Consider the following 195,944-nt stretch of genomic DNA (forward strand, 5'->3'; position numbering starts at 1 on the left):
TGGTCTTATTTTTATTTTAAAGGGCTAAACAATTATTTGTACAGACCTGTCTGTCTTGTAAATTTGAACAATATCCGACCAAACAAACCACACGGTTCGAGAATTCCGTAACAATATTTCTAATGTCTGTAAAGGTATTTCGACAGATCAATTTTGTGAAAATATAATTGATTCAGAAAGAATACGGTTGGGTTTTATCGGCATAGGAGTTAAGGTTCGGCCTTGGTCTATCTTGACAAAGACAAAGTAGGTGTCTTAATATTGGTGCCAAAAGAACATTGACCACAAACCAGTAAAATTATCGAAAAGGATTACAAAATGAGTATTGAAAAAAAAATTATCCAACCGGATGGCTGGGCACCCACAATAGGTTATGCCAACGGTATTCTCGTTAGTCCCGGAAAAATTTTATTTATCGCCGGGCAGGTTGGATGGGATGAGAATGAAATTATTCAATCCACAGAAATTGGTCCACAATTTGAACAGGCCCTGAAAAACATTCTTGCCATATTAAAAAAAGCCGGTGGAGGAGCCGAACACATCTGCCGTATGACCTGTTACTGCACCGACAAAAAAAAATATATTGAGGCTCGAAGAGAAATCGGTAAGGCATGGAAGCAACTGCTTGGGAAAAACTTTCCTGCTATGAGTATGATATTTGTTGCCGATCTTCTGGCACCGCAAAGCCTTATTGAAATAGAAACCACCGCGGTGATTCCAGAAAAATAAATGGCTCATAGGCAATACGATTATACTATAGAAAATAATTTCCAGAAGAAAAATGGCGTTAATTATTCAATAGTGTATATACGAGTGAATGAATCAGAAATATTTCATGAGGCTTGGAAAATAATTATCTTTGTACTATAAGTACCCCAAGGATCGGATTCATCGATAACAAAAATGGACGTCACCGCAATTTTGAGGAAAAATTCTTTCGATAGGATATTACAATTTTATCACTTGATCCTATACTCATAATTGCTGTAATTTTTTACAATATATTCTACTCATGAAAGGAATAAAATGCTTTTTCGAGTCCCCATTAAGGTCTGTTTTTCTGACATTGATAACGCTGGTATTGTCTACTATCCACGTTTCATGCATTACTTCCATCTTGCAATAGAAGAATTTTTCGATTCTATGTTAGGGATATCTTATGCTGAGGTCTTACACAAACGAAATTTATCCTTACCAACGGTTCACCTTGAGAGTGATTTCCATCGTAAGATGAAATATGGAGATCAAATCGACATGGAGGTCAGGGTTATAAAGATTGGGAAAAGTTCAATCAGTTGGGGATACAGGGGATATCTTAATGGTGAAGAAAATGAGATTGTTGTGGAAGGAAGTAATGTTACTGTATGCCTTAGAACAGATAACTTCGAAAAAGTAGATGTTCCTCAATGGTTGAGAAAGGATTTGACTGCATACATGGAAGAATTTGACAAGAAATAAAACCGGTTAATACCATTCAAAATAATTTTTCAAGGTGATTCAAACTATGCCGAAAGCCTTGGCTTTAAATATTTTCTATAGTTATGTGATTACCTATTAAACTGAACCAGTGCCGAAACCAATGAGAAACGAATTTACAATAGGTGAAATTTCCAAACTGCATAATATCCCCATCAAAACACTTCGGTATTATGATTCAATTGATCTGTTCAAACCGGCAATGGTCGATACGCGAAACAATTACAGATATTATTCCATTGAGCAGTTTGAGATGCTCAATTCCATTAAATTTTTAAGGTACCTGGGCTATTCCATAAATGATATCAAACATCATCTGAAAACAGAAGACCAGGATGGCTTTATCAAGTCATTAAAAGAATACAAACAGGCAACCGATAACGAGATCCAGCGGTTGAAAAACATCAAGGGATTTTTAAATGAAAGAATCATGGAGCTTGAAAATGCCATGGACAACAATTCTCTTGGCAAAGTGTTGATCAAAAAACTGCCCAAAAGAAACATAATATTTTTAAAAGAAAACATTAAAACCATTTTTGACCTTGAAATCAATTTGAGAAAGCTTGAAAACGATTCCGGGGTAAACCATTCCATCATGATCGGAAGGGTTGGTTTAACCATAAGCCTTGAGAATCTTTTAAACAAACAGTTCAATGAGTACAATTCTATTTTTATTTTAAATCCAAACGGACGTCATACTGATTTTTCAAGCAGTCTTGACCCGGGGTTTTATGCTTGTGTTACTTTTAACGCAGGGGATCATAAAAAATCAGGTTTTTTTTACGAAAAAATTTTCAAACACCTGGAGAAAAAAAAACTCAGCATCACAGGAGATGCAATTGAGCGCGTTATCATTGATGATTTTATAACAAAAGACAAAGAAAAACACATCACCCAGATTCAAATCCCTATTAGCGCTTGACCCTCCAGTAGCTGTATACTTTAAGATCATTCAAAAAAAAGCAACTTCAAACCGGAGGAATAAAAATGAATGCGAAAACTCAGGCGATAGAAGGCAAAACACAATTGCATTACGGCTGGATCATAACTATTACAGGCATGGCTGTTCTTTTCTCATGTCTTGGACTGGGGCGGTTTTCTCTGGGCATGCTGCTGCCTTCCATGGGGAGTTCACTTCAACTGAACTATTCTCAAATGGGGCTGATCGGTACGGGAAACTTTGTGGGATATATGATTTCCGTAGTGCTGGCCGGCATATTTGCCAGGGCCATTGGTGCCCGCTGGACCATTTCCATCGGCCTTGTCCTGGTGGGCGGGTCAATGGTTTTGATCAGCCGTGCCATGGGATTTGCCGAAGTCATAACACTTTATGTGGCAACCGGCGTAGGGTCCGGGCTGGCAAATGTGCCGCTGATGGGACTGGTTTCGCACTGGTTTTTAAAAAGCACCCGGGGACGGGCTGCCGGCACCATGCTGTCCGGAAACGGCCTGGCAATTGTTTTTACCGGTTTTTTTGTGCCCTGGGTGAATGCCGACCTGGGAGCAGAAGGCTGGCGCATGGGCTGGCTGACCATAGGCATCATATCCCTTGTTATCGCGGCCATTGCAGCGCTGCTCCTGAGAAATGAGCCGGGCGAAAAGGGGCTGATGCCTTTAGGCAAGGCAAATCAGTCCCCGGCATCCTTTTCCCACAAATCTGTGCAAAAGAAAAAAAAATCCAACAAATGGACCATGACACACCTGGGCTGCATTTATGCAATTTTTGGAACAACCTATGCCGTCTATGTCACTTTTATTGTCACCACCATGGTAAACGAACGGGGGTTTGGAGAGGGTACGGCAGGCACATTCTGGGCTGTTGTCGGAGGGCTTTCCATATTTTCAGGCCCGTTGTTCGGCTGGCTGTCAGACAGACTCGGTCGCAAAACCGGCATGATGGTGGTTTACACCCTATTTACCATTGCCTATGCCCTGGTTGCTGCAAATCTGCCTGATCTGTTTTTGTATGCATCTATTGGAATTTTCGGCCTGGCAGTATGGAGCATTCCAACCATCATGTCGGCAGCAGTCGGGGATTATATGGGACCGGTACAGGCAGTAAAAGCCTTTGGCTTTATCACTTTGTTCTTTGGTGCCGGACAGATTACCGGGCCTGCTGTGGCAGGTTTTCTGGCAGATATTACCGGCACGTTCAGCATGGCTTTCTTGCTGTGTGCGATCCTGACCGCAGGTGCCGTGGTGTTGACCTGTTTTTTGAGGCAGCCTGATTCCCGGTAATGCATGATAGCCCGGACGATACAGGCTGGCAATACAGACTGGTAATACAGGCCGGGCAAGGCCGGACACCTAAGACAGGACAGCTAAAACAGGTAATCTAAAACAAAACAGGTAAAATCTCTATCCTTTCAAAAGAGACAGCAGATCAGCGGCTGAAATCTTGCCAGCCATATCACTGCCTGCCAGCAGGCTTTCCGCCAGGTCACGTTTTTCCTGATGAAGACTGATAATCCGCTCTTCAATGGAATCTTTGACCACCAGGCGATAAACCGTTACAGGCCGGACCTGGCCGATTCTGTGGGCCCGGTCTGATGCCTGGTCCTCCACGGCCGGATTCCACCAGGGGTCCATGTGGATGACATAATCGGCTGCCGTAAGGTTCAAGCCAAAGCCGCCTGCCTTAAGGCTGATCAAAAAGAGATCTCCACTGCCGTTTTGAAAGGCCTTGATCCGCTCCTGCCGCGTCTTGACCGCTGTGGAGCCGTCCAGATATTGATAAGTGATATTTTTTGCATCCAGAAACTTGCGCAAAATGGTCAGATGGCCCACAAACTGACTGAAAACAAGAGCTTTATGGTTGTTTTCCAACAGCTCTGCCACAATATCCCCAAACACTCTCAGCTTTGAACTGTCAATACCTGCATCCGGCAGAACCAGGGCTGGATTGCAGCAGATCTGCCTTAATTTCATCAATTCCGCCAGAATTCTCAAATGCTTTTGTCCGGGTTTGTCATCGGCATTTTCAATATTTGCAATGGCCTTGATGCGCTGAGCCTCATACAGCACAGCCTCTTCCTGGCTCATTTCCACCTGAAGGGTTATTTCGGTTTTTTCCGGAAGTTCCTTGAGTACATCGGTTTTTAACCGGCGCAGAATAAAGGGACGAATCAATTTTTTCAATCGCCTGGAAGCATCCTTATCCTGGTCCCTCTCAATGGGAACAGCAAAAGAATTCTTGAACCGGTTAAAAGTGCCCAGAAGACCGGGATTCAAAAAATTAAATAATGTCCACAGCTCATCCAGGTGGTTTTCCACAGGCGTTCCCGTGGTGATCATCTTGAACCTGGAATTGAGTGCCATGGCAGCTTTTGACCGTTTTGTCTTCATGTTTTTTATGGCCTGGGCCTCATCCAGCACAATGGATTGCCAATCCACCCCGGCCAATTTTTCAGCCTCCACCTGGAGAAGACCATAGCTTGAAATCACAAGATCAAACGGACCCAGCCCATCCAGAAAGTTCTGCCGATCTCCGGGGCCAAACACAAGAGGATTGAGAGTGGGTGCAAAATTGCGGCACTCCTCCTGCCAGTTGGCCATGACCGACAAAGGAGCCACCACAAGGCCAGGGCCGTCACCGGCATACAGCAAAATTGCGGCAAGAGCCTGAACTGTTTTTCCCAGCCCCATGTCATCGGCCAGGCAGGCACCCACATTCCAGTGAGCAAGCTGGGCCAGCCAGTTAAAGCCGGTCACCTGGTAATCTCTCAGGCGGGCCTGCAAGGTGCCTGGAACGTCGGGAGTTACAATCTCTTTTAGTTTTTCACAATGAATTTTCCATGCCTTGTCACTTTTCAATGATCCTGCCTGATCAGTAAACTCTTCAATGGCATGCACTGCCAGGGGAGCAAATCTAAGCCCTTTTCCATGGGGTGTGGAATAAGCTTTCAACTCTTCAAGCCGCTCTTTTAAAGAATGGGTAAGGCTCAAAAAAGTGCCGTCATCCATTGCTACAAAACGACCGGAAGGTTTATCCAGAAGCGACATCAGCTTTACCAGATCAAGACTCAGATTCTCATCAATCTTTAATGTACCCGTGGCCTTGAACCATTCTCTGTCTTTTTTAATATTCAACTTAAAATCATTAAAAGAAACCTGGGACCTGACCTGCATTTTCTCTCCCTGGGGCCATTCCATAACGATATTGTCATCGCAGTTTTTCAGATCAAGAAGAAGCTCAAGGGCTTCTTCAGGGTCTGCTACCAGCCACTGTCCTCCAACTTCCTCAAGATGTTCCAGGGTGGAACATTGTTCAATCACGGCCTGGGACAATTGTTTTTCTCTGCTCAAATCACGGACAGCCTGTAGCTTTTCCCCTTTAATTTCAGCAAACACATTGATCCCGCCACGACCTGGCTTGAAATAAGAACCCGTATCAATAAAGGGCCTTACCAGCAGTTCAATTTTGATCCCGTCCTGCCATGGCATCACATGAACATGTGGAATGGGATCAGCTTTTATTTCCCTGACATGTTCACTTCCGGCACCCGCAAGATCCGAGTTAACAGTAACCAGTGAGGAAAGAGAGCCAATGACCTGACTTGCCATGTCCTGCGCTTTTTCAGGCAGTTTCAATCCATTTTCACCCAAAAGATCGGCTATTTGCAGTTGTTCGGAAGAAAACCTGACCAGTTTAAACCGGGAAGGGGTTTCCCTGACCACAAGTGCAGTGCTGTCATTACTATCCGGCATAGGATGTATTGCAATATTAATTTTCCCCTTGTCAATGCGAAACCGCACTTCAGGATCTCCCATGACAAGTTCCACAGGGCTTTCCAGGGAATCGCCAAGGAACAAAAGAGGATGACCCACAAGCAGCGGCAGGGCTTTTTCCTCATCAAACCCATACTCAACCTGGTGGTAATAGCCATACCCGGTTCTGTAAAACTCCTCAATAATGGTGGAACACACTCGTCGATCCTGGTCTGTAAGCCCCTCCATGGTGTGATAATTGTTATACAGATTTTTCAACGCCACAGCCCTGCCCTTTGTCCAGGTTCCGTTCTTTGACAATTTTTGAAGACGGGGTGTGATGTAGCAGGTATTGTATGTTTCACTGCATCCTAAAATCCAGATGAGACGCTGGTTTCGCTTATCTGTCCCCGGTTCAGGTTTAGGGCCGGAAGCTTGCCCTATATGAATCAGGGACTTGAGCGTTTTTTCCCATTTGGGTATTGGCTTAACCAGTGTTGCAAGGGTGTGGGTGCCACACAGTTTGTGATTTTTTTTCGACCGTTCTATATTGTGCTTAGCATCATGACCCAGGCTGGCAAGAAGAGCGCATACTTCAGCCTCCATCCACAAAAGACCGGCTGCCATTGTTTTTTTTTGAATATTCTCCAGTTGGAAAATATAGGATTCAGCCTTTTTTTTATCAATCCAGCTCATAACAAGAATACTTAGAAATGAGACAACCAGATGCTCCACTGCAACCGAGCTTTCAAGGGAATTTTGCAATACTGAAACAAGCCCAAGCCGTTCCTGGAACAAGGATCTCATTGCCTCCGTGACAGGCAAGCATAAAGTTGTATCCCCTGAGGCCATATCAATATAGGTCAATGCCGCTTCATGATCTTCACTCTTTTCACTTTTCAACAAGGCAAACAAAAAAAACAGGCCTTCATATCCAGGTAAAAAAATTTTGCGTTTGCGGGTCTTTTTTTTCAGGAATACCAGGGCGTCCTTGAACTGAATCAATGCCTCATCATTCTTATTGCACAGCATCAGGGCACACCCCAAATGGGCTGAACGGGAAGAAGAGTTTTTAAATTTTGACACAATTTGTTGATGAGCTTTGATTTTCCCGCTCAACAAAAGCCAAACCATGGCGTTATAATTTTCTTCAAGCCCAGACGATTTTGATAACAATTCCACATAATAATCAAGAGCAACTTCTACAGGCTCCAGGATTGGTTCCGCCTCCTTCAGGAGATATTCAAGAACCGCCATCCGCATGGCAGGTGCAAGGACATCCAGCATCCAGGGGGTAAACGGACGGTTAAACAGCGTTAAAAACGGCACATGCTCCCAAAATTCTATGGGCAAATAATAACGGATAGAAGCATATACTTTATCTATATCAAGACAATCTTCACCGCCGTAAACCGCTATCAGGATCGCCCGGTAAGCCTCATGAATATTTCGAAATACAAATCCGGCATGTGTGCGCTTAAAGGGGATGGCATCCAGAACAGCAAAGGCAATTTCTTTAAATTGACCCGCCATTACAACATCCTGAAGTGCTTGTGACCATACCGGTTCAGAGCAGGTCAGCCCTTTTGGTTTTTTAATGATCAATCCCTGGCTTTCAAGTTCTTTTACAAGGGGCTGAATGGTTTTTTGAACAAAGGGCTTGCTATACTCATCCGTAAATTCCATGGTATTCAGGCAGTAAATCATATCTTTTTGCCTGAACTCAAATACCTGAACTGCCAGAATCCTGACCATGGTTTTTAAAACAGGGGAAAGTAGGCGGTAAGCCATGACCAGTTCGTTATTTGCACTCTTATTTTCCACTATCATATTTACCGATTATTGTTTTTCATGATATTCATGGGCGTAATTTAAACAGTGTTGAATCAATGGATGGAATTTTTTACAAAAGCAATTGTTAGAGTTCCACCTATCACCAACATAAAGGATGAATAATGGCACGATTTCAAGAGAATTACAAGACACTGAAACATGCCCTGAATGATGTTTACAGAGTGGATGAACTCAAGTCTCTGGCCAAACAGATCAGCAAAAAAATACCCCCTCGCAAAGCTGAGATAGTGGACCATATCACAGCCATCCTGTTCAAGGATCTTGGAAATATTGTTGCAAGTTTAGATACCATGGCAGTCAAGGCCCTGGCCGAAGCCGTTCACAACTGGAACGGCGTTTTTAATACCCAACAGTTTCATGCCAAATACGGCGCTCTTCCTATAACTAAATCAACAGGATACAGAGGGGAAACGCATTTATTTTATCTTTTTTTTGTTAACGGAAAAATTCCAGCCGACTTAATGACAAAACTGGAAAAAGAAATAAAGGCACCTGAACCTGAACAACTCAATTATGGTGACCTGGCAGACACCCAGGACTTAACGGTCAGAGAAACCGCCCATGCCGCCTGCATGAACCTGAATATTTTACTGACCATGGTGGCGGAAAATAAAATCAGGGTCAGCCCCAAAACAGGTCGTGCCACGGCTGCAACCATTAAAAACATTTCAACTGCTCTGTGTGACGGAGATTTTTATGATGATGATAAAATTGGCCCTCTCCAGGCTTTTGCCTGGCCCCTGCTGCTTCAAGGGGGAGGACTTGCCTCAATTGACGGCAATTTTTTAAAATTAACCCGGGCCGGCACCAAAGCGTTAAAAAATGATCTTGCCGGGGGAATTAAAACCATCTGGACAAAATGGGAAAAAACAAAAATCATTGATGAATACGCACAGGTTACAGCAGTAAAAGGGCAAAGAGCTGCCAAAGGCCGTACCATGACGTCACCGGTCCACCGCCGTCCCGTGATCAATGACGCATTGCGGTGCCTTGAACCGGGCAGATGGATTACCGTGGATGAAATGGCAAGGTTCATGGTCTCTGAAAACTATACATTTGAAATGACCAACTATGACTGGAAACTCTATTTTGGAGATCCCCATTACGGCCATTTGGACTATTACGACACCTGGCCTATTTTACAATTAAGATACCTGTTGATCTATTTTCTTGAATATTGCGCAACTTCAGGGCTTTTGGATGTTGCCTATAAATCTCCCTATGATGCCAGAACTGAATTCCAATCCTGCTGGGGCGCGGATGATGAACCTTTTTTAAGCATGTGCGACGGCCTGATGCAGATCCGGCTCAACGATCTGGGAGCTTTTGTTCTTGGACTTTCAACCGAGTATGGCACCTTGGATGCTCATGATTTTGAACTTGATGACACCGATATTCTATATCAAGGGAGCGGCACTCCCTCACCTGATCACAGCCTTTACCTTGACAAGATCGCAGAACAAAAAGAGGCCGGCAAATGGCATATATCCCTTACCTCTTTGCTCAATGCGGTCAAAGCCGGGGAGACATTAAAGGAGATTAAACGCTATATCAATCAGATAACTTCGGAAAAGATAGGACAACCCCTTAAAACGCTTTTTGAAAAAGTCGAAAATCGAAGCACGGCAGTTGTGGAAAAAGGAAAGGTGACCTTGCTGGAGTGCCATGGAGAAATCCGCAAACAAATATTAACCGACAAAAAATTAAAATCTCTTTGCCTGCCGGCCGGAAAACGGCATCTTGTAATTCTTCCGGAAAAAGAAGCCCCCTTTGCAAGGGCTTTGGAAACGCTGGGGTTTATTATCGGGAATTAATCTGAGATATTTTACCGATAAACTTGAGAATGATCAGCAAAATAAGGCCTGCTCCCATGAGAATCCAGGAGCAGGCCAGGGCTATTCCGATTTCTCCGCTTGAAATATTGAGGTATACGGCAATGGGAAGGGTCTCGGTTTTCATGCGGGTAGCCCCTGCAACCATAAGGGTTGCCCCGAACTCACCCATGGCGCGTGCCATGGCAAGCAGGGCACCTGATAAAATACCGTTTGCTGCCAGGGGCAGAGTTATTTTGAAAAATGCATGTAACGCAGATGACCCCAGGGTCAGTGCGGCCGATTCATATCGGATGTCCACGTCTTCAAAAGCCGCCCGGCTGGTCCTAATAATAATGGGAACCGCAATAAAAGTCTGTGCCACACATGCTCCCAAAGGGGTGAACAATATCCGAATACCCAGAGCTTCCAGGGGTTTTCCAAGTGCGCTTGAGCTGAACAAAAACATAAGGCCGATGCCCACAACCAAAGGCGGGATGATCATGGGAATGTCCATCAGGATATCCAACAGCGCTTTTCCAAAAAAATCTTTCCGCGCCAGAAGATATCCTGTGGGTACTCCCCAGAGCAAAGATATAATGGTTGCCAGAACAGAACAGCTCAAGCTCAGACGCAATGCGAAAAATGTTTCTCGTGAAGCCAGTGCCTGCAGCAGATCACGGATGGGAAGGGGCAGGCAAAGCGCAACAAGAACCCCCATTATCATGAGGGTAAACAAAAGCATCAGCACAACGCATACACAGGTAAAAACGCGCATAGTCTATTTTTTGGACTCTGCAGATGCAGGGACAAACGGCAAGAAACCATAATCACCAAAAACTTTGACAGCATCTGACCCGGACAAATAATTTTGAAGATCCACAACTTCAGGCCGGTTCATGCCATTTGTCAGCAGAGCAACAGCAATGGTTTCCGCCGTAAAAAAATTTTTGGGAATCTCGACAAGGCGTATTTTATCGCTGGCCTGAACCGCATCGGCACGACCGATAATAGCTGCGTCCACATCACCCTGGATCACATAAAGGGCCAGTTGTTTCACTGTGGCTCCATAGACGGTCACATTTTTCAAAATTTCCTGTTTCAGGCCGGAACGCTCCAGAATCACCTCGGCGGTTTTACCCAATGCCATGGCCTTGGAATCGCCAAGGCCGATACGCATACCTGATTTGGCAAGATCTTCAAATGCTGTGATTTGTACTGCTGATTTCCGGTTTACCCCGACGACCGGCGTGTGAACGGCAACCGGCATATAGTTGTGAGCAATACCGGCTTTCTGCAGTTTTTCTATATAAAACAACGCTCCCGGCATAAACAGGTCTCCTTTTCCAGTGGCATGGATACGGACGCATTGCTTCCCTGAACCGCCGTAATCCACAAATACCTTGTGGCCGGTCCGGGACTCAAAAGTCTGAATCAGACGGTCAATGGGCTGCCTAAGCCCGGCACCTGCAAACAGATGAATCTGTCCTGCAAACGAACATGTCAGGTATGCCATAATAAAAACAATGATAAAACAAATTTGTCCTGTTGATGTAATATAAAGTTTTTTCATGATTTTTCAGTTCCTTTAATCAAACCTGCTTAACTTAAAATGATATCGTGACCTGGCTGAACCCCCAGTGAGCATCCTCAGATGACCCGGTGTTTTCAGCAAATGATCCGGGAACGAAAAATGCATACCCTGCCATCAATTCCAGGTGAGGGTTGACTTTATATTTGCAGATCAGATCAAGTTCCTGTCCAAGATCCGATCCTGATGATCCGGTATTGTCTTTGCGCATTGCCTTGTTGTTGCAGTAATACCAGGCGTCTTTTTTCTCAGCCAGGCTAAACCAGTGGTAATCCAGGCTGACAGAAACTCCCTTGCAGGGTTTGATGCTTATTCCGGCTTGCAGATCCTCCAGGTTTGATCCTGAAAAAAGATTCATTCGTCCATAATACGAGGCAATCCCGCCAAAAACTCCGTCATAGGTTTTTTTGTCACCGTCATTGGGGTCGTCATCTCCTGAACCGATAGTATATCCTGCTGAAAGGCGCGGCTGAAAACGGTGCGGCAACGTATATCCCATCTGGGCATGCATCATATAAGCTGCAATATCGTCCGGTCCATCCTCTCCAAATTGATATGCGGCAGTGGCATTGTAGTCAAGCTGACGCCATTTGCCCTTCCCGTAAAAACCGACTGTATGAACCGTTAGCTCATCTTTTCCATTTGCACTGTCATCATTATTTTTGAGCACATAAAACAAATCAATGACATGGCCGCTGACGGGCTTTGTTTGAACATACAAACTATAAACATCATAGTCGTAATGATCCCCATCAAATTCATTCCAGTCAAAAAGAATTTTTTGACCGTAAATAAAATTAAATTTTACCTTTTCTGTTGCATAGTTAATGATAACAGCATCCCAAAGATGACGGCCCACATTGCCCCAGCTTCCACCGGCAAAAATTCGGCCGTCCCCGTATCCGATTGTTTGCCGCCCGGCCTTGAAGCCCAACTCAGTATTTGCAATTTTTCTCCATTCAATGTATGCCTGCCGCAGATCAAAGTCGTTATAATAAGGACATTGCTGAATATAATCATCCTTGTTAATGTCATCGGAAAACCAGAAACGCGAATCCTGTCCCTGAAGAAAAAAGGACGGGCCCTGTGGCATTTCATATTTCAAGTACAATTGTGTCCGGCTCAAAAGAACATTGTCGTCATGACCTGTTCCAAATTTTTTTATGTTATACTCGTCCAGATATTCATATCGAAAGCGCTGATTGATCCCCAACTCCATATTTCCCGGTCCTAAAACAGTGCTATACAGGGATGTACTCTGTTCGGCAACGGCAACCGTGCAAGTTATCATTGAGATGATGGCACAACAGGCAATCATGCCCGCAATTTTTTTTATACTTTTCATTTATAGATTTTTTTCCTCCTCTGATTTAAGTTTTGCCTTATACTTATGACGTTTACTGACTTATTATGTACGCTGTAACGTATATAATAATATTTCTCATGTCAATGTATTCTTTTAAATACAATTTATCTTATTAGAAATATTCAACAAACCATTTTAAAACACCCGAATAAAGCCATATATATATGGTAAGAAGCAGGCTATGACCCTGTTGTATTTGAATGCCCCAACTGCTTGCCTGAGAATATCCGATTCAACCCATGGAAATCTGGAACAGATAATCCAATAAGCCCTGAGCTGACATTTGAAAGCAACGTTAATAAAACTGCCGGCAAACCATGGACCAGCCCAATCTGATTGACATATTGCAACACAAGCTGATAAACCGGAAAACATATGAATACAAACATAGAACAAACAGCTATTGGAGAGAACATTGAATTCAGTTGAAATAATCGAACAACTTTCAAATGCCCCGGGCGTTTCCGGGTTTGAAGATGAGGTCATCCATGCGGCAGGAAAATATATGGGACCGGCCTTTTCTCTTGAGGAAGACCGGATAAGGAATCTTTTTATCCATCGCACCGCTTGCGAATGTATAGCTTCCCAAAAAAACCTTCCAAAAGTCATGCTGGATGCCCACTCCGATGAAGTCGGGTTTATGATACAGTCCGTCAACACCAGCGGGACTCTTAAATTTTTGGCCCTGGGCGGCTGGAATCCCCAGAGCATTAGTGCCCATGCCGTTAAAATCCGAAACACCAAAGGCAAATGGATAAAAGGAGTTGTTGCCTCCAAACCCACACATTTCATGACACCTGATGAAATAAAAAAACCTGTAAATATTGCAGGCATGGTCATAGACATAGGAGCCACATCAAAAAAGGAAGTGACGGAAAAGTTTAATATCAGAATCGGCGCACCGGTTGTACCTGATGTGGTGTTTTCTTATGACAGCGAAAACGACCTGATATTCGGCAAAGCCTTTGATGACCGGCTGGGATGCGCAGCCCTTCTGGAAATCATGAAAAGTCATATTCAAAATGATATGGCAGTTGATGTGGTTGGAGTTTTGTCATCCCAGGAAGAACTTGGTTTAAGGGGAGCAAACATTTCAGTAAAAAAAGCAAACCCTGATGTTGCCATTGTGCTTGAAGGCACACCGGCAGACGACACTTTCAACACCAATGATTTTATCCAGGCCGGATTGAGAAAAGGCCCCCAGATACGCCATATGGACAAGTCCGTGCTGGCAAATCCACGGTTTGTCAAATTTGCCATTGATATTGCCGAAAAAAACAAGATTCCGTTTCAGGAGGCTGTCCGGTCAAGCGGCGGAACCAATGCCGGTGTTATCAATCTTCATGACAGAAGCGTTCCCACCATCACCTTAGGCATCCCGGTACGATACATTCATTCCCACCACGGAATTGCCACCATGACGGATTTCACGAACACGGTCAAATGGTGCAAACAGATCCTGAAAAACTTGAACCGGGATATTATTGAGGGCTTCTAAATTATTTGGGGTTGCTAAAATACTTAACGCTTAAAGAACAGAAGCGCTTTGTCCTGAAACATTGAAAAGGAAGCCGTATCCGCTAAAGGAAGGCTTCCTTTTTTTTATAAAATTACCATGGGTGTAAGAGGATACCACATGTTCCCAAAACGCCAGGGCTGAACTGTTTTTCAATGTAACTGCAACCTCCCAGTTACCAGGCAATTGTGCAAACACATGTTCGGCAAGTTTACGTCCATACCCTTTTTTCTCATGACCTTTTTGAATGTAGAACTCTGCAACTGCAACTCCTTTGGTATTGAACCGCAAATGTTTATTGATCATGGCAAAACCAATGAGAACGTCTGATTTCTTTAAAAGATAAACATGCCGATCCTCTTTAATCAAATAGAGTTGTAAATTTTTCAGCGCGCCTTTACACCACAAATCATAATTATCAATTTTAAAAAACCGGCTCATATATTTTAAATATTCTCTAAAAATCGGTTTAATTTCGTCGATTGTCTCTATTTGAGCTATTATCATTCTGCTTCCAAATCTTGAATCATAAGGTGACCGTCTTTGTTTTTCCTGGTTTTAAACCAGCCTTTTTTTTCAAACTCTTTTGCAAGGGTGGTCATTTTTTTATAACTGGTATTTCGAATTTTAAATGATTTGTCCAGTTGTCTCATTTTGTTTGCAATGCCGTTTAACAAATGTTTTTCACTTGGTTCAAGACGCACGAGAACTTTCATAAACAATTCTTTGGCAATTTTATCTTTAGCTGTTTCAATGTTCTTCTCAGGTATCTGAATATTATTTTTTATTGGTGCGGCATCTTGTTTGACAGAACCTGCTTTGTCCATTTGAGGCAACGTCTTTTTTCTGGGAATCACGATAATGTTATCCGTACAATTGCGAAAAATCGGCCTTTGTTCATCGCCTTCCTGGGTAATCAGCCAGACCTCCTTGCCGTATTTTCTCAAAAGATCCATGATAACCGAAAAATCAGAATCACGGGTGACAAAAACAAAACGGTCAATTGACGGCTTTTCAAGATAAAGTTTTTCAAATGCGTCCAAGCTGATAATCAGATCCGCACGATTTTTCTTGCCGGTCACATGGGGCGCCTCTCTAATTTCAAAATTATAATCTATAAGTTGATCCCTGAGTTTTGTTATGGAATGGGTATGTCCACAGGCAAACTTGACCGCAAAAATATATTCTTCCGGATCTACTTTGCTTTCTTCCAGAATAATATCCTGGATCATGACGTCCAGATCTAAAATTCCCGCCACATTTTCAAGATCAATATAAACCGCAATAAATTTTTTCATTCTGAATATTTCTTCTTTTATAGTTATTCATGTGTTTCTACACATTTGTTTCAAGCCCAACGGTCACAATGAGCGATGTGAATGGGGATCAGGTAAAGTTTGCTTTGTTTTTCAACTTTTTGCCAAGGAGTCCCCTTTTTGAATCTCTTATTCAGAAGGGATAGTTGACATTATGCTCATGGACTCTTTCTGCTTTCGCTTTTTTCTATCTTTTCAGCGGCAGTGAGTTTTTTTTTACGCTTTGCTGTAATAAATAACAGCTCTCTTTTCCCCTATAGCGATAAGCCATACATTATAGAACCATGAAAAACAGATACCACATTTATTTAAATTATTCACCCTGTTTGTTGCGAATTAGAAGTTCACAAGAAAAAAATATCAGCGAATCTTATAACATTAATGGACGATATTCTTGTGAATGCCTTACATATCAAGAATATCCCCGGCTGCAAAACCGATATAGCAGAAGGCAAACTGCGGTTTTATTCTCCTTATACAGTTCGAAACTGTCGACAAAAAAAAGGCTTGTTAAAAAACTCGGCACAATAAATCCCAAGGCACAAAATAGCGTCTTAAATATACTCCAAGAATTATTTGAGAAGTAAAAGTTAATACAGATTCGGGAATGGTTAACAAGTTTGGAGGTGACACCATGAACAATATGACCTATAAAGGATATTTTGCTAAAATCAACCTTGATGATCGGGATGGTATTGTTGGGGGCAAAGTGATTGGAATAAAAGACAGTGTTACCTTTGAGGGTGAAACTGTCGCACAACTCACTGAAGATTTCCACAATGCTATGGACCATTATCTTGCTGACTGTAAAAAAGAGGGACCTATAAAACCAAAGTAAAGAGGAGAAAAACATTGGATCAAAAAATTAAAATCATGCCTTGCCTGGATATGCAGAACGGACGCGTTGTCAAAGGCGTCCATTTCGTGGACATACAAGACGCCGGTGATCCGGTCGAATGCGCACGTGCTTATTGTGAGAACGGCGCAGATGAACTGGCGCTTCTTGATATCACAGCTACGGTGGAAGGCAGAGCCACCATGCTCGACATAGTTAAACGCGTGGCCGAAGTCACAACCGTGCCATTCACTGTTGGCGGCGGCATATATGATATAAAATCGGCCGAGTTGGTTCTGAACGCAGGAGCAGACAAAGTATCGACCAGCAGTGCCGCGTTTCGGAAGCCTGAACTGATTGCAGAAATAGTTAAAGAGCTGGGTGCCGGGAAGTTGACGGTGGCCATTGATGTAGATCAGAACGCGGCTATGCCTTCAGGCTATGAAGTATATATTGATGGTGGACGGACAGCTACCGGCACAGATGCGATCGAATGGGCAAAGCGCGTTGACGGTTACGGCGTTCCGGTCATTCTGCCGACAAGCAAAGCGGGCGACGGCGTGCAGACCGGTTATGATCTGCCGGTGATCAGAGCGATCAAGGAAGCTGTATCGGCCGAAGTAGTAGCTTCCGGAGGAGCAGGAGAGTTGGATCATTTTTATCAGGCAGCGGAAGCAGGCGCTACAATCCTGCTTGCCGCGTCTGTGTTCCATTTTGGGATCATTGGAATTGGCGACTTGAAAGACTACCTGCGGAACCGAGGTGTTTCTATCCGCTGAAGCCTCCAGGACGTCGGATTTTTTCCCACCATGCTGATTCAGCCGCTGCAAAGAACCGCGCGGCTGATTAGCGGGTTGGATAAGCCCGGCGCAAAAGTTGCCGGCCTCCTTTTTAATTAATGCCGGGTCCTTGCCGAAAACTGATACGACCCCGGTTCCCATCCTGCCAATCGAAAACCGACAATATACATGGGTGATTTTCAGCAGGGACATTTAAAATGCAGATCACATCAAACGGGATTTCCATAAATACATTGACAAATCCCAGCCCACTGGAAGCGGCTCAAAGTCCTTTAATACATCATGATTCCAGGCAATCACATCAAAGCGCTCAAAAAATACGGGAAAAACATAACTTTTTTGAATCAGTTCCTGGGTTTTATAAACGGCATTTTTCCGTTCTTTTTCACTATTACCATGAAGATATTGCAAAAATGATGCATCCAGCTCAGGGTTGCTATACACGTTCAGCCATGAGGGATGTCCGGTATAAAAAAACATATGATACCGCATCAGGGGCCAGAAGGCCAGGTCGTACTCACCATTGCGCATGACCGTTATATGGGTGCCCAGTTCCACCATGTTCAGCCTTACTTGCACACCGATATTGCGCAATTGCGCCTGAACCATTTCAGCGATAATTTTATATTGGGGATCGAAAAAACTGAAGGTCAGTGTCATGGCTAAGGGGTTACCGTCTTTTTCAAGGATGCCGTCCTGGTCATGGTCCGTCCAACCGGCCTCTGAAAGCAATTGTTTGGCTGCCGTTTTATCAAAAAGCGGCCGGTTCACTGCTGGATTGCATAATTCATGCTTTTGCGGAAAAGGCCCGGCAATCACGCTTCCGGTTTCGGATATAAGCGTTTCTATCTGTTTTACGTCAATTGCCATTGCCAACGCTTTGCGAACAGCCGGATTTTGAAAAGGGTCTTTTTTGTCGTTAATGGCGATAAAGCTGACCGATGGTTGTTCCACGTTCCCCATGGTCGTCACCGTGATGGAGGGCAGATATTTTAACCGGGTAACGGATTCATTGGGAATTTTATCAAAATGGTCATAACCGGTGATATCAATTTCACCGGCTTCAAGCGCGATCGCTCTTGTTTCGGCATCCGGAATGACCTTCAGCCGGATTCTTTCGATGTTGACAGATCCTTGCCAATACTGATCATTTTTTACGAGAATCATATATTGGGTTCGTTTATGCACATCGATTTTGTATGGACCGGTTCCGATGTAACCGGTCACTTCTTCTGAAGCAGCGGGTTTAAGAACAGGATAGCTGTGGGTGGTGGCCAGTTCGCTTAAAAAAAGCGTATAGGGTCTTGGCAGATTGAATCTGATCGTGTGTTCATCAATAATATCAATGGATGAAAAGGAGGACCAACGCGGCAGATTGTATCTTTCATTGTCAAAGGTGCTGTAATTGTTATCTATACCAGGACTGCTGTTCTTTCCGGGATTGCTGTTTTTCAGAGCTGATTCTTCTTTTCCATTATAACCTTCAGACGGCCTCTTTGCCTGAATACCTCTTGCCGGACCTCTTTTTCTTTTTCGGGTTTGCTTATAAAACATCGCGTCTTTAACTTGATCGGCCGTTAAAGGTGTTCCGTCGGAAAACCTCACGTCCTTTCTCAGATAAAAGGTGTAGTGTCTGCCATCCGCACTTTTTTTCCACGATTCAGCCAGAAAAGGCCGGATGGTTCCTTTTGTATCCATTTTGACCAATGTTTCAAAGACAAAACAATTGAATCCTTTATGGGAAAAAACATCTGTGGCGCGATAATCCTGGCTGACACCGATAACCAGCTCTTTTTTTGTTTCCATCTGTTTATTGTTGCAGGATAGAAAGAACAGCGGCAAAATCAGTATTGCAATTGATTGAATCACAGGTTTCATTAATTTAATCTCCATTTGCCAAATGTGTTTGTCACAAGTTGGCGGGTATATTCATGTTGCGGAGCAGACAATATAGTTTCACACAACCCTTTTTCCACGATTTTGCCTTCCAGCATCACCGCCATCTTCCGGCACATATAGCGGATCACCCTCAAATCATGGGAAATAAAAACAATGGTCATGTTCATCTGTTCCTGAATTTTTTTAAGCAGGGCCAGGATCTGTTCCTGTACCAGGATGTCAAGGGAAGATGTGGGTTCATCCGCAATCAAAAGCTCCGGTTCCATGGTCAGCATCCGCGCGATAACCGCTCTTTGATTTTCACCGCCGCTGACCTCGTGGGGATAGCGACTTACCAAATCCATGGGAAGTTCCACCATGTTTAAATATTTTGACAGAATATCCATTTCCTCCTTTTGGCAAAATTTTCCATAATACCGGCCGGGTTCAAGAATATTATCTGAAATCCGCATTCGCGGGTTAAAGGATGCTTCCGGGTTTTGCCAGATAATCTGGTACCTGGGCCGCATTTTTTTCAAGAATGCCTTGCCCAACGACATGATATTTTTACCATTGATGATAATACTGCCGGCCGTTGGTTCAATGAGACGCAGCATGGCCATGGCAAGCGTGGTTTTTCCGCAACCGCTTTCACCGGTCAGCCCATAGATCATACCCTTGTCAACCGATAAATCGACACCATCGACAGCTTTGGTTATCCGTTTTTTTAACACTCCGGATGTATAATATTTTTTCAATTGAGTGATTTCTATCATGGGCCTGATCTTAGGATTGGTTACAGAATTGGTTACAGAATTGGTCACAGGATTGGTCACAGGATTGGATATCAATTGCATAACTCCTCAACTTGTTCAAACCGATAAAACGTTTGCACTAATTTTTGTGAATAAGCATGGCTTGGGGACAAAAACAAATCTTTTGCAGCAGCCGTTTCCACAATTTGCCCCTGGTACATAACCGAAGAAACATCACACACATATTGTGCAACTTTCAAATTATGGGTGATCAGCAACAGCGTGATGCCAAGCTCTTGACATACCTTGGCCAATGTCAAGGCAAGCTGCTTTTTACGGCTCACATCAAGACCTTTTAAGGGTTCGTCTGCGATTAAAAGTTTTGGGTGGCAGATGATGCCCATGGCAAGCGCCACACGCTGCAACATTCCGCCACTCATTTCATGGGGATAGGCCTGCATGATTTTTTGCGGTTCCTTTAACCCGCACATATACAGCATTTCCCGGGCACGGACCCTGGCCCTGGAACGGTTCATTCCTTCATGAAACATGGGTATCTCACACAATTGAGCTTCGATGGATAAAACCGGATTTAAGGTCAAAAAAGGATTCTGGAAAATCATCATCATCTCTTTGCCACGCAGGCGCATCATTTCTTTTTCGCTGCAATCCAAAAGATTTTTTCCCTGAAAAAACACTTTGCCGGTTAAACGGGCATTTTCCGGAAGCAGGTTGACAATGGAAAGCCCCAGGACGGATTTTCCGGCACCGGTTTGACCAATCAAGGCATGACGGCTCCCCCTGGCAATTTCCAGATTAACACCTCGTAAAACCGGCGGATTTTTGATGTTCGACATAAAACCCGCCGTAAGATTTTCAATTTTCAAGAAACTCATGATCATTACTCCATTTTATTTAACTTGGATTTATGTTCCCCTTGTATAATATCAGGGCATAATATCATGGTGTAATATCCCGGGTTTTATATCTTGGATCCATGATGTCTCTCAAGGCATCGCCGAAAAGATAAAATGAAAGGGTTGTGACCATGATTGCCATGCCCGGGAAAACAGTCAAATGGGGTGCCATGCGCATAAAGGACCGGCCTTCACTCAGCATGGATCCCCAGTCCGCCTCAGGCGGCTGAGCCCCTATGCCGATGAAGCTGAAGGCGGCAACCAGTAAAATCGTAAAACCGGCGGACAGTGTTGCCAGAACCAGAATGGGTGCCATAATGTTCGGAATAATATGCCGGATGAGAATGTATGGGGTTGAAAACCCAAAAGCTTTGGCGCTTTTTATAAATTCCTTTTCTTTGAGAGCCAGCACATCCCCCCGTGCAACGCGGGCATATTCCGTCCATCCGGTCACACACATGGCAGCGGTGATGCCGTATAGTCCGGGACCTGTAAGCGCAACAAGCACCAATGCCAGTACAAGTGAAGGCAATGCCATAAAAACATCAACCAGACGCATGATCAATCCATCCACCATCCCCCCTATATATCCGGAAACCGCCCCCATTGACAAACCAATGAGAACCTGCAAAAAAACGATGATAAAAGCGACTTTCAAGGAAAGCCTGCTTCCGTAAATAATACGGCTGAACACGCAACGGCCCAGATAATCGTTTCCAAAAGGGAACTCCCCTGAAGGGCCTTGCAGTCGATGCTCGATATTGGGTTGATACGGGTCACACGGTGACAGTATTGGTGCAAATATCGCTGTTATAACCAGAAGAATCATAATTAAAAGACCGGTTGCAGCCTTTTTGCTTTTCATAATGTCTTTAATCATCTGTCATTAACCCCAAACCGGTTTTTCTTTTTTCATGAAACTGATTCTCGGATTGGCATATAAATACAGTATATCCACAATGAAATTGATGGTCACAAATACACTGGCTACCAAAAGAATACAGCCTTGAATCATGGGAAAATCTCTGGCAAAACAGGCATCCACCATCAGTTTTCCAATACCTTCCCAGGCAAAAATAGTTTCAATAATAACGGTTGTCTGAAAAATACGTGTTAATTTAATGCCACTGTAGGTTATTATCGGCACCAGAGCATTTTTAAGGGCATGCCGGAATATGATGATTTTTTCCGGAAGACCTTTGCACCTTGCAAAAAGAATATAGTCTTGTTTTAAAATTTCCAGCATACATGTCCGTACAAGCCGTGTTGTGGGTGCCGCCATTCCAAGGGCCAGCACGGTAACAGGCAGGACCATATGTTCAATGCCGCCCCTGCCGCATACCGGCAATATGCCCAGATTCACGGAAAACAATAAAATCAGCAGCAGTGCAAACCAGAAACCAGGCAAAGAGATAAACAATATGCTCCCCGCCATCGTGCAAAGGTCAAAAAACGAATTCTTTTTAACCGCAGCATAAATGCCGATGGGCACAGCCAGTAACATGGAAAGAATAAAGCTGGTTAACCCCAGTTGAAGGGTAGCACAAATACGTGTCATAAGTTCGGAAACAACCGTCTGGTCAGTCCGGATGGAACTGCCCAGATCACCTGAAAAAACGTGCTTCAGCCAGATGGCATACTGAACATGGACGGGGGCGGACAATCCCATCTCTTCGCCGATCCACTCGATCTGTTCAGGGGTGATATCATTTCCGAAGCGGGACATGGCCATTAGAATCCTTGGATCGCCGGGTGCCAGATGAATCAGTAAAAAAGTAAATACAGACACCACAAAAACCACCAGCCCCATGGAAAAAAAACGGTTGAAAATATAAACAGCCATTATGCTTTCAAGTTCCCCTTTTTGATAATTTCAATGGTTGATCCTTGAAAATCCGAACTGATATCATCCATCTGTTCTTCAAGATCAGCTTCGATCTCAAGGTATGCTTCTTTCAGGTCTTCCAAAAGATCCGGGTCTGCCGACCAGAGCTCGCGGGTTTGGGCTTCCATCAAGCGCCGGACAATACTTTCCATGGCGTAAATATTGTTTTCCTTAAACCATTTTCGCATTTCAGGATCTATGGCAAATTTTTGCGCAATCTCATCAAACACCCAGTTGCCTACCAGACGTGTGGTTGCCTGCCAGCCGTATATATGAAAAACCCTGTCAGATATGACTGTGGCACCTTTATAGCCGTGACGTTTTTTGCCTTCGATCCACTCCGGGTTCAACAACCTTGTCCGAGCGACACGGTCCAGTTCTTCTTCCATGTCCCGGATGCGGGGACGGTCCGGATCATGGGTATCTCCGAAATAAACCTTGATATCATTGCCGGAAATTGTTTTGGCAGCCTGGGTGAATCCGCCGTGACTGCCGAAAATATGACAGCAGTCAAGGATATCATATTCATCTGAATCCCATTTGTCATAGGTAACGGTGAGCTGTTTTAAATTGGCTTTATATTCTTCTTTGGCCGGTATGCCAAAACTGCCTTTACCATATGCATAATGACAGGTGTCGATAAAAATTTGCGCCAGATCCTCTTCTGTTTCCCAGGCGGAAGCGGCGACCGCGGTATTGCTGCCGTAGTCATACACACCCGGGGCCGCAGTGAAAACCCGAAAAGTTGCAAACCGCATCTTCTTTTTTTCGTCATCTTCCGTTTGCATTTTTGACATACGTTCCATCACATGCTTGCGGATAAAATTTTGATCCGGCGGTTCATCCAGGTCCGCCACGATCCGGACCGCCTCATCCACCAGTTCAAAGGCACGGGGCGAACCATCCCGCAGCATGTTTGACAATTGAACCGTGATGTCGACACGCGGCCTTTGGAGCTGACTGAGGGGAATGGCCTCAAGACCGGTAATACGGCTGCCGTTCCAGACCGGTTTGACACCCAGCGTGTAGAGCATTTGCGCCAATTGTTCACCATCGGCACGGAAAATATCAAAAAAACGAAAAACAAACCCAATGTTTTCAGGATATTCGTCGTGTTCATGGAGATACTTGTGAAAAAATTTTTCAGCCAGTTGAACCCCCACATTCCATGCGGCCGGTGTGGGGATTTTAAACGGATCAATGGAATAAAAATTCCTGCCCGTGGGAAGGGTTTCGATTTTCCCCCGCGCCAGGGCCCCGGATGCACCGGGTTCGATAAATTCTGCGTTCAACCCCCGGATAATATTTTCAATTTCCTGTGTGGTCCCGGCAATGGCCGGCAAAAGTTCCAGGCCAAAGCCAACAATTTGATAAAGACTTTCAGTCCGCTCTTGGGACAGGCAGTACACATTTGCTCCGAATACCTCCATCAGGATATTGGAAACCATCAATGACAGATTTTCACGGGTAAGGTCCGACTGTGTTGCGACCGCTTGAGAAATGATTTTTTTTGCCGCATCTTCGGTCAACTGCAACAGCCTTGCGTGGGTCAGATTGAAAATGGGACTCAGGGCTTCCGGTTGGTCAAGCACCTCTGAGTAGTCCAGCCCGATGGTTTCAAGGATAAAGCGCCTGAGGGAGTGAACCTGTCCCTGGTCAAACCGGAGAATTGAAGCAAGCATGCTGATAAGCTGTTCGCCCCGGGGAGCCTGGCCAAGGGTATGCAGTCCGTCCCGGAACATGGTTTCGGTCAGCATATTCATCTGACCGTGAATATATTCCACAAAATCATCGAATTGTTCAAACTCATCGTGTTCCCGGATAATTGATGCCTGCCGGGCGCTTTCAATGATAATTTTTTCAAGCTCCCTGAGACGGCCTTTTTCATCTGCGGATTTAGCCCGGTAATATTCCTCTGACAGTTCTTCCAGTTCGGCAACCGGCCCATACAGACGGGTTGACGCCATTACCGGATGAAGATGATCCACAATCACGGCAAGCCCCCGGCGCTTTGCAATGGACCCTTCCATGGGATTGCTGACCACGTAAATATACAGGTGGGGCAAACTGCCGACGCAAAAATGGGAAAAACAGGATGAAGAAAGGGCCACGGATTTTCCGGGCAAAAGTTCGATGTTCCCATGGGTTCCCACATGGATCATGGCATCGGCTTTAAATCCTCTTTCCACCCACTTGTAAAAGGCAAGATATTGATGGGGCGGCGGCACTTGCGGGTCATGAAGTATCTTGCACACACTGCCGTCACACCGGGCACCGGCACAACCGCGTTTGGGCTGCAATCCGATAAAGACATTGCCGTTGATCAAACCGGGAATGGTGATTTTGCCTTCATAAAGGGCCAGGCTCATTTTTTCAAGATCACCCAGCATGGATAAATCCCCGCTGAAAGGATTCCCCCATCCGTTGACGATTTTTTGGAATGACTCGTCCGGAAGCTCGGACAGCCAGTCCCGGTAGGTATTCAATTCCACAAAGCCTGCTGCACCGCCTTTTTTGATGATCTCCTCAAGGGGGGTCCAGCGGAATTCACTGATGGCTTTTTTTTCAAGAATAATCCGGATCAATTCCCTGCCGTTGTCAGGGACCCAATCCAATTGATAGCCCTGTTTTTCCATCTGCTGTAATAAAAGCGCCGTGCTTTCCAGGGTATCCAGGCCGAAACCTGCACCCACGGTAGCTTCCACACCGCTGCGGCAGGGTGAATTATGAAGGATAATGGCGATGCGTTTGTCGGCATTGTTTTTCTTTCCAAGGGCACACCATTTTAAAACTCTTTGGGCCAGATAGTCCGCCTGCCCGGGAACCGGAACCGGTCTCTGGATGGTAGCGCCTGTACTGCGATCAATATCGTTTTGTGTCACCCCCAGCAATACGGGTTGGGAAATGCCGTCAAACTCGGGAAGAACAATTGAAATGATATATTGGGGTACGGCCAGCCCTTCCGGGTTTTCCTCATATTCCGCTTTTGACTGCAGGCTGTTGATCATCAAGAGCGTTGGAACATTTAAGTGCTGTAACACATGGGTCTCGTTCTGCTGAAACCCTGCGCCGTTTTTCTCTCTTTTGGAATTGAGAAAAAAATAGGCCTGCATCAATAGAACATCAATCAAAGGTGTCCCGTTCTTCATGAAAAAGCTTTCGGTAACAACATCATCACCCTCCCCTTTGAATTTATCATTAAAAACCGCAATAACGTTGGCCCCCTGCATCAAAAGCGTTTCCATCAATGCATCGATAACATCAAGCGCATTGTCGATCCAATATGAACGGGGGAAAAACAGGCCCACGGTATATGCATTCTCATCAAGCGGCTTAAAGGCTAAATATTCATCCAGAGACAAAAAAGGTTCCTTGTGATCCGGATGATAAATTCCGCACAGGGGCATCGCTATTGGTAAGGGAGGAGGTTCTTTTTCCAAACCGGCAAGGTGTAACACAGACCAAAGAAGGTTTTTAATATTAGCCGTCCCGCCGTTCTGCTGATAGGCCCAGATCCTTTTCAATTCTTCGCCGGACACACCATTTGAAACCTGCATACACTCCGGTGAAAGCGGGATGATCATTTTGCCTGTTTTTTCTCCGATGGCATTGAGTTCTGTAAACAACGCACCATAAGCAGATGGAATCAATACCAGAATAACCTCGGCCTCGGCAGCGCACCAGTTCAAAAAATCAGGATCCGGTTCAACCATGGTTTGTTCAGCGCCGGCCATATTTTCAATGCGAAGTTCAAATGCAGCCCCCCCTTTTTTCAATTCAGCATATGCCTGGCCGAACGTTTGGACGACAATTCCCCGGCTTGGGCCAAAAGGAGATAATATTGCACCGATTTTCATTTCATGACTCCTTAAAAGTTCATTAAAAAAATACTTCTATGTAAAATAGATTAAAAATAGATTTCAGCACCAAACATCACCATACGTCCGGATTGATAACGGGTGTAGGTGAATTCCCGGTAGTCTTTGTCAAACAGGTTGGTTGCATTCAAAAACAGTTTGGCATGTTTTGCCACATCAATGCCCATTGACAAATCCACAACAAAAAAACCGGATACTTCTTTGGGCTCATCAACACTGTATTCTTCGATGAGAAACGCGTTCTGCCCACGGCCCCGAACGGTTGACCAGAATTTATGTTCCTGCCCGAACAAATTAAAGTCACGGTTGTATTGATAGGCAATCGATCCCATCATCTCGGGGATTTGCGGCAGTTTTTTATCGGTTTGCGCATTTTCAGCATCCATTATGGAAAAACTTCCTGTCAAATGATGATGTTTATTAAAATCATATGTGATTTCAGACTCGATTCCCTGCATCACAGCCCGGTCAATGTTATCGTGATACTCATAGGTCATTGTAACCTTGTTTGATCCGCCGATTTTCTTTTTTTCCTTGATGCTTTCAATTAAATCCCTGGCTTCGGCATAATAAGCACTCAGACTGCAGTTCAGATTTTCTTTAAATCTTTTCCTGACGCCGATTTCCGCAGACCATAATTTTTCCGCGTCTAAATTTGAATTATTCGTTCGGATGGTATAGGCGGTCATGTTCCAGTCTGTTCCAAATTTCTGGGAGTATGAGGGAGGGTTGAACGCATATCCTGAAGAAATAAAGTATTGTGTATCCGGATTGGGTTTAAAATGCAAGGCCAGTTTGGGGGACAGCTGTTCGTCAAACTCATCATACATGTCACCCCTCAGCCCGCTTGTCAGTGTGAATTTATCATTTATGAAATATTCGTCCTGAAGGTAAAGTGAATAACCGGTTTTGGTGGTATCAACCGGGTTGGTCAGCGACCTGCCCGTGCCTTGTTCTTGGATGGACCAGTACACATTATTGCTTTGGTATTGCATCCCGACTGTTAAATTATGATCGCCCAGCATTTGGCTTGTCAGAGACTTGGAATAGCTGAGTTCAAATTCATAATCTTTGGATCCCTGGCTTGATTCGGATCGGTAAAATTGAGGGGCTCGACCGCCCGGGGCAAGCTGGGCCGGATCATCCAAACTCTTGGCAAGGTCCATATTTTCACCTGTGTTTTTGCTTTCCAGGTGATGATATGTCAGGCGGTAGGATATATTTGAACTGTCGGACAGGTTTGTTTTACCTGAGAGACCGATAAACTCTTTATCTTTTTCAAGGTATTTTTCCACATCATTGCCGTTTGCATCAGTATATCTGTCGGTATACCCGTTGCCGGTTTCGTTTTCCATATACCCCATACTCACCGTGATACGGGTATCGTCATTAGGGGTTAAAAATATTTTGGGCTGGATCGATTTCTCTTCATAATCCCGATTCCAGTTTTCCCACCCGACATGGTCTGATTTTTCATAATCAGCGTCAAAATCATAGGAATAGTCACCGCTGCGATAGTCATAGGTACGCTTAATCATATTGTCCCGTGACCAGTAATTGTCCGTACCGGTATTTGAGGCATCTAAAGCAATCCCCCATTTATCGCTTCCATATGAAATATTTGTGTTATATTTTTTAAAATCATAATTTCCAAAAAATGATTTTACACAACCCTTAACACCTTTTTCAGGAGGAGAAGAAAACATATTGATCACACCACTCATCCCCCTCCCGCCATACAGTGCCGACGACGGTCCCCGCAATATTTCTATCTTCTCAACACCTTGGGTTGGCAACAAGCTGAGGGTTGTATTACCGGACATGCTCTCAACCATGTTGACGCCATCCACATAGAGGAGATTGCGTTTTGTACCGATTCCCCTGATATTTATAAAATTATGGGTGGTACCGATGCCCTCACCCCGAATCACCTGAACGGACGGCGTATAACGGAAAGCCTCGTCAATGGTCACATTGGGGGCCTGATCAAGCTCATCTTTCTTAATGACCGAAATACTGACCGGGGTGTCAACAATCATCTTTTCCGATTTGGTGGCTGAAACAACAACTTCACCAAGGTCAACGGCATCATCAGGCTCATTTTTCAAAGATTGATCATAAGCCAGGCACACCCCACAAAACAAAAATGTTACAACCAATGCCAAACAACATAAAATCCCTTTTCTTTCCTTTTTCATATTATCCCTCCTCCGAGTATCTTTATTACCAGCATTCACAGGCATGCCATAAAATAAAGATTACTGTTTTGCCCTGATCACCATTCCCCCTCTCAAGAGGAATTGATAACACAACTATCACAGCAATGGCTGACCACATTTTTTTCCATTAATCATTTTGTCGGAACAATAAAGATACGTCCCAAAACCGGGTGTATTGACGAGCCGTTGCCGCGGTGTTATAAGGAGGGTTAAAGTCCCTGAATATCAAGGGGGCTACCCCGGAAGACAGCATGTCTCTTTGACCGGATACTGTGCTGTCTTCCTATTTTTATCTTAACCTTGTACCTAACTTCTTAATGATTTATGTTTTTTTGTACTAACATCTCCCAAACAAAAAAAAGCCAAGGAGCCCTGAAATAGAATTCTTTCTATCAGGCCTTCTTGGCTTATATTCAAATCTTGGTTTTAAAACAAATCCATGCAATTTCGATTGCAATTTTGCAAAAGTAATACTGAATCTGAAATTCCTTGTCAAGAGCAAATAAAGCTCAAGATAAGATTTCATGACAGGCATCAGTCCTTTGCTTTTTTGACGAACAATACGGAAATATAAAAGAACATGCTTCCGATGGCTGCCAGGATAAACAGGGAAGACAAAGACGGCATGTCGCCGAATGATGCCGTCCGGATGGCTGTGGCCGCATGGGTCAGCGGCAGAAGGAAAATAACCTTCTGGGCCCAGGCCGGAAAATTTTCCACCGGGAAAAAGGTCCCCCCTAAAAATGCCATGGGCGTGATCACAAAGCTTGTCAAAAGGGTCTGGTCTGCATGGGACTTGACCAGCATGGCAAGCCCCACGGCAAGGGAGGCAAACACAAAACTGTTCAACACAATTGCCAGCCAGAACCATACGTTCAGGGAAAGCACAACCCCGAATAAAAGGCCCAGAACCAGAATCACGGCAATGGCTAAGAATGCCCGTGTCATCCCGGCCAAAACTTCACCGGTCACATAAGAGAGATCAGATACCGGTGCTGCCTGGATTTCTTCAAAAATATGCCAGTAAAACCGTGCAATATTGATCTCGCTGGAAATGGAAAAGGCCTGGGTCATGCTGCTCATGGCAATAAGACCCGGGATGAGAAACTCCATATAGGTGTGCCCGTCAACCGCCACATGTTTACCCATGGCATAGCCGAAAGCAATCAGGTACAGCAGCGGAGATACGGACCAGGAAGGGATAAGCCTGGACAACCGCCGTCTCAGTATCAATAATTCCCTGTAATAAACTGCAAATGCGCCTTGTATCATTTTACTTTTTTCCCTGTCAAAGCCAGGAAAGAATCCTCCAGGTTGACCCGCCGCAGGGTAAAACTGTCTTTATGGGCGGCAATGTGGTCATTGGCCTCTTTCCGATCATTAAAATAAAGTGTTTCCATGTCATCCTCCTTGAGACAGTCCAGGGCCCAGGTTCCTTGACGGTTCATAAGATTGACCGGAGTGTCAAGTACCACGACGGTACCTCTATCCAGAAAGGCAACACGGTCGGCCAGGAACTGGGCCTCTTCAATGTAATGGGTGGTCAAAAAAACGGTGGTGCCGTGCTGCTGGATTTTTTTAATCAGCGCCCAGATCTTGCGGCGCATGCCGGCATCCAGCCCCACAGTGGGTTCATCCAAAAACAGGATGGCCGGAGAATGCAACAGCGCCCTTGCAATCATGACTCGCCGTTTCATCCCCCCTGACAGGTTTTTGACCAGGGTGCCCTTCCGGTCTCCCATCTCCACGTAATCAAGGAGTTCTTCAATCCTGCGCAATCTTTTTTGTTTGTTCATCCTGAAAAGTTTGCCATGGATATTCAAATTTTCAAACACGGAAAGTTCCCGGTCCAGGTTGATGGACTGGGGCACCAGCCCACACTGCCGGCGGGTTTCAATCTCCCTGTCCCCCAAATCAAACCCGTTGAGCCTGACCGTTCCCGAACTCAATCGGGTCAATCCTGTCAATATGCGTATGGTGGTGGTCTTTCCGGCCCCGTTAGGCCCCAGGAAAGCAAAGAGTTCTCCCTTATCCACCTGCAGGTTAACGTCCTTGAGCGCATGGGCGGATTTATATGTTTTATTGAGATGTTGAATTTGGATCATGATGAAAATTCTGCGGCTTTTTTCCGGTTCCGCATGCCGGACACATCGGTTACGATATCCTGCAGGGGCTGGCGTCTCACCCTGTGGGGCAGTGCCAGTGTTGCAGCGGTTTCAATATCCCTTGACTCAACGCGTGTCCGGCCGTCATAAGCGGCCAGGGTTTTGGCGGTCTTTAAAATAATGATATCCCCTCTATGGCCATCCACACCCACATCCAGGCAGTATGATGCAATTTCATAAAGCATGGGTCTTTCACAGGTCACATCCGGATAAAGAGCTTTTGCCTGTTTGATTTTTTCCACAAGGACTTGAGAATCGTCTTCCCATTGCCTTGAAAACCCTTCCGGGTCTTCATCAAAACCGGTGCGTCGTTCCATGATGGCGACCCTGGCATCGGGATCGGATATCCCCTGGATATTGACACAGAGCCCGAACCGGTCCAGAAGCTGGGGCCGCAGTTCACCCTCTTCCGGGTTCATGGTGCCCACAAGGGTAAACCGCGCAGGGTGGGAAAAGGAAATCCCTTCCCGTTCAATGGTGTTGACCCCCATGGCTGCAGAATCCAACAGCACATCCACCACGTGATCGTCCAGAAGATTCACTTCATCCACGTAGAGAATCCCCCGGTGAGCAGCGGCAAGAATGCCCGGCTCCACCTGTTTTTCCCCTTTTTTAAGGGCCTGTTCCATGTCCATGGTTCCCACCACCCGGTCTTCGGTAGCCCCTACGGGCAGCTCAATGACCTTAATGCCCTCCATGACGATTTCAGACCCCTGGCCCCTGCCAAGGATGTGATCCCGGCAGTCAGTGCGGACGCACTCCATGCAGACATGGTGTTTGCCTTGAGGGTCATGCTGGAACGGGCAGTCCTTGACCTTTTCAATTTCCGGAAGTATTTGAGCCAGGGCCCGGACAGCCGTGGACTTGGCGGTCCCCTTTTCTCCCCGGATCAGGACACCTGAAAGGGTGGGATTGATAATGTTCAGTATCAGCGCCAGTTTCATCTCTTCCTGGCCCTCAATGGCCATGAAGGGATAAACATTCATTTTTTTCACAACAAACCTCCTTTTGCAATATCAACCAGCTGGTTGACTTTAAGATCTTGTATTTTAAAATATTCTGCGTTCAGGTTGGCGGCAAGTTTTTCAGCCAGGCCAAAGGAAACAGCCCCCTGGCTTTCAGAATCCACCACAACAAATTGTATTCTTTGTTCAAGGGCCATTTTCTCTGCCAGGTCCAGGGCCTCCCGGAAAGGCTTTTGATTTCCCAGGGCCACGTTGCCCCTGCCGTCTGTGATGATAATGACAATGGGTCTTGCTTCAGGCTCCCGTAACAAATGGTTCCGCAACAGTTCAAACCCCTTGACAAGTCCGGATGACAAAGGAGTTTTTCCGCCCACGGGCATCTCTTCCAAAAGTTTTCCTGCAAGCTCCACAGACGAGGTGGGCGGCAGGTTGACAAAGGCCTCATCTTTTCTAAAAGTCACCATGGCCACCTTGTCCCGCTTCTGATAGGCATCCAGAAGCAAAGACATCACAGCCCCTTTTGAAGCTGCCATCCGTCCCCGTGCCCCCATGGAGGCGCTGGCATCCACCAGGAAAAGCAGAAAATTACCGATGCGCTTTTCCCGGATTTTCTCCCTGATATCCTGATCTTTTAGAATAACAGCCAGGTTGCTGTTGTTTTTCCTTTGGATCTGAAAAGGGGCTGCCGCCCTCAAGGTGGCGTCAAAGGCAATATCATGACTGCCTTTGGGGATGGTGCTTCTCACATACCGACCCTGTTTTGCAGCCGTCCTGGACCGGGAGCGTTTACCTGACCCCCTTCTGAATACCCGATCCTTGGGGGAGGTGAATTTTTTCACCTTAAAAGTTTCCCCCACCTCAAATATTTTTTCCAGCACATCTTTTTTGTCCTGTTCCCCGTTTTCCCCCCGGGATTCAGGCTCCGGTTCGGACTGTTCTTCTTCCGACTCCTGCTCGTCTTTATCCTCCCCCATGCTGTTTTCTTCCTGATCCTGTTCATCCGGGGCCTGCCCATCCTGATCTTTTTCTTCCTGATCTTTTTCTTCCTGATCCTTTTCTTCCTGGTCTTGTTCATTGGGTTCAGGGGACTCAGGCTTTTCCTGTTCAGTTTGGTCCTTGTTCTCTTCAGGTTCATTGTTGTGATCATGGGAATGGTCTGGTGGCGGCGGCGGTGCCGGATCGCGTTTCCTGTGAACCAGGACAAACCCGGCCACCTGTTTCACCTCGTCCATTCCGGCTTCGGCCTTGCCATGGTAGGCGGCAAGCGCTTTGGCTGCCTGTTCAATCACAAGGTCCGCCCTGTGCCCGGCCACTTTGTTTTCAGCACACAGATTTGCCACAAAAGCCCTTAAACCGTCTGAAAATCGAACCTCTTTTAAAAGGGTTCCGGCCTTTGTGATCCGGTCGGACAAAACAGCATTGTCGGCTTGATACTGCTTTGAAAACCCTTCAGGATCGGCATCATAACTTTCCTTTCTCAGCATCAAACAGATTCTTTTTTCAAGGTCTTTTTCCGATGCCACCTCCACGCACAGGCCGAACCGGTCCAGGAGCTGGGGCCTCAGCTCCCCTTCCTCCGGATTCATGGTCCCCACCAGGATAAAGTCTGAATCATGGCAAAAAGAGATGCCTTCCCGTTCAATCCGGTTTTTTTTTGAAGCCGATGCATCCAGGATAATATCCACGATATGGTCATCCAAAAGATTGACTTCATCCACATATAAAATCCCCCGGTGGACCTTGGCCAGAAGTCCGGCCTGCAAAGCTCTGGCACCGCTTTTAACGGCAATGTTAAAATCAATGCCGCCTGCCACCCGGTCTTCGGTTGCATTCAAGGGCAGGGTCACCACCCGTGTCCGGCGCTCCTCAATTACATCCTGCCCGGCTGCGCTTCCCCCTGTTATCCATTTACGACCTTTTTTACAATCATCACAAAGCCCATGGCTGTCATCCGGATTACAGGCCCAGGCACAACCTTTGTTCACCCTTATCATGGGCAAAAGTGAGGCAAGAGCCCTGACCGTGGTGGACTTGGCCGTTCCCTTTTCTCCCCGAATCAAAACTCCCCCGATGCGCGGGTTGACAGCATTGAGGATCAGGGCAAGCTTGAGTTGCTCCTGTCCCACAATGGCTGAAAATGGAAAAATATCATGTTTCATTTGTAAAATCTTCCTATGGTGATAACGCCCCCAAAAAAGGCAAAAATTAATACCTGCTGCAAATCTTAAACTCAGGTCGCTTCCCGCATGATTTTCTTTATATCCTTCATCTTCTCGGTCCAGGACTCGACATCCTCACTGGTCATGATATCCACGGCACCGCCCTGAAAATCCCCTGCCACATCCCCCATCCGGTCTTCCAGGCAGGCTTCGGTATCGAGATATGCCTCCTTGAGCCGCTCTAAAAGTTCCGGGTCAGGGTCCCAGATATCCCGGCTTTGGGCTTCCAGAAGCCGTCGCCCGATCTCTTCCATGGCCCAGGGATTGACCTTTTCAAACCAGTCCTTCATTTCAGGGTCCAGTATGAATTTTTCAGCAATTTCATCAAAAATCCAGTTGTCCACTTCGCCGGTAGTGGCACCGAACCCGTAAACACGGCTGATGCGTTTGTTAAGATCTCCGGCTCCCTTGTATCCGTGCTGTTTCATGCCGTCTATGTATTTGGGATTTAACAATTTGGCCCGGACCACCCGCCGAAGTTCGTCGGCAAAATCGGTGACCGACACATTGGCAGGGTCACGGGTATCGCCGTAGTAGGTTTTGGGTTTTTTGCCGGAAATTGCCTTGGCCGCAACGGTCATGCCCCCGTAATTGCTATAAAACCCGCAGCATTTCAAAAAATCGGTTTCATCGGAAATATGCTTGTCAAAGGTGACCTGGACCCGTTTCAGGTTTTCCATAAGTTCGGGGTGGGCCTCAACTCCAAAAGCATTTTCTCCGGCACCATAGGCATAACCATTCCAGAACAGATAAACATCGGCCAGATCCTGTTCTGTTTTCCAGGCAGACGCATACACGGCAAGGTTGACCCCTGCCCTGTAAACACCCGGCTGGGCACAGAACAACCTGAAGGAAAGCCGTCTGAACTCGTCACTATTTTCAGGATCAAGCCCTTTTCGGGCGGCCTGTTCCAGGACATGTTTTCTGATAAAATTGCTTTGATGATCCTCATTGAGCAGGGCCACGGCGCAAATGGCCTCATCCACATACTTGACCGCATCAGGGAAACAATCCCGCGTAATGCCGGACACCCGGATGTTGACATCAATCCTGGGACGATCCAGTTCCTGTAGCGGAATAATATCAAACCCATTAATCTGGCCATTGCCTTTCCATTTCGGCCGCACCCCCAAAAGATGAAAAATCTGGCCGATCTGTTCTCCGTCAGACCGCATGATATCCGAGGCAAACCAAACCATGCCCACGGACCTGGGAAATGCCCCTTCTTCTTTTTTATACCGTTCGATCAAGGCGTCGGCAAGCTTGACACCCACCTGCCAGGCCGCTTTTGTGGGAATGCGTGTGGGATCAACATTATACAGGTTGCGGCCTGTGGGCAGGATGTCATACCTCCCCCTGGAGATAAAACCGGATGGGCCGGCCGGAACATGTCCGCCTTGCACGGCATTGAGAAGGGATTTGATTTCCTTTGAATCATTCATGCGGCCGGCCACTTTGAGCACCCGGTTGGAAAAGGCCTGCAGCCGGTTTAAAAGGCCGGTCCCGGGCAGGCTTCCGAATTCGATTTTCAAAATCGTTTCAATATTCTGTTTTTCAATGATTCGGGCGATGATCTCTTTTGCCTTGCGGTCCGAGTCAAACAAAAGGTCCGAGTAGGGCCGGCCGGATTTTCCATGCCCGCCCGGATTTTGGAGTGCATCAAAAATATCTTCTCCCCAGAGATCAAAAACAAGTCTTCGGGTATTTAATTCATTATTGGTATCAAACCTTAAAATCGTGTTGATATATTCAGCCAGGTCATCCTTTTCAGGAATTTCACCAAACACATGCATGCCCACTGCAGTCTGGCTGTTCTTGACCGAGGATATCAATTCATGGCACCGTTCCGTCAAGGCCTGGAAATCCGCAGGAAAGGCGGCATCCACCTCTTTTCTCAGGTTGTTTTTATCAATGGCCTCCTGAATCAGGTGTTCGATCTGGTGTGCCCTTGCAGGGTCCGTATCCCTTGCCTGGCCATATTGATTCAAAAGGTCCTCAAGATCCTTAAGCCCCTCATAGGTATCTGAAATGGTGAGCATGGCCTGGAGGTGATTCACGAGAACGGCATAACTGCGCCGCTTGGCCACCACTCCTTCAGCCGGGTTGTCTGAATTGTAAATATACAGATGCGGCAACCTGCCGATGGCAATATCGGGCCAGCAGGCATTTGATAATCCGGCGCCCTTGCCGGGAAGCCACTCCAGGTTCCCGTGGGTTCCCACATGGATAATGACATCTGCCTTGAATATTTTTTCCATGTACATGTAGGTGGCGATATACTGATGGGGCGGCGGGATATCCGGATCATGGAGGATCTTACAGACCTGGCCGTCACACCGGCTGCCTGCGCACCCTCTTTTAGGCTGCATGATCACGTTGACATTCCCAAAATTCAGCCCTGTGATCACAAGCTGTCCTTCATGGACCATGCTGGGGGGAACTCCGTTCATTTCCTGTCCCGGCGGCAGTCCCCACCCTTCAATCATCTCATCTTGAGCTTTCTTTGGAAGTTCATCAAACCATTGTTGATATATCTCACTGTCCAGCAGGGCCAGATTTCCCTTCTTTCTGATGATCTCATCCACTGTGGTCCAGCGGAATTCTGCAATGGCCTTACGGTCAAGGAACAACTGCATCAGATCTTCTCCTGATTCAGGAATATCATTGATCTTATACCCAAGTTTTCCCATTTCATTCATAATCCTGACAACACTTTCCCCTGAGTCAAGACCACCCGCTCCCCCGATATTTGCCTCCAGGCCTGCGCATTCATTCTTGTGAAAAACAAAAACCACTTTTCGTTCTTCAGGACGTTTTTGGCCAAGCTTAATAAAATTAGTTACACGATCTGCCAGGTGTTCAACCCGCTCCGGGATAACTTCAGTGATTTCAAAACCGGTATCGGTTTTCTCATCTGTCACTTTACGGCTGGCTGCAACAAGAACAGGCTCGATATTGCCTTCAAATTCCGGCATGGCAATGCCGAAACCAACCTCTGCCGTAAGTCCCTGGGGATCTTTTTCCCATTCTTCCACAGATTTTGAATAAGAGACTAAAGGTTTAAACACCGGCACATTGAGCTTTTTAAACAAAGCCACGCTTTGTGCTGCCACACCGGTTTCACTCAGATCATCGTTCATTTCCCGACCCAGAAAAAAATAATGCAAATTGATCAAGGCATGAATCAGGGGTTTTCCATCTTTATCAAAAAACCAGGTCTCAGCCGCCTTGATAGGTCCCAGTGACCCTGCTTCAGAATCCGGCGTTCCATTGCAGAAAACCGGCAGCACATTGACCTTTCTTGCCCCGAATGCCTCAATCAGGGCATTTTCCAAAGCAGCATCTCCATTGGTAAAGGTGTGCCTGGAAAAAAGGATTCCAACGGTCATGTCGTGTTTAAAGGGATGGGCAGCCACAAAGTCTTTAAAAGTTTCATACACCTGCCAATCGGGCGGGCACAAAATTCCCTGCCAGGGCATGGGAATTGGCTCCTTAATCTGAATTTCAGGCTGTAAAAAGTGGGCTGTATATTCCAGGAGCCGTTTATAATTTTCCTTTCCCCCTTCTGCCATGTATCCATAGGCTATTGCACAGTCTGGCTGGGAAACCGTGGCACAGAGCCCCCAGTTAGTGGGGTCAAAGGATATAGTTACAATGACGGCGTCCTTATTGACTTGCTCTATTCTTGCTCTGATTTCCTCAAAAAAGGTATCATGGGTCCAGTAAAACAGTATGGCATCGGCTGTTTTGGCAGCTTTAAAAAAATTTTCCAGGATATCGGAATCATTCACAATTTCCTTTTGGGAAAAAATTGTCAGATCCACATGCCGGCTTTCCTTTGCAGCCTTTATAAATGCCGGCAGGTACGATCCCCACATGATGGACACGATGTTTATTTTTTTATTTTCCGTCATGATAAACCTTTTAATTTAATAGTTCTTTATGGATTATATTTTCAGGCATGGGATTCAAAGGAATCGTATAAGGATATCCATTGATCCTGTTAATGTTCACCTCAATTTTATATACCGTTTCTATGATCTTTGGGGTCATTACTTCCAAAGGTGTGCCATTACAGACCATACAGCCTGATTTGAGCATCACGATTCTGTCGGAAAACCTGGATGCCAGATTCAGACTGTGCATGGCCATGATAATCCCGATATTTTTCTTTTGGGCAAGCTTTTTTAACATGTCCATTACCTCTAACTGATGCCGTACATCAAGGTTGCTGCTGGGTTCATCCAGAATAAGATAACACGGTTCCTGGGCAATGGCCCTGGCAATCAGCACCTTTTGTTTCTGCCCCCCGCTGATCCGGTCAAAATCCTTAAGTCCCAGATGATTAAGATTCATGGACATAAGAACCTTACTCACGACTTCCAAATCTTTGCCGGAAGGAACAAACCTCACATAGGGTTTTCTTCCCATGAGTACAGCATCAAACACTGTCATGGGAAATTTTGATGGAAAGGCCTGGGGAACATACCCTATCAATCGTGCGCGATGTGTTGGTGACATCTTTAAAATATCCATGTCATCCATTTTAATAAAGCCGGAACAGGGTTTTATCATCCCCAAAAGACACTTTAAAAGAGTGGTTTTGCCCACACCGTTAGGCCCCAGCACACTTATGATCTCCCCTTTTTTTACATTCAGATCAATATCTTTGAGTACACAGGTTTGCCTGTAATTAAAGCTAAGGTTCCCAACTTGAAGCATTACCAGTACTCCTTTGTTTTTTTAATCAAAAGGTAGAAAAAAAATGGAACTCCGATAAAGGAGGTAACAATCCCGATAGGGATAACATGGGGCAACCACATGGTCCTCCCAAGAGTATCGGCCGAAAGTACCAGAACACCCCCGATCAAGGCAGAAGCCGGGATTAAAAACAAATTATCACTGCCAAATATCATCCTTGCAATATGAGGTGCCACAAGCCCGATAAAGCCAATCACCCCCGTAAAACAGATGGCGCCTGAGGTCATCAAAGAGGCCAGGGCAATGGAAAACATTCTCACTCCCGGAACATTAACCCCTAAAGCTCTGGCAGATTCATCGCCTGCTGTCATGAGGTTAAAATCAAAAGCAAATCTGAACATAAAGGGCATGGGGATAAGAATCATCATACCGGACATGACAATTTCCCTGTACCCGGCCTTTGAAAGACTGCCAAAAAACCAGAATACAATCCCATGCACCTCTTCCTTTGTTCCCAGGTACTGAAGAAAGGAACTTAACGATGAAAAAAGAAACATCAGGGCAATACCTGTAAGAATCATGGTTTCTGGCGTAGCTCCCTTATATCTGCTCACCCCCAGTATAATAAATGAAGATAAAAGGGTAAAAATAAAAGCCCCTGTCACAACTGCATATTCATTAACAAGACCGTTAAAAAACACAATGGCAATAACAGCCCCAAATCCTGCACTGGAGCCGATTCCCAGCGTAAAGGGAGATGCCAGAGGATTTCTTAAAACAGCCTGAAAAACAGCTCCGGATGTGCCAAGACCGATGCCGATAAGCAGGGCCATCATTACCCTTGGAAGTCTCAAATTCCATACAATGGATCTTGCCATCCCGTTATCCTCAATAAGTGCCAGAATCGAATCCGTAACACTGATGGAAGATGCCCCGACACAAAGCGCAATAACAACAATAACTGAGAGCAGCAGAAAAAAGACAACCAACAGAACAAGGCTGCGGTATTTCAATGCCTTATACTGGTTTTTCATATCCTGATTTTTAATGGTCAGGCAATCTGTATTCACTTGCTTCCTCCAGACAAATTCTCTGAAATATATACGCCCTGGTATGGTATCCTCTGAAGGGATTCAAGATATTCTTTATGAATTTGTTCAGGATCAAGGTCGTCAAACAGCCGGGGATAAATACATTTTGCCATATAAGCCACCCCGATAACCGCCCTTGGGCCTGTCCAGATACCACTGTCAAGCACATGAACTCTACCATTTTTTACTGCCTGGATCAGATTCCAGGACGGACGGGCAGCCATTTCATCCCTGACATGATTAAAAAACACCCTGTCATTTCTCTCAAAACCGTTTCCCCAGGCACTAGTTTTAAAAATTATATCCGGTTGTTTAGATATGACCCATTCCGAAGTAACTTCCGAATAGGGAACCTTAAACTCATCAGCCAGGTTTTTGCCGCCTGCATAGACACACATGTCATGCCCACCGGACCCGGGACCTGCAGTATGAAAGGCTGAATAGCTCTCCACATAAACCAGAGGCTTTTCTTTGACCTTGTCGAGCCGTTTTTGAATAGCATCCAATTTTTGGCCATACCATGCTCTAAGTGTTTCTCCCTGCTGTTCTCTGCCAATAATTTTGCCCAGAGTTCTAATCTCCTTTGCAATTGTTCCGAGCTTGTAAAAATTTAACCTGAGTACCTGTATCCCAAAGGAAGAAAGCTGTTTTTCCAGTTCCGTTCCAGGATTATTCTCATAGGCGATCACTATTGCGGGGTTTAAATCGGCAATCAGTTCGGCATTGGCATTCTTCCAGGACCCCACTCTCGGCCTGTCCAAAAATTCCCGGAAAAAAGCACCATCCTTAACGATTTCGGAATAAACCCCTTTGACCAGATCCTGAGCCCCCATGGATCGCAGTACCTCCAAGGCATCTGAATTAAGAACGACAATACGTTGAACCGGTATATTCACCGTTATTTTTCTGCCAAATGTATCTTCGATGACAATAAATTGTGCGGCATTTCCGGCCCAAGCCGTTCCCCGGGCTGATATGATCACGATAAGCAGCCCGGATAACAGGAAGCCGGCCAAGAGGAATCCGGCCATATAAAATCTTTTAGAACTTGAAAGCAACCTCGGCAAAATAGCTCCTTCCCTCTTCCTTGTAATACTGGTAGTGTTCCTTATCCAGGATATTGTTAACCGACAAAGAAATATCCCACCGCTTAAACGGGCTCCACGTCACTTTGGCATCAAGATAAAAGGCAGGTTCATAGGTCGAATATACCCCTTCTGCAACATCCGAATTGTCGGAATTATTGTAGATTTTGGAAATATAACGGCCGGTCAGATTTGCCTTGTAACAATCGGCTTTAAAATCAAGTCCAAGGTTAAACGTATTCTCAGGTATCCCGGTTACCTGTTTGCCTTCACTGTCAGGGTCTGTGGCATTTTCCCGTATCTCGGCATTTGTATAGGTATAATTTCCCCAGAGAGTAAAGTGATCACTCATGGCCCAGGATGACTCAAGTTCAAGTCCCAGGGTTTTTGCCTTACCGGCATTGGTCCGGGTTTTTGTAGAGCCTGCCATCTTGTAGTAAATCAAATCATCTATTTCATTCCAGAACCCTGTCAAACCGAATTTTATCCGATTATGATAAAAAGACTGATCAATCCCGGCCTCCACCGTACTAACCGTTTCCGGCTTAAGATAGGGATTGCTCTGGTAAGTTGTACTCCCCGAAGTCCATGTCCGGTAAAGCTCATACAAGGTGGGCGCACGAAAGGCCTGGCCCATGGAACCTCTTACCACAGTATCTGACAAGGGTTTCCATACGACAGACAGCTTGGGGCTCAGGCTGGATTCATTATTGTCAGCATAATTGGTTTCAGATCCTGTATTTCCGGACAACCCGTCAGAGACCTCCCAATAATCATATCGTGTACCAAGATAGAGGGTGATTTTTTCATCCAGGCTCCATTCATCCTGGGCATACATGGAGCATGTCCAACTTTTGCCACCCATGTGATAGGTTGATGCACTCCTTCCCGAATAACTCCTGTAGTACGGGATATTGTGTTCATTGGTATCTGATTCACCTGTCTTGTAGCTGATGCCCATGGTAAAATGATGTGAATCTCCAATGGGCAAATCTCCCTGGGCCTCGAAAAACAAAGACTTATTTTCAGTCTCATTAAGAGTTCCGGCAGAATCGTAATAATTTGACATTCCAGATCCGGATTGAGTGGTATACCGGTCTTCAACATCGTGAAAACCTGCTTTCAGGCTGACATGAACACTTTGATATATATCCTCGTAACCTAACGACATAATATCTGTTTGATTGTCACCAATACCGGTATAATAAATAAAATTATAGGGCCTGAACCTGGCCCTTAAACCGGACCCGGCATCTGCATAAGTGGTATTATCTCCAGAAGTTCCCATATAAGTATTCGGAGGACCGTAATCATACTCATGTTCGCCTGAAACAAGGGAAAAAGAGAGCTTTCCCGTATCCGTGAAATCGTATACGGCTTTACCGCTGATGGTCTCTTTTTTTGCATTGTTATCACCCTTATCACCCACCACCCATTTATCCTTGGTATTGGTGTTGTCCTTCATGGCATAGCCGCCGGATACATTTCCCGCCCCACTTGAAATTGTGCTTAAAACAGGTGTTGTCGGATATCCGTCCGTACTTTCGGCTTCATAGCCCAGTCTTAAACTCAGTTTTTCTTTAAACCGGGTACCGCAACTTGCACTGTACCGATGGGTTCCATTATTCCCCATCCCCGCTTTGATAAGGCCATGGGTCTTTTCCGGTGTCCGGGTGATAATATTGATGACCCCGCCCATGGCGTTGCCGCCGTAGAGTGCTGATGCGGGCCCCTTAACAACCTCAATTTTCTCAACACTTTCTATGGGCAGCATCCCCCACTCAACACCGCCCGTATAAGCATCATTGACCGGTTGGCCGTCAATCAGGATAAGGGTATATCGATCATTATTAAATCCCCTGAGCCTTACAGAGCTTGTGGAATCCATCAATCCCTTGGTTCGTTTTACAAACGCCCCCGGGATAATTGCAAATGCATCGTCAATGGTTTTGATATTCCGTTTTTCAAGATCCTGCCTGGATACGACATAAATGCTTCCCGGTGCATTGCTGATCGCTTCTTTTGTTTTTGTAGCAGTCACTACAATATCATCCATTCGGGCCATATTTGCATCTTCCTGTTCCTGCTCTGCCGGACAGACCGTGCTGGATAAAAAAAACAGGATGACACATAGAACAACAATTTTATTCATCAATTCCCTCCATCAATCATTTTGTCAAAACAATAAAGATATTTCCCAAAGCCGGGTGTATTGACGAGTGTATACAGCGGTGTTATAAGGAGGGCATAAACCCCCTGACTATCAGGGGGCTTCCCCGGGAGGGCAGCATGTTTCTTTGACGGGATACTGTGCTGTCTTCCTTTTTATCTTCAATTTGTACGTTGACGGTTGTTTATATTTTTTTTGTTAACCTCTCCCAAACAAAAAAAGCCAAGAGTCCCAAATAGAATTCTTTCTATCAGGCCTTCTTGGCTTATATTAAAATCTTATGTTAAACTTAAATCAATGCAATTTCTATTGCAATTTTGCAAAAGTACTACTGAATCTAAAATCCCTTGTCAAGAATAAATTCATGACGGCTGCATTTCATTTTAAAATATTTCATGCACCAGCCGTGATTTTTCAATCCTGTTATTGACCAAAGCCTCAAGCGATTATATATTATGAGGTTATGAATTTTAATTTTAAAGCATATGATGTCATTGTTATCGGTGCCGGCCATGCCGGATGTGAAGCTGCCCTTGCCTCTGCCCGCATGGGATGCGACACCTTGCTGTTAACCATTGACATGGACAAAATTGCGTCCATGCCCTGCAGCCCTTCAATCGGCGGCATGGCAAAAGGACAGCTGGTTAAGGAAATTGATGCCCTTGGCGGTCAAATGGCCAAAATCACGGATTCTTCCGCCATTCAATACCGGACATTAAATACACGCAAAGGCCCTGCCGTTCATTCAACAAGAACACAAAATGATAAATCCCTGTATTCAAGGAACATGAAGGCGGCCATTGAACAAACAAAAAATCTTGATTTAAAGCAGGCCATGGCCCAGGAACTGGTTCTGGAAAATAATACCGTAACAGGTCTTATTGACCATACTGGTTTTGAATATACCACCCGGGCCATTGTCATTGCAACAGGAACCTTTCTTAAAGGAACTGTTCACATAGGCGCATCAAAAATCGAGGCAGGCAGGGCCGGAGAATTTTCATCCATCAGCCTTGCACAAAATCTTGCAGACCTTGATTTTAACATGGGAAGAATGAAAACCGGCACTCCGCCAAGGCTTCATGCGGACAGTATTGATTTTTCCCAATTTAATATCCATGCCTCGGATGACACACCCAAACCGTTCTCTTTTTCAACAACAACCATTTCCAATCCTCTGCTGCCAAGCTTCATGGGCAATACAAATCAAAAAACCCATGAGATTATCAGGCAGAACCTGAAATACTCGGCACTTTACGGGGGCCATATCAAAGGGAAGTCAGCCAGGTACTGCCCTTCATTTGAAGATAAAATCGTTAAATTTCCAGACCGGGAATCTCACCACGTCATCCTTGAATACGAAGGCATAAACTCAAAGGAAATTTATGCCTCAGGACTTGGCAACAGCCTGCCGCTGGAGATCCAGTACAAGGTTGTCCGGTCCGTCAAAGGCCTTGAAGCCGCCAGAATTATGCGACCGGCCTATGCCATTGAATATGACTATGTCAATCCCCTTGAATTATCCGCAGCCCTTGAAACCAAAAAAATCAAAGGCCTTTTTTTAGCCGGACAGATCAACGGCACTTCAGGATATGAAGAAGCAGGTGCCCAAGGTTTGTGGGCGGGAATTAATGCTGCCTGCACTGTCCTGAAAAGAGAACCCTTTTTGCTGGACCGCTCACAAGGGTATATGGGCGTTATGGTGGATGACCTTGTCACAAGAGGAACAAATGAACCGTACAGAATGTTTACCTCCAGGGCGGAATACAGGTTGCTGCTCAGAGAAGACAATGCGGATTTGCGGTTGTCGCAGATCGGACATTACCTGGGGCTTGTAGATGAAGACACCTTAAATTTCTGTAAAGAAATTCAAGCTCAGACAAAACAAGAAATTCAACGAATTAAAACAACAATCGTAAAGCCCACTGAAACAGTGAATGATTTCTTGCAGGCCAAAAGCACAAACCCAATAACAACCGGAGTAAAACTCGAACAGCTTTTAAAACGTGCGCAACTTGATTATGCATCTTTAAAAGAAATCTGCCCGCTGCCGGAACCTGTTTTAAAAAGAACTGAGCAACAAGTTGAGATCCAAATAAAATATGAAGGATATATCCAGAGGCAGCTCAATGAAATAAAAAAATACAAAGACCTGGAAAAAATAAAAGTACCCAAAAATTTTGATTATTCCAAAACACATGGTCTTTCCAATGAACTCAGAGAAAAATTGTGCCGAATTCTTCCCAATTCATTAGGACAGGCATCCCGGATTGACGGGATGACACCGGCTGCCATATCAGTATTAATGGTTGCAATTTGTGCATTTCAAAATAAAAAACAATGCTTGACTTGAAACATTTTACCCTTACTATAATAGACATAAATTATTAAAATAATTGTATTAAAATGCAAAAGGATTGATAAATGGCCGATGATTATTACACGATTCTAGGTATTGATAAAAAAGCCAGTGCAGCCGAGATAAAAAAAGCATACCGGAAACTTGCATTGAAATATCATCCCGACAAGACAGAAGGTGATAAAGCACTGGAAGACAAATTCAAAAAAATCAGTGAGGCATATGCTGTCTTGAGTGATCCTGAAAAAAGAAATCAGTATGACACCTATGGATCAGCCGATTTCCAGCAACGGTTTTCCCAGGAAGATATTTTCAGGAACTTTGATATGGGTGATATTTTAAAAGAATTCGGATTTGGCGGCTCCCGGGGCGGCGGATTTTCTTCTGCCTTTGGAAGAGGCGGCCAGCAAAGAAGGTCCGGCATGGGGGGCAACCCGTTTTTCCAAAATATGGGAGGAGGAGGCTTTGGGCAACAACAGCAAGCTCAAATGAAGGGAAAAGATATTGAATATGAAATTCCCTTGACCATCCATGAAATTATCAACGGCACAAAAAAAACGATTACAATCAACCAAGGCGGTACGGCCAAGGCCATAGAAGTAAAAATCCCCAAGGGACTGACCCGGGGCAAAAAAATAAGACTTGCCGGAAAAGGCGAAATAAGTCCCCATGGAGGACCTGCCGGAAATCTGTATATTAAATCCAATCCAATTTCTTCAGACGGATATACCATTGAAGGAAATGATGTTCTGCTTTCAAAGCAGGTCAAACTCACCCAGGCATTACTCGGAGACACCATAGAAGTTTTGACCCCTGACGGAACCGCTATCAACCTTAAGGTTCCTGCCGGAACAAACCACAAGTCAAAAATGCGTATCCCAAAGCACGGGATTCCCCAAATGAAAGGAGATGGTTGCGGTGATCTCTTTGTTGTGATTAACATAACCATCCCAAAAGAACTTACGGAAAAACAAAAAAAACTGATTCAACAGCTGGAAAAAACAGGACTGTAACTTAAAAAAACAGGATGACGAATCACAACATGCCTGAATTTATTCTTTTAATCTCTGAACAAGAGATAAAAAAGCAATTAAAAAAAATCGGACAAAAAATCTCCATTGATTATAAAGACAAAGATCTGGTTCTAATCGGGGTGTTAAAAGGATCATTTGTTTTTATGGCAGACTTGACACGTCAGATTTCCATTGACCATGAGATTGATTTTTTAGGAGCTTCTTCCTATAAAGGAACCGCTTCAACCGGACAGATTGTTTTCACAAAAAAGCCGGATTTAGAGCTTGAAAACAGGGATGTCCTGCTCGTGGAAGACATTATGGATACAGGCAACACACTCTTAAAAATAACCGAATTCATAAAAAAATCAAATCCCAAATCCATTAAAATCTGTGCTTTGATTGACAAACACGAGCGACGTGAAGTAAAAATTGATGTTGACTATTCATGTTTTTCACTTGAAAAAGGGTTTATTGTTGGTTATGGACTTGACTATGATGAAAAATATAGAAATCTTCCTGCCATCTATGACCTGAAACTATAGGAATAAGGGGACTCCAATGATCGTTACCTGCACTAAGTGTTCAACAAGTTTCAAACTTGACGATTCTCTTGTCAAACCAGGCGGTTCAAAAGTTCGCTGCAGTGTTTGCAAAGATATTTTTACTGCATATCCATTGCCCGTAGAGACCGAACAAACGCCTGAAGAATCACCGGATTTTAATATTGAGTTTAACTCCCCTTCTGACTTTGAAAACGAAGATATTGATTTTTCTTTAAATGATTCCGATCTTTCAATGGAAAGTCCTGATCTGGAAATAAAGGACACAGACTTTGAGCCGCAGGGGTTAGACCTGGAAGCCGATGATGACTTTTCCTTTGAAGAGACTGAATTTGAATTGGATAAAGATGATGAATCCCAGGATTTTGAATTGGAAGAGAGCAATTTAGACTTTGAAAACGATGAATCTTATGAATTTGAGTTGGAAGAAGACCATTTAGAGCTTGAGGACGATGACTCCCAAGAGTTTGAAATTGATGAGAGTCCTTTGGAATTTGAGGACGATCAATCCCAAAAACTCGAATTAGATGAGAGCCGTTTAGAGTTTGAAGATGATCAATCCCCGGAACTTGATTTGGGAGAAGGCCGTTTAGACTTTGGGGATGAAAGTATCGACTTTGAAGATTCCCCTGAAAAAGACTTTGACGGCATTGAATTTGACGGTATTGAATTTGAAAAAGTCGAAGATGAAATAATTGAAGATGAGCCTACCTCTTTAGCCATGGAAAACAGCGAACCTGTTTTAAAAATGGAAAATACAACAGATGAAGCTGACTTTGAACTTGAATTCGATATTGAAGATGATTCTGAAAATGAAACGCCAGATATCCTTGATGATGAAACAGAGCAGATCCAACTTGAAATAGAAACCGAACCCGATCAGATTGAACCCGATCAGATTGAACCCGATCAGATTGAATCAGATCAGATTGAATCAGATCAGATTGAATCAGATCAGGAAGATTCCATCCTTTCGCTTGAAGAAACAGATGCAGGAAAAGAAGAAGAGGTGCCTCCTGTAATAACACTGGAAGATGATTTTTCAGAATACGATGATGTTTTAGAGCAGGAAACCGAACCGGAAGATGATTTCCTTGATCAAAAAACCATAAGGGATAAAGAAACCATAGGAACAGATAATACTCTGGGAGGAAAAACAGTCCTTGTCGAAGAACCGGAACCCATTATGGATAAGCCGTCAAAACCAAAAAGAAAAACAAAATCCCTTGGGGCATTCGCGCTCGTATTAGTGCTGATCTTCCTTTTGTTTATCAGCGCCAATATTGCAGGCACCCTGACCGGCTATAAAATACCCTATATTTCTGATATCAAACTCCCTTATATTGAACAATTGCTTAAAAAATCGGCTCCTGAAATACCGGAAGCCAGGCCTGTTCCCAATCAAGAAAGCGTTAACGGAAGATTTGTCACCAATTCAACTGCCGGCACCCTGTTTATAATTACAGGAAGAGTAGAAAATCCTTCAAATATTGCCTTAAGCCATATTGAAATTCGAGGGGCGCTGATCACAAAAGACAAGATGGAAGCGAAAACAAAAAATACCTTTTGCGGGAATATCATAACAGAAGAGATGCTGAAAACCGGCAATATTTCAGATATCAATACGCTTCTTGCCGTCAAAGAGGGAATGCACGACACAAACAGCAATGTAAAGCCCGGAGCCAGTATTCCGTTTATGGTTGTATTTTCCGATCTTCCTGAGAATCTACAGAATTTCACCGTTAAAGTAACTGGATTTGAAAAATAAAAAACAGGTAATTAAAAAATTAAACATTGACAATCAAAACATATTCATGATATTTATTCCAGGTTTTTCGGCGACGTAGCTCAGTTGGTCAGAGCATGCGGCTCATATCCGCAGGGTCCGGAGTTCAAATCTCTGCGTCGCTACCAGATAATACAGTGGGGCCTATTGAAATCATTAAAGATCTTTCAATAGGCCCTTTCGTATTTATACACCTCTACATCAGTGTCATACTTTGGTGTCATACTTTGTGTCACACCTGCATATCTGCATTAGGTATTCTCATGCGTTTTCCATCTTATCTGGTAAAGAATCGGTTTGGAATTTATTATTTTCAACTTGTGTTTCCAAAGCGTATACGTCATATTTTTAAAAAAAAAGAAGTAAGAAGGTCACTTAGAACGAATGATCGTAAGATAGCTGTAATAATGGCCCAGGAATTTAGAAGAATTGCTGAACAGCAACTTTTTCCCGCAATCGTTGAAGGTAAAATGAACTGGATTGAAACTAAACAGTTACTCGATAAAATAGCTGAAAAGCTATTTGAAAAGTATGTTAACCAAGTCCATAAAACTGGATTTGATTTTTACGATCATGATTCATTAGAGGCTATAATGCCAGGAGCTGAAACGTTTCTCGGTGAAGCACCTTCAGGACCATATCCATCATATCATTTCGAACTTGATAAAAAAGAATTTGAGGACACTTACCATAAAACTAAAACTGTTACTGACTTTGTTAATAACATCCTCAAGCATCATGGAATTAAAGTTGATCACGACAGTGATGACTATAAAAGAATTTGTAAACAGGCTCTTGAGATGCTGTATCGGTTGGATGAAAAGAAAAGAACGTTTAGGAATGATCTTACCATAGGTTCGCGACCATTAGCCCCATATGACACTTCAAAAGAAGCTGTAGACCCTGGTTCATCAATACCAGAGATGACAGTCAAAGAATTAATCTCTAAATATACAACATTGAAAATTAAGGTTGAGAAGAAATGGAGCCCAAGAACCATAAAGGGATATACTGAAAACTATGATCGTATAATTGAAATATTTGAAGTTGTGTTGGGAGATAAAAAGTTCCCTATAAATTCTATAACTAAAGACCATGCAAGAGAAGTATGGGAAATATTGTCAATCATCCCAACTAGCCTGAAGAAAAAGTATCCGAATCTGTCTATGAAACAGATAATTACTAAATGTCGGAACAGTGAAATTGCAAAATTAGAAAATGAAAGACTATCATCATCTACTTTTAAAACCTATTCAAATCTTATTGGCGGACTATTCCGTTACGCCGAAGAAGAAGAGTTCGTTTCAAAAAATCACTTTCTAAACAAACCTACTCGGAAGAAGAAAGAGAAGAAGCGAAAACCATTTACTGATCAAGAAATAGAGCAATTTTTTAACACTGATCTGTTTCTAAAAAAAGACTTTGAAGTAAAATGGGCTTGGAGATTTTGGGTACCCATATTCATGATGTATTCTGGATGCCGACTTGAAGAAGTATGCCAACTATTCCTTGATGACATTTATGAAACAGAAGGTATTCTATGTTTTCATATCAGGGAAAAGCATGACAACACTACTGGCGAAATGATTACAAATGTAAAGAACTCTGCAAGTAACAGAAAAATCCCTGTCCACCCAAAGCTGATTCAAATAGGACTAAAGAAATATATTAAATATTTGAAGACCGTAGGAGAAAAACAACTGTTCCCCGACTTAAAAAACAAAAATAGCAGAGGAGAACATAAACCAAGAAACAGTAAAGTTACCAGATGGTTTAATGAAAGATCTAAAAAAGACTATAGAACATCTTACATAGAAAAATGTGGAATAACTGATCCAGACAAAGTGCTCTATTGTTTCCGTCATACGGTTGGGACCTTTCTTGACAATTATAGACCACCAGTTAAAACTGCAATCGTTAACAAGATTTTCGGACATGAACAAAAGACAACACGAGCACGTCATTATACGACCTGGGAGAAAAAAGTATTGTTAGAAGTTATAGCGAAGATTGATTATCCAAATGCAAATTTACCGTGGGATAGTATGGCAGACTATGAATCAGTATCCTTCCCATGGGTAAAGTGACTCATTGGTCATCATTTAATAGATCATTGCTCTATATAGTTGGAATAATAAATTTTATATAGATATTAAATAGACCAGAAAGTGACCATTGAAAAGGTTGTAGTATGAGTTAAATAATCTTGTATATCCAGTAAGCTACGGATCATTAAACTCACCGAGCTTTACAGAAAAGTGCTGTAAATAGAATGAGATCCGTAGCGCTTGTAACTTTTAGGTAATAAGGGATAATCAATAATGTTATCCCTGCAAGATACACTCGGACTACAGATTGATCAAAATGTATTGTTTGTCTTCAACAAATCTTTCCCATCTGGTTGAACATTCCATCATGGACATCTCATTCCATATACTCAGACCACATCATTTTCCACCACTCAGCATTCGCAAAAATAATAATAATATATAGATATAATACTCACGATAAGTCCGGAGAGTGTCACACAAAGAATGAGCAAACAAACCTGCTGTGTGAAATCATCAAACGATTCAAATGTTAAGGAAATATATAATGACATTACATCAAAAAAATAATGAGGGGTTGAATAACCAGTTGATCAAGAGTTGTGTCTCCAATAATTATCTTTACAAGTTTAAAAAAATTAAATTTTATACATCTATAGACTTCATCATTTTCTCAATCAAATATGACTACAATCTATTATTAAAGATACTTACAGAGATCATGGTAAAGTCTTCTTCACCTACTTTTTACAAAACACCTTCTTCTTTGGTAAAAGTCTATAACTTCACCTTCAACAACCGTATGTATAAAATCAAGTACATTCACTTCTTCAAAGGGAATTATATTTGGTTGCGGATTGATGACCCCGATGCATTACTCCTTCAACACTTTTCAAATCTCCTTCATCCGATACAACATCACGTTGCTATGTTGGAGTGTACTGTTGACTTCTATGGGCCTAATATACATACACTTTATTCTGCTTTGAAAAGTAAATATGTTTTATCCCACTCCTCAAGAAGTAAACCGTTGAACTTGAATTATGATGATACGGAATATGCTGGTAATCCGAGGTCTACAAAGTCAAAAGCATTGAGACTGTATAAAAAAGAAGATGATAATGGAAATATCAAGTATGCCAGACTGGAAATCGTATATAAACGAAACTGGCTGAAGAATAAGAAGATAATTTCCATTAGAGATGTATTGAAAATGGACTGTGATACAGTTTATCAGCCGTTAAAGTTCAAGATATTTAACCATCATAGATTTATAAAAAACTATGTTCGAAGAATGGAAAAAGGTATATTTGTATGTAAAGCGAATATTCTTGAAGTACTAGAAACGATTGATAAGTTGACAAGAATGAAGAATATCTCCTCTGTAGATAAATTTGCAAAGTGTTTTATCTCTTACTCCTGTTGTGAGACTCACTTATTTGAAACTGCATTTAAAGCTCTGTTAACTGGGAAATTATTCCTTAACGGCAAAATCTTCGAGATGCCATCGGAGTTCCTGTTTGATGATTTTTAAATTGATACTACACTAGTCCATCTTGGCATTATAAATAATTGGTATTTTCCAGATGGTAAAAATGTTCATTCCAAAGTTGGACCCCAACTTCTTGACTTCGGCTCCCGGGAGCTATAGAAATGAACAGGGTTATCAATTTATAATACTTTATTATTAATATCATAAGGATGGTCATATGGACGATGTTGATTATTCACCTGCTTTAAATTCTCATACACATTTGTTTAAATTCAATGTTAAAGAAATTATTAACAAGGTTTCCATTTCATTCAGACAAAAAGAGAATAATGAAGAAGAAGCCAGAAATACAACATTACTTGAACTCCTTAAGAAGAAAGCTACCAATCATATAAATAACCCCTTTAATGAAGCACAACTTCACAAAACAAGTGAGTTTTTAATTGATCAAGGACAACCACCAATAAGCCATAGAGTTACTTTTGATCATGCTAAGAATAACCTTTTTGAATTCTACAATTTCAATGAAGATACAATAAGCCTGATAAATAATCTGATGAAAGATTATTACCCGATGGAAAATCAAATGGGAAACCAGATTGAGATTATACCAATAGTCCATACCATAGAAGTACACTTTGTGATTACTCCCGTGGAGAAAGCCATTAAACAGGAGAAACTTGATTATCAAAGGATTTGTAGCATTATTCAATATTGTATCTATGAAAAGGAGACTGGTGATATCGCTTGGGACTGTAAATTTAATAATGATTTGAAACAAGCGATAATTCAATTCAGTATGGGAAAAAATTGTTTGGACGAAGAGCTGAACATTGAGAATGTATTACAAAAGAGTTATAAGCCGTTAATGAAAGAATATATTGATTTTAAAGTGTTCGTTGCAGATATATCAAAAGGATCCGATACTAATCAAAATCCGAACAAGCTGTATGAACACCTAAGTAATCATGAGATAGGACTTGCTGAAATTTTTTTAATGGATCAAGGAATACCATATACTGCTTATCAACATAACTTTAGTAAACGATTTTATGAATATGATGGGTAAAACTTCAATCTGTTGCTTATTCTTTATTTAACGGCAAAAGTCTCCTTTTCCCAGTATAACCGTAGCACTTCTCAGGGATAAATATTATTTATTATATCTATAAGCTACTGAAATTTTAAAGTGTATCAACACCGTGCTATGATTTAGAAGAATAGAAGAAAACAAAGAAGATCGCCGTTAAATAAGGATCAAATAGATAAATCACTTGTTTAATAAAATGATTGAGAGTATCCAATATCCAAAGTTTTTCTTCTCCCTCCAGATGACAACCTAAAAATCATCCCTCAGTTAAGCGATGTTTTCGGACCCTTCTTAAGAAATTCAGCATTAGTATCAGGCCCCATCAAACAACTCATACAATAATTTTTGTATAGATATAAAAGATTCAGGTGAACTATGAGCAATGAAACTTTTAATCAACTTTTAAGGAGTATTTAAGACAAAAAAGGAAAATTTATTATGAATCGAATGTATGCTAAAGCAAAGACTTGGAACCCATTTAAAGGTTGTAGGTTTAACTGCAGTTGTTGCAGACCAACTTTTCAAGCACAGGCGAAACGTCAAAAGAATCGGTGTAAAGATTGTTATGATTATAAACCGCATTACCACCCAGAGAGGCTAGGTAAAATACCTAGTGCAGAAATTGTTTTTGTTTGCGGTAATGGTGACATCTCATTTTGTGACCCCACTTATACGCATCAGATAATCAATGCTATTGCTAATCACAACCAAAGATGTCCTTATAAACAGTACTATTTTCAGTCCAGACAACCAGAGTATTTTGAACAGTTCATACCATACTTCCCGTCGAATGTGATCGTGGTAACGACTCTGGAAACTAATCGAGACACAGGATATGCAACTGTTTCGAAGGCACCAATACCGTCCGAGAGGTATCAGCAGTTTCTGAATTTGAATTATCTGCGAAAAGTAGTAACGATAGAGCCAGTGATGGACTTCGATCTGGATGTATTTACCAACTGGATTACCGATATCACCCCAGAATATGTCTGGCTGGGTTTTAACAGCAAACCTCGCCAGGTTCAACTCCCGGAGCCATCCGAATGGAAGCTCACAGCCTTTGCTCAAGCACTTAAAAGGAGTGGAATTCAGGTTAATGGGAAAGACCTGAGAGGACTGAATATCGGCATATAATAACCAATAAACAGGGCCAGTCACTGCAATAGTAGCTGGCCCTTTTTTCATCACCCTCTATCTCATTTTAATATTTAACAGCAACTGCTTCCTTATCCACTTTGGTATTATAAATAATCGGTATTTTCCAAGTGGTCATACGTCCATTTAAAAGTCGAACTCCCAATTCCTTCAATTATGGTATCTGGGTGTTATAAAAATGAACAGGGTATCAATCGAGCCTGATATCACACACTTTTTCTTGGGATAACGATTTTTCAAGTTAACGGCAAACATTCTCATTATCCCAATATACCCCATAGCACTTCTTTGGGATAAACATTTTTTATTATTTTTAATATATCTATAACTTAATGAATCTTTGGAAGATATCAACAGAAAGCCACGTTCAGAATAAAAGAAGAATACAAAGAGGATTGCCGTTAAGAAGATGTCAAAAGCTGAATTCTATCTGAGAGGTGATTCAGATAACTAAAAAATTATAGTTTTAAAAAATGAACTTGCAACTAAATTAAGAATAAAGTTAATTTCCATTAAGCTGATCGAATATCTTTAAAAGTTACAGAATATTTAGAATTGTTTAATTACTTGCTTAGGATTTAAAGGAGGATGTAGTGAATACAAAATATCAAAATGGAGATGTCATAGCGTATTGCCCTGATTGCAAGACACATACTAGCTTTGAACATAAAACGAGTGGTCGTGAGCTTGAAACAATAATTGTTGATCGACATCACGAATATGAAGGGAAAAAATATAGTCGTATTTTATACCGTCTCCTTAGGTGTGCATCATGTAAAAGAGGAGGTTTAGCTGCTATTCATGATAATGGGAAAGTTGTTGATGGCACTATAGGTGAATTTTATCCAATATCAGTTGAACAAGCGTCCCTTCCATCAGATACCCCTGATGATATTAAAACAGAATTTAGAGAGGCCGAGCTATGTTCAGGCTTTGGAGCCTTTAGGGCTTCCTCAGCTTTATTTCGTTCTGTTCTAGAAAAAACTCTAAAAGCAAATGGATACTTAAAAGGTACTTTAGCTGGGAAAATAGATAAAGCTGCAAATGATGGTGTGTTAACTGAACCCCGCAGAAAAAGAGCACACAATGAAATTCGAGTGTTAGGCAATGATGTTTTACATGATGAATGGCGTAAAATCGTTGCTGACGATGTAGAACTTGCCAAACACTATGCTCAAAGGATCTTAGAGGATTTCTATGATGATAGAGAAACTGTGATTGGTATATTAATCGAAAAGAAACGTATGAAGAATCCTGACACAGTATGAATACAAACAAATAGACAGAGCAAGCTGTTAAAATTATCGTTAGCAGACCGAGTAGACTGCAAGTAACAAAATCTTGCCCTATGTTAAAAACACATAACAATCATTGTAATGGATAAATTGTAAGGACTTTTCGATTCATCTTTATGTGAGCATAGTGCTTTGACATTTGAGATCTTCTGTCAGATGAAATCCAGATTTTTTAAATAATAATCAAACAGATAAACCCCTTGTTACAATAAAATGATTCAAAGTAGGCCAAGAACAACCCATCAATTTCGAGATAGAAGCACGACTGACACCTTTTTGAAGCATCCCCTGGATATCATTTTCTTTACCATCCAATTTGCTTTTACCCTTACCAGTAGGTCTTCCTATCAGCTTTCCTTCTGCTTTTGCTCGTGCTAATCCCATCTTAGTTCTTTCCGATATCAAATCTCTTTCAATCTCAGCAAAGAGTGAAAACATGGTAATCATGGTCTTTGTTTGGATATCATTTTTACCATTAATAATCATACCCTGCTTGATGATAATAACCTTAACCTTCTTTTTTATCAGTTCATCGACAATAGCTATTATTTGGGAGACTGAACGGCCAAGCCGGGATAATTCTGACACGATGAGACAGTCCCCGGTTTCAAGTTGATCTAAAAGCTGATCAACCAATCTTTCTTTGGTACTCTTCCTGCTGGATACTTTAACCTCAATCCAGTCGTTGATGGTAAAAGAATGCTTCTGAGCATAGTCCAAAATATCTAATTTTTGATTCTTCAGGTCTTGACCATCAGTTGATACTCTCAGGTATGCGATGGTTTTGTTTTCGGTCATAATGGCGCCTCCTTATTCTCAATGTTCAAATAAACCCTTATTCTGAGTTTATTTTCATGTATTTGAATAAGAAGGTCACGGAGTTTCTTCTATAATAATTCAAGATAAAAACGTTCGTTTTGTTGTCTATATATCGCTTGAATACTGGATATTCCTAAACAATCTGAAAATGAATGTGTATCACAAGATTTCCAATCTGATCAGTTTTTTGGTATACCACTTTTTATTAGTGCTTGCATTTAAATACTGTTGTGTTTTAATTGATGATTTAGAGTTGCTTTTAGTTGTACTATTGGATGATAATCTGGAAAGAAGGAGAACGGTTTGATAGTTACGTGACTTACTTTTCAATATTCTCGGCAAATTGACCTTTTAAAAAGTTGATATGAAAGAAAAAAATAAAATAAAAAGAGAACATTTCTATACATATTTAAAAAACTGGCTTGGACAGTCGGTATCTTGTGGTGAAAATTCAATCACGATTCATAACAAATCGATTAGTTTGAAGACCACGATTGGAAATAATCGTCCGAAGAATCAAGATCGAGCAGCTTTTGTCATCATCACCAACCATTTTACTAATAAAAAAAATTTAGCAATTAGCATATTGGCAGATGGTATGGGAGGAATGGTATCTGGTGAAGAAGCCGCTTCTAGTGCCATCGCTTCATTTATTGCTTATCTATCTTTGAATGTGCATAATTCAGGGCTGAAAGATATATGTAGGCGTGCCATTGAACATGCAAACGTTACAGTAAATAAATTGTTGAATGATAAAGGAGGTTCTACACTTTCTGCAATCGTTTATAGTGAAAATGGTTGTGTCGGTGTAAATGTTGGTGATAGCAGAATCTATTATTTTGATCAGAATAATGGATTAACCCAAGTAAGCAAAGATGACACTATATTGGGCCAGCTAGATAATAACTCTTCTGAGAATTGGGAAGATCCCACTAAAGGTGACAACAGGTTAGCTCAATTTATAGGTACTTCTGACGAACTTATACCACATATCATTGATTTAACGGAATATTCCAAAAAGATTACCGATAGTTTCTTCATCTTAACTACCGATGGAACTCACTATATTGGGAATAATATGATGGAACGCATTATTAAAGTGTCTGATAAATACAACACTGTAGCTAATAAAATAATTAATATTGCAGAATGGTTAAGTGGTCATGATAATTCGACTTTAGTAATTTGTCCTAATAAAATTACAGTTAATAGGCTTAAAACTGATCAAAATTCTGAAGAACTAGAACAAATCACTATTTATGATTTCGACAGAGAAACAAACTACTTGGTTCCCATCGAATTTGAAAATTTTTACAAAGAAAATGCTATAATTCGCTCAGACGATGAGAAGAAGATGCAATACAAATCGGAAGCATTGTTTTTAAATCATCAGAGCAAAATCGAAAAAGAAAAATTCTCGAAGACTCAAAAGAAAGTTAAAAAAAAACCGAAGAAAGATGATAAGAATGATTTGATAGTTGACTTGCTACCTCCGGAGAAAAAAGGATGAGTTCATTAATTGACTCAAGATTCCAGAAAGTTAATACAGAAGGACAGGGTGGTTTTAGTATTGCTGATTTATATTTTGATACTAATCTTGAACGGCATGTAATAATAAAAAAACTTCAAGAGTTCAGTGAAGTTGATAGATTATTAGATGAAATTGAAGCACTTCAAAAAGGAAAATCGAAGCATCTTGTTCAAATTTATGATATCATTTTTGATGAAGATAGGCCCGTTGCTATCGTCGAAGAATATCTACCTGGTAATGATTTATTAAATTTCAATCATACACCATCTGATACCCAAATATATTTAAAAGTATTATATCAACTTGCTAAAGGCCTATCTGACATTCATGAATGCGAAATAGTTCATCGGGATTTTAAACCTAATAACGTCAAATTTGATTCAGAAAAGATATTGAAAATTTTCGATTTCGGGCTAGCTAAGAACGAAATCCCAGCTTCAACGGTTGGACAAATTGGAACTCCTGGTTTTATGGCACCTGAACTTTTTTGGAGCCCACCAGTCATTGACAGACCTGTAGACTGCTATTCCTTTGGTTGTACGGCGTATTATTTAGTTTCAAAAAAACCTCCTCAATGTTCATTATCGATGCCTCCAGTTGCCAAACAAAGCTCAGAATCGATTAACAATTACATTAACATTGATAATAATGAGTTACTATCCCTAATTGACCAATGTTTAGAAATTGACCCAAGTAATAGACCAACAATGAAAGAGATTTATGAATCATTAAAAAAAGAACTTTTATATGGCAAATATAAAGCGACTCTAACTTTTGATGGAAAGACTCTTGAGCTTAATGAAATTGACAGTGGTGTAAAAGTCTCTGGAGGGAACAATGATTCAGCCGTTATTCGGTATGACGGATACAATTTTATTGCGACTGAAGTAAATGGAAATGTCTATGTGAATAACACAAAAATAGATACAAATTTTTATTTTTGTGGATCTGCTGTCATCACTCTAGGACATCCAGATTTGAAAGCTTTCAGAAGATACATTACTTTTGACATTAGCAATCCTGAGGTTGTCCTATGAGTTTGATTTTCTCTGAAAACGAAGTGGTGAATTCTCGCTATATCATTGAGGAATACATAGCTGCAGGGGGTATGCAAGAAGTCTATTGTGCGTTTGATAAAACCCTAAGAAAAAGAATCGCATTAAAAAGCCCTAAAAATAAACACGCAGAAAAAAGATTTAAAAGAAGTGCGACTTTGAGTGCAAAAGTGAATCACCCTAATGTTGCTAAAACGCTAGATTATCTTGAAATTGGTGATAGAGCATTTTTAATCGAAGAATTAATATCGGGGCAAAGCTTAGATAAAGTCCTTAAGAATACGATGTGGTATTTCGACCATTATTTATTAGCGCAATTTGGTCATCATGTTGCCAAAGGTGTTGCCGCAGCTCATCATGCTAAGGTCATACATAGAGATTTAAAACCAGGTAACATAATGATGGGGTTAAATGATGACAAATCCTATTTTTTTAAAATAACTGACTTTGGGATTGCAAAACTTGCTGAAGATGAGTTTGAGGAGGCATATAAGGACGAGGAATCTATCACTGGCTCTCAAACCATGCTCGGTGCTATACCTTACATGGCTCCTGAAATGTTGAACGGTCCCACAAATGCAACCAGTTCATCGGATATATGGGCTGTGGGTGCAATGCTTTATAAATTGATGACAGGAGAATATCCATTTGGAAGTGGTCTTTCTGCTGTACCTAAAATCTATAAGGCACAGCTTCCAACTACTCCTATCACCTCATTCCGGAATAATGCTCAGTTTAAAAGCTTAACTTCAAAAATCTGGGATATCATTAAAAAATGTATGCAAAAAGACCAAGCCCTCAGACCAACAGCGGACGAACTATCATCTGAATTTAGTGAACTTTGTTATGGTGTATTCCCACGATATGAAGGATATATCAAAAATTATGGTCAGTTCACAGGAGACTGGGGTTTCATAACAGAAATGGATTCTTTTACAGACACATTCTTTCATAAGGAAAGCTGTTATGGTGAGTTAGATCCTATGTTGGAAAATGGTAAAGTACAATTTTCAAAACATCAAGGAGGAGGCAGTGACAGAGCCTTTCCTGTTTTGCCTATTAAAGAAACTGATTAGTTTATTGTCTGGGTTTTAGGATTCGTTATAATACCTATAATTCTTGATAAGAAGTCTGTAAAAATTTTTTAGTTTTTGTGAAAGATGCTATTTTCAGTTGGTCAATATTCAATTTTAATTTTTTCAACTCATCTGTGTGGAACTTGTCACTGTTGAGTGTCAACACATACTGTTTTTTATTCAAAGCATCTGATTTCTCAGCAAGATAGTTAAGGCTTTTAATTAAAGTGTCCTGATCAACATCAAATATATTGTCATGAATCAGCAAACCCGGGTGGAAGAGGTTTATTTTAGGTGTTAAAAGCAAAGCCATGTCATAGATAAAAACCTTTTCTCTTTCATTGCTATGACTACCATCATGATGGATACGTAATTCATATTCGACAACCTGTTTATTCTCTTTTATTTTTATCTTAAAAGAGCATCTTTTATTTCCCATTACATAATGGTGAATATCAAGAATTGTTTTCTCAAAGGCATCGGTGGTTGTCTCGGCTTCTGTTACCTTTGTATCCAAAACAATAATCTTGCCACTACGATTTTGTTTTAATACTTTGATGCTCTGATCATAATCGTCATGTTTTTTTATAAATGATGATAGCCTGGATTGCTCTTCCAACTTGACTTCATATGCAGAGACAGTTGTTTTTAAACTCTTTAATACTCCTTCTTTATCAAGAATCTGTAGCTTTTCTTTATATCGAGTATCAATGTTTTTAATTTCTTTATTAATGATATTTAATTCATCAAGCAGGGTAGTTTTTCGTGAATCTATCAAAGTCTTCTGAAACGTATCAATCTTCTTTTTGAATTCAGTGACTTCTTTTATTTCTCGTTTGATCATATCACCAAGACCCTGCTTGAAACGATCATATAATGCAGACACTTCTGACTCATCAATATAGTTATCTCCCTTGAAAAGTCGAATTTTAGATAACTCTGATTTGATTGCTCCTGCTTGTGTTTTTAAACCATCCAGTTTCGTTTCTAACTCGATAACTTCCTCTTTTATTATTTTAAAACTTTCTGCATTTTCAAGTGCTTCCAGTTCATCTTTAATCTGTTCTACTTGGCTTGTTAACTCATTGAGGTCCTGGTTTGCTTCACTAAAGGTTTTTCCAGTAAGCTGCTCAACATCTCTTTTTAATTTTCTACGAGCCTTTGTTGTATTGTCTATATCCTTTTGAAGTTCTTTTGCTTCATTATAGGAAATGGGATTGATACCTAATAAATACAGATGAGGAGAGTAATCTGGTGGTATGTTTTTAACAGTATCATAACACTTTACTATCGATTTGAATTCGGATCGTTCATCTCGAATAAGAGGTCCGAGCATAGTTCTAAAAGAAGGATGATCTTTGTTTATAGCAGAACCGAACAGCAGGTGAGTAAGTTGGTCTTTTGCATCATTAATATCGAAATATTCAGTTTCTTTTCCATTAAATAATAGAATAGGGGTGTTCTGATTTTTAATACTTCTTTTCGAAGTTATTTGGTTATCAAATATACTAAAGTCCAAGCAAATAAAGGCTTCATGGTCGAAGGCGTTTTCAGGTATCTTTGAGACTCTGCTATCATTGAAACGTTTTAGTAAGCAAAAATCGATGAATTCAATCGTCAGTGATTTACCAACTCCATTTGTCTTGTCTGAAGATTCGTTAGTCTCTCCAAGGATGAGGTTAATTCCATTATGGAAAGGAATGGGATCAAACAGTTCTGGTTCACTATATAATTTGTGGAGTTTCAGCATTTTGATATCAAGTAAGGTTCTTCAAAATCAATAATATCTATTGAGTACAGAAAAAGCATTCCATAATAGACTGATCGAATATTTGATTTGTTGGTCTTTTTAATTTCTCTTACAACGTCAAAAATACTTATGTGTGATTCTCCAGTTTTTTCAAATAATTTTAAAATCATTGCTCCTATGTATGGTGCTGATTTAAAAAGATCTTCATCTTTTGAGAATAAATTAGGCATTTGTAACCTCTGAATTTGGGAAAACATTACATCTTGTTAATTCATCAATAAGAAAGAATCTGATAGCGGTCTCATCATATTCAATTCCTTTTTGTCCCACTGCATTAGAAAGCTCTTGAATTAATTTATCTATTGCCATCTTTGGATTGTTATTACACTTGGTGAGAATATTATCGCTATATGTTTTAAGGTAAAGTGATTTTTTTGCTATTTGAACAGTTCCAATATCTGTTTGATCTTTTATTGTTTCAATATTCGGTCCATAAACTGCATATAACTCAGTATAAGATTGTGTAAGAAATTCTGCATGATCAGCAAATCTGTTATTTATTTTCCCTTCTGGATCAGGGTCTTCTATGAAACAGTTTCCAGCATCGGGATTTTCACCGTTACTTAAATGGTCAATCAGCGCGATTATCGTTTGAACTTCCTTCGGTAATTTTGTTTCTTCAACAAGTTTAAGTTCTCTATGTAAAAAATCATATATATCTTTTAACAGGAGTGTTTCTTTTCCCGCTATTATTCTAGCAAGTTTTTTATAATCCCACATATCCTTTTTGGTATCAATTTGGAATATATCTGCATCACCTATGAATGGGTCCTTGTGACGAGTAGTTTTAACTAAATTCAAAATAATAAGTCGGTCATACTCTCTATAGAGCCTATTTTCAATGAACTTTTTCACAGTTCGACGAGTTTTTGCCAGTGCTGAAGTTGATGTGACTTGAATTGCAATACGTGTTGTTGAATCTCCCAAATCGATTGAAACTGCATTTTGATTTATGGTGTTGATATTTATCAAGTTATAACCAAGGGCTTTATTCAAAAAATCTTTATAAAAATCCTCAGCGTGCACATTGAGATCTGTAAGATTTAGGGATGATTTTATATCAACTTTGCGGGAAAGGAATGCTAACGCATGTATGATACCATTTATGTAATCTTCTCTGTACATTGAAACCTCAAAAAATAGAATAGATTATATTGTCAGATGAGTACCAAACCTTCTCTTAAAAAGTAAAGAGAATAATAGCTTTTCCTGCATGATTATGAATTGGTTAATATAATGTATACAAAAGACACTAACAGAATGCCGCACAATAGAGTCACTCAAATCCCAACCAACAATACTTCGGGAAAACAAATTTAATAAAAGAGAAATCAACCTTATTTGCAATTTCAGCAGCATAGAGAAGTAGCAACCCCTTCAACCATATATTGAAGAAGGGGTTGTCACTACAGTAAACTTACATCCACATCACAGATACTGAAGTATCAGCCTGTCAATTCCGGTAATGGAGAATCCAGACTGTAAAATATAGAGTAGAAAGATACAGTCACCTGATCAAACCCTCCGTTACCACTGGACAAGCGGTTTTCCCGCATCCAGCGATGCCAGTGAGATCATGCTAATTAATCTTAATTGTTCGAGAGAGACTAATATTAAGACTCAGAAATGGAACGATATAGCACAACATCACCGGTGAATCCTTACGATTCGCAGTCACCTGAATAATTCTTAAAACTTCCTATGGTTCTTACGTTTTAACACGAAACTATCCAGGCTTCCCTTGGTCCTTAGCAACAACTATTTTGAAAGGTCACCATACGTCAACGAAAAATGATTACCATAAAACTGATTAATCTTATTATTCAGTTATATAACACAGCTTCACCGTGATAGAGTACGTCTGGCCGTTCAGAATCCTCCGATAATCATTTTTCTCAGTCTAACCGCCAATAACGGCAGAAACGGTTCCATTTCTTAAGTCTCAGCCCCTCCCCTCGCTGTCTCACGACATACAAGGTTGGCTATCCTCTGGTAATTTAACTCGACAGGATCGGGTAAACCGTTGATCCAGAGTGATCATGATTTTTCGACTTCAAGATTTATTTTGACACAAATCTTGTCTGTAAAACAACAGCATTAAGTCGTTGTAGAGTGCAAGGCGCACGCGACATAACTTAATATCTATATGAAAAATACAAAACGAATAAACCTATTCAAGTTACTGATATAATAAATGAAAACAAGCTTTAAGGCGTGCTATAAGTTCTAAAAGAGGTTATTAATAATATAACAGAGTTTGAAATAGAATGATTTATTAATAATAACAAAGGAGAAGATGATGGCCGTTGAAAAGAAAAACGAAAGAGCAACAATTGACAAAACTGAAGAAGAAGCTAAAAAAACCGAGGTCAAGCTGAAACACCTGACCATTAAAATTGAAGAAAGCCTTCACAGAAAGGTAAAAGCGAGAGCTGCATTAGATGGAGTTAATATTAAAAGTTTAATGCAGAAGCTGGTTCTTGATTATGTTAATGAACAGTAATTATTGAACTATTTTAATGATTAATCAATTTAATAGTCAGTTGCAGGTGTCATACGAGGTGTCCAACTTTGGTGAGCAACAATGGCAATTTAATCGAACTGGATTATCCAGTATTGATATAAATTACAATAAGTTATATGATACAGGGAGGATATTCTCTGCGTCGCTACCAGATATTACAATGCCCCTCTAATTTAGAGGGGTTTTGTGTTTTTTGAGCCTGCAAACGCAATTCCCGACACAAAGAACCCCAGTGTATCATTTGCTTCAAAGCCCTCAGGGTATTATTTCAGATTCATAATTATTCAGGCTTTAAATCAATCATTGAACCTGATCATTAAACCTGATGAATCAAAAAAAAACTTTCAAACGCTAATCGTTCCATTTCAGTTTTTACTATATAGTTTTTCACATAGACAATTCATTTTGGAATTTCAGACAAAATTTCTGTGATACCCACATGCTTCGTTATATCCATAGATATTTTTCTCTTGCATTTTACCTGTTTTTAATTAATATTCCTAATTTATATTCATCAATTTAGGATTTTCAAAAACTCATAAGGAAGCAAGGAGAAATTATCAATGCTAAAAAAAATATTTATTTATATACTCCTCAGCATGTTTTTTTGGGGGTGCAGTCAAGTCCCAAAGCCGACATCACACTCATTTTCAACTCAAAAGAAAATGCAGGCAGGTGATCATTGGAATATATTTGCTAAAGATATAGGACACACTGTTGTTAAAGAGATAAAAAAAGAAGGCTATGGCAATTCAATTTCCCTGGCACCGAACAATAATTCTTCTTTTTGCCGTGCATTCAGATCTTTTTTATCCACTTGTTTTATAAAATCGGGAATTGATATAAAACAAGATGATGCGTCTGACTATCAATTGGATTGGTCTGTTCAAGGAATAACCCATAAAGGCTCCAGGAATTCTCGTATATTGCCACCAGGGCACAACACCTTTATTGCATCACTTGGATACGGTGTCTACAAATTGTTGGACAATAGCTCAAGCGGTGCAGGCTATATTGCAGCGGCAGCAGCAGCAGATATCATCTATGAACTTCATAAAGCCGGTTCAATCAAGTTACCTAAAAACGAAATCATCATCAATGTATCATTGAAGAAACAAGGCAAAATTAAATACCGTTCAAGTAATATATATTATGTAAATGATTTAGACACGGATCATTATTATTTCACAAAAGACTCAATCGGCGACGACAATCAGTTTAATCATAAAACATTTTATACAACCGATTAAATAGAATAAATGGAGAAGAACAAATGAAATCATTGTCCATATTCATAATAAGCCTGTTTTTTTTAATCTCTTTTTTTTCATGCCGGCATATTGAACCCTCCCCTGAAAGCCTGGCAACAGAAAAAAACAGCGATATTAGAACACAAAACATTGAAGCAGTTGATGAATTATTGAATAATTGTAACAATCAATTGAGCCTCAAAAGGCCTATTATTGTCGCCAGCCTGGTATCAGTAGACGACATTTACAAATCATCCACCTATGGCAGAATGTCTGCTGAAATAATAGCCAACAGGCTCGCCCAACATGGGTATAGCGTCAAAGAATTAAAAATGAATCAAAACCGGATATATATAAAAAAGGGCGAGGGCGAGTTTGTTCTTTCCCGAGATCTGCAAAACGTGGCAAGCAAACACGATGTGCAGGCAGTTGTTGTTGGAACTTATGCATTACTCAATGAAGGCTACAAAGACAGCGTATGCGTATGCTTAAAAATTGTTGATCCAATATCAAACATCATTGGCTGTTCCAAATGTTATATCTTTGAAACACGACATGAAAATTGGGAATAAAAACAAAACCCAGGGTCGCTACCAGAGATTACAATGCCCCTCTAATTTAGAGGGGCATTGTGTTTTTTGAGCCTGCAAAACGATTTCCAGCTTAATATCCCATAGTGTACAATCTGCTTCAAAGTTTCCCGGAATATTCTTTTCAGATTCATACCCCCCTCAGGCTTTAAATCAATCATTTGCCGTTTGAGAAAAAGCCCGAACGATTTCTCCATAAAAAAAAGGCAGGGTCATCTATTCAATCACGACCCTGCCTTTTTAAAACAATAAAAGTGGTGTTTGCTGATAAGAATGAATTCTATAGGTTCATTATTTAACTTTATTGTTCATCTGTGTCATCAAAAGTAATCAGGGCTCCTTCATAAAGGTTGGCATCCTCGGTCCAGCCAATCATCTTATTTTCTTCACAGCTTACATCACTTGATGGAACAAGAAAAATCTTGGCCCCGTTTTCAAAATTTTCATCTGCTTCAATCGGCAAAGTACCTGTTTCGACAGACCCTTTGATATGGATATTACCACTGCTGTCATATTCAATACAGTCCTCTTCACATTCAGTTACAATCCCGGATCCCAGACAGATAAGACCCGTTCCCGGCCATGGATCAGGATAATAAATCAAAGTGTATTCCTGTCCGATTGGGAGGCCATGACCATTAAAGACAAAGTCAAAGGTCGAACCTGACAGGTTGTATTTCATTTTTCCCCACATACCGCCTTCAACAATCAGCCAGGGGTCTTCACGAGTAAGATCAGGATCAGGAGCCTTCTCATAAAGATACAAATGTCCAATATTGGACTTGCCAGCCTGTTTGCTTGGACCATTTTCCCATTTTAACCCCTTAGACATGGCAGGGAGAACCAAAAAACCTGTTATCAGAATTGCAACAATACCCATAATAATCTTTTTGTTCATAATTTCCTCCATTTTAAACAATTTATTTTATGACTGCTAAAGATGACTTCTTGAATTTTATTAGCATATGCCGTGCCATGAGTTATAAATAAGCATAACCGTTTTAATTTTCAGGCTAATCCACACTATTCAAACCGTTCACCGATTATCATAATTTTATTTTATTTAAATATCACCACTTATAATTGAATATCAGCACTTGTATGTATGGAAATTATAAAAAAAGTATTACATAAAACAGGAAAAAAAATTCATAACAGTATATCTGTATGACACATAACCTGCACCACTCAATATTTCCCTACCAAAATCTATCCTGCCGGATTCTTTGAGGACAAATGCCTTTCCTGCCCCTTGACAATTTTGATTCAGAACCAAGTTTATTGGGATATGAATAGCAATAACCGGACGGTTTATTTTAAGGAGACATTATGCCGGGAGTATATGAAATTTATGTAAAAGATCATTTTGCCGCAGCCCATGTTTTGAAAGGATATGATGGTAACTGCTCTAATATGCATGGCCACAACTGGATAGTTGAGGCGTATATTCAGTGTACAAAGCTTGACCATCTGGGCATGGGAATTGATTTCATGGATGTCAAAAGCGCTGTTACGGATGTGCTGAGCAAACTTGATCATACCACTCTCAATGATCTGCCTGAATTTTGCAACATGAATCCGACATCTGAAAACGTTGCAAAAATTTTGTATACGCAGTTGTCCCGGCGCCTGAACACCGAACATATAACCGTCACCAAAGTAATGGTATTTGAAAGTCCCGGATGCGGGTCTTCCTACCGGGAGGTTTAATTGCAGCTCAATATCTGCGAAATTTTTTACAGTCTCCAGGGAGAATCTTCCTTTACCGGACTGCCCTGCATTTTCATCAGGCTGTCAGGATGCAATCTTGCCTGTTCCTGGTGTGACACGGAATATGCAAACACGGAATCTCACCCCATGACCATTGACCAGATTCTGAAAAAAACACTGTCCTATAATTGCAACCTGGTTGAAATCACAGGAGGCGAACCATTGTTGCAGGACGGTACGCCCTTCCTGATATCAGCACTTTTAGACAAAAACTATCAGGTTCTTCTGGAGACCAACGGCAGCAAAACCATTAAAAACATCTCTTTGGACTGCATAAAGATCATGGATATAAAATGCCCTTCCAGTAATGAATCAGATAGTTTTTTACCTGAAAATATCAATTTTTTGACCAAACAAGATGAAATCAAATTTGTCATCAGCTCCCGAAAAGACTATGAATTTGCCAAAGCCATTATCGACACCAAATTAAGAAAGATTTCACCAAAAAAAATTCACCTTTCACCTGTTTTCGGACAGATCTCACCTGATGCCATTGCAGGCTGGATGATAGATGACAATCTTCATGCACGGCTTTCGCTGCAGCAGCACAAAATCATTTGGGACCCTGATAAACGAGGAGTTTAAAAACAAAGTTATGCCAGATAAAGCCATCGTACTTTCCAGCGGAGGAATTGATTCCAGCACAGCCATGGCCATTGCAAAATCAAAAGGAAAAGAAATTTACAGCCTGAGCTTCAGATATGGGCAACGGCATTCCATTGAAATTGAAGCCTCAAAAAAAATTGCCCAATCGCTTGGGGCAAAGGCCCATAAAATCATTGATATTGACTTAAGACAATTTGGCGGGTCAGCCCTGACCGATGATATTACTGTTCCCAAACACGACACCGTAGATGACATCAACGCAAACCAGATCCCCATCACCTATGTTCCGGCCCGAAACACCATTTTCCTGTCTTATGCCATGGCCTGGGCAGAAGTTTTGAAGGCCACATCCATCTATATCGGGGTTACGGCCGTGGATTACTCAGGATATCCAGACTGCAGGCCGCAATTTATTGAGGCTTTTGAAAAAATGGCCAACCTGGCCACCAGAACAGGCATCACAAAAGAGGCGGTGCTAAAAATCGAAACTCCCTTAATTCATCTTTCAAAAGCCGACATCATAAGAACCGGTGTTGACTTAGGGGTTGACTACGGGTTGACCACTTCCTGCTATGATCCCGATGCCCTTGGCAGTTCCTGCGGCAGCTGCGAATCTTGCCTTCACAGGATCAAAGGATTTAAAGAGGCAGGCATCAAAGACCCGACACTTTACTATTAACAGCAAGGGCTATGGTATTTTTGGAAAAAAGCTTGACTTGCTTACAAGAGGGTATTAAGTAAAATTCATTATTTTTAAAACCTTCGGCAGAAGCCGTTTATGGATAAATCTCAAAATTTTTTATTTGGATTTACTCGTTATTTTTTGTTAAAAAAACAGGCTGTAACAGTTTAATATTAAAGGCCTGATGACTTTTTAGATGCCGGTTGGCTCAACTTCCGGCGGATAACACATTATTGCACCAATCAACGAAGCCAGGAAGACTTCATTTGAATACAAAATGTATTCAAAGAAGTCTTTTTGGCTTTTGTTGTTTTGAGAACAATGGATTTTCATGCTGAAGGCCGGACTTCAGGTGTATGTATGGATATCAAAATGATTAAAAATCAATTAAAGGAGACTCGTACAGATGAAAAAATTGTTTGTCGTTACAGCACTGTTTGTGCTGCTGACGGCCCGCCCCGGCCTGGCCGATGAAAACAGCGTTTCAGACAGATCCGACAAGACGTTTGTAATGGATGAAATAAAGGTTACTGCTCAAAATATCGAAGTTCGTCCCAACATGACAGAGGTTTTTATAGAAGATTACAATATTGCAGGGCAACCTGCCAATGTGCTGGATATTCTTAAAGATCGTGCAACCATCGACTTCAGGGGAGAAAGCGACCTGGTGCCGGAATCCGACAGCATTCAAATGCGGGGATTTGACTCCCGCCAGTTTCTGATATCTGTTGACGGACTGGTCATCCAGAAAACCGGTGGCTGGTGGGGAGATCATTATGTGGACTTCGGCACTATACCCCTTTCCATCATTGAAAGCATTGAAATTCTTTCTGGCCCACATTCCGCATTATATGACGGTAAAAGTTTCGGCGGTATCATTAATTTTAAAACCACGGAACCAAAATTTTATGAAACAGCCGATATTGAAGGCGACATATCAACAAGCATTAGAAGTTATAATACCCAAAGCCACAAAATAAATCTTCAGGGCGGAAAAGGGGGGTTGAATTTAGGATTCAGTTATGAAAATTATCATACAGACGGGTATTTGAGAAACAATGAGGCTGATCTTGACACCATAACGGGACGATTGGGATACAAACTTCCATCAGGTGGATATATCCGTCTTACAGGCAGCTACAGCGATCTTGAACGTGAAATCCCCTCGGCAAATGATCCTGCACAAGATAACTATGACAGCGGCTATCCTGTGGTCAAGACAGCAGACGTATCTGACCGCTGGCTGAACCCGGACGACAACAGCGTACGAAATTATGACGGGCATTCCCTCCGCTTTGATTTCAAACAGCCGTCTTCCATGGGGACATGGATTACAGGAGCATATTATACGGATGAAGGACAGTCCTATCACCGCGACGGATATGATTACAGCAGATACACCACCAACTATGTCTCTTACGGTGCTTTGGCAAAAAATGAATTTAAAATATCTGATAATCATCAGATCACACTGGGTATGGACACCGCCCACCTGTATCAGAAATACACGGAACAGATTGTTGAGACATGGGCCGGATATCTTCAGGATAAATGGCGGATTATTCCCAGTCTGTCTTTAACTGCCGGGCTTAGGTACGAAAACATTGATATATGGTGGAACAACTGGTGGGATCCTTCTACAACATATCCAGACGGTGCGTTCAAAGACCCTTCCCATACTTCCAAAAATGTTAAACGAAATTATGACCAATTGTCTCCCAAATCCTTCCTGACCTATGAGATGGATGATCTTGCCTCATGGCTGAAAGACACGTCCGTATCGCTGGGTGTCAGCAAGATATGGACTCCCAGGGATTATTGCGAAGTTTGCAGTTGGGGATCAGGCGTTGAAATCAATCCCACCCACGGAATTGGGTATGATATTGTTTTTACCAGAAGATTGTGGAAAAATATTTCCATAAACGTGGATGTTTCCCATTATGAGTTTGAAGACTACGGCATCTGGGCCAATGCATCTACGGATTATTTTAAGGAGGCTCTCTGGGGACGGCGAATGGTGGAGCTTGAAGAGGTACACAAAGACGGTGTGGATGTGGAGCTGAATGGAAACATATTGGATGATCTGTATTTTTATCTGAGCTATTCCTTTAATGAATGGAAATACGAAGGACCTCATAATGGAGGCCCGGAAGAGTGGGCGGATCAAGACCTGAGCGACCGGGCCAAGCACCGGTTTAATGCCGGGGTACGGTATGACCTGTTTGAAAAGACATTACTGCTTCTGGATTACAAATTTCAGGACAAACAGGTTCAACAGGTTATCGGCATTGTGGATGATGATCCCAGCAATCTGTATGTGAATGAGGTTGCGCTGGACAGCTATCATGTGATTGATTTTGCCGTGGAGCAATTGTTGTTTGAAAACCGGTATAATATCAAAAAAGGTACATTGAAACTGTATGTCAACAACCTGTTTGATGAAGAGTATTCCAACAGCAAGGGCTTTCCCATGACAGACAGAACATTTGGTGCAGCACTGAATTTTAAATTTTAACAAATTTTCTGCCTGGTTTTTCAAACTATAGGGTTTGAAACAAATGAAGGGAGGCTTTACGATAAGCCTCCCTTCAGAATTTATGCGGTCTCTTCAAAATTTATAGCGGAGGAAATTTCTATCTTCCTATCTGCTCAAACCTGCCAGTTCATAAGGATTGGAACCTGCAGTCACCATTTTCTCATACATGCCTTTTTTCAAAAGAAACTCACTTGAAACCGTCACAAATTTTTCCGGCTGATCCAGATACTGCAACATTGCAAATGTCATGGCAGGTTTGGCACTATCCTTGGAGACAAGGGCCTTGACCTTGTCAAAATCAAAAGAAAAAACAATGCCCCTGCCAATTCCGGTTTTTTTATCCGTAATCAGCAGCATTGCGGCGGGATTATCAATTGAAATTTTTTGCTTTTGTTCGTCGGTAAGTTTTTTCACGATCATCCCCCCTTTTCCGGGAGTTGTATCCAGCATTGCCATAAATGCATCTTCCTTACACCATACAGGGCAGGAAATAACTGTGTACTTTTCTTCTTTTTTCAAAGGATAATTATCTTGAATCATCCGTGCGATAAGATATCCCGAGGTCACACCCGGACAGATATGGTTGTGAATTTCAGCACATTTAAAATAGTCATAAGGTGCCCCGACAGTCCATGAACCTGCAATGGTAGCTATGGTAAAAAGATCAGGCCCGCATACAAAGTTTTTTGTATCTTTCCAGAATTTTTTCTCGGAAACCTCTGAAACCGCTAAATTTATATTTTCTTCCACTATTTTTTTCCCATGGCTCCATGTCATAACCACAGCGTCTCCAGTGGTTTTTCTGAACAGGGTAATACTTATGGGGCTGGCCGGATGCCGCTGAAAAAACATCATATTCTGCCCGCCTGTTGTGCAGCCCGTCACCTGTTCCAGCACCAGGACATATTCAATGCCAAAATGATTTTCCATACTGATGTAGGGAGCGTTGGTAATCACCAGCAGGTCAGACGCCCCTTTTTTAACACCGATTTTTTGCATTCCTTTTTCTATTATCTGTTTTAAATCTGGTTCTGCAGCAGTGACCTGCATAATGGTAAGTGTAAAAACAAAAACAACCAACATAAAACTCTTAACATATTTGTGCATTTTTAAACTCCTCCTAAGATTTTTTCCAAAAAAAAAGCCACAAAGACATGACAGATTTTTTATCTGTATCTTGCCTTCGTGGCTTTTATATATACACTGTGGAGCAAATTAAATTATCACACCATAAACCGTGTGATAAAAACCGCAAATATCATTGTGGGATTCAAAACAGCATCATCTTCCTGATGAGCGATTGTTCATTTCTTAATCAATAAAAATTTAATTGTCAACGTTTTTTGTGACACTGAATTTCAAACTGCCCCGCATTTTTTTGCCCACCCATAATAAAGGATAAACAAAGGATAATTAAGGGATAAGGGCCTGAGTCATGACTCCGAGATTTTCCCTTCAGCAGCAAGGGCACGGGCATAGATCTCCACCGGATGTTTGACCGAAGCCGGATGTTTTAACTTGGCAAGCATGTCACAAATCTGCAGCATACAGGCAGGACAGGAGGTCGCTACAGTAGAACACCCGGTATCCGCAATATTACGGGCTTTTTCCAGGCCGATCTGGGTTGACATGTCATAATGGGCAAAATTAAAGCTTCCCCCCATGCCGCAGCAGGTGTCGCAAGCCTTCATCTCTTTTATTTGATTGCCGGAAGCAAGGATAACCTGCCGGGGCTCATTAAATACACCAAGGGATTTTTTAAGGTGGCAGGGATCATGATAGGTTACACATTTTTGTTCTTTTTCACTGCTTGAAATTTCAGAAAACAGATCAAACCGTTTTTCCATAAGCCAGCTTATATCCACAGTCCTTTCAACCAAAGCCTCAACCCGCCTTAGCAACTGTTTATCCCCATTTTTGAGCAGAGAGGGCCACAGCTTTATAATGGTCGAAGAACAAGTGGCACAGGCTGTCACAAGGTAATCAAATCTTTGTTTTGAAAAAAGATCTACATTGATTTTCACAAGAGTCTCAAAGGTTTTAAAATCCCCGGATGAGATGGCCGGGATACCGCAACACCCCTGGCTGGAAGGAATAAACACCTGGGCATTAAAATGCGTTAACACGTCAACCACGCTATGGGCGATATTGGGAAAAACCTTGTCAATCAAACACCCGACAAAAAAAGCCACTTTTACCCCTTTTCCGCCAACCCGGCTGTCAAGACTGCCAAGGGTTCGGTTAAACGAGGTTTGTTTTAAGGGAACCATATGCCGATGCCGCAACAGGTGCGAACCAATCCTGGCACAGGAAGTGCCTTGAAAATTTTGTTCTTTTTTTAAAAAAAACTTTTGAAATGAAGCCACCATCCCCATTAGCCCATTGAATGTTTCAGGGCGGGAAAGCAGTCTTTTAAACAATATTTTTTTTAAAATAGGCAACCCGAGATATTGAGCAATAATGGCCCTGGCCTTTAAAAATATTTCAAGGGTGTTCACGCCGCTGGGGCATCCATGGGCGCAGGACCCGCAAAGAAGACATCTTTGGAGACGCTCATTTACTCCCACAGCATCATCAAACATCTGATCAATCAATCCCGTGATCAAAACCAGCTTGCCCCTTGACACATCAGCTTCGTTCCGGGTCAGGGCAAACAACGGACAATTTGCCTGGCACATACCGCAACGGGTACACACGGCAAGCTGGTCTTCAAGCTGCCGGACATCACGGGCAAGCTCCTGCATTTTGCTTGTGACCTTCAGGTTACTTGTGACCTTCAGGTTACTTGTGACCTTCAGGTTACTTGTGGTCTTCAGATTAGCCATAGGAATACTCTGCAGGCTGTTTGACTTCCTGTTTAATCTCTCTATCATGAATACCCAGCAGGTACAAAAGGCCGTCCAGACCAACACTTGAAATGGCATTGGATGCTTCCTTCCGAACAACCGGCTTGGCATTAAAAGCAACTCCCAGGCCGGCAATACTGATCATAGGAAGATCATTGGCCCCGTCTCCGACAGCAATGGTCTGTTCCAGGACAATCCCCTCTTTTTGGGCAAGCTGTCGTAACAAAACGGCTTTTTTCTCGCCATCCACAATATCGCCCTTTACTTTGCCTGTTACAACACCATTTTTTATGTCCAGATCATTGGCATACATATAATCAAACCCGAGCAGGTCCTTTAAATATTCACCAACAAAGGTGAAGCCTCCGGACAAAATACCCAGTTTATAGCCCAGAGCTTTGAGAGTTTTGGCCACAAGGTCCGCACCATCTGTCAGTGGCAGGTCCCTTGATAATTTTGCCAAATGCTCTTCTCTTATTCCTTTTAAAAGCGCCACCCTTTGCCTGAAACTTTCTTTAAAATCCATCTCACCTCTCATGGCAGCTTCGGTAATTTTATCCACCTGTTCACCCACACCGGCCAGCTTGGCCAGCTCAACAATCACCTCAGCCTGGATCAAGGTGGAGTCCATATCAAAAACAACCAGTTTCCTGTGTTTTCGGTAAATATTGTCTGCATGAAAAGAGATATCAATCCCGGTATTCTGGGAAATTTCCATAAATCTTTTTCTCATATCAATAAGGTTCAGGGGTTTTCCACTTACAGAAAGCTTTACACTGGCCCTTGGATTATTCTGTGATGTTTTAAGGGAAATTCTCCCGGTCAGGCGTGCAATACTGTCGATATTCAAATTATTATCCGCAATAACTGAGGCAACAGTGGAAATTTGCTGAGCTGTCAGTCTTCTGCCCAGAAGAGTAATGATACGCCTTTCTTTGCCCTGTGCATGAACCCATTCTTCATAATTTTCAGGGTCAATCGGCTTAATATCTATCCTGAGTCCCATTTTGTGGCCCTCAAACAACATATCCTTAAAAATAGAAGAAAAATCTTTTGGATTGGGAATTTCAGCCAGAATTCCAAGGGAAATATGTTCATGAATCACAGACTGACCAATATCCAGAATATTAACATCATATTCCGCCAGAATCCCTGTGAATTTTGCATCAACTCCCTTCCTGTCCCTGCCTGTAATATTTATCAGTACAACATCGCTCATTACAACTATCCTTCAATCCTTATTCAAGAATTTATATCCACATAAAATTTAAATACGCACACCATTTTCAGATAACTGCCACGGGCAGACCTGACCATTTTATACAACAATCTGATCACCTTGGTTTGCCACAACAAAAATTAAAAGTCTCTGGGTGAATTTCTCAAGACTTTCTTATAAACTCCACAACTCAATCCATCAGACAATATTTCGCTTTTAAGCTTAAATTTCAAGCATTTATACCCTTGCCCAGCAATTGTTGCAAGCAATTTAAGATGATTGTTCAAGTTTTATAAAATTTCCCTGATCATCTGACGGACAGGCAACAACCTGTTTATCATTTCCCATAATTTTCACCCTCATAATCAGAACAGATGAAATCAGATAAAATACGGCAAACAAGCTGAACACAATCTTAAAATTTGAATGGGTCATATCAAGAATTATTCCAGACAGCCAGGGCCCTAAAAATCCTGCAAAAAATCCATATGCCGTAAACACCAGACCAAACACTTTTCCAAAATTTTCAAGTCCGAAAACCTCGGTCACCAGAGGTGCTGAAACAGTAAACAATGCGCCAAAGGCAAGCCCTATAAAACAGGCTAAAAAGCTTACCAAATAAAGATGGCTGAACCACGGCATCAGACAATATGCACACGATGCCATCAGAAAAACAATCATCAAAATTTTTTGTTTGGAATATCGGTCCGACAGCCTGCCGCAAACAAGTCGGCCAATACCGTTTAATATGTTAAAACAGGTCAATATATAAACATATTGGGTGATACCATATCCCAACTGCCTGCCAAAAGAAGACGCAAGAACAATCAGGGAAACACCTGCCGCACCGGACAAGGCCCATACGCACCAGAGAAGACGAAAAGACGACAGACTCACTGTCTGTTTAAAGGACAAGGTTGATAATTGCGGTCCCCCTTTTGCTTTGTCTTTGCCCGGAGTTTTGATCAAAAAGGCAACCGATGTCCCAAAAACAATGGAGAGAAAACCTGCAAAAACAGATGTAAACTCATAGCCTTTTAAAACAAGAAGATATGTAAAGATCGGTGACATAACAGCCGAAGACCCACCAAAAGTTAAATTGAGGATACCGGTAATCAAACCTTTATTTTCAGGAAACATTTTTTGAAAAATAGTGAGGCAAGGGATATAAACAAAGGCACAAAAAAATCCTTCAAAAAACGCCCAGATATAAACATGTTCCATGCAGGTTGCCTGACCGACAAACAAAGTGGCAAGAGAACAGGCTAAACTTCCGGTAAAAATAATAAAACGGCTGGGGATTTTTTCCTGCAGTTTACCGGCCAGATACATTGCAGATCCTGTCCCGGCAAGGACAAAAAACATAAGACGACCGATTTGAGCCTTGTTCACATGAAAAAGAGTCTGCCACTCCGATGCCATGACACCTGGAAAACCAAACACAAAAGCACCAGGAAAAAATATGGCCAGGCATCCGAAAAAAAGAATTATTTTTTTATTTTCAAGCAACGGCATATTTTTTTCAGCTCCTTATAATTATTCAGGCCTGGGTCATCCAACACCTTTTCAAACAGCAGTTGTTTTATTCTGCCTACCTGTGGTCCTGATGCAATACCCAGGATACGCATAATATCATCTCCTGTGATCTCAAGATGACTCATACGAAACCCTGATTGTTCGGCCAGTTCATCAAATATTTTTTTCAGCCTGACACGGATTTCAGACAGGGTATAGGGTCTTTTGAGCAAATTGCCTTTTTTATCAGCAATGCGCATTCGCATAAAATCCCGGTAATCAAGGTTGTATTGTTCCAGTGTACAAAGAAGCCGCCTTACTGCTCTGGGGGTACTCTCATCGGTCAACGGCCTCATGTGAACCTGTATCAAAGATGTGATATAAGAGATATCCTTAAGCGCAAACCTTAATGTTGTCAAATCCCTGATTACCCCTTGGGTCTGCATCTCATGCCCGATAAAGGTTAATTTGCCCGCTTCTATTTTTGCGGCATCAAATTTTCCTGCATCATGTAAAAATCCTGCAAGCCTTAGAATCGGAAAGCCTTTGGGCAGTGCATCCCCCACAAGCATGCAGTGTTCAAATACGGTTTCACCATGATGGGGACCTCCGTCAAGGTCATGGCATTGATCAAGACTTGGAAAAATTTTTGACAACAAGCCTGTTGTTTTTAACGCCCTGAAAAACAAGGAAGGCTTTTCCAGATCCATGGCTTTCATGATTTCATGAGAAATCCTCTCTTTTGCTGCGGCACTGTCCAACAGGTCTTTACACGCTATAATACCCTTAAGGGAAGATGCGTCAAAAGATCCTTGTATCATGGCCATAAACCTACAGGCCCGTACCATTCTCACAGGATCTTCCCCTATTCTTTTTTCAGGGTCTTGTGTGAACCTGATTACGCCGTCTTCAAGGTCTTTTCTTCCGTTAAAGGGGTCAATGACCTTTTTTGCCATGGGATCATAGGCCATTGCATTGATGGTAAAATCTCTTTTTGCCAGATCTGACTCAGGAAAAGTGGATACGTCAAACAATGCCCGCCCGGAAGATATCTCAACACCGTTTACCAGGCAGATGGGAAAGGTTTTACCGACCCTTTTTATGTTTTGCCCCAAAAAAACAGATTCAATCTCTTGTATGGATGCACAGGTCAAGACATCCACATCGTCCGGCACTCTTTGCAACAAAATATCCCTGACAGCACCGCCGACAATATAAGCTGAAAATCCTTTTTCCCTAAGCGTGTTTAAAATAAACCGCACTGTTTTGTCTGTTTTGTGAAGAATCAAACTCCCCACCCTGATGAACTGAAGGTCACACATAACCTTTGGATCACACGTAACCTGAAGATCACAAGTAAAAAGGCCTGAAGCAATCCTGCGGGAATGAGCAGTCTTGCAATATGATCCGGATTTTGGTTCATTTTAAAAAACCCTGGGTCAGCACACCGACAAACAGAAGAACGGAAATAATTGAATTCATTTGAAAGAATGCCATATTAATCTGCGTTAAATTATCAGGTTTAACCATCTGGTGTTCGGCAATCAACAACAAACCTATGACGCCGAGAAACACTAAAAAAACCGGATGCATACCAAAGGCTGCATACATGGCCAAAAGAAACACAAAGGTACACACATGAAGCAAAGAAGAGATCTGCATGGCCTTTTTAGGCCCCAGTTTTGACGGCAGGGAAAAAAGCCCCTCTGTCCGGTCAAAATCAATGTCCTGGCAGGCATATAAAATATCAAATCCGGCAATATAGGTCATAAGGCCAAGACTCAGGAAAACAATGCTCCATGAAAGAGTGCCGGTAATCGCAACCCATGCCCCCACCGGAGCAAGGGAGATGGCAAACCCAAGATAAAGGTGACAATATTTTGTAAACCTCTTTGTATAGGAATAAAACATCAAAAAAAACAAAACCGGAAAAGAGAGGATAAAACACAGTTTTGACAACATGGCTGCGGACAACACAAATGCCAGACCCGACAATCCGACAAACAAAGCCACGTCTTTTTTTGACAATGCGCCTGAAGGTATTTCCCTGATGGCTGTCCTGGAATTTTTAATATCAATCTCCGCATCCGCAATACGGTTAAATCCCATGGCAGCCGATCTTGCGCCCACCATGGCCGTTAAGATCCAGAAAAAATCCCAGGCAGACGGTGAATGCGTTTCCCACCCCATCACCACAGCTGAAAAAGCAAAGGGAAGAGCAAAAATTGTATGGGAAAACTTAATCATTTTCCCATAAACCAGTATTTTATTTTTTAAAAGCAACGCTAAACCGACAATATAATTCTCACCACTCATATCTCACATCTCACTATCCACTATTCAATAACAATCATCCATCATCCAAAACCCAATACTCAATATATTCCATAGGCAATGGTATCACATCGGGGGCATTTTCCCCCTTCCTGCAAAAAACTTTCCACCTGATACGCATATCGTTTCACTAAAAGCGCATCACACGAATGACAATAGGTATTCTCAGACGACTGGCCCGGAACATTTCCAATATACACATATCTAAGCCCGGCCTGCCTGCCCGACTCATATGCTGTTTCCAGAACGGATAACGGCGTTGGCGGCCTGTCCGTCATATGATAGCAGGGATGAAACCTTGAAATATGCCATGGAGTTTCACAACCCAGATCATTGGCAATATATTGCGCCATGGCCGTCAGATCATTTTTATCATCATTTAAACCCGGAATCAGCAGCGTGGTTATTTCCACCAGAATTCCCAGGTCTTTCATTCGTTTAATATTTTCTTTAACCGGTTCAAGCCTTGCTGTGCAAAAGGTCTTATAAAATTTATCATCAAATGCTTTCAAATCCACATTGGCCGCATCCAGAAAGGGAGAAACCATCTCAAGAACCTTGGTACTCATATACCCATTGGTGACAAAAATATTGAACAAACCTTTTGCCCTTGCAAGCCGGGCAGTTTCAAGGGCCAATTCAAAAAACACGGTGGGTTCGGTATAGGTATATGCGATACTGTCACACCCGTTTTTGACAGCGTCTTTGACAATTTGTTCAGGAAAAAATTCTCTTCCCTGGATCAACCCGTTGTTATCTGACGGCATCTGGGCAATATTGGCGTTCTGGCAGAACGCACATTTCAAATTACATCCCACCGTGGCAATGGAATAAGAAAATGATCCCGGTTTTAAATGGAATACCGGCTTTTTCTCTATGGGATCAACCCCGGTGGCAATCACCTTTGGATAAACAAGGGACATCAGCCTGCCGCCTTTATTCTCACGAACCCCGCAAATGCCCCTTTTCCCGTCTTTGATGACACAAAAATGGCGGCAGATGCCACACCTTACTTTTTTTTCATCCAGTTTTTCATAGATCAGGGTTTCCATTTTTACTGCCTAATCCTTTTTATTGCCGCATCCTTGTGGCCAATCCAGTTGTAGGATTATAGACTCTGCGTTCTTTCACCTTCAACATCAAGGGACGGGTTCGAAATTTCGGCACCGGTTTAATCCGCATGCCTATAAGAGTCCCGAAACATGATTTTTGAACAATGTTCATGTTTTCAAAAAACCCTGCAATCCTCCCGTAAACAAACGGAAACTGCAAAGTTGTTTTCCATTTCACAGGAACATTTCCCAGAATTGCAAACACAATCTGTTTGAGTTCCCAGATACTGAAAAAATGTACCTGGGTATAAATGTCAGGCATAAAAAAACTTTTAAGCCTGCGAAGCACATTCAAAGGCGCATACCGGTTTAAAACACAGATAACCACATTATCCTTTGCCACCCTGCAGGCTTCTTCAATAGCCTTGGCAGGCCTTTCCGTAAATTCAAGGCTCGTGAATAATATGGCGCAATCAAATGTATTGTCATCAAAAGGAAGACTTTCAGCCGTCCCCCGGTGAAGATCCACCTGATTGCCAAGCCTTTTTGACGCCAGATCCAGCATGTACAAAGAAGGTTCCACACCTGTAAGAATAAGTCCCCTGTCCAGCAAAAGTTCCAGGCTGATTCCCGTTCCGCATCCAATATCAAGAATGCGCTGTCCTTTTTCCGGAGATAAAAGATCCAGCATCAATTTGATTTCAAGATCCAGGCAATACTTGTTCCTGGCCTTATCAAACCAGGCATCATATGATCCTGCATCTTTAAAATCAAATACATATCCCATGCTTAATCTATAATCTCTTTTACTTTTGACATCATCTGGTTAACGGCAAAAACCGCGGGAGAATCATCCTCCAGCTCAAGAACCGACCGTCTTTCCATATCAAACTCAAGAAGGTTGGCATCATCGGGTATGGTGCAGAGTATTGGAACACCGATCCTTTCGACCTCATCCAGAAAAGCTTTGCTCAAGGTTTCCGGTGCTCGGTTAACGATCAGGCCCTTATGTTTAACATCCAGTTTAAGATCACCCAGCATTTCATTGATTCTTCCCACAGCCCTCAGCCCCCTTAAGGCATAGTCTGTGACCAGCAGCAGCATATCAACCTTGCCGCTGGTTCTGCGGCTCAAATGCTCCATCCCGGCTTCATTGTCAACAAGCAGGTATTTATAATTTTTTTCCAGCTCGTCGGCAAACCGGTTCAGGATATTATTTACCATGCAATAACAGCCCTGGCCTTCCTGGCGGCCCATGACCAGCAGATCAAAAGAATCCTGCTCAATCAGCACCTGGTTCATCAGCATTTCAAGATAAATCATCTTATCCATGCCCGAGGGAACAGCCTGGGGATCTTTCATAAAATTTTCACGAACGTCGCCCACTGTTTTTTCAATATTCAGCCCAAGGGTTTCTCCCAGGTTGCTGTTGGGATCTGCGTCAATTGCAAGAAGCGGATCATTCTGATGTTTTGTAAAATACCGGGTAACCAGTGCTGAAACCGTTGTTTTGCCAACTCCGCCCTTGCCTGCCATTGCGATTACTTTGCTCATATTTACTCCAAATCCAGTTGGTTAATTTTCTGTTTCTCTAACATAATGCAATCTTTTAAAAATGCAATTAAAGAGTTGAATAATAAACGAATTCCAAATCCAAAAGCAATTTATTTTCCAAATTGCAAGGATAATTCATGGTATTTCTTTAATTTTTCCTGAACTTTGCCAAAAACAGTCTCTTTGGGATAGCAGTCGTTTGAATCCGGTTGACCGGCGGCAATACCGGTCAGCACCTCAATGCCCTCTTCAATATTGGTGACCTTATACAAATGAAACCATCCTGACTCAATGGTCTGAACAACGTCTTTTCTCAAAACAAGATTTTTTACATTTGAAGCCGGAATCATAACCCCCTGGTGTTTTGTCAGCCCTTTTTTCACACAAATATCATAAAACCCTTCTATTTTTTCATTCACATCTCCAATGGCCTGGATCTCACCCTTTTGATTCACCGATCCTGTAACCGCGATTTCCTGGCGGATGGGAATGCCCGAAAGGCTGGAAAGAACCGCATACAACTCCGTGGACGATGCGCTGTCACCGTCAATGCCATCATAACTTTGCTCAAATGTAATGCTGATACTGACACTCAAAGGATAATTCTGGGCAAACATTCTGCCAAGATAGCCGGAGATAATCATGATCCCCTTATCATGAGTCTGACCCGAAAGATCGGATTCATGCTCAACATTAATAATGCCTGCAGGCCCCATATAAGATTCCGCAGTAATCCTTGTGGGCCTGCCAAAGGCAATTTCACCCATATCATAAACCGCCAGAGCATTCACCTGGCCTGTTGTCCGCCCTTTCACATCAATCAGGACATATTGGTCATCAAACTCCTCGGATAATTTTTCTTCATACAGATTGTTGCGAAACCGCTGCTGGTTCAAAGCCAGGGTCACATATTTTTCAGACACCACGGAAGCGCCCTCTTTTCTGGCCCAATAATCGGCCTCTTTTAAAATTCCAAGGATCGGACCAAATCTCAAGGACAGTTTCTGCTGATTTGCCACCATCCTGCTTCCATACCCGATGACTGCCCAGACACCGTCTGCGGTAAAACTTAAGAGGTTCTCTTTTTTACAGACCCTGGCAATAAACCTGGCATAATTGTAGATATTTTCATCGGTTAATGGTGCTTCATAATCAAAATCAGCCCTGACTTTAAATATCTTGTTAAACCGTGTATCAGCACTCTGTAAAATCCGGAAAGGTTCATATCCGCCCACAAGAACCACCTTTACCGACAATGGTATCGGGGCAGGTTTCAGCGAAGGCATGCCGTAATCCACCTGGTCGGGCATATCTTCAATCCGAAGCTGTGAATCCTGCAAGGTTCTTTTTAAAGATTCCCAGACCAGCGGATTTGACAACAGCGGTTCAATATCCAAAATAAGATAGCCTTTATTGGCTTTCAGCAACGAACCTGCCTGGACCATTGTAAAATCCGTTTCAAATGATCCTGTAACCGGTTTTTTCTCGATTTTCCCAAACAAATTATGAAAACTCGGGTTGGGTTCAAACACCACTGGCGCACCTTTTTCCCGTCTTCGATCCACAAGCACATTGACCTGGTATCGTTTCACAATTGACCCGGTCATTTCCAGGACTTTTTCCCCTTCATTCTCTTCCTGGCCTTTAACCCCAAGGAACAAAGAGATATTATCAATAATGTCCTGCTTGACATTCTTCAGGTATGTTTGAATATCCTTGCAATCCTTGAAATAATACCTTACCGGATCAATCTGCTCGGAGATAAGCTGATCTGTTATGGATGCAATCTTTTCCTTTAATTCCACCTCCATCTGTTCAGCAAGCTTGTCCATTTCAATCAGGCACGGACTGAGTTTTTCTTCAACCTGCTCCATGGCCTCATCAATTTTTCGCAGAGCCGCCTCATCCAGTGTCTGGTAATCTTCCTGAGACATGGGTTTACCTTCCCAAAGCGGCACTACCTCATAATCGGTTTGTGTCCTGAGAATTGACAGCCCCAGGTCCCGGGCAAATTGTTCAACATCCTCCAGCAGCTGTTTCTGCCGGATGGAAGTTTCTTTTTGAATGGCGTTCTGCTCTTCCAGGAAAGACGGTGCTTCAAAAAATTCAGGTATTTTTATCTTTAACACTTCGATGAACCGGGTCATGCTCTGGCTGAAATAGACGGCTGATCCAGCCGGCATTTCAATGACAACCGGACAATAATCATTATCAAAATTATTCACCAGGCAAAGATCTTCCGACGTCTGCCTTGTTGTGGCATGCTCTTTGAGAAGTTCCCTTACAATGGTGGATTTACCCGTGCCTTCCAGGCCTGTGACAAAAATATTATATTCCGGACCCGTCATGTTCAATCCAAAATCAATGGCTTCCACCGCCCGCTTTTGATTGATAATCCTGTCCAACGGCTCCAGTTTTGATGTATCCTTAAAATCAAACAGCCCTGACGGATATTTTTGGTTCAACTCTTTTAGTGAAACTTTAAACTTTTCTTTCATTTTCCGCTCCTGATTATTTGTCCGCTCATATCCAACTTTAAAATGCCAAGACTGATATCCATCTTTCTCTCATGCACCTGCTATTGCTCTTGCTCATTTTTTTAAAACCGGCACACATATATTTTTATACTTCACGCTTCCGGTCGGCACCAATGACAACCTGACGCAATGCAGCTTGATTTTTTGCCCGAAGCCATTTTTTTTCAAACCTGGGGTCCAGCACAATCTGTGCAACAGCAGACAGGGCACGCAAATGAAATTTTCTTTCATCTTTTGAACCCACCAAAACAAAAGCCGCATACACCAATGGTGTGGATTTGGAAAACTCAATGCCTTTGCGGCACCTGGCCAGAAGAACGGAAAATTTTTTTTCCCCTTCAACAATAATATGGGGAACTGCCAATCCAGGTGCCAATACGGTTGTGATTTCTTCTTCCCGTGTCATCAGCATGTCATACAGACGGGAAGGCGACATATTCAATGAGTCGGACATGGCGTGGGAAACCATATCAAAAAAGGTTTCCTTGTTCATGGCCTGTTTCAAATCCATTACCGGGCTGTTTTCCACAAACAGGTCAAACCTGTCTTTTTGAACGGACTTGTTTTTTTGAACAGACCGGTCTCTTTGAACAAACCGGTCTGAAGCGATGATCTCTTTGACTTCGGTTTGAACCAGAGGATCAATCAATTCCTTTGCACTTGCCTTTTCAACAAGCTGCAGCAATGCTTCCTCCTGGTTGACGTCAAATCTCAAGGCGATTTCTTTTAAGGAATTGGTCGCCCCCACCACTGTCACAAGATCACCTGCCTCAAGTCTTGTGTAATCATGAGGCACAAACAGGACCCCCCGTCTTCGAACAGACATGATTACGGCATCAAAAGGCAGCCTCAGATCCCTTAAAGCCAGACCGAACAGGTCCGGATTTTTAATTCGAAGATCAACAATATTCCGGTCTTTTTGCATCCCCATCAGCAATGATGCTGCAGCAGGCGACTGCACAAAATTGTCCAGCAGGCTGACAATTGCCGTGGCCGGATCAACAATCAAAACACCCAGGGCCTGGAAACGGCTGAAATTTTTCCGATCATTCAACCGGGCAATGATGGTCTGAGTTCCAAAATGCTCATACGCTATTTCACATATTTTATAATTTTCATCATCCGACAACATCGCCACAATGGCCCCGGCATGATCACCGCCCGTATATTTCAATTGAGCAAGGCTCAGGTCTGACAATTGATAAACATTGATGTTTGGATTTTTTTCATGGTGATTGTTCATGTGAGTAACACCCACTTTCACTGCCCACCCCTGGGAAATCAAAGACATGGCCAAAGCAAACGCCTGGCCGTCAGACCCGAAAATCACTGCATTTCTTGAACCTGCAGCCACATGACCTTCTGCTCTGGAGTGATCTTCCTTCATCATTTTAATGGCGTATTTAAACAATGGCGGACCAACGATCTGGTTTAAAACAATAATGGATATGATGATTGTGGCAAAAGGGTTTCCCCATTCTGGAAATTCAACAACCACTTCTTTTGCCAGACCCAGGCCCACACCCGCCTGTGTGATATAGGCCATCCAGGAGATGGCGTTGTTTTTCAGGGGATTTTTTGCCAGAGTTCCGCCGATAAAAGATCCGAACAATATGGCGATGGCCCTTGCAAAAAAAAGAGTTACGGCAATGGGCCAGGTCTGCACAAGTACATCCAGTGACAAGGATGCGCCGGTCAAAGTAAAAAATGCAATATAGACGGTCAGGCTGATGTCATAAAGAATCTTTAAAAATTCCTTTCTAACTCTTGATGTATTGGACACGAAAAACCCCGCCACCATACAGATTAACAAGGGTTCAAGCAAAACTTCAGCAGACAGGATGCCATGGGACATATGCCGGATTTGGGATGACAAAACAAACACAAGATAACCGGATGATAAAATAAGACCGGTTTTTAAAGATTTTTGAACAGGTAACAGCAAAACGGCCAGAATCAGTCTGGAAACAAGATAGCCGATAATAACGGATGCACCAATCTCCGCTATCAAAAACAGGATAAAACTGAAATTAAAATCCATGCCTGAAAAAAGCGCGTCTGCAATAGATGAATTGGCGGCAAACAAAATAATAACCACCACATCCATAATAATGGTCACCCCCAGCACGGTCTGGGTAAACGAGCCTTTGGCCCTTAATTCATTGACAATAGCAATGGCGGAAGATGGCGACCGGGCAACCAGTATGGCACCTGCCAGAATTGAAACACCGATTTTTGCATCAACAGGCATAAGTTGCATAAAAGGGATAAATCCGGAAAGAAGAAAAAAGGTCAGACCGGTTAAAAAGAACGTACACACCACAAGACCTGTGGTAATCCATGCAATACTTTTGACCCTGGTTTTGAGTTCTTTTAAATACAGCTCTCCGCCAGCGGCAAAAGCAATGAAACCCAAGGAGACTTCATCCACAAACCGCAGATTCAAGGTGGCTTCCAGGGTGATCAGATCAAGCATATAAGGGCCTGCAATGATACCGGTCAGCAAAAAACCGCTGATCAACGGCAATCCTGTTTTCATCAGGCTGTGACCGATCTGTTTTGACGCAACAGCAATGAGTGCAAAACAGGCACCAAATACAACAACATCCATAGACAATCCTATCATAGAATTCAGAGCCGATGGCGATCTTCAACTAAAACCATAGACCTGATCATAACATGGAAAACACGGATTGGAAATCAGGCAGGAAGAAAACACAGAGGAATAAAATTTTTCCCAACCACAACCAGTTCACAACGACCAAAGAAGATGTTGAATACATGTCATTAAATTTCACAAAACACGGTTCCAGAGACCATAAAAAAATGGTAATATATACAGCTTTAAAACAAACACCCAAGGATAAACCGTGAACAGATCAAACCCGTTGTTCCCATATTTTTGCCTGTTACTGGCCATGATGCTCTGGGCCAGTACCTTTGTTGCCCTGAAACTGGCCTTCAGGATCTATGACCCCATGGTGGTCATTTTCGGTCGCATGGCTGTAGCAAGCCTTTGCTCTCTCTTTTTTCCTTTTGTTTTCAAAAACATCCGGTTCAGGGTGAAAGATATAAAATACATCGCCTTTATGGTAATCTGTGAGCCCTGCCTCTATTTTGTCTTTGAAGCCAAGGCCTTAGTCTACACCTCAGCAGCCCAGGCAGGGATGATCACAAGCATGATGCCGCTGATGGTTGCCATTGGAGCCTGGCTGATCCTGAAGGAGAGGCTGACTTTTCGTACCTGTATTGGGTTTTCCATTGCAGTCACGGGTGCCCTGTGGCTGAGCCTTGCATCCAAGGCTTCTTCCCACGGACCCAATCCCCTGATGGGCAACTTCCTTGAATTTATGGCCATGGTATGTGCATCCGGCTATGCCCTGTCCCTGAAAAAACTGAGCGATCAATACTCTCCTCTTTTTCTCACGTTTATCCAGGCTTTTGCCGGGGCTGTTTTCTTTTTTCCGGCTCTTTTTTTGCCAGGCACCCAGCTCCCTGTCCAGGCAGAACCCCTCCCGCTGTTTGCCATTCTCTATCTGGGCAGTGCAGTTACATTAGGGGCATATGGATTTTACAATTACGGGGTCAGCAAAATTCCCGCCAGCCAGGCCACTGCATTTATCAATCTGATACCGGTATTCAGCCTGATCATGAGCGCCGTGGTTTTAGGCGAACGATTTTCAAATGGTCAATACATGGCAGCTATCCTGGTCTTTATCGGAGTGATTTTAAGCCAGGACTTTAAGGGAATAGTCCGGACAGACCCGGCTCCCCTGCTGGAAGGATGACAGACCTGAGACAACAGGGCTGACCAACTCCGGTTCCCTGATGCATTTTTTTAACCGATGAGAACACAGCAACCTTTATGTTTGCCCTTTTTGATAAGTCCACAATATTTTATTCCGTAGCTTTTAGATTAAAAATCCACCTAACAAATTCGAATATCCCTAAATGGATGAACATTTAAGAACCGGCTTTTCAACCAGTATTTTTTATTGTATAAATCATGAATCAGAACAAGTTACTCCCCAACACAAACAGGCTGAATCTTCATGCATAAGCTTTTAAAACCATTGTACAAAAAAATCATTCACCCCCTGGACCCGGCGTTTTTTGTCACCCGGTATGCGGCGAAATCAGTCCTGGCATGCCTCCTGGCCCTGTTCCTGGCATTCTTCCTCCAGCTCCCGCATGGCCTCTACTCCTGGTGCATTTTCGGGGCGTTCATCCTGATGCTTAGCCGTGCGGGAAGCACATACCGGGAACGGCGGCTTGTGGCTATAAAACTGATCTTGATCACTGCCATCCTCGTTCCCGTCTCCACCTGGGCCGGAGGGCTGCCCCTGCTCCGGGAAGTTTATGTGTTTATACTGGTTTTTTGCGCTTTTTTTTCTGCCTGCCTGGGATTCTCCAACATGGTCATCGCCATGGGAGTCATGGTCATAAACCTCTTGGCCATTGGTTCACCAGAACCTTTACTCCAAGGAGTTTTCAGAACCATGGCCGTGCTGCTCGGGGGTGGTGCCGCCTATGGGGTCAGCTTCCACATCTGGCCGGTTCACCCGGAAACAGTCCTCCGCAAGGCCGGTGTGGTGGCCCTCACCGACCTTGCGGATTTTTTCCGGGTGGTGACAAAAAAAATCCAAGGCCGCAGCCTGAAACGCAAAGTATTCCGACTCCAGGATAGAACCACAACTTCCTTGCGCCGCTACCGACAAATTATGGAAGCCATGAACCTGGACCCCATGAAAGAACTTGAAAACAACCAAGGCCCCACTGCCCTCTACGGCATGCTGATCCGTCTGAAAACCGCTATCGTGGGTTTGGACAGAAACAGTCGGATACATGAGAACCGCCTCCTTTCAGGAGAAGTCAAGACCGCCTTCTCAAACCTGGCAGCACAAGCATCGATAGCCTTTGACAAGCTTGTCAATCTTCTGGAAGGAACCTCAAAAAACCGGCCCCAATCCCTGGAAAACGCCTTGGACCATCTTGAAAACCAGCTTCTGAAACTTGGAGCCTACAAAAGGGGGGATGACATGAAAGAAGAATTCCTGGAAGCGTGGGGGGCCATCCACGCCCTGCGGCACCTGAACCTTGAAATGGAAAACATGGCCCGATTAAAACCCCTGGAGCAAACACCATGACCACCCCCGCGATTGTCAAACTCAGAAAAGAACTGCGCTTCAGCTCTCCGGTGTTCCGGCATGCTTTAAGGTCCGCCTTTGCCGTGACCCTCGCCATTGCCGCTTCCCATATTCTGAACCTGCACCACGGCATCTGGCTGCCCATCAGCGTTCTGGTGATCATGCGGCCTTCCCTGGGCGGAACCCTTCGCATCGGATGGAACCGATTGCTTGGAACCGTTATAGGGGCCTCCATCGGCATCGGCATGCTCCGATCCCTTGGTGAGCATCACGGCATTTTGATCCCCCTGATCCTGACGGCCCTGTTCCTTACCTTGTTTTTAAAAGTCTACAATTACACCGCGTATATCACGGCCCTCACCACCATGGTGGTGCTGGCCCTGGGCCTCATCATGCCCATGGGCTGGAAACTTGGAATGATAAGGATTCTGGACACCTTCCTGGGCGTCGGAATCGGTGTGGGATGTGCCTTTCTTCTGTGGCCCACCCGGGCCAGAAAATCCATACGGCGGGAAACAAAAAAAACCCTATGTGCCCTGGAAAAGCATTTTTCCCTCCTGGCAGATCACTATCTTTCGGGACAAACCGGTAACGACAGCGTCATCCCCTCCCGCATCAAGGTCAATGAGCAACTTGCCGAATGCCGGGAATCCTTCAGGGAAGCCGCCGCAGAACCTGGACTCAGCAGCGCCCAGCGCCAGGAACTGTCCCGTCTTTTAAGAACCTTTTCACGCATCGCAGACCTTCTCTCCGCCCTGTACACGGTGATCACCCGGGCCAAGGGAAAGCCCCTGCCCGAAATCAAAGAGGATACCGCAACCCTGCTTAAAGAAACCCGGGAACTGTTTAGCTGGATGGTGAGCTATGCCGGAAGCCCTGAAACCTGCGGGGATAAACCGGACCACCGATCCGCAATTCACCGGTTTCTGATCATGGGGAGCCGGTTGAGAAGCATAGGCACCTTTGACAAGGTTCCTCTCCAAAGGCGAAATAACATCTCTGCCCTGGTCTGGAATATACGGACAATCGGGGCGGAACTGGACCTGGCCCATGAACGGATTACGGCCCTTCGAAAAGGCCGGAAAAATTAAATTTTGAAAGAAAAGCTGCTGCGCTAAACATTCGGAAAACAGTTAAATCTTCCCTTTCCGCCGGCAGGCAGCGAAAAGGGAACAAAATTATGATTTAATTTTATTTGCAGCAGCCTGAATCACAGCCACAATTGGAATCAGAACCGCCATCGGAATCGGAACCACAGCCTGAATCACAGCCACACCCGGAACCGCAGCCATGGAAATCGGGTTCAAGCCCTGTTTCAACAATGGTAATATCAAACTCAAGGGTTTTGCCGGCCAGGAAATGGTTGATATCCATTTTGACCGATTCTTCCCCAATTTCGGCAACAATCGCAGGAACAGGCTGTCCCTGGGGATCTTGAAGTTCAAGCTGTAAGCCTTTCTCCAAGGGAATTTCTTCAGGAAAATGCATTTTGGGGATGTCCACATAATGCTCTTCATTTCTAAGGCCGTAACCATCTTCCGGTTTAATCACCACAGTCTTTTTTTCACCGACTTTCATACCGATAACCGCCTGGTCAAATCCCTTGATCAGCATGCCTGAGCCAACTGTGAACTTTAAAGGAGTTTGTCCTTGCGATGAATCAAATACTTTGCCGGTTTGAAATTTACCCGTATAGTCAACCGATATGGTATCCCCCGATTTTACTGTGTCTGTCATTTTTCAATCCTTCAGGGGAATCTCCCCTTTTTTAAGGTCTTTGGTTTTAAACTCAAAGCCCTATAAGATAATATAAAACTTGCATCTGTCCACCTTATTATTATATTTTCGGCTATAATTTAAAAAAACGGTTATGTATCCATCAAACAAAAACCTTTGCAAAAGGAGTCATTATGGAGCTGATTAAAATTATTATTGCGGTTATTCTTCCGCCACTGGGCGTGTTTTTACAGGTCGGCATCGGCAAGCATTTCTGGCTTAATATCATTTTAACTATTTTAGGTTACCTCCCTGGTATCGTCCATGCAATATGGGTTATTGCAAAAAACAAATAACACCCTGAATTCCCAACAACTCCGGGCCATAATAATGCAAGGCCCGGAGCCGTCACATCCTGTTTATTTTGATTCCATACATCTTAAATATTAAGACCATTATCATGGACTTCAATCTTTTATATGCCAAGACTAAAAGAAAATAAATATATAATTTTGTTTGCCTTGACTAACAAATATTCGGTCTTAATTTATCAAACATATAGTAAACACCACACGGGGAATAAACTTCCCTTTATATATAAGCGAAACTCAAAAAAAGAGGATACTGAAATGAAAAATATGCCATCAAGAGACATCACCGGAAAATGCAAAGAAGGTGAATGCAGAAATTTAGTCAGGGAAGGCGAAGAAAAACGCCAGAAAGAACTTAAAGCCTATGCCTACAGCGGAGGATCAACCAAAAGTGTTCCATGGGCAAAATCCAGAAATGAAGCACCAGGATTTTATGGCGGCCATGTATGATTTATAACCGCTGAAAAACAAACAAAGACCATCTAATTTTCCTCACAAACAAGCCTTAAAGCAGCCCTGGAATTAAGGGCTGCTTTTTATTTTCACACGCTGTCGGGACTTCATCATGCCTGATAAACAGTCACTTCTTTTTCAATAGAAGCTAAAAGATTTTTTTCAACTCCATTGCCAATCCTTTCTCCTGTTTGCTCATGCCTTGAAGAGACAAGTGAAATAGCAGGCTTTTCATTATCCATTACTCCCAATTTCGTAATATCAGTTGCCATTTTATCAGTTGCTATTTCATTATTTTCGCCAACCAAGACAATCAAATCAGTTACAGCAACTTTCATCTGCTCTGCCTGGGCATTCATCTTTTCAGCGGATAAGGCAGATTCTTCAGCATTTGCAGCATTTTGCCGGGTTACCTGGTTCAAAACGGCAACGGTCTTGTTAATCTGATCAATTCCCTGGGTCTGTTCCTTAGAAGCAGCAGCAATCTCACCCAGAAGTTCTCCTACCTTAAAGACACTTATCGCCACTTCAGAAAAAGCATCATTGGTTGTATTAACGAGTTCCGATCCGTCTTTTACTTTTTTGACTGTGCCTTGAATCAAATCGGCTGTACCTTGAGCAGCTTCCGCAGAGCGCATGGCAAGATTTCTGACCTCATCTGCAACCACTGCAAATCCAGCTCCTGCCTCACCCGCTCTTGCTGCTTCAACCGCTGCATTAAGGGCAAGAAGATTGGTCTGAAATGCAATTTCATCAATTGTTTTTATAATTTTTTGTATCTTTTCACTTGCAATTGAGATCTCTTCCATGGATATCGTCACCTCTCTCATGGAATCATTGGCCTTTCCAATCACAAGAGTTGCTTCTTTCATAAGGGTATCTGCCTGGTTGGCGTTATCTGCATTTTGTCTGGTCATGGAAGACATTTCTTCAAGAGAGGAAGACGTCTGGTCCAGTGATGACGCCTGCTCGTTAGCGTCATCAGCAAGAGATAAGCTTGCTGATGATAATTGACCGGCAGCTGCTGCCACCTGGTTTGATCCAATAGAAAAACCGGCAATACTTCGATTAAGGGGTTTTGTAATTGAACGGAGGATACACACACCTGCGATCACTAAAGCCAAAACAATTGAGAGAACTGCAATAACATTCATCCAAAACAGACTGTGATCAATATGGATCAACTCTTTTTCGGCATAAGAGACAATTTCTTCTATGGCCGCCTGTACCTGGTTACGAATAATGTTAAGATCTTTCTCAATGGCAATCTTATTGTTCCAAAATGTACGAATTTTTTCCATCTGTTCCGGAAGAAATTCGATAGTTGCAACGGTTTGTTTGCCATAATTAAGGTGATCAATGTCATCAATAAATTTACTGACAAGAACGATATCTTTTTTATCTTTTTGGATCTCTGCAAAAATCTCTTTTAAACGACCAAGAAACGCTTTTTCATCCTGATGAAGAAAAAAATCCTGATTCATACTGAAAAGCAGTTGCTGCACCCAAAACATCGTGTCCTTTGCTATTTCAGCAAAATTTTTCAAATTTTCATCAATCTCTTCCACATTAATCATTGCAAGCCCAATCTCAGCATCTATTTCTTTCATGGTTGCAATGGTCTGCTCATTGAGTTGAAAAACACGTTCATCCAACTTGTCAATTTCGCTATCAAAAGAACTAACAACTTGAAAAAGATTTTTAAAACAATCATGATATTTTTTGATGAGCTTGCTTAAACCAAGAATTTCTCCTCCCTTACCATTGATTTCATGAGTTTGCAAAACGCTAATAGATTTATCAATTTGTTTGATATATTTGTTAAGTTTATCGGCAGTTTCTTTTTCATGCTGATTTAAAAAATTTTTTTCTTCGACGATTGCGCCCATGAGCGAACTGTTTATTTCTCCGAGTCTACGAACACTCGTATTAAAACGATTAGACTTCTCAGCCAACACACGAGTGATACCGAACTGAAATCCTATCATAACAATGCCGAGAATTATCAATGCCGCAATTTTTGTCGATATTTTCATAGTAGTTTCCTTTAAATACTCAACAGACTGCTACAAAATAAAAAATATGATTGATTTGTTCACAACATATAAGAACATTGCTATTACAACATGATGCAGACCAAATGGAAAATATTTTAATTTTTGTAACAGCCTGTAAAAAAATATTATTTAGTAAAGACCCTCCTTTTTTTACAAGTATAATATTTATTGTATCAACTGATTGAGTTCATCAATCGTTGCATCATCGTTATAAATTCCTGCAGCTACCTGGTAAGGAGAATTCGGCACCTGTAAAACATAAGTAATTTTTCTGGATGGAATTTTTTCCCCTACCTTTGGCCACATATAATCAACCCATCCGCCATTGGGCCTGTTGGCGACATCACAAAATTCTGCAAAAAAATATTTCCCATTCGTATCTTTTATATTCATGAGCTGCATTCCGCATAATTTCGGTTTAATAGGATGAGCTGCATCAGTCCCTTTTTCGGCATGGATTACCCAAACATAGGTATCTTTCCATACCCAACGTCCGTTTTTATCCATAAACTCTGCCAACCCATTGTCACCGGTTTTGTTGAGAAATACAGCTGCATCTTTCACCTTTGCGACAACTTCTTCAGAGGTTGCATGATCATTTGCAAAAACACAGGGTGCCATGACAGCGATTAAAACCATTGCAATCAGCAAATTAACGATACTTTTCATCTTTACGCCTCCCAATCTTTAAAATTAAGTTTATAATATTTGTTAAAAATTATTCATACTCCTGCAATATATATAAAACTGAAATTACATTCATAAAATATCTATGAATTAAGCTTTATTTTATAAAAATAATTTCACTACAACCTAAAATTTTAAGCTAAAAGTGTGCCAAATTATGTATTAAGTTATAAGTGATTAACATTTAATGACAATCCGAACACACCCTTAAAATTTAAAACCTTTGAGGGGGTGTTTGGTTTGTAACGACACTATGAGATAGATACTGCCTTTTTGGGGCTGACGATTTTGATTTTAAAGTAATTCGAAAAAGATGTTATGAAACAACCTCATGTTACAAAATATGACGCCCTTTAAATTTTAGCTTTCGTTAACTTCCGGGGATACTTCGGGAAAGCCGCTGCAGAACCGAGACTCAGCAGCCCCAGCGCCGGGAACTGTCTCGTCTTTTAAGAACCTTCTCACGCATCGCAGCCCTTCTCTCCTCCCTGGTCTGAAACATCCGGACCATCTGGGCAGAGCTGAAAGCGGCCCTGGATGGAATCCAGGGCCGCTTTTGGCCGCTTTTATTTTTTACACGCTGTAAGAATATTTTTTTTAAAAGGAGATCTTTTCACCGGGTTTGGGAATAAACGTATCATATCCTTTTTGTTCAAGGTGCTTTGCAAATGAAGCACTTTGAGATTCTTCCCCGTGAACGATTCCGATTTTTTTTATTCTAAGATTTGACTGGGTGATGATTTTCTCAAGTTCGTTCTTATCTCCATGGGCACTGAAGCCGCCTATTTTTTCAACCTTTGCCAGCAGCGGATAGCTTTTGCCCAGTATCTTTAATTCAGGGGGTTCAGTATTTTCTCCTGACGGAATATTATCAAAACCCAGTTCCTGAATCCGTCTGCCCAAGGTATTTTCAGCCATGTACCCTACAAGCAGAATTGTATTTTTAGGATTATGAACCTTATACCGAAGATGGTGTAATATCCTGCCGGCTTCACACATGCCCGAAGCAGAGATAACAACATGGGAGGAGGTATCCTGTGTCAGGCGCATGGATTCTTCAACGGTCTGGACAAACCGGATTTTATCAAAAAGGAACGGATTTTTCCCTTTTTCAAGAAAGGTTTTATGAGTTTCCTTATCATAACTTTCCGGGTGTTCGCCAAACACCTTTGTAATATTGGATGCAAGCGGACTGTCAACATATACAGGGTGTCTGGGAACTTCTCCTTTGTCGTACAGTTCATGAAGAATATAAATCAATTCCTGGGTTCTGCCAAAGGCAAAAGAAGGAATAATCACAGATCCGCCTCTTTCAAAAGTGTCGTTCAGGACTTTTTTAAGCCTTTTTCCCAGATCTTCCACAGGCTGATGCAGCCTGTCTCCATAGGTACTTTCAGTAATGAACAGATCAATGTCGCGGTCTTCTTCATCAAACACCAATGTCGGGTCTTTTAATATCGGCTTTCCAAAACGGCCCACATCCCCTGTATACAAAATCCGGGTGGTCTTACCATTGTTTTTGACGGTTACAACTGAAAAAGCAGACCCCAGGATATGACCGGCCACATAGAACTTTACCGTGGTATTTTCACCAATGGTCACCGGATAATTAAAAGGATACCCATCAATAAAGCCAAGAGACTGTCTTGCCTGCTCCATGGTATAAAGCGGGGTAATAATATCCAGTCCATGCTGTTTTTGAAGATCATTAATAGCTTCATTGTTGAGTTCATATGCATTTTTTTTCAACATCTTTTTGATGTTGTTTTTTTCTTTGTTGGACACCTTTTGTTTTACATTGTTATTTTCCAGTTGATATAAAAAAGATCTGAGAGACTTGTAATTCAGATACTGGGCATCCGATTCCTGGATATGCCCGCTGTCCATCAGCATATAATCCAATGCATCTGCCGTGGGCCGGGTGGTCACTATCCGGCCCGCAAAATCCTTGCTGGTCAGAACGGGAATGCGTCCCGAGTGATCAATATGTGCATGGGATAGAATCATGTTGGTGATCTTGGTTCTATCAATGGAAAATATTTTATTTTTTTCTTTGCTTTCTTTTCGTCTTCCCTGGAACATACCGCAATCAAACAGTATCCGGTCCGTACCCGTATCCAGAAGGTGCATTGATCCTGTTACTTCACCTGCCGCGCCATAGAATGTCACATCCATAAATACCTCAATCGCTGTTGTCGGATTAATAAGGGTCACAAATTTTATAACTTGAACACAATAGCTTGTCTTTTTGCTCAATTTATTTTATTTGCGATCCTAAAATCTTTTTATTTGTTAAAAACTTTTTTCAAAAGTTCAGTTGTCCGCTTTGCCGGATTTTGCCTTATGGCTGCTTCTTCTTTTGCCATATAATAAAATATGCCGTCCATTCCCTTTTCAACCACATAATCGGTCAGGTTGGCTTTTATATCCGGTACAAACGGAAGGGATTTGTATTCTTTCATCATATTGTCATAAGCCTGTACCGCACCCACTTCCGAAAGGCTGGTATCAATCACGGGCTTCATTTCTTTGGCCAGCTGAGGAGACATTTTTCCCTTAAAATACTGGGTTGCAGCATCGTCAGGCCCATTGTAAATCTCGTTCACATCCTGAAGGGTCATCATGGAAATGGCATCCACGAACAATTGTTTCGCCCTTGGCGTTGCAACCTCTGCCGCCCGGTTCAACTTTAATTCAAGATCCTCAAACAAAGAGGACATGCCGACCTTGCCCAGCATGAATTTCACCTTATCAAGGCTTGCAGGCAAAGGAATGTGAATGTTTGCATCATTGTTAAATCCGTCTGTTGCACCCAATTGACTCACGACATTTTGAGAACCAACCTTAAGAGCTTCTTTGAGGCCTGAACCGATCTCTTCAACCGTCAGCGCACTTATTTTATCGCTCCCCCCAAATGACTTTAACAGTTCACTGCCTTTATCCAGCCAGGAATTACCGGCAAAGGACTGCACACAAACCATCAGAGTAACAATGACAGCCGCCTGCATAATCCATATAAATTTATTGCTCAGATATCTCATTTTTTTCTCCATTATTAACGGGTTGTTAGTTAGTCATACCGGGAAACAGGCCTTTAAACTGCTTTTTCAAATCTTCTTTTACAGATTCTATTTTTTGTTTCTGATCCTCTTTTGTTCCCAAAACATCTTTTAATCCTTTTACATCCGGAATACCTCCACTGAGCATGCCTTTAAGGTCAGGACGAATTTTAGGAGACTCAAAAGCACCGGTTATCAAGACAGGAACCATCACCCCCGATCTTTCTTTGGTATCTCCCTGGCCTTTCAAGGTGGCGACAAATTTTGGCTCCACCCTTAAATCAAGCATTTCTTTTGCAAGATTGACGTTTCCTGTAACAAGTAGCCTAATCAAAGGAGAAGTCAGGCTTGTTCCGATTGTATTCACAAGGCCGTTTTGAGCAGTAAACGGAATTTTAAGTTCTGCAAAATCCGTTCTCGGCTTTTCCTGTAATTGTTCTCCCATTCCAAAACTGGTTTTGACGTTCCGCACCATACCGGCAAGGTCAAAACCGATAATGGCACCGTCAACAAACAAAAGTTCCCCTTGCCCGGTCAAGGTCTGCTTGATCATATCAGGTGTTTCACCTGTCATAAAAATCCCCAGATCCGCTTTCAATGTTCCTTCGATCAACTCTTTTTGCAAGACGTCTTTCATCAAGGGTCCGGCCTGGATACCTTTGGCATTAATGGTCATTTTTGTTTGAGGATCATTTTTTTGAACATTAAGTTCAACAGTTGATGCTATATTACCCTGGTAAAGATCCAAGCCTAACGGATCAATTTTAACAATGCCGTTTTTTGCCATAATATGGACATCAATATTTTCAATAGTTGCGCCATGGGCCTTTAATTTATCTACCTTTACTTGCCCGTCAAGAACCAGTTTTCTTAAGGGGCTGTAATCTGTTTTCTTTTTTGCAGGAGCTGCTTTTGCAGGTTCAATTTTTTCCGGTTTTGTTTCTTTTGCCAAATGTTCAGGCAGATACCGGTCAAGGTCGATTCCGTCCAATTGAATATCAAACTTTAAATCGGGTTTGGAAAACGCTTTTGCCGAAGCTGAAAATACCGCTTTGGAATCATCCATAACAAACACACCATCAGACAAAGAGACGTTTTGCGGATTACCTTTTAAGCGGACTTTAAAAGAGACGGCATTTAATACAGCCGGGTCCTTTGTCAGGACAGGAAATTTTTGGTCCAGCGCAGCAAATAATTTTCTGGGTGAAAAAGAAGACACATCCACTTCAAGATCAAAATCCCTTCCTGCCAGGACATCAATAAGATTACCTGTTAAACTTACTTCCAGCTCTTCCAAAGCTTTTAACACAAAATCAAGGGCAATTGTTCCTTTGCCGGGCTCCTTGCCAATGGGACCGGCTGTTCCGTCAAGGGAAACGGGTTTGCCGTCAACCTTTGCGCTCAATGAAATGCCCACTGGATTTTCAAGACTGAGATTGGTCAAATTCAAATTCAGATCCGAGATTTCTTTTTTAAGATTTGTTGCCTGATCCAGATAGATCAAGTGGCCGTTTGTAATGGAAAAATTACCGACCATCAGATCCTCAATCGGCAATCCCCGGCTTGTTGAAGGTTCTTGCTTTTTCTCTTTTATCTGTTTTTGATCCTGAATCTCTTGTTTCCCCTGTTGTTGACCCATCCCCTGCCAGTTGGCTTTACCGTTTTTTAATTTTTCCAGGTAAATCACTGGGGTGTCCAAAACAAAGGTTTTTACTTCTATTTTCTTTGACAACAGCGGCATAACCTTGAGCCTGACCTCAAAATCCTTCACTGATACCATATCATTTTGGCTGTACCCGGCAGGACTACCCAGGTGAAGATCCGTCAATTTCACCCCAACCCAGGGAAAAACGGAAATATCCATCTCATCACCGAGTGTAAAGGATCGCCCTGTCGCTTGTGCAACTTTTTGCTCAATCATGGGTTTATACTTTTGGACATTAATAACTTGAGGAATGATAATGATGGCTGCAATGACAAGAACTAAAAAAACACCGCCTGAAATTAACAACCATTTAAGAATGTTTTTCATGGGTCTTCTCCAACTTTTTTTATAATATATGTTTAAAACACCTTATACTCATGACGTTCTATAATTTTCAGACAGAAAACCGTACTCATTATATTTTTATTCATCTTATGCTTACTATCCAGCACATCACAGACAGTCAAAATCAAAACCTGACTCATCCTTCAAAAAAAACATAGTTAAAACCCCTGATTAAAATCAGCAGCAAGACTGCTGAGATTAAAAAGAGGTTTTTATTTTATACTGATTATAATGCTGCGAGTGCTGCGTCATAATCAGGTTCATGCGTAATATCGTCAACCATCTCGGCATGCAAAATTGTATTGTTTTCATCCAGGACAATTACCGCCCGTGCTGCCAAACCTTTTAATGGGCCGTCTTCGATCAAAAGACCATAGTCCTTTAAAAAATCAGGGCTGCGAAACAGCGAGCCTGTCACCACATTGTCAATGCCCTCTGCACCACAGAACCGTTTATGTGCAAAAGGAAGATCAAAGGAAAGACATATGACCTGTGTATTTTCAAGATCTGATGCTTTTTTGTTAAATGTTCTTACGGATGTGGCGCAAACATCCGTATCAATACTGGGAAAAACATTTAAAACTTTTCGTTTCCCTTGAAAATCCTCCAAAGAAAACTCTGACAAATCCTGTTTAACGGCAACAAATTTTTTTGCCGTACTCCCCTTACCTGGGAATTCACCTGCCAACTGAACAGGATTTCCTGCTAATTTAGTTGTGGCCATTGGATATCTCCTTTTTCATGATCAATGATTTGTATTAAACTTCTCGTACCCTTTGAATCATGTTCTTTTTTAAAAAAATGTTCTTTCTAATAGTAATGGTTTGGTCGATTTTTTCAAGATGAATTCCAAAAAGATAGTTTTGGATAAGGGGGTCTGCTCTGAACAATTTGCCCCCTTGTTCCATTAAGTTTTCTTAAGGGAAAGAGAAATTCTTTTTCTTTTCACATCAACTTCGAGAATGGTTACGGTTATTGCCTGCCGGACGGTAACAATCTCGTTGGGGTCTTTGACAAAGCGATCTGCCATCTGGCTGATATGAACAAGACCGTCCTGGTGGACACCAATATCGACAAATGCTCCAAAAGCAGTAACATTGGTAACAATTCCCGGTACCTTCATACCGGGTACAAGATCCTTGATCTCATGAATGGTATCATCAAAAGAAAAGGGCTGGAATGATTTTCTTGGATCATGTCCTGGATTTGCAAGTTCCGTTACAATATCCTTGAGAGTAGGCATACCAATGGTATCGGTAACATATTGATTCAAATCAATCTTTTCGATTACTATGGTATTTTGCATTATATCTTCGACATCAAAACCTGCATCGTGCGCCATCTTTTCGACAACACCATAGGATTCAGGATGGATGCCGCTTCTGTCAAGGGGCTTTTGTGCATTGCGAATTCTTAAAAACCCAGCTGCCTGTTCAAATGCCTTTGGCCCCAGTCTCGGCACTTTCAGCAACTCTTTTCTTGATCTGAATGGTCCGTTTTCATTACGAAACAAGACCATGTTGGCGGCAATGGTATCATTGAGACCTGACACACGGGAGAGCAATTCCCTGCTGGCTGTATTAGCCTCAACCCCGACACGGTTCACACAGGAAACCACCACGTCGTCCAGGGACTTTTTCAATAGTTTCTGATCCACATCATGCTGGTACTGTCCCACGCCAATGGATTTGGGGTCCAGCTTGACCAGTTCCGCCAGAGGGTCCATAAGCCGCCTGCCAATGGAGACAGCACCCCTGACCGTGATATCGTGATCCGGGAATTCTTCTCTTGCCACTTCGGAAGCCGAATAAATGGATGCCCCGCTCTCATCCACCATGACAAGGGGAATGCTTTTGTCCAGGTTCAGCGTTTTTATAAACGCTTCGGTCTCCCGGCCTGCCGTTCCGTTACCCACGGCAAATGCCTCTATTTTGTATTTTTTCACAAGGCTTAACACGATCTTTTTCGCTTTTTCATCATTTCCCAGATTGGGAAAAATAAGATCATGGTGCAAAAGCTGCCCCTGGGCATCCAGGCAGACAACTTTACATCCGGTTCGAAACCCTGGATCAATAGCAAGAATTCGTTTCTGGCCCAGAGGTGCGGACAGCAAAAGTTCCTTTAAATTTCCGGCAAAAACATTGATTGCAACATCATCAGCTTTGGCTTTTAATTGATTTACACACTCTTTTTCAATGGATTTTGACAGCAACCGCTTGTAACTGTCTTTTATGGCAAATTTAACTTCCCCTGCACATCCTGATTGCTTTTTTATAGAGTGATTTTTTATGTACCGTCTTTCAATTTGCTGCAAGGCCATGTCTTCATCCGGCAGGACACGGACGGATAGAACCGTTTCTTTTTGTCCCCTTAGCATGGCCAGTATCCGATGGGAAGGTGCGGCAAAGGCTTTCTCAGACCAGTCAAAATAATCCTCAAATTTGATACCGTCCTCTTCTTTTCCCTTTTTTACCATAGATTGAATCTGTGCCGTATCAACAAACAATTTACGGATATCGGCACGGACATCGGCATCATCACTGACAATTTCCGCAACAATATCCCTGGCACCCAAAACGGCATCTTCAACCGATTCAATGCCTTTTGCAGAAGACACATATTTTTTTGCTTCAATAAGTGGGTCCTGATTTGATTGATCCAGAAGGAACAGCGCAAACGGTTCAAGGCCTTTTTCCCGTGCAATGCTTGCCCGGGTTCTTTTCTTGGGCCGGTATTTTTCATACAGATCCTCAAGCTCGGTCATTGAAGGTGCGGTTTGAATATCCTCCTTAAGGGATTGAGTTAAAAGGTCACGGTCTGTCAAGGATTTGAGGATGGCCTCTTTTCTGCTGTTCAAGGCATTCAACTGCTCTATCCGGTCCCGGATGCCGGTAATGGCTACTTCATCCAAAGACCCGGTCCTCTCTTTTCTATACCTGGCAATAAAAGGAATGGTGGAACCCTGTTCCAGCAGTTGAGCAACCGCTGAAACCTGTGAACTGTCCAGTTTCATTTCCAAGCTTATAATGTCTATCATTTCCATGGACACACCTGATAAAAGTTATTGAATAAAATCCATTCTGCTTCTTTATTTTAATTTTCATGGCATTAAATGAGAAAAAAGAACCCGTGAACCAATAAACAACAGAACAATTCCCCCGAAAATTTCCATACGCTTGCCAAACATCACACCCAGTTTTGTTCCGATCTTAATGGCTACAAATGACATCCCGGCTGTGATCACACCTATCATGACGCTGGGATACCAGATATCCACATCCAGCATGGCAAGGCTCAAGCCAATGGCCAGTGCATCAATGCTGGTTGCAACACTGAGCATTACCATGGTCATTCCCCTGGAAGGATCATTTTTATGAATTTCAGATGATTTATCCATGCCTTCGCGGATCATTCTGATACCGACAAAAGCCAGAAGAAAAAAGGCAATCCAGTGATCAAAAGTTTTAAAATAAGACACAAACTTAATACCCATGCCCCAGCCCAGCAACGGCATAAAAAACTGAAACAGTCCGAAATGAAAACACAGGCGAAATTTTGCCCTGGCATTGCTTGCAAACCCTGCGGCAGCCGCTGCAAGAGAAACAGCCGAAGCATCCATGGCAAGCCCGACTGCAATGATTATTATTTCAAATGTTGTCATTTATCTTTTCTATAATCTGTTTTAAGTTAAAATACTGCAACCTATAAAAAATCATTCCATAATGCAAACTGAAAAATCAGCTATTGATATTGTATTCTCACCAATCCGAATATGCATCCCTTCTAAATATGGTGAATGAATGGACAACAAAGGAAAAACCCGGGCAACTTTTTACTATCACTCATCATTTTTTTAAAAATAAAAATTTTCTTTAATTGATTTTTTTAAAGAACCCTTATACAGTAAAAAATTGATCATTTACTCTTTTTTATATCGTTAGGCGCAATATCATAAATAAATAGCCCGCAAGAAAGATCTGTAACTGCTATCTGAAATTTGGAAATAATGGGCTGTGGCCAAACCGTTTATAGGCAAACTGAGTCGATGGAATATTTTAATTTGATATTGTGCCTTAATGACGATTATATACAGGAGGAATAAATTTGGGGACGTGGATACAAGTAAGCTGGGTGCTACAATGATCCGAAAACATATAAAATTCCAGAAAAAAACGGCTGAACAATAAAATCTGTTCAACAAATAATATGAAGTTTAGAGACAACCCCAAAACTTGAATACCCGCTGGGCCAGGATATTTACAAACTACAGAAAGGAATCGATAATATGAAAAAAAATAAATGGTATTGTCTTAGCATGGTCACATTATTGATATTGGCATGCGCTTCAGTCACATTCGGTGCCACACTTGATGTGCCGACTGACTATGCCACCATTCAGGCGGGAATTGATGCTGCCGTGGATGGTGACACGGTTCTGGTCGCTGACGGAACCTACACAGGTGAAGGCAACAAGGATCTTGATTTTAATGGTAAAGCCATCACCGTTCAGTCAAAAACCGATGCCGAGTACTGCATTATTGATTGTGAAAATGATGGAAGAGGCTTTTATTTTCACAGCGGAGAAGATGAAAATTCAGTGGTCTCAGGGTTTACGATTACTAACGGCTATGTTGAATACGGTTACTATGGCGGCGGTGGAATCTGCTGCAAAGACTCTTCCCCCAGTATTCTTAACTGCACCATCAGCAACAATTCGGTTTTGGGTTATACTGAATGGGACAGTGCCATAGGCGGTGGAATTTATTGCTCCGGGGCATCCCCCAGCATCTCCAACTGCACTGTCAGGGGTAATTCAGCTAATAAATACGGTGGTGGGATCTATTGTTCCGAGTCCTCTCCCACCATCTCCGGCTGCACTGTCAGCGATAATGCAGCTGACTATGGCGGCGGAATTTATTGCGATGATTCCTCTCCCACCATCTCTGACTGTACGGTCAACGGTAATTCGGCTTTCAACGGTGGTGGAATTTATTGTTTCGAGTCCTCTTCCATCATATACGGCGGCACTGTCAGCAGCAATACAGCTGACTATGGCGGTGGAATTTATTATAACGACTCCTCCGCCTCCATATCCAACTGCACCATCAGCAACAACACGACTCATAACGATTGGGGCTATGGCGGCGGCATTTACTGTGCCGACTCGTCTCTTGATATTTCCGATTGTACTATCAGTGATAATTCATCCGACGAATACGGCGGCGGAATTTGGTATTGGAACTCCTCTTCCAGCATTTCCAACTCCACTGTCAGCGGCAATTCAGCTGGAAAAAACGGCGGCGGAATTTGTTGCGATTATTACTCTTCTCCCACCATCTCCAACTGCACTATCAGTGACAATGCCTCCAACTCCAACGGAGGGGGAATTTATTGTAATGATTCCTCCCCAACCATCTCCGGCTGCACTGTCAGCGGTAATACAGCTGATGGTAATGGCGGCGGAATTTATTACATATCCTTTTCCCCAAATCTTGCCGATTGCACCATCAGCAATAATACAGCCGCCTACGGCGGAGGCATTTATTATTCCGGCAGCGGTTCTCCGAATATCTCCAACTGTATCATCAGCGGCAATACCGCCGCCGCAACCTATTATGAAGGCAAAGGTGGCGGAATTTATTGTTCCGGCGCATCTCCCACTATTTCCAACTGCACCATCAGCGACAATTCGGTTGATGGCTTCTATTATGAAGGCGATGGCGGCGGAATTTGCTGTGAATGGTGTTCATCTCTGACCATCAGCAACTGTATCATCTGGAACAACACTTTTGATGGAATTTACACCGATTCTTATTCTACAACCATTGTTACATATTCCAATATCCAAAACAGCTATACAGGTAAAAACAATATTAATGCCGATCCTTTATTTGCCGGATATGGAGACTACCATTTGACAACCGACTCCCCTTGTATTAATGCCGGTTCCAACGATGTTGCAGATCTGCCGGATACGGATCTGGACGGCAATCCAAGAATCAGCGGAAATAATGTGGACATGGGTGCATATGAATATGCAGACAGCGCTCCGCCGGTAACCTACAAGCCGGTCGTCGATATCAAAGCCAACGGTTCGGATGACGTGCTAACGGTTGCATCCGGCACTTCCGTTACCATCACAATCAGCCTGGATGCGGGAAGCTATTCAAATCAAAAGGCTGATCTGTGGATTATGTCCATGAGCCCTCGATCAAAGCTTACTTATACGGATACCGTTGGCTGGCAAAAGGGTGTCCATACTTATGTCAGTGAACCATTATCCAATTTTACATCCGTTACGGTACTGGATACGAGTTTACCGCCAGGAAGATACCGTTTCATGATTGCTTTGGATGGAAATGCCGATGGCCGTCCGAATCCAATCTGGAGAGATTCCGTCATCGTGTGTGTTCAACTCGGAAGCGGCCCCCCAGAACCATACTATCAATGACCCTGAAAATGATGTATTAATTTTTCACATTGATTTATTAACCCTTATGAGTTCATTGTCCGGAAAACCATTGACCCTAAGAGCCTGTTTGAAAATTAGTTATTAATAATAATCAATCGTATTGAGCTGTTATTACAATGTTTTGTATTTCCTTCTCATGTGATAGATAACTTTTCTACAAACATAATTTACACATGAGGAAACCATGATATCATTGCCAGTTAAAATTTATGAAAGTGATTTGACCCCGGAACAATGTCGATATATCGAACTCTTGATGATGCCAAAAAGACCCTCAAAAGCTGGACGTCCAAAAGAATGGCTTGTCTATTTAATAATAAACGCCATTATGTATGTTGTCAGATCGGGATGTCAATGGCGAATGTTGCCTATTGGTTTTCCTCCGTGGCATACCGTATATTATCATTACAACAAGTGGTGTAAAAATCGTACATGGCAAAAAATTAATGATGCTCTGGTCCAAAAAGATCGCATGCGGTGCAAGCGCAAATCAACACCAAGTGCTTCTATTATTGATATTCAGTCGGTAAAAACCACTGAAGCGGGCGGTTCAAAGGGGTATGATGCCGGTAAAAAGATCAATGGCCGAAAACGTCATATCCTCGTTGATGTTGATGGTCGAATCATCGGTGCCACAGTTCACGAAGGTAATATCCAAGACCGGGATGGTGCAAAACTCCTGTTGGAAAAGTTGGAGGATAAATATCCAAGCCTGAAACTGATCTGGGCTGATGATGCCTATTCAGGCAAACTTATTCAGTGGGTTAAAGAAAATATCGACCTGGATCTTGAAATCGTTAAACGTTCAGATGATATCAAAGGCTTTCATGTCCTCCCTCGGCTTTGGGTTGTTGAAAGAACCTTCGGCTGGCTCAATAGATTCCAATGGTTGAGCAAAGACTTCGAGAATCTGTTCATAGTCAGTGAAAGTTTGATGTATATTGTTATGATATCAATTAATCTTGTTACTCATATAAAAATATTTAAAAATCAAAGTATGACTTTCATGTTTCATTATGGGCAAACCCAAAAAGAATACAAACAGATACCAGGCATGCCCATGCCAGTGGCCTGAATTTTTCAACCTTTAAAGGAGAATGACCATGGACAAATCCAACACATTAACCATATTGAAAAATGCATTTCTCATAGAAAGAAAAGGAAAAAGTCTTTACGAAAAAGCCATGGATCACGCAACAGATGATTCGGTAAAAGCCTTTTTCAAAGACCTTGCCGATGATGAGCAGGAACATATGAACATCCTGGAAAAACAGTTCAAAGCCTATATGAAAAACGGCAAATTCATGGCCGGCGGTTTTGAAAATGACGGCGGAGCCGTAACTCCGCCGGATATTCTTGATGACACCTTAAAAAACAGAATCAATGCTGCAGGCTTTGAAGCCACGGCAATTACCGCAGCCATCGGATTTGAAGACAAAGCTGTAAAAATGTACGCCCAACGGGCCAGTGAGGCCACAGACCCGGAAGAAAAAAAAATGTACCAACGGCTTTCGGCCTGGGAAAAAACCCATTTAAAGAAACTAATGGCCCTGGAAGCATCTTTGATTGAAAGCGTCTGGCACGACAACAGCTTCTGGCCGTTCTAAATTTTCTTTTGAACCTTTGCCATTTCCACCACCGGCAGGGGTTCAAAGGGTTTTCCTGGAATCAGGTTTAAAACTTTCTGGGGCATGCTGCGGTACAGCAACCGGACGGTCACAGTGGACCCTTTTCCAGGAAAAGTCGGCAGTTTGATGGTTTGGGTGACGCTCTGCTTTGCCTTTATCCTGTTGTCCGAAAGCACCTGCCTGGCCTTTGCAAGATTGATCACAGGATTGCCCTTTCCATCTCCAAAAACCGTTTGAAAGATCAGGGCATCTTTGGGCAGCAAATGCTTGTCATCCAGCACACCTGTCTGAAACCTTGTCTTACCTGCTTTATTCAGGATGGTGATTTCAAGCCACACTTGGCGAAGATCACCTACACCTGTAGGAATTGAGTGGCCAGCACCACTATTGGTGACCGTGACCTTCAGCTTTTTTTTCTTGATCCGGGAGGTATCAACCGACAGGGTGGCTGCATTTTGGAGCCGTTCAATTGCCATTTCACCTTTTATCTGTCCGTCAAATTTCCCCGGAACCGCAGCATTGGCACCCACAAAATAGTGGGTAAAAATATGGGGCCGTTCATCACTGTAATCGGTTGCAGATCCTGGATTTTCAGGCCTTGGAGTCGATCCTGTGGCAGGGATGCCCGGACGCTGGTACATATGGCATCCCTGGCATTCAACTCTTTTTTGCGGATCTGTAGAATTATAAGGACTGTTTTTCCATTCCGTGTATGTGGTTTCAAGATCAGTGCCGAATGCCACATGCTTTACATCATGGCAGGTGCCGCAAATTCTGGATTCAGTATGCAGCCCGGAGTATTTGGCCTCATGAAAATCAGGTTCACAATCATCAAAAGGCCCGTACTTGATGCCCGGATCATCTTCCCCCTGGCCAGGATTGAGTACAAGGCCATTATTATACATCTGCTTTATTTTGTAGGCAGAGTGGCAGTAATCGCACTGGATACCCTGTGCTGCAATCTCAGGCGTTTTGGACAAATCATCAGACACCTTTTTGGGAAATCCGGTAATATGCCCCACAGGAGTATGGCATTTTACACAGGATTCGGCTTCCTTTATCTCTTCCTTGTCTGTCAGGCCTTTGCGAAGAAATTGTGACACCCTTGAATAAACAGGATCTTTATGGGCCAGGTGATGCATGGAATTTTCCCATTGTTCAAAAATTTGGGAATGACATCCACTACAGGTGTCGGATGAAATAAATCGGTCAATCTCAATTGCACCTTCATCCATTGTATTTTCATCAATTGCATATTTTGGTGATGCAAAAAGCGGTGCTGCCGCCAAAAGAATGCCCCCGGAAACCACGGCCATTATTTTTTTTACCCTTCCCTTAAAATCCTGCATTTTTCTCCTCCTATGTTATTTTATAAACCCTCCTGGATATTCCTTTGTTTCCCCTTCCAGTGTCAGGACCGTCCAGTTTCCGTTTTCTTCTTTTGCTGCAACCAGGCAGTCCAGGCGGGTGCCGTCATTAAAGGTTATAAAACACTCACCTGTTTCATTCAAGGTGTTAACCTGGACAAATTTTTTGTCTTTTGCAATTTGTCGAAAGGTCTGTGCTGCTCTTTCAATGGCAAGGATTTTATTATATTCATCTTTATCAAGTGTCTTGATTTCCAAACGCAAGTCATTGATCTGCTTTTTCTGGTCTGCAATTTTGTTAATAACGGCTTCCATTTCCGTTTTATTATCAGATGGTATGGACAGCAAAATCTGTTTGTGCAGTTCCATATCAGCTTCAATAAAATTAATTTTTTGCAACAATCCTTTGATTTTTGAACTCATATTTCACTCTTCTTTTTTTGTTTTTGGTTCTTTGCCTGACCGGCACCTTATTTCTTATTGATTCATGACTTGCACAGGTTCCCTTTTTCAGCAGCCCTTTTATTGCCCCTGGCAATCCATTCCAGGAACCTGATCATGATATTTTTTTTGTTCTTTTTTTTCTCTTTCATGACCTTTTTCTCACCTCTTTTATAAACCGCTTACTCAATGAAATACCCGTGCCATTTTAAATTTCTTTCAAGCTTCCATTAATTCCATCATAATGTCAAGGGGCATAGGAGCCATTATTCGGGCAAATGTTTCTTGTTTTTAAACAGATCAATAACGCATAAAAAAATTCTGGTATTTTATCAATGTCTCATGTAGAGTTTGCAATGCATCTGGGGCGGGAACACACCCTGGGAAAGCTAATGTTTTTTTTGCAAAACAGAAACATACAAAAGGCAGGAACCACATGAAATATGGAGCAATGAATTTTCCGATCAAACCGGTACTTGAGGAGCTGGAAAAAATTTCAGGCCTGGGGTTTGATTATCTTGAACTTACCCTGGATGCGCCCTATGCCCATTACACAAAAATCCTGGAAATGGAAAACAAGCTTGTCCATGCCCTTAAACAGCATTCAATGGGACTGGTATGCCATCTGCCCTCATTTGTCTATACAGCGGATCTTACCCCGGGCATCCGTGAGATCTCTTTAAAGGAGATGATCCATTCCCTTGAAACAGCCGCCCGGATCGGTGCCCAAAAAGCGGTGCTGCACCCAAGCTATATCAGCGGATTAGGAACTTTAGCAATGAAAACAGCCGAAGATTACGCCCACCAAAGCCTTTGCACCATCATGAAACAAGCCGATCATCTGGGAATACAGCTGTGTTTTGAGAACATGTTTCCAAATTACCACTCATTTTTCGATCCCAGCCATTTTGCACGAATTTTCAAAGAATTTCCCGATCTGAAAATGACCCTTGATGCCGGGCATGCCAATATTGATGATCCCGGCAAAACAAAATTGTATGAATTCATTCAACGATTTTCCGACCGGATCAGGCATATTCACATCAGTGATAATTCCGGCAAAACAGATGACCATGCCAGGGTCGGAAACGGCACTGTTAATTTTAAAAAATTTATAAGACTGCTCAAGCAGTCAGGCTACGATGATACCATCACCCTTGAAATTTTCTCCCCGGATACAAAGGATCTGGTCAAAAGCCGTGATCAAATAGCATTATTGGTTAACTCGGCTTAAAATATACAAAGCCATATTATCGATCCAAAAAAAAGTTCTTTATTGTATTGAATATTCAAGAATCAATGGTTCTGTAATTTTTTTTCACCTGAATTGAAAAAATTTAGAAATATGTCAATCAATGGTTAGGCAAGTCCTGTAACAGGGATTGATGTCTCAATAATTTCTGATTTTAATATTTTATGGGTATAGATATTTTTTGTGTGTACATATTCGCTATTTGAATCAAATTTCAATCCTCTTTCCAATGGCTCGATCCAATTTGGCAACAGCATTCAGATAGCCATACAACGACTGGAAATAGTTACTTTGCGCCTGAGTCAGATCGGCTCTTGCGTCGAGTACTTCCGTTGATGTGGCGACCTGCTGCCTATATCCCAAACAGGTTATCCGTGAATTTTCCCTGGCTGAGGTCAATGAAGCCCTGGATGTTTTAATATTATTCCTGGCTACTTTGCAGTTCAGATAGGCATCTTTAATTTCCAGTTTTATCTGATCCACTGCCAGCCGAATTTGTTTTTTAAAGGCTCGTTTATCAGCTTTAGCACTGGCAATCTTTGATTTTCTTTTAGACGCGTCAAACAGGGTCCATGTTGCGTGTACTCCAATCAGAGCATTGTGATCATTGTAATAGTCATTATCTTGGGCTGCCAGAGAGTCTCCATCCTGTTGATAACTGCCGAAAAGAGATACTTTCGGATAATAATCACTTTTCTCCAATTTAACCGCTTTTTCAAAAACTTCCAACATCAGATGCATGGCCTGCAAGACCGGCCGGTTCTGCAATCCGTATTCAACAAGTGATTCCAGCCGGTAATCTTTTTCAGTCACCGTAACAATATCCTCGATTTCCGTCTGTTGGTTGATCTCATATGCTAGCCAACGGTTCAGATCTGATACGGCAAATTCCAGACCGGCCTTGGCCTGTTCCCTATTCTGAACCGCATTGGCAAGGGTAACCTGTGTTCTGAGCAAGTCGTTGCGCCGGGTTAACCCTCTTTGATAAAACCGCCGGGCATCATTTTCATGGGCCGTAAGGTAATCTACCGTATCGTCAGTAACATCAAGAATTTTCCGAGCCAGCAGCAATTGATAATATGCTTTTTTAACCCCTTTAACGACATCCAGACAGGTCCGTATCTTATCTTTTTTTTTAATTTTGACATTCAGCTTGCTTATCTCATAGTTTGTAGAAAGAGCAAACCCGGCAAACAGGGGTTGTGACACGGTAATATCCCAATAATACTGGTTGCTGTGAGCCACCTGAACCTGTCTGTTATTTTGCACCATGTAGGGATTATTCGCCAGTGTCGTAAAGTTGTAATTGGCCTTAATGGCAGGCAGGAGATCAGCCTTTATACTCAGCCTGTCAAAATCCGCACCTTTCAGATTTTCCTCAGCCTGTTGAACTGCGGCAAAATTTCGAACGGCTATGTCAACTGCCTTTGATAGAGAAAGCACAGGATGGTTATGACCCTCTGCATATAAAGTTGTTTTGCAAAAAATACAAATCGCCATTAAAATTAAAAATATTAATTTGATTTTATACATCTCATTTTTTTCCTTATTTAAACAATGATTTATGACAGTCCTTTTTCGCTTCTTGTTTTTGTCAGATCCGAGTGCTTGTGAATTTTTTGTGTTGCTTGTCTCCTTTTGGATTTCATCACCAGCCAGTAAAGCACAGGCACAATAAAAAGCGTCAGAATCATTCCAAATATCAGTCCGACCGAAAGAACGGCACCTAATGGTGCCCATAGCGGGGAACCACCGATAATCATGGGGACCACCCCGGCTGACGCTGCAACCGATGTAAGAAAAACAGGCCGCATACGTCGCTTTCCTGCATCCAGAGCCACCGAACGCACATCTTTTCCGCTGCCGGCGAGCAGTTTGTCCGCATATTCAGTAAGAATGATGCCGTTCCTGACCACGAGTCCGCTGAGGCTGATCACACCAATAAATCCTGTAAAGCAAAAAGGATTATTGGTGATATAAAGCCCGAATATAGCGCCAAACCAGCTAAGAGGAATGGTGATCATGATGATTACTGTTTTTTTCAACTCCTTAAACTGAAAAAGCAGGACCATAAAAATAAGGATAAGGCTTGTGCCCAGTGCGGCTGCAAATTCCCCCATGGTCTCTTTTTCATCCTCCAGCTCTCCGCCATAGTTGATGCTGATTCCCAAGGGAAGATCAATGGCTTTGATTTGCGGCATGACCTCTTTTAGAATCTCATTGGGCATTCGCCCCATCTGGGCTTCACTGCGAACCGTCAAGGTACGCACGCCATTCCTGCGCCTGATTTTTCCAGTCTGCCACTCGGGCACCAGCCGGGCGATCTGCCGAAGCGGAACGGCAGCACCTGTTGCAGGTGAGGTCACATAGGCGTTGGCGATATCTTCAAAATCCATACGGCTTTCTTGATCAAAACGCAGAAAAATATCTACAGGGTTATCACCTTCCCAAAGAATCGACACAGCAACTCCTTTAAAACTAAGAGCCAGTAATTGAGCAATGCTCTGGCTGCTGAACCCCAGGCGGTTGGCAATATCTTCATCAACCTTAACACCGATATCGTAGTAATCTTCTCTGAATGTTGTTCTGACAAAATTGGTCCCGATTGTATTTTTAAAAATTTGTTTGATCTGCTCCCCGATTTTTTTGATGCCTGCAAGATCGTTCCCAACCACCCTGACCTCAATAGGGGCATCCACAGGCGGACCCTGCTGGAGCTGTTTGATCAAAACCTGACCGTCTGGAAGAAAATCCGCCAACTCAATCAGTAATTTGTCAACCAGTTCCTGTGTGGCCTGGTTTGAAACAGTGTTGATGAGCATCTGGGCGTAATTCTTGTCCGGCATCTGAGGCGCATAGGTCATATAAAACCGGGGGGACGCAGTCCCTACAAAACTAACCGCTTCCGTCACTCTCTTATCTTCACGAAGAAACTCTTCAATTTTTCTTACAGCCCGGTCCGTAGTTTCCAGATTAATCCCCTGGTTCATATAGATCTCCAGGCAAAACTGGTTCCTCTCGACTATTGGAAACATCCTGACCGGTAAACAGCTCATTAGCAAAACAGTAGCGACAATGGCCAGAAAACCGATAAAAAGGGTGATACCAGGTCGTTTAAACGCCTTGAGCAATGCAGCGTCATAAAAGGCCTGCAACCGGTCCAAAACCGAAAATTTCGTCTTCTTTACAGTTGCAGAATGCAATCCGCTTTTAATAAAAAAACAGCACAACAAGGGCGTTAGAAAAATGGCAATAAAAAGAGACACCACCAGTGCAACTGCAACTGCAACAGGCAGTGTGAAAAGAAATTCTCCAGCATTCCCGGACAAAATTATATTCATAGGGATAAATGCGCAAATAATGGCTATCGTTGCTGAGAATACAGGTACAAACAAATCGGTGGCACTCTGCCATGCCGCATCCCATGGAGTGATTCCATGATCAAGGCGTTCAATATAATCATCGACAATGACAATGGCATTATCGACCACCATGCCCAGAACAACGATCAGGCCGGCCAGTGTCATCTGCTGCAGATCAATCTTGAAAAAATCCAGAAAAGCAAAGGTGATCATGATGGCGATGGGTATCGCCAACGCGGAAACCAAAGCAACACGCAAGGGCAAAAGGATCATCATCACCAGGATCACCGCGATGATAGCGATGAGAAACTCTTTGAGAAAATGCATGATGCTATGATCTACGACTAATGGCTGGTCAACAATTTTTTTGACCCGAACGTCTGACGGCAGACGTTTTTTTGCAAGTTCAAGTCTTTTGTCGACCTTCTGGCCGAATTCGACAATATTATACCCCGCCTGCATCTCCACCGAAAGCATCAACACCTTGGTGCCGTTGACCCGGATAAAAGAATCCGGCTCCTCGTACCTGCGCTCCACACCGGCAACATCTTTTATTCGAACAATTTCCCCCTTTGGTGTGATATAGACCTGCTGTTCTCGTATCTGGTCAACTGAATCATACAGATCGCTCGTGTGGATCTGGATTTGCGAACTTTCGGACTTTATCTCTCCGGCATAATTGACGGTATTCATTGATTGCAAGGCCTCAATAATCTGAGTCAGACTCACGCCGTACCGGGAGAATTTCTGTGAATTGCTTGTAACGTAGAACTGTTCTTTTTGCTCCCCATACCGTTTGAGCTTAGAAACAACTAAAAGGGGCCTTAACTCATCTTCAATGATTTCAATATAATCTTTCAGTTCGGCATAGGTGTGACGATCCGATTCAACAGCTATCAGCAGAGCTATCGTATCACCAAAATCACTGTTGATGATCGGCCCAACCGTTTCCGGCGGTAAACTCGCAGCTTTCAATTCATATAGGTCATGGCGGAGTTTTGACCAGAACCTGTCTCTATTTTTAACCCAGCCTTGCAGCTCAACTTGTATGATCGACAACCCGTCCGAAGTTCTCGATTCGGTTTCATCTTTTTTAACTTCTTTGTAACGAAAAAGGTACTCTTCAATTTTTTTTGTCACCTGCTCTTCAACCCGGATCGCTTTTGCGCCCGGATAAGTCATGATGATCAGGCCTTGCCGAATCGTCATTTCAGGATCTTCTCTTCGTGCCATATGCATCAAAAAAAAAACACCGACCGCCACAAGAACAACTGTTATCAACAGGGTAATCTGACGGTTTTTCATGGATGCTTCAACGATATTCATTGTATATGCCTTTAGCTTAATTTTTCTGTTTAGTTACAGCAGTTGACCCGTCTTTGTCTGTTAACTCCATTACCGTGATTGGTGAGCCATCAGTTATTTTATGCTGTCCTGCAACGATAACGACATCTTCCGCATTTAATCCCTCTTTGATTTCTATCTCATTTCGGAAAACAGAACCTGGAAATACCCGCTGTCGAAAGGCAGTTTTTTTCTCTTGGTCAACCAGAAAGACATAGGTCAGATTATCAGCATCCCGGACGATCACTTTTCCTGGAACCGTTAGCATTGTAATGGTTTTGTCGGTAATAATTTGTGCCCTGGCAATCATCCCGGCACGAAGGACATAATCCGGATTTAAAAGCTCAATTTTTACTTTGTAGCTTCTGGTTCTCGGTTCCGCCATAACCCCGATCAGAGTAACCTTACCCTCGACAACACGTTCATCAAGGGCCTTGATGACGACAAATGCTTTCTGCCCCAGGGCAACCTTTCCAATTTCCGATTCCGGCACTGAAACCCTGGCATAGATCCTGTCGGTCTTCACAATGGTAAATACCGGTATCCCATTAGAGACGGTCTGACCCAATTCAACATTCTTTACGCCGATAATTCCCGATATCGGGGATAATAATTTCGTATCCCTTACCTTTTTCTTTGCAATATCCCGGGATGCTTTTGCCTGGTCAAGACCCGCTTTAATTTTGATGAAAGCCTTTTCAGCAATCGCACCATCTTTGTATAGCGGCAACAACCTATCGTGGGCATCCCGTGCCTCGAACAATTGAGCCTCAGCAATTTCCAAGTTACTTCGGTAGTCATTGATTTCAACTTTGGCCAAAATACGACCCTTTTTTACATGATCGCCCTCATCTACATATACGCGATCAACTTTACCCGACACCAGAAAACTTATAGGTACTGTTTTGTCAGCCTCAAGAATCCCGCTGACAACTATCTTTTCTTTGACAGAGATACTGGTAACTTTCTTTGCAAAGACCTGTCTCTTTGCCGGAGGCTGAACAGCCCCGGTTTCGTTTACCTTGCAGGCCATCAGGCAGGTCAGCATGAACACCACGGCCCAGAGAACAAAAGGCCTGACGCTGACAATTGCAATCCATCCGCTTTTTCTCATTTGCATGTCTCCATACCAATTTTTAAAACACAACCATTGTATTAGCCAAAAGCATACCAACATGGAATGCTATTAAAATACAGATAGTTATCAAATAGATGCTTATCGAATCTACCGAATAAAACAGTTTTTTCTTTCATATTAGACAGATTCGACATATAACTATCTAATAAAACAGCTTTAAAAAGGTGATTTATGAAAAGAAATGATATGGATTTTTTCCATCAGGCCACTAAAAAAATATGCGGCAGCCTTAATATTCATAGCGTTCTGGACAGATGCCTGAAATTTCTAAAAAATTTCATCCCTCTTGACAGCATTGGAATGAACATTTATGACCCCAACACACAATCTCTTGTGAACGTTGCAACAACAAAATCATCGGGACTCATCCCGATCAAATCATCCATAGCCCTGCCTGAAAAAGCCAGGCAATTTATAAAAGAACAAACGGGCAAGTCAGTGGTGATTCTCAATCATCCGGAAAAACACATCGTAGGACAGCACATTTGGAAGGCCTTTGGCAAAAAGAAAATATCTGAAATGGTACTCCCGCTTGAAATTGAAAACAAAGGACTGGGGGTTATTATCTTTTCAGCAAAAGGATTTGATCAATATAATTCAGAACATGCAAGGCTCCTGAATCTATTGCATGACCCCTTTGCCATGGCCCTGGCCAACGCGTTAAAGCACCAGGAAGTTCTCAGGCTTAAAGATCTTCTGGCCGACGACAACCAATATCTGAACAACCAGCTGCATCATATTTCAGGTGATGAAATCATCGGCAGCAATTCTGGATTGAAAAATGTTATGGAAATGGTGAGGCAAATTGCCCCTTTAAAAAGCCACGCATTGCTTATAGGAGAAACCGGTGCGGGTAAGGAAGTAATTGCGAATGCCATTCACTATTCATCCCCAAGAGCCAGTGGGCCTTTCATTAAAGTCAATTGTGGCGCTATTCCTGAAAACCTCATAGACAGTGAATTGTTCGGTCATGAAAAAGGAGCTTTTACCGGTGCCTTCACACAAAAAAGAGGACGTTTTGAAAGAGCAAACAAAGGGACTCTTTTTCTGGATGAAATCGGAGAACTGCCCCTTCAGGCTCAGGTTCGTCTCCTCAGGGTCCTACAAAACAAAGAAATAGAACGGGTTGGAGGGTCTCAACCTATCCAGGTGGATATAAGAATCATCACGGCCACCCATAGAAATCTCCAGGAAATGATCCGTAAGGGAAAGTTCAGGGAAGATCTTTGGTTCAGGTTAAATGTTTTTCCTATTAACATCCCCCCGCTGCGCCAGAGAAAATCGGATATTCCAGCCCTTACTCGATATTTTATGGAGAGAAAGGCCAGAGAAATGAACTTCCGTAAACGGCCAGTACTTGCGCCTGGTGCCATGGAAAAACTTCAGGCCTACAACTGGCCTGGCAATGTAAGGGAGTTGGAAAATCTGGTTGAACGTACTATTATTCTGGGAATGACTGGTAAACTGAGAAAGCCACTCAAATTTGAAGAGCTTCACCCCGTATCCACTAATGGTATCGACCAAATAAATTTTATTCCTACCCCGGACCTGTTACCTTTAAATAAAGCCATGAAAACCCATATCCGAAAAGCACTCAAAATGGCAGACGGAAAAGTGGAAGGAAAGGATGGAGCCGCCGCAATTTTGGAAGTCAATCCCAGCACCCTCAGAAACAGAATGAAAAAGTTAGGCATTTCCTATGGACGTAAAGGCAAATCCAATGCCAACATAGATTAAGAAAATCGGCATTCTTCATATCACCTCAAAAGTATGTCACACTTTTTGAGGAGTGATTCCCGAATTAGTATTAATGCCTGGGGGCGGGGATTCAGAACTTTGCGACGCTCATCCCATGAACGGTGAATCAAAAATATCACACGAGTTTTTTTGAAAAAGCAAACGGGTTTTCAACACCACGACAATTGGCTTCAAAACTTTTTAATAGCCGCCTCATTGAGAGGCAAAAGAATTGCCCCCCCAAATCCGTTATAATAAGCATATTAATCCTTATCATTTTTGTTGATAGACGCCTGTTCTTCCAGTTTCCGCATTCAGGCTGATCAAGGCCAGCCGGTACTGGATATAGCTTGTAGCAACCGATCCTGCGGCTCGCACCAGATCTGTCTGGGCCTCGTTCAGGCGGGTAAGGGTTGCGGCTCCTGCACGATAGGATTTTTCCACATGGGTCCGAATGAGGCGGGTGAGGTCCTGGATTTTCTGCTGGCGCCTGAAGTCTTCCAAGGCGGCGTTGGCCGTCTCTATATGCCTGTGAAGGGAAGACTCAATGGCCAGCAGTGTTTGTTTTTCCTTTTGTTCAATCGTCCGGATATCAGCGCTAATTTCATCAATTTTTGCCCGGATGCGCCCCCCGGTGTAAAGATCCCAGGTTGCAGATATTCCGGCATAAGACTGATGTTCCTCTTCAGTGACTGTTCCCCGACCGTTTATATACTGGTAGTCATGGCCTGCAATAAAAGAGAGTCTGGGATAATACCCGCCTTTTTCAGCACGGAGGCGCTGCTCCAGGGCCTTGATATTCGCCTTGATGGCCTTGAGATCGGAACGATGCTCCAAAGCATATGCGTATTCAGTATCCCAGGCAAGTAAGGGTTGTGCCAGGGTATCAATATGAGCGGCAACCGGGGTCATGCCGGAAGCGAGCCTAGCATCTTTCATTCCCATCAGCTCGGCCAGGACCGTGCATGTGACAGTGAAATCCCGTTTTGCATTGCGAACGTCACTTTCGGCCATGAGCGCTTTGACTGAAAAATTGAGCATTACCGATTCCGGGCTGGTGCCGATGGCCCAGCGTTTGCGGGCATCTTCTTCGAGTTTAAGGTTAAACTGCTGATTTTGTTGTGCTATGGTCATGATTTCCACGGTCAGCTGGGCCTGTAAAAATGCCGTTGACACGGCTTTCAACAAAAGCCGCCTGGTATCTGCCAGAACCTGCTGCGACTGATCAACAGCATAATCAGAAGCAAGAATGGCGGCTTGTCTGGCAAATCCGTCAAAAATCAGCCAGGTAAAACTGACGCCGGCAGACCAGTCGGCAAAATCATCGGAAATCCGCATTGTCTGTGCCCAGTCCGGCTGAATTGTTGCGTCCACTGCCTGGGCAGCACCTTTGGCTGAAATCACCGGTTTCCAGGCAGACCTGGCCTGCTCCAGTACCGCAGCGGCAGCCAGAATCCTTTGCCTTGCCTGCTCAATGCCAGGATTATTTTCCATGGCCATACGGCAGGCATCTTCCAGAGTAAGCCCGCCCCGGACATCGGACATGCCTGGTTGTGCTGCATGAGCATTGACGACAATATTCATGGAAAAGAAAAAGACAAACAAAAAGAAAAAAGATTTCATTATAATTTCCTTATAGAAACCGGGTTTCCGCCTTAATGGCGTACATCAGGCTGTAAAGAACCGGCACTATGATAAGGGTTAAAAATGTAGCAGCAAACAGACCGCCCATAATTGTAACTGCCATGCTGGAAAAAAGCGGATCAAACATCAAAGGCGCCATGCCCAGGATGGTGGTGCCGGACGCCATGACAACAGGCCGCATACGGCTGACCGACGCATCAAGGATGGCTTTGTAGGGGGCAATACCCTGTGAGAGAAAAATTTCAATCTGCTCAATGAGTACAATAGCATTTTTAATGAGCATACCGGACAAACCCAGAAACCCAAGGATTGCCATGAATCCGAAAGCCAGATTTGTGACCAGAAGCCCTGCCGTGATCCCGACAAGGGACAAGGGAACTGTCAAAAAGATGATCAGGGGGCGGCGAATGGAATTAAAAAGCCATACAACAGTCACGAACATGCAAAGCAGGCAAAGGGGAAATATTTTTTTCAAAGGTTCGCGGCCTTCCACAGACTCTTTGTGTTCTCCTGCCCACTCCATGGTATAACCCGGAGGCAGCACAATCGCCTCAATCTGTTCTTTTATCTGATTTCTCAACGGATCAGCAAGCCCTTGTACAGGATTGCACCGAACCGTAACAGCCCGCTGCTGTTCACGGCGCTGGATCAACGGCCATTCCCATTCCGGATGAATACCGGTTATCACCTGGCGTATGGGAACAAATGTCCCGGCAAGAGAACTCCACACCTGGATATTGCTCAGGTTATCCACAGAAGTTCTTTCTGATTCAGGGGGCCTGGTAATAATAGGCAAAAGCTCATCATTTTCCCGGTACAGGCCCACGGCAATCCCGTTGAAATTCCACTGCAAAGCCGTGGCAAGATCCTGACGGGTGACACCTATACGGCGGGCCTGGGTCTCTGAAAATTCAGGGCGGATAACCCTGACCATCTGCCGCCAGTCCGTACGGATATCACGGATGTTGGCTGTGGCCTGCATAATGTCAAGGGCCTTATCGGACAAGGATTTGAGTACTTGTATATCAGGTCCGCGAAACCTGAGTTCCACAAGGTAAGGAACAGGCGGACCATTGACAATTTTCAAACAATAAGGCTCTGAATCAGGAAAGTTTGTTTCAAGATATTGATTGGTCTGCCGGATCAGGCGGTCAATTTCCCTGTATTCGTCCACCTCCACCAAAAGCTGCCCATAGGCGGCATTGGGACTCTGGTAAGAATATGAAAGAATAAACCGCATTGCACCTTCACCCACAAAAGATGTAATATTTTTTATGCCGTCCATGGTACTCAGATGCTTCTGTATATCGTCAAGATCCCGGGATGTATGGGAAATATGCGTTCCCTGTGGTTTCCATAAATTAACGTAAAAATATCGCTGGGTGGCGTTGGGAAAAAATGATTGAGGAATCCTGCCAAAACCGATAATGGCTGTCACCAGCAGGACAACCGTCACGATCCCGGTTAAAGTCCAGTGTTTGATGCAGTAATGAAGCATCCGGCGGTAGAACCTGAACCAGGGGCGGTCATATGGAGCGGCTTTAAAATCCGATTCCCGGACTTTCAAAAACCAGACACAAAACAAAGGCGTTATGGTTACGGCCAAAATCCAACTCATCAAAAGGGATATGGCTATAACCTGGAACAGACTCCGGCAAAATTCGCCAACATCTCCCGGAGCATATCCAATGGCTGCAAAAGAAAGGATAGACACAATTGTTGCACCAAACAAAGGCCACTGGTTTTCCTGCACCACTGTTTTTGCGGCATCTTCCGGTTTTTTCCCACGCTGCATCCGCACCAGGATGCCGTCCGCAATAACAATGGCGTTGTCAACCAGCATACCCAGAGCCAGGATAAGGGCTCCCAGTGAAATCTTATGAAGATCAATGGACATCAAGGACATGCCGATAAAAGTTCCCAGGATGGTCAAAAGCAATATAATGCCTATGAGCAGACCGCTTTGCCACCCCATAAACAACATCAGCAACACAATAACAATTACCAAGGCTTCAACAAGGTTTAAAAGAAAAGCATTGACAGATTCTGTGACAATGTCGCTTTGATAATAAATAATATTCAACTCAATATCATCGGGTAACTTTTCTTTTAAATCCGCAAGCTTCTGTTTTACCGACTTGCCCATGGTAATGACGTTGCCGCCGTCAATGGTTGAAATACCCATGCCAATGGCAGGCTGACCATTATATCTCATTATATTCCTGGGAGGGTCTGTATATCCCCTGTAAATTTCAGCAATATCGCCAAGGCGGATCAACCCGCCTGCTCCACCCACAAGGAGATCTGCAATCATTATTTCATTCTTGAATTCTCCGGTTGAGGTTATGCGCATATACTCGGTGTCCACATCCACCCGGCCGCTTTGCTGAACCAGATTCTGACTGTGCAGTATCCGGCCCACCTGTTCTAAAGACAGACCCAGTTCCGCCAGTTTTGATCGTTGAAATTCTATGTAAACCGCTTCCTGGCGGGTTCCCCAGAAATCAATTTTAGCCACATCCTCACACAGCAGCAGTTCTTTTTTCAGGTAATCGCCAAACTCCTTGAGCTGCGCATAGGTGTAATCTTTTCCGGTAATGGCAAAAAACTGGCCATACACATCTCCAAAATCATCATTAACAATGGACGGACCTGCTCCCGGCGGCAGTCGATTCTGGATATCACTAATTTTACGCCGAAGCTCATCCCATATCTGGGGCAGTTCCCGGCTTTTGAACCGGTCTTTCATATCCACATAAACAAAAGAAACCCCTTCACTGGAAGTACTGTAAATCTCTTTGACCTGGCCCATGGATTTGATGGCTTCTTCGATGCGGTCCGTAACTTCTTCTTCCACTTCCAGAGGGCTTGCACCTGGATACCGGGTAACGATCAGGGCAGTTTTAATGGTAAAGGTGGGGTCTTCCAGGCGACCCAATCCCTGAAATGACACCATGCCGATTCCAACCAGCAACAAGGTGATAACAACCATGAGCGTGCGTTTTCTTAACGCAAAAACAGCAAGATTCATCCATGCTTCCTTTTAGTTTATGCTTTCTTCATTCCGGTCTTTAGAGGCGATATTCGTTAAAATCATATCCTGGGTAATAAAATCCATACCCTGGATTACCACCAGATCACCGGGTGCCAGACCTTGTTTGACGCAGACCCTGGAGGCACCGTTCAAGCCCCCCAGTTTTACGGCATGCCTGGCTGCAGTTTTGGTGGACTCATTAAAAAGCCATACAGCCGATCCATTACCGCCATGATTTATCACGGCCCTTGCAGGAATTGTAATAACGTCAGGACCGATGGTTTGCTCTGTCCATGCAACCTGTGCCGTCATTCCCGGCAAAATCCGGATATCTTCGGGCGCGCCCATAAGAAAGGTCATTTCATAAGTTCGGGTCAATGCATCTGCCTGAGTATTCCATTCTTTCAGATGCCCAGGAAAAGCACGGTCTTTAAGGCCTGGAAAGGTTATGATTCCAGCCTCCCCCCTTGTCAGTGACCTATGGATAATTTCGTTTTCAGGCACGTTAATGGTGATCTCAAGCTCTGAAATATCGTGAAGTTTAAGAACAACCTGTCCGAGTTCAACCATTTCATGATTTTCAACCAGCTGGGAAGTGATAATACCGTCATAGGGTGCGGTAAGCGTGGTATATTCCAATTGATGACGGGCGGTTTCAAGTCGGGCCATGATCTGTTGGGCAAATGCCCTGGCTGATATGTAGGCTGTGGAAGCATGATCAAAATCCGCCTGTGGAACAACTTTTCCCTGGAACAAAAGCTTGACCCGCTCAAGATCCTGGCGAGCGTTTTTTTCCCGGGCCATTGCCCCATCCAGTTGTGCTTCAAGAATTTTAATATTATCATTAAAATCTTTGGGATCAATCTGCATCAGCATTTGACCTTTATTTACACGGTCTCCCGGCATGACGTTCACCCCGATCAAAGGACCGCCTATCCTGAAGGCAAGCTGGGTCTGCTTGACCGCCTGAGTGCTGCCCGGATAGGTTGTGTTGCGTTTCAAGGGCATCATCTCTACCGCCTCCACCCTGATTGAATGGTGTTTCCGGCTGATCTGTTCAGGTTCGGACTGCAATGCCACAGCATTGCCAAATCCGGTACTTAGCTGCATGATAACAAAACCTGTCCCAATGGATACAACAAGCAGAATCATAAAAACAACTGTCTTTTTTTTCATTCTATTGTCCTCGCATAAAGTGTTTTATCGGTAGGCAGCCCCAGCAGCAACTGGGTCTGAACGACAATGAGATCTTCAATTTTCTGAAGATAGGATTTTGAATAAGTCTCTTTTTCCAAATAGATTAAAATACTATAAGAATTATCCGCATGGAAAAAGATTGGTGTTTTCATGACCATGGTGTGAACAAAGGTATCCTCGTCCGACAGATCAGGTTTTATGAGTTTAAACAATTGTTGGGTAATTTTAATTTCAGGCTCTATCAGTTCCTGGTGCAGCATTTCCCAGAGTTCATCCTTGTGCTGCATGGTCTGATAGATTATTCGGCTGTGCCACCAGGGTTTTTTTGCATTGAAAATGACTGAAATGCTCCTGTGAACCATCCGCCTTATGGCCTTTGCCTGAATCTCGGGCAGGTGCAGCCGGCCTTCAAATTCTTCCAACACCTTTTCAGGGGGGTACTCCCGGCTGGCACGGGTGGCTGAACGAATAACAGCTTTAAACAACTCTTGTTTGGACTTGAAATGGTAGTGGATACTTCCGATATTGCGCTGTGCCCTGTTGGCCACAGCCCTGATGGATACATTGGAAAATCCGTTCAGGGCCGCAAGTTCTCCTGCGGCTGAAATCAAAATCTCCCGTGTCTGGTCGCCGCTGGTGTAGGTTGCCATGAAAAACTCCTTTTAACCTTTGTGTCTAAAATGCAATTTGAGATTTATCAAACAGCATATGCTTGTCAAATTTATACGATTGACCAAATTCATACATTTGACTTAATTTGTCAAGAATCTTTTTTATCTGTTATTTTTTTTAAAGAATTTCAGGGTTGCAGGAGTCTGCCATTGCAGTTTTTAAGTGGTGTTAAATTCTCAAGAAAAAACCTTGCTCAAAATACCATTTCCTCTTTAAAATCAACCTTGCCGTTTTCTACAAAAATCCTTACCAGGTAAAGGTGCATATCTTTATTGCCGCAGTTTTCATAATACAAAAACATGTTGTCATCCTTGGGGTGATTACAAGAAGACAACGTGCCGCACATATATTGCGTAAAAGATTGACCGTTATAAAGATCCGTGGTTCTCATCAGTTCCATCTCATGGGTGTGGCCGCAAAAAACGCTTTCAATTTTATGCTGGTGTACAAAATCAATCAGCAAAGCTGAATTTCGCAAAGGACATTCGTCCGTACCCAAAACAGAGTGATGGGTCATCAGAAAAGCCAAATCATATTCCAATTGATTGATTTCTTTTGATACGGCTTTGAGAATTTCTTCCTCAACATAACCTTCATCGCTGTAAAGCTCATTTGTATCTATACTGATGATCAAAAATTTTTTATTTTTCAGTGAAATGGTTTTAATAAAATTTATATCTGTGAAATTATCACGAACCTTGGTTATTTTCCGGTTTAAAAACAGATGTTTCTTTTTCGTTTCAGCCATTTCAGGGATGTAAATCACCTTTGGATTATAAATATATTTTCTAAAAAGTTCATGGGAACGCATATTTCTTTTGTCATGGTTCCCGATGATGGATATGATATTTTTACATTCAATGGACTTTAAAAACCGGCCTGCTTTGGCATATTCATCCTCAAGACCATCGGTTGTACTGTCTCCGGTATTAATAACAATATCAGTTTTATATGAATTGATTTTTTTCAGCAAAACTTTATTATTCCCATCCCAGTGGCGGGGACCAAAATGCAGATCGGAAATATGCAGGACGTTCATGTTGTGACTCCTTATCGAAACCAAAATTAATATGGATATTTGACTGAACTCTGAGCTTTTAACAGGCTGTTGTCAAGACTTACCCCTGATCAACCGACAACATGCCATACAATTATTTTTAAAAAAGGTCACATGTGACTTATTGATCAAATATGACCTTTTTTAAAGATTTTGTTTAAAATATTAGTTGCCGACCATCTTGAGCTTTTATCCTAACAAATCAGACACATAAAAGAAGACTACCTGGTTGGCGTGATAGTGGCACAATGTTTGCTATTAACAATTGTGTTATCGCTGACAATGACTATTATTTTTTTTTAATCCGGGTTAAACTGGCAGTTTATTTATCCATCCTGCTCATAACCTCATTTCAGCGAAAGAGCTTATGAATATACAAGAATGTTTTGTAAAGAAAACAAACAAGCCGATAATTTAATATAAAAGTCTTAAAGAATTCACACAGAGACTTTCAATTAAAACAATTACCTACAACAATTGTGTCGAAAAGGTCATATGTGACCATCGACAAAAAAATGTATTTTTAAAAAAAGGGAATGTCATGGCAGACAAGGGGAAAAAAGACAAAGGAAAACGAGAAGACCAGAAAAAAGGGAAACTCACACCCAAAGAAAAAAGAAAATTAAAAAAGAAAAGTTAATGTTTCCCATTTTCTTAAATGGCGCCACCTTTAATAAGGAGAAATGAATTCGGCATGAAGACAATCACGAAAAAAATCGTACAGGTATTGGTTGATGAGCCTGAGTTAGTATGCGTTACAGAAATCTGCGGAAAGAACATATCCATACTCGAGTTGCAGGTCTCCAAATCAGATGTTGGAAAAGTGATTGGCAAGCAAGGCCGGACAGCAAACGCATTGAGGATCATTTTAAGTGCGGTTTCAGCCAAAGCAAAAAAACGGGTTGTGCTTGAAATTATAGATTAATTTCAAGTTTTCTGACTTTTTCCCAAGAGGAGATCTTCAATGATCGCTGTCAAAATTACCCTGGAAGTGCTTCCGGAAAAAAAACTGGAAGTGATGCAGACTCTTACCTCGCTGATCAAACCAGTGGGAAAGGAACAAGGTTGCAAAAGCTATTATATTGCCTGCGATATCAATGACAAAAACTGCTTTTGCATATTCGAAGAATGGAAAACCCGTGAAGATTTGGATCATCACATCAAGTCCCTAAGATTCGGCGTATTACTGGGGACAAAGACCCTTTTACGGAATCCTTTGAAAATAAGGATATACTCCGTTATCCGAACACAAGGCATGGAAGCAGTAGAGGCGATAAGAGCCAAACGAGCATTATAAATGCAAATAAAATAATCTTTAAAAAAGGAGATCCATGATAGAACAAAAAAATTATTATAAACAAAAGAAACGTATCACGACAGCCCTGCTACTTGCAGCCGGCACAGGAAGCCGCCTGCTTCCCCTGACAAAAAGCTCTCCCAAGTGCATGACAATGGTAAATGAACTTTCCATACTGGAGAGATTGATCAAAAACCTTAATCAGAATGGTTTCAAGCGTCTGGTTGTGGTCACGGGACACTTAGAAGACTGTATCCGCAACTTTTTGGAAGACAGGGCTGGCAACCTTAAAATCGAATATGTATTCAGTCCTTTGTACAAGACAACGAATAATATATATTCTTTGTGGATGGCACGAAAAACAATCAATGAACCGTTCATGCTGATCGAAAGTGACCTTGTCTTTGACACTTTATTGTTAAAGGATATGCTTTATCCTGACAGAATAGCCGTTGCAAGCATAAAACCATGGTTGAACGGTTCAACTGTGACATTAGATCAATCCAATCATGTTGATGCATTCCACAGCAGCACAGTTGCTTCTTCAAATAAAACAAAATATAAGACTGTCAATATTTACAGCCTTTCTCTTGCTTCCTGGGATCGTGTTGTTCACATGCTGAATCAATATATTTTAGCCGGAAGGGTCAATGACTATTATGAAGCTGTTTTTGAGAAGATGGTAGCGAAAAATCAATTGTCACTTAAAGCGGTTTTTTTTGACGGCAAACCCTGGTATGAAGTCGATACCATAGACGATCTTACAATTGCTGAGCAACTTTTTCCCTCACAAGTCAACCAGAAACCATACTTTGGTGACATAAACACAGATGATTTGATAATCCCCCTCCTGCCTGCCTGCAAATCTACCTTGAAAGGACAGTTTAGTGCCACATCCAGACTATAAAAATCAAACAGAAAAATATGAATACATTTCAGGTCAGCATGGTGGATACTATCGCCATGATTTTATCGACCATGCTTATCTGTATAACCTTTATTTTCCACCCGAAAATATTTTTGACCATTTTAAAAACCAAATCCATGATCTGGTACTCAACTACCCGGTTGCTCAGGATGTCCTTGCTTCTCTTGTGGGTAAAATCATCAATCAAAAGCCTGAAAACATTGTTGTCGGCAATGGTGCGGCAGAGCTTATTAAAATCGTTTCAGGTCAGATTGCCCGAAAAATCATTGTACCTGTGCCGTCTTTTAATGAATATGTGAATGCTGCACCAAAGGGCAGTGCCATAGAGTTTCCTCTTGAATTTCCATCTTTTCATCTGGATGTGGAGAAGTTTGCCGATCAAGTTATAAAATCCAAAGCAGATGTTGCCGTCGTGGTTACGCCGAACAATCCTACTTCCATAGCCATCCCCAAGGTCGATCTGATATATCTGACAAAAAGGCTGGCTGATCAAGATTGTCAGCTGATTATTGATGAATCATTTGTTGATTTTGTTGACAACCCGGATCAGGCAAGCATGGAAAATGAAATTGAACAATATCCCAACATTGCTGTTTTCAAAAGCATGAGTAAGGCATATGGCATATGCGGCATTAGAATAGGCTATCTTCTGACGGCAAACTCCAAATTTGCAAAAGCTGTCCGCCAAGGTGTACATATCTGGAACATTAATGGATTTGCCGAAGAATTTTTGAGAATTTTACCGGATTTTCATAAAGAGTTTATCACGAGTTGCAAACAGGTTAAAAAAGACCGGGATACGCTTTATTATGACTTAAAAAGTTTGTTGGGAGGCACAATTTATAAACCGGATGCCAATTTTATTTTTTGTCGTCTGCCTGACAAAAGCCCTGATGCTCCTGAAATTACAAAAAAACTATTTATTGAGCATAATATGTATATCAAACACTGTCAGGGAAAAACCCTGCCTGATTCGGAAAGATATATCCGCATTGCTTCAAGAACCAATAAAGAAAATTCCAACCTGGTTGATGCGCTGGTGTCTATCCTTGGTTATAAAAAACATTAAAAAGGATGTTTATGAACAAATTAAGCGACAGACAATCCCATCCGGCCGGAATGATTTTTTTTGCAAAAGATCTTCCAAATATCTGTTCACTTGCAGGGCTTTTATGCGCACTCTTGGGCGTCTATTTTGCAATTCTTCAAAATTTTAAAATGGCAATCATTGGAATGATATGGGCGGTTTTGTTTGACTGGGCAGACGGTATCATTGCCCGTAAAATGAAAGGCCGAACAGATATGCACAGGCAGTTCGGCGGGCAGTTGGACTCGTTGATTGATATGGTCAGCTTTGGAATCTGTCCTGCTGTTTTCCTTTTAAGCTATGGCAACTTCAGCCCATGGTTCCTGCCGGGAGCCTTTGTGATTGTCAGTGCAAGCGCCATTCGGCTCAGCTATTTCAATGTATTCGGTCTTATTGATGATTCAACGTATATGGGACTTGCGCTTGACAACAACACGATCCTTTTCGCTTTTATTTTTTTGTTTGAAGGCCTGTTTAATTCAAAGGGTTTTTCAATCATAACATACACAATATTCATGGTCATGGCCGTGCTTAATCTGTCGCCCGTCAGGACACCTAAGTTTTCCGGCAAATGGTTCTATGCCCTTTTGTTCTATGCTGTAGTTTTGACAATTATTTACGGGTGGATGCTATGGAGCAAAGCTTAATATAGGCATCAAGGGCCAGAGTTTTATCACATCTTTTTTTAGGGTCAGGCACTATCTAAAGTCGATGTAATTGCTTACTTGTTGTTTTAAGCATCTTTTTCTTGACGGAAAAGAATTGTTTGCATACAAGTTGAAGCTGTTACATAATTTAAATTCGGAGAGAAAAATGACGACTGAAAAAAAGAGAATACCATCTTCTTGTGCCTCCTGCGAACTTGAAATTTTCCAAAGAATTTGTTTTTCAGATAAAGGCAAGGGCCGCAAGGGATGCCCGACACTCACGCTAAAGGATGTGTTAAAAGACGCCAATAAAGAATATGAAGCACAAGACGTCAATGAGTTTGCTCACAATGCATCGTTGCAGGAAGCAGAGTGCTATGCCAACCGGGACCAGCAGCCCTATATTATGCAGCCCTGCAAGACACGGATAGTTGAAACCTGTGAATTTGCCATAAAAATGGGTTATAAACGTCTGGGTCTTGCCTTTTGTCTGGGACTTTCAAAAGAAGCCAAGATTGTTGAAGAAATTTTAACCGGGTATGGATTTGAGGTGGCCTCTGTTTGCTGCAAGGCTGGTAACAGTTCAAAAGATATCATCGGAATCAGTGATGATGAAAAGATTTTCAAGGGTACGGATGAAGCCATGTGCAACCCCATATTCCAGGCAAAAGCCCTGAATCATGAGCAGGTTGACTTTAACATCCTCCTGGGATTGTGTGTGGGCCATGATACCTTGTTTCTCAAATTTACGGATATTCCTACCACGGTATTGGCAGTCAAGGATCGGGTAACCGGCCATAATCCCCTGGCAGCCATTTACAATTCAGAATCATACTACAAGAAAATCCGGCACCCGGACATTTCATAAAAAAAGAAGATATCCGGTCAATGACATCCTGACTCTTTTAACGATATTCTTTTATCCTGATATTCCATGGCAGGCCCTGTTTTTTTTGGTTGCTTATGATCATTTCTTTGCTTCAGATATTTGTTTTTAATAAAGAATTCAAGTATCAGATTGTGATGGGTTTTTCATCAATATCCACTTTGTTTTCAACAAATCAAGTGACATTATGTCGTGGAAATAATATACTCAACACAGAGTATGGAGTGTGAAAAGGCTCTCAAAATTTGGGGATACGATGTCAGCCTGAACGAACAGGCTGGAAAGGAGCAAGTAATGAATATTAAAACAATACTGAACCCGATTGACGGATCAGATCATTCAATCCGATCAACCCGGCACGCCATTGAACTTGCAAAACTCTTAGATGCCAGGATCGTTTTACTGCATTGTCATGCAAGGTTTCCCATTGTTTTGGCAGAACCCTATTTCCAGCAGGCGATTGATGAAATCAACAAAGCCTCAGAAGAGCTTGTTCAGCCTTTTATCGAACTGCTTGAGCAGGAAAACGTAAAGTTTGATGTCCGTATTCTTGAAGGGGCTCCGGGCAACAAAATACCTGATGTGGCCGTAATTGAAAAAATCGACCTGATTGTTATGGGGTCAAGAGGGGTTTCTGATTTCACCGGATTGCTTCTTGGCAGCGTTGCCCACCAGGTGATTCAAAAAGCACAATGCCCTGTTTTTATAACAAAATAGGTTGATGGAAATTTTAGACCTCACATTGGATCAGCTTACCTGCAGATTAAAGCAGACATTCGGCAAAGGGCAGTTTCATGCATCTGCCCTTTACCGGGAAACTTTTAAATTTGGCAACAAAGAATTTTTTGAAGCAAAAGAGTTTACCTCATCACCCGCCTTTACCGGACAGCTTAAAAACAAAATCACACTCATACCCGGACAGATTGTTGAAACCTTTAAGGAAAACAATCTGACCAAGTTTATCACAAAGCTTTCAGATGGCCAGAAAATAGAATCCGTTATTATTCCCATGACAAATCATCAGACTCTTTGTGTTTCAAGCCAGGTGGGATGTAAAATGGGATGCCGGTTTTGCGAAACAGGCAGAATGGGTTTTAAAAGAAATCTTAAAACCTTTGAAATTACAGGCCAGTTGTTCAATGCAAGATTCACCTTAAAAGAGAAAATAAAAAATATTGTTTTTATGGGTATGGGCGAGCCTTTTGACAATTTTGACCCTGTAATACAGGCGATTCGAATAATGAATGAGCAAAAAGGGTTTGACATTGCCCTGAGCCATATCACAGTATCCACATCCGGCCTGATAAATGGTATTGAAAAACTTGCCGACCTGGATATGCAGGGCTTACGACTTGCAATATCCATAAATGCCGCTGATGATAAAACCCGCTCCTGGTTGATGCCGGTCAATAAAACCATACCCCTGATCTCCCTTAAAAAGGCGTTACAATCATTTCCACTGACCAAAAGAGGGTGTTTTCTATTTGAATATATTTTAATTAAAGGTTTAAATGATTCTCAAAAGGATGCTATAAGATTGGCTGATTATATTAAACCTTTGCCTGTAAGATTGAACCTCATTCCCTGTAATCCTGTAAACGGGTTTAATTATGAATCACCTTGTGACGCGGATATGCACAAGTTTGCTCAAACCTTGACAAACAAGGGTATATTTGTGATTAAACGATGGACCAGAGGTCAATCCGTTGCAGCAGGTTGCGGGCAATTGGGGCAAAAATGTTAATTGGAGATGCATTTGTACAAAATATCTGTCGGAATAAACATGGTTTGGCTTAGGTAGTTTATGAATTATATGGAAGAAAAAACAAAGGCAGGGGAATACCTGAGACTGGCATTAAATTATATTACAAAACACAATCTGCCTGCCACCCCGGTAAACTATGCGGTCTGGTACGAGTATGTATCCGGCAAAAATATAAAACTCAAAAAAGCCATTGATCACTCACTTAAAAATGCCAGCCCCATTAATAACGGCAAGGTAGAAGGCCTTTATCAAAAATATGTGGTGGATGGAGATAGAATTGTCATCAGCAATCTGTTAACCAAGATTTCTCTGATGCTCAAAGATATTTCCAACCATGTCTCCGAAACCGAGGAAGATCTTGCCGAAAACGGTAAGAGCCTGAACGACTTAGCGGTTCAGATAAATGATGCCAAAAATTTTAATGAAATAAGATGTATTGTTGACCAGATGCTGGCTGAAACCAAAGGACTCCTCCAATCAGGCAAAAGACTTCAAACCAGGATGAAAATATCTTCTGAAGATTTAAAGCAATTGCAACAGGAATTGGAAAAATCCCAGCAGGAAGCACAGACAGACGCTTTAACCGGGTTGATTAACAGGAGAGGGCTTGAAAAAAAGCTTGAGATAGAAAGAATCAGGGCCAAACAAAATGATTTGCCTTTTTCCATTATTATGGTGGATATTGATTATTTCAAACGGGTGAATGATACCTTTGGACATCTGGTGGGAGACAGTCTTTTGAGAGGTATTTCCCAGATTCTGAAAACTCATTTGAGAAAAAACGACATTGCAGCCAGATACGGGGGAGAGGAGTTTTTAATAATTTTACCTGAAACAGGAATCAAAGGTGCAACAACCGTGGCTAAAAAAATTCAAAAAACCCTGGCCACAAAGGAATGGAAGCTAAGAAAATCCGGTGAAACCATGGGAAAAATTACGGTTTCCATGGGAATTTCCCTGTACCGGATGAATGAACCGGAAACAAGTCTTATAAAACGGGCGGATGATGCGCTTTTCATGGCTAAAAACAACGGTCGAGATCAGATTGTTGCCCAGAAAGAACAGGAAAAACTTTAAAGCTATTATGACACCCAGAAGCGAATTTTCATCCGGCACCACAGCATCCATTATTGTATTGTGCATCATATTCGGTGGCAATCCAGTGGCTATTAAGCTCAGCCTGGCAGGATTCGGACCGTTTACCAATGCAGGTATTAGGTTTGCCATTGCTGCGGCAGTTGTTTTTTTGTGGGCTGTTTTTACCCGGCAACCCCTGAAAATAAAAAAAAACCTGTGGGTTTCAACCTTTGCCGTGGGCATGATTCTGACCACCCAGATGTCTTTGTTTTACTTTGGCATGAGCAAAACCAATGCCTCTCACGGTGTTCTGATCGCCAACCTTCTACCCTTTATAGTGCTTGTTTTATCCCATTTTTTTATTCCGGGGGAAAACATCACACCCCAAAAAATAATAGGTATGCTGATGGGATTTTTCGGCGTCTTTTTGATATTGACGGACAAAGAAGGGCTTTCGTCAGGTTGTCAGACAGGGGATCTGATAGTCCTGGCTGCTGTTTTCATGTGGGCCTGCCGCATCATTTTCACCAAAAGGGTGATCCAAGATTTTGAACCCTTTCACCTGGTAATCTATCCGTTCATATTTGCCGCACCGATTTTTCTGGCCGGCGGGATATTTTTAGATCCGAACATGATCATTCGCCTTGACCGGACAATACTGGGCGCTTTGTTATATCAAAGCGTTGTCATCGCCTCTCTGGGTTTTGTGGCCTGGAATACACTATTGAAAAAACACGGGGCATCTTCACTGCATTCCTTTATCTTTGTGATGCCCATTGCCGGGGTATGTTTTGGCTGGTTGATCTTAGGAGAGCCGTTGACAGTTCACCTTCTGTCTGCGTTGGCACTGGTGACTGCCGGCTTGCTGGTTTTTCACCTCAAATTACCGACCACCGCTTAAAGCTGTATGCTAAAAAGCGCTGGTGCAGCAACCTCATATACTTTATTTTAATTTTGGAAAAAAGAAAACGTCCGTTATAGTGAGGACATGAAATATAGTTAGGACATGAAATATAGTGGGGACATGAAAATAATTTTTACCGACAAATCAATAAAACCCTTTCTGGTTTTGCTTGTTCTGGTGTTATTGTCTGCAGCAAATGTCAGTTCAGAACAATCAAATGCTAAAATGGTTATGGTTCAGGCAGTTATGTGTGAATCCATTGAAACTTTTCAACCGGTGAACCCGGCTGTGGTCTTTTCAATATCCCAGGGCGAGGTTTTTTGTTTTTCAAAATTTGATCCCGTGTTTGAAAAAACTTATATTTTTCACCACTGGTACAAAAAAGACAAGCTGATCTTCACCATGAAACTCACCCTTTCTCCACCAAAATGGTCCTCTTTCAGCAGGATACAAATCCGGGATGAAGATAAGGGACCCTGGCGCGTCGAAATACGGGATGTCAATGATACCCTGTTGCAAACATTAAGATTCAGTATGGCAGACTGATTAACAATGGAACCTCTTTTTTATCTGTTTTCCGGGTTTCGCTGGCAGGATGCATTGGATATCCTGTTAAACAGCTATGTTTTATTTCGGCTTTATGTGCTTTTCAGAGGAACCAATGTTATCAGGGCTCTGCTGACTATTTGTGTTCTCTGGGTGGCAGGTCAAGCCGCTGTTTCCCTTGGTCTGATCATAACAAACTGGGCCATGCAGGGTATTATCACCGTGGCCGCTTTGGTTATCATCATTGTTTTTCGAAATGAAATATCCAGCGTTTTTCAGACCAAAGACCTGAAATCATTTTTATGGGGAATCCCCCGGCATCAATTTCATACCCCTTTGAACATAATTGCCGACAGTGTCTGGGCACTGGCCCAAAAAAAAATCGGGGCCCTGATCGTGCTGCCCTTAAAGCAAGGGCTTGCCAGTGTTGTTCAAGGAGGAATTTCCCTGGATGGCAAGCTGTCGCAGGAACTGCTGGTGAGTGCTTTCTGGCCAGACAATCCGATACACGACGGAGCCATTGTCATACAAGGGGACCGGATCATCAGCGCAGGTGTGATACTTCCATTGTCAAAGAGAAAAGATCTGCCCTCTTTTTTCGGAACCCGGCACAGGGCTGCATCCGGTTTAACAGAACTTACGGATGCCCTTGTTATAGTTGTGTCTGAAGAACGGGGCAAGGTAACATTGTTCAAAGAAAATCAAGTCTATGATATCCGCAATCGTCTGGCGCTTGAAAAATTGCTTCAGGATCATGCAGGAGATGATTCAACAAAAAAAGGTGTCCGGCATCAGACCATAGAACTGATTACAGCCGGATTAATAAGTCTTTTTTGCATTACCGGAATATGGCTCAGCTTTTCAAGAGGAATGGAAACCCTTGCTACACATGAAATCCCGGTTGAATTTATAAATCCGGATCAGAAAATGGAAATTATCTCTTCTTCTGCATCCAATATTAAGCTTTTGATCAGTGGTGCAAAACCTTTAATCAATGCCATCAAGCCTGAACAGATTAATATCAAACTGAACCTGTCCCAGTCTGTGGTAGGGGTTAACAAGCTGTCCGTCACCAAGGCAAACATACTGCTTCCGCCGGGGATAAGGCTGAAAAAAATAGAGCCGTCAGAACTGGATATAACTCTGGATACCCTGATTAAAAAAGAACTTCCCATACAGCCGAACTGGATGGGAAAATTGCCTATGGGTGTTGTCATGCAAGAGGCAAAGGCAATACCTAAAACCGTTCGGGTAATCGGCGGGAGTCTTGCTTTAAAAGATATTTCCACTATTTTCACAAAACAAATACCTTTGGACAATCTCACTGAATCCGGTACTGCTACTGTCGATCTGGTTCTGAACCCTGCATCACTTAAGCTGGAAAACAAAAATAAAATTCAAATTCATTATCTTATCTCAAAGAAGCCGGTTTTATAACAAATGCCACGGGCAGACCTGGTATTTCATTTAAAATTTGCCCACAACAAAGATTAAAAGTCTCTGTATGTTTTTTCAAGACTTTCATATTTTCAGTGCATTTAAAGCCGATCCTTAATTCACACCACCCATGCCTGGCAGGAATCCAGGGGAGAATCCTTTTGATAAAAGCCGGTGTTTAAACTTTGCAACATTGGTTTTTTTCTTCAACAGCGACAAATAGATACCTGCATTGGAGATATCCCCCAGCAACACAAACCCGACTATTTTATCTGCTGTTATATATATTTTGCGCAAGATATTTTCGGTTTTATATTCAAAAACCTCTTCTGCTTTCTGGTTTCCGACGACAATAATTTTGAACCCCAGTTCTTTTAAAGAATTAATGTTTACGGGCCGTTCATATTCACGTTCCATTCCCAATATATTGCAGGCCGCTGTTTGTGCATGATCCATTGCAACAGGGTACAGGCCGTGTATTTTTCTTTTCCCGGAAAGAAGATCAATGGTTTGGGCAACATCCCCGCATGCATAGATATAAGGGTATCGGGTCCGCAATTTTTCATCCACAACAATCCCCTGATCATACTCAATATCAGTATCTTTGATAAAATCGATATTTGGCTTGACCCCGGTGGCTGCAATGTAAATATCAGCAGTTAATGTTTTCCCATTGGATGTTAAAAGGCCGTCCACGGATTCGTTGCCTACAAACTCCTTGCCCTCGGTATTCAACAAAACCTCAACCCCCTGTGCCCTAAGATCTTTTTCAACATATCCGGCGGTTTCAACATCCAGCAAACGGGGCATGATCCAACCTCGCCTGTTCAGCAGGGTGGGCTTGATTCCGATTTTAGCCAAACACAAGGCGATCTCAACTCCGATAAATCCTCCGCCCAGGACAACAGCGGTTTTATCCTCTTGGGAGATTCTTTTTATTTGATCAGCTCCGTCCAAAGTTTTGAAATTATAAATCCCCTTTTTATCCGCTCCCTTGACCGGGGCGTATAACGAAGACCCGGAAGCGATAACCAGGTGATCAAAATCAAAAATCTCATTGTTTTGCGTTTTAAGTTGTTTTTCTTCCGGCATGACCTGAACGATTTTTTCCCCGGGCCTTTGCTTGACATTGTATGTTTTAAAAAAATCATCCTCATGCCGGAACAAGCCTTCCTTGTTTCCGGTAATCAAATAGTCGCCAAGTGCCGGGGGAGAATAAGGGGGAACATTTTCCGCTGAAAACATTGTAATTTCGGCATCTGAGTCATGCCGCCTCAGGGTCCTGACAACGCCTGTTCCTGCGGGCCCCATTCCTATGATTGCTATTTTCATAATGAATTCCTGTTTTTGATTGGGTTCCCGCCTTTGCGGGAACCGTTACGCCTCTTATATGTTCAAAGCCTTTCTTTTGTTTTCTATATGATCGCATATCAATTGTGCGGCCGCAACCGGGTCGGGTTCCACTGCAAAGGCGGCATGAACAACATCATTTAAACCGCTTGCAACCAGGTTGATCACATTTTGACTGCCGAATATCTTGGGAGGTATGCCCAGTACTGTAAATACCCCGGAGGATACAAAATAGGAACCAATGGAAATAGCCTTCTGGGAATACCATTCAGGCGCAGCACCCGCCAAAGGCAACTGGTCAATCCCAACTCCCAGGATGTTTGCCAGTTCAGCCGCCAGCACAAGTATCCTGGAACAGTCCACACATGATCCCATATGAAGCACCGGTGGAATTCCCAGGGATTTGCACACCTCTTTTAAGCCTTCCCCTGCCAGTTCCGCAGCTTCCGGCAGCAGCAGCCCCGCCTTTCCCGAAGCAATGGCGGCGCATCCTGTTTCAACCACCAGGATGTTGTTTTTAATCAATGCCTTTGCAAGCTCAATATGGCCGTAGTCGTGTTTGATTTTGGGATTGTTGCACCCCACAATACCCACAGCACCCCTGATCTTTCCGCTTGCAATCACATCCACAAGGGGTTTGAGACTGCCGCCCAATGCTTTTTTGATCGCCTCAACTGAAAAACCAGCCACCATTTTTACAGGTTCAGCCGGAATTTTAACCCGGTCCTGGTTTCTGTTGGGATAATTTTCAATGGCAAGTTTTAGAATCTTGTTTGCCGTATCAAAGGCTGTTTCAGGATGCAATTCCATGTGAACCGCGCCGGAAACTTTTGATTTTTCACTTGTTGAAATAATTTTTGAATGAAAGCAGCCTGCTGTCTGCGCAATGGAAGGAAATATGCACTGATAATCCACAACCATAACCTCAACCGCTCCCGTGGCCAGTGCCAGCTCCTGGTCCAGCATGTTTCCGGCAATGGGAACCCCTTTTCTCATGAGCAGTTCATTGCCAGTGCAGCAGATTCCGGCAAGGTTGATTCCGCTTGCACCCTTTTCCCGGGCCAGTTTTTTCATCTCAGGATCTTGTGCAGCTTTGACCAGCATCTCGGACAGGATGGGATTGTGGCCATGGAGGATCACATTTACCATATCCTTTTTCAAGGTTCCAAGGTTTACATGGGAGGAATTTATTTCAGGCGTGCCGAACAAAATGTCGGAAACCTCGGTGGCCATCATTGAACCGCCCCATCCGTCCGACAACGAGGTTCTTAATCCATGCAAAAGCACATTGGCATAATTTGCCCCAACCCCCATGTGTATGCGGTGCATGGATTCAACAATCTCTCTGTCCACACTCCTGGGGGATATGCCGGCAGCTTTCCATATTTCCCTGGTCTTGTCCGGCGCACGGTCAATAAATTTGATGGAATTTTTGATGGTGCCGAACTCTTCGAGCAATGCCAGGGCAACATCCTTGCCAATCTCATTGTTATCTTTGTTTTTTGTTTCCACCCCAAGCTCGGCAGCAATATGGTTTAATTTTTTCGTATCCTGAATATCATATCCCTGGGCCTGCCCAACAGATGTTTTATAAAGGGTCTCGAGTATCTCTCGCCCATGATCAGAATGGGCTGCAGCCCCTGTGGAAAGATCATCCAGAAAATTTCTGGCAACAATAAGGTCGGCATCTGCTCCGCAAACACCTTTTTCAGGGCCTTCTTCAAACGGATCAATCCTGCAAGGCCCCAATGTACAACGGTTACAGCAAACACCTGTCTGCCCGAATCCGCATTGGGGCTGCTGGATTTCCAGCCGGTCCCAGGCAGTTTCAATTCCTTCTTCCAGAGCCATCTCCATAACAGGCTTTGCAGCCTCGACAATCGTTCGTTCTTCAACTTTATGTTTAATGGTTTTAAAATCCACTCTTTTCATTTTTTTTTGTCTCCTTATCGTGATGACGGCATTGGACCAAGGCAGGCTATTTTTTCCATGATACCCTTGAACATTTTTATGTTTTCAGGCATTTTAAATGATTGTTTCCCCTTCATATATCCTGTTATATCAAGGGCATCATCCCGCCTTGCTTTGTGAATCGTCGCATTGATTTCTCCAAACACAAGGGCACCTGTTTTACAGGCCTTAACACAGGCCGGCTGTTTTTCTTCTTTGTTGCTATCAATTGTTTTGGGATCTTTTTTTCTAAGGTCATTTCTTCTAAGATCAATGCAATCATCGCATTTGTACGAAACAGAACGGTTTTGGGTACGGGTCTTCTGAAAGGTGATCGCACTGAAGGGACAGGCCATGGCGCACATTCCACAGGATATGCATCGCTCCTCCCGAACAAGAACGGAACCAAACTCGTTATCCTTGTATATGGCCCCGGTAGGACAAATCTGCAGACAAGGGGCCGGATCACAATGCCGGCAGCGATTTGGAAACGTCATGAAATCGATCCCTGCGCCCACCTTTATCCTGGGTTGCGATTGAGGATCATCATTCAAAAAAGACAATAACGCCTTTTCCCTGGAATGCTCCACGGCGCAGGCGATTTCACAATGCCTGCAACCAACGCATTTTTGCACCTCTACAAAAACGGTTTTCATAAAAACCTCCTTTACTTAATCAACCAGTATGAATTTTTATTGCAGCATCAAGCAAAATAATATTCACACACGTTAAACACGTTTATTTTTCTACCATGGGTTTTTTAAAAAGTCAGTAATTTTATTGAACTGATCCGCTTGTATATCGGAACTTTATTACAAAATAAAAACAGCTTATATTTTGGCCATGTTTAGAGTTAAATGGCGTTTCAACTTTAGGGTGTATGGCGTGTGGTCTTGATTCTTCCGTAAGTATTTTCAATCATTTATAAAAAAAACATCTCCTGAAGCAAGAACCGCTTCAGGAGATTGAAATAAATTTGACGTGCCGTAGTAAAACAGATTTTTTTGTTATCGCCGGTCCGGCCAGATCTGCTCTGATAATTCAGAAAGTTTAAATTTCTGGATTTTTCCGCTGGCCGTCATGGGGTAGGAGTCCACGAAATGAACATACCTGGGAATTTTAAAACGTGCGATTTTACCTCTGCAAAAGTCCTTTACATCGCTCTCATCAATGTTTGCATCTTCTTTAAGAACAATAAATGCACCAACCTCTTCTCCGTATTTTTTGCTGGGGACTGCAGCCACCTGGATATCTTTGATTTCATCCATCCGGTATAAAAATTCTTCGATTTCCCTGGGATAGATATTTTCTCCTCCCCGGATAATCATATCCTTGTGACGTCCGGTAATCGCCAGGTATCCCTGTTCGTCCATGATGCCAAGATCACCTGAATGAAGCCAGCCGTCAGCATCAACAGCCTCTTTTGTAGCCTCGGGGTTGTTGTAATACCCTTTCATAATATTATATCCCCGGCAGCAGACTTCTCCCTGAACACCCGGGGCAACGGTTTCTTTTGTTGCAATATCAACGACCTTGACCTCAACATGAGGCAAAGACCGTCCCACGGTTTCCACCCGGAGCCGCAATTCATCCCCGATCCGCGTACCGGTCATGCCCGGTGATGCCTCGGTCAGTCCGTAAATAATGGTGATATCGGTCATATTCATTTTTTCAATAACCTGCTCCATGACATGAATCGGGCAGTTGGACCCGGCCATGATACCGGTCCTGAGAGATGAAAAATCAAATTTTGAAAACATGGGGTTATCCAGAAGCGCGATAAACATGGTGGGAACCCCATATAAGGACGTGCATTTTTCCTGTTCCACCGATGCCATGATCACCAACGGATCAAATCCTTCCAGAATAACCATGCAGGTGCCGTGGTTGACGGCGGCAAGAGTCCCCAGCACACACCCAAAGCAATGAAACAGGGGAACCGGAATGCAGACCCGGTCATGTTCGGAAAAATTCTGGTTTGCACCGATATAAAACCCGTTGTTACCGACATTGTAATGGGTGAGCATCACACCCTTGGGAAACCCGGTTGTTCCAGAGGTATACTGCATGTTGACCACGTCATGGGGGCTTAATTCTTTTTGCCGTAAAAGATACTCTTCATCCGTTATCATTACGCCCAGGGCCTTGATTTCAGGAATGGAATACATGCCCCGGTGCTTTTCCTGACCTAAAAATGCCACCCTTTTGAGATGGGGAAATTTTTTGCTGGAAAGACTGCCCCTCTGCTGAGTTTTAAGCTCGGGAACCAGCTCATAAATGGTGTTTACATAATCAGTGTCCTGGAACCCGTCAATCAAAAATAAGTTTTCGGTTTCAGACTGTATTAAAAGGTACTCCAGTTCCGCAGTCTTATAATTGGTGTTAACGGTCAGCAGAACAGCACCTATTTTGGCTGTTGCAAATTGCAAAGCAACCCAGAACGGAATATTGGTGGCCCATACAGCCACTTTTTCACCCTTTTGAATCCCTAACGCCATCAGCCCCCTGGCCACTTCATCCACTAAAGAATTAAATTGCCGATAGGTCAAGCGAAAGTCCCGATCCACATAAACAACAGCATCATTGTCGGGAAACCGGGCAGCGGTCTGATCAAGGATTTGCCCCAGGGTAAGTTCTCTTAACGGGCTTTCATTTTTCATGGCTTTATCCCCTCCTGCTATTCAGGTATATAGATGACCGCATGGATCTGTGCTTTTTCATCCCCCACACAGCTCACATAGTGAGGAACCACGGAATTATAATACACGCTGTCCCCTTCATTGAGAACATAGGTCTCTTTTCCGTAAATGACTTCAATGCTTCCTTTGAGTACGGCAATCCACTCTTCACCTTCATGGGAGGAGAGGTTCTTCTGGCTTGCTGATTCAGGAAGAATTTCAACAAAAAAAGGTTCCATGTGGCGATCGGTTTTTCCCATGCCCAGGGAAAAAAAGTTCAGGGTTGCGGCCTTGTTTTTCTCTGCCAGCACACTGAACTGAGCGTCTCTTTGGGCGTTACGAACAATATACGGGTCAGTTGTTTCCTGGTCATCCAGAAATGTACCCAGCCGGACACCGAGCGTTCTTGCGATTTTCATCAACGGCCCTAACGGGGGATAAATATTTTCTGCAAGCATGGTCTCAATAAAATCTTTTTCAAGACCTGTCTCTTTTGCAAGATTGTCAACGTCGATCTGCCTTTTTTCCATGAAATATTTAATACGTTGGCTGATTTTTCCAGTATTCATAGTTCCTCCATGCATTTTTTTTAGAAAAATGTTTTATAATATATAGTCAGGGCGTTGTCAAAAAAAATGCCTTTTTAAGGAAACATCTGCAGACCTTATACAAACCCCATACAAACAAAAAACTCAATTTTTTAATTTGTCTGTTAAATTCAATTTTTAAATTCATCCGGAATAAGGCAAACCGGTATGGGCTCCATTTTATGTTTATTGGCAGCATGAAATTTCTGGTAGATGGACACCACTTTTTTCTGTTGCTCGGTCAATGCTTTTTTTTGGGGGGACTCCAGGTACTGCATGGCCCATTCCAGTTCCGCATAGGTGGCACCGATCTGGCTTTCATCGGTTCGCTCGTCTTCCCATAGCCCGTCCGTGGGGGGCGCTTTCAGGATATCGTCAATGATGCCCATGGCTTTTCCCAGTTCATAAACTTCGGATTTCATCAGGTCGGCAATAGGTGAAAGATCCACGCCGCCATCTCCATATTTGGTATAAAATCCCACGCCAAAATCCTCAACCTTATTGCCGGTGCCTACCACCAGCATTTTGTGGTTTGATCCAAAAGCGTACAAGGTGAGCATGCGAAGTCTTGACCGGGTGTTTGCCATGGTCAGGCCGTCCTGTATATGATGGGGAAAGCTTTGTTTCATCTGCTCAAAAACAGGGGTCAGGTCAAGATCGGTTCCTTTGACCATATTAAATTTTTTTTCCAGCCATGCAATATGATTTTCAGACCTGGACACCTGATCTTTTGCCTGGTGAATAGGCATGTTAACGGCAAGAACCGGTTTGCCGGTTTTCGCGCACAGGGTTGATGTTACGGCTGAATCTATTCCTCCTGAGACACCAATGGCAAACCCTGTTAAACCTGATTTTTCAAGGTAATTATCCAGCCACTGAACAATGTGATCAATTACTTTTTGAGTTTTCATAACCAGCCTTTCATAACCAGTTTTTTCATCCTTTTTCATTTTATATGAAAGTCCTTAAAAAATCCAAACAGCGACTTTCATGTTTTGTTGTCAATCACCCCATGCTGCCGGACATATTCATACAAAATAATTGAGGCTGCCACACTCACATTCAGGCTTTGGGATTTTCCAAACTGTGGAATGGTAAGGGGCCTGACCTCGGGAAACAGGTCAGGTTCAAAGCTGATGCCGTATTCTTCGTGGCCGAATATAAAGGCACTTTTAAGGGGCATCCGGGTGTGTGTTATGGACTGTCCTTTGCCGGGTTCCAGGATAAAAGGGATATAGCCGTTGTTAACCAGGCTGGTATAACAGGAAAAAAAATTCTTGTGAAATACGGCCGGAACCCATTTAAAAGCACCCATACCCGGTGCAGGATCAAAAAAATCAATGCCGACCAAATGAATTTCACGGGCACCAAAGGCATCGGCACTTCTGAAAATTTTTCCGATATTATAGGTCGGTTTTAAATGGTCCAGCACAATGACACATTCATGAATACCGGACTTGGCCAGATAGTTCTTGTTTCTCTGCCGTCTGAAGCGCCTTTTGGCCATATCTCTTTCAGACTTCATCATCTGCCGGACTTTATGAGGCCCCATACACCTTCTCCAACCGTTCATATTATTATTTTGCCCAACTTTCAGACTGATGGCAAAACAGGGTAAGACCCCACCAGAATTTTGCCAAAGTCCAAATTCAGGATCTGATATACAATGACAGGGCATAAATTGCAACGATTGGCAAATCCGCCAAACCTGTTTTATGCGGGTGTGAAGCAAAATATACCCTGTTATGGGTAAAAAAAGTTATGGGTAAAAAAAATGGAACTGTTGTGAAAAACCAGTTAAATCATGATCTGCCGGCAAGAATCAAACAGGGTTAAAAAAGTTTGAAAAATCCAGTTCATCAGGCCTGGAAAGATCCATTTCCCCCATTTCAACAATATGCCCCCCATATCCGCATTGAATCATGAATCTGCGCATTTGAGTTATGGAATCATCTGATATCAATTTGTCGGTTTGCGGATATCTGTTGTACACCATGCCAACAAGCTTGATATTTCTGGTTTTCAAAGCTTCAATTGACAAAAGCGTGTGATTGATACTGCCAAGCTTTGACGATGTGACCAGTATGACCGGATAATGGTTCTCCCTGATATACTCCAGCACGGTTGAATCATCATTCAACGGCACCTGGAGTCCCCCTGCCCCTTCAATCAAAATGGTTTTGAATCGTTTTTTCAGCTCATGGGTGGCACGGGATATGGTCAGGGTGTCAATTTTTTTGCCCTCCAGGCGTGCTGCCAGATGAGGAGATGCAGGGCGCTTGAACAGATACGGGCAGGTAAGGCCAGACAAGTCCTCTTCAAACAGTTCACACCCCATAAGCTGCCGGTGAACCAGGATATCATCGGATGTATCTTGACATCCGGTCTGCACAATTTTCTGGGTAATGATATTTTGATTTTGTTTGAACAGATACCTTGCCATAAGTCCGGTGGCAATGGTTTTTCCAATATCCGTATCAATGCCGCTGATAAAATATTCCGTCATTTGTCAGCTCCCCTTATTTTTCATGTATTGAGCTATGATATCGGCAACCGGCTCAATATCTTCAAAGCTTATGTCCGAGGTCAGGGAAAACCGTATTCTTGAATTGTTTTCCGGAACCGTTGGCGGCCTGATGGGAAAGGCAAGATATCCATTCTCAATCAAAAGATCTGACAATTCAACCGCTTTTTTGTTGCTGCCTGTGATCACCGGGATAATATGGGTGTCACCTGTATGAACAAGGCCCTTTTTTGTTAAGGCGTTCCTGAATTGTTCAGACACCCGGCTAAGTTGTTTGCGCCTGTCATCCCAGTATTGCATGCGGTTGAGAATAAAAAGATTCCAGTTAACAGCTACAGGCGGAAGTGCTGTGGAATATAAAAGCGGCCTCATTGTATTGACAAGACAGGATTTCAAGGTCGGATGTGTTATGGCATAGGCACCGTGGGATGCAAAGGCTTTGCCCATGGTGCCCAAAAGGATATCCACCCGGTCATGCACCCCTGCTTCAAAACTAAGGCCCCTGCCATGACTACCGAATACGCCTGCTGAATGGGCCTCGTCAACATATAAAAGGGCATTATGTTTTTCCTTTAACGCAACCAGCTCTTTGATGTCGGCACGGTCTCCGTCCATGCTGAAAATTGATTCCGTGATGATCAGGGTGTTGTCAAATCCGTTTTTTTCTTTTTCCAAAAGCCTTCTTAACTGATCCATATCATTGTGCTGAAAAATCATACACCTTGCCTTGGACAGCCGGATGCCGTCCACAATGCTGGCATGGTTAAGGCTGTCGGATAAAATCAGATCATTTTTTCCTGCCAGTGCCGGAATAATACCGATATTGGCATGGTAGCCGCTGTTAAACACAAGGGCTGCCTTGGAACCATAAAATTCACAAAACCGTTTCTCCAGTGCCTCATAAAGGCCGGAATTACCGGTCAAAAGCCTGGAGGATGAGGAACCCAGACCATATTCATTGATCATGTTTTCCTTGTCCATACGGCTGTAAAACTCTTTGCACAGCACAGCATCGGTTGCAAGCCCCAGGTAATCGTTTGACGACAGGTTAAGGCAGGATTTGTGTTTATAGGTTATGGTTTTGTCCTGGCGATTATCAATGTCTTTAAAGGATCTTAACAGATCGTTTTTTTTGATTTCTTCCAGTCTTTCAGAATAGGTTTTGTAAGGGTTATGCATAATTAAACACCTGTTTTGTAAACAACTTGAGTTATCTTTTTTGTTAATGTGTCAAGGTCATGGTCTTCTATAATATAAGGTGGCATGGTATAGATCAATTTGCCGAACGGCCTTATCCAGACTCCCTGTTCAACAAACTGCCGCTGTATTTTTTCGATATCCACAGCTTCTTTCATCTCCACGACCCCAATCCCGCCTAAAACCCTGACATCTTTCACCTGCTTGAACTGTCTGCATTCCTGCAATCCGGATTCCAGTTTTGTTTCAAGGTGCTGAATTTTCATTTTCCAGTCATAGGAAAAAAGAAGGTTGATATTGCTCAGGGCAACACTGCACGCCAGTGGATTGCCCATGTATGTGGGGCCGTGCATAAACACCCCGCATTCTCCTTGTGAAATCACCCGGCCGATTTCCTGTGTGGCAAGAGTGGCTGCAAGGGTGAGGTATCCGCCGGTCAAAGCTTTGCCCACACACATGATATCAGGTGAAATTTGGGCATGATTGCAGGCAAACAGTTTTCCAGTACGGCCAAAACCTGTGGCGATTTCATCCAGGATCAGCAGCAATTCATACTGGTCGCACAAGGCTTTGAGCTTTTTCAGATACACGGGAGAATAAAACCTCATACCTCCTGCACCCTGAACAATAGGTTCAATAATGACTGCGGCACAGGATTGATGATGTTGTTTGATCAACTCTTCCATGTGTTGTATATGGCTGTCATTCCATGGTTCATGAAATTTGCAGTCTGGTTTTTGTGCAAAATGGTGTTTGGGCAGAATATTCTGAAAGGCATGGTGCATACCGGTCACAGGATCGCATACAGACATGGCATAAAAGGTATCGCCGTGGTATCCTGACCTGACCGTAATCATGGTATTTTTTTCAGGCTTTCCCATGGCATGCCAGTATTGAAAGGCCATTTTCATGGCGACTTCAACGGAGACCGACCCGGAATCACACAAAAAAACCTGGGTTAAGGGGTCAGGTGTGATGCTGATTAAGAGTTTGGACAGCTCAACCGCCGGCTCGTGGGTTAACCCGCCGAACATCACATGAGACATTTTTTTCATCTGAGTTTCAACAGCTGCATTTAAAACCGGGTGATTGTATCCGTGGATGGCTGCCCACCAGGAAGACATCCCGTCTATGAGCCGTGTTTTGTCCATAAGGGTGAGATGGACGCCTTGGGCGGATTCAACCGGATATGTTTTCAAAGGCCGGGTCATTGAAGTGTATGGATGCCACAAGTGTGTTTTGTCAAATTCCTGTAATTGTAAAATTTTGTCTGTCATACTTTGCCTGCTGTTTTATACCGTTAACTTTTGTTTGAATTTTAGTTAACCAAATTCAATGACCAAGTCAATACCCATATAAAATTATTCCGGCAGATATATTTGCAAAATAACTCATGGCGATGATATTGAATTATAAAAAACTTTGATATATGGTAGCCTCTATTAATGGATTCAAAAATCACAAAATATTACATTTTGTTTGGATTAGTAAATCCAAACTGTAATTGTAGCTAAAATCAAAAGAGATTGTTATCTTTTACTTTAAACAACAGGAGTGATTATTTTGTTCCGAATCCCTAACCTGTTGAAACAATCTTGACTAGTTAAAGAGACAAACAATGAAGATAATATGGTCTTAATCTTGATCAAGTAATTGATCAATTACTTGATAGGTTCTTTTTTACTTTTATCTGTGGATGGGTAAGTATGCATGTACGAATTTTAATTTTTACAATCCTGACATTAATAAGCTCTTTTTCCATTGCACAGGCAACTCTTCCTGATAAAATCGACATTGGTATTATGTCTTTTAAACCCCAATCTTGTAATATTCCCCAATGGTCGGTTCTTGAAAATTATCTGAACACACAAATTCCAAAAACAGAATTTAAAATCATTTTAATGTCCAGGACTCAATTGGAAGAAGCCATTGGCAAAAAGCTGATTGACTTTGTTGTGACCAACCCGTTTCAATATACCATTTTTCGCCACAGGTACGGCTTGTCTGCTCCATTGGCAACAGTCATAAGAGGCGGCAGCAACACAATTCCCCTAAAGCGGGTTGGAGGAACACTCTTCACACTTTCAGACTGTACTGATATCAACAACCTCAAGGACATAAGAGACAAACAGATTGCAGTCCCGTTTCAAAACAATTCTTTTATCGTTCAAATGCTGCAGTATGAATTATTTGTAAATGATCTTTCCCTACTCCGAAAACGCCAGCTTGTTATAACAGGATTGCCCCATGACAATACGGTTTTGGCGGTTATTAAAAATCAGGCGGATCTCGGTTATGCCAGGGCAGGTACATTGGAAAAAATGGCGTCACAGGGCAAGCTTGACCTTTCACAGTTCAAGGTCATCCACCCTCAGATACTGCCTGATTTTCCGGTTCAGGTTTCAACCGGTCTATACCCGGAATGGCCTTTTGCATCCTTATCCCATATCGAACCCGCAGATCAAAAAAAGATAATTGCCGCCCTGCTGAAAATGGAACAGACAGATTCTGTAAAAATACCCTTTAGAATACAAGGATTTTTACCCCCTTCAAATTACGATTCCGTTGAAAATTTAATGAGGACATTGAGGATTGATCCCTTCAACAAGACACCAGACATCAACATGTCTGATCTCTGGCAGATCTATAAAACAAAAATTATTTGTATCGGACTTTTTTGTTTTATAATGATTCTGGTAGGAGCTTACCTCCTTCAAAACAGGCAGTCATTGCGTTTAACTAAAGAGCGTCTGGATATGGCAATTGAAGGAACCAATGCCGGGCTGTGGGACTGGAATGTGCAAACCGGTAAAGTCATATTAAACGAAAGATGGGCCAAAATAATAGGATACACCATAGATGAACTTGCACCAGTAAGTATTAAGACATGGGCTGAGCTTTGCCACCCTGATGATCTGAAGAGATCAAAAGATCTGCTCCAAAAGCATTGGGCCAATGAAACCGGCTTTTACCAAAGTGAAGTCAGAATGAAACACAAAAACGGATCATGGGTATGGTTGCGGGGTCAAGGCAAGGTGATGCAATGGACCAAAGGTGGCAAACCCATGCGCATGACAGGGACTCACATCGACATCACAAAAAGAAAACATTATGAAATCCTGATTCAGGCAGAACATGATATGGGTTCTGACTGGCGCAGCGCAGGCAGCTTCAATGAACAGCTCAATCTTTGCCTTCAAACCGCCCTGCAGGTCTCATCTATGGACTGCGGTGGACTTTATCTGGTGGATGAAAACGATGACAGCCTCCGGCTAACCGTACATCATGGATTGTCCGAATATTTCATTGCCCATGCCACATATTTTGGAGCTGATTCCAGGCAGGCACACCTGATAAAAAAGAAAAAGCCTGTTTATGCAAGGCATCTGGATCTGCTCGAGGACAAAAAAAGTGCAACCGCCCATGAGAGGCTGAAGGCTGTTGCCATTATACCAATAATATTTCAAGGCAGGGTAATTGCCTGTTTGAATGTTGCCTCCCATATATTGGAGTCAATACCTGAACATGCCCGCAATGCCCTGGAAAGCATTGCAAATTATACAGGATCTTTTGTCGCACAGGAAATTCAGGATGAGCAGATCCGGCAAGACCAACGGAACATGGATAACTTTTTCAACACTATTGAAGATATGCTGTTTGTACTCGACATGAACGGCTGTATCATCAAGCACAATCAGGGAGTTGCCAAACAGCTGGGATACTCTTCAAATGAATTAATCGGCAAACACATCCGTTGCTTGCATCCGGAGGATCGTCACCACGAGGCCCAAGCTGTTATGAGCAGAATTTTTGCCGGTAAATCCGATTCATGTTCAATTGCACTTAAAACCAAACACGGCAAGCTCATACCTGTGGAGACAAAGGTTAAGCTTGGCCGATGGCAAGACAAAGAGGTGATATTCGGCACCAGCAGGGATATTACTGAGCGCATAGAGATAGAACAAAGAAGACAGCAGATTGAAAAGACAGAGGGCCTCAATCGCATGGCCGGGGCTGTGGCCCATAACTTCAACAATATATTGACCATTATTCTTGGCAATCTTGAACTGGCCATGGAGGCCTTGCCGCAGGAAACATACATTTCCGATAATATCAAACAGGCATTTCAGGCTGCTCAACGCGCTGCGGACATAAGCAGACAAATGCTTGTTTTGCTGGGTAATATTCCACCAAAATTAGAATCAATTGATTTATCAAAAACATGCCTGCAACACTTACATCAGCTGCGTGACAACTTAATAAAAGATGTATCATTAAAAGTTGATATCCTCACACCCGGACCTGTTATTAAAGCTGAAGACGATCTGATTGGCAAAATCCTGACCGCTCTGGTTACCAATGCCTGGGAAGCCATAGATGATTTTCCCGGCACCGTTCAGGTTACAGTGGGAGAAGTTACTCAAACAGATATTCCAAAACATAACCTTTTCCCAATTGAATGGAGCCGTTCTGCTGCACAGTATGGCTGCCTGACGGTTACGGATACCGGCCGGGGAATGAATAAAATTCAGATCAATAAAATTTTTGATCCTTTTTACACCGACAAATTCACTGGTCGAGGATTGGGGCTTCCGGTCGCCCTCGGAATTATCAAAACTTATGGCGGCTGTATTACAGTTAAAAGCGAACCTGGAAAAGGAAGCAGTTTCAGGATTTTTTTACCATTGGCCTCTTAATGTTTTTTTAGGCTTAAAGGAAATCCAATCCAAATGATTGGATTGAGAGGGACAATTTTTGCTGAACAGGTCCGTGCCGTCTTTTCATATTTCAGATACGAAATCCTCTGAGTTCATGACCCTAAACAGCGGATACAAGGGATTTTTTCTATAAAGGTCCAGGCATTGTGCATGCATGGTTTCAGAAAAAGCGGTCGAGCAGTCATCCACAATAACAGCCTTAAAATTATGGCATATGGCATCCATTGCAGTGGCCAGAACACAAAAATTGGTTGCAATCCCGGCAACAGCGCAAAGGGTTATCTGCTGGTCTCGAAGAATCTTTTCAAGACCTATGTCAAAAAAGGCTGAAAACCTTGGTTTGGGAAGCCAGAGATCTTCGGGTGCCATGTCAAGGTCAGCAACGACTTGTGCGCCCTTGGAACCCTTGATGGCATGAGGGTGCATTTTGCCTGTAAAAAGAAAATCATCCTCGGCAAAAGCATCAGTTGAAAATATAACGGGGAAATTTTTTTTACGAAACTCTTTGATCAAAAGGTTGATCACGGGAATAATTTTTCTGGCCAAAGGGGTGATTGGGTAATGATTTTCATCTTTAAAATAATCTTCTACCATATCAATGATCAATAATGCCGGTTTTTCTGTCATAGTCGCTCCTTTGGGATATTTTTTTGATAATATTTTAATGATAAGGAAAAACCCATGGCAAGGGAGCTGATTAACCCTTGCCATGGGAAATCGGAGTGATTTTTTCTATTTACTCACTTAACTTACTCACTTACTTAGCTTATTTGTTTTTCCAAACAGCTCTTCTTCTTTCTTCAAAAGAGGCAATACCTTCAAGGGTATCTTCTGTTTTCATCATGGTTTTCAAAAAATAATTGCTGACCAGATCAACGCCCTGGGCAAAACTGGTTCCAATATGGCGTTTTACAGCTCGTTTATTGAGCCGGATAATCAAGGGACTTGCCATAACAATCTGTTTGACGTTCTTTTCCACAACTTCCTGGAACTCATCCACTGAAGCCACCTGGGATACAAATCCAAGATCCTTGGCAGCCTGGGCAGAATAATTCTGGCCGGTGGTGACAATTTCAATTGCCTTGGCAACGCCGACAAGCTCGGGAAGTCTTAAGGCAGCATAGGGTGGGAAAAATCCCAGCTTGATTTCAGGCTGTCCAAGAATGGCTTTTTCAGATGCAATCACGATATCACAGGCAATGGCCAATTCCATACCGCCACCTAAGCATGCACCGTTCACAGCGGCAATAATGGGGATATCAATCATGTTGATCAACTCGAAAATCCGGTTGAATGTGGAAACCATAAGGTCCACATTATCCGGTTTATGATCGGCCACTTCAACACCTGCACAAAAACTTTTACCCTCGCCTGTGATCACAACGCATTTGAGTTCATCATCTGCAGCAATCTTTTCAAGCTCGGCATTCAGTTCATTCATCATGGGTATGTCCAGAACATTATGTTTTGGTCGGTCAAGAATAATTCTGGCAACCTGGTCATCTTTTTCCACTTTTAAAAATTCTAGTTCTGCCATATAGGCCTCCTGTTAGTTTAAGATAATGCGGTTATTTTTTATCCTCTGATAGCTCTGGGTGTAATCATATGATGCTGGGGACAGATGGATTTTGGATTCTGATATGCAGCCCCGGCAAAAGCTTTCAGGTAATCACGCAATGCGCTCATTTTTACAACTTCATCCACCATACCGTGCTTTGCACAATAGGCAGGTCTTGAATTATCATAGTATTCTTTAGCCTGCTGGTTCATTTTGTCGATAATTGGCTCAAGGGGACGTCCTGCATCCTTTTCCTTGACAAGTCTTCTTGAAAAACTTGCAGCCGCAGCGGTTTCACCATGCATAACATAAATTTCCGTAGTACCGATACCCAAAGTAAAAGCATTGTGCCTGTTGGCCGTGGGGCCGCCCATGACATAATGGGCTGCCGCAGTTCCTTTTCTCAAGGTGATCAAAGTCATGGGAACATCGGTTTGCTGGATAGAGTAGATCAAGGACTGTCCAAGGCCGAGAAGTTCAGCTTTTTCAGCAATATCACCAACATCAATGCCTGAGGTATCCTGGAACCAGATCAAGGGGATTCTGTCACGGCCGCAAAAGGTAACAAATTCATTCATTTTGATCAGGCCCTGGCGATACAATTTTCCGCCGATTCCGCCGTAATCAGCATACTCGGGATAATCTTCTCCCAGCCATCCCTGGTTGTTGCCGATCATGCCCACAAGAAATCCATCCATTTTAACCAGACCTGTATAAATTTCAGGGCCGTAATCAGGTTTGTATTCCATGTGTTCACTGCCGTCGACAAGACGGGCAATGATTTCTTTGAAATTATAAATCTGTTTCTGATTAAATGGCATTAGACGGTAAAGATCTTCTGCCGGGAACCTTGGCGCTTTGGGTTCTGCTACCCTGAAAAACTTGGGATTATAGGCAGGCATATCTTTCATGTAATCTTTAAGTCCGTCAAGCACACCTTTTTCTTCTTCATATACATACCTGAAAAAACCTGTTGAATCGTAATGAACATCAACTGATCCCGGTGGTTTTTCCTTGAACTGTTTGGCGGATGCAATCAACTGTTCCGCACCTTCCAGGTCAAAATATCCCTTGGGAGACATGCCGCTTAGAATACCGCCTCCGCCTACGGCAATATTACAATCTTTGTGGGCAAACAATATGGTGGGGCTGATCCCCTGGTATCCGCCGCCTGCCGGGTTTGTACCATAGATACCGGCCAGTATGGGAATGCCCATCTGCTCAAGTTCCGCATGACGATAAAAAGTGGTGCCGCTTCCTCTTCTGTTGGCATAAAATTTTTCCTGTTCTGTCAATTTTACACCACTGCAGTTAACAAGCCATACCAATGGGATATTCAACCGTTTTGACAGGTTAGTGGCCCTGAAAATATTTTCCGGCTGTCCCGGAAGCCATGCACCTGCCATGACTTTGTTATCAAACCCTGCCACGACACACCATTTACCGGAAATTTTTGCAAGGCCGTCAATGACATTGGTTGTGCCTTCAACATTATTTTCGGGATTAAAAATGGTGTGCAAAGGAGTCCATGTGCCGGGATCAACCAGATACTCAAGCCGCTGCCATACCGTCATTACACCTCTTGAATTGATCTTTTCCGTAGGCAGTCCGGCATTTTTAACCTTTTCGACTTCTGCATCAATCCCGGCTTCCACTTCCTTGATATTTTTCACATTTTCTTCTGAACTTAATAATTGTCCTTTATTAAGTTCAACACCGAATTCCGTCATTTTTTCAAAATATTGTCTCATTATTTACTCCTGGTCAAATTTAATTATTATTTTCAAATCACCACCCTCCTGTCAGGAGAGTCATTCGCTTATCGTAAAATTTTAATTTTATATTTCGCCTGCTTGGAAACACCCCCTTGACTTTAAACTTTTCTTTAAGTATAGACCCAAATTATCTTGTTTAAGAAAATTTTTTTTTCTGACAAGGGAAGAACCAAATATTATACGAACAAAGGAGAAGAAAATGAGCACTGAAATTTTAGCACCAATGCCCGGATCAATCTGGAAAGTGCATGTAAAAGAAGGTGATGAAGTTGTTGAGGGACAGGAACTCTTAATCCTGGAAGCCATGAAAATGGAAAACCCCATTATTACAACAACAGCAGGCAAGGTAACGGAAGTTAAAGTAAAAGTGGAAGATAAAGTTGCCACAAAGCAACTGCTTCTGACGATTGAATAATTTTCAATACCTTGAATAGCAAATTTTGTATCTGCAGAGGGCATCATCTTTTATGCTCTCTGCATGATATGAAATTGTTCATTTTCTTCTTTGTATAATCCTTTTTCCAATTAACTGAACCAGGCAGAAATAATCAGCCCGGGGCAGTGCTTTCCATCCTGATAATTCATATAATAAAACAGCATTTTCATACCGGTTATAGATTAAATAATTCCCCTCCTTTGTCAAGCTGTTTTTCAGCCATGTTGTGACTTTTTTCTTGACAAGTGATTTAAATTTTAGTTTATGGTATGCATCATAACATGGAACAATGTTTTGATATATAAAACACCACAAAAAGGATTAATCTTAAAGAATGCACAATAAACCACAAACCTTTAATTTAAGATAAATGGTATATGGGTCAGGATATTAAAAAGCTAAATTCCATTGAAAAAGCCCTGGAAATCATGCTCACATTCCAGGACGTTAAACCGTCATGGGGTATAAGGGAGTTAAGTACAAAGCTCGAATTCAGTCCGGCAACTGTTCAAAGAATTCTGCAAGTTCTCAAATCATATGAATTTGTTAAACAAGACCCTAAAACCAGGCAATATTTTATTGGTAACATATTTTATAAATTTCTTGAGTGTCTGAACAGTTCAAATAATCTTACCCGAATCGGACGCAGATTCATGGAAGAACTGGCAGTCGGAACCCTTGAAACAACCCATTTGAATGTCATCAAAGGAAATCTTCGGATCTGTATCGACACCATTGAATCTCCCAAAGAATTAAAGGCAGGCATGCGAATCGGCAACCAGTCACCGCTGTATGCCGGAGCATCTGCAAAATGCCTGCTGACCTTTTCCTCTAAGGATTTTCAAAACAATTATTTTCAAACCATAAACATGGAACCCATTACCGAGTTCACCATCATACGGCAAAACAAGCTGCGGAAAGAACTTGACAAAATAAAAGAACAGGGATATGGCATCAGCCTTGGGGAGAGAACTCCGGGGCTAGGTTCATTGAGTGCCCCTGTTTTTGATTATAGAGGGCAGATCCTGGCAAGCCTGAGCCTTGCCATACCTGAAATCAGATTCAAGCAGGAGGATCATCTTTCAAATTGTATTGATATACTAACCAGTGCTGCAAAATCTTTTTCAAACGAAATGGGATTGGGCGCTGGAAAATTTTAACTATTTAGGAGGAACAATGGATTTTAAACTATCAAAAGAACTTCAAATGCTCCAGAAAGAGATCAGAAATTTTACAAAAAAACAGATTGAACCTAATATTGAGGAATGGGATGAAAAACATTACCTGCCTTATGAAGAGGTCATGAAACCTCTGGGAGAACTGGGATTTTTCGGAACAGTTATCCCTGAAGAATACGGTGGGGAAGATATGGGTTTTCTGGCAGCCATGATCGTTACAGAAGAGCTTGCCCGCGTATCTTCTTCTTTGCGCGTTCAGGTCAACATGCAGGTACTGGGATGTGCTTACACCATCTACCGTTACGGCAGCGAAGAACTGAGAAAAAAATATGTTGAAAAACTGTGTACGGCTGAATATGTCGGCGGTTTTGGTATTACTGAACCCGATGCCGGTTCAGACATCATGAACATGTCCACCGTTGCCGAAGATAAAGGAGACCACTGGCTGATCAACGGTTCTAAAACCTGGATCTCCAATGCCAACGTAGCCGATGTCCTTATGTGCTATGCCTATACGGATAAATCCGCCGGTTCAAAAGGCATGTCCGCTTTTGTTATTGAGCCTAAAAATTTCCCCGGCATCAAAGTATCCTCATTAGATAAGCTGGGATCTTGGTCTTCCCCCACAGGCGAACTTTTTTTGGATAATGTAAAAGTTCCCAAGGAAAACCTCGTGGGTGAAGTTGGTGACGGTGCAAAAATTGTTTTCTCATCCCTGAACCAGACCCGTCTGTCTGCTGCAGCCGGTGGTGTCGGCCTTGCCCAGGCATGCCTGGATGAAGCAATCAAATATTGCAATACCAGAGAACAATTCGGCAAAAAAATCGGTACTTTCCAGATGAATCAGGATATGATCGCCCAGATGGCCGCTGATATCGAAGCTGCCAGACTGATTGTCTACAAAGCTGCCTGTGCAAAAGACGACGGCAACCTGAACAATGGTTACGACGTTGCCATGGCAAAATATCTGGCTGGTGAAGCTGCAACAAAATGCGCTAACTTTGCCATGAGAATCCTGGGTGCATACGGATACTCAACAGAATACCCGGTTGCCAGATACTACAGAGATGCCCCAACCTATTCCATGGTTGAAGGTTCCGCCAATATCTGCAAATGGATCATGGCCCTTGATCAGCTGGGTTACAGAAAAGCCAACAGATAATACAAAAAAAACAACGTGGACAGCTCTTCTTCCTGAACTACCGTTTGAATTGCTGTTCACGGCTTTTTTTAAGGAGGCCGAAGTGGACCCGAAAGAAATTGCTAAAAAAACAGGAAAAACTGCTAAACTGTACTTTTCCACTGTCAAAGAAGAGGAAAAGCCCTACAACCTGTGGAGGCATTTTGACAAAGAGCTTGCAAAAGACATGTCCCTTTATATCACAGGTCAGATGTATGCCAGAGAAAAGATTCCCCATCAAACCCGACAACTGGTCACAGTGGCTGCGTTAACGGTTCTTTCAAAGCCTGATGAACTAAAACTGCATACACATGCGGCACTGAATGTGGGATGTACAAAAGAAGAAATTGCAGAAGTGATTTTCCAAACCAGTATCTACGGCGGTGTACCTGCTGCAAACACGGCTTTGACGGTACTCAAAGAAGTTCTGGAAGAACGCGGCGAAGAGTAAATCAGGTATCAACAAAAAAATTTGTTAAAAGCAAAGATGCATGTGCCGCACAATTTTTTGCTTTTAACGTTTAACTCTTGAGTGATAAAAATCCATGACAGAAGAAGCCTATTTCAACTTGGCCAAAACCATCATACAGGGAAATACACCGGATTCAACACAATTTGCCAAAATTGCCCATTTGACTGATGACAAAGTATTTGAACTATTCCCTGGTGCAAATTTAATTAGATCCACTTATTTTAAAAATCAAATCCACCTTTGCACCATCTGTAACGGTAAATCAGGTAAATGTTCCGAAGATTGTACCTTCTGCGCACAATCCAGATTTCACAAGACAGATGTTGAAACCTATCCGCTTCTTTCCAAAGAAAAACTACAGCAGCCTGCACTGGATCTTAAAAATACGCAGGTTACCCGTTATTCCATCGTGACCAGTGGAAAAGGCCTGTCCGGAAAAGAGATAAACCGCGTTTCAGAAGCGTTTTCAGGAATAAAAGACCTGCCTCTTTGCTATTGCGCTTCCCTTGGCATTATCACGGAGGATGATTTCAATCTGCTTGCAAGGTCCGGTGTCACCCGCTACCACCATAACCTTGAAACCGCAAGAAGCCATTTTAACAACATCTGTACCACCCATACATATGACCAGCGGATCGAAACCATAAAAACGGCACAAAAGGCTGGACTGTCCGTTTGTTCAGGCGGCATATTCGGTCTGGGTGAAACCGATGATCAAATCCTGGAAATGGCTCTTGAACTCAAGTGCCTGGATGTGGATGCAGTACCCTTGAATTTTTTGTCTCCCATACCGGGAACACCAATGGAACATCAGTCTAAGCTTACCCCGCTGAAATGCCTTAAAATAATTGCTCTGTTCAGATATGTACTTCCTGAAAAAGAGATCATCATCTGCGGCGGAAGGGAAGCCAATCTGGGCATGCTTCACCCGTTTATTTTTTATGCCGGGGCAAGCGGCATTTTAACCGGCAACTATCTGACCACCGGCGGCAGGCAGCTGGAAAAAGATTTGAACATGCTCAATCAGCTTGAACTGACGCCACGATAGGTCATTGTTTGATTTTTTTATAAAAGTTTTTCAGAATCTAAACAGCGACTTTCATATTTTAGTTTCTGCCCTTTAGGGTGTTTTGGACAAACCAGGGTGACCAGATTGTAGTATAAAATGGCCAGGTCTGCCCATGAAAGTTATTCCAGGATCTATTCCAGGCTTTTCCCGAGAATGGTGTTCCAGATTCCGTCCGGGCATCGCCTCTCAATGATATGGACATTTTTTTGAGACAATGACGCCAGTACTTTTTTAGCTTCGGAATTCAAAAGCCCGGACAGAATAAACCATTTTTTTTCCAATAGATACGGGCTTTCTATCATTATCCGCATGACATCATAATGAATATTGGCAACCAGAAGATCACAAGGGATATTCATGATCTCCTCGCCTTTTGCCTGGAAAGCAAGAATTTGTTCTTCAAATTTGTTGAGCCTGATATTGTTCAGGGAGGTTTTAACCGCCAGATGATTGAAGTCACACGCCATCACAGGATTGCAGCCCAGAACTGCCGCTCCCAGGGATAGCAGCCCGGTTCCCGTACCGATATCAAGCACAGACCGAATCTTATGCCGGGTACACAATCGATGGATCAAATACAGACAATCTTCCGTGGTCTGATGCCTGCCGGTTCCAAACACCACTCCCGGATCAAGCTGGATGCCCTTTATGGTTTCATCATCCAAAGCAGGCCTGTTCCATGGCGGATAAATGCACAAACTCTCGACACAGTAAGGCTCAATCTTATCTCCATGCCATTGTTCTCCGGTCATTTCATATTTTTCAACCAGGCTGATGCCCTCATTTTTTTCAAGGATTTCTTCTACAACATCATCACAAAGCGAAGAGAAAAAAAGAAATGCCATTGTTTCTTCCACCCATGTGCCGAGAAAGCAATCACTGCCCTGAACCGTCTCATCAACCAACGGAACACCGTCAAAATAGTAAATATAAAGATTATTATACGGATTGATCATTTTTTATTGTTTTATCACCTCTTTTAAATTCAAAATATCAGTCAGGCTTTAATTAATAAGTTCCACCCGGATTTTTGTCAAGATCGCTTCTCTATAAGGCCAAAATGAATTTGTTATATTTTGCAAACGCGGTAAAATTTTACCGAAGTAAAGTTTAAAAATTGCCAAACCATCCGTAAAAATTTGATTGTTCACAGATAATCTTTTATAGAATAAGCACAATACATATTTCTAATATATTGATTCAAAAATGTCGAATTTAAAACTGGCGTTATGCATCAAAATAAAGGACTAATATCAACCATAATGACATCTCTTTATAGAATAAATGCTTGGTTAAACACTTTTTATCAGCGAGTGACTCATTTTTTATACTTTTTTTAATTTGGCGAAGGTATTACCAAGAACATGTTTATTTAGTGTCTGCATGGAAAGTCAATGGTTCTCGTGCAAATGCAAACACTACTTGCTTGGAAAATTTAATTTAAAATAAAGGAACAAGATATGAAAAAGTTATTCATCTGTTTTAGTCTCATATTGGCAACTCTATTGCTTAATAATTGTGCAAAACACCGAGTAATGCCTTTAACATCAAGTGAAGAAAAAATCCATATTGATGTACTCTGTGACCGCGGCAATCAGGAAGAGTTGAAATCAAGGCAGTGGCAGTACCGTAATGAAATTGCTGGTTTTATGGAACCCAATCTCGTACGCCGACTGGGTGATTATGGATTCAGCTCTGCGTTAATTGGGAAGGAAACAGAATATAAAAAAGCAGCTGGCACCTATCTTTTGAAGGTGGCTATTGAGTCCTATAATCCCGGCAGTGCAGCCGCCCGCGTTCTTGTTGGTTTCGGAGCAGGAGCCTGTTCATTGAAATGTCACTACGAGTTACTCGACAGTAAAGGCGAAACCATTTTGAGCTGGGATGACGGTATTGGTACATCTCAACACTGGAAGCGCTTACCTGTTGCCTTGAACAAAAAAGCCGGGGCTAAACTGAGTCAATACCTTGCCGGTGTTAGCCAGAAGTGAAGGGTGAAGAGGGTAAAATATTAACTTAAAGCATCTGTCAAAAATACTGGCCGAATACAAATACAATGGAATTTTGTCCCCGGTTCGATGAGCCAATACCTCCATTGGAAATATGATGCATCCTTAAGGAGATCAATTTATTGGCCTTTCCGTTTCTTTTGAATTCAATACCCATTCCAGCCTGCGGATTAAAATTAAATCGATAGTCCTGACCTTTAACACGGTAGTCGTCATACACAACACAGATGCCAGCTTCCAGATACGGCTTGATACGGTTGGTCTCAAACCTATCCAGATAGATCAATGCCAGCACTCCGGTATTTGCAATAAATTTCATATCCTCATCATCAGGGAAAGCTCCCCCGACAGAACCTTCAACCTTAAACATAAGGTTATCCGGCGCTTTATGTTTCCAAACCCTCTCATAGTCATACAGCCTGAATATGGATACCTGTAAAAAACATGCACCGTCAGATGGATCATAAGTATACCCTGAATTCAAAGCTATCCCGGTCTCGGTGGGAACATAGCTTTCATTGATTTGGGCGGACACGGTAATAGGGGTAAAAAAGGACACCATTGCTGTTATAAATAGACAAATCAGTTTTATTTTTTGAAATATCAAATCAAAGCTCATTTTATTTTAAATAAATACCTTTATAAAAATTTCGGGTGTATCTCACCCATCGGTTGACCAGCCAGTCTTCAATGTAAAAAATAAAGCAAATTTAATTTGAATACAAGAACCCATTGCTGTATAAAGCCCCATCACTAAAAAAAATGAAAGAGGGTGATATGTTAATACAAAAATTTTTGGCTGAAATCCGCTATTACCAAAGGCGTTATCAGTGTTTTTTGTCCAGATGCTTATATTTATTGTTTTGCTATACTGTACAAATTTTGATATCCTTAACAGTTGGTCAAGCAGGTTACAGACTTAAAGCGGGACAGTTTGAACTGGTTAATAAAAATTTTTCCAGCACACAAGCCTCAAAACAAAGACTTCCGGAAAAGGAGTATTATACGGGGTATCCCTGCTTAAAATGGTAACCGTCAAACAGAAAAATTCGGTTAGTTATTCTATTATTAATAGAAACATCACTGGTGTTAATAAATGAATAAATATGATGACATTGTCGTTGGAAGCGGGGTAAGTGGATTAACTACTGCTTTGATTCTAGGTATGAATCAAAGAAAAGTCCTTTTAATCGAAAAATCTTCTAACATAGGAGGCGCTTTATCTCGTTTTTATAAAAAAGGTATCCCTTTTGACACTGGGTTTCATTTTACCGGTGGATTTGCGAATGATTTAATTCTTTCTGATATGCTTGAAGTCTTATCAATTAATCACGATATCCAACCAGAATTTATAAGACACCCTGAAGACAACAGATTCGTTTTTGAAAACCAGGGCAAGGCACCAGGCAAATCATTTGAATTCCATCCTGGTTTTGAACAAACCATGCAAGATATGCTATCTTATTTCCCGGATGAGAAACAAGCAATCCATTCTTATTTTTCTAAAATGAAAAGTATTAGAAAAAACACTAAAGCTATGAACATCCGGGCTGAATTTGAAATGCAAAAACCTTTGGACGAAGATTTTATCAGTCTGAAAGATATGCTTGATTCTCTTACTCAAAACAAAACACTAAAAACTCTTTTAAGTGCATTTTCCATGTGTCATGGAACTGAACTTTCTAAAATCTCATTTGCAAACCATTCAAGAGTGACATATAGCCTCTATGAATCAATTGCCAGAGTAAAAAATGGTGGGAATGCTTTTATCAAAGCATTTAAAAAGAAACTTAAAAAATATAATGTCGATATACAAACAAACACTTTTATTACTTCCTGTGAAGATATTGACAATCGAAAAGTTGGAACTTTTGTACTTAACAATGGTTCAAAATTAAAAGCAGCAAACTGTATTTTTACAATTCATCCTAGAAAAATCTTAAAAACATTTCAAGAAAAAAATACATCCAAAGCATTTGCAGATAGAATTAATAGTTTTGAAGAATCTATTGGATTTTTTCTTGCCTTTATAAAAATTACAAAAAAAGATCAAAAACCTTTTAATCCCAGCATAACAACGCTTTATCCTGACAATGACATGAACAAAATGTTTGACCCTGAATTTAAAGGCGACCTGCCGTTAGTTATAGTAAGAAACTCTGAAGAAACTAAAACGAAAAATGTTAATGTTATAAATGCTTTTGAATTATCACATTGGGAGCATGTAAAAAAATGGGCTGATTCCACGACTGGTAAAAGAAGTTCAGAATATAAAGAGTATAAAAGAAAAACAACCAGTCGGATATGTGAACGCATAATTAAGATTTTTCCTGAATATAAAGATTGCCTTGAAGTTATTGATTCGGCATCCATGCTGACTTTCCGTGATTATCTAAACAACCCGTTTGGGTCTGCATATGGAATAAAACAAAAAATAGGACAATTTAATCTTTTTGGTCGTATTCAATATAAAAATACATTTGCAGCAGGACAGAGTGCTATCTTGCCAGGAATAATCGGAGCAATGATTTCTGGGTTTACTATTTGCCGATACTTATTGAGTAAAGATGTTTATGCAGCTTTTATAAAAAACCAGCTAAAAGACAAATAAGGGTAAAAATATTATAATGAGAAGAGTTGTTATTACAGGGACAGGAACCATTTCTGCTCTTGGCAATTCCATGGATGAATTAATAAATTCCATTGAGCGCAAAGTTTGTGGTACAAAACAAATGACAACATGGAATAAATACAAAGGACTGCAAAGCCTTGTTGGTGCCCCGGCAAAATTACCCGATATAAAAACAATACCGCGAAAAATGCGACGTTCAATGGGTAGAATGAGCCTTTTAGCTGTCTTTGCAGCAAATGAGGCTTTAAAGTCAGCTAAAATAGAAAAAGATGCAATCACAAACAAGAGATATGGTTGTGTTGCCGGTTCTACAATGGGAAGTGCAGAAGCTTTGAACGATACTTTTGAAACTATGCTTCCGGATCATGATCTTACTTTGTTAACATCAATGAGTTTTTTCAAATGTATTTCCCATACCGTATCCATGAACCTTGCACAATATCTTGGAATTACAGGAAGTATCATTGCAACATCAGCAGCCTGTGCATCTTCTCTCCAGGCGATAGGCACCGGCTTTGAATTGATCCGGTACAACAAACAGGATATTGTACTTTGTGGTGGTGCAGAAGAGCTGCATCCTACAGTAACAGGCTCATTTGATATATTATTTGCAACTTCTACTAAATTTAATGACAATCCTGAAAACACGCCCCGCCCTTTTGATAAAAACCGGGACGGATTAGTTTGTGGTGAAGGTGCCGGCATACTTGTACTCGAAGAACTTGAACATGCTAAAAAAAGGGGAGCTAATATACTTGCTGAGGTCCTTGGATATAATACTTGTGGAAGTGGTTCTCATATAAGCCAGTCAAACAAAGAGGCTATGATTCAATGCATGAACTCAACATTGTCAGATGCAAGCTTGAACCCTGAAAATATTGATTTTGTCAGCGCACATGCTACTGCAACTTTGCAGGGCGACCATGAAGAGGCAGCAGCTATTTATGAAGTATTTGGATCAAGAATACCTGTTAACAGCTTAAAAGGATATTTAGGACATACCCTTGGAGCATCAGGTGCTATTGAACTTGCAGTTTCAATTGAAATGATGAATAAAGGTATCATTTATCCAACATTAAACCTTGATGATGTTGATGAAAATTGCAGTATGATAAATCATGTAAAAACAAAACTGAAAAAAAACATAAACTTTATACTGAAAAACTGTTTTGCTTTTGGTGGAATAAATGCTTCTATTATTTGTAAAAAATATGAGGAATTAAATGAGTAGTGATATAGAAACAATGAATATAGAAACAATGATTAATGAAGTTTTTGAAGAATCTTTTGAAATTGAAAAAAAAGAACTTAGACCAGAAGCTAATATATTTGAAGATCTAGGACTGGACAGCCTTGATGTTGTTGATTTGGTTGTTGCCTTACAAAAAAAATTCAGTGTGGAAATCAGAACTGACGAAAAAATAAAAGATATTAGAACTCTTGAAGATCTTTTCAAATTTATTAAAGAATTACAATTAGAAGCTTAGTATTTATGATCTTTTTCAAGAATCTGTTGTTTTTTATTCTTGTTAGTACTTTTACAATAATTTTTTTTCTGTTTTTTGGAATAATTTTAATATTTATTCGTGTTTTTAGCTCAAAAACAATAGCTCAAAAAACTTTAAGATTCCTGATTGTATGTTACGGAAGAATAATTATATTCGGTTTTGCAAGAATACTTGTTAAAGTTAAATTTATAGATTCATCAGAAGGCAAACAGGCTTTGGACCCTTGTGTGTATGTGGCAAACCACAGCTCAGCTTCAGATGCTTTTCTCATGGGTGTACTTCCGGGTGAATTTGTTCAAATTGTCAATTTATGGCCTTTTAAGATCCCAATTTTAGGGCTATGCGCTCGTCTTGCCGGATATTTGAGTATTCGAAGTATGTCTTTTGTTGATTTTTCAAAAGAGTGCAAACTTTTATTTTCAAATAATATTTCAATTATTGGTTTTCCCGAGGGCACTAGATCTGTCTCTTCTCAAATGGGCAAGTTCCATAGCACATTGTTCAGAATAGCAAAAGAAAATAATCTGAAAATTGTACCCTTGTGCATTTTAGGAAATAAAGACAAGCCATTACGTGGAAGTTTAAAAATAAATCCAGGAAATATTGAAATTCATAAACTCCCTGCCATTGATTATAATGAATATGAACATTTTAGTAGTTTTGAACTAAAAAATTATACTCGTGCAAAAATGCAGATATTTATTGATCAACACAAAGAGGTAATATGAACAACAATATCATAAACAATAATATAATCAATAGCATAGAAATAGATCTTGGGGGCAGTTGCAACCTTAACTGTTTTTTTTGTTATTTCACAAAGGTTAAAACTTCTGATAAATTTAACAAAAACAAACTTTTGCTTGATGAAATAATAGATTTGATAAACCAGGCAAATGAGCTTGGTGTTCAAAAAGTGATTTTATTTAACAATTCATCAAACCAACATCCTGATACTGCCGAAATTCTTAAATTAATTAATAAAAAAAACATGCAAATGGAATTTTCATTAAGAAAACCGTGTAACAACCTATCTGTTAATGAAAATGCATTGATTAAGTGCTTAAAACATAAAGATTCGTGCTTCATTAATTTATATGGTTCTGTTTATCCTTGCGCTGGAATGCGATTATCAATTGGTAATATACGCCAGAATAGATTAAAAAAAATACTTTTTGACAGTGAGGTTCTTGCAAACCTTAAAAACCATGAATTCAGTATAAAAGGCCCATGTCGAAAGTGTGATAAATTTTCCAATTGTTATGGGTGTCGTGCCAGAACATTTGCTTTGACTGGTGATTATCTGGCATCTGATCCTTTATGTCCTGAAAATCACGATAAACTTGAAAAAATCACTTATCTTCCCATGTCAGTTGAAAAATTAGTACCTCAAAAACAAGGCATGCGTGTTGTCACTAATTTATTAACTGTTAAAGAACGTTATGCAAAAGTGGAATCTATTTTTCCAGCCAACAGCCCTTTTATTAAAAAGGATGGAAGCCTGGAAGAATTTGCGTATATGGAAGTAATGGCACAATCTGCCGGTGTAATGGATGGGTTTGAAAAATTTGATACTGGTAAGCTTAGTCCCGGAGGATTTTTAATCGGAGGTCAAAAAATTAATATTTATGCTAAAACCTTTGCCGGAGATAAGCTTATTATTGATATTTATAAAACAACTAAATTTGGAAATTTTGGCATACTTACAGCAAAAATATATTGTAAAGATATTTTAATTGCAGAAGGTGAAGTAAAGATTTATCAAACTGACGGAGTAAATAATGAAATTTAACATTATAATATTACTAATAATCTTTTTAATTCCTACCAGTCAACTTTTTGCTGCAGATGCTCAGATTGATAATTTTTTATCGGAAGTAGAACAAAACATGAGCCAGGTTAATACAGTTCATGCCATGTTTGTTCAGAAAAAAGAAATGGCTATGTTTGACATACCTATTATAATCAAAGGTGAGTTCTATATTCAAAACCCTGATAAGTTTGCCTGGATTGTGACTGATCCGATTGAATACACACTGATTTTAAGCAAATACAAGGTTAAAAAATGGGACAAATCAAACGGAACACAAGAGATGTCACTAAAAGATAATCCAATGTTCAAAGCAATGATTGAACAGATTACTTTCTGGTTCTCAGGATCATATTCATCGTGTAAAAATGATTATGATATCAAAGTTATTCAAAAAAACCCAGGTATCTTAGACTTTGCGCCAAAGAAACATAATCCTGCTTCAGAAATGCTCACTAATATCACTCTTACTTTTCAAAATGATAAAAGATATATCTCAAATATCAAACTTTTGGAAAAAAATGATGATATTACCGAACTCTTTTTTAATGATGTAATCTTAAACTCAAAAATTGACAAGTCAGTTTGGGAAACAAATTAACCGTGTCTAAAAAGACTGATATAAACTTTGATAAACTCAATAAGTTTGACTTATTTTTTGATTTTATTGGAAAAAATAAAATTTATCTTCTGATTTTATTTTTCCTTCTAATCATGGTTTCTTTTGTTCGAATTGCCAAAGTAGATTTTGTTAATGATATTTCTGTTATGTTACCAGATTCCCCTGAATTAAAAAGATCTCTTGATTTTATTAATAATTCAGACATGTCTGACACTATAGCTTTTTCCATAACATGTAAAAACAATTCAAATAAAAATTTATTATCACAAACAGAGGCTTTTTCAGACAAATTAAAAAAAGTTTCTCTGATTACTGAAGTAGTAACAGGAATTGAAAATCTTGATATTTCAAAATTGAGAAGGGATATTACAAAATTATTACCGCTGTTACTTGCAAAAGAAGATTATAAATTATTTAAAGATATTGAAAAAGATGAGTATATTGCTGAAAAAGCAAGACAGTTGTTTATTATGCTTACAACACCCGGCAGTTCATTTATGCAAACATCTATGGACACAGACCCTTTTGGGTGGTCTAACCATATACTCAATAAGCTTCAGGTTTTAAGCAAATCAATGGGGTTTGATGTTGAACTTAAGAACAAGCATTTTGTTGACAAAACCCATCAATATTCACTTGCTATAGCCAAAACATCCGCTCCTTTAACAGATGCTGAAAAATCTGAAATTCTTATGTCAGCAATAAATGATATCATAAAAACGTTCCCTGATCTTAATATTGTGACAGTATGCGGGCATAAGCATACATTGAGTAACCAGAAAATTGTTAAAAAAGATATATATATTACCACTATCATTATCACTCTTAGTTTTATTGTCTTAATGCTCTTTATGTTTAAAACATTTGATGCTCTGTCAATATTTATCTTGCCGTTTTTTGCTATTGTTCTTTCTGTTTTTATCTCCAGTTTTATTCTCAATTCTTTATCCTTTTTTATGATAGGATTTGCTGCTGTGATCGCAGGAATTTCTGTTGACTATGGGATACATTTGTTCACTGCCTGGAAGACTAACGGTTATAAAGGATTAAAAAATACAATTAAACCCGTTTGGATAGCATCTTTAAGCACAATGGGTGTCTTTGTCTCTTTTTTTATTTCATCTGTTCAGGGTTATAAGGAGCTTGCTGTTTTTTCCATTATCAGCATTGTGATTTGTGTTCTTTTATCAATAATTTTTTTGCCTCATTTTTGGAAAAAGAAAAGTTTAATCCCCAACATTAATATCCCTGCTGAAGTATCAGTCAATAAAAGTAAATTTATCTTAATTTTGTGGGGTGTAATTTTCTTTTTTTCCATAATGAGTATGATAAATTCTGATTTTTTGAAAGCAACCGACATTTCAGCCTTTGATGGAAGCGAGCAAAGTGTTTTTGATTCAGAATCACAATTTTATGGTGTTTGGGGTGGAGAAAAAAAACCAGGTGTCATTGTTACAAAAGGCAAAAATATTGAAGATGCCTGGCCCGATTATGAACTAATAACAAATAAACTTAAAAATAATATTGATGGGTTTAACTCGCTTGCTGTTCTTTTGCCTTCAATAAAGCAACAACAAAAAAATTTGCAGAACTTTCAAGAATTCTGGACAAAAGATAAGATTTTTCAACTTAAAGACAAATTCTTAAAAGAAACAGAGGCTTATGGTTTTAAAAAAGATTCTTTTAACAAATTTTTCCTTTTGCTTGAATCAAAAGGCCTTTCATTTGAAAATCAAATTCCGGAAGTATTACAAATATTTGAAAAGCACTTTGTCAAAGAGATCGACTCAACTCATCTTCTCTCTTATTTTAATGACACAAAAGAAAACTTTACAAAAATAGAATCAGTTTTAACGGATTATCCAGATTCGTATATAGTTTCAAGAATAGAACTTTCTTCCCACATTGGAAAACAATTAATCCTGGACTTGAAAAAGATATCTTTTTTTGCATTTTGCTGGGTGTGTGTATTGATTATAATTTTTTTGAGAAAGCCCAAGGATATTTTTCTATCATTACTTCCTGTTGTAACCTCAATTTCGTTTGTTTTTCTTGCTTTAAACCTTCTTTCAATCGAGGTCTCTGCAATAATTCTTATAACTTTAATTATTATTTTAGGCTTAAGTCTTGATTACGGTGTTTTTATATCAAGCGCTGATTCATTAAAAAATAGAAAGTCTGTAATTATTGCTGCAACTTTCTCAATGCTGACAAGTATGATGGGAGCAGGCGCATTATTATTTGCTTCTCACCCTGTGATGTTTTCTATAGGAGTAACTTTAGTAAGTGGAATTATTGCAGCTTACTTGAGCGCAGTCTTTTGTATTCCTGCTTTTAAAAAGGTGTTAAAATGAAATTTTTCTTACTTTTCTTCTCTCTGCTATTTATAGCTGGCTGTTCAACCATAGATGTACCTGAGCATAATCTTGTCCCACTTAACCATATAGACAAAAAAACTGCCTGCAAAGAAATAGCTCAATATAATGATTCAATTACACAAAAAACAAACATGATCAACTCAACCATATTCACGTTCAAAGGTCGATCCATGACTGCTCTCGGCATTACCAAACTTGACGGAGAAAATAAAAATTTTTCTGTTGCAGGTTTTAATCCCATGGGCATAACCCTTTTTAAAATTCAAATGGAAGATGAAAAGGTAATTTCAAGTTACGTTATTCCTCAATTCGGCGCTGATAATCTTGATAAGGCGGCTTCCATGATAAGTCAAGATATAGCACATATCTATTTTAACAGAAAAATTGATTTAAAGACTGCATCTCTTGAGCTTGATAAATATAAAGTTACAATAAATACTCAAGTGGACCAAAATGATTTTGAATACATTTTTAGTGGGCAGCCTCTAAAACTGACAACAAAATCAATGTATAAAAATAACAACAAAATCTGGTCTGTTGATTATTATGATTATACAATTGTTAACGACAGGACATCTAATAGAGAAATACCGTTCAAACTTTTTTTTAAAAATTATAAATATGGCTATGTCCTTGAAATAGAGACAAAAGAAATAAAATAATCATTTGTGTATACGCATACACCCAAAATCTTTTTATTTATTTGTTTAAAAAAACTTTATATTGATATATGGTTCGAGTTTTAGCAATCAAAGATTTGACTTGAAAATGAGCTTAATAAACCAACAGATAACTGAATTAATAAAAGAAAAACTTGAATATCAAGATGATAGTTTAAATATCCAAATTAAGTTTGATAAAAACTTTATTGGTTTTAAAGGACACTTCCCTAATAATCCGGTTTTACCTGGTGTTGTGATGATTAAAACAATGACTCTAATGTATGAACTATACAAAAAAAAAGAGGTTACATTATCTCAAATAACACAGGCTAAATTTATTGAACCTGTGTTTGCTGATACTGTTACTTGTTTTATTGTCAAAGCAAATAGAGACAAATTAAACAGAGATAAACAAACAATTAAACTCCAAGGTAAAGTCCTTAAATCAGAAAAAATTATTGCGAAAATTTCACTTATTTTGCAGGAATAATAGATAAAAATTCTGAACAGCAAAAAAATACTCCAAACATATTATTTCTGGAACAATAAACATGAAATGTTTTTTAGTTGATGCAAATATAGCCACCTCGCCCTATCCAGTATATCCTCTTGGAATGAGCATGGTTGCAAATGCTCTTATTAAAGCCGGCAACAAAGTTTTTCAATTTGACTTTTTACAAAATAACTCTTCTTATGAAAAACTTTTGTTTTCCATAAAAAAAGAGGCTCCTGAAATAATTGGCATATCAATGAGAAACATTGACAATGTTAATTCCATGAATGAAAAAATATATATCGATGTTGTTAAATCAATTGTTTCTCAAATCAAATCTGTAAGCAATGCAATGATTGTTCTTGGCGGCACTGCTTTTTCAATTTTACCGGAAAAATTACTTGAGGAAATTGGAGCAGATTTTGGAATCGTTGGTGAAGGTGAAAGTTTGATGGTAGACCTCACAAGTCAAATCAAAGCCGGTAAAATACCTCCGAATAAAATCCTAAAAGCCAAATCAGACCTTAGAGGAAACCAAATACAAAAAGCATACTATGATAAGGAGATTTTAAATTATTATCTGAATAATGGTTCTATTGCCAATGTCCAGACAAAACGTGGATGTATACATAAATGTGTTTATTGTTCATATCCTTACCTTGAAGGAAATGTGTTCAGACATCGTGATATTAAAGAAACAATTGATGATATTGAATTCCTTGTAAAAGAGTGTAAGGCTAAAATGATTTTTTTTACAGATTCTGTTTTTAATGACAATCAGGGCAATTATATTGAGCTGCTTGAAGAAATGGTCAAACAAAAGGTTTCGGTTCCATGGACAGCTTATATCAAACCTGAAAAAATTTCTAAATCTGCCATTAATCTTATGATAAAAACCGGGGTTCGCGGAGTTGAAATTGGGTCTGACGGTGCTTCGGACGAAACCCTGGCAGGATTGGGTAAATCTTTCAGATTCAAAGATATTATTGAATGTAATAAAAATTTTACTGATAATAAAATTGCAACTGCAAATTTTTTTATGTTTGGATGCCCTCGTGAGACTAAAAAGACCGTTGAAAAAGGGATTAGTAATATAATAAATTTAAACAAGACTGTCTCTTTTATATTTCTGGGGATTAGAATCCTTCCTAACACAAAATTACATGACATTGCTATTAAACAAGAAATTATCAAAAAAGATAATGATTTGCTGGAACCTGTTTATTATATTGCACCTGGTCTTGATAAAGACTGGATGCAAACAACTTTAGATGAAAATTTTAAACCATACCGGCACTGCGTGTTCCCACCTGATGCTCTTGAAAATAGTGTGAAATTTTTACACAAATTAGGTCATACAGGGCTTATGTGGGATCTTCTTATACCTGGCAAAGATCGACTAAGGCCAAAAAGACGAAAAAAATCATAAAAATGGATAATAATTCTGTCTGGTGTGTCATACCAGTATATAATAATGCAACTACTGTTAAAAATATAGTTGAGCAAAGTTTTAAATATATTAAAAATATTCTTGTTGTAGATGACGGTAGCACTGATGCTAACCTTACTGAACTTCTTGATGACACTGAAGCAATAGTTATTCGCCATGATAAAAACAAAGGTAAAGGAGCAGCCTTATTAACAGCCATAAACTATCTTAAAGAAAAAAATGTCCTTTCAATGATAACAATTGATGGGGATGGACAGCATCGTCCTGAAGATTTGCCCAATTTTCTTGATGCAATTGAGAATAATCCAAATTCATTGTATGTGGGTGTCCGTGATTTAAACCAATCTTCTGTTCCAGGCTCCAGTCGTTTTGGTCGCAAATTTTCCAATATGTGGTTTAAAATTGAAACTGGTAAAGATTGTAAAGACACTCAAAGTGGTTTCAGGGCATATCCAATTAAACTGATTTCAAAGTTAAAACTTTATGGTTCATTCTATGATTTTGAAATAGAGGTAATAGCAAGGGCAGCATGGGCACAAATACCCATTAATGAGATCTCAATCAATGTTGTTTATGATCCACCTGAAACTCGTATTTCCCATTTTAATAAATTTAAAGATAATTTTCTTATTTCTCTAATGCATACGCGTCTTATTGGCCGCTGCCTTGTACCATTACCCCATAAAAAATTAGTGGCTAATAATAAAAGCCATGGATACTCTCTTGTTTTAAATCCGATCGGTTTTTTTAAAATGCTGCTCAATGAAAACACAACCCCCATGGCATTGGCTTTCTCAGCTGCAATGGGTACTATCATAGCAGTTCTTCCTATTTTGGGTTTTCATATGATTGCAATCATATATGTAACGGCACGATTACACTTGAATAAAATTATGGCTTTAGGCATTCAAATTCTTTATTCACCTCCTTTTGTTCCATTTGTATGTATTGAGGTAGGACACTATTTTCGTAACGGCAACTGGCTTAGCGAATTTACTTTAGCTGCATTTAAAACAAATTGGCAGGAATATATTTTTGACTGGTTTATAGGGTCGTTGGTAATGGCACCAATCTATGCAATAATTGCATTTGTTGCTGTCTATTTTATAGCACTTAAAATTCAAAAAAAAATATCAAAACATGACTATGCCTGAAACAATTGAACAATCCCACAGAGGAAATAGAATCGGCTTCTGGTTTTTTGGAATATTTCTGCGTTTTGGCGGGCTTTATGCCGCATATACACTTTTATATGGTGTCACCCTTCATTATTGGCTTTTTGATAAAATAGCAGTCAAAACCTCATCAGCTTATTTGAAAAAACGATTTCCTTCAGATTCTAAAATCAAAATACGCTTCAAAGTCTACAAATTGCTCTACAGTCAAGGCAAACAATTGATCGACCGGGTTGCACAAATATCCGGGTCAGTTAATTTTAATTTTGATTTTGTTGACAAAGATAAGCTTAATCAGCTTTCTGCATCAGATAAAGGTTATATCATCTTGACTGCCCATGCAGGAAACTGGCAACTTGCAATGACAGAGCTTGGCCAATTAAATAAAAAAATTTCACTTGTTATTCGACCAGAAAATAATAAAGCTGTTAAAAAAGCGCTTAATATTAACGATAATAATAAATTTGGTATAATTTCTCCTGAGGAACACTTGGGAGGAATAATCCCTGTAGTAAAAGAGCTTAATGATGGCAATATTGTTTCATATATGGGAGACAGATCCTACAGGTTTGAATCTGTAAAAATAAATTTTATGGGTGCTAAGGCAAATTTTCCATATGGTGCTTTTGCAATTGCTGCTGCAACTAAAGTTCCTGTTGTAATAGCTTTAGCTTCAAAAACCGGTTTAAAAACTTATAAGGTAGACTTTACAAATATTATGAAACCTGAGTATAAGAGTCGTAAAAATAAAAAGAACCAACTATCTGAATGGGTACAGGAATATGCTGATATACTTAATGATTTTTTTGAAGAATATCCATACCAGTGCTTTCTTTTTCATGATGTATGGGAAGAAGATTAATACTCAAAAGGAGAATATATGTCCCAAAAGCAGAGCCTTGAAGAAATCAAAGCACAACTAAAAGAAGAATTAATTGAAAATCTTTCTTTGGAAGATATAGGGCCGGAAGATATTACAAATGATGAAGTATTATTTGGTGACGAAGGAATAGGCCTTGATTCTCTTGATGCTGTCGAAATTGTTGTGTTTTTACAACGTATTTGGGGAATAGAAATTCAAGATATGGAAGAAGGCAGGGAAATCCTTGTATCAATTGACACAATTGCTAATCATATTTATTCAAACCTATGAATGCTCCCCTCCTGAATTAAAGACTCATAAGGTGTTTCTATCAGGTCAAAGCTTAAAATTTTATAATGAGATATTATGAATAATGAAAAAATTTTCATAACAGGCATGGGTATCATTTCTGCATTAGGTAATTCAATAGATGAAACTTTTCAGGCATTATCAAAAAATAAGATTAATACTTCGAACATTGATTTTTTTGAATGCGATATAAACAAACCTGTTTTTAAAGCAAGTTTTCTGAACAAAGCATCAGATTCGAGAATGCGTACAAAAAAGCTTGCTGATATCGCTTTTAAGCAAGCTATTGTTCAGGCTAACATAGTTCCGGCTAAAATCAACAATTCAGACAAGTTAAAAATTGGAATTTGCTGCGGGACAACTGTTGCAAGCCAACTCAATGATATTGAATTCTACAGACAGTTTCGCTCCGGCACGGTAGAGTCTTATGATCCTGTAAAGCATTATCTTGAAGGAAATATATCAGAAGCACTCCTTTTAGAACATAATTTTTCAGGTCCTGGTTTAAATGTTGTGAATGCATGTTCTTCTGGCACTGATGCAATTGGAGTTGCTATGTCATGGATTAAAACAGGGATTTGTGACATTGTAATTGCCGGAGGTGCAGATGAATTAAACCGTATTCCTGTTGCCGGATTTAATTCTTTAGGGATACTCAGTGACTCAATTTGCAAACCTTTTGATAAAAACAGAGATGGATTAAATCTTGGAGAAGGAGCAGCCTTTATAGTGCTTGAAAAAGATTCTACTGCAAGGGCACGTAAAGCTTCAATATTAGCAGAATGCTGCTCATATGCAACAGCTGCTGATGGTTATCATTTAACCGCACCTCATTACAAGGGCAAAGGTTTAAAAATTGCGATTGAAAAAGCCTTGTTAAATGCAAATTTAACTCAAAATGATATCAATTTTATAAATGCCCATGGCACTGCAACTAAAAACAATGACTTTGTTGAAGGCTATGTTTTTAAAGATCTGTTTAAAGACAAAACAAAAATTCTTTCCACAAAAGGATATACCGGACATACACTTGGTGCTGCTGGTGCAATTGATGCAATATTGACTGTATTATCACTTGAAAAACAATGGCTCCCAATAAATGCAGGCTTTTGCGATCAAGATCCTGACATTGGTTTCAGCCCTGTGACAGAAGCCACAAGTTTTAAGGCTGAATATGCTTTATCAACATCACTTGCTTTTGGTGGTAACAATTCAGCAGTTATTTTCAGGAGAGTATAAAAGTGAACTTGCTTGGTAAAGGGTTTGCAGATAAAAACACAAAAATAAAAGGTATAAGAAGAGCGGATATTTTTGCAAAAATGGCTGTATCTGCTTCAAAAAAGGCATGTGCAGGTTTTGACTTTGAAAATGAAAATACTGAAATTTCAATTATTGTAGCGACCTTGTTTGGACCTCATGTAACAACCTTTAATTTTTTAGACAATCTTTTAGATTATTCTGATTCAGGTGTGTCACCAACAACATTTTCCCATTCAGTTCATAATGCCGCAGCTTCTTATATCGCAACTTCTCTTAAAATCAACGGACAATCGCTTACAATCACCTCTTTTAATGATCCTTTTAAACAGGCATTGATTTTGGCTGATGCTTGGTTTGAATTTAATCAAGCAAAAAAGATCCTTGTCTGTTATGTAGAAGAAGAATCAGACCCTCTTATTGCTGCTCATAAGCATTGTACATTTTTATCTTATTCAAAAGATAAAATTTCTACCGGTGCTGCATCAATTCTTTTGGAAAAGGGAAACAATATGAAAATACCTGAAAAAATTCTCCATCCTTTTACTTATATTGAGGGGTTATAAACGAATTGGAAAACATTACTATCAAACATATTAAAGAAAAACTTACTGAACAGATAGCTTTGTCCATAGGTGAAGAACCGTCAAATATAAAATCAGACATGCTAATGCATGAGCTTGGTCTTGATTCACTCGGGCTTGTAGAATTGTTTGTGTTTATTGAAAAAGAATTTAAAATTCAACTTATGGAATCAGGTATTTCGCAAGAAGACATACAAAAAATTGATTCTTTATCTGAAAGTATCAGTAAGGCTATAAACAACTAATTAATGATTTTTTTTAACACATCCCGGCGTTATTACTTAAATGGCATTGACTGGGTCATGGCAGCCCTGGATAGAATTAATATAAAGCATACAGGGCTTGGCAATCACTCCCAACTTGTGCTTGTATTGAAAGGATATCTTGATAAAAAGAACCTAACAAATAAACTTTCTAAAACCCTGTCTAATAGTGCTTTTTTACGGGGTAAAACTAAACGTGCTTGGCATCTTGCACCTTATTGGGTTTCAGAACAACAAAATTTTGATCCTGAGGATATTCGATTTTTTAAATTAGAATCAAATAACCAAACAATTGAAAATAATCTTAATAAAATTATTCAAGATTGTGCAAGAACTCCTTTTAAAGATGACAAAACCCTTCTTGGTTTTGATCTTATTCATTCTAATAATAGCACCTATTTGATTATGAGATTTAATCATAGAATGTTTGATGCAAGGGGAGCAGAAGCTTTACTTGGATATCTTTTGGATGAACAAAAATCTGACGAAAAATATACCTTGCCATCACAAGGCGCTCAACTGAATTTATGGAAAAGTCGTTTTTTATCAGGTCAACGTATTAATCGTTTTTTAAGATCAATATATTCAAAAGAAATTCAAGTCGTTCAAATTAATGATCAGTCTGATGCATCTAAATCAGAATCGAATAATTCACATTGTTTTCATTGCTTTACCTTTTCTGAGAAACAGACCAGTACAATAGATGAAAATGCCATAAAAAAAGCAGGCTATCTCATGAATGGCATTTATATCTTAAGCTGTGTTACAAAGAGTTTTGATTCTCTATTCAAAAAGCGCAACAGTCAGGGTAACATGCTTGTTCCAATCAATGTGGATGTTCGTGAAACCAAATTCAGTACCGCAAAAATATTTTTTAACAATGTCTCTTTTATGCTCTTTAATGTCAAACAAGGTCTATCTATAACTGATTATATAATAAGTTTTAAAACCCAGTTTATTGATCAGGTTAAGAACAAAATACCATATCATTTTATTAATGCATCTTTACTGATGCGCATCATGCCGCTTAAAATCCTTTCATTTTTTATGAATTTTAGAATGAGAAAAAAACCTTGTTCTTTCTCATTTTCTTATATTTCAGAACAGGCATTCAATTTAAAATCTGTACAAAACTTTGAAGTTTTAAATCTTTTTCATATGCCTTTAGTCCCTATAAATCCAGGCATTGGAGTGTTTTTTACACGATTTAATAAAAAAATAAATATGGTTATATCAAGTTTTGACAATAATCTTAGTAAGCAAGATGGCAAATACTTACAAGAAGAAATAATTTCAAGGATAACTTTTCGGCCCAACCAATGAAAAAATTTGATGCCATAATTGTTGGAGCAGGAATAGCAGGTCTTTCTTCTGCACTGACTGCTGTTAATTCTGGAATGAGGACAGCACTTGTAGAAAAAAATCATTACTTAGGAGGTATTGCACAAGATTGCTTTCACACATATATTTGCGGTCTTTTTCAAAATGACAGGTCAAAACCTTTTCAAATTGCTAATCCTGGAATTTGTTCTGATATTTTTAAATTTTTGCGTGAATGCTATGGTGACAAGTCTCTTGTTAAAATTGGAAAAGTTGAAACTCTTGCATTTATTCAAAAAGATTTATGGGGCTATTTTTCTAAACATTTAAAGAAAAATAATTTTACTTTTTTTAAAAAAAGCAAGTGTATAAAAGTGATGTCTGAAAATAAAAAAATTCAAAGCATAACAATTGCAATTGAGCATGGCACTCAAAAAAAAAATATTAATCTCTATGCTGATATTTTTATTGATGCAACAGGAAACGGGTATTTTTCAGACAAAACCCTTGAAAACAACTCCCAGCTTGGAGGATATTGTATTCTGTTAGACGGTTGTTTAAACAAAGATTTGTCTTTGATAATCCCTTATACTGCTCGAAAAATTATCAAAGAGTACGAGCTTAATGAATATCTTAAATTCATAACCATAACTTACAATTTTCTGACAAAAAAATATATTTTGAAATTTTCCGTAAAAAACCATGAAGATGTGGAGACATGCCAGTTTATTTATGAAAAATTAAACAAAAACATTAAAGAGTTATCCCAGTTAAAATTCATCAAAGCCTCTGAAAATATTCATTTAAGAAGTTACAGTAATATCCAGGCTAATACGTTAATTAATCACAAAACTCATGATAGAGACATAGCTGTTAAAAGTTACTGGCCAACAGAGAAATGGGATATAAACAAAGGCACTCAATATCAATATTGTAAAAAGGACAAGCCTTTTTGTATTCCAGTGTCTGCTTTAAAAGATGATAAGATTCACAATCTTTTTCTTGCCGGAAAAAATATCAGGGTATCAGAACAGATACATGCATCAGCCAGAGTTATGGGAGTATGTATGGCAACAGGCGAGCAAGCAGTTATTAATGCGTTAAAATATTTAAAAACAAATAATATGAAAGCATTACGACTATGAAAGTACTATTAGTCAAACCATATACTGAACTAAAAGTTGCAAAAAGACTTCAGGAAGGATTTTTACATTTAGAGCCACTTGAACTTGAGATAACTGCTGGTGGTATTAATAAAAAACATGATGCCCGCATTCTTGATCTTAGTGTAGAAAAAAAGCCACAAAAAATATTTTTTCAAACACTTAAAGACTTTAAACCGGATTTAATAGGTTTTGGTGCTTACAGTACGGCTCTTTATATTGTAAAAGACCTTGCCGGAAAAACTAAAGAGATACTCCCCCGATCTCATATTATTGTTGGTGGAGTGCATGCAACTTTGCGCCCTTATGATTTTAATGATAATTGCATTTCAGCTGTTGTTCGGGGAGAAGGTGCAAATGCAATATCTGAAATTATTGCAAATCTTGAAGCAAATGCTAAACTCCACAATGGTTCAAATATTCTTGATCCAACTGACCCTGATTTTGAAAAAGATGCCGGAAAAAACCCACCGACCTATGTTGATGTTACCTCCATTCCCTTACCCCGACGTGATTTAGTAGACAGAGCTAAATATTTTTGTATCTGGACCCATAGCGACTCAGGAAAAGCAGATAAATTATTCCCACGGGTTGCAAGCCTCAGGACGTCACTGGGATGCCCTTTTTCATGCTCTTTTTGTGTGATTCATCATGTTATGAACAAAGCATATTTACAACGCAGCCCCGAGGATGTGGTTGATGAAATTAAAAATTTAAAAGAAGACTATATCTATTTTGTTGATGATGAGATGTTTATTAATATAAAACGTGTTACTAAAATAGCTGAACTTTTAAAAGAACATAAAATAAATAAAAAATATATCAGCTGGGCAAGAAGCGATACCATCTCAAAGCACCCGGAAGTATTTAAGCTCTGGAAAGAAGTTGGGCTTGATGTAGTATATGTTGGGCTCGAATCAATGGATGAGAAACGACTTGAGGATTATAATAAAAAAACAGGATATGAAACAAATAAAAAGGCTATAAAAATAATAAAAGATTGTGGAATTATGCTTCATGCCGCTTTTATTGTTCATCCGGATTTTGACAAAAATGATTTCAAACGTCTTGAAAAAGATGTAATTGATTTATGCCCTTCAGAAGTAACTTTTACAGTTTTATCACCATCACCCGGCACACCACTTTTTGTACATCATAAGGAAGAATTTATTTGCGATCCTTTTAAATACTATGATTGCATGCATACTGTCATTCCCACTAACATGACTGTCAAACGATTTTACCAGCATTTTGGTCGCTTATATGCAATTGCGCTGCGTTCAAATCCTTTGCGGGTCAATAAAATCAAGGTGCCGCTCAAAGATTTTTTTCGGGCACTGCATTATGGCATAAAATATGTTTTTTCTCTTTATAGTATTTACAAAGACTACCCTGAAAGCTTGCATCATCTAAAAAAAGATGAACTTCTTGAAAAGGCAAAAAAAGAAGGATTTTCCTATGATGATTAATAAGCAACAACGAACTAATATTGTTGATATTATAAGAAAAGAAAATTTTGAACAAAACAGTAATCTTGCTGTAACCAGATCGGTAAAAGATGGATTGAAAAATTCAATCACATATTCAGAACTGTTTAAAGAGGTTGAAAAATATAGCAAAAAGCTCTCTATAATCGGTTTTACAAGTCACGACCGTATCGCTCTTTTTTGTGAAGATTCAATAGAATATGTTATTATGGCACTTGCAATTTTAGATACTGATGCTGTTATTGTTCCCATATCTCCTTCTCTTTCCTCTAATGAGTTAGAAATTTTATGCAATCGGATTAAAGTTAAATATATTGTATCTGAAAAAAAAATTACAACATATTCTATTGTTTCAGAAAAATACCTTGATAAACTTTATCTTTATGAAATTGATAAAAATATCAAATATTCAAAATATTATATGGAAGTTAATAGTCCTGCCTTTATTCGTTTTTCATCAGGCACAACCGGAGAAAGCAAAGGAGTGTTATTAACTCATCAGGCAATTATCGACAGAACCTCTGCTGCTGATGAAAGGCTTAATATAGCTTCAAATGATATTATTGGCTGGTTTTTATCCATGAGCTTCCATTTTGTAGTCAGCATTCTTCTTTTTTTGCGTAAACGTGCCCATATTGTTTTATCCCAGAATAACTTCCCTACAGGTTTTATTGACTCGTTTGAGACAATTAAACCTACATTTTTATATGCTTCACCTTTTTATTATAATTTGCTTGCAACTCATAAAAATATTTCAAGCACATTGTTGTCGGATGTTCGTATGGCTGTGGTAACAGCTGTATCCCTCAATAAGAAAACAGAACGAAAATTTTATGATAAATTCAATATTCATCTTAGCCAGGCCTATGGTATTATCGAAGTTGGCCTGCCGTTTATTAATGACAGATTTGATGATGAATATATTTGTTCTGTGGGAAAACTTTTACCATCCTATGATCTAAAGATTAAAGATCCTGATGATAAAGGTCAGGGTAGAATTTATCTTAAAGGAAAAGGAATGTATTCTGCATACATTTCCCCCTGGAAAAAGCAAACTCAATGGTTTGATACAGGTGATATCGGATATTTAAAAAATTCTTATCTTTTTATTTCAGGCAGATCTAAAAACATTATAAATTTTGCAGGCATGAAAATATTTCCTGAAGAAGTAGAAAAAATTATTTTAAGTTATGACAACATTAAAGAAGTAAGGGTCTTTGCTGAAAGACATGATGTTTACGGACAACTACCCATAGCTGAGTTTGTATTGGCATCCAAAGAAGAGCTTAATGTTTTTAAACTAAAAAAGTATTGTTTACAGCACCTTGATTCATACAAAATACCCAAGGAATTTATTGAAGTTGAATCTATAGAAAAAACATTGAGTCAAAAAATTAAAAGGACATAGTATGAATGAAAATTCTGAACAGATAGTATTGGTAACAGGTGCCAGTAAAGGTATTGGACAGGCTATTGCTGTGGAACTAGGACAAAAAGGAAGAGTTGTCTATGTAAACTTTCAAACAGATAAAAAAGGAGCCCTTGAAACCTGCAAATTAATTGAAAAAAATGGTGGTATAGCCAAAGCCCTGCAATTTGATGTGAGTAATGCAAAAGAATCTGAACAAGCTGTAAACTCAATACTCAAGACCCATGAAAAAGTCGATATCCTTGTTAATAATGCCGGGATCAGAAACGATAAACTCATGGCATTCATGCAGGAGTCTGACTGGAAAAATGTTTTAGATACCAATCTTGCATCTTTTTTTAATGTATCAAAATTAATTGTTAAAAATATGATTACCAAACGTTTTGGAAGGATAGTCAATATTTCATCCACAGCTGGACAAGTTGGTAATGCAGGCCAGGTTAATTATTCTGCTGCCAAAGCCGGTATAATTGGAGCAACAAAAGCTTTGGCAAAAGAAATAGCCAAAAGAAATATTACTGTTAATGCTGTGTCTCCAGGATTTATTGATACTGGAATGCTTGATGGAATGCCCCTTGATGAAATCACAAAAATGATACCGTGTGCAAGACTTGGAACAGTTGAAGAAGTAAGCGCGCTTGTTGGCTTTTTATGTTCAAATCAAGCCTCCTATATAACAGGACAGGTAATTGGAGTAAATGGTGGAGTAGCCTGAATCTTATGAATAAACCATATTTTAAAACAGCAAAAGATGCACCTGAACCTTTAAGAGCCATTGTAAAAACCATTACAAGATTTGAAGAAATCGATTCTATGGGTATTGCCTGGCATGGAAGGTTTGCAAGCTATTTTGAGGATGCCAGGGTATCTTTGGGTGAAAAATATAAAATCAGTTATTTTGATCTTTTTAACAATGGAATTTTAGCTCCATTAAAAAAAATTCATATTGACTTTAAAAAACCTGTTTTCTTTAGAGAAGAGATATCAATCGAATGTATTTTGCATTATACCGAGGCTTCAAAAATTTCAACTGAGTATATAATCAAAAAACAAGATAATACAATAGCTGCAACAGGATATGTTATTCAAATGCTGCTTAACCTAAAATATGAACTCTTTTTAACCCAGCCTGAATATTATAAAAATTTTTGTAAGATGTGGGAAAAAGGGAAAATTAAATGAGAAATGTTGTTATTGCTCAAACCTCTGTTGTTACATCTGTCGGCTCAGATTTGACCTCTACTTTTCAATCTTTTTTAAATAAAAAATCAGGCATTAAGAAAATTGATCGATTTGAAACTAAAAACTATAGAAGTAAATATGCAGCACTCATTAAAGATATAGAGACACCTGAAAATAGAAGCAGTTTCTTAAATCTTACTGATTTGATCATTGACCAACTGAATGACATACCCAAAAATTGCCGTTTGTTAACAGCTACGACACAAGCATGTGTTGATCTGTTTGAAAAAAACGAAAAAAAAAAATGCTCTATAAACAAATACCTGATCCCTTCCAATATCCCTAAATACATAGCTCGAAAATTAAACCTGAAAGACAGCGGAATAAATATAAATTCTGCCTGCGCTTCCCCAACAATTGCTATTATTAAAGGCACGCAAATGATTAAAAACAAAAGAGCAGACTCTGTTCTTATATTTTGTGCTGATATTGTAAGTGAATTTGTTTTTTCAGGTTTTTCCGCGTTAAACGCACTCTCTGCATGCCCTACACAACCTTTTGATATTAACAGAAAAGGGTTGAATCTTGGTGATGGAGGGGCGGCAATCCTTCTTATGAATGAAGAACTTGCAAAAAAAAATCATATTGAGTTTAACACATCCATTGCAGGATATGGCATTGCATCCGACGCCACTCATATTACCGCACCGGCAAAGGACGGACGTGGATTAATCATGGCTGTCAAAAATGCTCTTAAAACGGCTAAAATAAATGCTGATCAAATTGGTGCAGTCAATACTCATGGCACAGGAACTATATATAATGATTCCATGGAAATTAATGCATTAAAAAATATTTTTAAAGACATAAAGATACCGGCAAATTCATTTAAAGGTTCAATTGGACACACTTTGGGTGGTGCAGGCGGAATTGAAGCAGCCGTTGGGACATTAATGCTTAAAGAACATATACTTCCTGGAACCTGTGGTTTTTCAAACCCTGAAAAAGATGCTGAAAATTTAATAAGTTCTGACAATGTATCGTTTTTTAAAAATTATCTTTTAAGTACAAATTCCGGTTTTGCCGGAACAAATGCTGCTTTAGTTTTAAAAAGGATAAATTGTTAATGGATTATTATATATGCGGCATAGGTTTTGTGACTCCTGAATCATTTGGATGTGGCAGGGATTTTAAAACCTTTAATCCAAAACCTGGAAAACTTTCCCCCATAACAAGAAAAGATGTTTTAGAAAAACCTTATAAACCTTTTGGCAGGATGGACTTTTTTTCAAAAATTGGTTTTACAGGTGCATATTTTGCCTATAAAGATGCTCAATTAATTACTGCTGAACCAGTTGAAAACAATAAAACATCCAATACTGCTATAGTTGTATCAACACATTTTAGATGTCTTGATACTGATAATAATTATTTTCAAACAATCAAATCTGAAAATGGCAAGAATGCCAGCCCAGCCCTGTTTGCATATGCACTTCCAAATGCATTTTTAGGCGAAACTTCAATTTATTTAAAAACAACCGGTCAATGTTTTGCTATTAATGAAGACAGTACAAATGGAATTACCGCACTTAAAATGACATTTGACATATTAAATTCCGAGGAATCTGAAATTGTAATATGCGGCGTCTGCGATGTAAACATTCCAAAAATTTTAGAGAAACAGTTAAACAACAGAGATGATTGTTTTGCAGGAAGTCTTTTTTTTACAATCAGCAAAAAAGAACAAAAACATAATTATGGCAAAATAAAAGAAGATGAAAACGGTAATTTTTTTTTTAATGAAAAGAATATAGAAAGTCTCCTTGATCTTGCTCAAGTTTGTATAGAAAACAATAAATTAAGGACAATTTAATATTATGAAAATGCAACTAATCTTTCCTGAATGGAAAAAACTCAGGCATCAGACAGTATTTCATCTTCCTCCCCATGCACCGGTTGTGTTTTCCGCAGCTCTACCAGAATACGTTGATCTTCATTTTTTTGATGAAAATGTACAAACTATTCAATATGACACGACCTATGATATTATTGCAATCTCAGTACTTCTTTCCTGCCAGATTCCAAGAGCATTAGAAATTGCTGATAAATATAGAAAAGAAGGGGTTCCTGTGATTTTTGGAGGCATTGCAGTTATGCTTCATCCCAAAGAAGTCATGGAACATGCTGATTCTGTATTCCTTGGTGAAGTTGAAGATGGAAGGCTTACAAAGCTTCTTGAAGACTTTAAAAATGGTGAGTTAAAAAAAGTTTATGATTATATGCAAGATCACCCTGACACCAATACAATTGGACCTGCCAGGAGAGATATTCTTGATCATGAACTCTATGCCTACAGAGGCATTCAAATGGTTGATCTTGTTCATGCATCCCGTGGTTGCAAATTCAATTGTTTTCCATGTTGCAATAATTTTTTAGGTGGTAGTAAATTCAGGCCACGTCCCATTGATACAGTCATTAAAGAGATAAGTGAAATAAAAAACAACCGTCTTTTTATTGTGGACAACTCCCTTGCTCAGGATAAAGAGTGGGTAATGGATCTTTTTAGAGAAATGATACCCTTAAAAAAGAAATGGGTTTCACATCCTATTGTTTATGATGATGATGTGCTTAAACTTGCTGCTGAAGCTGGATGCTGGTATGTTTATCAAGCAATTGTTGATACATCAGATGTTATCAAAGACAGAATAAAACGCCTCCATGATCATGGAATCGGGGTAGAAGGAACAATTCTTTTAGGTACTGATGAACAAGATGAAGATTATATTAAGCGTTTGATTGATTTTCTCATGGAAACAAATCTTGATATGGCTGAGTTTACAATTCTTACACCTTTCCCGGAAAGTCCTATCAGAAGAAAATTTGAAAAAGAAGGAAGGATTCTGCACAATGACTGGAGCAAGTATTCGTGTGATAATGTAGTTTTCCAGCCAAAGCAAATATCCCCTGAAAGACTTGAGGCAATGTATGATCTTGCCTGGGAAACCTTTTATGCCAATGGAGGTCAGCAAACAAAAATGGGTTCGCTTTTTTATAAAGTTATCCAGAAAGAAATCAAAGATGGTACATATAGACGATATAATCCAAAAACAAAACGGGCTTTCAGGAAACTGATATGATCATGAACCGTAAAAATAAAAAAATTCTGCTTGTTCATCCTTTGGGTTATAAATCTGATAAAGCATCCACTGATATTTCAAGAATCGCTAATATTACACCACCACTTGGCATTGCAAGCATTTGCGCCTATTTGCTTTTACGACAAATTGATTGTGATATAATTGATTGCTATGCCCATCCTGATGCAGACAAGAAAATCAATAAATATCTTGAAACTGAAAAACCTGACTATATTGGTTTTTCCTGTTCAACTTCAACTTTTATGGATGGAATACGTATTGCAAAAATCTCAAAATCAATACTTTCTGACATTAAAATTGTTTTTGGTGGCGCACATGTTTCAGCTTTAAAAGAATCAATTATAAATAATTTTAACATTGTTGATTATGTGGTCGTAGGTGAAGGAGAGCAGACACTTACTGAACTAATAGAAGCTGACAACAAGAACCTTTCCGATATTAAAAACATTGTCTACAAAAATTATGATAATAAAGTTGTTTTTACCGGATACAGAAAAAATTTACTTGATTTAGACTCCCTGCCCTTCCCGGCATATGAAAAACTTGACGGGTATCCCGAAAAATACAAACTCCCGATTTTCAACTACCCCAAAACTCCGAATTCCAGCTGTATTTCAAGCAGAGGCTGTCCTTATTCATGCAGTTATTGTGACAGATCCGTATTCAGAAAAACTTTCAGATTCAACAGTGCTGAATATCTTTACAAACATTTTAAATATTTAAACCATAATTTTGGAATCAAGCATGTAAATTTTTATGATGATCAATTCACATTCCATAAAAAAAGAGTTTTAAAATTTTGTGATCTTATGATTTCAGGCGATCTTAAAATGAGTTTTAACTGTGCTGCAAGAGCAGAACATCTTGATCATGAAATTGTTACGGCAATGAAGGCTGCCGGGTGTTGGATGATTAGCCTGGGTATTGAAACAGGAGATCAAAAACTTCTTGCACAACATAGACAAAATGCAAATATTGAAATGCTTCGAGAAAAAATCACATTAATTAAAAAAGCAAAAATACGTGTAAAAGCCCTTTTGATGATGGGACTTCCAGGGGAAACAGAAGAAAGTATATCAAAAAGTAAAAAATATGTTTATTCTCTGCCAATTGATGACTTTAATCTTGCAAAATTCACTCCTTTTCCCGGCTCTCCAATCTACCAACAAATCAAGGATGGTGGCTCTTTAGGAACTTTTGATGAAAATTGGGAGAAAATGGACTGCATGGAATTTATTTTTATTCCCAATGGAATTAACAAGGAAAAAATGGAAGCACTGTTTATAGATTTTTACAGATCTCATTTTATGAGATATAAAGTCCTTTTTGGATACTTTTCTATGATATGGAAATTACCAGATTCCTGGCGCAGATTTTTCATTGATTTTTTCTCTTTTATGAACTTTATTAAAAATAAAAAAAGAGTTCAGACATAGCTAAAATAATAGATATCTTTGAAGATGGGATTTTAAATACACGAAAGAGTTGACAACCATGAAATTCAAAAAAGTCATTGTTCAATTTGATACAAAAGATTTGATGTTGGCCGAAGAGCTGATCTGTGATATTTTTTTTTCTTTCAGCCTCAAAGGGGTGGTGTGTGATATCCCTCTGGATGAACCTGATGAAGGCTTTGGCACAAACACTTTGCCAAAACCTGAAATCAACTCCATCACAGGATTTCTCCCTCTGATTGATTCGTCCGACATCATACTTGAAAAAATAAAGCAACAAGCGGCAAAACTGTCGAGTCTGGATATAAAAACCAATATTAAAACTCAGATTGTTGATGAAAAAGACTGGGCTGATGCCTGGAAGGACTATTTTGAAGTCACAAAGGTTACAGACAAAATTACCATAAAACCGGAATGGAAAGACCATACAGCACAAGAAAATGAAATTGTTATCCATCTTGACCCTGGTATGGCATTTGGCACGGGAACCCATCCGACAACAGCCATGTGCATAAAGCAAATTGAAACATTTCTTGTGCCGGGTTCAACATTCCTGGATGTTGGAACAGGATCGGGAATTTTAATGGTTGCGGCTGCAAAACTTGGTGCTTCATGCCTTGTTGGCATTGATACTGACGAGGTGGCCATAAATGTGGCCAAAAAGAACCTGGCCAAAAATGATATTGACCCTGAAATCTTTGATCTTCTGTGTACACCTATAGATACAATGCCACAGGATCAAAAACCTGCCCAAACCTTTGGGTTTATTGCCGCCAATATTATTGCCCAGGTCATTGTAGACATCCTGCCACAGATATCTTTGAGAATGACACACAAAACAACAACCGTTCTTTCAGGTATTATCAAAGAGCGGCAAGCCGACGTAATGAAAGCGCTTGAGGCCAGTCATCTTGTTGTCATCCATGAAGACCATATGGATGAATGGGTAACTCTTGCCGTTAAAAAGACCCCCTGATTCCCATATTAATTTGAGGATCAGTTGAATAACATTGGAAATTAATGATATACCCGTATGCATAAATTATTATCTTAACTTTTGAACTTAAACTATAACAAAAGGGTTATTGTAAGGTAAGCACATATGGCATCCCTGCCGGAATTTACTGTGTCAAACAAGGATAATACAACAATTATTTGTCTTATCGGTAAGCTTGATGCAAAAGGCGCATCCAGCATCTGGCAGGATGTCATCCACGCTATGTCTGCCGGTAGTACGGCAAACCTGATCCTTGACCTTGAAAAGTTAACATACCTGGATACGGCAGGGGCCACACTTATTCATCACATGGAAATGCTGGTCAAAAACCTGGGGATAAAAGAAATCAGCATTGTCAATCTTAAACCGGAACATTTGCCTCTTGTTGATCTTGCAAAAACCATAAAACTAAAAAATATCTATTCTCCCTTGAAAAAACTTTCCTTTGTTGAGAATAAAGGGAAAAAACTGTCAGAGCTTTTATCGGAAACAACAGAATTTATAACCTACACCGGAGAAATCACCTGGGCATTGATTCAAAGCCTTATCCATCCCAAAAAAATTCGATGGTCCGACACCTTGCAGGTTGCCGAAAGGGCCGGGGTTGACGCCCTGCCCATCGTTGCCCTGATCAGCTTTATTGTGGGCCTTGTCATGGCCTTTCAGGCAGCCATTCCCATGCGCATGTTCGGGGCGGAACTTTATGTGGCCGATCTTATCGGAATCGCCATGGTAAGAGAGCTTGGCCCCTTGATGACCGCCATTATCCTGGCCGGAAGATCGGGTTCGGCTTTTGCCGCTGAAATCGGGACCATGCGGATCAATGAAGAGATTGATGCATTAACGGTCATGGGAATTAATCCAATACGGTTTTTGATTGTACCAAGGATCATTGCCTCAACCATCATGACCCCTTTGCTGACCATATTTTCAAACCTTGTGGGAATGCTGGGCGGTGCCCTTGTGATCACATCCATGGGATATCCTATTATTTCCTATTACAACCAGATTGTATCCTTTGTGACATGGATTGATTTTGCAGGGGGACTGATTAAATGCTTTGTGTTTGGAATTCTGATTGCCGCAACCGGCTGCATCCGGGGATACCAGACCCAAAGCGGGCCGTCTGCCGTCGGGATTTCAACCACCCGTGCCGTTGTCACCGGCATTATACTGATTGCCGTGTTTGACGGTATTTTTTCAATTATTTATTATACCCTTGGAATATGAAACAGACTCAAACCGCCATAAAAATAAAAAACCTTTTTGCTGGGTATAACAATACCGCAATTATTGAAAATCTCAATTTTGAAGTGCTTAAAGGCGAAGTGTTTGTGATTATCGGCGGGTCAGGATGTGGAAAAAGCACTTTGTTAAAGAATATGATCGGACTTTTACCACCTATTTCAGGCAAAATTATAATCCTGGGAGAAAACCTGTCCGATGCCTCTGGACAAGACAGAAACCGTATCCTTCAGAACATCGGGGTAGCCTTTCAGAGCGGGGCCTTGTTCGGCTCCATGACGGTGATGGAAAATATTACCCTGCCGTTAAAAGAATTTACTCGCCTCCCCGGTTCAGTTATGGAAGATATTGCCTGGTTGAAACTCAAACTGGTCGGCCTTGAAAACTCTGCTTTTCTCATGCCCGGAGAATTGTCCGGCGGCATGAAAAAAAGAGCTGCACTGGCCCGTGCCATGGCTCTTGACCCCTCCATTATTTTCCTGGATGAACCCTCTGCAGGGTTGGACCCGATTACATCGGCAGAGCTGGATCATCTGGTCATGGATCTTGCATCATCCCTGGGAATCACATTTGTGATTGTCACCCATGAACTGGCAAGCATTGAGGCCATATCCGACAGGATCATCATGCTTGAAAAAACGGCAAAAGGCATCATTGCAACCGGCACACCTGAACAACTGAAAAATGACCACACCAACCCTTATGTCCATAAATTTTTTAACCGGACCACTGATTTAAAAAAAACTGTTGATTTTAACCGGACTAATGACAAAGGTGAACAATGACCCAAAAAACAAATTTCTTTAAACTCGGCCTGTTTATAATTATTGCATTCGGTCTTGGCACGATATTTTTAATTATTTTCGGGGCGGGAAAATTTTTCAAACAAAAGCTGCTCGCAGAAACCTGTTTCAATGAATCCGTCCAGGGCCTGAGCATCGGCTCCGAGGTAAAGTACAAAGGAATTAAAATCGGAACGGTCAAGTCCATTACCAGTGCGGCCCGTGTATACCAGACCAAGTCGGATTATGTGCTGGTGATCATCGCCCTTGAAAACGGCATATCCTTAGGCCAGACAGGTAACTCTTCAACGATCCGAATCAGGAACGCCATCAAGGACGGCCTGGTCATCCGCCTCTCCTTTAAGGGACTTACCGGCGTAGCCTATCTTGAAACCGATTATTCAGTACAAAATCCCGATGATGTGCTTGATATTTCCTGGTCCCCGCAAAACATCTATATTCCTTCCCAACAAAGCAATATCAAACAATTGGGCGATACTCTCAACCTGATTCTTAATAACCTGGCAGACATAAATCTGAAAGGAATTACAACAGACATTGATCTGCTGTTACAGACCTTGAATCAAAAAATCAATACCATTGACATGGAACATATCTCCGGTCTTGCCGCCTCCCTGCTGACGGAACTCAAAGATACCAACCAGAAGATCAGTCAAATAATCGGATCAGACAAGGTAAAACACCTTCTGAGTGATGCACAAGCCTCTTTTTCAGAACTGAGAACCATTGTTGAGACCTCAAAAACACCGTTGAACAATGCGCTCAACGATTTCCAAAAAGCCGCCGGAAGCACAAAGAACATGACCCGGGATCTTGAAGCACGGCTGGTACCGAAAATCGACAGCCTGTCTTCCAACCTTGACCAGTTGATGCAAAACCTTGCAGGGACGTCCGAACAAGTGGAAAATATAATCTGGCTCAATTCCGACAAGATCAAGCTGATTATTGACAATCTTGAAACCACGTCTGAGAATTTAAAACAGATGAGCCACGACCTTAAACAATATCCCGGCAGGCTTCTTTTTGAAAAGCCGCCCAGAAAAATCAATGCGGAGGGAAACAACTGATGAGGCAAAATCATTTCGTCATATTAACCAGTTCACTGGTTTTTCTGACCGTGCTTACCATTTTTTTTGTCTTTTCAGGTTGTGCAACCATACAGACAAAGCCTACTGACAAAAATTATTTTGAATTGCAAACCACATTGCCTGATGCAGTACCCAACAGCGTTTTCAGTGGTGATCCCCTTCTTGTAAAAAATTTTTTTATAAATCCTGCATTTGATTCCCACTCTTTTGTTTACCTCATTGAAAAAAACAAATATGTAACCGATTATTACAATGAATTTATCTATTCGCCAACCCGGCTTATCACAGAAAAAATTGCGGAAAATCTTTACAGCTCAAACCTTTTCAAGCCTGCCCCAACCGATGGCAGACAGGGCATCACCTACCTTTTATCCGGTAAAATCACAAGGCTTTACGGAGATTTTCAGGCAAAAAATGATCCCCGTGCCATAATTGAAATAAGAATGATTCTGAAAAAAAATACAGGCAAAGCTTTCCAGGTTATTTCCAGCAAGACCTATCTGGCCCAGGAACCCATTTTATCCCGCAACCCGGCTCACCTTGTTTTTGGCTGGAACAAAGGGCTTGTAAAAATCATGGCACAGTTTATCAGCGATCTTTAATCACCCTGGCGCTGGCGACTGATGTCAAGTTTTCTCATCCTGGATGCAAATGTGGACCGGTTGATGCCGGAAGCCTTGGCAGCCCAGGTAATGTTACAGTTGTTTTTTTTCAAGAGCGATACCACATACTCTTTTTCCAGTTGGGGCCAGGTCATGCTGCACAGGTTCATGATAAAATCATTGGCTTCACCATTAGTCTTTTCTGGGAAAGCTATTCCTGAGGAAGCTGTTCCAGGGGAAGCCGTCCCTGAATTCGTGTAAGTATCCAGGATTGGGTTCCGATCTCTTACATGCAGGGGTATGTTTACCAGGTCAATATATTCATCCTCTGTTGTTACCATAAGATAACGAATCAGGTTTTCAAGCTCTCTTATATTCCCGGGCCAGGCGTAAGACACCAGGGACTGAATGGCATCCGTTGAAATCTTTTTTTCAGTGAATCCGGCAGTTAGAAATTCTTTTTCAAGAAAATGCCTGATCAGCAAAGGAATATCTTCTCGCCTCTCCCTTAAAGGTGATCAACGACAAATATTTTTTTCCTTCAACGACAATTAAAATTCCCGTTTCTCATTCCTTTATAACCTGCTGATTTCGTATTTTTTTCTCATTATTGGCTTGATATTTTTTGTAACATTGATAATATCCCCCACGCCGGTCCGGAGGATAGGGCAACTGCTGGGAAGCACCCCGAGCGCCGTGACTGGTGACGAAGACATGGGGGGCAGTATGCTGTTCAATGTATGCTGCCCTTCCCCCCATGTTTTTGTCCTTCATGCGTTAAATCCCCGCGCCTTAGCGCGGAATAAATACCCCGTAGGGCCGCCGGAGGCATATTGTTTTTCTTCATTTTTTTCCTTAATATATGCTGAATCTCGTGTTCGGACATTATCTTGGTTCTTTTTTGGCCTGCTCCATGCGATAGCTGTCAACATTCAATTCAAAGATAATGCTGTGATGAACAAGCCGGTCGATGGCTGCAGCCGTTGTCATCGGATCTTTAAAAATCTGTTCCCACCTGGAAAAAGGAAGGTTGCTGGTGATTATAGTGGACCCCAATGTCAAGACAGTTTTTCATTCAATTTAAGCGTCATTTTCCATTTTGAAAATGTTCGTAATTCTGTGTCACGGTTCGGCGTTCAGATTTGCTTCGGCGACTAGCGGAAGTGGAAACCAGGCCCTGAGAATGGGCACCCCAAAATCTTCTGCCCGTCGGAAGGGGTTGGTTTCCGCTGGAGCGGGTTTTTCGGTACATCGTTTTCATCATCCCACCAACCTCAACTGATTTTTACCATAATATATTTCGGCTGGCGTTTGCCCGTTAAAACTCTGGTGAGGTCGTTCATGGTTGTAAAAATTGAAATATTTTTTCAAGGACTTGCGCAGCTGCTCAACGGATTGAAATTCGTTTACATAAATTTCTTCATATTTCACGCTGCGCCATAGCCGTTCTATGAAAATATTGTCCATACACCGGCCTTTCCCATCCATACTGATTTTAATGTCCTTATCTTTCAATACTTTTGTAAACTCGTGACTTGTGTATTGAGATCCTTGATCCGTGTTG

Annotated in this window: 162 protein-coding genes, 1 tRNA gene and 1 pseudogene; 88 read left to right on the forward strand and 76 right to left on the reverse strand. The window is 41.2% G+C overall.

What is annotated here, in order from left to right; genetic code table 11:
* Positions 1-318 precede the first annotated feature (318 nt).
* The 4 genes from BLT94_RS13875 (at position 319) to BLT94_RS13890 (ending at position 3,714) form a co-directional block, all read left to right on the forward strand.
* A complete protein-coding gene (locus BLT94_RS13875) occupies positions 319-729 on the forward strand; it encodes a RidA family protein (protein WP_092235266.1) in 411 nt (136 codons plus the stop codon).
* A 297-nt stretch (positions 730-1,026) separates the two neighbouring features.
* Complete coding sequence (locus tag BLT94_RS13880) at positions 1,027-1,458, forward strand: acyl-CoA thioesterase (protein WP_014959078.1); 432 nt, start codon at positions 1,027-1,029, stop codon at positions 1,456-1,458.
* A gap of 121 nt (positions 1,459-1,579) precedes the next feature.
* Positions 1,580-2,398, forward strand: coding sequence for a MerR family transcriptional regulator (locus BLT94_RS13885; protein WP_014959079.1), 819 nt, complete (start codon positions 1,580-1,582; stop codon positions 2,396-2,398).
* A gap of 65 nt (positions 2,399-2,463) precedes the next feature.
* A complete protein-coding gene (locus BLT94_RS13890; protein ID WP_014959080.1) occupies positions 2,464-3,714 on the forward strand; it encodes an MFS transporter in 1,251 nt (416 codons plus the stop codon).
* A 120-nt stretch (positions 3,715-3,834) separates the two neighbouring features.
* On the opposite strand, the gene BLT94_RS13895 is transcribed toward BLT94_RS13890, so the two are convergent.
* Positions 3,835-8,013 carry a DEAD/DEAH box helicase gene (locus BLT94_RS13895; protein WP_092235267.1) on the reverse strand — a complete coding sequence of 1,393 codons (4,179 nt, stop codon included), beginning with the start codon at positions 8,011-8,013 and terminating at the stop codon, positions 3,835-3,837.
* Positions 8,014-8,138: 125 nt separating this feature from the next.
* Here BLT94_RS13895 and BLT94_RS13900 point away from each other — a divergent pair, with 125 nt between their 5' ends.
* On the forward strand, positions 8,139-9,851 hold the full coding sequence (locus BLT94_RS13900; protein ID WP_092235270.1) for a hypothetical protein: 1,713 nt from the start codon (positions 8,139-8,141) through the stop codon (positions 9,849-9,851).
* Here BLT94_RS13900 and BLT94_RS13905 read toward each other — a convergent pair.
* Genes BLT94_RS13905 through BLT94_RS13915 form a run of 3 tightly spaced genes read right to left on the reverse strand, consistent with a single transcriptional unit; the run spans position 9,838 to position 12,784 of the window.
* A complete protein-coding gene (locus BLT94_RS13905) occupies positions 9,838-10,626 on the reverse strand; it encodes an ABC transporter permease (RefSeq protein WP_245743131.1) in 789 nt (262 codons plus the stop codon). The two genes, BLT94_RS13900 and BLT94_RS13905, sit on opposite strands and share 14 nt — an antisense overlap.
* Before the next feature lie 3 nt (positions 10,627-10,629).
* Entirely contained in the window at positions 10,630-11,421 is a 792-nt protein-coding gene (gene modA / locus BLT94_RS13910) for a molybdate ABC transporter substrate-binding protein (protein ID WP_092235276.1), read from the reverse strand.
* Positions 11,422-11,455: 34 nt separating this feature from the next.
* The gene (locus tag BLT94_RS13915) at positions 11,456-12,784 is read right to left on the reverse strand and encodes an alginate export family protein (RefSeq protein WP_092235279.1); all 1,329 of its coding nucleotides are present in this window, start codon (positions 12,782-12,784) and stop codon (positions 11,456-11,458) included.
* 436 nt (positions 12,785-13,220) lie between these two features.
* Here BLT94_RS13915 and BLT94_RS13925 point away from each other — a divergent pair, with 436 nt between their 5' ends.
* Positions 13,221-14,303, forward strand: a complete 1,083-nt coding sequence (locus BLT94_RS13925) for a M42 family metallopeptidase (protein ID WP_092235282.1) — start codon at positions 13,221-13,223, stop codon at positions 14,301-14,303.
* Between the two features lie 30 nt (positions 14,304-14,333).
* Here BLT94_RS13925 and BLT94_RS13930 read toward each other — a convergent pair whose 3' ends face one another.
* Positions 14,334-14,828, reverse strand: coding sequence for a GNAT family N-acetyltransferase (locus tag BLT94_RS13930; RefSeq protein WP_092235284.1), 495 nt, complete (start codon positions 14,826-14,828; stop codon positions 14,334-14,336).
* A complete protein-coding gene (locus BLT94_RS13935; protein ID WP_014959088.1) occupies positions 14,825-15,619 on the reverse strand; it encodes an NYN domain-containing protein in 795 nt (264 codons plus the stop codon). The genes BLT94_RS13930 and BLT94_RS13935 overlap by 4 nt, the downstream gene beginning before the upstream one ends.
* Before the next feature lie 652 nt (positions 15,620-16,271).
* Between BLT94_RS13935 and BLT94_RS13940 the strand changes: the two genes are divergently transcribed.
* Positions 16,272-16,475: a hypothetical protein gene (locus BLT94_RS13940; protein ID WP_092235287.1), complete on the forward strand. Its 204-nt coding sequence runs from the start codon at positions 16,272-16,274 to the stop codon at positions 16,473-16,475.
* Positions 16,476-16,489: 14 nt separating this feature from the next.
* Positions 16,490-17,251: an imidazole glycerol phosphate synthase subunit HisF gene (gene hisF, locus BLT94_RS13945; protein WP_217641244.1), complete on the forward strand. Its 762-nt coding sequence runs from the start codon at positions 16,490-16,492 to the stop codon at positions 17,249-17,251.
* A gap of 225 nt (positions 17,252-17,476) precedes the next feature.
* Here hisF and BLT94_RS13950 read toward each other — a convergent pair whose 3' ends face one another.
* The 16 genes from BLT94_RS13950 to BLT94_RS14025 form a co-directional block, all read right to left on the reverse strand.
* Complete coding sequence (locus BLT94_RS13950) at positions 17,477-19,150, reverse strand: ABC transporter substrate-binding protein (protein WP_175530360.1); 1,674 nt, start codon at positions 19,148-19,150, stop codon at positions 17,477-17,479.
* The gene (locus BLT94_RS13955; RefSeq protein WP_092235293.1) at positions 19,150-20,007 is read right to left on the reverse strand and encodes an ABC transporter ATP-binding protein; all 858 of its coding nucleotides are present in this window, start codon (positions 20,005-20,007) and stop codon (positions 19,150-19,152) included. The genes BLT94_RS13950 and BLT94_RS13955 overlap by 1 nt, the downstream gene beginning before the upstream one ends.
* Entirely contained in the window at positions 19,998-20,801 is an 804-nt protein-coding gene (locus tag BLT94_RS13960; RefSeq protein ID WP_175530361.1) for an ABC transporter ATP-binding protein, read from the reverse strand. Before BLT94_RS13960 ends, BLT94_RS13955 begins: the two co-directional genes overlap by 10 nt.
* 64 nt (positions 20,802-20,865) lie before the next feature.
* Positions 20,866-21,702 carry an ABC transporter permease gene (locus tag BLT94_RS13965; RefSeq protein ID WP_092235298.1) on the reverse strand — a complete coding sequence of 279 codons (837 nt, stop codon included), beginning with the start codon at positions 21,700-21,702 and terminating at the stop codon, positions 20,866-20,868.
* 6 nt (positions 21,703-21,708) lie between these two features.
* Positions 21,709-22,665 carry an ABC transporter permease gene (locus tag BLT94_RS13970; RefSeq protein ID WP_092235301.1) on the reverse strand — a complete coding sequence of 319 codons (957 nt, stop codon included), beginning with the start codon at positions 22,663-22,665 and terminating at the stop codon, positions 21,709-21,711.
* The gene (cobN, locus tag BLT94_RS13975) at positions 22,665-26,564 is read right to left on the reverse strand and encodes a cobaltochelatase subunit CobN (RefSeq protein ID WP_092235304.1); all 3,900 of its coding nucleotides are present in this window, start codon (positions 26,562-26,564) and stop codon (positions 22,665-22,667) included. Before cobN (BLT94_RS13975) ends, BLT94_RS13970 begins: the two co-directional genes overlap by 1 nt.
* A 50-nt stretch (positions 26,565-26,614) precedes the next feature.
* The gene (locus BLT94_RS13980; RefSeq protein WP_175530362.1) at positions 26,615-28,783 is read right to left on the reverse strand and encodes a TonB-dependent receptor plug domain-containing protein; all 2,169 of its coding nucleotides are present in this window, start codon (positions 28,781-28,783) and stop codon (positions 26,615-26,617) included.
* 555 nt (positions 28,784-29,338) lie between these two features.
* The gene (locus BLT94_RS13985; protein WP_092235310.1) at positions 29,339-30,076 is read right to left on the reverse strand and encodes an ABC transporter permease; all 738 of its coding nucleotides are present in this window, start codon (positions 30,074-30,076) and stop codon (positions 29,339-29,341) included.
* Complete coding sequence (locus BLT94_RS13990) at positions 30,073-30,909, reverse strand: ABC transporter ATP-binding protein (protein ID WP_092235313.1); 837 nt, start codon at positions 30,907-30,909, stop codon at positions 30,073-30,075. Before BLT94_RS13990 ends, BLT94_RS13985 begins: the two co-directional genes overlap by 4 nt.
* Positions 30,906-31,955 (reverse strand): ATP-binding protein, encoded by a 1,050-nt coding sequence (locus tag BLT94_RS13995; protein ID WP_245743141.1) that lies wholly within the window; start codon positions 31,953-31,955, stop codon positions 30,906-30,908. The genes BLT94_RS13990 and BLT94_RS13995 overlap by 4 nt, the downstream gene beginning before the upstream one ends.
* Before the next feature lie 5 nt (positions 31,956-31,960).
* Positions 31,961-34,093: a putative cobaltochelatase gene (locus BLT94_RS14000; protein WP_092235319.1), complete on the reverse strand. Its 2,133-nt coding sequence runs from the start codon at positions 34,091-34,093 to the stop codon at positions 31,961-31,963.
* Between the two features lie 71 nt (positions 34,094-34,164).
* A complete protein-coding gene (gene cobN, locus BLT94_RS14005) occupies positions 34,165-38,067 on the reverse strand; it encodes a cobaltochelatase subunit CobN (protein ID WP_092235321.1) in 3,903 nt (1,300 codons plus the stop codon).
* A gap of 10 nt (positions 38,068-38,077) precedes the next feature.
* Positions 38,078-38,875: an ABC transporter ATP-binding protein gene (locus BLT94_RS14010; protein ID WP_092235323.1), complete on the reverse strand. Its 798-nt coding sequence runs from the start codon at positions 38,873-38,875 to the stop codon at positions 38,078-38,080.
* Positions 38,875-39,924, reverse strand: coding sequence for a FecCD family ABC transporter permease (locus BLT94_RS14015; RefSeq protein WP_245743132.1), 1,050 nt, complete (start codon positions 39,922-39,924; stop codon positions 38,875-38,877). The genes BLT94_RS14010 and BLT94_RS14015 overlap by 1 nt, the downstream gene beginning before the upstream one ends.
* Positions 39,921-41,012 carry an ABC transporter substrate-binding protein gene (locus BLT94_RS14020; protein WP_139169034.1) on the reverse strand — a complete coding sequence of 364 codons (1,092 nt, stop codon included), beginning with the start codon at positions 41,010-41,012 and terminating at the stop codon, positions 39,921-39,923. The genes BLT94_RS14015 and BLT94_RS14020 overlap by 4 nt, the downstream gene beginning before the upstream one ends.
* Positions 40,987-43,182 (reverse strand): TonB-dependent receptor, encoded by a 2,196-nt coding sequence (locus tag BLT94_RS14025; protein WP_092235329.1) that lies wholly within the window; start codon positions 43,180-43,182, stop codon positions 40,987-40,989. The genes BLT94_RS14020 and BLT94_RS14025 overlap by 26 nt, the downstream gene beginning before the upstream one ends.
* Positions 43,183-43,663: 481 nt before the next feature.
* Here BLT94_RS14025 and mnmG point away from each other — a divergent pair, with 481 nt between their 5' ends.
* From mnmG to BLT94_RS21795, 10 genes are all read left to right on the forward strand, one after another.
* Positions 43,664-45,553, forward strand: a complete 1,890-nt coding sequence (mnmG, locus tag BLT94_RS14030; RefSeq protein ID WP_092235331.1) for a tRNA uridine-5-carboxymethylaminomethyl(34) synthesis enzyme MnmG — start codon at positions 43,664-43,666, stop codon at positions 45,551-45,553.
* A 71-nt stretch (positions 45,554-45,624) separates the two neighbouring features.
* On the forward strand, positions 45,625-46,572 hold the full coding sequence (locus BLT94_RS14035; RefSeq protein WP_092235334.1) for a DnaJ C-terminal domain-containing protein: 948 nt from the start codon (positions 45,625-45,627) through the stop codon (positions 46,570-46,572).
* Positions 46,573-46,601: 29 nt separating this feature from the next.
* Positions 46,602-47,117 carry a hypoxanthine phosphoribosyltransferase gene (gene hpt / locus BLT94_RS14040; protein ID WP_092235337.1) on the forward strand — a complete coding sequence of 172 codons (516 nt, stop codon included), beginning with the start codon at positions 46,602-46,604 and terminating at the stop codon, positions 47,115-47,117.
* Positions 47,118-47,133: 16 nt separating this feature from the next.
* The gene (locus BLT94_RS14045) at positions 47,134-48,903 is read left to right on the forward strand and encodes a zinc-ribbon domain-containing protein (protein WP_092235613.1); all 1,770 of its coding nucleotides are present in this window, start codon (positions 47,134-47,136) and stop codon (positions 48,901-48,903) included.
* Positions 48,904-48,972: 69 nt separating this feature from the next.
* Positions 48,973-49,049 (forward strand) — tRNA-Met (locus BLT94_RS14050).
* 135 nt (positions 49,050-49,184) lie between these two features.
* A complete protein-coding gene (locus BLT94_RS14055) occupies positions 49,185-51,008 on the forward strand; it encodes a site-specific integrase (RefSeq protein WP_092235340.1) in 1,824 nt (607 codons plus the stop codon).
* Positions 51,009-51,819: 811 nt separating this feature from the next.
* Entirely contained in the window at positions 51,820-52,503 is a 684-nt protein-coding gene (locus tag BLT94_RS14060; RefSeq protein ID WP_139169036.1) for a hypothetical protein, read from the forward strand.
* 175 nt (positions 52,504-52,678) lie between these two features.
* Complete coding sequence (locus tag BLT94_RS14065; RefSeq protein ID WP_092235346.1) at positions 52,679-53,530, forward strand: hypothetical protein; 852 nt, start codon at positions 52,679-52,681, stop codon at positions 53,528-53,530.
* A 459-nt stretch (positions 53,531-53,989) separates the two neighbouring features.
* Positions 53,990-54,685 carry a hypothetical protein gene (locus BLT94_RS14070; protein ID WP_092235349.1) on the forward strand — a complete coding sequence of 232 codons (696 nt, stop codon included), beginning with the start codon at positions 53,990-53,992 and terminating at the stop codon, positions 54,683-54,685.
* A gap of 614 nt (positions 54,686-55,299) precedes the next feature.
* Positions 55,300-55,974 carry a DUF4145 domain-containing protein gene (locus BLT94_RS21795; protein ID WP_139169037.1) on the forward strand — a complete coding sequence of 225 codons (675 nt, stop codon included), beginning with the start codon at positions 55,300-55,302 and terminating at the stop codon, positions 55,972-55,974.
* A 210-nt stretch (positions 55,975-56,184) separates the two neighbouring features.
* On the opposite strand, the gene BLT94_RS14080 is transcribed toward BLT94_RS21795, so the two are convergent.
* On the reverse strand, positions 56,185-56,799 hold the full coding sequence (locus BLT94_RS14080; RefSeq protein ID WP_092235351.1) for a recombinase family protein: 615 nt from the start codon (positions 56,797-56,799) through the stop codon (positions 56,185-56,187).
* Between the two features lie 385 nt (positions 56,800-57,184).
* Here BLT94_RS14080 and BLT94_RS14085 point away from each other — a divergent pair, with 385 nt between their 5' ends.
* Genes BLT94_RS14085 through BLT94_RS14095 form a run of 3 tightly spaced genes read left to right on the forward strand, consistent with a single transcriptional unit; the run spans position 57,185 to position 60,482 of the window.
* Positions 57,185-58,330, forward strand: coding sequence for a PP2C family protein-serine/threonine phosphatase (locus tag BLT94_RS14085; protein WP_092235354.1), 1,146 nt, complete (start codon positions 57,185-57,187; stop codon positions 58,328-58,330).
* Positions 58,327-59,388 carry a serine/threonine-protein kinase gene (locus BLT94_RS14090; protein ID WP_092235357.1) on the forward strand — a complete coding sequence of 354 codons (1,062 nt, stop codon included), beginning with the start codon at positions 58,327-58,329 and terminating at the stop codon, positions 59,386-59,388. The genes BLT94_RS14085 and BLT94_RS14090 overlap by 4 nt, the downstream gene beginning before the upstream one ends.
* Positions 59,385-60,482, forward strand: a complete 1,098-nt coding sequence (locus tag BLT94_RS14095) for a serine/threonine-protein kinase (RefSeq protein WP_092235359.1) — start codon at positions 59,385-59,387, stop codon at positions 60,480-60,482. The genes BLT94_RS14090 and BLT94_RS14095 overlap by 4 nt, the downstream gene beginning before the upstream one ends.
* 34 nt (positions 60,483-60,516) lie before the next feature.
* Here BLT94_RS14095 and BLT94_RS14100 read toward each other — a convergent pair whose 3' ends face one another.
* Genes BLT94_RS14100 through BLT94_RS14110 form a run of 3 tightly spaced genes read right to left on the reverse strand, consistent with a single transcriptional unit; the run spans position 60,517 to position 63,417 of the window.
* A complete protein-coding gene (locus tag BLT94_RS14100; protein WP_092235362.1) occupies positions 60,517-62,232 on the reverse strand; it encodes a DUF2326 domain-containing protein in 1,716 nt (571 codons plus the stop codon).
* A complete protein-coding gene (locus BLT94_RS14105) occupies positions 62,226-62,462 on the reverse strand; it encodes a hypothetical protein (protein WP_092235364.1) in 237 nt (78 codons plus the stop codon). The genes BLT94_RS14100 and BLT94_RS14105 overlap by 7 nt, the downstream gene beginning before the upstream one ends.
* Entirely contained in the window at positions 62,455-63,417 is a 963-nt protein-coding gene (locus tag BLT94_RS14110) for an SMEK domain-containing protein (protein ID WP_092235370.1), read from the reverse strand. Before BLT94_RS14110 ends, BLT94_RS14105 begins: the two co-directional genes overlap by 8 nt.
* Before the next feature lie 1,174 nt (positions 63,418-64,591).
* On the opposite strand from BLT94_RS14110, the gene BLT94_RS14115 reads away from it, so the two are divergent.
* From BLT94_RS14115 to BLT94_RS14130, 3 genes are all read left to right on the forward strand, one after another.
* Complete coding sequence (locus BLT94_RS14115) at positions 64,592-64,795, forward strand: hypothetical protein (protein ID WP_092235373.1); 204 nt, start codon at positions 64,592-64,594, stop codon at positions 64,793-64,795.
* A gap of 584 nt (positions 64,796-65,379) precedes the next feature.
* Complete coding sequence (locus tag BLT94_RS14125; protein WP_092235379.1) at positions 65,380-66,066, forward strand: hypothetical protein; 687 nt, start codon at positions 65,380-65,382, stop codon at positions 66,064-66,066.
* A gap of 23 nt (positions 66,067-66,089) precedes the next feature.
* The gene (locus tag BLT94_RS14130; protein WP_092235382.1) at positions 66,090-66,638 is read left to right on the forward strand and encodes a FlgO family outer membrane protein; all 549 of its coding nucleotides are present in this window, start codon (positions 66,090-66,092) and stop codon (positions 66,636-66,638) included.
* A 319-nt stretch (positions 66,639-66,957) separates the two neighbouring features.
* Here BLT94_RS14130 and BLT94_RS14135 read toward each other — a convergent pair whose 3' ends face one another.
* On the reverse strand, positions 66,958-67,554 hold the full coding sequence (locus BLT94_RS14135; RefSeq protein WP_092235385.1) for a hypothetical protein: 597 nt from the start codon (positions 67,552-67,554) through the stop codon (positions 66,958-66,960).
* Positions 67,555-67,985: 431 nt separating this feature from the next.
* Between BLT94_RS14135 and queD the strand changes: the two genes are divergently transcribed.
* The 4 genes from queD to BLT94_RS14155 all read left to right on the forward strand — a co-directional run bounded on the left by queD (position 67,986) and on the right by BLT94_RS14155 (position 72,229).
* Positions 67,986-68,366 (forward strand): 6-carboxytetrahydropterin synthase QueD, encoded by a 381-nt coding sequence (queD, locus tag BLT94_RS14140; protein ID WP_092235388.1) that lies wholly within the window; start codon positions 67,986-67,988, stop codon positions 68,364-68,366.
* Positions 68,367-69,011 carry a 7-carboxy-7-deazaguanine synthase QueE gene (locus BLT94_RS14145; protein ID WP_092235391.1) on the forward strand — a complete coding sequence of 215 codons (645 nt, stop codon included), beginning with the start codon at positions 68,367-68,369 and terminating at the stop codon, positions 69,009-69,011.
* 10 nt (positions 69,012-69,021) lie between these two features.
* Positions 69,022-69,711 (forward strand): 7-cyano-7-deazaguanine synthase QueC, encoded by a 690-nt coding sequence (gene queC, locus BLT94_RS14150; RefSeq protein WP_092235394.1) that lies wholly within the window; start codon positions 69,022-69,024, stop codon positions 69,709-69,711.
* A gap of 409 nt (positions 69,712-70,120) precedes the next feature.
* Positions 70,121-72,229 (forward strand): TonB-dependent receptor, FCYXU motif-type, encoded by a 2,109-nt coding sequence (locus tag BLT94_RS14155; RefSeq protein ID WP_092235397.1) that lies wholly within the window; start codon positions 70,121-70,123, stop codon positions 72,227-72,229.
* 126 nt (positions 72,230-72,355) lie between these two features.
* On the opposite strand, the gene BLT94_RS14160 is transcribed toward BLT94_RS14155, so the two are convergent.
* The 11 genes from BLT94_RS14160 to BLT94_RS14210 all read right to left on the reverse strand — a co-directional run bounded on the left by BLT94_RS14160 (position 72,356) and on the right by BLT94_RS14210 (position 87,918).
* Complete coding sequence (locus BLT94_RS14160; protein ID WP_092235400.1) at positions 72,356-73,357, reverse strand: FmdE family protein; 1,002 nt, start codon at positions 73,355-73,357, stop codon at positions 72,356-72,358.
* A gap of 326 nt (positions 73,358-73,683) precedes the next feature.
* Positions 73,684-75,075 (reverse strand): (Fe-S)-binding protein, encoded by a 1,392-nt coding sequence (locus BLT94_RS14165; protein ID WP_245743133.1) that lies wholly within the window; start codon positions 75,073-75,075, stop codon positions 73,684-73,686.
* A complete protein-coding gene (serB, locus tag BLT94_RS14170; protein ID WP_092235404.1) occupies positions 75,068-76,315 on the reverse strand; it encodes a phosphoserine phosphatase SerB in 1,248 nt (415 codons plus the stop codon). The genes BLT94_RS14165 and serB overlap by 8 nt, the downstream gene beginning before the upstream one ends.
* A gap of 270 nt (positions 76,316-76,585) precedes the next feature.
* Positions 76,586-77,830, reverse strand: coding sequence for an MFS transporter (locus BLT94_RS14175; protein ID WP_092235407.1), 1,245 nt, complete (start codon positions 77,828-77,830; stop codon positions 76,586-76,588).
* Positions 77,803-79,119, reverse strand: coding sequence for a CCA tRNA nucleotidyltransferase (locus BLT94_RS14180; protein ID WP_092235410.1), 1,317 nt, complete (start codon positions 79,117-79,119; stop codon positions 77,803-77,805). Before BLT94_RS14180 ends, BLT94_RS14175 begins: the two co-directional genes overlap by 28 nt.
* Before the next feature lie 130 nt (positions 79,120-79,249).
* Positions 79,250-80,146, reverse strand: a complete 897-nt coding sequence (locus BLT94_RS14185) for a UbiA-like polyprenyltransferase (protein ID WP_092235413.1) — start codon at positions 80,144-80,146, stop codon at positions 79,250-79,252.
* Between the two features lie 59 nt (positions 80,147-80,205).
* Positions 80,206-81,216, reverse strand: coding sequence for an AmmeMemoRadiSam system radical SAM enzyme (gene amrS / locus BLT94_RS14190; RefSeq protein WP_092235416.1), 1,011 nt, complete (start codon positions 81,214-81,216; stop codon positions 80,206-80,208).
* 19 nt (positions 81,217-81,235) lie between these two features.
* The gene (locus tag BLT94_RS14195) at positions 81,236-82,003 is read right to left on the reverse strand and encodes a class I SAM-dependent methyltransferase (RefSeq protein ID WP_014959105.1); all 768 of its coding nucleotides are present in this window, start codon (positions 82,001-82,003) and stop codon (positions 81,236-81,238) included.
* 2 nt (positions 82,004-82,005) lie between these two features.
* Positions 82,006-82,770, reverse strand: coding sequence for an ATP-binding protein (locus tag BLT94_RS14200; RefSeq protein ID WP_014959106.1), 765 nt, complete (start codon positions 82,768-82,770; stop codon positions 82,006-82,008).
* 110 nt (positions 82,771-82,880) lie between these two features.
* On the reverse strand, positions 82,881-85,268 hold the full coding sequence (locus BLT94_RS14205) for a Lon protease family protein (RefSeq protein WP_092235419.1): 2,388 nt from the start codon (positions 85,266-85,268) through the stop codon (positions 82,881-82,883).
* 124 nt (positions 85,269-85,392) lie between these two features.
* Positions 85,393-87,918, reverse strand: coding sequence for a cation:proton antiporter domain-containing protein (locus BLT94_RS14210; protein WP_092235422.1), 2,526 nt, complete (start codon positions 87,916-87,918; stop codon positions 85,393-85,395).
* Between the two features lie 259 nt (positions 87,919-88,177).
* Here BLT94_RS14210 and BLT94_RS14220 point away from each other — a divergent pair, with 259 nt between their 5' ends.
* The 3 genes from BLT94_RS14220 (at position 88,178) to BLT94_RS14230 (ending at position 91,545) form a co-directional block, all read left to right on the forward strand.
* A complete protein-coding gene (locus BLT94_RS14220) occupies positions 88,178-89,095 on the forward strand; it encodes a DMT family transporter (RefSeq protein ID WP_092235425.1) in 918 nt (305 codons plus the stop codon).
* 264 nt (positions 89,096-89,359) lie between these two features.
* On the forward strand, positions 89,360-90,454 hold the full coding sequence (locus BLT94_RS14225) for an aromatic acid exporter family protein (RefSeq protein WP_092235428.1): 1,095 nt from the start codon (positions 89,360-89,362) through the stop codon (positions 90,452-90,454).
* On the forward strand, positions 90,451-91,545 hold the full coding sequence (locus BLT94_RS14230) for an FUSC family protein (protein ID WP_092235431.1): 1,095 nt from the start codon (positions 90,451-90,453) through the stop codon (positions 91,543-91,545). Before BLT94_RS14225 ends, BLT94_RS14230 begins: the two co-directional genes overlap by 4 nt.
* A 100-nt stretch (positions 91,546-91,645) precedes the next feature.
* Here the strand turns inward: BLT94_RS14230 and BLT94_RS14235 are convergent, their stop codons facing one another.
* On the reverse strand, positions 91,646-92,191 hold the full coding sequence (locus BLT94_RS14235; protein ID WP_014959113.1) for an FKBP-type peptidyl-prolyl cis-trans isomerase: 546 nt from the start codon (positions 92,189-92,191) through the stop codon (positions 91,646-91,648).
* Between the two features lie 173 nt (positions 92,192-92,364).
* Between BLT94_RS14235 and BLT94_RS14240 the strand changes: the two genes are divergently transcribed.
* Both BLT94_RS14240 and BLT94_RS14245 read left to right on the forward strand, forming a co-directional pair.
* Complete coding sequence (locus BLT94_RS14240) at positions 92,365-92,526, forward strand: YqaE/Pmp3 family membrane protein (RefSeq protein ID WP_014959114.1); 162 nt, start codon at positions 92,365-92,367, stop codon at positions 92,524-92,526.
* Positions 92,527-92,799: 273 nt separating this feature from the next.
* Complete coding sequence (locus BLT94_RS14245) at positions 92,800-92,991, forward strand: hypothetical protein (RefSeq protein ID WP_014959115.1); 192 nt, start codon at positions 92,800-92,802, stop codon at positions 92,989-92,991.
* 113 nt (positions 92,992-93,104) lie between these two features.
* Here BLT94_RS14245 and BLT94_RS14250 read toward each other — a convergent pair whose 3' ends face one another.
* The 8 genes from BLT94_RS14250 to BLT94_RS14285 all read right to left on the reverse strand — a co-directional run bounded on the left by BLT94_RS14250 (position 93,105) and on the right by BLT94_RS14285 (position 104,508).
* The gene (locus BLT94_RS14250) at positions 93,105-95,030 is read right to left on the reverse strand and encodes a methyl-accepting chemotaxis protein (RefSeq protein WP_092235434.1); all 1,926 of its coding nucleotides are present in this window, start codon (positions 95,028-95,030) and stop codon (positions 93,105-93,107) included.
* Positions 95,031-95,216: 186 nt separating this feature from the next.
* Positions 95,217-95,720, reverse strand: coding sequence for a cache domain-containing protein (locus tag BLT94_RS14255; RefSeq protein WP_092235437.1), 504 nt, complete (start codon positions 95,718-95,720; stop codon positions 95,217-95,219).
* Between the two features lie 615 nt (positions 95,721-96,335).
* Positions 96,336-97,913: an MBL fold metallo-hydrolase RNA specificity domain-containing protein gene (locus BLT94_RS14260; RefSeq protein ID WP_092235439.1), complete on the reverse strand. Its 1,578-nt coding sequence runs from the start codon at positions 97,911-97,913 to the stop codon at positions 96,336-96,338.
* A 110-nt stretch (positions 97,914-98,023) separates the two neighbouring features.
* Positions 98,024-98,779: a DUF4197 domain-containing protein gene (locus tag BLT94_RS14265; RefSeq protein WP_092235442.1), complete on the reverse strand. Its 756-nt coding sequence runs from the start codon at positions 98,777-98,779 to the stop codon at positions 98,024-98,026.
* A gap of 25 nt (positions 98,780-98,804) precedes the next feature.
* On the reverse strand, positions 98,805-100,829 hold the full coding sequence (locus BLT94_RS14270) for an AsmA family protein (protein WP_092235445.1): 2,025 nt from the start codon (positions 100,827-100,829) through the stop codon (positions 98,805-98,807).
* 244 nt (positions 100,830-101,073) lie between these two features.
* On the reverse strand, positions 101,074-101,571 hold the full coding sequence (tpx, locus tag BLT94_RS14275) for a thiol peroxidase (RefSeq protein ID WP_092235448.1): 498 nt from the start codon (positions 101,569-101,571) through the stop codon (positions 101,074-101,076).
* Between the two features lie 183 nt (positions 101,572-101,754).
* Positions 101,755-103,890, reverse strand: a complete 2,136-nt coding sequence (locus tag BLT94_RS14280; RefSeq protein WP_092235451.1) for a Tex family protein — start codon at positions 103,888-103,890, stop codon at positions 101,755-101,757.
* A 57-nt stretch (positions 103,891-103,947) separates the two neighbouring features.
* Positions 103,948-104,508, reverse strand: a complete 561-nt coding sequence (locus BLT94_RS14285; RefSeq protein ID WP_092235454.1) for a manganese efflux pump MntP — start codon at positions 104,506-104,508, stop codon at positions 103,948-103,950.
* A 624-nt stretch (positions 104,509-105,132) separates the two neighbouring features.
* Between BLT94_RS14285 and BLT94_RS14290 the strand changes: the two genes are divergently transcribed.
* The 3 genes and pseudogenes from BLT94_RS14290 to BLT94_RS14300 all read left to right on the forward strand — a co-directional run bounded on the left by BLT94_RS14290 (position 105,133) and on the right by BLT94_RS14300 (position 108,926).
* Complete coding sequence (locus BLT94_RS14290; RefSeq protein ID WP_092235457.1) at positions 105,133-107,298, forward strand: right-handed parallel beta-helix repeat-containing protein; 2,166 nt, start codon at positions 105,133-105,135, stop codon at positions 107,296-107,298.
* Between the two features lie 205 nt (positions 107,299-107,503).
* Positions 107,504-108,277 (forward strand): annotated as a pseudogene (locus tag BLT94_RS14295) (IS5 family transposase); the annotation flags it as partial.
* 145 nt (positions 108,278-108,422) lie between these two features.
* Positions 108,423-108,926 carry a ferritin family protein gene (locus tag BLT94_RS14300; RefSeq protein ID WP_092235460.1) on the forward strand — a complete coding sequence of 168 codons (504 nt, stop codon included), beginning with the start codon at positions 108,423-108,425 and terminating at the stop codon, positions 108,924-108,926.
* Here BLT94_RS14300 and BLT94_RS14305 read toward each other — a convergent pair.
* Complete coding sequence (locus tag BLT94_RS14305) at positions 108,923-110,296, reverse strand: multiheme c-type cytochrome (RefSeq protein ID WP_092235463.1); 1,374 nt, start codon at positions 110,294-110,296, stop codon at positions 108,923-108,925. The two genes, BLT94_RS14300 and BLT94_RS14305, sit on opposite strands and share 4 nt — an antisense overlap.
* A 15-nt stretch (positions 110,297-110,311) precedes the next feature.
* Complete coding sequence (locus tag BLT94_RS14310) at positions 110,312-110,737, reverse strand: hypothetical protein (protein WP_092235466.1); 426 nt, start codon at positions 110,735-110,737, stop codon at positions 110,312-110,314.
* Positions 110,738-111,206: 469 nt separating this feature from the next.
* Here BLT94_RS14310 and BLT94_RS14315 point away from each other — a divergent pair, with 469 nt between their 5' ends.
* Positions 111,207-111,989, forward strand: coding sequence for a sugar phosphate isomerase/epimerase family protein (locus tag BLT94_RS14315; RefSeq protein ID WP_245743134.1), 783 nt, complete (start codon positions 111,207-111,209; stop codon positions 111,987-111,989).
* A 225-nt stretch (positions 111,990-112,214) separates the two neighbouring features.
* Here BLT94_RS14315 and BLT94_RS14320 read toward each other — a convergent pair whose 3' ends face one another.
* From BLT94_RS14320 to BLT94_RS14330, 3 genes are read right to left on the reverse strand one after another with little or no spacing between them, the layout of a single operon-like run.
* Complete coding sequence (locus BLT94_RS14320) at positions 112,215-113,540, reverse strand: TolC family protein (protein WP_175530363.1); 1,326 nt, start codon at positions 113,538-113,540, stop codon at positions 112,215-112,217.
* A gap of 29 nt (positions 113,541-113,569) precedes the next feature.
* Entirely contained in the window at positions 113,570-116,695 is a 3,126-nt protein-coding gene (locus BLT94_RS14325; RefSeq protein ID WP_092235475.1) for an efflux RND transporter permease subunit, read from the reverse strand.
* Positions 116,696-116,711: 16 nt separating this feature from the next.
* Positions 116,712-117,827: an efflux RND transporter periplasmic adaptor subunit gene (locus BLT94_RS14330; RefSeq protein WP_175530364.1), complete on the reverse strand. Its 1,116-nt coding sequence runs from the start codon at positions 117,825-117,827 to the stop codon at positions 116,712-116,714.
* 195 nt (positions 117,828-118,022) lie between these two features.
* Here BLT94_RS14330 and BLT94_RS14335 point away from each other — a divergent pair, with 195 nt between their 5' ends.
* Positions 118,023-119,588, forward strand: a complete 1,566-nt coding sequence (locus BLT94_RS14335) for a sigma-54 interaction domain-containing protein (protein WP_092235483.1) — start codon at positions 118,023-118,025, stop codon at positions 119,586-119,588.
* 273 nt (positions 119,589-119,861) lie between these two features.
* On the opposite strand, the gene BLT94_RS14340 is transcribed toward BLT94_RS14335, so the two are convergent.
* From BLT94_RS14340 to BLT94_RS14360, 5 genes are all read right to left on the reverse strand, one after another.
* Complete coding sequence (locus BLT94_RS14340) at positions 119,862-121,211, reverse strand: TolC family protein (RefSeq protein ID WP_092235486.1); 1,350 nt, start codon at positions 121,209-121,211, stop codon at positions 119,862-119,864.
* Positions 121,212-121,221: 10 nt separating this feature from the next.
* The gene (locus tag BLT94_RS14345) at positions 121,222-124,263 is read right to left on the reverse strand and encodes an efflux RND transporter permease subunit (protein ID WP_092235489.1); all 3,042 of its coding nucleotides are present in this window, start codon (positions 124,261-124,263) and stop codon (positions 121,222-121,224) included.
* A 12-nt stretch (positions 124,264-124,275) separates the two neighbouring features.
* On the reverse strand, positions 124,276-125,442 hold the full coding sequence (locus tag BLT94_RS14350) for an efflux RND transporter periplasmic adaptor subunit (protein WP_092235492.1): 1,167 nt from the start codon (positions 125,440-125,442) through the stop codon (positions 124,276-124,278).
* On the reverse strand, positions 125,439-126,113 hold the full coding sequence (locus BLT94_RS14355; protein WP_092235495.1) for a TetR/AcrR family transcriptional regulator: 675 nt from the start codon (positions 126,111-126,113) through the stop codon (positions 125,439-125,441). The genes BLT94_RS14350 and BLT94_RS14355 overlap by 4 nt, the downstream gene beginning before the upstream one ends.
* Positions 126,114-126,328: 215 nt before the next feature.
* Positions 126,329-127,174: a metallophosphoesterase family protein gene (locus BLT94_RS14360; RefSeq protein WP_092235498.1), complete on the reverse strand. Its 846-nt coding sequence runs from the start codon at positions 127,172-127,174 to the stop codon at positions 126,329-126,331.
* 712 nt (positions 127,175-127,886) lie between these two features.
* On the opposite strand from BLT94_RS14360, the gene BLT94_RS14365 reads away from it, so the two are divergent.
* The 12 genes from BLT94_RS14365 (at position 127,887) to BLT94_RS14420 (ending at position 137,766) form a co-directional block, all read left to right on the forward strand.
* Entirely contained in the window at positions 127,887-128,117 is a 231-nt protein-coding gene (locus BLT94_RS14365; protein ID WP_092235500.1) for a KH domain-containing protein, read from the forward strand.
* Positions 128,118-128,156: 39 nt separating this feature from the next.
* Positions 128,157-128,489 (forward strand): putative quinol monooxygenase, encoded by a 333-nt coding sequence (locus tag BLT94_RS14370; protein WP_092235503.1) that lies wholly within the window; start codon positions 128,157-128,159, stop codon positions 128,487-128,489.
* A gap of 34 nt (positions 128,490-128,523) precedes the next feature.
* Positions 128,524-129,396 (forward strand): phosphocholine cytidylyltransferase family protein, encoded by an 873-nt coding sequence (locus tag BLT94_RS14375; protein ID WP_092235506.1) that lies wholly within the window; start codon positions 128,524-128,526, stop codon positions 129,394-129,396.
* Positions 129,377-130,486, forward strand: coding sequence for a pyridoxal phosphate-dependent aminotransferase (locus tag BLT94_RS14380; protein ID WP_092235509.1), 1,110 nt, complete (start codon positions 129,377-129,379; stop codon positions 130,484-130,486). Before BLT94_RS14375 ends, BLT94_RS14380 begins: the two co-directional genes overlap by 20 nt.
* An 11-nt stretch (positions 130,487-130,497) precedes the next feature.
* Positions 130,498-131,151 (forward strand): CDP-alcohol phosphatidyltransferase family protein, encoded by a 654-nt coding sequence (locus BLT94_RS14385; RefSeq protein ID WP_092235512.1) that lies wholly within the window; start codon positions 130,498-130,500, stop codon positions 131,149-131,151.
* A gap of 166 nt (positions 131,152-131,317) precedes the next feature.
* Positions 131,318-132,019 (forward strand): DUF1847 domain-containing protein, encoded by a 702-nt coding sequence (locus BLT94_RS14390; RefSeq protein ID WP_014959136.1) that lies wholly within the window; start codon positions 131,318-131,320, stop codon positions 132,017-132,019.
* Between the two features lie 312 nt (positions 132,020-132,331).
* Complete coding sequence (locus BLT94_RS14395; protein ID WP_092235622.1) at positions 132,332-132,754, forward strand: universal stress protein; 423 nt, start codon at positions 132,332-132,334, stop codon at positions 132,752-132,754.
* 4 nt (positions 132,755-132,758) lie between these two features.
* Positions 132,759-133,781, forward strand: coding sequence for a 23S rRNA (adenine(2503)-C(2))-methyltransferase RlmN (rlmN, locus tag BLT94_RS14400; RefSeq protein WP_092235515.1), 1,023 nt, complete (start codon positions 132,759-132,761; stop codon positions 133,779-133,781).
* 60 nt (positions 133,782-133,841) lie between these two features.
* Positions 133,842-134,879, forward strand: a complete 1,038-nt coding sequence (locus BLT94_RS14405; RefSeq protein ID WP_092235517.1) for a GGDEF domain-containing protein — start codon at positions 133,842-133,844, stop codon at positions 134,877-134,879.
* A gap of 7 nt (positions 134,880-134,886) precedes the next feature.
* Positions 134,887-135,780 carry a DMT family transporter gene (locus tag BLT94_RS14410; protein WP_245743135.1) on the forward strand — a complete coding sequence of 298 codons (894 nt, stop codon included), beginning with the start codon at positions 134,887-134,889 and terminating at the stop codon, positions 135,778-135,780.
* Positions 135,781-135,903: 123 nt separating this feature from the next.
* Positions 135,904-136,329, forward strand: a complete 426-nt coding sequence (locus tag BLT94_RS14415) for a DUF2914 domain-containing protein (protein WP_245743136.1) — start codon at positions 135,904-135,906, stop codon at positions 136,327-136,329.
* Positions 136,330-136,335: 6 nt separating this feature from the next.
* Complete coding sequence (locus BLT94_RS14420) at positions 136,336-137,766, forward strand: diadenylate cyclase (protein WP_092235525.1); 1,431 nt, start codon at positions 136,336-136,338, stop codon at positions 137,764-137,766.
* A gap of 114 nt (positions 137,767-137,880) precedes the next feature.
* On the opposite strand, the gene BLT94_RS14425 is transcribed toward BLT94_RS14420, so the two are convergent.
* The 10 genes from BLT94_RS14425 to bioA form a co-directional block, all read right to left on the reverse strand.
* On the reverse strand, positions 137,881-139,098 hold the full coding sequence (locus BLT94_RS14425; RefSeq protein ID WP_092235528.1) for an NAD(P)/FAD-dependent oxidoreductase: 1,218 nt from the start codon (positions 139,096-139,098) through the stop codon (positions 137,881-137,883).
* Positions 139,099-139,152: 54 nt separating this feature from the next.
* Positions 139,153-141,048 (reverse strand): anaerobic carbon-monoxide dehydrogenase catalytic subunit, encoded by a 1,896-nt coding sequence (cooS, locus tag BLT94_RS14430; RefSeq protein WP_014959149.1) that lies wholly within the window; start codon positions 141,046-141,048, stop codon positions 139,153-139,155.
* Positions 141,049-141,062: 14 nt separating this feature from the next.
* Positions 141,063-141,722, reverse strand: a complete 660-nt coding sequence (locus BLT94_RS14435) for a 4Fe-4S dicluster domain-containing protein (protein WP_014959150.1) — start codon at positions 141,720-141,722, stop codon at positions 141,063-141,065.
* 351 nt (positions 141,723-142,073) lie between these two features.
* Complete coding sequence (locus tag BLT94_RS14440; protein WP_092235531.1) at positions 142,074-143,726, reverse strand: AMP-binding protein; 1,653 nt, start codon at positions 143,724-143,726, stop codon at positions 142,074-142,076.
* 17 nt (positions 143,727-143,743) lie between these two features.
* Positions 143,744-144,313, reverse strand: coding sequence for a cupin domain-containing protein (locus BLT94_RS14445; RefSeq protein ID WP_014959152.1), 570 nt, complete (start codon positions 144,311-144,313; stop codon positions 143,744-143,746).
* 149 nt (positions 144,314-144,462) lie between these two features.
* Complete coding sequence (gene nadE / locus BLT94_RS14450) at positions 144,463-145,281, reverse strand: NAD(+) synthase (protein WP_245743137.1); 819 nt, start codon at positions 145,279-145,281, stop codon at positions 144,463-144,465.
* Positions 145,282-145,319: 38 nt separating this feature from the next.
* A complete protein-coding gene (locus BLT94_RS14455; RefSeq protein ID WP_092235534.1) occupies positions 145,320-145,883 on the reverse strand; it encodes a TrmH family RNA methyltransferase in 564 nt (187 codons plus the stop codon).
* A 270-nt stretch (positions 145,884-146,153) separates the two neighbouring features.
* On the reverse strand, positions 146,154-146,837 hold the full coding sequence (bioD, locus tag BLT94_RS14460) for a dethiobiotin synthase (protein ID WP_092235537.1): 684 nt from the start codon (positions 146,835-146,837) through the stop codon (positions 146,154-146,156).
* Between the two features lie 3 nt (positions 146,838-146,840).
* Positions 146,841-148,034, reverse strand: coding sequence for an aminotransferase class I/II-fold pyridoxal phosphate-dependent enzyme (locus BLT94_RS14465; RefSeq protein WP_092235540.1), 1,194 nt, complete (start codon positions 148,032-148,034; stop codon positions 146,841-146,843).
* Between the two features lie 2 nt (positions 148,035-148,036).
* The gene (bioA, locus tag BLT94_RS14470; protein ID WP_014959157.1) at positions 148,037-149,329 is read right to left on the reverse strand and encodes an adenosylmethionine--8-amino-7-oxononanoate transaminase; all 1,293 of its coding nucleotides are present in this window, start codon (positions 149,327-149,329) and stop codon (positions 148,037-148,039) included.
* A gap of 429 nt (positions 149,330-149,758) precedes the next feature.
* On the opposite strand from bioA, the gene BLT94_RS14475 reads away from it, so the two are divergent.
* Positions 149,759-152,749 carry a PAS domain S-box protein gene (locus BLT94_RS14475; RefSeq protein WP_092235543.1) on the forward strand — a complete coding sequence of 997 codons (2,991 nt, stop codon included), beginning with the start codon at positions 149,759-149,761 and terminating at the stop codon, positions 152,747-152,749.
* A gap of 84 nt (positions 152,750-152,833) precedes the next feature.
* On the opposite strand, the gene BLT94_RS14480 is transcribed toward BLT94_RS14475, so the two are convergent.
* The 3 genes from BLT94_RS14480 to BLT94_RS14490 all read right to left on the reverse strand — a co-directional run bounded on the left by BLT94_RS14480 (position 152,834) and on the right by BLT94_RS14490 (position 156,079).
* Positions 152,834-153,397, reverse strand: a complete 564-nt coding sequence (locus BLT94_RS14480) for a cysteine hydrolase family protein (RefSeq protein ID WP_245743138.1) — start codon at positions 153,395-153,397, stop codon at positions 152,834-152,836.
* Positions 153,398-153,536: 139 nt separating this feature from the next.
* Positions 153,537-154,307, reverse strand: coding sequence for an enoyl-CoA hydratase/isomerase family protein (locus tag BLT94_RS14485; protein ID WP_092235549.1), 771 nt, complete (start codon positions 154,305-154,307; stop codon positions 153,537-153,539).
* A gap of 38 nt (positions 154,308-154,345) precedes the next feature.
* The gene (locus BLT94_RS14490) at positions 154,346-156,079 is read right to left on the reverse strand and encodes an acyl-CoA carboxylase subunit beta (protein WP_014959161.1); all 1,734 of its coding nucleotides are present in this window, start codon (positions 156,077-156,079) and stop codon (positions 154,346-154,348) included.
* 223 nt (positions 156,080-156,302) lie between these two features.
* Here BLT94_RS14490 and BLT94_RS14495 point away from each other — a divergent pair, with 223 nt between their 5' ends.
* The 5 genes from BLT94_RS14495 to bioB all read left to right on the forward strand — a co-directional run bounded on the left by BLT94_RS14495 (position 156,303) and on the right by bioB (position 160,417).
* On the forward strand, positions 156,303-156,518 hold the full coding sequence (locus BLT94_RS14495) for an acetyl-CoA carboxylase biotin carboxyl carrier protein subunit (protein WP_014959162.1): 216 nt from the start codon (positions 156,303-156,305) through the stop codon (positions 156,516-156,518).
* Positions 156,519-156,916: 398 nt separating this feature from the next.
* Positions 156,917-157,699 carry an IclR family transcriptional regulator gene (locus BLT94_RS14505; RefSeq protein WP_092235552.1) on the forward strand — a complete coding sequence of 261 codons (783 nt, stop codon included), beginning with the start codon at positions 156,917-156,919 and terminating at the stop codon, positions 157,697-157,699.
* A gap of 16 nt (positions 157,700-157,715) precedes the next feature.
* Positions 157,716-158,879, forward strand: coding sequence for a glutaryl-CoA dehydrogenase Acd (gene acd, locus BLT94_RS14510; RefSeq protein WP_014959165.1), 1,164 nt, complete (start codon positions 157,716-157,718; stop codon positions 158,877-158,879).
* 82 nt (positions 158,880-158,961) lie between these two features.
* Positions 158,962-159,348 carry a carboxymuconolactone decarboxylase family protein gene (locus tag BLT94_RS14515; RefSeq protein ID WP_041280176.1) on the forward strand — a complete coding sequence of 129 codons (387 nt, stop codon included), beginning with the start codon at positions 158,962-158,964 and terminating at the stop codon, positions 159,346-159,348.
* Between the two features lie 94 nt (positions 159,349-159,442).
* Positions 159,443-160,417, forward strand: a complete 975-nt coding sequence (gene bioB, locus BLT94_RS14520) for a biotin synthase BioB (RefSeq protein WP_092235555.1) — start codon at positions 159,443-159,445, stop codon at positions 160,415-160,417.
* A 152-nt stretch (positions 160,418-160,569) separates the two neighbouring features.
* Here the strand turns inward: bioB and BLT94_RS14525 are convergent, their stop codons facing one another.
* On the reverse strand, positions 160,570-161,394 hold the full coding sequence (locus BLT94_RS14525) for a 50S ribosomal protein L11 methyltransferase (protein WP_092235558.1): 825 nt from the start codon (positions 161,392-161,394) through the stop codon (positions 160,570-160,572).
* 504 nt (positions 161,395-161,898) lie between these two features.
* Here BLT94_RS14525 and BLT94_RS14530 point away from each other — a divergent pair.
* Positions 161,899-162,429 (forward strand): DUF4410 domain-containing protein, encoded by a 531-nt coding sequence (locus tag BLT94_RS14530; protein ID WP_041279652.1) that lies wholly within the window; start codon positions 161,899-161,901, stop codon positions 162,427-162,429.
* Positions 162,430-162,466: 37 nt separating this feature from the next.
* Here BLT94_RS14530 and BLT94_RS14535 read toward each other — a convergent pair whose 3' ends face one another.
* Positions 162,467-163,066, reverse strand: a complete 600-nt coding sequence (locus tag BLT94_RS14535; RefSeq protein ID WP_014959170.1) for an acyloxyacyl hydrolase — start codon at positions 163,064-163,066, stop codon at positions 162,467-162,469.
* Positions 163,067-163,543: 477 nt separating this feature from the next.
* Here BLT94_RS14535 and BLT94_RS14545 point away from each other — a divergent pair, with 477 nt between their 5' ends.
* The 31 genes from BLT94_RS14545 (at position 163,544) to BLT94_RS14695 (ending at position 194,380) form a co-directional block, all read left to right on the forward strand.
* Positions 163,544-165,058: a phytoene desaturase family protein gene (locus BLT94_RS14545; protein WP_092235563.1), complete on the forward strand. Its 1,515-nt coding sequence runs from the start codon at positions 163,544-163,546 to the stop codon at positions 165,056-165,058.
* Positions 165,059-165,074: 16 nt separating this feature from the next.
* Positions 165,075-166,310 carry a beta-ketoacyl-[acyl-carrier-protein] synthase family protein gene (locus BLT94_RS14550; RefSeq protein ID WP_014959172.1) on the forward strand — a complete coding sequence of 412 codons (1,236 nt, stop codon included), beginning with the start codon at positions 165,075-165,077 and terminating at the stop codon, positions 166,308-166,310.
* Complete coding sequence (locus tag BLT94_RS14555; protein WP_014959173.1) at positions 166,303-166,566, forward strand: acyl carrier protein; 264 nt, start codon at positions 166,303-166,305, stop codon at positions 166,564-166,566. The genes BLT94_RS14550 and BLT94_RS14555 overlap by 8 nt, the downstream gene beginning before the upstream one ends.
* 5 nt (positions 166,567-166,571) lie before the next feature.
* Complete coding sequence (locus BLT94_RS14560; RefSeq protein ID WP_014959174.1) at positions 166,572-167,315, forward strand: lysophospholipid acyltransferase family protein; 744 nt, start codon at positions 166,572-166,574, stop codon at positions 167,313-167,315.
* Positions 167,312-168,379: a radical SAM/SPASM domain-containing protein gene (locus BLT94_RS14565; RefSeq protein ID WP_092235566.1), complete on the forward strand. Its 1,068-nt coding sequence runs from the start codon at positions 167,312-167,314 to the stop codon at positions 168,377-168,379. The genes BLT94_RS14560 and BLT94_RS14565 overlap by 4 nt, the downstream gene beginning before the upstream one ends.
* A complete protein-coding gene (locus BLT94_RS14570; RefSeq protein WP_014959176.1) occupies positions 168,369-168,998 on the forward strand; it encodes a LolA family protein in 630 nt (209 codons plus the stop codon). Before BLT94_RS14565 ends, BLT94_RS14570 begins: the two co-directional genes overlap by 11 nt.
* Positions 168,999-169,000: 2 nt before the next feature.
* Positions 169,001-171,373: an MMPL family transporter gene (locus tag BLT94_RS14575; RefSeq protein WP_014959177.1), complete on the forward strand. Its 2,373-nt coding sequence runs from the start codon at positions 169,001-169,003 to the stop codon at positions 171,371-171,373.
* On the forward strand, positions 171,370-172,059 hold the full coding sequence (locus BLT94_RS14580) for a DUF3261 domain-containing protein (RefSeq protein WP_014959178.1): 690 nt from the start codon (positions 171,370-171,372) through the stop codon (positions 172,057-172,059). Before BLT94_RS14575 ends, BLT94_RS14580 begins: the two co-directional genes overlap by 4 nt.
* Positions 172,060-172,165: 106 nt before the next feature.
* Complete coding sequence (locus BLT94_RS14585) at positions 172,166-172,549, forward strand: hotdog family protein (RefSeq protein WP_051012479.1); 384 nt, start codon at positions 172,166-172,168, stop codon at positions 172,547-172,549.
* A 61-nt stretch (positions 172,550-172,610) separates the two neighbouring features.
* Positions 172,611-173,981 (forward strand): lipid biosynthesis B12-binding/radical SAM protein, encoded by a 1,371-nt coding sequence (locus BLT94_RS14590; RefSeq protein WP_014959180.1) that lies wholly within the window; start codon positions 172,611-172,613, stop codon positions 173,979-173,981.
* A gap of 2 nt (positions 173,982-173,983) precedes the next feature.
* On the forward strand, positions 173,984-175,156 hold the full coding sequence (locus BLT94_RS14595; RefSeq protein ID WP_014959181.1) for a DUF2062 domain-containing protein: 1,173 nt from the start codon (positions 173,984-173,986) through the stop codon (positions 175,154-175,156).
* Positions 175,149-176,039 carry an LpxL/LpxP family acyltransferase gene (locus BLT94_RS14600; RefSeq protein WP_014959182.1) on the forward strand — a complete coding sequence of 297 codons (891 nt, stop codon included), beginning with the start codon at positions 175,149-175,151 and terminating at the stop codon, positions 176,037-176,039. Before BLT94_RS14595 ends, BLT94_RS14600 begins: the two co-directional genes overlap by 8 nt.
* Before the next feature lie 18 nt (positions 176,040-176,057).
* Entirely contained in the window at positions 176,058-176,330 is a 273-nt protein-coding gene (locus tag BLT94_RS14605) for an acyl carrier protein (protein WP_014959183.1), read from the forward strand.
* A gap of 75 nt (positions 176,331-176,405) precedes the next feature.
* Entirely contained in the window at positions 176,406-177,587 is a 1,182-nt protein-coding gene (locus tag BLT94_RS14610) for a beta-ketoacyl-[acyl-carrier-protein] synthase family protein (RefSeq protein WP_014959184.1), read from the forward strand.
* Between the two features lie 2 nt (positions 177,588-177,589).
* On the forward strand, positions 177,590-178,171 hold the full coding sequence (locus tag BLT94_RS14615; RefSeq protein WP_014959185.1) for a beta-ketoacyl synthase chain length factor: 582 nt from the start codon (positions 177,590-177,592) through the stop codon (positions 178,169-178,171).
* Positions 178,172-178,176: 5 nt separating this feature from the next.
* On the forward strand, positions 178,177-178,434 hold the full coding sequence (locus BLT94_RS14620) for an acyl carrier protein (protein ID WP_014959186.1): 258 nt from the start codon (positions 178,177-178,179) through the stop codon (positions 178,432-178,434).
* Positions 178,435-178,437: 3 nt separating this feature from the next.
* On the forward strand, positions 178,438-179,775 hold the full coding sequence (locus tag BLT94_RS14625; RefSeq protein WP_092235569.1) for a hypothetical protein: 1,338 nt from the start codon (positions 178,438-178,440) through the stop codon (positions 179,773-179,775).
* Positions 179,772-180,917 (forward strand): FAD-dependent oxidoreductase, encoded by a 1,146-nt coding sequence (locus BLT94_RS14630; RefSeq protein WP_092235572.1) that lies wholly within the window; start codon positions 179,772-179,774, stop codon positions 180,915-180,917. The genes BLT94_RS14625 and BLT94_RS14630 overlap by 4 nt, the downstream gene beginning before the upstream one ends.
* Complete coding sequence (locus tag BLT94_RS14635; RefSeq protein ID WP_092235575.1) at positions 180,914-182,404, forward strand: B12-binding domain-containing radical SAM protein; 1,491 nt, start codon at positions 180,914-180,916, stop codon at positions 182,402-182,404. The genes BLT94_RS14630 and BLT94_RS14635 overlap by 4 nt, the downstream gene beginning before the upstream one ends.
* On the forward strand, positions 182,394-183,830 hold the full coding sequence (locus BLT94_RS14640; protein WP_041279655.1) for a class I adenylate-forming enzyme family protein: 1,437 nt from the start codon (positions 182,394-182,396) through the stop codon (positions 183,828-183,830). Before BLT94_RS14635 ends, BLT94_RS14640 begins: the two co-directional genes overlap by 11 nt.
* A 1-nt stretch (position 183,831) precedes the next feature.
* Complete coding sequence (gene fabG / locus BLT94_RS14645) at positions 183,832-184,566, forward strand: 3-oxoacyl-ACP reductase FabG (protein WP_014959191.1); 735 nt, start codon at positions 183,832-183,834, stop codon at positions 184,564-184,566.
* Complete coding sequence (locus tag BLT94_RS14650) at positions 184,503-185,033, forward strand: acyl-CoA thioesterase (protein WP_139169039.1); 531 nt, start codon at positions 184,503-184,505, stop codon at positions 185,031-185,033. The genes fabG and BLT94_RS14650 overlap by 64 nt, the downstream gene beginning before the upstream one ends.
* The gene (locus BLT94_RS14655) at positions 185,030-186,160 is read left to right on the forward strand and encodes a beta-ketoacyl-[acyl-carrier-protein] synthase family protein (RefSeq protein WP_014959193.1); all 1,131 of its coding nucleotides are present in this window, start codon (positions 185,030-185,032) and stop codon (positions 186,158-186,160) included. The genes BLT94_RS14650 and BLT94_RS14655 overlap by 4 nt, the downstream gene beginning before the upstream one ends.
* Positions 186,160-186,906 (forward strand): beta-ketoacyl synthase N-terminal-like domain-containing protein, encoded by a 747-nt coding sequence (locus BLT94_RS14660; RefSeq protein ID WP_014959194.1) that lies wholly within the window; start codon positions 186,160-186,162, stop codon positions 186,904-186,906. The genes BLT94_RS14655 and BLT94_RS14660 overlap by 1 nt, the downstream gene beginning before the upstream one ends.
* Positions 186,907-186,910: 4 nt before the next feature.
* Positions 186,911-188,170 (forward strand): B12-binding domain-containing radical SAM protein, encoded by a 1,260-nt coding sequence (locus BLT94_RS14665; protein ID WP_014959195.1) that lies wholly within the window; start codon positions 186,911-186,913, stop codon positions 188,168-188,170.
* A 2-nt stretch (positions 188,171-188,172) separates the two neighbouring features.
* Positions 188,173-189,627, forward strand: coding sequence for a B12-binding domain-containing radical SAM protein (locus tag BLT94_RS14670; RefSeq protein WP_245743139.1), 1,455 nt, complete (start codon positions 188,173-188,175; stop codon positions 189,625-189,627).
* Positions 189,628-189,685: 58 nt separating this feature from the next.
* Positions 189,686-190,621, forward strand: coding sequence for a 50S ribosomal protein L11 methyltransferase (gene prmA / locus BLT94_RS14675; RefSeq protein ID WP_014959197.1), 936 nt, complete (start codon positions 189,686-189,688; stop codon positions 190,619-190,621).
* Positions 190,622-190,747: 126 nt separating this feature from the next.
* A complete protein-coding gene (locus tag BLT94_RS14680) occupies positions 190,748-191,872 on the forward strand; it encodes an MlaE family lipid ABC transporter permease subunit (RefSeq protein WP_014959198.1) in 1,125 nt (374 codons plus the stop codon).
* Positions 191,869-192,672 (forward strand): ABC transporter ATP-binding protein, encoded by an 804-nt coding sequence (locus BLT94_RS14685; RefSeq protein ID WP_092235585.1) that lies wholly within the window; start codon positions 191,869-191,871, stop codon positions 192,670-192,672. The genes BLT94_RS14680 and BLT94_RS14685 overlap by 4 nt, the downstream gene beginning before the upstream one ends.
* Positions 192,669-193,757 (forward strand): MlaD family protein, encoded by a 1,089-nt coding sequence (locus BLT94_RS14690; RefSeq protein WP_092235588.1) that lies wholly within the window; start codon positions 192,669-192,671, stop codon positions 193,755-193,757. Before BLT94_RS14685 ends, BLT94_RS14690 begins: the two co-directional genes overlap by 4 nt.
* Positions 193,757-194,380 (forward strand): ABC-type transport auxiliary lipoprotein family protein, encoded by a 624-nt coding sequence (locus tag BLT94_RS14695; protein WP_092235591.1) that lies wholly within the window; start codon positions 193,757-193,759, stop codon positions 194,378-194,380. The genes BLT94_RS14690 and BLT94_RS14695 overlap by 1 nt, the downstream gene beginning before the upstream one ends.
* Here BLT94_RS14695 and BLT94_RS14700 read toward each other — a convergent pair.
* From BLT94_RS14700 to BLT94_RS14715, 4 genes are all read right to left on the reverse strand, one after another.
* Positions 194,377-194,865 (reverse strand): AAA-type ATPase lid domain-containing protein, encoded by a 489-nt coding sequence (locus BLT94_RS14700; protein ID WP_245743140.1) that lies wholly within the window; start codon positions 194,863-194,865, stop codon positions 194,377-194,379. The two genes, BLT94_RS14695 and BLT94_RS14700, sit on opposite strands and share 4 nt — an antisense overlap.
* A gap of 82 nt (positions 194,866-194,947) precedes the next feature.
* Positions 194,948-195,154, reverse strand: a complete 207-nt coding sequence (locus BLT94_RS14705) for a hypothetical protein (RefSeq protein ID WP_092235597.1) — start codon at positions 195,152-195,154, stop codon at positions 194,948-194,950.
* A 111-nt stretch (positions 195,155-195,265) separates the two neighbouring features.
* Positions 195,266-195,436, reverse strand: a complete 171-nt coding sequence (locus BLT94_RS14710; RefSeq protein ID WP_281243388.1) for an ATP-binding protein — start codon at positions 195,434-195,436, stop codon at positions 195,266-195,268.
* 204 nt (positions 195,437-195,640) lie between these two features.
* The coding region (locus BLT94_RS14715) for an integrase core domain-containing protein (protein ID WP_139169040.1) at positions 195,641-195,944 on the reverse strand (304 nt) is incomplete at its 5' end.

Source organism: Desulfobacula phenolica, assembly GCF_900105645.1.
In the GTDB taxonomy this organism is placed as follows: domain Bacteria; phylum Desulfobacterota; class Desulfobacteria; order Desulfobacterales; family Desulfobacteraceae; genus Desulfobacula; species Desulfobacula toluolica.

Excerpts from the sequence above, each read along its gene's own strand:
- BLT94_RS13875 (WP_092235266.1), top strand. The coding sequence starts at position 319 with ATGAGTATTGAAAAAAAAATTATCCAACCGGATGGCTGGGCACCCACA.
- BLT94_RS13880 (WP_014959078.1), top strand. The coding sequence starts at position 1,027 with ATGCTTTTTCGAGTCCCCATTAAGGTCTGTTTTTCTGACATTGATAAC.
- BLT94_RS13885 (WP_014959079.1), top strand. The coding sequence starts at position 1,580 with ATGAGAAACGAATTTACAATAGGTGAAATTTCCAAACTGCATAATATC.
- BLT94_RS13890 (WP_014959080.1), top strand. The coding sequence starts at position 2,464 with ATGAATGCGAAAACTCAGGCGATAGAAGGCAAAACACAATTGCATTAC.
- BLT94_RS13895 (WP_092235267.1), bottom strand. The coding sequence starts at position 8,013 with ATGATAGTGGAAAATAAGAGTGCAAATAACGAACTGGTCATGGCTTAC.
- BLT94_RS13900 (WP_092235270.1), top strand. The coding sequence starts at position 8,139 with ATGGCACGATTTCAAGAGAATTACAAGACACTGAAACATGCCCTGAAT.
- BLT94_RS13905 (WP_245743131.1), bottom strand. The coding sequence starts at position 10,626 with ATGCGCGTTTTTACCTGTGTATGCGTTGTGCTGATGCTTTTGTTTACC.
- modA (WP_092235276.1), bottom strand. The coding sequence starts at position 11,421 with ATGAAAAAACTTTATATTACATCAACAGGACAAATTTGTTTTATCATT.
- BLT94_RS13915 (WP_092235279.1), bottom strand. The coding sequence starts at position 12,784 with ATGAAAAGTATAAAAAAAATTGCGGGCATGATTGCCTGTTGTGCCATC.
- BLT94_RS13930 (WP_092235284.1), bottom strand. The coding sequence starts at position 14,828 with ATGATAATAGCTCAAATAGAGACAATCGACGAAATTAAACCGATTTTT.
- BLT94_RS13935 (WP_014959088.1), bottom strand. The coding sequence starts at position 15,619 with ATGAAAAAATTTATTGCGGTTTATATTGATCTTGAAAATGTGGCGGGA.
- BLT94_RS13940 (WP_092235287.1), top strand. The coding sequence starts at position 16,272 with ATGAACAATATGACCTATAAAGGATATTTTGCTAAAATCAACCTTGAT.
- BLT94_RS13950 (WP_175530360.1), bottom strand. The coding sequence starts at position 19,150 with ATGAAACCTGTGATTCAATCAATTGCAATACTGATTTTGCCGCTGTTC.
- BLT94_RS13955 (WP_092235293.1), bottom strand. The coding sequence starts at position 20,007 with ATGCAATTGATATCCAATCCTGTGACCAATCCTGTGACCAATTCTGTA.
- BLT94_RS13960 (WP_175530361.1), bottom strand. The coding sequence starts at position 20,801 with ATGAGTTTCTTGAAAATTGAAAATCTTACGGCGGGTTTTATGTCGAAC.
- BLT94_RS13965 (WP_092235298.1), bottom strand. The coding sequence starts at position 21,702 with ATGATTAAAGACATTATGAAAAGCAAAAAGGCTGCAACCGGTCTTTTA.
- BLT94_RS13970 (WP_092235301.1), bottom strand. The coding sequence starts at position 22,665 with ATGGCTGTTTATATTTTCAACCGTTTTTTTTCCATGGGGCTGGTGGTT.
- cobN (WP_092235304.1), bottom strand. The coding sequence starts at position 26,564 with ATGAAAATCGGTGCAATATTATCTCCTTTTGGCCCAAGCCGGGGAATT.
- BLT94_RS13980 (WP_175530362.1), bottom strand. The coding sequence starts at position 28,783 with ATGAAAAAGGAAAGAAAAGGGATTTTATGTTGTTTGGCATTGGTTGTA.
- BLT94_RS13985 (WP_092235310.1), bottom strand. The coding sequence starts at position 30,076 with ATGATACAAGGCGCATTTGCAGTTTATTACAGGGAATTATTGATACTG.
- BLT94_RS13990 (WP_092235313.1), bottom strand. The coding sequence starts at position 30,909 with ATGATCCAAATTCAACATCTCAATAAAACATATAAATCCGCCCATGCG.
- BLT94_RS13995 (WP_245743141.1), bottom strand. The coding sequence starts at position 31,955 with ATGAATGTTTATCCCTTCATGGCCATTGAGGGCCAGGAAGAGATGAAA.
- BLT94_RS14000 (WP_092235319.1), bottom strand. The coding sequence starts at position 34,093 with ATGAAACATGATATTTTTCCATTTTCAGCCATTGTGGGACAGGAGCAA.
- cobN (WP_092235321.1), bottom strand. The coding sequence starts at position 38,067 with ATGACGGAAAATAAAAAAATAAACATCGTGTCCATCATGTGGGGATCG.
- BLT94_RS14010 (WP_092235323.1), bottom strand. The coding sequence starts at position 38,875 with ATGCTTCAAGTTGGGAACCTTAGCTTTAATTACAGGCAAACCTGTGTA.
- BLT94_RS14025 (WP_092235329.1), bottom strand. The coding sequence starts at position 43,182 with ATGAATAAAATTGTTGTTCTATGTGTCATCCTGTTTTTTTTATCCAGC.
- mnmG (WP_092235331.1), top strand. The coding sequence starts at position 43,664 with ATGAATTTTAATTTTAAAGCATATGATGTCATTGTTATCGGTGCCGGC.
- BLT94_RS14035 (WP_092235334.1), top strand. The coding sequence starts at position 45,625 with ATGGCCGATGATTATTACACGATTCTAGGTATTGATAAAAAAGCCAGT.
- hpt (WP_092235337.1), top strand. The coding sequence starts at position 46,602 with ATGCCTGAATTTATTCTTTTAATCTCTGAACAAGAGATAAAAAAGCAA.
- BLT94_RS14045 (WP_092235613.1), top strand. The coding sequence starts at position 47,134 with ATGATCGTTACCTGCACTAAGTGTTCAACAAGTTTCAAACTTGACGAT.
- BLT94_RS14055 (WP_092235340.1), top strand. The coding sequence starts at position 49,185 with ATGCGTTTTCCATCTTATCTGGTAAAGAATCGGTTTGGAATTTATTAT.
- BLT94_RS14065 (WP_092235346.1), top strand. The coding sequence starts at position 52,679 with ATGGACGATGTTGATTATTCACCTGCTTTAAATTCTCATACACATTTG.
- BLT94_RS14070 (WP_092235349.1), top strand. The coding sequence starts at position 53,990 with ATGAATCGAATGTATGCTAAAGCAAAGACTTGGAACCCATTTAAAGGT.
- BLT94_RS14080 (WP_092235351.1), bottom strand. The coding sequence starts at position 56,799 with ATGACCGAAAACAAAACCATCGCATACCTGAGAGTATCAACTGATGGT.
- BLT94_RS14085 (WP_092235354.1), top strand. The coding sequence starts at position 57,185 with ATGAAAGAAAAAAATAAAATAAAAAGAGAACATTTCTATACATATTTA.
- BLT94_RS14090 (WP_092235357.1), top strand. The coding sequence starts at position 58,327 with ATGAGTTCATTAATTGACTCAAGATTCCAGAAAGTTAATACAGAAGGA.
- BLT94_RS14095 (WP_092235359.1), top strand. The coding sequence starts at position 59,385 with ATGAGTTTGATTTTCTCTGAAAACGAAGTGGTGAATTCTCGCTATATC.
- BLT94_RS14100 (WP_092235362.1), bottom strand. The coding sequence starts at position 62,232 with ATGCTGAAACTCCACAAATTATATAGTGAACCAGAACTGTTTGATCCC.
- BLT94_RS14105 (WP_092235364.1), bottom strand. The coding sequence starts at position 62,462 with ATGCCTAATTTATTCTCAAAAGATGAAGATCTTTTTAAATCAGCACCA.
- BLT94_RS14110 (WP_092235370.1), bottom strand. The coding sequence starts at position 63,417 with ATGTACAGAGAAGATTACATAAATGGTATCATACATGCGTTAGCATTC.
- BLT94_RS14115 (WP_092235373.1), top strand. The coding sequence starts at position 64,592 with ATGGCCGTTGAAAAGAAAAACGAAAGAGCAACAATTGACAAAACTGAA.
- BLT94_RS14125 (WP_092235379.1), top strand. The coding sequence starts at position 65,380 with ATGCTAAAAAAAATATTTATTTATATACTCCTCAGCATGTTTTTTTGG.
- BLT94_RS14130 (WP_092235382.1), top strand. The coding sequence starts at position 66,090 with ATGAAATCATTGTCCATATTCATAATAAGCCTGTTTTTTTTAATCTCT.
- BLT94_RS14135 (WP_092235385.1), bottom strand. The coding sequence starts at position 67,554 with ATGAACAAAAAGATTATTATGGGTATTGTTGCAATTCTGATAACAGGT.
- queD (WP_092235388.1), top strand. The coding sequence starts at position 67,986 with ATGCCGGGAGTATATGAAATTTATGTAAAAGATCATTTTGCCGCAGCC.
- queC (WP_092235394.1), top strand. The coding sequence starts at position 69,022 with ATGCCAGATAAAGCCATCGTACTTTCCAGCGGAGGAATTGATTCCAGC.
- BLT94_RS14155 (WP_092235397.1), top strand. The coding sequence starts at position 70,121 with ATGAAAAAATTGTTTGTCGTTACAGCACTGTTTGTGCTGCTGACGGCC.
- BLT94_RS14160 (WP_092235400.1), bottom strand. The coding sequence starts at position 73,357 with ATGCACAAATATGTTAAGAGTTTTATGTTGGTTGTTTTTGTTTTTACA.
- BLT94_RS14165 (WP_245743133.1), bottom strand. The coding sequence starts at position 75,075 with ATGGCTAATCTGAAGACCACAAGTAACCTGAAGGTCACAAGTAACCTG.
- serB (WP_092235404.1), bottom strand. The coding sequence starts at position 76,315 with ATGAGCGATGTTGTACTGATAAATATTACAGGCAGGGACAGGAAGGGA.
- BLT94_RS14175 (WP_092235407.1), bottom strand. The coding sequence starts at position 77,830 with ATGCCGTTGCTTGAAAATAAAAAAATAATTCTTTTTTTCGGATGCCTG.
- BLT94_RS14185 (WP_092235413.1), bottom strand. The coding sequence starts at position 80,146 with ATGAGTGGTGAGAATTATATTGTCGGTTTAGCGTTGCTTTTAAAAAAT.
- amrS (WP_092235416.1), bottom strand. The coding sequence starts at position 81,216 with ATGGAAACCCTGATCTATGAAAAACTGGATGAAAAAAAAGTAAGGTGT.
- BLT94_RS14195 (WP_014959105.1), bottom strand. The coding sequence starts at position 82,003 with ATGGGATATGTATTTGATTTTAAAGATGCAGGATCATATGATGCCTGG.
- BLT94_RS14200 (WP_014959106.1), bottom strand. The coding sequence starts at position 82,770 with ATGAGCAAAGTAATCGCAATGGCAGGCAAGGGCGGAGTTGGCAAAACA.
- BLT94_RS14205 (WP_092235419.1), bottom strand. The coding sequence starts at position 85,268 with ATGAAAGAAAAGTTTAAAGTTTCACTAAAAGAGTTGAACCAAAAATAT.
- BLT94_RS14210 (WP_092235422.1), bottom strand. The coding sequence starts at position 87,918 with ATGGATGTTGTTGTATTTGGTGCCTGTTTTGCACTCATTGCTGTTGCG.
- BLT94_RS14225 (WP_092235428.1), top strand. The coding sequence starts at position 89,360 with ATGCATAAGCTTTTAAAACCATTGTACAAAAAAATCATTCACCCCCTG.
- BLT94_RS14230 (WP_092235431.1), top strand. The coding sequence starts at position 90,451 with ATGACCACCCCCGCGATTGTCAAACTCAGAAAAGAACTGCGCTTCAGC.
- BLT94_RS14235 (WP_014959113.1), bottom strand. The coding sequence starts at position 92,191 with ATGACAGACACAGTAAAATCGGGGGATACCATATCGGTTGACTATACG.
- BLT94_RS14240 (WP_014959114.1), top strand. The coding sequence starts at position 92,365 with ATGGAGCTGATTAAAATTATTATTGCGGTTATTCTTCCGCCACTGGGC.
- BLT94_RS14245 (WP_014959115.1), top strand. The coding sequence starts at position 92,800 with ATGAAAAATATGCCATCAAGAGACATCACCGGAAAATGCAAAGAAGGT.
- BLT94_RS14250 (WP_092235434.1), bottom strand. The coding sequence starts at position 95,030 with ATGAAAATATCGACAAAAATTGCGGCATTGATAATTCTCGGCATTGTT.
- BLT94_RS14255 (WP_092235437.1), bottom strand. The coding sequence starts at position 95,720 with ATGAAAAGTATCGTTAATTTGCTGATTGCAATGGTTTTAATCGCTGTC.
- BLT94_RS14260 (WP_092235439.1), bottom strand. The coding sequence starts at position 97,913 with ATGGATGTGACATTCTATGGCGCGGCAGGTGAAGTAACAGGATCAATG.
- BLT94_RS14265 (WP_092235442.1), bottom strand. The coding sequence starts at position 98,779 with ATGAGATATCTGAGCAATAAATTTATATGGATTATGCAGGCGGCTGTC.
- BLT94_RS14270 (WP_092235445.1), bottom strand. The coding sequence starts at position 100,829 with ATGAAAAACATTCTTAAATGGTTGTTAATTTCAGGCGGTGTTTTTTTA.
- tpx (WP_092235448.1), bottom strand. The coding sequence starts at position 101,571 with ATGGCCACAACTAAATTAGCAGGAAATCCTGTTCAGTTGGCAGGTGAA.
- BLT94_RS14280 (WP_092235451.1), bottom strand. The coding sequence starts at position 103,890 with ATGGAAATGATAGACATTATAAGCTTGGAAATGAAACTGGACAGTTCA.
- BLT94_RS14285 (WP_092235454.1), bottom strand. The coding sequence starts at position 104,508 with ATGACAACATTTGAAATAATAATCATTGCAGTCGGGCTTGCCATGGAT.
- BLT94_RS14290 (WP_092235457.1), top strand. The coding sequence starts at position 105,133 with ATGAAAAAAAATAAATGGTATTGTCTTAGCATGGTCACATTATTGATA.
- BLT94_RS14300 (WP_092235460.1), top strand. The coding sequence starts at position 108,423 with ATGGACAAATCCAACACATTAACCATATTGAAAAATGCATTTCTCATA.
- BLT94_RS14305 (WP_092235463.1), bottom strand. The coding sequence starts at position 110,296 with ATGCAGGATTTTAAGGGAAGGGTAAAAAAAATAATGGCCGTGGTTTCC.
- BLT94_RS14310 (WP_092235466.1), bottom strand. The coding sequence starts at position 110,737 with ATGAGTTCAAAAATCAAAGGATTGTTGCAAAAAATTAATTTTATTGAA.
- BLT94_RS14315 (WP_245743134.1), top strand. The coding sequence starts at position 111,207 with ATGAATTTTCCGATCAAACCGGTACTTGAGGAGCTGGAAAAAATTTCA.
- BLT94_RS14320 (WP_175530363.1), bottom strand. The coding sequence starts at position 113,540 with ATGTATAAAATCAAATTAATATTTTTAATTTTAATGGCGATTTGTATT.
- BLT94_RS14325 (WP_092235475.1), bottom strand. The coding sequence starts at position 116,695 with ATGAATATCGTTGAAGCATCCATGAAAAACCGTCAGATTACCCTGTTG.
- BLT94_RS14330 (WP_175530364.1), bottom strand. The coding sequence starts at position 117,827 with ATGAGAAAAAGCGGATGGATTGCAATTGTCAGCGTCAGGCCTTTTGTT.
- BLT94_RS14335 (WP_092235483.1), top strand. The coding sequence starts at position 118,023 with ATGAAAAGAAATGATATGGATTTTTTCCATCAGGCCACTAAAAAAATA.
- BLT94_RS14340 (WP_092235486.1), bottom strand. The coding sequence starts at position 121,211 with ATGAAATCTTTTTTCTTTTTGTTTGTCTTTTTCTTTTCCATGAATATT.
- BLT94_RS14345 (WP_092235489.1), bottom strand. The coding sequence starts at position 124,263 with ATGAATCTTGCTGTTTTTGCGTTAAGAAAACGCACGCTCATGGTTGTT.
- BLT94_RS14350 (WP_092235492.1), bottom strand. The coding sequence starts at position 125,442 with ATGAAAAAAAAGACAGTTGTTTTTATGATTCTGCTTGTTGTATCCATT.
- BLT94_RS14355 (WP_092235495.1), bottom strand. The coding sequence starts at position 126,113 with ATGGCAACCTACACCAGCGGCGACCAGACACGGGAGATTTTGATTTCA.
- BLT94_RS14360 (WP_092235498.1), bottom strand. The coding sequence starts at position 127,174 with ATGAACGTCCTGCATATTTCCGATCTGCATTTTGGTCCCCGCCACTGG.
- BLT94_RS14365 (WP_092235500.1), top strand. The coding sequence starts at position 127,887 with ATGAAGACAATCACGAAAAAAATCGTACAGGTATTGGTTGATGAGCCT.
- BLT94_RS14370 (WP_092235503.1), top strand. The coding sequence starts at position 128,157 with ATGATCGCTGTCAAAATTACCCTGGAAGTGCTTCCGGAAAAAAAACTG.
- BLT94_RS14375 (WP_092235506.1), top strand. The coding sequence starts at position 128,524 with ATGATAGAACAAAAAAATTATTATAAACAAAAGAAACGTATCACGACA.
- BLT94_RS14385 (WP_092235512.1), top strand. The coding sequence starts at position 130,498 with ATGAACAAATTAAGCGACAGACAATCCCATCCGGCCGGAATGATTTTT.
- BLT94_RS14390 (WP_014959136.1), top strand. The coding sequence starts at position 131,318 with ATGACGACTGAAAAAAAGAGAATACCATCTTCTTGTGCCTCCTGCGAA.
- BLT94_RS14395 (WP_092235622.1), top strand. The coding sequence starts at position 132,332 with ATGAATATTAAAACAATACTGAACCCGATTGACGGATCAGATCATTCA.
- rlmN (WP_092235515.1), top strand. The coding sequence starts at position 132,759 with ATGGAAATTTTAGACCTCACATTGGATCAGCTTACCTGCAGATTAAAG.
- BLT94_RS14405 (WP_092235517.1), top strand. The coding sequence starts at position 133,842 with ATGAATTATATGGAAGAAAAAACAAAGGCAGGGGAATACCTGAGACTG.
- BLT94_RS14410 (WP_245743135.1), top strand. The coding sequence starts at position 134,887 with ATGACACCCAGAAGCGAATTTTCATCCGGCACCACAGCATCCATTATT.
- BLT94_RS14415 (WP_245743136.1), top strand. The coding sequence starts at position 135,904 with ATGAAAATAATTTTTACCGACAAATCAATAAAACCCTTTCTGGTTTTG.
- BLT94_RS14420 (WP_092235525.1), top strand. The coding sequence starts at position 136,336 with ATGGAACCTCTTTTTTATCTGTTTTCCGGGTTTCGCTGGCAGGATGCA.
- BLT94_RS14425 (WP_092235528.1), bottom strand. The coding sequence starts at position 139,098 with ATGAAAATAGCAATCATAGGAATGGGGCCCGCAGGAACAGGCGTTGTC.
- cooS (WP_014959149.1), bottom strand. The coding sequence starts at position 141,048 with ATGAAAAGAGTGGATTTTAAAACCATTAAACATAAAGTTGAAGAACGA.
- BLT94_RS14435 (WP_014959150.1), bottom strand. The coding sequence starts at position 141,722 with ATGAAAACCGTTTTTGTAGAGGTGCAAAAATGCGTTGGTTGCAGGCAT.
- BLT94_RS14440 (WP_092235531.1), bottom strand. The coding sequence starts at position 143,726 with ATGAAAAATGAAAGCCCGTTAAGAGAACTTACCCTGGGGCAAATCCTT.
- BLT94_RS14445 (WP_014959152.1), bottom strand. The coding sequence starts at position 144,313 with ATGAATACTGGAAAAATCAGCCAACGTATTAAATATTTCATGGAAAAA.
- nadE (WP_245743137.1), bottom strand. The coding sequence starts at position 145,281 with ATGAAAAAGGATGAAAAAACTGGTTATGAAAGGCTGGTTATGAAAACT.
- BLT94_RS14455 (WP_092235534.1), bottom strand. The coding sequence starts at position 145,883 with ATGGGGCCTCATAAAGTCCGGCAGATGATGAAGTCTGAAAGAGATATG.
- bioD (WP_092235537.1), bottom strand. The coding sequence starts at position 146,837 with ATGACGGAATATTTTATCAGCGGCATTGATACGGATATTGGAAAAACC.
- BLT94_RS14465 (WP_092235540.1), bottom strand. The coding sequence starts at position 148,034 with ATGCATAACCCTTACAAAACCTATTCTGAAAGACTGGAAGAAATCAAA.
- bioA (WP_014959157.1), bottom strand. The coding sequence starts at position 149,329 with ATGACAGACAAAATTTTACAATTACAGGAATTTGACAAAACACACTTG.
- BLT94_RS14475 (WP_092235543.1), top strand. The coding sequence starts at position 149,759 with ATGCATGTACGAATTTTAATTTTTACAATCCTGACATTAATAAGCTCT.
- BLT94_RS14480 (WP_245743138.1), bottom strand. The coding sequence starts at position 153,397 with ATGACAGAAAAACCGGCATTATTGATCATTGATATGGTAGAAGATTAT.
- BLT94_RS14485 (WP_092235549.1), bottom strand. The coding sequence starts at position 154,307 with ATGGCAGAACTAGAATTTTTAAAAGTGGAAAAAGATGACCAGGTTGCC.
- BLT94_RS14490 (WP_014959161.1), bottom strand. The coding sequence starts at position 156,079 with ATGAGACAATATTTTGAAAAAATGACGGAATTCGGTGTTGAACTTAAT.
- BLT94_RS14495 (WP_014959162.1), top strand. The coding sequence starts at position 156,303 with ATGAGCACTGAAATTTTAGCACCAATGCCCGGATCAATCTGGAAAGTG.
- BLT94_RS14505 (WP_092235552.1), top strand. The coding sequence starts at position 156,917 with ATGGGTCAGGATATTAAAAAGCTAAATTCCATTGAAAAAGCCCTGGAA.
- acd (WP_014959165.1), top strand. The coding sequence starts at position 157,716 with ATGGATTTTAAACTATCAAAAGAACTTCAAATGCTCCAGAAAGAGATC.
- bioB (WP_092235555.1), top strand. The coding sequence starts at position 159,443 with ATGACAGAAGAAGCCTATTTCAACTTGGCCAAAACCATCATACAGGGA.
- BLT94_RS14525 (WP_092235558.1), bottom strand. The coding sequence starts at position 161,394 with ATGATCAATCCGTATAATAATCTTTATATTTACTATTTTGACGGTGTT.
- BLT94_RS14530 (WP_041279652.1), top strand. The coding sequence starts at position 161,899 with ATGAAAAAGTTATTCATCTGTTTTAGTCTCATATTGGCAACTCTATTG.
- BLT94_RS14535 (WP_014959170.1), bottom strand. The coding sequence starts at position 163,066 with ATGAGCTTTGATTTGATATTTCAAAAAATAAAACTGATTTGTCTATTT.
- BLT94_RS14545 (WP_092235563.1), top strand. The coding sequence starts at position 163,544 with ATGAATAAATATGATGACATTGTCGTTGGAAGCGGGGTAAGTGGATTA.
- BLT94_RS14550 (WP_014959172.1), top strand. The coding sequence starts at position 165,075 with ATGAGAAGAGTTGTTATTACAGGGACAGGAACCATTTCTGCTCTTGGC.
- BLT94_RS14555 (WP_014959173.1), top strand. The coding sequence starts at position 166,303 with ATGAGTAGTGATATAGAAACAATGAATATAGAAACAATGATTAATGAA.
- BLT94_RS14560 (WP_014959174.1), top strand. The coding sequence starts at position 166,572 with ATGATCTTTTTCAAGAATCTGTTGTTTTTTATTCTTGTTAGTACTTTT.
- BLT94_RS14565 (WP_092235566.1), top strand. The coding sequence starts at position 167,312 with ATGAACAACAATATCATAAACAATAATATAATCAATAGCATAGAAATA.
- BLT94_RS14570 (WP_014959176.1), top strand. The coding sequence starts at position 168,369 with ATGAAATTTAACATTATAATATTACTAATAATCTTTTTAATTCCTACC.
- BLT94_RS14580 (WP_014959178.1), top strand. The coding sequence starts at position 171,370 with ATGAAATTTTTCTTACTTTTCTTCTCTCTGCTATTTATAGCTGGCTGT.
- BLT94_RS14585 (WP_051012479.1), top strand. The coding sequence starts at position 172,166 with ATGAGCTTAATAAACCAACAGATAACTGAATTAATAAAAGAAAAACTT.
- BLT94_RS14590 (WP_014959180.1), top strand. The coding sequence starts at position 172,611 with ATGAAATGTTTTTTAGTTGATGCAAATATAGCCACCTCGCCCTATCCA.
- BLT94_RS14595 (WP_014959181.1), top strand. The coding sequence starts at position 173,984 with ATGGATAATAATTCTGTCTGGTGTGTCATACCAGTATATAATAATGCA.
- BLT94_RS14600 (WP_014959182.1), top strand. The coding sequence starts at position 175,149 with ATGCCTGAAACAATTGAACAATCCCACAGAGGAAATAGAATCGGCTTC.
- BLT94_RS14605 (WP_014959183.1), top strand. The coding sequence starts at position 176,058 with ATGTCCCAAAAGCAGAGCCTTGAAGAAATCAAAGCACAACTAAAAGAA.
- BLT94_RS14610 (WP_014959184.1), top strand. The coding sequence starts at position 176,406 with ATGAATAATGAAAAAATTTTCATAACAGGCATGGGTATCATTTCTGCA.
- BLT94_RS14625 (WP_092235569.1), top strand. The coding sequence starts at position 178,438 with ATGATTTTTTTTAACACATCCCGGCGTTATTACTTAAATGGCATTGAC.
- BLT94_RS14630 (WP_092235572.1), top strand. The coding sequence starts at position 179,772 with ATGAAAAAATTTGATGCCATAATTGTTGGAGCAGGAATAGCAGGTCTT.
- BLT94_RS14635 (WP_092235575.1), top strand. The coding sequence starts at position 180,914 with ATGAAAGTACTATTAGTCAAACCATATACTGAACTAAAAGTTGCAAAA.
- BLT94_RS14640 (WP_041279655.1), top strand. The coding sequence starts at position 182,394 with ATGATGATTAATAAGCAACAACGAACTAATATTGTTGATATTATAAGA.
- fabG (WP_014959191.1), top strand. The coding sequence starts at position 183,832 with ATGAATGAAAATTCTGAACAGATAGTATTGGTAACAGGTGCCAGTAAA.
- BLT94_RS14650 (WP_139169039.1), top strand. The coding sequence starts at position 184,503 with ATGTTCAAATCAAGCCTCCTATATAACAGGACAGGTAATTGGAGTAAA.
- BLT94_RS14655 (WP_014959193.1), top strand. The coding sequence starts at position 185,030 with ATGAGAAATGTTGTTATTGCTCAAACCTCTGTTGTTACATCTGTCGGC.
- BLT94_RS14660 (WP_014959194.1), top strand. The coding sequence starts at position 186,160 with ATGGATTATTATATATGCGGCATAGGTTTTGTGACTCCTGAATCATTT.
- BLT94_RS14665 (WP_014959195.1), top strand. The coding sequence starts at position 186,911 with ATGAAAATGCAACTAATCTTTCCTGAATGGAAAAAACTCAGGCATCAG.
- BLT94_RS14670 (WP_245743139.1), top strand. The coding sequence starts at position 188,173 with ATGAACCGTAAAAATAAAAAAATTCTGCTTGTTCATCCTTTGGGTTAT.
- prmA (WP_014959197.1), top strand. The coding sequence starts at position 189,686 with ATGAAATTCAAAAAAGTCATTGTTCAATTTGATACAAAAGATTTGATG.
- BLT94_RS14680 (WP_014959198.1), top strand. The coding sequence starts at position 190,748 with ATGGCATCCCTGCCGGAATTTACTGTGTCAAACAAGGATAATACAACA.
- BLT94_RS14685 (WP_092235585.1), top strand. The coding sequence starts at position 191,869 with ATGAAACAGACTCAAACCGCCATAAAAATAAAAAACCTTTTTGCTGGG.
- BLT94_RS14690 (WP_092235588.1), top strand. The coding sequence starts at position 192,669 with ATGACCCAAAAAACAAATTTCTTTAAACTCGGCCTGTTTATAATTATT.
- BLT94_RS14695 (WP_092235591.1), top strand. The coding sequence starts at position 193,757 with ATGAGGCAAAATCATTTCGTCATATTAACCAGTTCACTGGTTTTTCTG.
- BLT94_RS14705 (WP_092235597.1), bottom strand. The coding sequence starts at position 195,154 with ATGAAGGACAAAAACATGGGGGGAAGGGCAGCATACATTGAACAGCAT.